The sequence below is a fragment of the Bartonella sp. OD88NMGDW genome (assembly GCF_042193775.1).
Taxonomy (GTDB): domain Bacteria; phylum Pseudomonadota; class Alphaproteobacteria; order Rhizobiales; family Rhizobiaceae; genus Bartonella; species Bartonella grahamii.
The window spans coordinates 57,672-288,357 of sequence record NZ_JBHIMA010000002.1 but is presented as its reverse complement, the minus strand read 5'-3'; the positions used below and the strand labels follow the sequence as shown (position 1 = coordinate 288,357).

Annotated in this window: 174 protein-coding genes and 2 tRNA genes (2 of these 176 only partly in view); 75 read left to right on the top strand and 101 right to left on the bottom strand. The window is 37.4% G+C overall.

Annotation, left to right across the window (positions count from 1 at the left end; translation table 11 throughout):
• Window positions 1-1,940: the 3' portion of an NAD-glutamate dehydrogenase gene (locus tag ACFIJR_RS02800; RefSeq protein ID WP_375653486.1), read on the top strand. It extends 2,770 nt beyond the left edge of the window; 1,940 of the gene's 4,710 nt are visible here — the last part of the coding sequence; the start codon falls outside the window, past its left edge; it ends in the stop codon at window positions 1,938-1,940.
• 1,039 nt (window positions 1,941-2,979) lie between these two features.
• On the opposite strand, the gene ACFIJR_RS02795 is transcribed toward ACFIJR_RS02800, so the two are convergent.
• The 4 genes from ACFIJR_RS02795 to ACFIJR_RS02780 all read right to left on the bottom strand — a co-directional run bounded on the left by ACFIJR_RS02795 (window position 2,980) and on the right by ACFIJR_RS02780 (window position 8,106).
• Window positions 2,980-4,035: a DUF2125 domain-containing protein gene (locus ACFIJR_RS02795; RefSeq protein ID WP_375626293.1), complete on the bottom strand. Its 1,056-nt coding sequence runs from the start codon at window positions 4,033-4,035 to the stop codon at window positions 2,980-2,982.
• Between the two features lie 422 nt (window positions 4,036-4,457).
• On the bottom strand, window positions 4,458-5,204 hold the full coding sequence (locus ACFIJR_RS02790; protein ID WP_375626031.1) for a glutamine amidotransferase: 747 nt from the start codon (window positions 5,202-5,204) through the stop codon (window positions 4,458-4,460).
• Between the two features lie 146 nt (window positions 5,205-5,350).
• The gene (locus ACFIJR_RS02785; RefSeq protein WP_375653484.1) at window positions 5,351-6,910 is read right to left on the bottom strand and encodes a heme biosynthesis protein HemY; all 1,560 of its coding nucleotides are present in this window, start codon (window positions 6,908-6,910) and stop codon (window positions 5,351-5,353) included.
• A gap of 11 nt (window positions 6,911-6,921) precedes the next feature.
• A complete protein-coding gene (locus ACFIJR_RS02780) occupies window positions 6,922-8,106 on the bottom strand; it encodes a COG4223 family protein (protein WP_375653482.1) in 1,185 nt (394 codons plus the stop codon).
• Between the two features lie 384 nt (window positions 8,107-8,490).
• On the opposite strand from ACFIJR_RS02780, the gene tsaD reads away from it, so the two are divergent.
• The 3 genes from tsaD to ACFIJR_RS02765 all read left to right on the top strand — a co-directional run bounded on the left by tsaD (window position 8,491) and on the right by ACFIJR_RS02765 (window position 11,759).
• Window positions 8,491-9,585, top strand: a complete 1,095-nt coding sequence (gene tsaD, locus ACFIJR_RS02775) for a tRNA (adenosine(37)-N6)-threonylcarbamoyltransferase complex transferase subunit TsaD (RefSeq protein WP_375653480.1) — start codon at window positions 8,491-8,493, stop codon at window positions 9,583-9,585.
• A 601-nt stretch (window positions 9,586-10,186) separates the two neighbouring features.
• On the top strand, window positions 10,187-10,621 hold the full coding sequence (locus ACFIJR_RS02770) for an EVE domain-containing protein (protein ID WP_375626040.1): 435 nt from the start codon (window positions 10,187-10,189) through the stop codon (window positions 10,619-10,621).
• Between the two features lie 457 nt (window positions 10,622-11,078).
• Complete coding sequence (locus tag ACFIJR_RS02765) at window positions 11,079-11,759, top strand: response regulator transcription factor (RefSeq protein WP_375626042.1); 681 nt, start codon at window positions 11,079-11,081, stop codon at window positions 11,757-11,759.
• 144 nt (window positions 11,760-11,903) lie between these two features.
• Here ACFIJR_RS02765 and ACFIJR_RS02760 read toward each other — a convergent pair whose 3' ends face one another.
• From ACFIJR_RS02760 to argH, 5 genes are all read right to left on the bottom strand, one after another.
• The gene (locus ACFIJR_RS02760; RefSeq protein ID WP_375626043.1) at window positions 11,904-12,674 is read right to left on the bottom strand and encodes a class I SAM-dependent methyltransferase; all 771 of its coding nucleotides are present in this window, start codon (window positions 12,672-12,674) and stop codon (window positions 11,904-11,906) included.
• 221 nt (window positions 12,675-12,895) lie between these two features.
• A complete protein-coding gene (locus tag ACFIJR_RS02755) occupies window positions 12,896-15,325 on the bottom strand; it encodes a TIGR02302 family protein (RefSeq protein WP_375626045.1) in 2,430 nt (809 codons plus the stop codon).
• A gap of 116 nt (window positions 15,326-15,441) precedes the next feature.
• Window positions 15,442-16,716: a diaminopimelate decarboxylase gene (gene lysA, locus ACFIJR_RS02750; protein ID WP_375626342.1), complete on the bottom strand. Its 1,275-nt coding sequence runs from the start codon at window positions 16,714-16,716 to the stop codon at window positions 15,442-15,444.
• A 9-nt stretch (window positions 16,717-16,725) separates the two neighbouring features.
• Entirely contained in the window at window positions 16,726-16,905 is a 180-nt protein-coding gene (locus ACFIJR_RS02745) for an LPS translocon maturation chaperone LptM (protein ID WP_375626049.1), read from the bottom strand.
• A 51-nt stretch (window positions 16,906-16,956) separates the two neighbouring features.
• Window positions 16,957-18,357 carry an argininosuccinate lyase gene (gene argH, locus ACFIJR_RS02740; protein ID WP_375626050.1) on the bottom strand — a complete coding sequence of 467 codons (1,401 nt, stop codon included), beginning with the start codon at window positions 18,355-18,357 and terminating at the stop codon, window positions 16,957-16,959.
• Window positions 18,358-18,389: 32 nt separating this feature from the next.
• Here argH and ACFIJR_RS02735 point away from each other — a divergent pair, with 32 nt between their 5' ends.
• Window positions 18,390-19,085, top strand: a complete 696-nt coding sequence (locus ACFIJR_RS02735; RefSeq protein WP_375626052.1) for a TlpA disulfide reductase family protein — start codon at window positions 18,390-18,392, stop codon at window positions 19,083-19,085.
• A 1-nt stretch (window position 19,086) separates the two neighbouring features.
• Here ACFIJR_RS02735 and ACFIJR_RS02730 read toward each other — a convergent pair whose 3' ends face one another.
• The 3 genes from ACFIJR_RS02730 to ACFIJR_RS02720 all read right to left on the bottom strand — a co-directional run bounded on the left by ACFIJR_RS02730 (window position 19,087) and on the right by ACFIJR_RS02720 (window position 21,788).
• A complete protein-coding gene (locus ACFIJR_RS02730) occupies window positions 19,087-19,563 on the bottom strand; it encodes a YaiI/YqxD family protein (protein WP_375649209.1) in 477 nt (158 codons plus the stop codon).
• A gap of 31 nt (window positions 19,564-19,594) precedes the next feature.
• Window positions 19,595-20,449 carry a YihY/virulence factor BrkB family protein gene (locus ACFIJR_RS02725; protein ID WP_375626054.1) on the bottom strand — a complete coding sequence of 285 codons (855 nt, stop codon included), beginning with the start codon at window positions 20,447-20,449 and terminating at the stop codon, window positions 19,595-19,597.
• Window positions 20,450-20,858: 409 nt separating this feature from the next.
• Window positions 20,859-21,788 (bottom strand): prephenate/arogenate dehydrogenase family protein, encoded by a 930-nt coding sequence (locus tag ACFIJR_RS02720; protein ID WP_375626056.1) that lies wholly within the window; start codon window positions 21,786-21,788, stop codon window positions 20,859-20,861.
• A 1,419-nt stretch (window positions 21,789-23,207) separates the two neighbouring features.
• On the opposite strand from ACFIJR_RS02720, the gene ACFIJR_RS02715 reads away from it, so the two are divergent.
• A complete protein-coding gene (locus ACFIJR_RS02715; protein ID WP_375653476.1) occupies window positions 23,208-23,396 on the top strand; it encodes a hypothetical protein in 189 nt (62 codons plus the stop codon).
• 343 nt (window positions 23,397-23,739) lie between these two features.
• On the opposite strand, the gene holA is transcribed toward ACFIJR_RS02715, so the two are convergent.
• The 4 genes from holA to ACFIJR_RS02695 form a co-directional block, all read right to left on the bottom strand.
• Entirely contained in the window at window positions 23,740-24,780 is a 1,041-nt protein-coding gene (gene holA, locus ACFIJR_RS02710; RefSeq protein ID WP_375653474.1) for a DNA polymerase III subunit delta, read from the bottom strand.
• Window positions 24,781-24,784: 4 nt separating this feature from the next.
• Window positions 24,785-25,579, bottom strand: coding sequence for an ABC transporter ATP-binding protein (locus ACFIJR_RS02705; protein WP_015857078.1), 795 nt, complete (start codon window positions 25,577-25,579; stop codon window positions 24,785-24,787).
• Window positions 25,572-26,468, bottom strand: a complete 897-nt coding sequence (locus ACFIJR_RS02700; RefSeq protein ID WP_375653472.1) for an ABC transporter permease — start codon at window positions 26,466-26,468, stop codon at window positions 25,572-25,574. The genes ACFIJR_RS02705 and ACFIJR_RS02700 overlap by 8 nt, the downstream gene beginning before the upstream one ends.
• A 62-nt stretch (window positions 26,469-26,530) precedes the next feature.
• The gene (locus ACFIJR_RS02695; RefSeq protein WP_375626061.1) at window positions 26,531-27,508 is read right to left on the bottom strand and encodes an ABC transporter substrate-binding protein; all 978 of its coding nucleotides are present in this window, start codon (window positions 27,506-27,508) and stop codon (window positions 26,531-26,533) included.
• Window positions 27,509-27,693: 185 nt separating this feature from the next.
• On the opposite strand from ACFIJR_RS02695, the gene ACFIJR_RS02690 reads away from it, so the two are divergent.
• Window positions 27,694-27,768, top strand: a tRNA-Gly gene (locus tag ACFIJR_RS02690).
• 373 nt (window positions 27,769-28,141) lie between these two features.
• Here ACFIJR_RS02690 and ACFIJR_RS02685 read toward each other — a convergent pair.
• Window positions 28,142-28,420 carry a hypothetical protein gene (locus tag ACFIJR_RS02685; protein WP_375648287.1) on the bottom strand — a complete coding sequence of 93 codons (279 nt, stop codon included), beginning with the start codon at window positions 28,418-28,420 and terminating at the stop codon, window positions 28,142-28,144.
• 125 nt (window positions 28,421-28,545) lie between these two features.
• On the opposite strand from ACFIJR_RS02685, the gene ACFIJR_RS02680 reads away from it, so the two are divergent.
• The gene (locus ACFIJR_RS02680; RefSeq protein ID WP_375653469.1) at window positions 28,546-29,028 is read left to right on the top strand and encodes a GNAT family N-acetyltransferase; all 483 of its coding nucleotides are present in this window, start codon (window positions 28,546-28,548) and stop codon (window positions 29,026-29,028) included.
• Window positions 29,029-30,994: 1,966 nt separating this feature from the next.
• Here ACFIJR_RS02680 and thiD read toward each other — a convergent pair.
• Window positions 30,995-31,849, bottom strand: a complete 855-nt coding sequence (gene thiD, locus ACFIJR_RS02675) for a bifunctional hydroxymethylpyrimidine kinase/phosphomethylpyrimidine kinase (RefSeq protein WP_375626066.1) — start codon at window positions 31,847-31,849, stop codon at window positions 30,995-30,997.
• A gap of 129 nt (window positions 31,850-31,978) precedes the next feature.
• On the opposite strand from thiD, the gene ACFIJR_RS02670 reads away from it, so the two are divergent.
• From ACFIJR_RS02670 to ACFIJR_RS02660, 3 genes are all read left to right on the top strand, one after another.
• Window positions 31,979-32,776, top strand: coding sequence for a lysophospholipid acyltransferase family protein (locus tag ACFIJR_RS02670; RefSeq protein ID WP_375626067.1), 798 nt, complete (start codon window positions 31,979-31,981; stop codon window positions 32,774-32,776).
• 719 nt (window positions 32,777-33,495) lie between these two features.
• On the top strand, window positions 33,496-34,587 hold the full coding sequence (locus ACFIJR_RS02665; protein WP_375653467.1) for a D-alanyl-D-alanine carboxypeptidase family protein: 1,092 nt from the start codon (window positions 33,496-33,498) through the stop codon (window positions 34,585-34,587).
• Window positions 34,588-34,998: 411 nt separating this feature from the next.
• Complete coding sequence (locus tag ACFIJR_RS02660) at window positions 34,999-36,060, top strand: CobW family GTP-binding protein (RefSeq protein WP_375653464.1); 1,062 nt, start codon at window positions 34,999-35,001, stop codon at window positions 36,058-36,060.
• A gap of 1,569 nt (window positions 36,061-37,629) precedes the next feature.
• Here ACFIJR_RS02660 and ACFIJR_RS02655 read toward each other — a convergent pair.
• The 4 genes from ACFIJR_RS02655 to ACFIJR_RS02640 form a co-directional block, all read right to left on the bottom strand.
• A complete protein-coding gene (locus ACFIJR_RS02655; protein WP_375653462.1) occupies window positions 37,630-38,379 on the bottom strand; it encodes a L,D-transpeptidase family protein in 750 nt (249 codons plus the stop codon).
• Window positions 38,380-38,417: 38 nt separating this feature from the next.
• Window positions 38,418-39,374, bottom strand: coding sequence for an acetyl-CoA carboxylase carboxyltransferase subunit alpha (locus ACFIJR_RS02650; protein ID WP_375653525.1), 957 nt, complete (start codon window positions 39,372-39,374; stop codon window positions 38,418-38,420).
• Between the two features lie 78 nt (window positions 39,375-39,452).
• Window positions 39,453-40,391 carry a site-specific tyrosine recombinase XerD gene (locus ACFIJR_RS02645; RefSeq protein WP_375653460.1) on the bottom strand — a complete coding sequence of 313 codons (939 nt, stop codon included), beginning with the start codon at window positions 40,389-40,391 and terminating at the stop codon, window positions 39,453-39,455.
• Between the two features lies 1 nt (window position 40,392).
• Window positions 40,393-40,530: a hypothetical protein gene (locus ACFIJR_RS02640; RefSeq protein ID WP_375653529.1), complete on the bottom strand. Its 138-nt coding sequence runs from the start codon at window positions 40,528-40,530 to the stop codon at window positions 40,393-40,395.
• Window positions 40,531-40,651: 121 nt separating this feature from the next.
• On the opposite strand from ACFIJR_RS02640, the gene ACFIJR_RS02635 reads away from it, so the two are divergent.
• Both ACFIJR_RS02635 and aroB read left to right on the top strand, forming a co-directional pair.
• Window positions 40,652-41,284: a shikimate kinase gene (locus ACFIJR_RS02635; protein ID WP_375626296.1), complete on the top strand. Its 633-nt coding sequence runs from the start codon at window positions 40,652-40,654 to the stop codon at window positions 41,282-41,284.
• Window positions 41,259-42,392: a 3-dehydroquinate synthase gene (gene aroB, locus ACFIJR_RS02630; protein WP_375653457.1), complete on the top strand. Its 1,134-nt coding sequence runs from the start codon at window positions 41,259-41,261 to the stop codon at window positions 42,390-42,392. Before ACFIJR_RS02635 ends, aroB begins: the two co-directional genes overlap by 26 nt.
• A gap of 239 nt (window positions 42,393-42,631) precedes the next feature.
• Here the strand turns inward: aroB and ACFIJR_RS02625 are convergent, their stop codons facing one another.
• Complete coding sequence (locus ACFIJR_RS02625; protein WP_273722333.1) at window positions 42,632-42,811, bottom strand: hypothetical protein; 180 nt, start codon at window positions 42,809-42,811, stop codon at window positions 42,632-42,634.
• Between ACFIJR_RS02625 and ACFIJR_RS02620 the strand changes: the two genes are divergently transcribed.
• Together ACFIJR_RS02620 and ACFIJR_RS02615 are read left to right on the top strand one after the other, a co-directional pair.
• Entirely contained in the window at window positions 42,810-43,205 is a 396-nt protein-coding gene (locus ACFIJR_RS02620) for an MliC family protein (protein WP_375626078.1), read from the top strand. The two genes, ACFIJR_RS02625 and ACFIJR_RS02620, sit on opposite strands and share 2 nt — an antisense overlap.
• 17 nt (window positions 43,206-43,222) lie before the next feature.
• Window positions 43,223-43,615, top strand: coding sequence for an MliC family protein (locus ACFIJR_RS02615; protein WP_375626080.1), 393 nt, complete (start codon window positions 43,223-43,225; stop codon window positions 43,613-43,615).
• Between the two features lie 16 nt (window positions 43,616-43,631).
• Here ACFIJR_RS02615 and mnhG read toward each other — a convergent pair whose 3' ends face one another.
• The 7 genes from mnhG to ACFIJR_RS02580 form a co-directional block, all read right to left on the bottom strand.
• Entirely contained in the window at window positions 43,632-44,042 is a 411-nt protein-coding gene (mnhG, locus tag ACFIJR_RS02610; RefSeq protein WP_375626082.1) for a monovalent cation/H(+) antiporter subunit G, read from the bottom strand.
• Entirely contained in the window at window positions 44,039-44,320 is a 282-nt protein-coding gene (locus ACFIJR_RS02605; protein WP_375625542.1) for a K+/H+ antiporter subunit F, read from the bottom strand. The genes mnhG and ACFIJR_RS02605 overlap by 4 nt, the downstream gene beginning before the upstream one ends.
• A complete protein-coding gene (locus ACFIJR_RS02600; protein ID WP_375626084.1) occupies window positions 44,317-44,802 on the bottom strand; it encodes a Na+/H+ antiporter subunit E in 486 nt (161 codons plus the stop codon). The genes ACFIJR_RS02605 and ACFIJR_RS02600 overlap by 4 nt, the downstream gene beginning before the upstream one ends.
• A complete protein-coding gene (locus ACFIJR_RS02595; RefSeq protein ID WP_375626086.1) occupies window positions 44,799-46,421 on the bottom strand; it encodes a monovalent cation/H+ antiporter subunit D in 1,623 nt (540 codons plus the stop codon). The genes ACFIJR_RS02600 and ACFIJR_RS02595 overlap by 4 nt, the downstream gene beginning before the upstream one ends.
• Entirely contained in the window at window positions 46,421-46,762 is a 342-nt protein-coding gene (locus tag ACFIJR_RS02590) for a Na+/H+ antiporter subunit C (RefSeq protein WP_375626088.1), read from the bottom strand. The genes ACFIJR_RS02595 and ACFIJR_RS02590 overlap by 1 nt, the downstream gene beginning before the upstream one ends.
• Window positions 46,762-49,683 (bottom strand): monovalent cation/H+ antiporter subunit A, encoded by a 2,922-nt coding sequence (locus ACFIJR_RS02585; protein ID WP_375626090.1) that lies wholly within the window; start codon window positions 49,681-49,683, stop codon window positions 46,762-46,764. Before ACFIJR_RS02585 ends, ACFIJR_RS02590 begins: the two co-directional genes overlap by 1 nt.
• Window positions 49,684-49,912: 229 nt before the next feature.
• Window positions 49,913-50,410 carry a BA14K family protein gene (locus ACFIJR_RS02580; protein ID WP_375653455.1) on the bottom strand — a complete coding sequence of 166 codons (498 nt, stop codon included), beginning with the start codon at window positions 50,408-50,410 and terminating at the stop codon, window positions 49,913-49,915.
• A gap of 167 nt (window positions 50,411-50,577) precedes the next feature.
• Here ACFIJR_RS02580 and ACFIJR_RS02575 point away from each other — a divergent pair, with 167 nt between their 5' ends.
• Window positions 50,578-51,675: a carboxynorspermidine decarboxylase gene (locus tag ACFIJR_RS02575; protein WP_375626298.1), complete on the top strand. Its 1,098-nt coding sequence runs from the start codon at window positions 50,578-50,580 to the stop codon at window positions 51,673-51,675.
• 53 nt (window positions 51,676-51,728) lie between these two features.
• Window positions 51,729-52,967: a saccharopine dehydrogenase NADP-binding domain-containing protein gene (locus ACFIJR_RS02570; protein ID WP_375653452.1), complete on the top strand. Its 1,239-nt coding sequence runs from the start codon at window positions 51,729-51,731 to the stop codon at window positions 52,965-52,967.
• A gap of 1,057 nt (window positions 52,968-54,024) precedes the next feature.
• Here ACFIJR_RS02570 and lpdA read toward each other — a convergent pair.
• The 8 genes from lpdA to ACFIJR_RS02530 all read right to left on the bottom strand — a co-directional run bounded on the left by lpdA (window position 54,025) and on the right by ACFIJR_RS02530 (window position 65,158).
• Complete coding sequence (lpdA, locus tag ACFIJR_RS02565; protein WP_375625538.1) at window positions 54,025-55,431, bottom strand: dihydrolipoyl dehydrogenase; 1,407 nt, start codon at window positions 55,429-55,431, stop codon at window positions 54,025-54,027.
• A gap of 31 nt (window positions 55,432-55,462) precedes the next feature.
• Entirely contained in the window at window positions 55,463-56,674 is a 1,212-nt protein-coding gene (odhB, locus tag ACFIJR_RS02560; RefSeq protein ID WP_375653450.1) for a 2-oxoglutarate dehydrogenase complex dihydrolipoyllysine-residue succinyltransferase, read from the bottom strand.
• A gap of 32 nt (window positions 56,675-56,706) precedes the next feature.
• Window positions 56,707-59,706 carry a 2-oxoglutarate dehydrogenase E1 component gene (locus ACFIJR_RS02555; RefSeq protein WP_375626095.1) on the bottom strand — a complete coding sequence of 1,000 codons (3,000 nt, stop codon included), beginning with the start codon at window positions 59,704-59,706 and terminating at the stop codon, window positions 56,707-56,709.
• 164 nt (window positions 59,707-59,870) lie between these two features.
• Window positions 59,871-60,773 carry a succinate--CoA ligase subunit alpha gene (sucD, locus tag ACFIJR_RS02550; protein ID WP_375625535.1) on the bottom strand — a complete coding sequence of 301 codons (903 nt, stop codon included), beginning with the start codon at window positions 60,771-60,773 and terminating at the stop codon, window positions 59,871-59,873.
• Window positions 60,774-60,776: 3 nt separating this feature from the next.
• Window positions 60,777-61,973 (bottom strand): ADP-forming succinate--CoA ligase subunit beta, encoded by a 1,197-nt coding sequence (sucC, locus tag ACFIJR_RS02545; protein WP_375626098.1) that lies wholly within the window; start codon window positions 61,971-61,973, stop codon window positions 60,777-60,779.
• A gap of 90 nt (window positions 61,974-62,063) precedes the next feature.
• Window positions 62,064-63,026, bottom strand: coding sequence for a malate dehydrogenase (gene mdh, locus ACFIJR_RS02540; RefSeq protein ID WP_375626099.1), 963 nt, complete (start codon window positions 63,024-63,026; stop codon window positions 62,064-62,066).
• A 288-nt stretch (window positions 63,027-63,314) separates the two neighbouring features.
• On the bottom strand, window positions 63,315-64,514 hold the full coding sequence (gene zapE / locus ACFIJR_RS02535; protein WP_375626300.1) for a cell division protein ZapE: 1,200 nt from the start codon (window positions 64,512-64,514) through the stop codon (window positions 63,315-63,317).
• 98 nt (window positions 64,515-64,612) lie between these two features.
• Window positions 64,613-65,158: an AprI/Inh family metalloprotease inhibitor gene (locus ACFIJR_RS02530; protein WP_015857108.1), complete on the bottom strand. Its 546-nt coding sequence runs from the start codon at window positions 65,156-65,158 to the stop codon at window positions 64,613-64,615.
• 224 nt (window positions 65,159-65,382) lie between these two features.
• Between ACFIJR_RS02530 and dapF the strand changes: the two genes are divergently transcribed.
• The 7 genes from dapF to ACFIJR_RS02495 all read left to right on the top strand — a co-directional run bounded on the left by dapF (window position 65,383) and on the right by ACFIJR_RS02495 (window position 71,343).
• Window positions 65,383-66,234 (top strand): diaminopimelate epimerase, encoded by an 852-nt coding sequence (gene dapF / locus ACFIJR_RS02525; protein ID WP_375625532.1) that lies wholly within the window; start codon window positions 65,383-65,385, stop codon window positions 66,232-66,234.
• Window positions 66,234-67,517: a tRNA (N(6)-L-threonylcarbamoyladenosine(37)-C(2))-methylthiotransferase MtaB gene (gene mtaB, locus ACFIJR_RS02520; protein WP_375626102.1), complete on the top strand. Its 1,284-nt coding sequence runs from the start codon at window positions 66,234-66,236 to the stop codon at window positions 67,515-67,517. Before dapF ends, mtaB begins: the two co-directional genes overlap by 1 nt.
• Window positions 67,518-67,531: 14 nt before the next feature.
• Window positions 67,532-68,785 carry a signal recognition particle-docking protein FtsY gene (ftsY, locus tag ACFIJR_RS02515; RefSeq protein WP_375626104.1) on the top strand — a complete coding sequence of 418 codons (1,254 nt, stop codon included), beginning with the start codon at window positions 67,532-67,534 and terminating at the stop codon, window positions 68,783-68,785.
• Complete coding sequence (locus tag ACFIJR_RS02510) at window positions 68,782-69,468, top strand: septation protein A (RefSeq protein ID WP_375626106.1); 687 nt, start codon at window positions 68,782-68,784, stop codon at window positions 69,466-69,468. Before ftsY ends, ACFIJR_RS02510 begins: the two co-directional genes overlap by 4 nt.
• Before the next feature lie 62 nt (window positions 69,469-69,530).
• Window positions 69,531-70,292 (top strand): hydroxyacylglutathione hydrolase, encoded by a 762-nt coding sequence (gene gloB, locus ACFIJR_RS02505; protein ID WP_375626108.1) that lies wholly within the window; start codon window positions 69,531-69,533, stop codon window positions 70,290-70,292.
• 65 nt (window positions 70,293-70,357) lie between these two features.
• A complete protein-coding gene (locus ACFIJR_RS02500; protein WP_375626110.1) occupies window positions 70,358-70,756 on the top strand; it encodes a hypothetical protein in 399 nt (132 codons plus the stop codon).
• 74 nt (window positions 70,757-70,830) lie between these two features.
• Window positions 70,831-71,343 carry a hypothetical protein gene (locus ACFIJR_RS02495; RefSeq protein ID WP_375626112.1) on the top strand — a complete coding sequence of 171 codons (513 nt, stop codon included), beginning with the start codon at window positions 70,831-70,833 and terminating at the stop codon, window positions 71,341-71,343.
• 409 nt (window positions 71,344-71,752) lie between these two features.
• Here the strand turns inward: ACFIJR_RS02495 and ACFIJR_RS02490 are convergent, their stop codons facing one another.
• From ACFIJR_RS02490 to rho, 6 genes are all read right to left on the bottom strand, one after another.
• Window positions 71,753-72,658 (bottom strand): ParB/RepB/Spo0J family partition protein, encoded by a 906-nt coding sequence (locus ACFIJR_RS02490; protein WP_026500155.1) that lies wholly within the window; start codon window positions 72,656-72,658, stop codon window positions 71,753-71,755.
• Between the two features lie 32 nt (window positions 72,659-72,690).
• A complete protein-coding gene (locus ACFIJR_RS02485; RefSeq protein WP_273787549.1) occupies window positions 72,691-73,488 on the bottom strand; it encodes a ParA family protein in 798 nt (265 codons plus the stop codon).
• 6 nt (window positions 73,489-73,494) lie between these two features.
• Window positions 73,495-74,142 carry a 16S rRNA (guanine(527)-N(7))-methyltransferase RsmG gene (gene rsmG, locus ACFIJR_RS02480; protein WP_375625523.1) on the bottom strand — a complete coding sequence of 216 codons (648 nt, stop codon included), beginning with the start codon at window positions 74,140-74,142 and terminating at the stop codon, window positions 73,495-73,497.
• Window positions 74,142-76,010, bottom strand: a complete 1,869-nt coding sequence (mnmG, locus tag ACFIJR_RS02475; protein ID WP_375626115.1) for a tRNA uridine-5-carboxymethylaminomethyl(34) synthesis enzyme MnmG — start codon at window positions 76,008-76,010, stop codon at window positions 74,142-74,144. The genes rsmG and mnmG overlap by 1 nt, the downstream gene beginning before the upstream one ends.
• A 106-nt stretch (window positions 76,011-76,116) precedes the next feature.
• Window positions 76,117-77,424: a tRNA uridine-5-carboxymethylaminomethyl(34) synthesis GTPase MnmE gene (gene mnmE, locus ACFIJR_RS02470; RefSeq protein WP_375626117.1), complete on the bottom strand. Its 1,308-nt coding sequence runs from the start codon at window positions 77,422-77,424 to the stop codon at window positions 76,117-76,119.
• A gap of 31 nt (window positions 77,425-77,455) precedes the next feature.
• Entirely contained in the window at window positions 77,456-78,721 is a 1,266-nt protein-coding gene (rho, locus tag ACFIJR_RS02465) for a transcription termination factor Rho (protein WP_375625520.1), read from the bottom strand.
• A 555-nt stretch (window positions 78,722-79,276) separates the two neighbouring features.
• Between rho and ACFIJR_RS02460 the strand changes: the two genes are divergently transcribed.
• The 6 genes from ACFIJR_RS02460 (at window position 79,277) to polA (ending at window position 86,096) form a co-directional block, all read left to right on the top strand.
• Entirely contained in the window at window positions 79,277-80,101 is an 825-nt protein-coding gene (locus ACFIJR_RS02460; protein ID WP_375626120.1) for a pyruvate, water dikinase regulatory protein, read from the top strand.
• Window positions 80,102-80,113: 12 nt separating this feature from the next.
• Window positions 80,114-80,710 (top strand): Maf family nucleotide pyrophosphatase, encoded by a 597-nt coding sequence (locus tag ACFIJR_RS02455; protein WP_375653447.1) that lies wholly within the window; start codon window positions 80,114-80,116, stop codon window positions 80,708-80,710.
• The gene (locus tag ACFIJR_RS02450; protein WP_375626122.1) at window positions 80,703-81,575 is read left to right on the top strand and encodes a shikimate dehydrogenase; all 873 of its coding nucleotides are present in this window, start codon (window positions 80,703-80,705) and stop codon (window positions 81,573-81,575) included. Before ACFIJR_RS02455 ends, ACFIJR_RS02450 begins: the two co-directional genes overlap by 8 nt.
• Window positions 81,572-82,156, top strand: coding sequence for a dephospho-CoA kinase (gene coaE / locus ACFIJR_RS02445; RefSeq protein ID WP_375653445.1), 585 nt, complete (start codon window positions 81,572-81,574; stop codon window positions 82,154-82,156). Before ACFIJR_RS02450 ends, coaE begins: the two co-directional genes overlap by 4 nt.
• 4 nt (window positions 82,157-82,160) lie before the next feature.
• A complete protein-coding gene (gene dnaQ, locus ACFIJR_RS02440) occupies window positions 82,161-82,865 on the top strand; it encodes a DNA polymerase III subunit epsilon (RefSeq protein WP_375625515.1) in 705 nt (234 codons plus the stop codon).
• 321 nt (window positions 82,866-83,186) lie between these two features.
• Window positions 83,187-86,096: a DNA polymerase I gene (gene polA / locus ACFIJR_RS02435; protein ID WP_375648192.1), complete on the top strand. Its 2,910-nt coding sequence runs from the start codon at window positions 83,187-83,189 to the stop codon at window positions 86,094-86,096.
• 5 nt (window positions 86,097-86,101) lie between these two features.
• Here polA and ACFIJR_RS02430 read toward each other — a convergent pair whose 3' ends face one another.
• The 7 genes from ACFIJR_RS02430 to ihfB all read right to left on the bottom strand — a co-directional run bounded on the left by ACFIJR_RS02430 (window position 86,102) and on the right by ihfB (window position 92,014).
• Window positions 86,102-86,965, bottom strand: coding sequence for an endonuclease/exonuclease/phosphatase family protein (locus ACFIJR_RS02430; protein WP_375653442.1), 864 nt, complete (start codon window positions 86,963-86,965; stop codon window positions 86,102-86,104).
• Between the two features lie 112 nt (window positions 86,966-87,077).
• Window positions 87,078-87,851, bottom strand: coding sequence for a Bax inhibitor-1/YccA family protein (locus ACFIJR_RS02425; RefSeq protein ID WP_375626129.1), 774 nt, complete (start codon window positions 87,849-87,851; stop codon window positions 87,078-87,080).
• Between the two features lie 1,119 nt (window positions 87,852-88,970).
• The gene (lspA, locus tag ACFIJR_RS02420) at window positions 88,971-89,474 is read right to left on the bottom strand and encodes a signal peptidase II (protein WP_375626131.1); all 504 of its coding nucleotides are present in this window, start codon (window positions 89,472-89,474) and stop codon (window positions 88,971-88,973) included.
• Window positions 89,464-90,318, bottom strand: coding sequence for a TrmH family RNA methyltransferase (locus tag ACFIJR_RS02415; RefSeq protein WP_375626133.1), 855 nt, complete (start codon window positions 90,316-90,318; stop codon window positions 89,464-89,466). The genes lspA and ACFIJR_RS02415 overlap by 11 nt, the downstream gene beginning before the upstream one ends.
• 2 nt (window positions 90,319-90,320) lie before the next feature.
• Window positions 90,321-91,256, bottom strand: coding sequence for a class I SAM-dependent methyltransferase (locus ACFIJR_RS02410; RefSeq protein ID WP_375625509.1), 936 nt, complete (start codon window positions 91,254-91,256; stop codon window positions 90,321-90,323).
• A 175-nt stretch (window positions 91,257-91,431) separates the two neighbouring features.
• A complete protein-coding gene (locus tag ACFIJR_RS02405; protein ID WP_375651664.1) occupies window positions 91,432-91,728 on the bottom strand; it encodes a LapA family protein in 297 nt (98 codons plus the stop codon).
• 7 nt (window positions 91,729-91,735) lie between these two features.
• On the bottom strand, window positions 91,736-92,014 hold the full coding sequence (gene ihfB / locus ACFIJR_RS02400; RefSeq protein WP_012754445.1) for an integration host factor subunit beta: 279 nt from the start codon (window positions 92,012-92,014) through the stop codon (window positions 91,736-91,738).
• A 184-nt stretch (window positions 92,015-92,198) separates the two neighbouring features.
• On the opposite strand from ihfB, the gene lptC reads away from it, so the two are divergent.
• The 6 genes from lptC to rlmN all read left to right on the top strand — a co-directional run bounded on the left by lptC (window position 92,199) and on the right by rlmN (window position 99,167).
• Complete coding sequence (gene lptC / locus ACFIJR_RS02395; protein WP_375653440.1) at window positions 92,199-92,843, top strand: LPS export ABC transporter periplasmic protein LptC; 645 nt, start codon at window positions 92,199-92,201, stop codon at window positions 92,841-92,843.
• A gap of 76 nt (window positions 92,844-92,919) precedes the next feature.
• On the top strand, window positions 92,920-93,519 hold the full coding sequence (locus ACFIJR_RS02390; protein WP_375626140.1) for an LptA/OstA family protein: 600 nt from the start codon (window positions 92,920-92,922) through the stop codon (window positions 93,517-93,519).
• A 6-nt stretch (window positions 93,520-93,525) separates the two neighbouring features.
• Window positions 93,526-94,320 (top strand): LPS export ABC transporter ATP-binding protein, encoded by a 795-nt coding sequence (gene lptB / locus ACFIJR_RS02385; RefSeq protein ID WP_375626142.1) that lies wholly within the window; start codon window positions 93,526-93,528, stop codon window positions 94,318-94,320.
• Between the two features lie 909 nt (window positions 94,321-95,229).
• Entirely contained in the window at window positions 95,230-95,694 is a 465-nt protein-coding gene (ptsN, locus tag ACFIJR_RS02380) for a PTS IIA-like nitrogen regulatory protein PtsN (protein WP_012754449.1), read from the top strand.
• Between the two features lie 1,700 nt (window positions 95,695-97,394).
• Window positions 97,395-97,898, top strand: a complete 504-nt coding sequence (locus tag ACFIJR_RS02375) for an invasion associated locus B family protein (protein ID WP_375625556.1) — start codon at window positions 97,395-97,397, stop codon at window positions 97,896-97,898.
• Window positions 97,899-97,940: 42 nt separating this feature from the next.
• Entirely contained in the window at window positions 97,941-99,167 is a 1,227-nt protein-coding gene (rlmN, locus tag ACFIJR_RS02370) for a 23S rRNA (adenine(2503)-C(2))-methyltransferase RlmN (RefSeq protein WP_375626145.1), read from the top strand.
• Window positions 99,168-99,670: 503 nt separating this feature from the next.
• Here the strand turns inward: rlmN and ACFIJR_RS02365 are convergent.
• A complete protein-coding gene (locus ACFIJR_RS02365; RefSeq protein WP_375626147.1) occupies window positions 99,671-100,312 on the bottom strand; it encodes a LysE family translocator in 642 nt (213 codons plus the stop codon).
• 170 nt (window positions 100,313-100,482) lie between these two features.
• Between ACFIJR_RS02365 and ACFIJR_RS02360 the strand changes: the two genes are divergently transcribed.
• From ACFIJR_RS02360 to trxA, 6 genes are all read left to right on the top strand, one after another.
• Complete coding sequence (locus ACFIJR_RS02360) at window positions 100,483-101,718, top strand: argininosuccinate synthase (protein WP_375625502.1); 1,236 nt, start codon at window positions 100,483-100,485, stop codon at window positions 101,716-101,718.
• A gap of 374 nt (window positions 101,719-102,092) precedes the next feature.
• Entirely contained in the window at window positions 102,093-103,754 is a 1,662-nt protein-coding gene (locus ACFIJR_RS02355) for a lysine--tRNA ligase (RefSeq protein WP_375625501.1), read from the top strand.
• Window positions 103,754-105,328: a peptide chain release factor 3 gene (locus ACFIJR_RS02350; RefSeq protein WP_375626150.1), complete on the top strand. Its 1,575-nt coding sequence runs from the start codon at window positions 103,754-103,756 to the stop codon at window positions 105,326-105,328. The genes ACFIJR_RS02355 and ACFIJR_RS02350 overlap by 1 nt, the downstream gene beginning before the upstream one ends.
• A 900-nt stretch (window positions 105,329-106,228) precedes the next feature.
• Entirely contained in the window at window positions 106,229-109,348 is a 3,120-nt protein-coding gene (addB, locus tag ACFIJR_RS02345) for a double-strand break repair protein AddB (protein WP_375653437.1), read from the top strand.
• A gap of 2 nt (window positions 109,349-109,350) precedes the next feature.
• Complete coding sequence (addA, locus tag ACFIJR_RS02340; protein ID WP_375653435.1) at window positions 109,351-112,827, top strand: double-strand break repair helicase AddA; 3,477 nt, start codon at window positions 109,351-109,353, stop codon at window positions 112,825-112,827.
• 175 nt (window positions 112,828-113,002) lie between these two features.
• Window positions 113,003-113,326: a thioredoxin gene (gene trxA / locus ACFIJR_RS02335; RefSeq protein ID WP_012754458.1), complete on the top strand. Its 324-nt coding sequence runs from the start codon at window positions 113,003-113,005 to the stop codon at window positions 113,324-113,326.
• Window positions 113,327-113,842: 516 nt separating this feature from the next.
• On the opposite strand, the gene tsaE is transcribed toward trxA, so the two are convergent.
• From tsaE to gyrB, 11 genes are all read right to left on the bottom strand, one after another.
• Complete coding sequence (gene tsaE / locus ACFIJR_RS02330; RefSeq protein ID WP_375626156.1) at window positions 113,843-114,313, bottom strand: tRNA (adenosine(37)-N6)-threonylcarbamoyltransferase complex ATPase subunit type 1 TsaE; 471 nt, start codon at window positions 114,311-114,313, stop codon at window positions 113,843-113,845.
• A gap of 51 nt (window positions 114,314-114,364) precedes the next feature.
• Entirely contained in the window at window positions 114,365-116,830 is a 2,466-nt protein-coding gene (locus tag ACFIJR_RS02325) for a PAS-domain containing protein (protein WP_375651658.1), read from the bottom strand.
• Between the two features lie 33 nt (window positions 116,831-116,863).
• The gene (gene ahcY, locus ACFIJR_RS02320; protein ID WP_375633659.1) at window positions 116,864-118,261 is read right to left on the bottom strand and encodes an adenosylhomocysteinase; all 1,398 of its coding nucleotides are present in this window, start codon (window positions 118,259-118,261) and stop codon (window positions 116,864-116,866) included.
• A 718-nt stretch (window positions 118,262-118,979) separates the two neighbouring features.
• Window positions 118,980-119,978: a complex I NDUFA9 subunit family protein gene (locus tag ACFIJR_RS02315; RefSeq protein WP_375653432.1), complete on the bottom strand. Its 999-nt coding sequence runs from the start codon at window positions 119,976-119,978 to the stop codon at window positions 118,980-118,982.
• A gap of 43 nt (window positions 119,979-120,021) precedes the next feature.
• On the bottom strand, window positions 120,022-121,341 hold the full coding sequence (locus ACFIJR_RS02310) for a bifunctional folylpolyglutamate synthase/dihydrofolate synthase (RefSeq protein ID WP_375653429.1): 1,320 nt from the start codon (window positions 121,339-121,341) through the stop codon (window positions 120,022-120,024).
• Window positions 121,342-121,345: 4 nt separating this feature from the next.
• Window positions 121,346-122,266 carry an acetyl-CoA carboxylase, carboxyltransferase subunit beta gene (accD, locus tag ACFIJR_RS02305; protein ID WP_375625491.1) on the bottom strand — a complete coding sequence of 307 codons (921 nt, stop codon included), beginning with the start codon at window positions 122,264-122,266 and terminating at the stop codon, window positions 121,346-121,348.
• A gap of 994 nt (window positions 122,267-123,260) precedes the next feature.
• Entirely contained in the window at window positions 123,261-123,980 is a 720-nt protein-coding gene (locus tag ACFIJR_RS02300; protein ID WP_375625490.1) for a sulfate transporter family protein, read from the bottom strand.
• 1,852 nt (window positions 123,981-125,832) lie between these two features.
• The gene (gene coaBC, locus ACFIJR_RS02295) at window positions 125,833-127,254 is read right to left on the bottom strand and encodes a bifunctional phosphopantothenoylcysteine decarboxylase/phosphopantothenate--cysteine ligase CoaBC (protein WP_375626168.1); all 1,422 of its coding nucleotides are present in this window, start codon (window positions 127,252-127,254) and stop codon (window positions 125,833-125,835) included.
• A gap of 68 nt (window positions 127,255-127,322) precedes the next feature.
• Complete coding sequence (ubiB, locus tag ACFIJR_RS02290) at window positions 127,323-128,909, bottom strand: 2-polyprenylphenol 6-hydroxylase (RefSeq protein ID WP_375625488.1); 1,587 nt, start codon at window positions 128,907-128,909, stop codon at window positions 127,323-127,325.
• 2 nt (window positions 128,910-128,911) lie between these two features.
• On the bottom strand, window positions 128,912-129,694 hold the full coding sequence (gene ubiE / locus ACFIJR_RS02285) for a bifunctional demethylmenaquinone methyltransferase/2-methoxy-6-polyprenyl-1,4-benzoquinol methylase UbiE (protein WP_375653427.1): 783 nt from the start codon (window positions 129,692-129,694) through the stop codon (window positions 128,912-128,914).
• Between the two features lie 118 nt (window positions 129,695-129,812).
• Complete coding sequence (gene gyrB, locus ACFIJR_RS02280) at window positions 129,813-132,245, bottom strand: DNA topoisomerase (ATP-hydrolyzing) subunit B (RefSeq protein WP_375653425.1); 2,433 nt, start codon at window positions 132,243-132,245, stop codon at window positions 129,813-129,815.
• Window positions 132,246-133,582: 1,337 nt separating this feature from the next.
• On the opposite strand from gyrB, the gene ACFIJR_RS02275 reads away from it, so the two are divergent.
• Window positions 133,583-134,488, top strand: coding sequence for a transporter substrate-binding domain-containing protein (locus ACFIJR_RS02275; protein ID WP_375653422.1), 906 nt, complete (start codon window positions 133,583-133,585; stop codon window positions 134,486-134,488).
• A gap of 11 nt (window positions 134,489-134,499) precedes the next feature.
• Here ACFIJR_RS02275 and ACFIJR_RS02270 read toward each other — a convergent pair whose 3' ends face one another.
• Window positions 134,500-136,032, bottom strand: a complete 1,533-nt coding sequence (locus ACFIJR_RS02270; protein WP_375653420.1) for a YifB family Mg chelatase-like AAA ATPase — start codon at window positions 136,030-136,032, stop codon at window positions 134,500-134,502.
• 406 nt (window positions 136,033-136,438) lie between these two features.
• On the opposite strand from ACFIJR_RS02270, the gene ACFIJR_RS02265 reads away from it, so the two are divergent.
• Both ACFIJR_RS02265 and ACFIJR_RS02260 read left to right on the top strand, forming a co-directional pair.
• Window positions 136,439-138,403 (top strand): autotransporter assembly complex family protein, encoded by a 1,965-nt coding sequence (locus tag ACFIJR_RS02265; protein ID WP_273722402.1) that lies wholly within the window; start codon window positions 136,439-136,441, stop codon window positions 138,401-138,403.
• Entirely contained in the window at window positions 138,403-143,061 is a 4,659-nt protein-coding gene (locus tag ACFIJR_RS02260; RefSeq protein WP_375653418.1) for a translocation/assembly module TamB domain-containing protein, read from the top strand. Before ACFIJR_RS02265 ends, ACFIJR_RS02260 begins: the two co-directional genes overlap by 1 nt.
• 1,563 nt (window positions 143,062-144,624) lie before the next feature.
• Here the strand turns inward: ACFIJR_RS02260 and ACFIJR_RS02255 are convergent.
• The 3 genes from ACFIJR_RS02255 to infC all read right to left on the bottom strand — a co-directional run bounded on the left by ACFIJR_RS02255 (window position 144,625) and on the right by infC (window position 147,525).
• Window positions 144,625-146,397, bottom strand: coding sequence for an ABC transporter ATP-binding protein (locus ACFIJR_RS02255; protein ID WP_375653415.1), 1,773 nt, complete (start codon window positions 146,395-146,397; stop codon window positions 144,625-144,627).
• Between the two features lie 64 nt (window positions 146,398-146,461).
• Entirely contained in the window at window positions 146,462-146,647 is a 186-nt protein-coding gene (locus tag ACFIJR_RS02250) for a hypothetical protein (RefSeq protein WP_375649439.1), read from the bottom strand.
• Between the two features lie 359 nt (window positions 146,648-147,006).
• Window positions 147,007-147,525 carry a translation initiation factor IF-3 gene (infC, locus tag ACFIJR_RS02245; RefSeq protein WP_026500140.1) on the bottom strand — a complete coding sequence of 173 codons (519 nt, stop codon included), beginning with the start codon at window positions 147,523-147,525 and terminating at the stop codon, window positions 147,007-147,009.
• 195 nt (window positions 147,526-147,720) lie between these two features.
• Between infC and ACFIJR_RS02240 the strand changes: the two genes are divergently transcribed.
• The 3 genes from ACFIJR_RS02240 (at window position 147,721) to dapE (ending at window position 150,676) form a co-directional block, all read left to right on the top strand.
• Window positions 147,721-148,530, top strand: coding sequence for an alpha/beta hydrolase (locus ACFIJR_RS02240; protein ID WP_375625481.1), 810 nt, complete (start codon window positions 147,721-147,723; stop codon window positions 148,528-148,530).
• Window positions 148,531-148,533: 3 nt separating this feature from the next.
• Entirely contained in the window at window positions 148,534-149,295 is a 762-nt protein-coding gene (locus tag ACFIJR_RS02235) for a M48 family metallopeptidase (RefSeq protein WP_375625480.1), read from the top strand.
• A gap of 208 nt (window positions 149,296-149,503) precedes the next feature.
• Window positions 149,504-150,676: a succinyl-diaminopimelate desuccinylase gene (gene dapE / locus ACFIJR_RS02230; protein WP_375651651.1), complete on the top strand. Its 1,173-nt coding sequence runs from the start codon at window positions 149,504-149,506 to the stop codon at window positions 150,674-150,676.
• Window positions 150,677-152,297: 1,621 nt separating this feature from the next.
• Here the strand turns inward: dapE and hemW are convergent.
• Entirely contained in the window at window positions 152,298-153,497 is a 1,200-nt protein-coding gene (hemW, locus tag ACFIJR_RS02225) for a radical SAM family heme chaperone HemW (protein WP_375651650.1), read from the bottom strand.
• Entirely contained in the window at window positions 153,494-154,141 is a 648-nt protein-coding gene (gene rdgB / locus ACFIJR_RS02220) for an RdgB/HAM1 family non-canonical purine NTP pyrophosphatase (protein WP_375626186.1), read from the bottom strand. Before rdgB ends, hemW begins: the two co-directional genes overlap by 4 nt.
• A gap of 530 nt (window positions 154,142-154,671) precedes the next feature.
• Here rdgB and hrcA point away from each other — a divergent pair.
• Together hrcA and grpE are read left to right on the top strand one after the other, a co-directional pair.
• Window positions 154,672-155,742: a heat-inducible transcriptional repressor HrcA gene (hrcA, locus tag ACFIJR_RS02215; protein WP_273787508.1), complete on the top strand. Its 1,071-nt coding sequence runs from the start codon at window positions 154,672-154,674 to the stop codon at window positions 155,740-155,742.
• A gap of 124 nt (window positions 155,743-155,866) precedes the next feature.
• Entirely contained in the window at window positions 155,867-156,529 is a 663-nt protein-coding gene (grpE, locus tag ACFIJR_RS02210) for a nucleotide exchange factor GrpE (protein WP_375625476.1), read from the top strand.
• Window positions 156,530-156,635: 106 nt separating this feature from the next.
• Here grpE and thpR read toward each other — a convergent pair whose 3' ends face one another.
• From thpR to ACFIJR_RS02180, 6 genes are all read right to left on the bottom strand, one after another.
• Window positions 156,636-157,175 carry an RNA 2',3'-cyclic phosphodiesterase gene (thpR, locus tag ACFIJR_RS02205; RefSeq protein ID WP_375653412.1) on the bottom strand — a complete coding sequence of 180 codons (540 nt, stop codon included), beginning with the start codon at window positions 157,173-157,175 and terminating at the stop codon, window positions 156,636-156,638.
• A gap of 627 nt (window positions 157,176-157,802) precedes the next feature.
• The gene (locus ACFIJR_RS02200) at window positions 157,803-158,096 is read right to left on the bottom strand and encodes an HPr family phosphocarrier protein (RefSeq protein ID WP_012754483.1); all 294 of its coding nucleotides are present in this window, start codon (window positions 158,094-158,096) and stop codon (window positions 157,803-157,805) included.
• Between the two features lie 17 nt (window positions 158,097-158,113).
• Window positions 158,114-158,512 (bottom strand): PTS sugar transporter subunit IIA, encoded by a 399-nt coding sequence (locus ACFIJR_RS02195; protein WP_375626191.1) that lies wholly within the window; start codon window positions 158,510-158,512, stop codon window positions 158,114-158,116.
• A gap of 135 nt (window positions 158,513-158,647) precedes the next feature.
• On the bottom strand, window positions 158,648-159,112 hold the full coding sequence (locus tag ACFIJR_RS02190; protein WP_375648607.1) for an HPr kinase/phosphatase C-terminal domain-containing protein: 465 nt from the start codon (window positions 159,110-159,112) through the stop codon (window positions 158,648-158,650).
• Between the two features lie 23 nt (window positions 159,113-159,135).
• Complete coding sequence (locus ACFIJR_RS02185) at window positions 159,136-160,920, bottom strand: stimulus-sensing domain-containing protein (protein ID WP_375627983.1); 1,785 nt, start codon at window positions 160,918-160,920, stop codon at window positions 159,136-159,138.
• Between the two features lie 39 nt (window positions 160,921-160,959).
• The gene (locus tag ACFIJR_RS02180; protein WP_005774392.1) at window positions 160,960-161,682 is read right to left on the bottom strand and encodes a response regulator transcription factor; all 723 of its coding nucleotides are present in this window, start codon (window positions 161,680-161,682) and stop codon (window positions 160,960-160,962) included.
• 386 nt (window positions 161,683-162,068) lie between these two features.
• Here ACFIJR_RS02180 and lysM point away from each other — a divergent pair, with 386 nt between their 5' ends.
• A complete protein-coding gene (gene lysM / locus ACFIJR_RS02175; protein WP_375625471.1) occupies window positions 162,069-162,524 on the top strand; it encodes a peptidoglycan-binding protein LysM in 456 nt (151 codons plus the stop codon).
• Window positions 162,525-162,632: 108 nt separating this feature from the next.
• On the opposite strand, the gene ACFIJR_RS02170 is transcribed toward lysM, so the two are convergent.
• Window positions 162,633-163,187, bottom strand: a complete 555-nt coding sequence (locus ACFIJR_RS02170) for a copper chaperone PCu(A)C (RefSeq protein ID WP_375625470.1) — start codon at window positions 163,185-163,187, stop codon at window positions 162,633-162,635.
• Between the two features lie 965 nt (window positions 163,188-164,152).
• Between ACFIJR_RS02170 and dnaK the strand changes: the two genes are divergently transcribed.
• From dnaK to lepA, 5 genes are all read left to right on the top strand, one after another.
• Window positions 164,153-166,045, top strand: a complete 1,893-nt coding sequence (gene dnaK / locus ACFIJR_RS02165; RefSeq protein WP_273722421.1) for a molecular chaperone DnaK — start codon at window positions 164,153-164,155, stop codon at window positions 166,043-166,045.
• A 157-nt stretch (window positions 166,046-166,202) separates the two neighbouring features.
• Window positions 166,203-167,345, top strand: a complete 1,143-nt coding sequence (dnaJ, locus tag ACFIJR_RS02160; RefSeq protein WP_375653523.1) for a molecular chaperone DnaJ — start codon at window positions 166,203-166,205, stop codon at window positions 167,343-167,345.
• A gap of 839 nt (window positions 167,346-168,184) precedes the next feature.
• Window positions 168,185-169,090, top strand: coding sequence for an acetylglutamate kinase (gene argB, locus ACFIJR_RS02155; protein ID WP_375653409.1), 906 nt, complete (start codon window positions 168,185-168,187; stop codon window positions 169,088-169,090).
• Between the two features lie 32 nt (window positions 169,091-169,122).
• The gene (locus ACFIJR_RS02150; RefSeq protein ID WP_375625468.1) at window positions 169,123-170,037 is read left to right on the top strand and encodes a DMT family transporter; all 915 of its coding nucleotides are present in this window, start codon (window positions 169,123-169,125) and stop codon (window positions 170,035-170,037) included.
• A 1,259-nt stretch (window positions 170,038-171,296) separates the two neighbouring features.
• Window positions 171,297-173,102 carry a translation elongation factor 4 gene (gene lepA / locus ACFIJR_RS02145; protein ID WP_375625555.1) on the top strand — a complete coding sequence of 602 codons (1,806 nt, stop codon included), beginning with the start codon at window positions 171,297-171,299 and terminating at the stop codon, window positions 173,100-173,102.
• Window positions 173,103-173,677: 575 nt separating this feature from the next.
• Here the strand turns inward: lepA and dapD are convergent.
• Entirely contained in the window at window positions 173,678-174,526 is an 849-nt protein-coding gene (gene dapD, locus ACFIJR_RS02140; protein WP_375653406.1) for a 2,3,4,5-tetrahydropyridine-2,6-dicarboxylate N-succinyltransferase, read from the bottom strand.
• A 106-nt stretch (window positions 174,527-174,632) separates the two neighbouring features.
• Here dapD and ACFIJR_RS02135 point away from each other — a divergent pair, with 106 nt between their 5' ends.
• Window positions 174,633-175,493, top strand: a complete 861-nt coding sequence (locus ACFIJR_RS02135) for an LOG family protein (RefSeq protein WP_375653403.1) — start codon at window positions 174,633-174,635, stop codon at window positions 175,491-175,493.
• Window positions 175,494-175,525: 32 nt separating this feature from the next.
• On the opposite strand, the gene truA is transcribed toward ACFIJR_RS02135, so the two are convergent.
• The 3 genes from truA to def are packed head-to-tail and all read right to left on the bottom strand — an operon-like array spanning window position 175,526 to window position 177,736.
• Entirely contained in the window at window positions 175,526-176,269 is a 744-nt protein-coding gene (truA, locus tag ACFIJR_RS02130) for a tRNA pseudouridine(38-40) synthase TruA (protein WP_375651645.1), read from the bottom strand.
• Window position 176,270: 1 nt separating this feature from the next.
• Window positions 176,271-177,200, bottom strand: coding sequence for a methionyl-tRNA formyltransferase (gene fmt, locus ACFIJR_RS02125; RefSeq protein WP_375653400.1), 930 nt, complete (start codon window positions 177,198-177,200; stop codon window positions 176,271-176,273).
• Window positions 177,200-177,736 (bottom strand): peptide deformylase, encoded by a 537-nt coding sequence (gene def, locus ACFIJR_RS02120; RefSeq protein ID WP_375653397.1) that lies wholly within the window; start codon window positions 177,734-177,736, stop codon window positions 177,200-177,202. The genes fmt and def overlap by 1 nt, the downstream gene beginning before the upstream one ends.
• Window positions 177,737-177,826: 90 nt before the next feature.
• Between def and ACFIJR_RS02115 the strand changes: the two genes are divergently transcribed.
• Together ACFIJR_RS02115 and ACFIJR_RS02110 are read left to right on the top strand one after the other, a co-directional pair.
• A complete protein-coding gene (locus ACFIJR_RS02115; protein WP_375653395.1) occupies window positions 177,827-179,008 on the top strand; it encodes a DNA recombination protein RmuC in 1,182 nt (393 codons plus the stop codon).
• A 110-nt stretch (window positions 179,009-179,118) separates the two neighbouring features.
• Window positions 179,119-179,703 (top strand): hypothetical protein, encoded by a 585-nt coding sequence (locus ACFIJR_RS02110; protein ID WP_375653393.1) that lies wholly within the window; start codon window positions 179,119-179,121, stop codon window positions 179,701-179,703.
• Between the two features lie 1,187 nt (window positions 179,704-180,890).
• Here ACFIJR_RS02110 and ACFIJR_RS02105 read toward each other — a convergent pair.
• Both ACFIJR_RS02105 and ACFIJR_RS02100 read right to left on the bottom strand, forming a co-directional pair.
• Window positions 180,891-180,966: transfer RNA gene (locus tag ACFIJR_RS02105), tRNA-Ala, on the bottom strand.
• A 117-nt stretch (window positions 180,967-181,083) separates the two neighbouring features.
• The gene (locus ACFIJR_RS02100; RefSeq protein ID WP_012754501.1) at window positions 181,084-181,464 is read right to left on the bottom strand and encodes a TIGR02300 family protein; all 381 of its coding nucleotides are present in this window, start codon (window positions 181,462-181,464) and stop codon (window positions 181,084-181,086) included.
• 187 nt (window positions 181,465-181,651) lie between these two features.
• Here ACFIJR_RS02100 and aroA point away from each other — a divergent pair, with 187 nt between their 5' ends.
• The 5 genes from aroA to pncB all read left to right on the top strand — a co-directional run bounded on the left by aroA (window position 181,652) and on the right by pncB (window position 195,687).
• Window positions 181,652-182,980 carry a 3-phosphoshikimate 1-carboxyvinyltransferase gene (gene aroA / locus ACFIJR_RS02095; protein ID WP_375653390.1) on the top strand — a complete coding sequence of 443 codons (1,329 nt, stop codon included), beginning with the start codon at window positions 181,652-181,654 and terminating at the stop codon, window positions 182,978-182,980.
• Complete coding sequence (cmk, locus tag ACFIJR_RS02090) at window positions 182,977-183,624, top strand: (d)CMP kinase (RefSeq protein ID WP_375651642.1); 648 nt, start codon at window positions 182,977-182,979, stop codon at window positions 183,622-183,624. The genes aroA and cmk overlap by 4 nt, the downstream gene beginning before the upstream one ends.
• A 132-nt stretch (window positions 183,625-183,756) precedes the next feature.
• Window positions 183,757-185,457, top strand: coding sequence for a 30S ribosomal protein S1 (rpsA, locus tag ACFIJR_RS02085; protein ID WP_026500132.1), 1,701 nt, complete (start codon window positions 183,757-183,759; stop codon window positions 185,455-185,457).
• 226 nt (window positions 185,458-185,683) lie between these two features.
• The gene (locus ACFIJR_RS02080) at window positions 185,684-194,251 is read left to right on the top strand and encodes a GH36-type glycosyl hydrolase domain-containing protein (protein ID WP_375653387.1); all 8,568 of its coding nucleotides are present in this window, start codon (window positions 185,684-185,686) and stop codon (window positions 194,249-194,251) included.
• Between the two features lie 131 nt (window positions 194,252-194,382).
• A complete protein-coding gene (pncB, locus tag ACFIJR_RS02075; RefSeq protein WP_375653384.1) occupies window positions 194,383-195,687 on the top strand; it encodes a nicotinate phosphoribosyltransferase in 1,305 nt (434 codons plus the stop codon).
• A 1,546-nt stretch (window positions 195,688-197,233) separates the two neighbouring features.
• Here pncB and ACFIJR_RS02070 read toward each other — a convergent pair.
• From ACFIJR_RS02070 to nth, 10 genes are all read right to left on the bottom strand, one after another.
• Entirely contained in the window at window positions 197,234-197,620 is a 387-nt protein-coding gene (locus ACFIJR_RS02070; protein ID WP_375626219.1) for a YbaN family protein, read from the bottom strand.
• Window positions 197,621-198,030: 410 nt separating this feature from the next.
• Window positions 198,031-198,936 carry a metal ABC transporter permease gene (locus ACFIJR_RS02065; protein WP_012754509.1) on the bottom strand — a complete coding sequence of 302 codons (906 nt, stop codon included), beginning with the start codon at window positions 198,934-198,936 and terminating at the stop codon, window positions 198,031-198,033.
• Window positions 198,933-199,799 (bottom strand): metal ABC transporter permease, encoded by an 867-nt coding sequence (locus tag ACFIJR_RS02060; protein WP_375625452.1) that lies wholly within the window; start codon window positions 199,797-199,799, stop codon window positions 198,933-198,935. The genes ACFIJR_RS02065 and ACFIJR_RS02060 overlap by 4 nt, the downstream gene beginning before the upstream one ends.
• Window positions 199,796-200,626, bottom strand: a complete 831-nt coding sequence (locus ACFIJR_RS02055) for a manganese/iron ABC transporter ATP-binding protein (protein WP_375653382.1) — start codon at window positions 200,624-200,626, stop codon at window positions 199,796-199,798. The genes ACFIJR_RS02060 and ACFIJR_RS02055 overlap by 4 nt, the downstream gene beginning before the upstream one ends.
• Window positions 200,623-201,531: a metal ABC transporter substrate-binding protein gene (locus ACFIJR_RS02050; RefSeq protein ID WP_375653379.1), complete on the bottom strand. Its 909-nt coding sequence runs from the start codon at window positions 201,529-201,531 to the stop codon at window positions 200,623-200,625. Before ACFIJR_RS02050 ends, ACFIJR_RS02055 begins: the two co-directional genes overlap by 4 nt.
• Window positions 201,532-201,823: 292 nt before the next feature.
• The gene (gene pheT / locus ACFIJR_RS02045) at window positions 201,824-204,238 is read right to left on the bottom strand and encodes a phenylalanine--tRNA ligase subunit beta (RefSeq protein WP_375653377.1); all 2,415 of its coding nucleotides are present in this window, start codon (window positions 204,236-204,238) and stop codon (window positions 201,824-201,826) included.
• Between the two features lie 32 nt (window positions 204,239-204,270).
• Window positions 204,271-205,353 (bottom strand): phenylalanine--tRNA ligase subunit alpha, encoded by a 1,083-nt coding sequence (gene pheS, locus ACFIJR_RS02040; protein WP_375653375.1) that lies wholly within the window; start codon window positions 205,351-205,353, stop codon window positions 204,271-204,273.
• A gap of 94 nt (window positions 205,354-205,447) precedes the next feature.
• Entirely contained in the window at window positions 205,448-205,849 is a 402-nt protein-coding gene (gene rplT / locus ACFIJR_RS02035) for a 50S ribosomal protein L20 (RefSeq protein WP_212111582.1), read from the bottom strand.
• Window positions 205,850-205,882: 33 nt separating this feature from the next.
• A complete protein-coding gene (gene rpmI / locus ACFIJR_RS02030; RefSeq protein ID WP_012754516.1) occupies window positions 205,883-206,086 on the bottom strand; it encodes a 50S ribosomal protein L35 in 204 nt (67 codons plus the stop codon).
• A gap of 154 nt (window positions 206,087-206,240) precedes the next feature.
• Window positions 206,241-206,981, bottom strand: coding sequence for an endonuclease III (gene nth, locus ACFIJR_RS02025; RefSeq protein WP_375625446.1), 741 nt, complete (start codon window positions 206,979-206,981; stop codon window positions 206,241-206,243).
• 120 nt (window positions 206,982-207,101) lie between these two features.
• Between nth and ACFIJR_RS02020 the strand changes: the two genes are divergently transcribed.
• The 4 genes from ACFIJR_RS02020 to ilvD all read left to right on the top strand — a co-directional run bounded on the left by ACFIJR_RS02020 (window position 207,102) and on the right by ilvD (window position 210,652).
• A complete protein-coding gene (locus ACFIJR_RS02020) occupies window positions 207,102-207,533 on the top strand; it encodes an Hsp20 family protein (protein ID WP_375625445.1) in 432 nt (143 codons plus the stop codon).
• 26 nt (window positions 207,534-207,559) lie between these two features.
• Window positions 207,560-207,811, top strand: coding sequence for a DUF1150 domain-containing protein (locus ACFIJR_RS02015; protein ID WP_012754519.1), 252 nt, complete (start codon window positions 207,560-207,562; stop codon window positions 207,809-207,811).
• 676 nt (window positions 207,812-208,487) lie between these two features.
• Window positions 208,488-208,640 (top strand): hypothetical protein, encoded by a 153-nt coding sequence (locus tag ACFIJR_RS02010; RefSeq protein WP_375625444.1) that lies wholly within the window; start codon window positions 208,488-208,490, stop codon window positions 208,638-208,640.
• A 173-nt stretch (window positions 208,641-208,813) separates the two neighbouring features.
• Window positions 208,814-210,652, top strand: coding sequence for a dihydroxy-acid dehydratase (gene ilvD, locus ACFIJR_RS02005; RefSeq protein WP_375653372.1), 1,839 nt, complete (start codon window positions 208,814-208,816; stop codon window positions 210,650-210,652).
• A 1,059-nt stretch (window positions 210,653-211,711) separates the two neighbouring features.
• On the opposite strand, the gene mutS is transcribed toward ilvD, so the two are convergent.
• The gene (gene mutS / locus ACFIJR_RS02000; RefSeq protein ID WP_375651637.1) at window positions 211,712-214,456 is read right to left on the bottom strand and encodes a DNA mismatch repair protein MutS; all 2,745 of its coding nucleotides are present in this window, start codon (window positions 214,454-214,456) and stop codon (window positions 211,712-211,714) included.
• Window positions 214,457-214,651: 195 nt separating this feature from the next.
• Between mutS and ACFIJR_RS01995 the strand changes: the two genes are divergently transcribed.
• The gene (locus ACFIJR_RS01995; RefSeq protein ID WP_375626236.1) at window positions 214,652-216,952 is read left to right on the top strand and encodes an NADP-dependent malic enzyme; all 2,301 of its coding nucleotides are present in this window, start codon (window positions 214,652-214,654) and stop codon (window positions 216,950-216,952) included.
• 67 nt (window positions 216,953-217,019) lie between these two features.
• Here the strand turns inward: ACFIJR_RS01995 and secB are convergent, their stop codons facing one another.
• Both secB and ACFIJR_RS01985 read right to left on the bottom strand, forming a co-directional pair.
• Window positions 217,020-217,496 carry a protein-export chaperone SecB gene (gene secB / locus ACFIJR_RS01990; protein ID WP_375653520.1) on the bottom strand — a complete coding sequence of 159 codons (477 nt, stop codon included), beginning with the start codon at window positions 217,494-217,496 and terminating at the stop codon, window positions 217,020-217,022.
• 142 nt (window positions 217,497-217,638) lie between these two features.
• Window positions 217,639-218,133 carry an FxsA family protein gene (locus ACFIJR_RS01985; RefSeq protein ID WP_375626238.1) on the bottom strand — a complete coding sequence of 165 codons (495 nt, stop codon included), beginning with the start codon at window positions 218,131-218,133 and terminating at the stop codon, window positions 217,639-217,641.
• A gap of 173 nt (window positions 218,134-218,306) precedes the next feature.
• On the opposite strand from ACFIJR_RS01985, the gene ACFIJR_RS01980 reads away from it, so the two are divergent.
• Window positions 218,307-218,999, top strand: coding sequence for a Tim44/TimA family putative adaptor protein (locus ACFIJR_RS01980; RefSeq protein WP_375625438.1), 693 nt, complete (start codon window positions 218,307-218,309; stop codon window positions 218,997-218,999).
• A gap of 52 nt (window positions 219,000-219,051) precedes the next feature.
• Window positions 219,052-219,642 (top strand): Smr/MutS family protein, encoded by a 591-nt coding sequence (locus tag ACFIJR_RS01975; RefSeq protein ID WP_375626241.1) that lies wholly within the window; start codon window positions 219,052-219,054, stop codon window positions 219,640-219,642.
• A gap of 902 nt (window positions 219,643-220,544) precedes the next feature.
• On the opposite strand, the gene ACFIJR_RS01970 is transcribed toward ACFIJR_RS01975, so the two are convergent.
• Window positions 220,545-221,078, bottom strand: a complete 534-nt coding sequence (locus ACFIJR_RS01970; protein ID WP_375626243.1) for a GcrA family cell cycle regulator — start codon at window positions 221,076-221,078, stop codon at window positions 220,545-220,547.
• A gap of 486 nt (window positions 221,079-221,564) precedes the next feature.
• Here ACFIJR_RS01970 and ACFIJR_RS01965 point away from each other — a divergent pair, with 486 nt between their 5' ends.
• The 3 genes from ACFIJR_RS01965 to ACFIJR_RS01955 are packed head-to-tail and all read left to right on the top strand — an operon-like array spanning window position 221,565 to window position 224,749.
• Complete coding sequence (locus tag ACFIJR_RS01965; RefSeq protein ID WP_375653518.1) at window positions 221,565-222,779, top strand: aspartate aminotransferase family protein; 1,215 nt, start codon at window positions 221,565-221,567, stop codon at window positions 222,777-222,779.
• On the top strand, window positions 222,776-223,711 hold the full coding sequence (gene argF, locus ACFIJR_RS01960) for an ornithine carbamoyltransferase (protein ID WP_375653369.1): 936 nt from the start codon (window positions 222,776-222,778) through the stop codon (window positions 223,709-223,711). The genes ACFIJR_RS01965 and argF overlap by 4 nt, the downstream gene beginning before the upstream one ends.
• Before the next feature lie 36 nt (window positions 223,712-223,747).
• Complete coding sequence (locus ACFIJR_RS01955) at window positions 223,748-224,749, top strand: Hsp33 family molecular chaperone (protein ID WP_375653367.1); 1,002 nt, start codon at window positions 223,748-223,750, stop codon at window positions 224,747-224,749.
• A gap of 1,098 nt (window positions 224,750-225,847) precedes the next feature.
• On the opposite strand, the gene ACFIJR_RS01950 is transcribed toward ACFIJR_RS01955, so the two are convergent.
• From ACFIJR_RS01950 to ccmA, 5 genes are read right to left on the bottom strand one after another with little or no spacing between them, the layout of a single operon-like run.
• A complete protein-coding gene (locus tag ACFIJR_RS01950; RefSeq protein ID WP_375653365.1) occupies window positions 225,848-226,441 on the bottom strand; it encodes a DsbE family thiol:disulfide interchange protein in 594 nt (197 codons plus the stop codon).
• Window positions 226,416-226,667: a hypothetical protein gene (locus ACFIJR_RS01945; RefSeq protein ID WP_375625432.1), complete on the bottom strand. Its 252-nt coding sequence runs from the start codon at window positions 226,665-226,667 to the stop codon at window positions 226,416-226,418. Before ACFIJR_RS01945 ends, ACFIJR_RS01950 begins: the two co-directional genes overlap by 26 nt.
• On the bottom strand, window positions 226,655-227,434 hold the full coding sequence (locus tag ACFIJR_RS01940; RefSeq protein ID WP_375626251.1) for a heme ABC transporter permease: 780 nt from the start codon (window positions 227,432-227,434) through the stop codon (window positions 226,655-226,657). The genes ACFIJR_RS01945 and ACFIJR_RS01940 overlap by 13 nt, the downstream gene beginning before the upstream one ends.
• Before the next feature lie 46 nt (window positions 227,435-227,480).
• Window positions 227,481-228,146, bottom strand: coding sequence for a heme exporter protein CcmB (gene ccmB / locus ACFIJR_RS01935; protein ID WP_375653363.1), 666 nt, complete (start codon window positions 228,144-228,146; stop codon window positions 227,481-227,483).
• Window positions 228,147-228,157: 11 nt separating this feature from the next.
• Window positions 228,158-228,769: a heme ABC exporter ATP-binding protein CcmA gene (gene ccmA, locus ACFIJR_RS01930; protein ID WP_375625429.1), complete on the bottom strand. Its 612-nt coding sequence runs from the start codon at window positions 228,767-228,769 to the stop codon at window positions 228,158-228,160.
• Window positions 228,770-229,065: 296 nt separating this feature from the next.
• Here ccmA and acnA point away from each other — a divergent pair, with 296 nt between their 5' ends.
• Window positions 229,066-230,686: the 5' portion of an aconitate hydratase AcnA gene (gene acnA, locus ACFIJR_RS01925; protein ID WP_375626254.1), read on the top strand. The gene runs 1,067 nt beyond the window's last position; only the first 1,621 of its 2,688 coding nucleotides appear in the window; it begins with the start codon at window positions 229,066-229,068; its stop codon lies beyond the right edge, outside the window.

The following is a 230,686-nucleotide window of genomic DNA, read 5'->3' as shown; positions in this document are numbered from 1 at the left end:
ATTTTAGAGAAACATTTGATCAGGATATTCAAACAACGCCCTTCACCTGTGTCGGTGTTGGAGACATGTCTGGCGATGTCTTTGGTAATGGGATGCTACTTTCCAAACAAACAAAATTGATTGCCGCTTTTGATCACCGCGATATCTTTATTGATCCAGATCCAAGCATAGACGAAAGCTATGCAGAGCGTATGCGCCTTTTTAAACTTCCTCGCTCCAGCTGGCAAGATTACGATCAAAGCAAATTATCAAAGGGCGGTGGTATCTTCTCACGAAAAGAAAAAACCATTACTCTCTCACCTGAAGCAGCACAAGCCATTGGTTTCGAAAAACAAACAGGAACACCCTTTGAAATTATATCTGCTCTTCTCAAAGCCCCTGTTGATCTTTTATGGTTCGGCGGCATTGGTACTTATATCCGCGCAGCAACAGAAAATGATGCCCAAGTAGGTGATCGTGCGAATGATGCGATACGCATTACCGGAGAGCAAGTGCGTGCAAAAATTATTGGCGAAGGGGCTAATCTTGGTGTTACACAACGCGGACGGATTGAATATGTCTTAAATGGTGGTCGATGCAATACGGATGCCATTGACAATTCTGCTGGTGTGAATTGTTCTGATATTGAGGTCAATCTCAAAATTGTTCTTGCATCAGCACTACGTGCCAAAACGTTAACCCGCGAAGATCGCAATAAGCTCTTGAAAAAAATGACACCTCAAGTCGAGCAACTCGTTTTGCGCAACAATTATCTACAACCCCTTGCTCTTTCTTTGGCGGAAAATCAAAGCACTACTGATTTGCCCTATCAAATACGCTTTATGCACGATTTGGAACAAAAAAAGCTTCTAGATCGTAGAGTTGAAATACTCCCTGATGAGCAAATTTTACGACAAAGAACAACCCAAGGCAAAGGTCTTCTCCGTCCAGAACTCGCTGTTATTTTTGCATATGCTAAATTAACCTTAAAAGAAGAAATTGCTAATAACCCCATTGTTGATGATCACTATTTCAATACAACCTTGCTGAACTATTTTCCAACACAAATTCAAGAAAATTTTAAGAAGGAAGTCATTAACCATCAATTGCGTCGTAATATTATAGCAACGCTGATTGCCAACGATATTGTAAATCGTGGAGGCCCCACTTTTGTTAATAGACTACACGATGCAACAGAACAAAAAGCTGAAAATATTATTCGCGTTTTCATTGCCATTCGCGATGGTTTTGAAATTCCTCAATTGTCTGAGCAAATTGATAAGCTTGATAATAAAATACCCGGTCTTGTCCAAAACAAATTCTACGCAGCAATGACCCCAATGCTCTTTGAAACAACCAGTTGGGGTTTACACAACATAGATCTCTCACGTCCATTAGAAGAAATCGTAAAAACAATAAAGCAAGCCCGTAGCATTATTGAAAAAGAGCTTATGCATTCTCACGACAACGATATTAAGCAAAAGATTGAGGAAAAAGCATTACACTACAGCGAAGAGGGAGCACCAAAAGCATTAGCGAAGCAATTAGCTCTCTTAGAAGCTGCTTCAACAATCTGTGATATTTCTTTAATTGCAAAAAAAAGCAACAGTGATCTTATTAAAACCGCAGAGATCTATTTTTCACTTGCACAAATCATTCGTATAAACCGCATTAACGAAGCAAGTCGTATAATTCCTGTAGTAGATTATTATGATAGTATGGCTTTAAGCCAAGCCAAAGAAAATGTTTCTGAAAGCTTACGGCAAATCGTTATGAAAATCCTCAAAAATTATGGAAAGAAAAAAGATCCTTTTGACACTTGGAAAAAAACAGAAGAAAATCATATTCACAACATTACAAACCGCATTAGTGCCCTTATTGAAAATGATCTCAATATTTCTCGTTTTACTTTTGCAGCAGGATTGATTTCTCAACTTCAAAATACTGGCTTTAAAACCTAAAGCAGATACAAAACAACCCATTCAATCTCCCGTTCTATCCATACATGACTAATTAGTAAGGGAAGAACGGAAGCGCTATCCCGCATTTTGAGACAAAGCGCTTAAAATAAAAAATAAATTCAAATTTTACTGTCAAATATCCTTCAACATAAAAATATAATATATTGATTTACAATCATAGTTTTATTATTTTTATGTTGAAGGAGAAGCTGATATTCTAAGTTTTTCTTATTTCAAGTCTGTTTATATTCAATCAATTAAACGCATTGCCCCTTGCATATTGCAAATGAGAAAAGCGTATAGATAAAAAACATTAAAGAAAGAACTAAATGCCCCCTTCTAGCTTCTTACTCCATAAACGAAAAGATGGTGGTGCTTAATGGCTTTATCATTATACCATTCATAGGCAACATCGTGAAATAGAAAGCACTGAGAAATATTTTTTTAACAAATGCGTAAATATGCAATACAAATATATTCTGTTTTACGTGGAAGACATATGGCTGCATTAAAAAACATCAGAAACAAAAGGATATGCTTAATCCATTATTTAAAAGATATGACTGTAACTGCTTTTGAAATACGTGAAATCGAATAAAAAACGACAGTAAAAACGGACGTCCATTCTCCTCTTTACAACTTCATATTCTCATCCAACTAAGCTGTTTTACCTATTTCAAAGGTCACTCTAAACAGACATCTGCAATATGCTCAAAATTCCATACATAAAGAAAAAAGGTTCCTAACACGGCACCACACTACCTGTATAAAAAGGCAATTCAGCATACTTTAAAATGCCACTTTTTCCACACAAACACTGTTGCTATATGTAGTTTGACATAAGATTTTGTACTAAGTGAAAAGAGGTGGGATTAGTTAGGAGTAAGTGGTAATTTTTTATTTTTACAGCTATTTTTTTACCATTAAATACGCATTTTGTTAAAATAGATTTTGACACTCTAAAATTGCAAAAAAAGTGTAAAAATCAGAAAAAATCGAAATTTGGTGGTAAAAATGAAAAAAGGCTTGGGTACAAAACCTAAAGTGGAGCGAGACGACCAAGTTTTAAAAAACCTAATTTTACCCACCCATTATTAATGAGCAAGGGGAGAACGGGAGCGCCATCGGCATTTTTAGGCAGTGCACCCAAAATAAAAAATAACGCTTGAAGATTATTGTCCTGCGCGGGAAATAAGCGCTGCAAAGTGTTAAGAAGCTTCATGGGCTGAATATGGACAAGTTCGAATTCTGCTGTCAAATATCCTTCTTCATCAAAAGAAAAAGGTCCACTAATACGTAACCCACCACCTGTATGAAAAGTCAATTCACCTTGCTTTAAAAGCCCACTTTTTCCATACAGTCGCTGTTGCCAATTTTTCCCTTCATCTTCAGACAAAAAAGAGATGTCATTTAAAATCACTTTCAAGTTACCATCAATTTTTGGGACATCAACAAAAGAAGATGTAAAAACTAGAGAAACATCAAAACCGTCAAAAGTTATATTTCCCAACAAATCATTCTTTTCATGTTTCAGATCAAAGCGCAAAAATTCTGCCGTTATTTTTTGAGGCATATCTTTTGTCTCTAACGGCTGAGTAATCATGTCATGCGTATTTTGCAAAGATGCTTGATCTTCTACATTTTCCTGTGTCGTTTTTTTATCTGTTGTTTGTTCTCCTAATGCTTCTTGAGGCTTTTGATCTTCAAGGGAAGAGGAAAGAGGTGAAATTTCAAGCCCTTCAGCTATAAACTTCAATGTTTTACCCGTTTTCCAATAAGGTTCTGTTTCAATAACCAAATTGCGCCAACGCGATACTATGGAAGTTTGTCCGGAAAAAACAATTGATGCAGGAGAATGAACATTAAACTCGACCAAATGAGGTGCATAAATTGGTGCACCAGCTGTCAAACGCCCCGTCGATACAGAAACCCCATGTAAAGGCCAAGAAAATTGAAAATTGTCGCAAACAACACCGATACGTAAAGGATAACCATCCTTGCGCACATTCTCACATACCGCCGCCATATTATAGGAAGACGCTTTTGCAAATATATCAGAAACTTGCTCTTCTATTTTACGTGAAAAAAAAACCAGAGTGCGCTATAAATAAATATCAGAGCAAGACAAAGGAGCCCACAAATTAAATAGCTCAAAGAAAATCTCTTTTGTGATGACGGTATTTGAAAGGATTTAGACAACATTAAAACTTTCTTTATCTCTTAACTTCCTCCCCACCCTAAAAAGGACAAAGATTCTTAACCACAGTCAGTTTATAAACAATCCAACTTCTTAATCGACCGGATTTTATCTACTGATCACTTCAAGGAGTTCCTATACATCGTTCTAAAGTACAGTATCTCATAAGTCCACCCACCAAGATCTTTTTAAGAAAATCCATTACACTTTCTAACAAAAAATACCTCATGTGTAAAGTTTTACATGAGTTTTCTATCTCTGCCTTAAACGATACTGTTTTACAGCACAACAAGAACGATAATAAATAGTGTTTCTAACACTCACACAAATGCGGTCGGTACACAAAAAATCTGGTGTAATGCACCTTCAAACCATTGACTTAAAGCTTGATCATAAATTAAACGACCTTTCAAATGTGCACAAGCAGGTTGAGCACCTTTTTCAGTCAATTTATGTGCCGAACGCACGACTAACCGTCGCATCATAGCACGTGTAAACTCAGCATGAAATTGCAAACCCCATGCATTGTTTCCATAACGAAAAGCTTGTGTAGGATATGTATGCCCTGTTGCCAAAAGCATTGCCTCTTTCGGTAAATCATAAATACCTTCATCATGAAAATGATAGACCATTTCTGGCCAATTCATCAATTCCTTCCCTTGAGGGGTTGCTTCTAGTGGATACCAGCCGACTTCAACAGTCCCATCACTTCTTGTACCAACGCGCCCCCCTAGATTTCGCGCTAACATTTGCGCTCCAAGACAAATACCCAAAAAAGGCTTATTTTCCTTCAGTGATAACGAAATCCAATCAATTTCCTCACCAATATAGGCTTCGCTGTCATTCACACTCATCGGCCCCCCTAAAATAACAACACCGGCATAATGCTCTAATGTATCAGGGAGTTTTTGTCCAAAAATAGGACGATAAATATCAAGAACAAAACCATTTTGTTGTAAAAATTTTCCTAAACGACCAGTATAGGTAGACCGCCGATGAATAACAACAGCAATCCTTGGTTTGTTATTTTTTTGTTTTTTATCAAGACATCTCTGATGTAAAAACATTTTTTAACCAATCACCTCTGCAACCAAGCAAAACTTCATTTTTAAAGCATAAGAGAATAATTTTATTGGACAAGACTAACGATATTTTTTCTTCTAGGTCAATTGTTTCTTCTGAGAAAACATTTGTATTATCACATTGGTGCAATTTAAAATAAACGAAATTTTTTCCTCGATAAAGATGTTTCTTCTTCTGTTTTCACCCCTGGATCATCAACATTTAAGTGAGTTTGACTGAACATTTTTACATCTTGTTCTTTTATATCTTGTTTCTCCACCTGCGCATTATGCAAAAGAGAATCGTCTATAGGTGTTAATTTTTTAAGCTTCTTATCTTCAACACCATCACTTTTCCCCATAACATACTCTTTCTCTTGCTTTTTCGGCACAATATTGTCCGCCTCTAATGTGAGAGAAGGCATACAGGGAGGCGCCTTCCATTCAAAACAGCCCAAACGTCCACTGATTGGAGAAACCGCTGACCAAGAAGAAAAAATGGACCCATCACACATCCATACTGGATCACGTTCAGCACGAAGTGCTAAAGAAAGCCATTGACGCACAGCACCTTGATTGTTTCCCTGTGCCTCTTCAATATCTGCCAACAATAAATAAACACTTTCCCGTGGATGATACTGTAATGCTTTTTTTGCCTGCTCTCTCGCTAATGCTGTTTCACCAGCATCTAAAGCTGCTTTAGCAATAAGGAAAGCCGATTCAAATGCATCTTTATTATAAGAAGCAAGTGTCTTAGCCCTTTTTAATCGCCCAATGGCTCCTTCTTCTCTTTCAAGATAAAGCGTCCCCAAATCAGGATGAGGATTCTTTTGCCAAGCCGCTATAATCATTTTATCCGCTTTACGCGTTTCATTTAACTTATAAAGAATATCAGCAGCAATAACTATTACTGGAACAAAATCAGGCGCCAATTTATGGGCTTTCAAAATGGCTTCACGTGCTTGTACAGGATGTGTATCAAACAAAGAAAGTGCCTGCCCACTTAATAGTAAAACCTGTATATGCTGCCGCTCTGGAGTCGCGCGAACAGAACGCGGGAGAGCTTTTTGCGTTCTCTCAAAAATAGTAAGTGCCTTATCCCATTTACCCTCAGTACTTAACCGATCAAGCACCGCCTGATGCGCCCATAAAAGTGCTGGCGATAAAGTCAGTGCCTCTTCGGCATATTGTTGCGCTGCCTCATAAGCTTTACTCTTCATCGCTTCACGAAACAAACCATAAAGTCCAACCAATTTTGTCGAATCTTCCTTTCTCATCTCCTCATAAAGACCGATGGCGCGAACAGAGTTATTTTGTAAAGACAAGGTTTGCGCTTGTAAGAATTTTACCAATGGCTCTTGTTTTCCTGCAAGATATTTAGCAACCCGTGCTTCCATTTTTTGCGCAACCATACTATCACCAGCAAAAGTTGCAAGAATCCCCTTTGAAAGAGCTTCATAACCACGCTTTTGATGGCGTTTATAAAAATAATTGGAAAGAGCACTCGGTATGGAAAAAAAGAAAGACAATAACCACCATAAAAGCACCAGCGTTACAAAAAACAAAATAAGCACACTTAACACTGTAAGAAATGAAGCAGAAAATCTGAAATGCAAAAATGTGAGAACAAAAATACCATTGTGATTAGCAACCCACGTGAAAGCTAAACCGAGGATACAAACAACACAAATATAAATAAAAACACGTATCATCTTGGGCCTATTTACATCTTTGTTGCTTTAAAAGATCCTTGTTGCACAGACAATAACAATTGCTGCAACAACTGTTGAATAGCAATATGTCTTTCAAGCTGCTTAACAAAATCCATTGAAACATCTTTTGCACTTTGAGGCAATGATTGCCATTCGCTCAAAGCCTTTTCGTAATCACCAGCTTGAATGGCAACTTCCATGCGTGCCGCAATAGCCCCAAGCGTCATCCCTTCAACATTTCCAATCGGTCGCGAAACAATGAGCCCTTTTATCCATGCTAAAATTCGGTCAAAAAAACCAGCATCTGACGCAACAAGATTTTGCGTACCAACAATTGCATCGGCAACATGAGCAAAATCAACTGAAAGTTGTGCTGAACTTGGAAGACCCACAGTAGCTGTCTTTTGCAACACATCAAGTCCATCAATCGAAGGCGATAATTGCTGTAACAGCTTTAATTCATTATTATAAGATCCACCACGCTCTACAGCATTTTTTAATGAACTAATTGCGGTAAAGAGCGCGGTATCTATTTCTTTTTTCTCACTATTTTTAACAGCAGTTTCTTCTTGGATAGCTTCTAACTTTTGTTTTAACGCAGCAAGATCATTTGCATTGCTCTGCCCAACAGACAAAGCCGTCTCTATTTCTTTCGACTCTCTAACAAAAGTTTGTACAGTTTCTTCAAGAGCTTTTACTTTTTCCTCTAAAATTGCAAAAGCTTTTTTGCTTTCTTCTTTCGATAGTTCATCATTTTTCGTTGTTTTAAACTGTTGTGCTGAGAAAGAAGAAAACTCTGTTTTTAACATATCGATTTCTTGAAGTACCCGCCTCAATTGTTCCTTTGTGTCTTCACCTTGACTTTTTGCGGCTTCAGCAATCTGCAAAGCTTTTCCCCCCCCAACAGAATTTGCCACAAAAGGAGAAGGAAAAAAACCAGCCCATTGAAGCCCCATAAAAATTCCCAAAGCAATGAATCCTCCCAAAATCCCAGAAAGGGACAAGAAAAGCCAAGTTGTACTAGAGGTACTTTTATCCTGACCTTGTATATTCTGTTTTTCTCGCGCATGAGATTCTACAGAATTGTGGATTTTTTCCTCTGAATCATGGAGAACAGCTTCATGTTCAATAACTGGTTTCTTACGGCGCGTACCAGCATAATGTGGTTTAACTTTTGGTTTTGAAGAATCGACCATCTCTGTCACTTTTTGTGCACACTTTTTTTAATGATAAAATAATAAAATGAAAAAAGTTTTAAAAATGAAGCTTTTCTCAAATATCTTCGTTTGCTTTACATTCTTTTTATAAAGAGTATAACTTTATAAAAATTTTCCAAATCTCATTTTTCTCAATAATATTTACAATTATAGACTTTAATAGACAAGTTTTTAAAAACACATTTGCATTTTGTACTCAAAAATACAGCTTTATTTTTTAATCAACAATATCATGAAATTCAAAGAAAATACCAAAACACATATTTTTCATAGAAAAATCAATTCTAAGAGAAATACTTTGCATCTTTTTCTGTTCATGATACGCACACAGGAAAGAAGCTTCAATATAAGGTTTTGTTTAAAATGCGTCTTCTAGGAATAGAAACAAGTTGTGATGAAACGGCAGCGGCTGTCATTGAATATAACAATGAATCAAACAGCCGAATTCTTTCCAATGTTGTTTGGAGCCAAATTGATCACCATGCACCTTACGGTGGTGTTGTTCCTGAAATTGCTGCTCGTGCCCATGTTGAAGTTCTTGATCATTTAATTCTGCAAGCACTAACAGAAGCAAACACAAAATTAAAAGATATTGATGGCATTGCAGCCACCAGTGGACCTGGTTTGATAGGAGGATTGTTGGTAGGCGTTATGAGCGCAAAAGCACTCTCTCTTGCCACTGGCAAACCATTTATTGCGGTAAATCACTTAGAGGGACATGCTTTAACAGCTGTCTTAACGCACAATGTCAGCTTTCCTTATTTATTACTTTTAGTTTCAGGGGGTCATACACAAACAATCATTGTTCATGGAGTAGGCAACTACCAACGTTTAGGAACCACCATTGATGATGCATTAGGAGAAGCCTTTGATAAAACTGCAAAACTTTTAGGTCTTCCTTATCCTGGTGGACCAGCACTTGAAAAAGCAGCTTTATTTGGTGATAAAAATCGCTTTCCCCTTCCACGACCTTTAAAAGGTGAAAAACGGTTAGATTTTTCTTTTTCCGGACTAAAAACTGCTGTTCGACAAGCCGCAACAGCCATAGCTCCTCTTACAGAAAATGATATTGCTGACATTGCCGCAAGTTTTCAAGCCGCCGTAACCGATACGATACATGATCGTATTCACCTAGCCCTACAACACTTTACCCACCAATATCCTCTCTCTCATAATCAAGGAAAGCGTTCTCCTGCTTTGGTTGTCGCGGGCGGTGTTGCCGCAAACCAAGCCATTCGTTCTACGTTGCAAGAACTTGCCCATCAACATGGTTTTGAATTTATAGCCCCTCCTCTTTCCTTGTGTACCGATAATGCTGCAATGATTGCTTTTGCCGGTGCACAAAAACTCGCACGAGGAGAAACAAGCTCTCTCGACATTGCACCCCGCTCACGCTGGCCATTAGATGAAAAAGCCACGCCCTTGATCGGAATGGGACGCCGTGGAACAAAAGCATAATAAAATTGACGTCCCCCCACACACACATCTTAAAAAACGAAGATTTCTACTCAATTCGGTCTATGGATAGTCCGAACTCTCTATCGAGCGGATTCCACCTGCTTCCCACTCACACAATTCACTTAACCCAAAGCTCGACACGCAAACCTAAATATTCACCACACATTCTAAAAAACTTTATGTTTCAAAAAACTGCCTTATATCATTACACTTCAAATGACGGTATTTTACAGCATTATAAGATCTACTCTCTCCCACAAAGTATAGATATGAATGCTATTCTTTGACCTCATCATCTTTGATCATCTATTCGTTTCATTGCCGTTGTGATCTTAAAACTTTTTAGAATCAATTTTCTTAATTTTCTCCAAAAAACTCTTATAGTGACCGCATTTCAAACCATAGCTGAAAAGATAAGCAAAGAGCAAAATACCCTTATACAACATGAAATATCAATGGATCGCGTTTCTCTGCTACACGTTATTTTGAAACAAGAAAAAACAGATTATGCCCGTTCTTTACCCCATTTTAAAAATCATCGTTGATGGTGTTACAAAGATGCTTATAAAAATGCATAACAGTCTATGAAAAAGGAGAACTCATGGCTTATTGGCTTTTTAAATCTGAACCCCACAAATGGTCATGGGAGATGCAAAAGAAAAAAGGAGTTAATGGCGAACAATGGGATGGTGTACGAAATTATCAAGCCCGTAATAATATGCGCGCCATGAAATATGGCGATAAAGGTTTTTTTTATCACTCAAATAAAGGTTTAGAAATTGTAGGTATTGTAGAAATATGTGCTGAAGCACACCCTGATTCTACAAGCTCTGATCCACGCTGGGAATGTGTGGATATCCGTGCACTTTGTGACATGCCAACATCTGTTTCATTAAAACAAATTAAAGCCAATCCCAAACTAGCAAATATGGTGCTGGTTAAAGCCAGCCGCTTATCAGTGCAACCCGTGACAGAAGATGAATGGAAAGAAGTCTGTTTGATGGGCAACCTTAAGAGGGAAATGCTTGTATCTTGAAACAATAATTTTTATTCATTAACTCATATAAAAAGATGCTTCATAGCATTGCACAAAAAACCTCTTTATGATGCATCTTTTCGGTATTGCTAAAGGCAAAGCTTACTCAACGATTATAATAAGCAACACCACGAACATCACACACAAAACCCCCTCGCACACAAATGCAACGAAAAAACAAAAATAACCGTGAAATTCTCCTAAACAGTGTATATGTGTTAAGTGTTGCACAGTTCTCTTCACGCTTAAAACACGCATCATATTGAGTGTTCATTGCTTTACATGTTGGATGAGACCCCTCATACCCCAGGATTATCTCATTCCCAACCTGTTTATATTGAATCAATCAAACGCTCTTTTTTTAATTTTCCTCTTTTAATTTTTCTTGCATGAAATCTCATTTTTCACGAAACTACTCTTTACCAATCAGTGCATCAACATGCCTATAAGGAAAAACATGAACCACTATACTCTTTTAATTGTTGAAGACGATGATCTACGCCCCGTTTTAGTAGAACAATTGCAAATGCATCAAGAGTTTGAAATTTTCCAAGCAAAAACAGCAGAAGAGGGAATGAAAATAATCCAAGAAGAAAATATTGATCTCGCTATTTTGGGACTTAAATTTCCTGATCTTGATGGTTTCAAAGCCGTGAAAAAATTACGCATCCAAGGATTTCGTGCCCCCATTATCATGATAACAAATCATGATACAGACAGCGATAATATTTTAGATCTTGAAACAGGCGCCAATGATTATGTGACAAAACCCTTTCGCTTTGCGGTGTTATTAGCGAGAATTCGAGCACAGTTGCGCCAATATGAACAAAATGAAGACACAACCTTTCATCTTGGCCCCTATACTTTTAAACTGAGACAAAAACTTCTTCTTGATCAATGCAACACTAAAATCTGTCTCACAGAAAAAGAAGCAGCAATTCTTAAGTGTCTCTATTATGCCAATGATAAAATTGTTAGCCGTGAAACATTGTTAGAACAAGTTTGGGGTTATAATGAAAATATTGTCACCCATACTTTAGAAACCCATATCTATCGTTTGCGACAAAAAATCGAAAAAGATCCCTCCAATGCACAAATTCTCATAACAGATCAAAATGGTTATCGTTTAAATCTTTAATTCGAGATTTACTGTTTCAAAAATAATTTTAATATCTTAAATGAAAACAAAAACGAGATGAAAAAAACCTTCACATATAATGTGCAAAAATTAAAATAAGAAAATCCTTCTATATTTGCGGTTCTTATGCCAATGGCAAAATGATTAATTATCTTTATAAATTAAAATATTTCTCACTTGTGGAGATAAAGCAGGAATAAAAACACGTCGCGATTGACGACGCTGTACCAGCAAACCCTGATAAACACGTTTTTGTGCCTGACACATTAAGAGTCCACCAAAATAAGGCAAAAGATAGCGTGCAAATGGCTCATAAAAAAATGAGAACAACCGCGAAACATAACCCGTAGAGGGCATATAATGTACAATTTCTTGTATTGGCCCAGAAACAAAATTTGTTTTTTCGAACAAACGAGTAATTTGTTGCCGACTATAAGGCTCGCCATAACCAAAGGGCGTAGTAATATTGCGCGCCCAAAAACCAGAGCGATTAGGTACAATAACGATCAAGTGGCCATTGGGTGCTAAAACACGCCATATTTCATTCAACGTTTCAAATGAATTTTCTGTATATTCTAATGCATGTACCAATAAAATACAATCAACTGACGCATCAGGAAGCGGCAAATCTTCTTCAAAAACAAGCGCTGTAGCAACTTGCTCAGCACAAGGCCAAGGGAAAGCACCCTGAGCAGATGGCATAAAAGCAAAACATTGTTGGGCACGTTCACGCAATGTAGAAAGATAAGGAAGTGCATAACCCAACCCCATAATCCGTTTATCCGTAAGATCAGGCCACCATAAATTCAATTGGTCACACAGCGTCTTTTGCACACGCAGCCCAAGTGCAGAAGCATAAAAATCTTTCAGCGCAACGATATCCAACTCAACATACCATGTAGAAACAAATTTCAAACATTACAGATTTTCATATACCAAACTTATATGGACTTCTGCTCTTTTTCCGCAATAGCGAACATTTCAATATTTCATATTTTAAACTTAAATGATCAAAAAATCAGTACAGCAGGATGATTTTGCGTTACAAGCGCTTTAATCATTTTCTTGGAGATGAACCCCATAGAGATTCTTCATACACTATTTCTGACATCAATTAAGAAAAAAGCCAACACTGGTTAATTAAAATGAAGCAATCTTTCAAGATAGTTTTTTTCTTCTTCTGGAATATGCTCTTTACCAAGACGTTTGCGAATTTCATCCAAAATCTGCCGCGTACGCATTTGATCACTTTTTTGTGGTAGTGCCTCACCTTCTTGTTCTTCATCTGTTTTTGAAGAAAGTGGACGTCCTAACGGATCTTTAGGACCAGAATCAGCATTTTGATCATTTCCCGTTTCTTTGAGTGTTTCGCGCATTTTTTTCAAAACATTTTGTGCACCTTGCCTCAAAGATTCCAAAGCATCAGACTGATTTTGTATAGATACCTGATGATTTCCATTATCAAGAGCATTCTCCGCAGAATTCATTTTTTCTTCTGCCCTTTTCAATGCGCCCCCTGTTTCAAATCCTTGTTCTGATAATTCTTTTTCTAATGTTGATAATTCAGACTGCAATTCAGCTTGACGTTTTTTTAAAGATTTTTTCTGTGTTTCCGGCACATTTTCTCCGCGTTTTTGTTCCATCTCTAACTGATGTGTTTCATTGAGAATTTCTTGCTGACGACGCATTAAATCTCCAAGCTGGTCCATCTTTTCTTTCATTTGTGCAGATTGGCTTTTTTCTCCCTCATTTTGATTGCCTTTTTGCACATGCAAATGATCAAGCGTCTGTTCAACTTCCGCTAAGAGTTGTTCAGCTGCTAAAGAAGAGCCCGTTTTAGCCATTTCCTCAATTAAATTTAGCTTTTCTTGTAATGTAGCTTCAGAAAGATTAGGACTTTTTGAGCTTTTAGAATTTTTAGAAACTTGACTATCTTGTGCTTTTTCAGCCAAAGCACGAATATACTCATCCATAGCTTGACGTAAATCTGCCATAAGCCGTTCAATTTCTGCCGCTGAAGCACCGTAACGCAATGCATCACGTAAAGCAGCTTGAGCTTGTTTTAAATTTTTTTGCACGGATTCAAGCTGATTATCTTCAATACCCAAAGCAATTTGCCATAAATAATCCACCACACCACGCAAATCATCTTCTGTTTGTGCTAAAGAAAGTCTTGTCCACGCACTTTGTAGAACAAGAAAATGCTTTACATTTTGCAAACCTTTTTCTGGACGCACAAGCAAAGCAGAAAGCATATCCAATACACGCTCTCTCGCAGAAGCATCAAGCGCTAATAAACGACGCAATTCACTCACCGCACGCGCGACAGGATTTGAAAAAACGTGTTGCGGTAATGTCATAACAAAAGTTTTGCTACGCCCTTTCTGCCCCGCACCATCTTCTGCCACCAAAGTAATTTTGACTTGCGAACCTGCCCATGGATGCGCTGATATATCTTGCACCATCCGCATTTTTCCCTTTCCACCACGCGGAAGAAGAAGCTCTATTTCCGGAGCATTATAAAGAGAGGAAGCACTTTTATTCTGAGAAAGAAAAGGCTCTATTTCAACAAAAGCCTTTGTCACACCATAATCATCATCCACCACATATCGTAACTCTAATGATCCCGTTAAAATCCTCCCTGGTTTTTCCAGCCAATGAATTGTCGGAAGCGTGTCCTTAATCATCTGCAAATGCCACTGCTGTTTTTTACGACGTGATGATACAAATAAATTCATTGAATGCTTTAAATGTGTTTCAAAATGAGCGATTGGATCATTCAAAGCTGTTTGTTCCGTTTTCTCTGAAAACGAAACTTCCCTCCCATCTTCTACAGACTTTGCTTTTACTGTAACGCCAGCCCCATTGACAACACGCACAACAACATTACTCCCTTCAGGGATTTCTAGTTGTGTTTTCTCATCTTTTGTCAAATAAATCGGTGCCACACCGGTATAAGCAGGTGGTGTTACCCAAGCATCAATCCGCATGAATTTTTCATCAACAACAGGACGAAAATCAAAGGCATCAGCCAAACGCCCCCCTTGTGAACCAAAAGAAAAACTAAAAGCGCACACAAAAAGAAGAACACACAAAGCCCTCAAAGCCAAAGGATCATAATCCGCACTATTAAGAGAGATAAATCCAGTTTTTAAATGGTATAATTGTTTTGCCATTCGGCGTTGATGTTCACGCCAAATAACAGCACTAAAATCTTCATCATTTTCAGAACATAAACGATCTGTCTGAATATTCAAAGGCTGATGTCTAAGATCATTGACGCGTTCAAGACGGCAATTCACTTCCCGTATTGTGGGAAACCGAAAACGAACAAGAAAAAATAAACTCGCCCCAGCACAAACAAGTATAACCCCAAGTAAGAGCAAATGTGACCAATAGCCCAAAATGCCAAAAAGTCCCAACCAGCTAAACGAACAAAAGAGACTAACAACGAGGAAAAATGGCAACAACCGTACCCACATCCGTTCAAATGAAAGGATTCCCCACATCAAAATGCGCACACACAAAAGCTTCATTGCAAAGCCTTTGATGTTTTTATTTTTCATAAACAAGCATTTATCCCCTTTTATCGTGGTGCATTAAGATCATAAACCCCATACAAGACAATTTCTAGAAAATAAATTGTTTCATCAAAGTTTAGTAAAAATAAGACCAAAAACACTTAAGAATTCTCAACCCAATCAGGAATATGATCACATCCCATCAATTGAGCATAATCAAGACGTGGACGAATAACCGCATAACACGTATCTTGAACAAGAACTTCTGGGATCAAAAGTCGGCTATTATAAGTACTCGCCATCACAGCACCATAAGCTCCAGCTTGCGTAATTGCTAAAAGATCACCGGGTGCCAAAATCGGCAAGTAACGATCTAGTGCTAAATAATCGCCAGTCTCACAAACAGAACCAACAATATCTGCACGAATAAGGGGAGCATCTTTTGCTGCTTGTTTCACAAGGACGACATTCTGCCAAGCATCATAAAGCGTTGGACGCATCAGATCATTCATCGCCGCATCTACAATAACAAAATTCCGCCCTTGTCCCCTTTTTAAATAGAGAACAGATGTCATCAGTACACCAGCTTGTCCCACAATGCTCCGCCCCGGCTCCACAACAATATTAATCCCTAAAGGAGCAATATATTTCTTTACCAGCGCAGCATAATCAAAAGGAGAAGGTACAGTATGTTGTTCACAACCATAGGCAATACCAAGCCCACCACCAATATCTATATGCGTTATTGCATAGCCATCGCTCCACAATTGACGCACACAATCTGCAATAAGAAGGAATGCTTCTTCAAATGGCTTTAAATCACAAATCTGACTGCCAATATGCATATCAATACCGCAAACCTGCAATCCAGGTAAAGAGTCCGCTTTTTTATAAGCCTCTCTTGCCAACAACAATGGAATACCAAATTTATTTTCAGATTTTCCTGTTGTAATTTTCTTATGGGTCTTTGCATCAACATCTGGATTAATGCGCAATGAAACACGTGCTATCTTTGAAAGCGCAACAGCACGTTGAGATAACTGTTCAAGTTCCGGCTCTGATTCAACGTTAAAACAATAAATATCCTGTGCAAGAGCAAAATCTATCTCTCTCATGGTTTTACCAACACCAGAATAAACAATACGATGTGCCGGAATACCAACAGCAAGGGCACGCCGTAATTCCCCTTCTGAGACCACATCAGCTCCCGCTCCATTGTTCGCTAAAAGCCGTAAAACTGCTTGATTAGAATTGGCTTTAACCGCATAAGCAAGCAGACTAGGCATCCCTTGAAAAGCCTTTTTATAGTCTTTAAAACGTGTAACCAATGCATTGGCGGAATAACAATAAAAAGGAGTCCCCACCTCCTGCGCAAGAACAGCAAGTGAACAACCCTCAGCATGAAGCATACCTTGATAGTAAGAGAAAAAATCCACACTTTCCTCCTACTTTATCAAACGATCAAGAATAAAAGGTTTATCATCTTCACTTTGAGCAACAGATGTTCCTTGCACAGACTTTTCCACACTTGTAAGAGGCATTTCCAATGACCCTTTACGCCCACACCCAGCAACACAAACGCCTCCTAAAAGGACAATCATCAACCCCTTTAATATAATTTTCATCTGTCCTCTTTCCTCATCTCGATCTCTTTTTTACCTTTAAAATACAATCACTCAAGCGTTCACAAGACACTTTTTCCAATACGCAATTTGCCGAAGAACCTCTGAAGGTGCTGTTCCCCCAAAGCTTTTGCGACTTTCAACAGATTTTTCAACGGTCAAAACATCAAAAAGTGTCGCATTGATATCAGGACAAATTGCTTGAAGTTCATCTAATGATAAATCCTGAAGGCGACACTGTTTTTTTTCTGCCAATGCCACAGCACACCCTGTGATATGATGTGCTTCGCGAAAAGGAATCCCTAAATTGCGTACAAGCCAATCAGCAAAATCTGTAGCTGTTGCATAGCCAGAATCAGCGGCTTGTTTCATAACTTCTTTATTAACTTTCAAATCAGCAATCATCCCTGTCATTGCTGCTAGTGATAATTCCAAACTCAAAGCCCCATCAAACACATATTCCTTATCTTCTTGCATATCCTTTGAATAAGCAAGGGGTAACCCTTTCATCACCGTTAACAACCCCATCAATGCGCCATTCAACCGTCCCACTTTAGCCCGCACAAGTTCGGCAGCATCAGGATTTCGCTTTTGCGGCATAATAGACGAACCCGTTGAAAAAGCATCTGATAAACGAATAAAATAAAACTGTTCACTTGACCAAAGAATTATTTCTTCTGCTAAACGTGAAAGATGCGTTGCACAAAGAGCGCCAGCGCTTAAAAATTCTAAGGCAAAATCACGATCCGAAACACTATCAATCGAATTGCGTGTAGGTTCTCGAAAGCCTAACGCTTTTGCTGTCATAAAACGGTCAATTGGAAAGCCTGTACCTGCTAAAGCAGCCGCCCCTAAAGGCGATTCATTCATGCGCTCAATCGCATCACGCATCCGCGATAAATCGCGACCAAACATTTCAACATAAGCCATCATATAATGGCCAAATGTTACCGGTTGTGCTGATTGTAAATGCGTAAAGCCTGGCATAAAGGTATCAACATGTTGTTCTGCTCGAATAAGCAATTGCTCTATCAATCCTTTTAAAGCTTGTGCTATCTTTTGCGTTGCTTCACGCACCCACAAGCGAAAATCAACAGCAACTTGATCATTGCGTGAGCGAGCCGTATGCAAACGCCCTGCTACAGGACCAATCAATTCGCTCAGCCGCGCTTCAATATTCATATGAATATCTTCAAGCTTTCGTGAAAAAACAAATTTACCGTCTTCAATTTCTTGGCGAATAAGTTTCAAACCATGAACAATTTTTTCATAATCTGATTGTGAAATGATTTTCGTTTGCGCTAACATAGCCGCATGAGAAAGGGAACCTTCAATATCTTGTCGATAAAGTTTTTGATCAAAATCAATAGAGGCATTAATTTCTTCCATAATTGCAGCAGGACCTGCCGCAAACCGACCACCCCACATTTGGTTCTTTAACTTCTCATCTGTCATATTCTGAAAACACCTATTTAAAGGACAAAATTATGATTTTTCAAATTTTCATCAGCGAAAAAAACAATAAAAAAAGGCAATTCTCCCTTGCTTTCTTTATCATTGCATTGAGTTTATACGCAACCATAAACTACGATACCAAAAGAGAGTCTTTTCTTTTCAATTTCATTTCAGCAGCACAAGCACAAAAAATAAACATTGATAAAGCACGAGCAGAAAAAATGATGGCGATCCGAAAAGCAGCAAAAGGCTTTTTTAGCCACATAAGATTTGCTGATACGCCCTCAGATATGAAGAAACTCTCTTTCAAGGACATTCGAGGAAAAGAGCGCACACTCAGCGAATTTACTGGAAAACCGATGCTGGTCAATCTATGGGCTATTTGGTGTGCACCTTGCCGCACAGAAATGCCAGAACTTGCGCAATTAAAACATGAATTAGGTGGAGAAAACTTTGATGTCATAGCTATTAATATCGATAAAACTGCTTCTCCTGAAAAAATTCAGCAATTTTTACAGAATATTCATGCGGATAATTTGCTTTACTATCGCGATGAAACAATGGATATTTTCAACAATGTTAGAAAACAGGGGCTTGCTTTAGGACTCCCCATTACATTTCTCATCGATAAAGAGGGATATCTCATTGCTTCCTTCAATGGTGCAGCTCCATGGGCCAATGACGATGCCAAAGCACTTATAAAAGCTGTTATAAAAGAAGCCCTATAACCTAATAACCGCTTCTTTTTAAACGTTGTATAACAAGATCCAGTGCTGACAAAAAGGCAGAACGGTCTTTACGAGAAAAAGGACGGGGACCACCTATTATACTGCCCTGTCCACGCAAATCTTCCATCAAATTGCGCATCGCCAAAGCCTGACCAATTGAATTTACATCAAAAATACGCCCCGTTGGCGAAAGACAAAAACCCCCAGCTTGCACAACCCGTGCTGCTAAAGGAATATCACTGGTAATAACGATACTTGCCTCATGCACATGTTCTACGATCCAATCATCAGCACAATTGAATTCACCAGCAACGACCACTCTTTCAATGAGTGCTTCATCTGGAAGGGAAAAAAAACGATTTGCCACAACAAATGTCTTAAGCTGATAACGATTCATCACACGATAAACTTCATCTTTTACAGGACAAGCATCCGCATCAATCAACAAAGTAATAGCAGGCTTTATTGGGATATTCATACCTTGGCTTTCACGCAATAGTTAAGTTCTTTCATCCATCTGAATGTTGCAAATGCTTGCGATAAAACATTATCGCCGCGTTTATTTCTCCTCCCAAAATAAAAATTGCACTCAAGATGTAAAGAAAAATAATAGCAACCATAATAGATGCTAACCCTGCATAGGTAGAAATATAATCAAACATTGTCAAATATTGTGCAAAAGCAATTGAAGCCATAAACCATACAAACATTGTCAGTACAATTCCTGGTAAAATATCTATAAACTTCCGCCGCTCTGCTGGTAGCCATTTATGCACAATCAAAAGACTTACAAAGAGAACAACCGCTGCGATTATGTAACGCCATAGACGAATGACACCGATATATTCTGTAATGAAAAAAGAATGATTTTGCATAATCTTGATAAGCAGAGGTGTTAAAATCAACAAAACGCTGATCACAATAAGACCAACAGCTCCAAGAATCACAAAAAACAAACTTTGAAAACGACAAAACAACAAGCTACGCCGATCAACAACACGATAAGCTCTATTTAAAGCTGTACGTAACGCCTCTACCCCATTAGAGGCAAAATAAGCCGCTCCAATGACAGAAACTGTCAACACTCCCCCCCGCTGTATGGTTAAAACATTGATAATTTCCTGAGATAAAGGCTCTGCAATGACATCTGGTAATAACTGCACCAAAGCTTTGATTTTTTGCGGTGTATATGTAAAAGCACCAAGAAAACTGGCAAGAGAAGTTCCAAAAATAAAAAAAGGAAAAAATGCTAAAAGCCCAGAGAGCGCGACATGGCTTGCAAAAGCACTCCCATTATCACGCCAATAATGGCTTACTGCGTCAACAAGGATACGATAGCTATACCTAAAGATATTTCTTAACAAATCTCTATACTTTCTGGTAAAACTCTTCCTCTGTCTATTTCAAGCTTTATAAAAATCATCAAAACTCTGCAAACAAACATCTTCCGATGTTGTAATATAAAGGGCAATAATCAACACGGTCAAGCCTGACTTTATACTAAAACAAAAACAACAACCCACTATATGAAATTCTACAACGACTTCATTTTTTTGTCTCTTCTATAGATCAGTAACCTCTTCTGTACATCATATGCCCTATAGAGAGTTAAGCACGATAATCTTGCACACATAAAACCTTTTGAAGTCATAGTTATCTGTATCGAAGCAATCGCCACTCTTTTTTATTGCCATCTATGACTGAATAAAGAAAAAACTTCTTATCGATTTCTAGAAAAAACCAATGAAATTCAACAAAAAACCTTGCTTTTATTCACCCTTTTTTAGAAACACTCTGACGTCCAAAATCAGGAGCATCAATTTCCTGTCCAGCATCAATAATATTGCGACGTACAGCACGCGTACGTGTAAAAAAGTTAAACAATGTCTCACCATCTCCTAAACGAATTGCCTGCTCTAAAAAAGCAAGCCCCTCACTAAAACGGCTCAACATTTCTAAAATAGCATCCTTATTATGCAAACAAATATCGCGCCACATAACGGGATCAGAAGATGCTAAACGTGTAAAATCACGAAAACCGGAAGCGGAATAAGCAATGACTTCTGAATTTGTTACTTTTTCTAAATCACTCGCTGTCCCAACAGTATTATAAGCAATCAAATGCGGCAAATGCGAAACAATAGCCAAAACAAGATCATGATGTTTAGGATCCATCTTTTCGACACGCGCACCACAAGCTTCCCAAAACGCTGTTAATTGTGCGACAGCAGCAGCATCACTCTCAGCAAAAGGCGTTAAAATACACCAACGATTCATAAATAAATCAGCAAAACCAGCATCTGGTCCTGAATATTCCGTTCCAGCAATTGGATGCCCTGGAATAAAATGAACTGTTTTTGGCAATAAAGGTGCCATTTCCGCAATAACCAACGCTTTCGTAGAACCAACATCACTCACAATCGCTCCAGGTTTTAAATGATCACGAATGTTTTTTGCTACTTCTGCACTAGCCCCAACAGGAACAGAAAGAATAACCAAATCTGCTCCTTCAACAGCTTTTGCATTATCTGTCGTATAAAAGTCCCCAAGCTCCAATTCGCGCGCTCTTTTCAAGGTTTCTGAACGACGTGTTGCAATAGAAATTTGAGCCGCAAGATTTTTCTTTTTAATAACTCTTGCTAAAGAAGATCCAATCAGACCGATTCCAATGAGTGCTATTTTTTCAAATTGAATATGGCGCATCTTTCACCTTCAAAGATTCTTTGCAAATGGCAATAAAAACAATTGTAAAATCATAATTTTCCTGTCTGTTTGTTCAAGAGTTATGCGTAAAACATTAAAAAACAACAACTAGGAAATAAAGAATAACGCAGTTTACCAATCATCACCTGCGCAAGCTGACAACAGATCATTTTACCTAGAAAATACATAAAAAATAAATGACGAGAAATCTAACATCACGCTCTAAAACTCCCACTTAATTACTGATCAAAGCGCATCACTGAAACAAAAATTAAATGCACTCTCAATTAAGATAACAACGACTCTACATAAAATCTCATCAATTTACTTTATCTTACTAAATCTTACTAATTTACTCACAAAAAACACATCAAAAGCGTAAGCAGACACCAACTCTTTCCAAATTATCCCAATACGTTCATTAATTTGTACATCAGACCTATATAAGAATGTATTACGCCTCCACCTACAACATCAACACAAGTTTTATGAATATTGAAAACACCGTAAAATAACGCATACAAAAAATACCATTAAAAACATTTTCCTCTCCCGATTCCTGATACCGTAAATCAAACAAATATGAGAAAAACACGCTCTCTCAATAAAGAAAAAGTTTGATAACAAAACACCGAATATCCCTTTAATGGAGCCATACCCCTCACGTAAAACAAAGCGCCCTAAACAGGATAGATTTGGATTGCAAATTCATGCGTTTGTTTTAAAAAGACATCTCTCTCCCCAGCCTATCTCACGACAGTGTTTGTAAATGTTATAACTATAAATCCATTAAGCACGACCCTCTTCACACTTAATAAAACACTATCATTATATTTGCCTACCTCCAATGTTGCAAAAACCCTTGGAATTTGAGAGCATTCATAAGAGGCATTTTTAGTGCTTTCTTGCACAGTTTTTATCCACACGCCCCCACTTATGACGTGCAAAAGACATCGTTTTGATTGACTCAATATGAAAAATGATGAGTTATAATAATAAACAATGGCTTGCTCTGTTTATGAGACACATTCATTGCTAAGATAATCATCTCTGTATCAAAAATAAAAATCTCCTCATAGGTACTGTCGTTTTCATCATAATCTATTTTGACTTTCTCCTCATCCCACGAAGATTCTTAGTTCATACCGATCTGCAAACAATTCATTTTCTTGTCTAAAAGATTCCACTAATTCACTATTTTAAGTGATTCAATTAATCTATAATATATTGATTTATAAATATAATAATTGTTTTTCAATTTGAATCATAACTTCAAATACGGTAAAATTCTTCCATCACAAATCCTCTTACCAATTAAAATCTCTTGTCTGCACGTCACAAGAAGACATGTGAGAAAAAAATGATGCAAAACGCTCTCTAATGCCAAAAACTGTAGCAAATTAGAGACTAGACAAATATATGATGATGCTCTGGCTTGCACTTTTATTAAGCGTAAAAATAGTGATGCTCTATGGATTTTATATTCTTCGAGGAGCACTTTACCATTATACCATTCATAAACACCGCCGCGAAATAGATATGCGCGCATTGAGAAATATTTCTAAGAAAGCGTATGAATCTACCATACAAGTGTCTTCTGTTGTTTGAGATGCTCTGTTTTGCATGAGGGATGTTACTCCATTAAGGCGCTATGAACTAGCCTAATATTCACCCCATACTCACACAAAAAACACCGAATACGTAAATTTTGCCTGAGCCCTATATCACGAACCAACAGTGTTTTACGACACAACAAGATAATAAAACCGTGTAAAAACTGCCTTTCAAAGATAAATAATTTTTCTGAAGAAAAGTTTCTATAAAAATTTCAAGCTCTTCAAATGCAACTTCAAAACTACAACTAACCTCTACTTGATAACACAACAGTTTTAATTGCTGAAAACACCTCTGTGGCGTACTAAAAATAAAAAATCATCATATTTCTAAACTGTTAAGCTGCCATCTGGCGTCGTGCAATAATTGTAAGCCCTAACAAAACTTGACGAATGATAGCTTCACCCAAAAGTGGATTTTTACGACTGTCTAAAACAGCACTCTGAATTTTTTCCATTGCATAAGAAATCTGTTCTAACTTCCAATATTTTAAAGCTTGTTCAACGATCTTTTTCCGTTGAAAAAAAATGGGAGGCCGTGCTTGAGAAACCACCGTAAAAGGCGATTTTCCTTCAACCTCTACTTGATAACGCAATAGCTGTAATTGCTGAAAATGCCTTTGTGCTGCACTCAAAATAAAAAAAAGCGCCCCATGCAATGCTGCATGTCGGTTAAAATGCACTTCAAAGCCTGATATATCGCCCAATAAAAGAGCATCAATGACTTCATCTTGAGAAAGAGCACTGACATCGCTTACAACAGCTTTGACATCTTCAAGAGTAATATGAACATTTGCAGCGTAAAGACAAAGCTTTTCTAATTCACCTCGTGATACAAGGCGATCCGCCCCTAAACTTTCATGTAACCATCTACGTGCATCCAAAGAAATAGTCTTCTTAAACTGCCCTAAAACCTCATCAATCAAACCGTCAAGAGAACGCATATCATCTGCAAAACAGGGCAAAGCCATTGCTTTTGATGCTGTTTCAACAGCATTGCGCAACCCTGTTCCTTTTTTTAAATCCCCTGCCTCAATGAGAATAAAACAGGCTTCTGGTGGATTCTCAATTAAACGTTTCAAGGCAGCAAGAAAACCCTTTTGGTTAGCAGCATTAGAGATCCATATCAAACGGTCTCCCCCAAAAAGCGATAACGTACGCGCTTCATTTTCCAAACGTGCAGGATCTTTATCAATTTCAGCAGCATCCAAACGAATTGTCGAAAATGGATCTTCTATTGCTACCTTTGTAAGTTTTGCAAAACATTGTGCACGCTCACAAATAAGACCACGATCTGGCCCATAAATGAGAACAATAGGAAAAGCACGTGAAAAACGCGTTAAAAACTGATCAACTTCATGTGCTTTTTTCTGAGCCACATTATTAATCCATTAACAGTTCATCATCATCAAGAACTTCCCCGCGAACTTTCTGAAACATGCCAATTAAATCATTGACATCCAAGCCCTTACGCTCTTCATGACAGACATCCAAAATCACTTTTCCACCATGCAACATCAAGGTGCGATCGCCATAATCAAGAGCCTGGCGCATAGAATGAGTCACCATGATAGTCGTTAATTTTTTCTCTTCAACAATTTTTTCAGTCAACCGCATCACAAAATCAGCCATTCCAGGATCAAGCGCTGAGGTATGTTCATCAAGCAATAAAACATCTGCATGAGCTAATGTTGCCATCACAAGGCAAACAGCTTGGCGTTGCCCACCTGATAAACTATCCATAGGATTATGAATATATGCTTCAAGACCAATGCCTAATTGAGCAATTTTCTCTCGAAAAAATTGCCGTTTCTCATGGTTTAAAGCCGACCGCAAACCACGACGACTTCCTCGAAGAGCAGCAAGAGCCAAATTTTCTTCAATTGTTAAAGAACCACAACTGCCTATTAAAGAATCTTGAAAAACACAAGCAACCTTTCCAGCGCGTTCACTGACTGACTGCCTAGAAACATTTTGCCCATTGATAACCACTTTCCCTGTTGAGGGAAGCGTTGCACCCGCTAAAACACTGAGCAAGGTTGATTTACCAGCGCCATTTGAACCAATAACCGTAACAAAACTACCCTGATCGATTTTAAGGTTAATATCAATCAAAGCCTGTTTTTCCAAAGGTGTTTGAGGTTTAAATGTAACCCCAACATGAGAAAACTCAATCACGTTTACGCCTCCTCCAATAGCGTGGCACAATAAGGGTTAAAATAACCAACAATGAAGTAATCAACTGAAGATCTGTCGACGTATCAATACCAATTCCATTTGCTTCAAATGCAAATTGTACCGCCACACGATAAAGCACAGATCCCACAATACAGCTGATTATAATCCAAAAAATATTACGCGTACGAAATAAAGTTTCACCGATAATCACAGCTGCCAACCCAAAAACAATTGTTCCAATTCCACCGGTAATATCCGTTGCAATCGCAGTTTGAATATAAAGAGAACCACCAAGTGCAACACAGGCATTTGAAAGCCCCATACCAAAATAAATTAACGCCGACGTATGGACCCCTTGAGCTGTAGCCATCCGTGGATTAGCTCCCATTGCACGCATAGCAAGACCTATTTCGCTTTCCAAAAAACGCCAAATCAAAAACGCTACAACCAGCAATACAGTCCCAATGAAAAGAGGACGCACAAAAATATCAGACAAACCAAACAGATTATAAAAGGGCGTTAACGCCGTATCAGCAAGCGCTAAATTAACATTAGATCCTCCCATAATTCCCATAATACGAAGATTAACCGTATAGAGTGCTGACATTGTTAAAATGGAAGCCAAAAGATTCAAAATACCAAAACGCAAATTCAACATAGCTGTTAATAAACCAGCTACCATGCCTGCACAAAAAGCACATGCCATAGCTGCCCATGCATTAAAACCTAAAAGAATCAAGACACCACAGACACAAGACCCAAGAAGAAATGAACCATCAACTGTTAAATCAGGAAAGTCCAAAACGCGAAAAGAGAGATAAACCCCTATAGCCACAAAAGCATAAATAAGACCTAATTCCACAGCGCCAGAAAACGCAAATATATTCATGTAAAGACAATCCCCATGAAAACTTAACGTATTTTATTGTATCAACATCCTATCAATGAAAGTCATTGAATCACTTTTGTCGCGCGATCAATAACTGCCTGCGGAATAACAATCCCCGCTTTTTTTGCTGCTTTCATATCAATTCGAATGTCATTATTAGCCGCCTGCACAACGTCAATATCACCAGGCTTTTCACCCTTTAGAATACGCACAACCAACTTCCCAGCATCACCCCCTACATCATAGAAATTCACACCTTGCGTCATAAAAGGACCGCGTCCAATAGAATTAGCATCAACAGTAAATATAGGAACATTTGCTTCCTGTGTGACCTTTACTGCACCCTCTAAAACAGAAAGAACAGTATTATCAGCAGGAATAAAAATGATATCTACCTTACCGATTAAAGCCCGTGTTGCTGCCTGAACATCTGAAGGTTTTGGTGCCGATGAAGGAACGATTTCAATTCCAACTTTTTTTGCCGCATCCTTTAACACCTTAAGTGTTGAAACAGAATTTGCTTCAGAAGCATTATAAAGATAACCAATTTTTTTCAAATCTGGTTTTACTTCTTGTAAAAGTTTAACACTTTCTGCAACATCTATACGATCAGAACTCCCCGTCACATTACCGCCAGGTTTGGTAAGCGAAGAAACGATTTTAGCTCCGATAGGATCAGAAATCGCCGCAAAGACGATAGGAATTGTTTTTGTTGCCGCAAGCATTGTTTGTGCTGAAGGCGTGGTAATCGCTACAATAACATCAGGTTTATCACCAACAAATTTACGTGCAATTTGCGTTGCTGTTGAAATATTGCCTTGCGCTGATAAAAAGGTGAGCTGAAAATTTTCACCTTGCTTATAACCATTTTCTGCAAGAACATCTTCCACACCTTTACGAACGGCATCCGCAGCAGGATGGACCATAATTTGTGTGAGTGCAACTTTAATGTGTTTAACTTGGTCATCCGCTTTTGCAACACTGTTCATCATAAAAACAGCTGCAATGATAATCCCCAATATATTTATTCTCTTCAACATTATATTCCACCCCTCTCTATGCAAAATTAAAAAAGGAATAATCTATTACTGAAGAATCTTATAAAATCAATCTTTATTTCATTTTATTAAAACATGGACAAAATAAATCAAACTAAAATGATATTTTTTTGTTGCAATTCGTAGAAGCCTACGCCATACAGGCAAGATATATATCGAATCGGTAAGCGGGTGTAGCTCAGGGGTAGAGCACAACCTTGCCAAGGTTGGGGTCGTGGGTTCGAATCCCATCGCCCGCTCCATTGAATTTTGTATTTATTCGTTCTTGCGTGGAGCTGTAGCTTGCCACTAGTTTTTTTTACAAATTTATTTTTTCAAAGTTTTTTTAAGATTCATAATTTCTTATGAAGCATCTATTGGTTTGGTGTCTTAGATTATCAGATAACAATTTTTAACTTAGACGGATTTTTTCTGGAAGGTTGCTGTTGTCTGTTAAGTCGTTAAAGCCGTGTAAAATAAGCTTGAAAAGCGAAATGAACAATTCCCATTGGTTCATGACGCTGCTTAGCAACAATAACTTTATTTCTTGCCATCCCGAGAATAATTTTTTCACTATTGGCAGCAGATCTTTTGCGGCTTTGCAGATTATAGAAGCTTATGTAAAAGAATTTGGGATTACTTTTGAGCTAACGGATTTTTTACAGCCCCAGTATTAAAAAATGATGAGCAATTACAAAGAGAGCAAATATTAAACAAATCAAAAATTGACTTATCGTTAGAGAATAACTTTTTTTCAAAGGTACGTTTTTTACCGAAATTATGCCCTAAAATGAAGGTTGTTGATTTTCCAAATGGAGTATCTTCTGTTAATTCAACATTTGCTTCAGACACATTCAATATTGTCTCTGCTAAAAGTTTACAAAAAACTATACCTACAAACCAAGCAAAATCCATAATCCATTCCTTTAATGCACAAAAACTACCTTTAGCTTGGTGGGTTGGACCTCATTCGTCTCATTATAAAGTTGATGAAGTTCTCTTAATCTATTGGTTTAGAGCTTGTTGAAACAGAGGTAGGAATGGCAGCTTTAGCACAAAATATAGACTCACATGTTACTTCTATGCCGGATAACTTCAAAATCAAGGAAGTTGAATCTCTTCAAGATTTTAGAGATTACAGAAATGTTATGGCATCAGTATTCGAGCCTTTTGATGAAGAAGCGGTTATATTTTATGAAACAATAGGCCGTTGTTATAAAAAAGACTCTGATGTAGAGATGTTTGTTGGTTATATAAATAACAATCCTGTAGCAATATGTTTTTGTATTAAAGCCGATGGAGTTGGTGGAGTGTATGATATTGTCACCAATCCAGATTTTCAGAAAAGAGGTGTTGGGACATTCATGACAAAAATTGCTATTAAGCATTTAAAAAGAAAGAAATGCCATGTTATTGGTATGCAAGCATTTCACGAGGGAATTGGCATTTATAAAAAATTGGGTTTTATAAACTTTAGTGAATTTAAAGTTTATTCCAATAAACACATGATCATTGAGCGATGAATTCTTTTCATCGATAAGCGAATTTATTAGATAAGCGAATTTATTATTTTCAGCAAAACTCAAATACAGAAAACCAATCTATACAACCAAGAAAGTTTAGCCAATCTCCTTTAATACTGATAATGAAAAGCTAAAAAAGTTATTACAGATATAATTGTTTCAAATGACTCACTCAATTTTTCTTACTTTTATGATTTTCAGGATCATTGTCTTAAAAAAGATATCTATAAAAGATCTAAGTTGAACAAGTGAAAATTTTATTTGATATGATTGATAATTTACTATCTGTTACTGATAATTATAAAAAACTCGAAAGCAAATATTTAAAACTACAGTTACATCATAGTTTGTTAGATGGTTAATCTGTTAGTCAATTAATAGAAAAAATCTTCGCTTTATACAATAACCAAAGGAGCTTCAAAACCCTTTTAAAGGTCCTTTATGTATATTGTTTCTTTTTTATATCACAGTTGATAATGAGAAATATCTCACGCTAATTGTATTATTTTTACACGAAATAAACTGTTTTCACCTACTATTTGAATAAATTAAGTTTTTGAGATTTCTGGCACATCATTTGAAATGACAAAAGAAATTTTCCCTTGTACTTGTGCAAACAGCGTAGACATCCTTCGATAACCCTCTTGCTTGAACAAATTCTTATCCAGAATAATCTTCAACACGAAAATAAATCAATAATTTGATTCATAAAGGTAATTTATTATTATTCATATTGAGCAATCATCTCAAATATCATAGGATTATCTCATTTCAAATCTCTATATATTAAATCACTCACAATCATCTGCTTACACATCACAAGCGGAATTGATGTATCAATGAAATTCACTTGAAGAAAGGAATAAAAGTTCTTCTTATAAACGCTCTAAAATACCAAAGCTTATCGCAACATTGGGAGCTAAAAATAGTATAGGGGGCCCCTTTCACCTTAAAAACATAAAAATGGGAAGCATAATAGCTTTATACACTTCATAGGAGCTTTAGAGCATTCACGGACGTTATTATAAATGATGGATGTGACACACCTTGAGAGAAATCTCTTTAAAATAAACATGTGAATTAACAATGTAAGTGCATTCTACTTGAAGCATACTATTTTACATGAGGAACATAACTTCAATCAACGTAAAATAAGGTGTTGAACAGTCATAGCGCACAATAAAATCAGATCGTTTTAAATACTTAATGATGAAATCCGTTAAATGACAGAATAAAAATTCAAGTTTGAAAAGATTAAACCACACGCTACAGATCTATTGAAACTCCGATTGAGCGATCAACTACTTTCTCGCTAAAACTTAATCACTATAAATATAAAAACCTTAAAACCCGCTCTAAATCCGTGAAAGTTTCTAGATCTTGCTGTATTAAATGTTGAAACTCCTCACAGCTGCTCATCTGAAATGTCAGCAATTTCATAAAGCAGTTCCATAAAAAGAGGATAATGACGTTGTAATATCCGAAAAAATTCACCACATCGCCTGAAAAATCATTGATAATTCCATCAGGACGTATCAATTACCATTTAGAAAACCCTACCCATGCCGACAAAAACTCTGTAAATGTTAGATATATTCAATAATTTTGATAACGATTTTGGCTCATCCTGTTTTGCAACCAATATAATAAACAGCAAATATAGTGGGATCAGCCAGTTTCAATATCGCCTTGTAAAAGGCCTTTCCCCCTACCCTTTTTTCTATCAAATCCTGATTTTACAATTCCTTGCTCTCTTTTTTATACTCAAAATTGCCTCTGAAACAGGATACATTAATCTTAAAAAATATATAAAAGAAACAAATTATAACATTTTTTTCTCATCCTTCTTAATACGAAATAACTGTTAAACTACAATGCACTAACACTTACCAGTCATAAATCCAAAACAGCATATAATGACGAAACAAATTCATAGAGTGAAGATTTTTCACAATCAATTGTTGTATTAATCTTTCCATAATGCATAAAAATGATGAAGCGGCCCTCGCCCTTTCCCTACTTTTAAAGCATTTGAGGCAGTTAAAGCGCCATGCAAATAATCTTTTGCTTGTTTAACAGCGCAATCCAAGGGTTGGGTAGGTAACAGAGCTGCAATAGCGGCAGAAATGGTACACCCTGTCCCATGATCATGAGTGGTTGAAAGACGAGAAGCTTCAAGCATAAAAAGGTTTTCACAATCACAATAAAGATCTGGACTAGAACAATCGTAATTTTCTGTACTATTTCTGCTAAGCGTATTCAAATGTCCCCCTTTTAACAAAACTGCATGACACCCTAGCGCCAAAAGTCGTGGAGCATATTGATACATAGTCTCTAAAGACCATTGCACTTCACCTCCCAATAACAGTGCAGCTTCAGGCAAATTTGGCGTGATCAAAGTTGACATCGGCACAAGAACGTCACGCATAATTTCAATTGCATCAGACTTTAAAAGAACATCACCACTTTTTGCAACCATAACCGGATCAAAAACAATGAAACGCGCTTTATGATAAGCAAGACGTTGTGCAATAACCTGTGCAATCTGAGCATTTGCAACCATACCAATTTTAACGGCATCAACATGGATATCCTCAAAAACAGAATCAATTTGATCTGCAACAAAAGAAGCATCTAATGCCTGAAAAGAACGCACACCTTGAGTATTTTGTGCAACAACAGCTGTAACCACACTCATACCATAAGTTTTCATAGCTGAAAAAACCTTCAAATCCGCCTGCATTCCAGCGCCACCAGAAGGATCTGTTCCCGCAATAGATAAAATCCGTGGAATAAAAAGTTTATCTTTTTGTAATTCCATCAACCTCTTTCCTTCTGTTTTTAAATATCGGAAAATAAGTTACCGAAAAAATAGATGTTTGAAAAAACATAAAGAAGATGTTTTCTCATGTGAGTTATATTATATATGAAGTCTTCTTATAGATATAAAATGGAAAATGTAGTGCTTATCCTTCGTTCTATTCTTTTTACGTTCGCTTTTTATACAACAACTCTCATACAAATGATTCTTTACGCTCCCGTTTATTTTTTAATGCCCCGCAAAAAGGCATGGATTGTCCCTAAAACATGGGCGCGCGTTACACTCTTTTTGCAAAAATACATCGCAGGCACAAGTTATGAGATTGAAGGATTAGAAAATCTTCCCAAAGGACCCTATATCATTGCTCCAAAGCATCAATCGGCTTGGGAAACTTTCAGTCTTGTTCCCTATTTTGATGACCCCACTCTCATTTTAAAACGTGAATTGATGTGGATTCCATTGTTTGGCTGGTATATGGCAAAAACACAAATTATCCCCATTAACCGCACAACGCCCATCAAAGCCTTAAAAATGGTTATACAAAAAGCAAAAGAGAAAGTAAAACAAGGGCGCCAAATCTTGATTTTTCCCGAAGGAACACGCCGACAACCCGGTCAAGAACCAGATTATAAGTCAGGAATTGTCGCGCTCTATAATGAATTAGGGCTTCAAGTTGTGCCTATTGCACACAATGCGGGTTTATATTGGCCACGCAATAATTTTCGCCGCTATCCCGGAACAATTCGTGTCCGTATTCTTCCCCCGATAGAAGCTGGTTTAAGCAAACGTGATTTTCTAGATCAACTTGTCCAAAAAACTGAAAAAGCATGTGATGAACTGCTTCTCTTAGCAGCTCAAGATCCTACCCCTCCTCCTATGCCACCATACGCTGTTCAGAAACTTCAAAAACTAAATCATTCATCATGAAACAATGTGCTGATTGATTAGAATAATGCATCACTTTGTATATTGGTATATTGAGCAGAGTATATGGAACAAAAATATAAGAAAGATACTTCAAACTTTCTAATTCAAAATTATAAAACACATGTACATTACAAGAAATGATTGATGTGTGAATTTTTTTGAGAAAGAATTCTTTCTCTCTTTAAAATCGTTTAAAAAACATACATCATATTGATTTATAAGGATATTTTATCTTTATTCAACTTGAATGAGAACCATGAATACCTTAATATTCTCTCATTTCAAATCTATTCCATTTTGAATTAATTAGAATCGTTTGCTTGCACATTACAAGCGAGGATATCTGTGTGAATAAAACGATACAAGAAAAGATTAAAATGCTTTTTACGAACCATCTTAATCTCAAGTGCCGAGGGCTATCCTACCAGGAGGACAAGAAAAATGTATGATTATGCCGATTCGTTCCTTCCTGAGAAACATCAATCCCCCAAGAACCTGAAATCTTGTGCAAGCTTCATTATTTAAAAAGTATTTCTTGAGATACTTAAGCCATCAAAACAAATTCAAGGGAAAAATAAAAATGAGTATTGGTTTTTATCTCCGAGACACAACGAATACAGCAATTAACCATCTTTCCTCCCTAACCTAGACTTAAAAGCTTTGTGTGCTACATTAAAACAATTCTAAATAACGAATAAGAAGGAACTAGATTTAAATTAATGCAACGTCTCTTCTATAATTTATTTTTTTCTGTGATTTTGAGTTTATCGAGCGCTGTTGCTCTAGCGCAGCCTTTTATTTCTGTTGATGTTACAACGGGGCATATCTTAAAACATAATCAAGCTTTTGAGCGTTGGTATCCTGCTTCCTTGACAAAATTAATGACCGCTTATGTTATTTTTCGTGCCATGAGCCGAGGAGAAATTTCACCAGACAAACATATCACCATCAGCGAATACGCCGTAAAAGCTCCTTCATATCGTTCAGGCTATAAAGCTGGTTCCGTACTCACACTTGATACAGCCTTAAGTATCACCATGGTTAAATCTGCCAATGATTTAGCCATTGCCATGAGTGAAGCTGTTGCAGGTTCACAGAAAAATTTTGTACGTAAAATGAATAGCGAAGCTAAACGTTTAGGCATGTTTGGAACGCATTTTGCGAACGCAAGTGGTTTACCAGACTCTCAAAACTACTCCACGGCACGCGATATTGCTCTTTTAGCCGTTCAGATACGTCGAGAATTTCCACAATATGCTCATTATTTTTCTATTCCAGCAATTGATTTTGGTAATAATCGAAAAATCCAGCATAACTCAAACAACCTCATTGGCCGTTTTTATGGAATAGACGGTATGAAAACAGGCTTTATTTGTGCCTCTGGTTTTAATCTTGTTGCCTCAGCCACCCGTAATAAACGTACAATTATTACTGTCATTCTAGGTGCTAACAACATAACTGAAAGAGAAGAAAAAGCTGCACAACTTCTTGAAACAGGATTTTTGCACCAAGGAAGCCCCCGATTAACACTAGCAACATTAAAACCTTATGGGAGAAATATAACACAAGCCAACAATATGAGACAACAAACATGCACACCGGAAGCCATAAAAATGCATACAAATTCATATGATGATCAAGGAAATATTATCCTCACCTCACCTTTTATCACTGCTCCACCTCCTTTTTCTCATCCTTTACCAGTACACCTCATTCGTACGCCACAAACACCTAAAATAACAGTAAAGCCACTAAGAAAGCCCCATAGTTCGTATAAAAGACGCGCAAACCATTCTATAAAAAAGCCATAAATCATAATCTACGATTAATTATAAATACTTTGATTTATAATGATAATTAATTATTTGTATCTTATGTCAGAACCACAAATGTTGTAAGATTCTCTCATTTCAAATCTGTATTTGTTGAATCAATAAAAAACCAGTTTCTTGCACGTCACGAGGTAGAGGAACATGTAGATAAAATAATTAAAACAAGGAATAAAAATTCCTCCTATAAGTTCTTTCAAGAACCAAGAATTATCATAACATTGACGCTAAAAAAGTGTATGATATACCCCGAATACACCTACCTTTATAAGTGTAAAGATAGTGATACAATGGATTTCATAGGGTATTAACCATTATATCGGACACCATTATAAATTGGTTAGACGTACTGAAATATGTTTTTTTAAAACAAAACCATGATTGATGATTAACATGAAAATAAAGCGCATCCCTCTCACGCTTATTACTGGTTTTTTAGGCTCTGGCAAAACAACTTTGCTCAACCGTATGTTACAAGACCCTCTTTTAACAGAATGCGCTATTATCATCAATGAATTCGGTGAAATCAGTATTGACCACCTTCTGGTTGAAAAAACGACAGAAGGAATTATTGAGCTTGCCAATGGTTGCTTATGCTGCAATTTACGCAGTGATCTCATCGATACATTAATTGATTTAATAAATCGCGTTCAGACAGGACAGATCAAACAACTCCATCATATTATCATTGAAACCACAGGGATGGCTGATCCCGCCCCTATTTTACAAATACTTTTAAGCCACCCGTTGTTTATTCAAACATTGTCTATAAATGCTGTTCTTGCAACATTCGATACATTAAGCACACTTTCCATATGTGAGCGCTATCCTGAAATATATAAACAATTAATATTTGCTGATAAAATTATTCTCACCAAAACAGACCTTATGGCTCAACAAACGCTTTCAGATACGCTCCTTAACACACTTAAAACGATTAATCCTACAGCACAAATCATTGACGCCCATTCTGAAGATTTCTGTTCAAAGCTATTAATAAATAACACATTATGGGATGAAAAAGTAGAAAATACAAAACTTAAACAAAATCTTACGAATACCCCACATGATCATACCCCCCATAAAACCATTCGTACCTTTTCACTCAACTGTGAGGGTCCTGTTGATTACGCCACAATTGAAGCTTTTTTAGATATCCTACAAGAGCGTTATGGTACAAAATTATTACGTATTAAAGCAATTATCGCATTGCGTGATGACCCTTATCGCCCACTTATATTACATGGCGTACAAACATTTTTTCATCCTCCCATAAGATTGCCAGAATGGCCAAAAGGAATAAAACAAACACGTTTTGTCATCATTGCCGATGGTGTTGAAAAAGAAGCAATACAAAAGCTCCTCAAAGCTTTCTTTAATAAACCAGCAATAGATACTGCAGACAAAACAGCTCTCTTAGAAAATCCTCTAGTCATTCCAGGAATAAAATTTTAATTTTTTCCCCCCTTCAATGATACACCATTAAATTCATTGGCACCACCATCTTTATGCTTTTAAAGGAGCAAACCGGCATCATCACACACTTTGCTAATCCCCAATGTTGAAACAAAAGCTCTTGGCACTTGAAACGGTTCGTAAAAAGCATTTTAGTCTTTTCTTACACAGCTTTACCCACACGGCTATCCCCGTTTGTAATGCGCAAGCAAATGGTTTTAATTGATTCAACATGGAGAAACTTTGAAACGGGAGAATCCTACGGTATCCAAGATTCTAATTCAAGTTGAATAACACTAAAGTATCCTTATAAATCAATATGTTATAAATTTATAAACACTCCTATTCAAGTTTATTCACATAATGGAATAAAAAATAAGAAAATACACATTTTTAACAATGCTTTCTACACAATAATGTCTCCTATAAAATTATCCGTACCTTTTCACTGGACGGCAAAATCACTATAGACTACCACAATTGAAATTTTTTAGCTCTCTTACAAAACCGCATGATGCAAAATGACCACGTATAAAAACACTCCAACGCTAACATATTACCCTTATCTGTAAAATAGTCACCCTCACACAAAATAGAACATCATTGTATCGCGAACTCACGCATTCGTTAAAAAAACCGTCTCTCAATACGCATCATCCCTATTTCAAAACGCTACCTACAAATAATATAATACAAAATTCTCCATAAAATGTATAAGCCCCATTCTCCATCTTTACTCCATAAATATGCAAGCTGGTAGCCTCATGCTCTTGCCAGTTGAAAATGCTTTGGAAAACCTTGGTACTTTAGAGTACTCATGAGAAATATCTGTACTCCTTTCTTTAAGAGTTTTATTCACATGCCAATTCAATTTTATGACGTGCAAAAAATGGTTTCGATTAATTCATCATAAACAGATTTTAAGATAAAAGAATCTGATGATATTGAGTCCCTCAACTCAAATTGCAAAATGATAAATTATTATAAATCAAATTGTTATGATGAAAAATTTAATATCCATCAATCTGTAATCAGATTGTTTTCTCTCTAAATGCGCTTCATCTGCAAACCACTTCATGTGATTCATTTCACAAACCGATTGGACAAATTCTTGGTTCTAAAATATTCTGCTCAACTCTATATTTACTCCAGCTAATTGAAATCAAAATCCCTGTTGAGGCAAAAAACAAAAATCAGACAGAGGCAATATCGGATTTTAAAATATGTGAATGTATCTTATATAACAGCATGATAAGACAATATTTTACAGCATGAAAGAATAAAACTCTTTGAAAGAAATAAAAAGAGAGGCGAATTTTATGTTAACTTACTCTTTATTAAAAACGACGATTAACACCACTACCGATGTGCAAACAATCCAACTTCTTTGAGAAAATTCCTCCTGGCTTTCCACTTCATCTAATTTACTTACGCAAAGCTCTATGAAAAAACTCTGCGCTTTAAAATATTAACTACTCACTTAGACACCTTATGCGTAAAGTTTTTGCATATCCTGTATCGCCATTTATAAGTGATCGTATTTACGGGTGCAGCAGGATACAATAATACTCACTGCATTAGAGAAACTGAAGTTTTATCAATATCGCGATTAAAAACGTAACGTTTTCCATAAACTTCAACAGTTGGAGGCTGACGATTTTTTTCAAAAAAATCATAACCTTTCTTAAGCATAACCCAGAATTGATAATGAGGATCATTGCTATGACGTAACATATTATCCTCGGTCATGCGGAAAGGAAAAGCCTGCAACTGAAACTCTCTTTGTCCTCCTTTAAAAGCATCCCGTGCAAACGCATAAATCTGAGCCATGTTCTTATCACTCATAGAATAACAACCTGCGGAAAAGCAAGAACCATGCACCATAAGATTGCTTCCTGTACGACCATTTTCCTGATCATAAAGGTTAGGAAATCCTATATTAAAAGAAAGATAATATTTTGAATAAGGATTCATTTGGTTTGCGCTAATAGTGTAAAACCCCTCTGGTGTCTGAAAATCTCCTTCTTTATATTTAGGTCCAAGCTTACCAGACCATTTGCAAATGCCATAGCGAGCAACCAAGATAAAAGGCCCTGAACGAGATTGCTTCCAAACTTCAGCAAGATTTTCTTCCTTGAAAAATCGCATTACAATTGGTGCATAAGGATCAATATCGTATAAAGCCATTCTGTTCTGGATTTCTTGTGGCAACGGCTGCTCAACTTTGGCACGAATAGAAGCTGGCAATCTTCCCCCACATGCCGTCAATATTCCCATTAAAAACAACACACACACAGCGAGGAATCTTCTAAATGTCATCGAATAAAACTCCAATCAATCCCCTCACAAAAAATAACCTATGTTAGAGATCGACCAATTTGAAGGTATTTTTCCCTTCGCTCTTGTTTAAGAGCTTCACCATCTTTTCCAGCCATAGCTTTTAACGCCTCTGAAATAACATCACCCGTTGCATCAATGACAATCTCTTTGCCACGATGCGCCCCCCCTAAAGGTTCCGAAATAATGCCATCAATAATCTTTAAGCGATACAAGTCTTGAGCGGTAATACGCATATTCATTGCAGCATCTTTTGCACGAGCTGGATCACGCCATAAGATAGAAGCTGCTCCTTCTGGTGAAATAACAGAGTAAATCGCGTGCTCCAACATATAAACTTTGTTGGCTGCAGCAATTGCTATCGCCCCTCCAGAACCGCCTTCTCCAATAACAACGGAAACCACAGGAACTTTCAAACGCAAAGTTGCAGCTGTTGATTGAGCAATTGCTTCCGCTTGCCCACGTTCTTCAGCGCTTACCCCAGGATAAGCACCTGCAGTATCAATAAAAGTGAGGAGTGGCAAACCAAAGCGGTCAGCCATTTCCATAATACGTACAGCTTTACGATATCCTTCTGGGCGTGCAGAACCAAAATTATAGCGCAAACGTGTTTGTGTATCGTGACCTTTCTCTTGACCGATATAAGCAACTGCTTCTCCCCTAAAACGTGCAAACCCAGCTTGAATAGCCTCATCTTCAGCAAACTTGCGATCTCCTGCCAAAGGCGTAACATCACTCAATAGGCGTTTAGAATAGTCCATAAAATGGGGACGATCAGGATGACGAGCCACTTGTGTTTTTTGCCATGGCGATAATTTTTTATAAATATCGCGCAATGCTGTTTGAGATCGCGCTTCAAGACGAGCAATCTCATCACTCATATCAAGACTGCCTTTTTCCTGAGAAATTTTTTTTAATTCAAGAATTTTCCCATCAAGATCAGCAACTGGTTTTTCAAAATCAAGATAATTATACATTTGTACCAACTCATTCAGTGTCACTTATACACTTATAATTTGCTTTATAAAGTCTTTTTCAAAAACATCACCTTTTCTTTAACGAGCCTTTTGCTCATCGGCAAGTGGATGATGCTCATTGACTAAACGATAAAGTCCATCTTCCAACACATGGGTATAAATCTGAGTAGTAGAAATATCAGAATGACCTAACAAATGTTGAACTGCACGCAAATCAGCACCATTTTGCAAAAGATGGCTAGCAAAAGCATGGCGCAACACATGGGGAGAAAAGTGTTTACTTTCTATTCCTGCTCTTCTAGCGAGATTTTTCAACTCCCGCGCAACAACTTGACGAGCAATATATCCTGTCTCGGAATTCGCAGGAAAAAGATAAGGACTTGCGACATCCTTTCCCTGATCACGTAAATTTAACCACTGCAAAAGAACTTGATATGCTTTTTTTGATAACAGCACCATTCGTTCTTTTTTGCCCTTACCACGAACCAAAATGCTGTATGCTTTCCCCCGAACAGCCTGCACAGGCAAACTCACCAATTCACTAATACGTAATCCTGTTGCATAAAGCATTTCACTCAATAGCTGAAGACGCAATGCACGCAGATAATCCTTAGACCCATAATCTGCTTGATTGACTTCTAACTGTGCTAAATCAAGCAATTTTATCACTGCATCTTCACTCATGATTTTGGGCAAAGGGCGCCCCTGACGAGGTGCATCAATATCATGAGAGGGATCATCTGCTCTCAACCCTTCAGCATAAAGGAATTGATAAAACTGACGCAAAGTCGATAAACGGCGTGCTTGTGACGATGCTGCAAAACCAAAAGTATGCATAAGCGACAAAAGGGCAATTAAATCTTCTTTTTGTGCTGAAAAAAGCGAAACAGAGTGTGAAGACAATTCGTCTTGTGCCCACTGCAAATCATGCTGATAAGCCGCAAGCGTATGAGGTGAAGCTCCTCTCTCCGCGCTCATCATCTCAAGAAAATGATCTATCACAGCACCACTTTTCATTTCATTGATTCGCTTCCGTAGAAAGATTCCATGAATCCAAGGGAACATCGATGTACATATCCACAGTTACTGGTTCAACCCAAACCACAAGAGCACCCATTATAATGAAAAGAACAGAAAGCAAAATGAAAAGAATCATCAAAAATCTGGTCAATGTTGGCATAAGATAATAACCTACCCAAAAATATTCTATCTCGTATTATGCCTCACAAAGATTAACAGGAATTGACTTTAAGATGGATAAATGCCGAAATAAAGTTATGAAAAGCAATCGACCAAAACGCGTCCCTATAACACAAATAAAGAATCAGCTCTTATCGTCCCTTGATAAAAAAGCACTTGTCCTTGTTGGTCTTATGGGAGCAGGCAAATCAGTGATCGGAAAACGCGTCGCCACCATGCTCCGTTTACCCTTTTATGATTCTGACCAAGAAATTGAAAAAGCTGCGCAAATGACAATCACTGAACTCTTTGAAATTTATGGTGAATCAGAATTTCGTGCTCTTGAACAGCGTGTTATTCTGAACCTAATGAAAAAAAGTCCCCTTGTTTTAGCAACAGGTGGTGGTGCCTACATAAACGAAAATATCCGAAAAACCATTCATCAAAATGGTATATCCATATGGCTAAAAGTCGATCTTGATATCCTCATGCAACGTGTCTCAAAGCACCCAACACGCCCCCTGCTTCAAACAGCCAATCCTAAAGAAACCATGCAAAAACTCATGGAACAGCGTTATCCTATCTATGCAAAGGCAAACTTAACAATTAACAGTCATAAAGAAAGCCGTCATACCGTAGCACAAAATGTTATACGATCTGTAGAGCACTACCTATACACAGAAATTAACAATAGGGAAAATCAGCATGCAAACAAAGACCGTCACTGTTAAACTGGACAAACACTGTTATGATATCATCATTGGTCCGAGTCTGATTGCCCAAGCTGCTTCACAGATTAAACATGCTCTTAACAAAAAAGATCCTCATCCAACGCGCTTGGCACTTGTTACAGATACAAATGTTGCTTCCCTTCATTTGGAGATATTACAAGCAGAGTTAACAAAAAATAAAATTCATACTGTCCCTATTATTGTAGAAGCAGGAGAACAATCAAAATCATTTTCAACCCTGCAAGTTGTCATCGATCAAATTCTTGCTGCGCGTTTAGAAAGAGGCGACTGTGTTATTGCTTTTGGCGGTGGTGTCATTGGCGATCTAGCAGGATTTGCGGCAAGTATAATCCGCCGTGGTATGAACTTCATTCAAATGCCCACAACGCTTCTTGCACAAATTGATTCCTCCGTTGGTGGAAAAACTGGAATCAATAGCCAATATGGTAAAAATCTTATTGGTACTTTTTATCAACCGCAATGCGTTATTGCTGACACATGTCTTCTTGATACCCTACCACCGCGCGAATTTCGTGCTGGTTACGCAGAAATGGTCAAATATGGACTCATTAACCAGCCTAATTTCTTTGAATGGCTTGAAAAAAATGGACAAGAAGTCTTTTCTAATGGCCCTATGCGAACAGAAGCCATTGTCCGCTCATGCCAATTTAAAGCTGCCATTGTAGCACGTGACGAACAAGAAACAGGAGAGCGCGCGCTCTTAAATCTCGGCCATACATTTGGACACATGCTTGAAACAGCAACGGCTTATGAATCAAAGCGTTTAATTCACGGTGAAGCTGTAGCAATTGGAATGATTCTAGCGCATCAATTTTCTGCTCAACTAAATTTGATAAACCCCACACTTACACAACGCATTGAAGCACACTTCAAATCTATAGGTTTGCCTACACAATTAAAGGATATCCCAGGGAAGTTACCAGATGCTGAAAGTTTAATAACTCTCATTGCTCAAGATAAAAAAGTTTCGCAAAACAATTTGACCTTCATCTTAACACGCGGACTTGGTCAATCATTTATTGCAAAAAATGTCTCTCCGGAAGCAGTTTTGACTTTTCTGGAACAAAAATTAGCAGAAATTCGTTAATTCATATTGAATATAATTGATTCGTTTTTATACTTCTATTAAAGGAATAAGTATGATGATGTCTGCGTAGCTCAGTAGGATAGAGCACAGGATTCCTAAAAAAATTGGGCATTTTGAGGAGAAATCCTCAAAGTGAATCTGCTCAAATTCGGGGAAAGCTTCATGGGAGACTATATGCCAATCCCGAGCCAAGTCTCTCTTCAAATGAGAGAAAGGTGTAGAGACTGAACGGGCAGCACCTAAAGAGCAAAAGCTTCAAGGTGAAGAGACAGTCCAGACCACAAACAGCCGTGAAAAGCTGGCGGTGAAAATCGAAGTGGTATGAATCCTGGGGTCGCAGGTTCGAATCCTGCCGTAGACACCATCGTATCAATCAAATTATTCTTTGTGCGCAATATAGGAATATAGGGAAGCATCATGAAAAAAACTTTACATATTTTAGGATTTTTCACCGCTTTAAGTTTATCAATCTTCAGCTCAAACAATAGCTTAGCTGGTTCTTTTATCATTGAGGTACCAGACAATCCAGAGCCAAAAACAGAGACCATTACCTACCAGTGTGATACTGGAACAGGTAAAGAGCGCGTTGAGGCAGTCTATCTTAATGCTGACAATATTTCGTTGGTTGATTTCAAATGGAACGGTGATCGTGTCATTGCTGCTAATGTCATCGCGGCGACAGGAGCAAAATTTGCAGGAGCTCAGTATATCTGGTGGGAGAAGAACAAAGAAGTCATGCTTTATGACCTTTCTCAGGATCCAGAAGAAAAAAAACCTATCCTCTGTAAAGATGAGTCAACATTATTATTTTAAATAACACGGGAAATATTATGAAAAAAATTTCTTTTACTAAACAATTTTTCATTACTTTAAGTGTGTTCCTCCTAGGTTCAATTAATGCATTAGCAAGTTCTTTAGTCATTGAAGTACCAGATGATCCAGAACCAACAACAGAGACCGTCTCCTATCAATGCGATATGGGAACAAGCAAAGAGCATGTTGAGGCAACTTATCATAATGCTGGCAATATTGCGCTTGTTGATTTAAAATGGAACGGTAAGCGCATCATTGGTTCTAATGTAATTGCCGCTTCTGGAGGAAAATATGTAGGTGGTCAATACATTTGGTGGATAACTAAAAATGAAGCCATATTTTACGATCTTATTGATGATCCAAAAGAAGAAAAGCCCATCCACTGTGTAGAAGAAAAAAGCATAGAATAAGGAAGGTTCTTACATTTCAAGAACCGCGCTGGCTCTCATCGCTTGATGTTCCTTCTGACGTGGGTAACTTTTCCTCCGTCTGGTTTAATAAAAGAGCCAGCGGTTTTTCTGACTGTTCTTCTGAATGATGTCGATAAGCTGCTGTATGTGAGAGCAACATAGAAGCTACCGGTGCTGTTAAAAACAAAAAAAACATCAGCAACACTTCATGAAAAACAAAATAATGGTCCACAAATATTGAATAAAGAAATGAAGAAATAAGAATGCTACCAACACCCCAACTCGTACATACTGAAAGCATATGCAAACGCTGATAAAAACTGGAAAAACGCACCAAACCTATCGTTGCGATCAGTGTCAATCCAGACCCTAATATTAAGAAAACCGTGATAGCAATAGCCACCACAAGCGATACGTCATCTTTCATTCAATAATCTCCCCCCGCATAAGAAACTTCGCTAAAGCGATGCTTGATACACACCCCAACAACCCAATAATGAGAGCAGCAACAAAATAAATGGTTGTTCCTGAACGGATATCGAATGTAAGAAACAAAAGAACAGTGGTTATATAAAGAGCATCCAAACCAACAATTCTATCCTGTGCCCGTGGACCACGAATCAACCGAAACAATGCGAAGATCACCGCCAAACTTAAAAAAAACTGTGAAAAGAAAAGCCCCCAATAAAGGATCACCATACTCATAAGAAAATCTCCAAAAGTAATTGCTCATACCGTTGTTTTATCAATCGTTGATAATTATATCCTTTTTTTAAATTTAAGACATGGAGCAAAAGCTCACCCTTTTTACTATTATAGGCAACCCAAGCCGTTCCAGGAGTTGCCGAAAGGATGCACGCTAAAATAGCCAAAGCAGTGCGATTATGAAGCAGAAGAGGCACTACAATAAAGCCAGATCGCTGTTTTCGAGACCTTTTTGTTAAAACAAACCAAGCGACCGAGATATTTGAGGATATAGAATCTATTAAGACTCGAAAAATAAGACGAAAAACCGCACTCCAACTTTTAATAGCAACCTTCTCCGGTTCAAGGAGCCGTATCATCCAACCACAAAACAAAGCGGTTATAATGGCTAAAAGCAATTGCCCTAAACTAAAACCATTTAAAATAAGCCACATAAGGACAATGACACCACTGAAAAAAGGAGAAGGACAAAAACGATTCATTTATTCATCTCCCTCTTTTCGAGAGAAAAATCCGTTAAAACGCTCCCAATATAATTCTGAGGTTCATACAAAGTCTTAGCAGTTTCAGACATATAATGACTAACAGGACCGGCTACAATTGTTATAAGAAAACACAAAGCAAGAAGAACAGCAATAGGTGCAAATTCTATCACCTGCACACGGGGAACGCGACCTTCAAGAGAAACCCAAAAAGTTCGAATCCCCGTTCGTGTCAGTGCAATCAAAGCTGCAAAACCAGAGAGGGTAACAAAAACCACAAAAAGCCAATCGTGATAAACCGGAAGAGAGGCAAAAAAATCCTCTCTACTATGGTTTAAAACTGCCATGAACATCATAAGTTTAGCAACAAAACCAGAAAAAGGTGGCAATCCAATAATCAAAATGGCACAAATACCAAAACAAGCCCCAAGAATTGCCAAGGTTACAGGGAAATATGTGCCAACTTCATCTTCTTCCTCCTCTTCATCATCACCATAAACCTCCATTGTGACAGCCAGAACATTAGCAGCCACATCTTGACAGCGTTCAACCAACTCTACCAAAAGAAAAAAAGCTCCCAGTGCTAAAGTTGAAGAAACAATATAAAAAAGAGCACCTGCTGTCAGTGCTGCATTGCCGATCCCTATTGCTGCCAACAATGTACCAGAAGAGACAAGAACACTATAAGCTACCAAACGCACTAAAACTTGACTCGCCAATACCCCAATAAAACCAAAAATCATAGTGGCCAACCCACCATAAAACAAAACGGTATGACCAAAATGGTTAAAATATTCACTTTCAGGACCAAACCACAGCAGCGTTAAACGTAAAATAATATAAATACCCACCTTGCTCAAAAGCGCAAAAGAAGCTCCAACAGGCGCTACTGCTGCACTATAAGTTGGCACCAACCAAAAATTAAGCGGCCACATACCAGCCTTAAGCAAAAAAGCAATACCTAGAAGTGCAACACCTATTTCGAACAAAACAATATCTGTAGAAGATATATATTTTATTTTAACAGCCAAATCGGCCATATTAAGAGTACCAGCGACTCCATAAATGAGTGCTGTACCAACTAAAAAAAGTAATGAAGCAACAAGATTAACCACGACATAATGCAACCCTGCGCGTACGCGTGCCTGACCAGAACCATGCAAAGCAAGCCCATAGGAAGCCGTTAACATAACTTCAAAAAATACAAATAAATTAAATAAATCACCGGTCAAAAAAGCGCCATTTATCCCCACCATAAAAAATTGCATCAGTGACTGAAAATGAGAACCCGCTTTGTACCAATAAGCCCGCGCAAAAACCAGTACGCTAGTCACCAACAAGCTTGAAAGTAAAAGCATCATGGCGCTTAAACGATCAAGGACCAAAACAATTCCGAAGGAAGAGGGCCAATTGCCAAGCCGATAAACATCACAAGCCGGCGCTATTTCAAGAGTACGTATAATTAATAAAACAGCAATAACGACCGACAATCCCGCCGAAAAAAGACTAATCAATGATTTAAATTTCGAACGCCGTTCATCATAGAAAAGTAGAGCAGCTCCAGTGATTAACGGCAAAAGAATAGGCAAAATAAGGAGATGATGCACCCCTACTTCCATCACTGCACCTCACGTCCATCAACGTGATCTGAACCCGTTAAACCGCGTGAAACCAAGAGAATAACTAAAAATAAAGCTGTCGTTGCAAAACCAATCACAATCGCAGTTAAAACTAAAGCTTGAGGGAGAGGATCGACATAATTAGCTGGATTAATAACAGCAGTAGGATCAACAATTGGCGCAGCATTACTACGCGGTCTACTCATTGAAAACATAAAAAGATTGACACCATAGGAAATCAAAGACAAACCAAGAATGACTTGAAAAGTGCGTGGACGTAAAATAAGCCAAATTCCTGATCCAACAAGAATACCAATACCTAAAGAAAGAACAATTTCCATTAATTTTCCTTCTCTTTCAAAACAGGTTTCTTCCCGATTCGGTAACTCCGAATTGACTGGTGTGCAAGTGCAATTAAAATGAGAACAGTTGCTCCTAACACAAGAGAAAGCACACCAAAATCAAACAAAAAAGCAGATGCCATGGGAACTTTTCCAATTAACGGAAAATGAATATATCGAAAAAAGGATGTTAAAAAAGGATATCCAAAAAACCAAGAGCCCATCCCCGTTACGACTGACAACAATAAGCCAAAGCCCATCCAACGCAAAGGTAAAACTCTCAAATGCGTTTCCACCCACCGAATATCGCGTGCAAGATATTGTAAAATAAATCCTATCGCCAAAGTAATACCACCAACAAATCCACCTCCTGGCAGATCATGCCCTCGCATGAATAAATAAACAGCAAAAGCGATAATAATCGGAAAGAGCCAACCCATAATAACAGCAGGAACAGCTAAATAATTCAAAACTGTATCTCCCACATTTCGATTAGGCTGTGCCATATCAAAGGCTTTTTGAACACGTTGTTGAAAAGGTGCATCAATACTTTCAGGGGCAGGACGAAACCGCCGTAAAAGGGCAAAAACAGTGAGAGAAACAACACCCAAAACGACAATTTCTCCCATAGTATCAAAACCACGGAAATCAACCAACAACACATTCACAACATTGCGACCACCAGCATCAGAGTAAGCCTTGGTGAGAAAAAAATCAGAAATCGTCGTACCTTGAGGACGTGTCATCACTGCAAAAGAGAGCCATGCTACACCAGCACCTCCCACAAGGGCTATGATGAAATCACGGATACGACGCAAGCGCACGAAAAAACGAACAGGCGTTGGTGTAGGATTATGCAAACGTTTAGGCAACCACCGTAAACCAAGCAATAATAAGACGACTGTAACAACCTCAACAACTAATTGTGTTATTGCTAAATCAGGAGCAGAAAGCCATAAAAAGGTTGCACAAGTCATCAAACCAGCTCCCCCCGACAACATGAGTGATGCAAGACGATGAAACTTTGCTTGCCAAGCAACTAAAAGCGCACATAATCCGCCGACTAACCAAAGAGCAAGAAAAGGAATATCAACTGGAAAAAGCGGTAACGCCCCCGCTGAAATGAAACCATCGCACCAAAGTAAAAGACCAACAAATGCAAAACACACCCAAAAAATCCAGTGCAACTGTATCTGCAAACGGCGTGTTGATAAAATAGATTCCACCGCACGTGCCCATTTCCAAGAAATAATCACGAGAATACGTTCAAAAATACGCGGTCCATTTAAGTGACGAAAAAAAGGTGCTCCATCATCACAGGATAAAAAATAACGGTGCCCGACAGCGTAGAGCAATCCGCCTCCTAATAACGCAACAAAACTCATCACTAATGGAGTATTCAACCCATGCCAAACGGCTAAACTATAAGGGATTGTCATTGATCCTAAAACAGACACGACCGCGTTATCTAAAATAGGTCCTATAGTTAAATTAGGAAAAATACCAACGGCTAAACAAATAAACACCAAAAGCTCCATTGGTAAACGCATGAAATGCGGTGGTTCATGGGGAGTTTTGGGTAAATTGACAGGTTTTGGACCCAAAAAAACGCCATGAATAAAGCGTATAGAATAGGTTACACTAAACAAACTAGCCAGCGTTGCTACATAAGGTGCAATCCAATCGAGCCATGATTCCATATGCGTTTCAACAGCTTCAGCAAAAAACATCTCTTTCGATAAAAAACCATTCAACAAGGGAACTCCAGCCATCGCTGCACTTGCAACTAAAGCGAGAGTTGCTGTAATAGGCATAGAGCGATAAAGCCCTGACAATTTACGCATATCACGTGTTCCCGTCTCGTGATCAATAATACCAGCAGCCATAAATAAAGAAGCTTTAAAAGTAGCATGATTGGCCATATGGAAGATCGCTGCAACACAAGCAAGTGGACTACCAAGGCTTAAAAGCGTGGTAATCAATCCAAGATGACTAATAGTCGAGTAAGCAAGCAGTCCTTTCAAGTCTTGCTGAAACATGGAAAAATAAGCACCAAGAAGCAATGTCGAGAGTCCTGAAAAGCCAACTAGCCAAAACCAAGATTCTGTCCCAGAAAGCACAGGCCATAAACGAACAAGTAAAAACAATCCCGCTTTTACCATGGTTGCTGAATGCAAATAAGCCGATACGGGGGTTGGAGCAGCCATCGCATTGGGCAGCCAAAAATGAAAGGGAAACTGCGCACTTTTTGTTAATCCCCCCAATAAAATACAAATAAGGACAGGACTATAAAGAGAACTTGACCGAATCATATCTCCAGACTGAAGCACCTTATCCAAATCAAAACTGCCAACAATATACCCAATCAATAAAACCCCAATAAAAAGAGCAAAACCGCCAAAACCTGTGATCGTTAGAGCCATACGCGCACCCTCACGCGCACTTGCATTATGGTACCAATAGCCGATCAACAAAAAAGAAAAAATGCTGGTGAGTTCCCAAAAAATAACCAAAAAGACGAGATTGCCTGATAAGACTATTCCCGTCATTGATCCCATAAAGGCCAAAAAAAAGGAAAAAAATCGCGGTACAGAATCTGCTGGATCCATGTAATAACGTGAATAAATGACAACAAGCAGCCCAATTCCTGTAATGAGCAAGCAAAAAAGCCACGACAAACCATCTATACGGAGAATCAAATCGCTCCCACATTCTGGAAGCCAAGAAATATCTAAACGCACTATGTGGTTTTCGCAAACTTCTGGATAAAGCATTATTGTAAAAATAAGACAGAAAAGTGCAACAATCCCAGCAAACCATGCTTCATTATTTTTTGCTGTCGAGCGAAAAAAGCCAATGACAGCACTTCCACCAAAGGGAAGCAAAACGAGCAATATCAACATTGCTTCCCGTGTTGTCATTCTTTCAACTCCATCCTGTCCTTAATATTTTGTCATCGACAAAACAAAAACTTATATCCTCCCCCCATTCCACACTTAATGATAATAAGATTTAATAAAACTTAAAAGTATTTAAATTTTTCAAAAAAAACGCTTGCATGAAAATGCTACGCACCACGCAAGTTCTCTCTTTATTGTAAGAACAATAACGCCCACGACAAGAAGCAATTAAAAATTTATTTAATAATTTCTATCCTTTTAAAAAGCGTGATAAACACTGTTTACGCCCCCCGTGAAAAGGCTGAAAACTATTATCATTTTTATTATAAGAGCGATAACGCGCACGGCAAGATTCAATATGTTGTTTAAGCATCCATGGCTCTTTTTTTTCTAATTTTTCCGAAGAAGACGTTAAAAACACTTTTTTAGCATCTGGTACAACTTTTAATGATGCGCCTTTTGTGCTTAAGTGCCGTGATGTAACAAATGCCACTTCAGGATACCACCAATTATCACTATATTTACGATAACCACGCCGATAATGACGATAACCTTTAAAACCATTAAGTTCTCTACGCCCCGTAAAAATCAAAGGCACCGAACTATCTTGGACAGAAGTCTGAGTAACCAGTTTGGCTTTAGCATAACTCCTATTTTTCCCCCAATTAACAAGAGTAGTTGTTATAATGAAAAAACTGCTAACCAATACAAAAGCTAAAGCATAATATAATTTTTTTTTCATACTCATAACGCAAAACTCAAAATAATAAACAACAGTAATTACAGAAAGCCTTTCTCTTGCTAGACAGAAACAGATTCTTTTCTTAAGACTCTTTTTTCTTGAGACATTCTGTTACTCTTTGTACTAAACGTTGATCTTGGTAATAAGATCCTTCAAAAAAGAATGAATAAATGATGATAAAAACCCCCTACTATCTTATAGACAAATCGAAACTCATCAAAAACATGCAAACAATTTCTCGTTTACGGGAAATGTCTGGAGCTAAAATTTTACTTGCTTTGAAATGTTTTGCCACATGGAGTGTTTTTGATTTAATGTCTGAGTTCATGGATGGAACCACATCATCATCCCTTTATGAGCTGCGTTTAGGAAGAGAAAAATTTGGCAAAGAAACACATGCTTATTCGGTTGCTTGGGCCGATCATGAAATTGATGAAGCCTGTGGCTATGCAGACAAAATTATCTTTAACTCAATCCAACAACTTCAACGTTTTTCTAAAGCTAGCAAAACCATCCAACGGGGTTTGAGGTTAAATCCAGGAATCAGCGCATCCAATTTTGATCTTGCCAATCCCTCCCGCCCTTTTAGCCGCTTAGGCGAAACCAATCAAAGCGCTATAAAAGAAGTTCTACCCCTCATCAATGGCCTAATGATCCACAACAATTGCGAAAATGCTGATTTTAATCTTTTTAATCAAATGCTGAATCACATGGAAGAAAAATTTGCAGAACTTTTTTCTGCTGTTGACTGGATAAGCCTTGGTGGCGGAATCCATTTTACCGCTGAAAATTATCCTTTAGAATCTTTCGCAAAACGTTTAAAACAATTTTCTAAAACCCATGGTGTTACTATTTTTCTAGAACCAGGAGAAGCTGCTATCACCAAAAGCACCACATTAGAAGTCAGTGTTCTTGACACATTGTATAATGAAAAGAATCTTGCCATCGTTGACAGCTCAATTGAAGCACATATGCTTGATCTTCTCATTTATCGTGAAAATGCCAAATTAGAACCCAATCAAGGTCCCCATGAAATCATGGTTTGTGGAAAATCTTGTCTTGCTGGTGATATTTTTGGAACATTTCAATTTCAACAACCTCTTAAAATAGGCGATCGGCTGTCTTTTCAGGATGCAGCAGGTTATACAATGGTCAAGAAAAACTGGTTTAATGGCGTTACAATGCCTGCTATTGTTCTCAAAGAATGCGATGGTACACTAACACTTCAACGCCAATTCAGCTATAACGACTATCAGAAAAGCCTTTCATAAAGATCAACCATAAAAACGTCATACAACAGTATTAAAAAGGAGATGAACCTACAATGAAAAAAAATGTTCTCATTATTGGTGCTGGAGGTGTTGCACAAGTTGTTGCACACAAATGTGCTCAAAACAACGATATTTTTGGTGAAATTCACATTGCTTCACGAACACTCAAAAAATGTGAAGCCATCATTGCTTCCATTAAAGAAAAAAACACAATGAAAGAACAGGGTGTTCTCAAAAGCCATTCGCTCAATGCCATGAATGTAGAAGAAACTATAAAGCTCATCCAAAAGACCAAATGCGAAATTGTCATTAATGTTGGTTCTGCCTTTCTTAATATGTCTGTTCTTTCAGCTTGTATTGAAACCAAATGCGCTTATATCGATACAGCGATTCATGAAGACCCGTTGAAAATCTGTGAAACACCTCCTTGGTATGGCAATTATGAATGGCCTCGGCGTCAAGAATGTGAAAAAGCTGGTATAACCGCTATTTTAGGAGCAGGTTTTGACCCAGGTGTAGTGAATGCTTACGCAGCATTAGCGCGTGATAATTATTTTGATAAAATCACAGATATTGATATTATTGATATTAATGCCGGAAATCATGGGCGTTGGTTTGCTACAAATTTTGATCCAGAAATTAACTTCCGTGAGTTTACAGGACAAGTATGGTCATGGCAAAATAAAAAATGGACTTCCAATAAAATGTTTGAAGTCAGCCATGAATGGGATCTTCCCGTTGTTGGAAAACAAAAAGCCTATATGACGGGACATGATGAAATTCATTCATTATCAAAAAATCTCGATGTGGAGAATGTCCGTTTCTGGATGGGATTTGGTGAACGTTATATCACTGTTTTTACGGTTCTAAAAAACCTCGGACTCTTATCCGAACAACCGATTAAAACGGCAGAAGGTCAAGAAGTCGTGCCCTTGAAAGTCGTGAAAGCCGTCTTACCCGACCCTTCCTCTCTCGCCCCAGACTACACAGGAAAAACCTGTATCGGAGATCTTATTAAAGGCGAAAAAGATGGGCACCTGCGAGAAATTTTTATCTATAATATAGCCGATCACAAACAAGCTTTTCATGAAACTGGAGCACAAGGCATTTCCTATACCGCTGGCGTACCAGCCGCTGCTACAGCCCTTCTCATTGCTACAGGCGAATGGGATGTTAAGACTATGGTCAATGTAGAGGAATTACCACCCCGCCCTTTCCTTAAATATCTTGATCGTATGGGGCTTCCCACTTTTATAAGAGAACAACAAGAGGATAAAAAATTAGAATTTTAAATTTATACCTATAGAAAGCATATGCTTGATTTTTTAAGTTATCAGAAAACTGCCCAATGAAAACAAACTTAATATTCTCATGTAATTATGGTTTTCAAAAAAATTTTAGCTATTCGTTATATTTTGGCAACATTACGATTTCTTAACAACCTTAAAGAAGAGACATATCATCTTTCTAAGACATAACAAGCAATGATCAAGAAAAACAGAGAAGCAAAAACTAATTTAATCACACTGTATAACTTGTCATTATCATCAAAAAGATAGTGTGATAAAGAAAAGATATAAAAATACCGCTCTTTTAAAAAAGAGTGGTATTTTGTAGAATATTCAATCCCTCCCCTCTTTATCTTAAATGACAAAGATCCTTAACCCACTCCAATCATTAAACAATTAAATTTCTTTGAGCGAATTCCTCTTGGCTTCCCTCTTCACATGATTCATTTTCATATATAAAACATTGATTTATAACAATAAATATCATTTTCAACTTGATTAATAACGCTGAAAACTGTAATATTCTCTTATAAAAACTCTCAAATAATAAAGAGCTTTAGCAATATTGAGAACTGAAAAAGTGCATTATAACGTCAGCGTATACGTTTACTAAACATAAAGATGATGATGCACAAATAGGTCTTATAACAATTTGAATGAATTTTATATATTTCAAGAGGAACTTTACAGCTATACCATTCACGAGCACCATCGTGAAGTAGGTTTGCGCATTTTGAGAGATGTGTTCTTAAAACAAAGCACGCAAATAGGCTCAGAACCCTATCCTAAATATTTTATAATAGTATAAAAAACCACCCCATATGTAAAACTTTACATAAACCAAACAAACACCACCGCTCTAAACGATAATGCACAACAGGATAATCAATAAAAACTACACAACTGAATTTTAAAACAGTAATTATCGAAAAGCATACAACAAACGGAATATTTCAATATAATTGGTTGTATTCCTTTTTAAAGTTTTAAAATGTTGTTGTATGCTTCACAAATATTTTCTGCCTCCTATGCCTTTTAAAATGTACTTTTTAAAAGCTTTTTAAATATGAAGTGGTTTAGCAAATGTTGCCAAAGCTGCCTCACGCACGGCTTCTGATAAAGTAGGATGTGCGTGGCAACAACGCCCCAGATCTTCTGATGAACCACCAAATTCCATTAAAACTGCAATTTCATGGATCATTTCACCAGCACCAAATCCAAGAATATGCCCCCCTAATACCCGATCTGTTTTTTTATCAGAAAGGATTTTAACGAACCCATCACTCTTTTGCATTGCACGTGCACGACCATTAGCCATAAAAGGAAATTTGCCAACATTATATTCAATACCAGCAGTTTTTAGCTCTTCTTCTGTCCTTCCTACACTCGCAATTTCCGGCTGCGTATAAACAACACTAGGAATGACATCAAAATTAACATGCCCTTTTTGACCTGCCAAAATTTCTGCCACAGCAACGCCTTCTTCCTCTGCTTTATGCGCTAACATTGGCCCTTTTACGACATCACCAATCGCATAAATTCCTGGAACATTCGTCTGCCAATGAGCATCAATTGCAATAAATCCGCGTTCATCTAACTGAACACCAGCCTCTTGTAAGCCAAGCCCCTCCGTATACGGAGAACGTCCAGTAGCAATAAGCACAACATCAGCCTCTAAAGTTTCAGCTGCGCCACCTTTGACGGCTTCAAAAGTCACCTGAGCAGTTGAGCCGGATTGTGTAACAGCTGTTACTTTTGTTCCCGTTTTATATTCTATCCCCTGTTTTTCCATTAATTTCTGAAATTGCCGTGAAACTTCACCATCCATTGAGCCCAAAATTTTATTAAGATACTCAATAATGGTAACTTTAGCACCTAAACGGCTCCAAACTGATCCAAGTTCTGAACCAATAACACCAGCACCCACTACAATCATATGCTCTGGTACTTTTTCAAGTGAAAGAGCTCCCGTAGAAGAAACAATAGTCTTTTCATCAATTTCAACATTCACCCCTGGAATGCCTGAACTCTCTGAACCGGTAGCAATAATAATATTTTTTGTTTCAATTGTTTGTTTATTACCATCTCTGGCAACAACCTCCACATGACCCGCACTCAAAATTTTGGCTGTCCCAAAAAAAGTATCAACTTTATTTTTTTTCATCAAAAAAGAAACACCACTTGTATTGGCTGTCACCACAGCTTTCTTATGAACCATCATTTGTTCAAGATTAAGCTTAGATTTACCAATAGAAATACCAAGCGTTTCAAAACCATGCTGGGTTTCAGAAAACACTTCTGAAGCATGCAACAATGCTTTAGAAGGAATACAACCAACATTGAGACATGTTCCTCCTAATGTTGTACGCTTTTCAATAATCGCTACTTTAAGCCCCAGTTGTGCAGCCTTTATTGCTGCTACATAACCTCCTGGACCTGCTCCGATCACAGCCACATCATAAGACATCCGTTTCTCCTTTCATCCTGAAAACTGTATTTTACAAATCAAGAACAAGGCGTTCCGGATCCTCTAAGCTTTCCTTAACACGTACAAGGAAAGTTACAGCTTCTTGCCCATCCACAATACGGTGATCGTAAGAAAGCGCTAAATACATCATGGGGCGGATCACAACTTGGCCCTCAACAACCATTGCTCGCTCTTTAATCGCATGCATTCCCAAAATACCAGATTGTGGTGCATTCAAAATCGGTGTTGACATCAACGATCCATACACACCACCATTGGTAATGGTAAAAGTTCCGCCCTGCATATCAGAAACGGCTAATTTTCCATCACGCGCAAGACGCCCCAAACGCCCAATCTCTTTTTCAATCTCTGCCAATGACATTTGATCTGCATCTCGCACCACTGGAACAACAAGCCCTTTATCCGTTCCAACAGCAATTCCGACATTGACATAGTTTTTGTAAACAATATCTGTCCCATCAATCTCGGCATTAACAGCGGGAAGTTCTTTTAATGCATGACAAACAGCCTTGGTAAAAAAACCCATAAAACCAAGTTTAACACCATGTTTCTTTTCAAAAAGATCCTTATAACGCTTGCGCAAATCCATCACCGCTGACATATCAACCTCATTAAATGTGGTTAACATTGCTGCTATATTTTGTGCATCTTTAAGACGGCGAGCAATTGTTTGACGCAATTTCGTCATACGAACCCGCTCTTCACGTGTTTCTTGAACAGGAGTTGCCGAAGAAATCGTCGCAGAAGAAGAGGGTGTAGGAGCATTTGTACTTTGTTTTAATCCACCAAGAACATCTTCTTTAAGAATTTGTCCACGTTTTCCAGAACCTGAAATATCGCTTTTTGCAACATTATTTTCAGCCATCAATTTTGCTGCTGAAGGAGAAGGAGGCATTGTACTGCTCGAAGCAGGCTTCTCCGATTCAGATGAAGCTGCTGGAACAAGTGTAGCAGAAGGTGAAGATGATTGGGAGACACCAGCTTCTCCAGCTTCCACCACTCCTAAAAGAGCATTTACTTCAACCGTATCGCCTTCTTTTGCAATGATTTCAGATAATTTTCCCGCAACAGGAGAAGGAACTTCAACGGTTACCTTATCAGTTTCTAATTCAACCAAAGGCTCATCCATAGCGACAGCTTCGCCAAGTTTTTTAAACCATTTGCCAATCGTTGCTTCGGTAACCGATTCGCCCAAAGTAGGAACACGAATTTCAGTAGTCATAATATTTTTCCATACATCAGAGTAGTAATAAATTAAGAACCTAACGCGTCTTTAAGAAACGCAGCCAGTTGTTCAAGGTGTTTCACCATTAACCCAGAGGCCGGTGACGCACTCGCAGGACGTCCTGCATAACGAGCACGTGAATATTGCGCATTAATATGCGTCAAAACCCATTCCAAATAAGGCTCAATAAATGACCAAGCCCCCATGTTTTTTGGTTCCTCTTGGCACCAAAAAACTTCCGCCTGCAAAAAGCGCGACAACACATTCACCAAAACTTTAGCAGGGAAAGGATAAAGTTGTTCAACACGAAGGAGGTAAACATCATCAATACCCTTTTTTTCACGTTCTTCATAAAGGTCGTAATAAACCTTACCAGTACAAAGAACGACACGGCGAATTTTATTATCTTTTTGCAACTTAATGACAGAATCTTTGAGACATTCTGCATCATCAAGCAAAACACGACAGAAACTTGTTTCTGGCCCCATTTCATTGAGAAGAGAAACAGCTCGCTTATGACGTAAAAGTGATTTCGGTGTCATCAAAATCAATGGCTTACGGAAATCACGCTTAATTTGTCGACGCAAAATATGAAAATAATTTGCAGGGGTTGTACAATTAGCAACCTGCATATTATCTTCCGCACAAAGTTGAAGAAACCGTTCTAAACGTGCAGAAGAATGCTCCGGCCCTTGCCCTTCAAAACCATGAGGCAATAAACACACAAGACCAGACATACGAAGCCACTTACGCTCCGCAGAAGAAATAAATTGGTCAAAAATGACCTGTGCACCATTGGAGAAATCACCAAATTGCGCTTCCCAAAGCGTTAAACCACGTGGTTCAGCAAGAGAATATCCATATTCAAAACCAAGAACAGCTTCTTCAGAAAGCATAGAATTAACAACTTCATAAAGCGCTTGCCCCTTTTGTAAATGATTCAAAGGAATATAACGCGCCTCATTTTCTTGGTCATAAAGAACTGAATGACGTTGCGAAAAAGTTCCCCGTTCAACATCCTCACCGGAAAGACGAACCGGTGCTCCTTCCAAACAAAGCGAACCAAAAGCTAGAGCTTCAGCGGTTGCCCAGTCAACACCCTCACCGGTTTCAAAAATTTTAGCACGATTATTTAAAAAACGTTGAATGGTTTTGTGAACGTGAAAATCTGCCGGAATTTCGACAATTTTTTGACCAATTTCCTTTAAAATTTTTAATTCAACACCGGTTGTTCTAGAATGTTGCTCATCAGAACTACTAAAAGCTTTGAGTCCCGTCCAGCTTCCATCAAGCCAATCAGCCTTATTAGGCTTATAAGAAGCACTTGCTTCAAATTCACCTTCAAGCTTATCGCGCCATAATTTTTTTTGTTGCTCAATCTCTTCTAGAGAAATCACCCCTTCTGCTACCAATTGGTCACTATAAAGTTGAAGTGTTGTTTTATGATTACGAATTGCCTTGTACATAAGTGGCTGCGTAAAGGAAGGCTCATCACCTTCATTATGCCCATAACGGCGATAACAAAACATATCAATAACCACTGGTTTATGGAAAATTTGGCGAAACTCTGTTGCTATTTTTGCAACAAAAACAACTGCCTCAGGATCATCACCATTCACATGGAAAATTGGTGCATCAATCATTTTTGCAACATCTGATGGATAAGGCGAAGAACGTGAAAAACGCGGAGATGTTGTAAAACCAATCTGATTATTGATAATCACATGAAGTGAGCCTGCAACACGATAACCTTTAAGACCTGAAAGACCAAAAGTTTCTTGGATAACGCCTTGTCCTGCAAAAGCAGCATCACCATGAATAAGCAGTGGCATCACTTTTGAACGCTCACTTAATGAGAGTAAATCAGTATGTGCAGGTCCCATAAGTTGATCTTGTTTAGCACGTGCTTTTCCTATAACAACCGGATCAACAATCTCAAGATGAGATGGATTGGCCAACAGCGATAAATGAACTTTTTTACCATCAAATTCAAGATCAGCTGAAGTTCCCAAATGATATTTGACATCACCGGATCCCTCCACATCATCAGGCTTATAAGATCCCCCTTTGAACTCATGAAAAATAGCCCTATGCGGCTTGGCAAGAACTTGTGAAAGAACATTTAAACGACCACGATGTGCCATTCCTAAAATAACTTCCTGCACCCCTAAAGCACTACCACATTTGATAATCTGTTCAAGAGCGGGAATCAGCGCTTCACCACCATCGAGTCCAAAACGCTTTGTACCTTTATATTTAGTGTCTAAAAACTGTTCGAAACCTTCCGCCTGAATAAGCTTATTAAGGATAGCTTTCTTGTCTTGTTGTGTGAAAGAAATTTTTTCATCTCGCCCTTCAATGCGTTCTTGAAGCCATGCTTTCTGAACCGGATCAGAAACATGCATATATTCCACACCGATTGTTGAACAATAAGTACGGTTGAGAATTTCAAGCATTTGTGGAATAGTTGCATATTCCAACCCTAAAACATTATCAATAAAAATGGGACGCTCATAATCAGCTGGAGTAAAACCATAAGCTTCTGGAGAAAGTTCCTTATAATCTTCTTGTTTTTCGGCCAATTGAAGAGGGTCAAGCTTTGCCCGAAGATGCCCCCGTGCTCGAAAAGCACGAATCATCATAATTGCATGAACGGAATCACGTGTTGCACGAATAACATCTTGCTCACTGGAAGTTTTTCCCTTTTGTGCAGCACCTGTTATTGCTTTTTCCTTTAATTTATCACCAAGATATTTTTCAAGAGAAGACCAATCACCATCAAGAGCAGAAACCAATTCTCCATTTGCCTTTACTGGCCAATGATCACTTTGCCATGTTGCCCCTTCAGCATTTCTGAGAACATCTTCTTTATTATCATGAAGTCCTTCAAAAAAAGCACGCCACTGCGAATCAACACTGGTAGGATCTTTTTCATATTGAGCATAAAGTTGATCTATATAATCCGCATTGCCACCATAAAGAAATGATGTCTGTGCAAAAAGGCTATTTATTTCGTCCTGCCTTGCCATATACCTCTCCGGAACATCTATTCCGTCTCCTTATATCTCTTTTCGACCTTTAAATGCTTACAAAACAAGCAATGATTCAAACATTCAAAAAAGTTTTACCTTTTTATACTCAAGTTTTTTCACCTGAATCTAAGAACTTTTTCTTATTCAGATGAAATTTTCTTTTAGCCCTTCAAAACTGACATCAAAGTCTTACCTATCTGTGATGGTGAAGGAGACACTCGAATCCCTGCTGATTCCATTGCCGCAATTTTATCTTCTGCTCCACCTTTACCACCAGAAATAACAGCACCAGCATGTCCCATTGTACGTCCTGGAGGAGCTGTACGGCCAGCAATAAAGCCAACAACTGGTTTTTTACGACCTTTTTTTGCTTCATCTTGCAGAAACTGTGCTGCTTCTTCTTCAGCAGAACCACCAATCTCCCCAATCATAACAATAGACTGAGTTTCATCATCCGCTAAAAACATTTCCAACACATCAATAAATTCAGTGCCCTTAACAGGGTCGCCACCAATCCCTATCGCAGTTGTTTGCCCGAGACCTTCCTGACTCGTTTGAAAAACGGCTTCATAAGTTAAAGTTCCCGACCTCGAAACAACCCCAACAGAACCTTTTCTAAAAATAGAACCAGGCATAATACCAATTTTACATTCATTTGGTGTAAGAATACCAGGACAATTAGGACCAATAAGACGAGACTTTGAGTTTTCTAACCGCGCCTTCACTTTAACCATATCCATAACGGGAATACCTTCCGTAATACAGATAATTAAACGAACTTCAGCTTCAATAGCCTCTATAATAGCTGCCGCAGCCCCTGCAGGCGGAACATAAATAACAGAAGCATCCGCGCCTGTTTTTTCCTTTGCTTCTGCAACATTAGCAAAGATAGGAAGAGTTTCGCCTTTTGAACCTTCCCATGTTTCTCCACCCTTTTTAGGATTAACACCCCCAACCATTTGCGTACCATGATAAGCAAGCGCCTGTTCTGTATGAAATGTTCCTGTTTTTCCTGTAAGCCCTTGAACTAGAACTTTTGTCTCTTTATTCACAAGAATCGACATAGCTTAAGCTCCCTTCACGGCTGCAACAATTTTTTGAGCAGCATCATCTAAATCATCAGCAGGAATAACATTCAAACCACTTTCATTGATAATTGCTTTACCCTGCTCAACATTAGTGCCTTCAAGACGAACAACTAAGGGAACCTTTAAACCAACCTCACGAACAGCAGCAACCACACCTTCAGCAATGACATCACAACGCATAATACCACCAAAAATGTTAACCAAAATGCCCTTAACATTTGGATCGGCCGTAATAATTTTAAAAGCAGCTGTCACCTTTTCTTTTGACGCTCCACCACCAACGTCAAGAAAATTTGCAGGCTCAGCTCCATAGAGTTTGATAATATCCATTGTTGCCATAGCAAGACCCGCACCATTAACCATGCAGCCAATTGTACCCTCAAGAGCAACATAAGCAAGATCATGCTTTGATGCTTCAATTTCTTTTGGATCCTCTTCTGAAAGATCGCGTAATTCTAAAATATCTGGATGACGAAATAGAGCATTATTATCAAAAGAAACTTTTGCATCAAGAACACGTAAACGACCATCTTTCATCACAATAAGCGGATTGATTTCTAAAAGGCTCATATCTTTTTCACAAAATGCCTTATAGAGAATCGGAAAAAGCTTTTCACCATCTTCTCGCGCACTACTTTGTAGTTTCAATGCATCACAAAGTCTTGCACAATCAACCGAAGTAACACCCTCTACAGCATCAATGGGAAGCGTGAATATTTTTTCTGGTGTCTCTTCAGCAACCGTTTCAATATCCATTCCACCTTCTGTTGAAACAACAAAAGCAATTCGACCAACGCCACGATCAACCAAAAGTGAAAGATAAAGCTCCCTTTCAATATCGGCACCATCCTCAATGTAAAGACGATTGACCTGCTTACCCTCTGGACCCGTTTGTTTGGTTACCAAAGTTTTACCAAGCATTTCTTGAACATTTGCAACAACTTCTTCAACAGATTTTGCAAGCCGAACACCACCCTTTGCATCAGGACCAAGTTCTTTAAACTTACCCTTACCACGACCACCAGCGTGTATCTGACTTTTAACCACATAGAGAGGTCCGGGCAATTTTTCCGCCCATTTTTCAGCTTGCTCTATAGAATAAACAGCGACACCATTTGCAATTGGTGCTCCATATTCATGAAGCAGACGTTTGGCCTGATACTCATGGATATTCATGCATTTGTCCTTTTCTTTTATGGATCATTATTAATCCTAAAGTTTTAATATTCTAAATACTTAGTTTTAATGAATTAAATCTTGTTCAATTTACTTGAGACTAGGCACAAGAGCAATACAAGCTTCACAAAGCTTTTTAACTGCATTTACTGAATGATCAAAAGCATCTCTTTCTTCTTTATCAAGATCAATTTCAATGACTCGCTCAACACCACCTGCACCAATTACAACAGGAACACCAACGTAGGTATCATTAACCCCATATTCTCCTGAAAGATAAGCTGCAACAGGCACAACACGCTTAGTGTCCTTTAAATAGGCCTCAGCCATAGAAACAGCAGAAGCTGCTGGTGCATAATAAGCAGAACCTGTTTTTAACAAACCAACAATTTCTGCACCACCATCACGGGTACGCTGGATAATTTGATCAATTCTTTCCTGTGTCGTCCAGCCCATCTTTACAAGATCAGGCAAAGAAATACCACCAACCGTTGAATAACGCACGAGAGGAACCATTGAATCACCGTGCCCTCCTAAAACAAACGCTGTCACATCTTTAACAGAGACCTTAAATTCCTCAGATAAGAAATGACGAAAACGTGCTGAATCAAGAACACCAGCCATACCAACCACTTTATGTGTAGGGAGACCTGAAAATTTCTGCAATGCCCACACCATCGCATCAAGGGGATTGGTAATACAAATAACAAATGCTGAAGACGCGTATTTTTTAATTCCAGCTCCAACTTGTTCCATCACCTTTAAATTAATGCCCAAAAGATCATCCCGGCTCATACCAGGTTTTCGCGCAACGCCTGCTGTTACAATAACAACATCAGATCCTTCAATTGCTTCATAAGCATTAGCACCTTTTAAACTGATATCAAAACCGTCGACGGGAGAAGATTCGGCGATATCTAGAGCCTTACCTTGTGGCACACCTTCCGCAATATCAAATAAAACAACATCACCAAGTTCTTTAAGCCCAATAATATGTGCTAAAGTACCACCAATCATACCTGAACCAATGAGAGCTATTTTTTTTCGTGCCATTTTATTTTTTCCTAACTTTTAGATAATTCAGCGCACACCCATCAGCGTCCCTATACTGAATATTTTTGACTTCAACCATATTCAAACAATATCATAAAAAGGAGTAAAGAAATGAAATTTACAAATTTTTCTCCTTACAGAAACAACAAACCTCCGCTGAAACAACTATTAGAAAATTATCACGATGTATCGATAAAGTGAATTTAAAAAAAATACAACAGAATTATTACGTTTCTTTAATTTCAAAGAGTTATTGTTTTTACAGTTTACGTAAAGGTAAAAGTATAATCAATGCTTCTTCTTCAAAAGAAAATGTTCTTCCCAAAGTTTTAAATAATCGTGGCTTTGCATTTCAAAAAGACGTGACTGTGTTCTTTGAAATTCAAATGTTTCCGTAATCTGTGCATTCCCTTTATACAAATCCCCCACCTCTGCCGCTGCCGACATAAATAACCGTATGTGGCGCTCATAAAGAATATCAATAAGCAAAATAAACCGTTTTGTTTCATTGCGACATGTATCATCCATGACCGGTACATTATCAATAAAAATCGTATGATAACGCTCCCCTAATACCAAATACTCAGCCGCTGCCAAAGGCTTTGCACATAAATCTCCATAATCAAAGCGTGCACATCCTGCACCAACGCGCGGAATAGGAATAAGGCGCCCTTTTATAGAAAGCTCATCAGATATCTCCTTATGTCCTTGCAATACAAGTGCCCATGCTTGATCCATGCATTCATCTGCTTTTTTTCCTAAAGGTGCTACATACACAGGCTGTAGATTTGATTTTTCAAGACGATAATCTGTTTTTGCATCAAGATTAACAACACGAACATATGCTTTCAAAACTTGAATAAAAGGCAAAAAGAGTTCACGATTTAAACCGTTACAATAAAGGTTATCCGGCGCCACATTTGAAGTCGCAATAAAGAAAATTCCTTTATCAAACAAAGCAGAAATAAGCCGCCCCAACACCATAGCATCAGCAATATCTGTTACACTAAACTCATCAAAACAAAGTACCTTTGCTTCTCGTGCAAGATCTTCAGCAACAGCTAAAATAGGATTATCTTGTTTAAATTTTTTACCCCCAGATGCTTGACGATAAAAATTAATACGCTCATGCACATCAGTCATAAAATCATTAAAATGAGCACGCTTTTTATGACCTTTAGGCAAACAAGAAAAGAACAAATCCATCAGCATAGTTTTGCCCCGTCCTACTTCACCAAAAACATATAATCCCTGAAAAGAACCCTTTTCATCCCCTTGTTTTACAACACAAGAAATATTTTGTTTTTTTCTTTTAAATATTCTATTAAAGAAAGAGCAAAATTTCCAAGTCCAAGGACGAGAGATGTTTTGTTCCGCAATTTTTTTTAATAAATGATCAAAATATTCTGTTATAGCTAATTGAGCGGGGTCAAAACAAACCTCTCCTTTAGAGACAAGCTCTTTATAACGTGTTGAAACGAGAATCATCCAAACAACCTTTTTCAAACCGTTCTCAATGAAAAATATAAATACTTTTCACGAATCTGTCCGTCTAGCTTAGTTTTTCATAAACGATCAAAAATGATTTAACGACTTAAAACAACGGGATGATCATCAAGTGTACGTCCCTCAAAACGATCAACATTTGAAGAGTAGAGAGCAAGGATAACACGTCCAGAGTTATTATAAAAATATAATCTTTTTCCTTTAACAGCCCACGATCTCACTTGAGAAGCAATTCCTGGACAGTGTAAAGGACCAGCACGGTACCCTTGTCCAAACTTTGTTTGCGGCGTTGCGATCCGGCAAACTTTACCCCCCATAGAAAGATTCCATACACCAGCAACACTTGCAGGAAATAAATCAGTAGCATTACTTGGCAATTCGAGACTAGCCATTCGTCCATCACTCTGAGAATCTCCCTTCTCATACATCGAAGCGTTTGCTGCCTCAGATATCGACGAAGAAGTAGATGACAGATCAGACACTTCCAATGTTGTCATTTGTTGAGATGGATAAAAAACTTCTAATGCGTTACTACCGTCATTACTGTCAAACCGTGTTGTTGAACATCCCCCTAAAAGCATTACAGTTGATAGTGCAACGAAAAACGAAATTTTTGAAAACGACATATCTGTACTCTCTCCCACGACAATAAATAAGTTCACAAAGAAATTAAGTGAATATTTGTTATAGTTACAAAGATAAATTAACAAATTAAAAAAATAGGTTAAAATCATTTATTTTAAACGAAATAATTTATGTACCCAATTTTATATTTATTAAACACTAGAAATTTATAAGATTTTCAGTCATATATCTCTTTATAAGTAATCATTAGAAATAGAGAAGTTTCATGAAAACGCCATTTAGCAAAATGGACGGTCTTGGAAATCAAATTATTGTTGTTGATATGCGTGAAAGCACTCATACTCTTACATCGCAAGCAATCCTCGCTTTGTCGGCAGATCCCGAAATGCATTTTGATCAAATCATGGCTATCCACACACCAACCCAGAAAAAAGCCGACTTCCGCATAGAAATATGGAATGCCGACGGATCAATGGCTAAAGCTTGTGGCAATGGTACCCGCTGTGTTGTTGCATGGCTTAAAAATCACAATTTTGGTGAAAAATTTCGTTTAGAAACTCCCGCTGGAATTATTGAAGGGAAATATCAAACCGATAATCTCATTTCTGTTGATATGGGATGCCCAAATTTCAATGCAAAAGAGATGCCTGTTTCACGTGAAATAGTTGATACCAATCACGTAGAAATTACGGCTGGTCCCCTAAAAGATGCTTGTCTCATATCCATTGGCAATCTCCATGCTATCTTTTTTGTTGAAAATGATATTCAACATATTCCATTAGAAAAATATGGGCCGAAACTTGAACATGATCCCCTATTTCCCGAACAGTGCAATATTTCCATTGCTTGCATAACGTCAAAGAAAAGTCTAAATTTACGGACATGGGAGCGAGGAGCAGGATTAACACAAGCATGTGGGAGTGCTGCCTGTGCAAGTGCAGTGGCTGCTTATCGTCGTGGTCTCACACAACGCCATATTGATGTAAACTTACCAAAGGGAACACTTAATATTTTTTACCGAGAAGACGATCACGTTATTATGATAGGACCAATAAAATATCAATTTAGTGGTTTTTTGAGCCCTCTAACAGGGTGCTACAAAAAGGATCACTCCTGATGGCAATAGAAATTGTAACTTTTGGTTGTCGACTTAATAGCTACGAATCGGAAATCATTCGCAAAGAAAGTACTTCTTCAGGGCTAGATCAGCTTAAAGATGGTGCTATTATCTTTAATACCTGTGCTGTCACTGCCGAAGCCGTACGACAAGCAAAACAAGCTATCCGCAAAGCACGACGTGAAAATCCTCATGCACGTATCATTGTAACAGGGTGTGCAGCCCAAACAGAAGGGCAAAATTTTGCCTCAATGACAGAAGTGGATCTCGTTTTAGGAAACGAAGATAAACTTCACGCCCATTCTTATCGTCAACTTCCTGATTTTGGTATTAACCATTCCGAAAAAGTGCGTATCAATGACATTATGGAAGTACAAAAAATTGCTCCACATATGGTCAGTGCAATGCAAGAGCGCACCCGCGCTTTTGTACAGGTACAAAATGGATGTGATCATCGCTGTACATTTTGCATTATTCCTTATGGACGAGGACCATCTCGCTCAGTTCCCATGGGTGCTGTCATAGAACAAATTAAAAAGCTGGTAGGTGAGGGTATCCAAGAAGTGGTCCTTACAGGTGTTGATCTTACAAGTTATGGTCACGATCTTCCTGGAAAAGCTACTCTAGGAAAATTAACTTCAGCAATTTTGCATCATGTCCCTGACTTAGCGCGATTACGCCTCTCATCTATTGACTCAATTGAAGCAGACGAAGAACTCATCAATCTTTTAGCTTATGAAACAAGGATCATGCCCCATTTGCATTTATCTTTGCAAGCAGGTGATAATATGATTTTAAAACGGATGAAACGGCGACACTTACGCGAACATGCTATTCAATTTTGCCAAGAATTGCGTGCCAAACGTCCTACAATGGTTTATGGTGCCGACTTAATTGCTGGTTTTCCTACAGAAACAGAAGAGATGTTTCAAAACAGTCTTATTTTAATCAAAGATTGTAATTTAACCCATCTCCATGTCTTCCCCTTTAGTCCAAGAGAAGGAACACCTGCCGCACGTATGCCACAAATCAACCGTAAAATAGTTAAGATGCGTGCTGAAAAATTACGTAAAGCAGGTGAGGAGGCTTACCAAAAGCATCTTGCTCATTTACAAAACAGTCTACAAACAATTCTCGTTGAAAAAGATGAAATCGGACGAACGGAAGATTATACTCTTGTACAAGTTAAAGGTGCAAAAGCAGGAACAATTGTTCAAGCCCTTATCGTTGATCATGATGGCGATAAATTGATTGCTATCCTTCCAAAATTAAACGCTGCTTGAGCAGGAAAATTCTTATGACGAAATCTTTTATAAAAAAAATATTCTCTTTTAACAAATCTCAAGAGCAGGAAATGGAACAACAGATTTCTATTCCTGATAAAAGCGATGTAATGGAAAAAAATAAAGACAAAAATGAAAGGACAAAAAATAACCAAATCTCTATAGACACAGAAAAAGAAGAACAAACAAAAAATCGAGAGTCAACACTTACAAAATATGATGAAAAATCTCCATTTCTAGAATCTCATTCTGATAAAATTCCTCTTTCTGGTAAAATTATTGTCACAGACAACGTCCGTGAAAAAAAGAATGAAGAAATTTTATCTGAACTTTCTGTTGAACAAAAAAGGATAGCGTGGTTTGAGCGCCTTAAAAAAAGTCTATCCCTTTCTTCACAACGCCTAAGCGGATCAATTGGCGACCTCTTTGTTAAAAGAAAACTTGATGAAGATACATTGCAAGAGCTCGAAGATATCCTTATCCAAGCTGATCTTGGAGTAGAAACGGCGACACGCATCACAAATACTTTAGCTTCCAGTCGTTACGGAAAAGATCTTTCCCCAGACGATATTCATACTATTGTAGCTGATGAGGTCAAAAAAGTTCTGGAACCTGTTGCAATTCCATTAGAGCTTGATCTCAGCTATAAACCTCATGTTATTTTGCTGGTAGGTGTAAATGGAACTGGAAAAACGACAACAATCGGAAAACTTGCAGCAAAATTAACAGCAGGGGGATTAAAAGTTATGCTTGCAGCTGGTGATACTTTCCGAGCCGCAGCTATTGAGCAATTGCATATTTGGGGTAAACGTACTGATTCTCCTGTTATTTCGACAAAATTGGGTGCAGATGCCGCCAGCTTAGCCTTTGATGCTTATGAAAAAGCAAAAAAAGCAAACAGTGATGTATTAATTATTGATACAGCAGGGCGTTTACAAAATAAATCTGAATTGATGGATGAGTTAGCAAAAATTATTCGTGTTTTAAAGAAACACACACCCCAAGCACCCCATACAATCCTTCAAACGCTTGATGCAACTACCGGACAAAATGCACTCAACCAAGTGGAAATTTTCCGTGAAATTGCTGGTGTTAATGGTTTAGTCATGACAAAGCTGGATGGGACCGCACGAGGAGGAATTCTTGTCGCTATAGCAGCAAAATATAAATTACCCGTTTATTTTATCGGTATAGGAGAAAATATTGAAGACCTTCAACCTTTTTCTGCTTCTGACTTTGCCGAAACTATCGCAGGAAAACATACATGAAACAGCCTTTATCTAACTCTAATTCACAGAATAATTCTGAAAAAAATATGAATAACAATAAGAAACCCCCTCTCTCACCAACCATAAAATTTTTCTTGGAAATGGGGCCGTTAGTCGCCTTTTTTCTGGCTAATTATAAGGGCGAATGGTTGATAAAAAACATTGGATTTTTTCAAAATTTTAGTAAACCTATTTTCCCTGCAACAGCTATTTTTATGATAGCTATTATTATTTCTCTAAGCTTATCATGGATCCTTGCACGACAAATTCCTATTATGCCCCTTATTTCAGGAATCTTTGTTCTATTCTTTGGATTTTTAACTCTTTGGCTTCATAATGATACTTTCATCAAAATGAAACCAACAATTATTAATAGCTTATTTGCGCTCATCCTCTTTAGTGGTATGTTTTTTAAAAAACCACTTTTACGTTATGCTCTTGATTCTACATTAAAACTTGATGATTTAGGCTGGCAAAAACTTACCTATCGTTGGGCATTCTTTTTCGTTTTTCTTGCCCTTTTGAATGAAATCATTTGGCGCAATTTTAGCGATAATTTTTGGACAAGTTTTAAAGTATTTGGCGTTATGCCCCTAACAATCCTCTTTATGCTTACCCAAATGCCTATCATTCTGAAACATTCAAAAGGACTTTTCACAGAAGAGGACAAATCTGATTCTTAAAAAAATCCACCACTATATATTATTTTATAGATTCATTACCAAACACTGTTCAGGAGAAAAACATGTTGATTGAACAGTTTATTTGTCGAAAAGATAACTTTGGTGTACTCATTCATGATGAAAAAAGTGGCTACACAGCTGCAATTGATGCACCTGAAAGTGAAGCTATTCATAACACCTTAAAACGCCGTAACTGGACACTTCAGACTATTTTTGTAACTCATCATCATCACGACCATGTAGAAGCATTGGAAGAATTAAAACAAGTATACAACGCTATGATTATCGGACCAGAAGCAGAAAAAGAAAAGATTCATCATCTTGATCAAACACTTCAACCTGATGAAAAACTTCTCTTTGGTTCTCACCCACTTTTAGCTCTTTCAACACCTGGTCACACTTTGGGCGCATTATCTTATTATTTTCCTGAAAAAGGTTTGCTCTTTGCTGGAGATACACTTTTCTCACTTGGTTGTGGACGCCTTTTCGAAGGAACACCTGCTCAAATGCTGAACTCTTTAAAAAAGCTTCGTCAACTTCCCGATAAGACACTTCTTTATTGTGGTCATGAATATACCAAAACCAATGCTCTTTTCGCATTAACACTTGATCCACATAATCAAAAACTTCGTCAAAGAGTGGAAGAAGTTTCTTTGCTACGTGCAAAAAACGCTATGACTTTACCAGTAACCTTAGGGCAAGAAAAAGCCACCAATCCCTTTCTCCGATGGGATGATAGTGTGTTGCGAAGAAACCTCGCAATGGAAGAAGAAACAGATGAAGAAGTCTTTGCTGAAATTCGAAGAAGAAAGGATAACTTTTAAACATGCTTAAGTTCGTATTACGTTTGTTCCTCCTTTTTCTTTTCGTGATACATACTCAACTAACAATGGCAGAGGAAAAGAAAACAGACTATCGATTTGAGTTCCCGTATATTATTGCAAATTATACCTTAACAGAAGATTTTCTCTTGAAAATGGAACAAATTGGAAAAGAATATGAAAATTTACTGCCAGAGTTAAAAGCATCTAATACCCCATGTAACAATACTATTAAAGAATTTACCACTTACATTTCTGATCAGCCAAAATTAATGAATATTTTAAAAAACAATAACATCACGCCTAGAGATTTTTTTCTTGGTTGCAATGCGCTTACGGGAACGTTATTGATACTTACCTCGGCTGAATTTGATGAAAAAAACACCGTATTTTTAAGCAATTTGGAATTTGGTAAAAAGCATATGTATAGAGTATATACTGTTGTAGAAAAAATTTGTGGCTGTTAACTTTAAAAATTAATTGACTTAACAAACGGAGAAGTCTTTGCTGAAATTCGAAGAAGAAAGGATAACTTTTAAACATGCTTAAGTTCGTATTACGTTTGTTCCTCCTTTTTCTTTTCGTGATACATACTCAACTAACAATGGCAGAGGAAAAGAAAACAGACTATCGATTTGAGTTCCCGTATATTATTGCAAATTATACCTTAACAGAAGATTTGCTTTTAAAAATGGAACAAATTAATAAAGAAGAGTGTGAAAGTTCACCATCAGAATCAAAAGTATCCGATACCGAAAAAGAACCTGATATTGAAATTGAACACGACAACAGTATTGAAGGATTCGTAGCTTCTATTTCTAATCAACCAAAATTAATGAATATTTTAAGAAAAAATAATATAACACCTAAAGATTTTGCTATAGGAACCATCGCCCTTCAAGCAACATTAACAATGCTTTTAGCTCCTCTTGAACTTCTTAAAAAAGAGGGGATTTCTTTTGATGAAAAAAATACTGTAGTTTCAAACAATTTAGAGTTTGGTAAAAAATATACGTATAGAATACTTGCTATTTTAAAAAGTCGTTGTAAATAGAATTCGTTCTATTTTGAACAGACTATCAATTCATTCTCTTCCTAGCAGCAATCCAAATATCATTGTAAATTATCCTTTAACAGAATATTTTCTCTCAAAAATAGAATAACTAAAACAAATAAATTGAGGATTTACCCCCAGAGCCAGAGGCATCCAATACCGGAAATGATAACAGCATTGAAGGGTTAATTGCTTCTATTTCTACTAGATCAAAACTAACAGATCTTTTAAGAAAATATAATCTCTCACCTAAAGATTATGTTATTGGTCTCATGGCCCTTCAAACAACTTTAGCTGCAATAATAGCCTTTGAAGATAAAAAATTCTCTTCAAAAATACTATACCTTCAGATAATTTTAATTTCAGTCAAAAATATGTAGATAGAATTCGTGCTATTTTAGATAATTAATTAGTTTTGCAAACGCCGGCAAATATCATCTAATTGTTCTAGTGAAGAGTAGCGTATTTTTAAATCACCACCTTTTTTGCCATGCCGAATAGTCACTTTCATTCCGATCACGTCTGCAAGTAATTTTTCTAAAGATTTTGTTTCTGTATCTTTCTCAACAGCAGTTCGTTTTTTGACTTTTGGATTTGCCTGTTCATACGCAAGTATTTCTGTTTGGCGCACAGAAAGCCCTTCGCGAATAATTTTTTCAGCTAAATCCTGTGGATTCTCAACAGTGATAAGACAGCGTGCATGACCAGCGGAGAGTTGCCCATCGGTTAAGAATTGTTGTACTTTTGGTGGAAGTTTTAACAAACGAAGCGTATTAGCAACATGACTGCGACTTTTTCCAATAACTTGCGCTAAATCTGCCTGCGTATATCCATGTTCATTCAGCAAAATTTCATATCCCATTGCTTCTTCGATAGGATTAAGATCAGCACGTTGAACATTTTCAATAATTGCCAATTCCAAAGCAGTTTTATCATCTACATCGCGAACAATAACCGGTAATTTATTTAAATTGGCTCGCTGTGCAGCACGCCAACGCCGTTCGCCAGCAATTAATTCAAAACGATGAGGATGATCACGTGATGGTCTTACAATAACAGGTTGAACAACACCGTGCTGGCGAATTGATTGTGCTAAATTATCAAGTTCTGAATCGGTAAAATGACGTCGCGGATTATGTGGATTGCACGAAATAGATTCAAGTGGAACAAATCGTTCAGAAACAGGAGAAGCTGTATTGGACTCTGTAAATTTGTCAGTATTTGATGAACGTGTAAGATCGCTGTTTAAACTGATATCCCCAATTAATGCCGCTAATCCACGACCCAGTCTTTTTTTTGATTGATCATCATTCATAATTTTGCTCTTTAAATTTTTAGTTTATTTTTTTAAGCAGCAGCACGTGCTTGTTTTTCACGTTGAATCATTTCTGATGCTAGACGCAAATAAGCTTGGCTCCCAGCACATTTGAGATCATAAAGCAATACAGGTTTTCCAAAAGAGGGCGCTTCTGATACTCTTACATTTCGTGGAATAACAGTACGATAAACCTTATCTCCCATAAAAGAACGTACATCTTCAACAACTTGATTTGAAAGATTATTACGTCCATCATACATTGTTAGAACGATACCTTGGATTTCTAAAGATGGATTAAGTACGGATCGCACTTGTTTTACTGTTTCAAGTAATTGACTTAAACCTTCAAGTGCTAAAAATTCACACTGCATAGGCACTAAAACAGAATCCGCAGCCCCCATAGCATTAAGTGTTAAAAGATTAAGGGAGGGGGGACAATCAATTAAAATATAATTGAATTTTTTTTCCATTTCCGGATCATCATAGAAAGCTTTACGTAAGCGTTGTATGCGATCTTGTGATGAAGAAATTTCCATTTCCACACCTAAAAGATCAAGTGTAGAGGGAACTATATAAAGATTGGGTACTGCTGTTTTTAAAGCCGCTTGTGTAATTGAAATTCCCGAAACTAAAACATCATAAGAAGATAAAGGACGGTTATTACGATCAATCCCTAAACCTGTACTAGCATTACCTTGTGGATCAACATCCATAATAAGGACATTTTCACCAATAGCCGCTAAAGCTGTTGCAAGATTAATTGCTGTGGTTGTTTTTCCGACTCCACCCTTTTGGTTTGCAATAGCGATAATTCGTGTTTCGCTCATTTTGCTCTACCCTCTATATGATCGAATATGAGAAATTTCCAAAATAACAGAATTTTCATCAACTTTACTTTTATGTTTTAACAGATCAAAGTGCCAATTGGCAGAGGCATTTTTTATTTCTGTAGCGTAATCCCGACCTTTTTGCAAAAGAGCGATTGTTTTTTCTGTTAATAAAGGAAAAATAAGTTGTAGAAGACTATTGAGCGGCGCTAATCCCCGTGCCGTTATAATATCAGATACGGGAATTTTTTGATATACATCTTCAATTCTAGCGTGATAAACCGTTGCTGGAAGATTAAGTTGAGAAATAACTGTTCGCAAAAAAGCAACTTTTTTCCCATTACTTTCAACAAGATTAATATGTCCTACTTTTTTTTCTTTCAAAAAGATAGCAATCACAATTGCAGGAAAACCTCCTCCTGATCCTAAATCACACCAATGTAAAGAATGAGCATACAAAGGAAAAATTTGTGCTGAATCTAGAATATGCCGTGTCCATAGATCTGGTATCGTTGTAGCAGATATCAAATTAATATGTGCATTCCATTGAAGTATTAAAGACTCAAACTGAATTAAATTTTCCATCGTTTCACGTGAAACAGAAGGAACAATATTTAATAATTGTTGATATTTTTTTTCTGTAGAAAAATCCATTAAGCTGTTTTAGCCTTTTCACGTCGTTGACGTTGAATATATGTAATAATAAGCGATAACGCGGCGGGTGTCATGCCATCAATTTTTTGTGCATCAGCAATTGAACGCGGTGACACTTCTTGAATTTTTGATTTAAGTTCATTTGAAAGACCTGAAATTGCCTGAATATCAAGAGAAGAAGGAATTTCTAAACGCTCATCTCTCTGAAGAGAAGCAATATCTTGTGCTTGTTTATCTAAATAAACCGCATATTGTGCCTCAATTTCTAAAGATTCTGCTGTTTTAGAATCAACCGTTTGTAATTGTGGCCAAAAATCTGAAAGACGCTCTAAAGTCATATGAGGATACGCAAGAAAATCATAAGCGGAACGCCGAATTCCATCATGATTAACGTGTAATCCATGAGCAGAAGCTTCATTGGGTGTTAAAAAAAGATTTTGACATATTGATCGTGCTTGATCAAGGCGTTCTTGTTTTTTCTGATAACATTCCCAACGTATTTCACTCACAATACCCCATTTTTGTGCCAAAGGTGTTAAACGCGTATCAGCATTATCAGATCGTAAAGATAAACGAAATTCAGCACGTGATGTAAACATCCTATAAGGTTCACAAACACCACGTGAAACCAAATCATCAACCATAACACCAATATAAGCGGTAGAACGACTTATAAGTATTTCATCTAATTTACCTACTTTACGTGCCGCATTTAACCCAGCTAAAAGTCCTTGTGCTGCTGCTTCCTCATATCCTGTTGTACCATTAATTTGGCCTGCTAAAAACAAACCCGGTAAAGAACGTAATTCTAAGCTTCTCGTTAATTGTTGTGGATTAACAAAATCATATTCAATAGCATAACCAGGTTGCAAAACTACAGCATTTTCCAACCCTTCAATGGTTTTCAATAGAGAAATTTGTACATCTTCAGGAAGAGAAGTAGAAAGACCATTTGGATAAACAGTATCATCATTTAATCCTTCTGGTTCTAGAAAGATCTGATGTCCATCACGTTCTCCAAATTTCACAATTTTATCTTCAACAGAAGGACAATAACGTGGTCCTAACCCTTCAATATTTCCAGAATATAAAGCAGAACGATAAATATTCTCGCGAATAATTTGATGTGTTTTCTCATTTGTACGTGTTATTGCACATTCAATTTGTGGTTGTTCAATTTTCTCTGTTAAAAGAGAAAAGGGAATGGGATTTTCATCTGCTTGTTGTTTTGGAAGATGATCCCAAGCAATTGTTTTTTTACTCAAACGAGCAGGAGTTCCTGTTTTTAATCGACCAAATTTTATATGATAATTTTTTAAACGTTTAGCAAGTTGCACACTTGACTGATCTCCCATACGTCCAGCAGCCCATGTTTTATCACCAATATGAATAAAGCCATTTAAAAATGTCCCTGTTGTTAAAACAACAGCACCAGATAAAATTGTTCCTTGTTTTTTTAAAATAACACCTGATACACAATTATCTTTAACGACCAGATCAATAACTTCATCCTCAATAAGAGTAAGATTTTCTTGTTCTTTTAATAATTTTTGAATTGCTTTTTTATAAAGTTGTCGATCCGCTTGCGTCCGTGGTCCTCTTACTGCCGGTCCTTTACGTCTATTAAGTAGTCTAAACTGAATTCCAGCAGCATCTGCTGCTCTTCCCATGAGACCATCTAATGCATCTATTTCACGAACTAGATGCCCTTTTCCAAGACCACCAATAGCAGGATTACACGACATTGTTCCCAGTGCTGATATTTTATGTGTAACAAGCGCTGTTTTGGCTCCTACACGCGCTGAAGCTGAAGCCGCTTCACAGCCAGCATGACCACCACCAACAATAACAACATCATATGATTGCATTTAATTCATTCCGTAGAAAATATTCTAAGGTTTCACGTGAAACAGTATATAAATTACATAATCTTTATAATCTGTCTATTAAATAATCAATGTTTCACGTGAATCATTATTTACCAACACAAAACTCTGAAAAAATAATATCAAGCAAATCTTCAACATCAATATCTCCTGTAATTTTTCCAATAAAATCACTTGCACAACGGAGATGTTCTGCACGTAAACTGAGATCAAGAGAATGATAATTAAGAGAATATTCAATCTCTTTAACAGCCTCCTTTAATAATTGAAGTTGTCTTTTACGCGCCGGAACAATATTTCCAATTTCAGAAGCACGATGATGACAAAATGATTCAAGTTCTTTGATAAAATAATCAAAATTTAAACCAGTTAATGCGGAAAATTGTATAGACCAATGCTGATCATTTTTTTCATAAAGATCAAGCTTATTGCCAACACACCATATTTCAGCCGATGTTTCTGGTAAATCAACTTGCTCAGGATTTCCTATATCATAAACCAAAATAACTAAATCAGCTTCCCTAACATGCTGTTTAGCAACTTCTATTCCCATTTGTTCTATTTTATTTTCTGTTTTTCTAAAACCAGCAGTATCCGTTAAAAAAATAGGTAAACCACCAAGAATAATTCTCATTTCTAAAGCATCACGGGTTGTTCCTGCTTCTTCCGTTACAATAGCAACAGATCTTCCTGAAAGACGATTCATAATGCTTGATTTTCCAGAATTTGGAGCACCAGCAATAACAATTTTTAATCCATCACGTAAAATACTCGCACGCTCTCCTTCAATAATATATTCACGAATAGAAGTACAAAGATCCTCAACATCTTTCCAAACTTTATCAGATATTGCGTTGGGAATATCTGCTTCATCAACAAAATCAAGTTCTGCCTCAATAAAAGCACGCGCCTTCATAAGCTTATGACGCCAATCACGATAAAGCGTCGTTAAATGTCCACTTGTACCCATAACAGCTAAACGCCGTTGGCTTTCCGTTTCTGCTTCTATTAAATCAGCAAGACCTTCTGCTTGAACAAGATCTAATTTTCCTTCCATAAAAGCACGACGTGAAAATTCACCTGCTTCTGCAATACGGCATCCAGAAAATGTCGACAATTCATCGAGAAAACGACTAACAACGGCTTTTCCTCCATGTAAATGGAATTCTGCACAATCTTCCCCCGTAAAACTATGAGGAGCAGGAAAAAAAACAGTTAAACCAGAATCTAAAAAGCTCCCATCACGAGCAGTAAGATTTCCATAATGCATAAAACGTGCTTTAGGTAAACGACCACAAAGCGTTTTAACTATATCCACAACATGAGGACCAGAAAGCCTAATGACTGCAACCCCTGAAGGTAACAATCCACTCGAAACAGCAAAGATTGTATCCACAGGTTTTATCCTAATAAAAACTTTAATGACTCTACGTATTCATTGAATCAAAAAATTCACTATTGTTTTTTGTTTGCTTTAATTTATCAATCAAAAATTCAATTGCATCTGTTACATTCATAGATGCTAAAATACGACGAAGAACAAAAATTTTGTGTAAATCTTGTCGTTCTACCAAAAGTTCTTCCTTACGCGTTCCTGACTTTAAAATATCCATAGCAGGGAAAATACGCTTATCAGCAACTTTTCTATCAAGAACAATTTCAGAATTACCTGTTCCTTTAAATTCTTCAAAAATAACCTCATCCATACGACTTCCTGTATCAATCAAAGCCGTTGCAATAATGGTTAAAGATCCACCTTCTTCAATATTACGTGCTGCACCAAAAAAACGTTTTGGACGCTGGAGAGCATTTGCATCCACACCACCTGTTAAAACTTTCCCCGAAGAAGGAACAACTGTATTATATGCACGTCCAAGACGTGTAATAGAATCAAGAAGAATAACAACATCGCGTCCATATTCAACGAGGCGTTTGGCTTTTTCAATGACCATTTCTGCTACTTGTACGTGACGTATTGCAGGTTCATCAAAAGTAGAAGAAACCACTTCTCCTTTTACTGAACGCTGCATATCTGTAACTTCTTCTGGTCGTTCATCAATTAAAAGAACAATGAGATAACATTCAGGATGATTAGTGGTAATAGAATGAGCAATATTTTGAAGTAAAACTGTTTTTCCTGTCCGAGGAGGAGCAACAATTAACCCTCTTTGTCCTTTTCCCAATGGAGATATCAAATCAATCACGCGTGATGACATATCTTTCTCTGTAGGATCTTGTATTTCCATTTGGAAACGCTCATTTGAATAAAGAGGAGTAAGATTATCAAAGTGAATTTTATAACGAATCTTTTCAGTTTTTTCAAAATTAATTGTATTAATTTTAAGGAGAGCAAAATAACGTTCTCCCTCTTTTGGACTACGTATAGGACCTTCAATGGTATCGCCTGTTTTTAAAGAAAATGACTGTATTTGTGCTGGTGAAAGATAAATATCATCGGGACCAGGAAGATAATTAGCGTCAGCAGATCTCAAAAAACCAAATCCGTCTTGTAAAACTTCAACAACACCCTCTCCTATAATTTCTACATCTTGTAGAGCAAGTTTTTTCAAGATAGCAAACATTAATTCTTGTTTGCGCATAAGAGAGGCATTCTCAACTTCTAATGTTTCAGCAAAAGAAACAAGTTCAACGGGATTTTTGCTTTTAAGTTCTTGTAGTTTCATTTTTTGCATGAAATATGCTCTTTGTAATTAAGGAGAAGATTATCTTAAATAATTTATGGAAATTTATGAACGAAATATTCTTAAGAAGAAAAATATTTTACACTCAATTTTTTTAATCTGCAAGTACCATTTATATGAAATTTATCCCTGTAATATTAAGTAATTGTATGAAAAAATTGAAAAAATATAAAAATACAAATAGTGTTTAATTTATTTTATAACAAAAATATGAGTTAGAGTTATAGCATTAATTAAATGCTATTCAAAAGTATTTTTTACAGAAATTTATATTAATAAATTTATATTAAAGAAGGGATTCTTCTTATTTATAACTGTGTTTAGTGTGAATTATTATTTATCCTCAATTTTATCCACAAAAGAGACTAAAAAAAAGAATAAAAATAACACTATCTTAAAGATATTATCCCCTCTTTTTTATAAGAGGTATAAAATTATCACAAGCATTTAATTTGTGTATAAAAACGAAGAATTTTTCCTAAATTTTAGTTTTATAAAAAACGGTAAGGATATATACACATATCTTAACAAGGAGTTAAAATTTCTGTGACAAAAGAAAAAAAAATCTTTCATTTACACATGCTTTCTGATGCAACGGGAGAAACGTTAATCTCTGTTGGGAGAGCTGTAGCATCGCAGTATACAATGAGTCAGGTAACAGAGCATATCTATCCTATGATTCGTAATGAAATACAGTTACAAAAAGCTCTTGATGAAATACAACAAGAGCCAGGTATTGTTCTCTACACAATGATTGATGAAGAATTTAAACTTCTCCTTCAAAAAAAGTGTAAAAAAATAAAAGTTCCCTGTATTGATATATTGCATCCTGTTTTAAATGCTTTTCAGTCTTACCTTGGAATGCCAACACATTTACGTGCGAGCGCACAACATGATCTTAATGCAGATTATTTTCGCCGTATTGAAGCACTGGATTTTACAATAGAGCATGATGATGGACAGTCTTCCAGTAGCTTATCCGAAGCAGATGTGATCCTTGTTGGAATTTCAAGAACCTCTAAAACGCCAACAAGTATCTATTTAGCAAATCGCGGAATAAAAACGGCTAATGTTCCTCTTATTCCTAATATTGATTTGCCAGAATCCCTTTTAGAGGCAAAAAATTCTTTAATTATTGGTTTAATTGCTTCAGCTGAAAGAATCTCACATATTCGTCAAAATCGAGATTTGGGAGAAGGTTTTGCTCTTGATAGTTATACAAATCGTATCAACATAGCTGAAGAATTAATCTATGCAAAACGCATTTGCGAACGTTTTGGTTGGCCTATTATTGATGTCACAAGACGCTCTATTGAAGAAACTGCTGCTGCAATATTTGAACTTTTATCACGATTTCGTGAAGGAAAATGAGAGAGAATTCTCATGAAAGCAGATACGTTAATATTAGCATCTCTTAGTTTTTATCGTGCAAAATTATTAAAAAAAGCAGGTTTAAATTTTTTCATTGAAGGAGCTTCTTTTGATGAAAGAGAAGTAGAAAAAAAAGCAAAAGAAAAAACATCTAAAGAACTCAGCTGTTTTCTTGCGAGTGCAAAAGCAAAAAATGTTTCAGATCGTTTTCCTGATGCTTTCGTTATTGGTTGTGATCAAGTGCTTGATTTGGAAGGTCAAGTTTTTCATAAAGCAACAAATATTAAGGAAGCACATCAACGTTTATGTGAGTTATCAGGAAAAACTCATTCTCTTCATAGTGCAGTAGCTTTATTTAAAAATGGTCAAAAAATTTGGGTTGAAGCTTTTAGTGCACATATGTCCGTCCGTTTGCTCTCGTCAGAATTTATTGAACGTTATTTAGCACGCGTAGGAAAAGATGTTCTAAACAGCGTGGGAGTATATCAAATTGAAGGGGAAGGGATTCATCTCTTTGAAAAAATTGAAGGAGATTTTTTTACCATTGTTGGTTTACCTTTGCTGCCTCTACTCATAAAACTGCGTCATTTAGGAATTATTGATGGTTGACTTAACAATAAAAAAAATAAATTATCCGCGTGCTTTTGTTGTTGGTTCTCCAATTCATCATTCAAAATCGCCTAAAATTCACAATTTTTGGCTTAAACAATATGGTTTACAAGGAGAATATCTTGCACAAGAAGTAACATCTGAAAAATTCAGTCATTTTATTGCATCTTTACAAAAAATAGGTTTTTGTGGAGGAAATGTTACTTTGCCTTATAAACAGGAAGCTTTTCGTTTAGCAGATTATAAAGATGAGAGAGCAACAATGATTGGTGCTGTTAATACACTTTGGTATGAAGGAGATAAGCTTTGTGCCACGAATAGCGATGCCTATGGTTTTAGCGCTAATCTTGATGATTTTGCATCTGATTGGGGAGGAGAAACAGCTCTTGTTTTTGGAGCAGGTGGTGCCGCACGCGCTATCATATATGCCTTAGAAAAACGCGGATTTGAACAGATTTATTTGATTAACCGTACAAAACAACGCGCTGATAATTTAGCTCAGCATTTTGGAAAATACATTAAAGTTTACGATTGGCATAAAATCCATGAAATACTTCATCAAGCTGATTTGATTGTTAATACAACCTCTATTGGCATAAAAAATCCAGAAGAAAAAAGTGATTCTTTTTTTTGCGATTTTCATAAAGCAAAAAAAACGGCGTTAGTAACAGATATTATTTATACACCATTAATAACTCCTTTTTTACAACAGGCAAAAGCTTGTGATCTCAAGACGGTTGATGGACTTGGGATGCTTCTACATCAGGCTGTTATAGGGTTTGAACAGTGGTTTGGAATAAGACCACAGGTAACAAAAACATTACGGACAGCTATTTTAGAGGATATGAGTGAAAAGAAAGAATGAAGATCATAGGATTAACGGGATCAATTGCTATGGGAAAATCAACAGTTGCTGATTTTTTCAAGCAAGCGGGTATATCTGTTTTTAGTGCTGATGAAGCAGTACAACAGCTTTATAAAAGTGAGCCAGTTTTGTCATTCATAGAGAGTATTTTTCCTGGTGTTGTTGAAAAAGGTGAAGTTAACCGTTTGAAACTTTCTGAAATTTTGATTGATGATAAGGAAAAATTACAAACATTAGAAAAAATAATTCATCCTTTGGTGCAAGAAAAAGAAAGGGAATTTATTGATATAGCGCGTAAACAAGGGAAAAAATTAGTTATTCTTGATATTCCACTTCTGTTTGAAAAAAATGGTGAAAGTCGTGTGGATAGCGTTATTGTTGTTTCTGCTCCACCAGAAATACAAAAAGAACGTGTAATGATTCGCCAAGGTATGAATGAGAAAAAATTTGCCTTTATCAATGCTCGACAAATGCCGGATGAAAAAAAACGAGAACGTGCTGATTTTATTATTTATACAGGGAAAGATTTAGAGAATACACGTCAACAGGTTTTTGATGTGATAAAAAAACTAAAGAATTGAAGTCATGCGGGAAATTATTTTTGATACAGAAACAACAGGTTTAGATAAAGAAAAAGATCGCATAATCGAAATTGGTTGTGTAGAAATGGTTGATCGTTATCTTACGGGGCGACAATTTCATGTTTATTTAAACCCTGAAGGCGTTATTATTCCTGATGAAGTTGTAGCAATTCACGGATTAACCAATGAACGCCTAAAAAACGAGAAAAGTTTTAGTGATATTGTTGATGAATTTCTGGAATTTATCAAAGGTGCGACAATGATTGCGCATAATGCGAGTTTTGATATTGGTTTTATTAACGCAGAATTAAAACGCGTCAACAAACCGCTTATCAGTGTTGATAATATTCTTGATACATTGGCTATGGCACGGCGTAAATTCCCTATGGGTCCTAATTCTCTTGATATTTTATGCAAACGTTTTGGAATTGATAACAGCCATCGTGTTCTTCATGGTGCTTTGCTTGATGCAGAGATTTTAGCCGATGTTTATATTGAACTGATCGGTGGAAAGCAAGGTGTATTGGGTTTTGATAACAGAAGGGGACTTGAACATATCCAGAATGATAAAGATACATCTTATGCAGTTAAAATTCGCCCACAGGCTTTACCTTCAAGATTGAGTCCGCAAGAAAAAAGGTTGCACGCTGATTTTATCAACAAGATAGGTGAAAAAGCTCTGTGGAATAACTTTAAAATTCATGAATAACATCATTTTTTCTCTAAAAAAATCACTATTTAAATTAAAGAATATGGATGTCAAAAAAATGGTCGTTGTGGGGAGGGGAACACCACAACGACCCTGTCGCTACATCGTACCTCAGCTATCATAGGAGGAGCAAAATGAAAGCTATTAATCCTGTAACAGCAAAGAAAAGCTCTAGGTACTTAATATAAAGTGCAACGACTTCATGTGTTATGAAAAGAAAAAATGGCTTTTTAGAGGCAAAATGAAAAAATAAAAATAAAAGTGAAAAAAAATATATACAGGTAATTTGTTTTTTAGCTGAAATGGAGAAATAGAATTGTCATGAAAGCAACAGATCATCTTTTTTTGGTTGACGGATCAGGCTATGTTTTTCGTGCTTATTATGCTTTGCCGCCTTTAAAACGTAAAAAGGATGGACTTCCTGTAGGAGCAGTAGCTGGTTTTTGCAATATGTTATGGAAATTACTTTGTGATGCTCGTAATACAGCTACTGGTATTGTTCCAACACATTTTGCTGTTATTTTTGATTATTCATCTGATACTTTTCGGAAACAAATTTATCCTGAATATAAAGCGAATCGCGCTGAACCTCCTGAAGATCTAATTCCTCAATTTGCGCTAATACGCCAAGCAACGAAGGCTTTTAATTTGCCTTGTATTGAAAAGGAAGGCTTTGAAGCGGATGATTTGATTGCTACCTATGCAAAATTGGCAACAAAGGTTGGGGCAAAAACAACCATTATTTCTTCTGATAAGGATCTTATGCAACTCGTAAATACGCATGTATCTTTGTATGATGGAATGAAAGACAAACATATAGGTATCTCAGAAGTTGTAGAAAAATGGGGTGTTGCGCCTGAAAAAATGATTGATTTACAAGCATTAATTGGAGATTCAACAGATAATGTACCAGGTATTCCAGGTATTGGTCCCAAAACTGCAGCTCAGTTGTTAGATCAGTTTGATTCTCTTGATCTTTTATTGCAAAACGTAACAGAAATTAAACAAACAAAACGACGCGAAAACATTCAAGCTTATAGAGAACAAGTTAAAATTTCTCGTGAACTTGTTAGGCTTAAAACAGATGTTCCTATAGATAATGATTTAGATGATTTTGTTTTGGAGCCACAAGATGGTCCACGTTTAATTGCTTTTTTGAAAGCGATGGAATTTTCAACATTAACGCGTCGCGTGGCAGAGGCAACGTCATGCGATGCAGCTGTTATTGATGCCCTTGATATAGATGTTGAATGGGAAAAACTGAGCCACAGGCATGATTCTGATATCAATAATACTGAGCGCGCATCTCTTCATAATTTTTCTGAAAATTCTCCACAAGTTTTTGCACAAAAACGTAAAGATCAAGCGCTGACTCAAAAAATTACAAGAGATGCTTATACAACAATTCTTGATGAGGAAATTTTAAAAGATTGGTTATCACAAACACAAGAGCAGGGTTTTTTCGCTTTTAATACTGAAACAACATCTCTTGATCCGATGCAAGCAAAGCTTGTTGGTTTTTCACTCGCATTACAGCCAGAAAAAGCAGCTTATATACCTCTTGAACATTTTGATGAAGGAGAAGAGGACCTTTTGAGGGGCGGGCGCATTGCCTCGCAGATTGAGACCCGAAAAGCTTTAGCACTTTTAAAACCGATATTAGAAGATTCATCGGTGTTAAAAATTGGCCAGAATATAAAATATGATTGGTTGGTGATGAAGCAATACGACATTATGATAAGCTCTTTTGATGATACCATGCTTTTATCATATGCTTTTGATGCTGGAACATTAACCCATAATATGGATGATTTATCTGAACGTTGGCTTGAGCATAAACCAATTTCCTATAAAGATTTAACGCATAACGGAAAAAAAATTACTTCTTTTGCACAAGTAGATTTAAAACAAGCAACCCTTTATGCCGCGGAACATGCTGATATAACGCTACGGCTTTGGCAAGTATTAAAACCGCAACTTGTTGCTCGTGGAATGACAAAAATTTATGAGCGTCTTGATCGACCCCTTGTAGAAGTTCTTGCAAAAATGGAAGAACGTGGGATTCTTATTGATCGGCAGATTTTATTGCGTCTTTCAGGAGAATTGGCACAAGCTGCTTTGATTTTAGAAGAGGAAATTTACAAACAAGCTGATGAAAAGTTTAATCTTTCTTCGCCAAAGCAATTAGGGGATATCCTTTTTGGCAAAATGGGATTACCTGGAGGCGCTAAAACTAAGGGTGGACAATGGTCAACTTCTGCACAGACCTTAGAAGAGTTGGCTGCTGAAGGTCATGTTTTGCCGCGTAAAATTATTGAGTGGCGTCAACTTGCAAAGCTAAAATCTACCTATACAGATGCCTTGCCTTCTTATATTTTTTCAAAAACAGGGCGAGTTCACACGAATTATTCTTTGGCAATAACATCAACAGGGCGGTTATCATCATCAGAGCCAAATTTGCAAAATATTCCAGTGCGGACTGCTGAAGGGCGTAAAATTCGAACAGCTTTTATTGCTCCCAAAGGACATGTGTTACTTTCTGCTGATTATAGTCAGATTGAATTGCGCATTCTTGCACATATTGCGGATATAAAAGCATTAAAAGAAGCTTTTGCTAAAGGGCATGATATTCACGCTATAACGGCATCACAAATGTTTGGCGTTGCGATAGAAGGAATGCATTCAGATATACGACGGCGTGCAAAAGCGATTAATTTTGGTATTATTTATGGTATTTCAGCTTTTGGATTAGCCAATCAATTGGGAATTTCACGCCAAGAAGCGGGTCGTTATATTCAACTGTATTTTGAAAGATTTCCAGGAATTAAAGATTATATGGAGAAGACCAAAATCTTTGCACGTGAAAATGGTTATGTAGAAACAATTTTTGGACGTCGTATCCATTATCCAGAAATAAAAGCAAAGAATGTAAAAATTCGTTCTCTTAATGAGCGAGCAGCTATCAATGCTCCAATTCAAGGTTCTGCAGCCGATATTATTCGCCGCGCTATGATACATATGGAAGATGCTTTAAAAGAAGAAAAACTATCAGCAAAAATGTTGCTGCAAGTGCATGATGAACTGATTTTTGAAGTAACAGAAGAAGAAAGTAAAAGAACCATGGCTGTTGTTAAAAATGTTATGGAAAATGCTACAATGCCGGTTTTATCTTTATCTGTACCGCTTGAAGTAAAAGTCATGACGGCTCAAAATTGGGATGAAGCACATTAATTTTTTTATTTATTTTTAAGAATGTTGATTGCGTTGGAAAGATTAAGATAGGCTTTGATAGGCAAATGATCTGAAGCAATGCGTGCAAGCGGTGAATGATGATTTTCAATACTTGTTATCAATTGGTGTGGAAAAGAAAAAACTCTATCAAGGGCTAAAAAAGGAAAGCGAGAGGGAAAACTTGGTACAACTTCAAAAGTGCTATCAAAATAGGGGAAAAAATGATTTAAAGATGAGCCTTTTCCCATCCGCCATTCATTAAAATCTCCTATGAGGAGTGTAGGCATAAGGGAGCGTTTTTGGAAAATTTCAAGGAGCATTTTTGTTTGTTGTTTACGAGAGTAACGTAATAAGCCAAAATGAGCCGCAATAATACGAATAGGGCCTGCTGCCATTTCCAACTCTACAATTACAGCCCCACGTGGTTCAATACCAGGAAGAGTGACTTGTAAAGTATCACGTACATATCCCTTTCGCAAAAAGAGAGCATTCCCATGCCAACCATGTCCATGAGGTGACATAGTATTAAGAGGTATAGGAATCAAACCGGTTTCAGCTTTTAATAGCTGAAGATTAATCAAACCGATGCGTTCTCCAAAACGTCTATCTGCTTCTTGAAGAGCAAGGATATCAACTTGTAATTCAGTAATAACACGGACAATTCTTGTAGGATTAAAAATTTTATCAACACCTACACATTTATGCACATTATAGGAAGCAACGGTCAGATCATAATTACTATTTTTATTGATGATGTTTGATTGATGATGAGAACGGCTGTGAATTGCATTTAAAAAGGAGCTATGGAGTTTTTGTTGGATAAAACCGGTAAACCAAGGAAATTTTTGCTTATAGGGTATTTTTGTCATTTTGCGAAAAGAATAGTCCCTAAGAAACAAAGGGTAAAGACTTACACTAAAAACAAAAGAACCTTGTCTCTTTTAGAAACAAGGTTCTTTAATTAAGTTATGATTTTTGCAATCAATCACGGTTTGAGCCAAGAAATTGTAGCAAGAAGACAAACATATTGATGAAATCAAGATAAAGATTCAACGCGCCCATAATAACTTTACGTCCTCTGGTGTCGCTTTCATCTCCTTCATAATACATCAACTTAATGCTTTGGGTATCGTAGGCTGTCAAACCAGCAAAGATAAAAACACCAATTACAGAGATAGCAAATTGCAAAGCGCTTGATCCAAGAAAAATGTTCACAATCATGGAAAGAAACAAGCCGATCAATCCGATGAATAGGAATGAACCGATTGCTGTGAGATCACGCTTTGTTGTGTATCCATAAAGTGAAAGAGCTCCAAAAGTTGCGGCGGAAATGACAAAGGTTTGCACAACACTTTCTGTCGTATAGCGCAAAACGATTGAAGACAGTGAAAGACCAACCAGAGCAGCATAACCAAAAAAGAGGCTACGAGCAGCGTTTGTACTCAATGTATTAATTTTAAAACTGAGGAATAAAACTGCTATGAGTGGTGCAAACATAACAATGTAAGAGAATGGCGATGTATAAAATGTTACTCCAAATGATGTTAGATAAACACTGCTATTGATCTGAGCTGCTGCTTGGCCCATATCCGTTGTCGTTGCTAATGATACAATTGCATAAGCGGCAGCAGCTGTAATAAGCAAACCAATGGCCATTGTATTGTAGACACCCAACATATAGTCGCGTAATCCCTGATCAATTGATGCATCGGCATGAGAAGCAGGTGCCGAACGTAAATCTTTAAAATTAGCCATAATATAAAATCCTTTAGCATATGTTCCGTCAGGTACAGGGCTTTAAAAGTATCTCTGTCATTATACAGATAAGCTTGGCATAAGCTTTAATTTGGCAAATACAAAAAACCCTTAAGAATCACTGACAGAATTCCAGTATACCTGCTCTTATTATGGCGATTTATTTAAAAATTACAAGAGATTTATATAAGCAAGGAACCTTACAAATTGGTAAGGAAATGGTTCATTTTAATAAAAAATGTTTCCATTTTTCGCCATATTTTTACAAGATAATAAAGACTACACTCAAAAATTTTTATTATTCACAGAAACTATGTAATACAATCCTTTATAAAATATCCACTATTTTTGCGTTTATGAGAAGAGCGGCAACTATCATAACGCTATTTTTCAATCTTCAATATTGCACCTGTTTTGCACGGTTAGAAGAGCTATTGAATTGGATTTATATAACATATTGAGATATAATGATAAACTGTCTTTTTGTATGCTAGATAATATTCCGAATATCGTAAGATTCTCTGGTTGCAAATCTGTTTATATTACATCAATCAAGATTATTGACTTGCTTGTGTCTTGCAAGAGACATGGTTTTAATAAATTCAGCATGAACAGATTTCAAATAAAAGAGATTTAGGCTATTAAGGGCTTTTATTCAATATGAAAAACGGTAATTTATATTTATAATCAATAGGTTGATTTAAGAAGACACCATTGAAGATAGTTGAAAAAATGTTTTTTATTAAACAATATATAAACCAAAAAAGGAGAGTTTTTTAACGAAGCGCTTAAGAAGGGCTCTGTAAAAAACAATACCTGTAAAAACTAAAAACATATGAAAAGCAAATGTTCTAAGCAAATAATAGAACTTTAAATGCTGTAAAATATTTTCTCTCTGAATTTGATAGAGGACATATGGATAAAAAATATTGATTTCTATTTGAGTTCATTTCTTTTGCATTGACCAAGTGTAGAAGTGTAAAGTTGAAAAATAAGATTTTATAATCTTATGAAAAGAAACACGAAAAACAATTAGCTGCAAGAATTATCCAAGAAAAATCAATTTATAATCAGGCTTATGATGGTCAATGATCTCTGTTTTCTAAGACAATGAGCATATCAATGAGAAGATGTATTGTTAGAATGATTTTTTGCTTTCATCCAAGCGCGCAATTCTTCAATAAGGATGGCAATAACACCGAGAGTGATAAAACTATCTGCAAGGTTGAAAATAGCAAAATAAAAAATATCATCAATATGAAAGAGTATATAATCAGTGACATGATGAAAGCGAATACGATCAATGAGATTGCCAATTGCTCCCCCAATAATAAGGATAAGGCCAAAGCGCATTAAAGACTTATTATATTCAGTATTTTTCCATAGCCATAGAAGGAAGATAATCACAATGATTGTGATGGCGATGATTACCCAGTGAGAAAAGGAAGAAAAAAACGAAAATGCAATGCCAGAATTACGCACATGATAAAGGGAAAGAAAAGGAATAAGCGAAATTTCTGTTCCTAAAGGCATATTGTGCATAACCCAGTATTTGACAGCTTGATCAAGTAGTACTGTAAAAGCCAAACCCAAGAGAAGAAAAGGGAGTGATTTAGGCGTCATATTTTTCCTCACATGGTTCCAGTATTAAATAGGGGCGACGGATTTCATAAAGCATAACAGCTGTTGCTACAGCTAGATTAAGCGAGTCTGCGCGTCCGCTTTGTGGAATACGCGCAAGTTTATCACACCGATTTGTAAGAAGATCTGATAATCCCTGTTTTTCATTCCCCATTAAAAGGATAATAGGGCCATTTTTGAAATCAAGTGTGCGATAATCCAGAGATCCTTTGAGATGTGTTCCAACGATCATACCTTTAAAGTGAGCAGACCAGTTTAAAAAGGCGCTTTCATCAAGACGATAAAGTGGCACAGAGAAAATAGATCCCATGGTTGCACGGACCGCTTCAGGCGAGAAAGGGTCTGTTGTTTCGCCAATTAAAATAACACCTTTAGCACCTACAGCATCAGCAGTTCGAATAATGGTACCAAGATTTCCAGGATCACGTACACGATCAAGCGCGATGTAAACATCTTTAATCTGTCCTTTTATCATTTCAAGAGAGTGCCATTTTTGCTTGAAAATACCAATAACTGTTTGTGGATTATCGCGTCGGGTAAGTGATTCCATAACCTTTTGTGAGGCTTTAATAACAAAACCACCGTTGGCTACAGCATGTGCGGCAGTATTTTCGATAGCAGCATTACCGATTTTACTTTTAGAAAAAATAAGCGTCTGTATTGTCCAGCCGAGATTGAGAGCATCAATGACCAATTTCAATCCTTCTGCCATGAAAAGACCTTCTCTATTACGGTTTTTCTTTTGGCTAAGTGCTTTAAGATCTTTTATGATGGGGTTGCTAAGAGAGGTAATTTCTTTCACTGTACCAGTTTTGGGTCTACACATATTCAAGCAATCCAACGGCTAAAAAGAGAAGTAGAAAGAGCACGTCCTGCAACTTCTTCACGCAAAATGAGTTCTCCTGATTCGACCGTACCACCAAGATTTACAAATGCATCACGCATTAAAGCATGAAGTGCAAAGAAGGAAGCACGAATAGAATAAGCTGTAAGGACAACAGAGAGCGGTTTATCAGAGAGAAGTTTACGACAATTTGTGATCATAGCGGGTAAATGATCAAACAGTTGCCAAATTTCACCATGGGGTCCACGCCCATAAGCAGGGGGATCAAGAAGAATCATATCATAGCTTTTCTTACGACGCAGTTCACGCTCGACAAATTTCATAGCATCATCGCAAATCCAGCGAATAGAATGATCTGGTAATCCTGCTTTTTCTTGATTAGCTTTTGCCCACGCAATGGCTTTTTTAGAAGCATCAACATGGGTAACATTCGCACCCGCTCGTGCCCCAATCAAAGAGGCAATACCTGTATAGCCAAAAAGATTCAACAATTTTATAGGACGTTCGGCTTTAACAATTTGTTTTTCCATAGAGCGCCAATGGGCATCTTGTTCAGGAAAAACCCCCACATGACGAAAGGAAGTAAAACGGCCTAGAAAAGGCAATCCATTCCAAGAAAGAGTCCATGTTTCATCAAGTGGCTTTTTAGGAAAATGCCAACGACCAACCCCTTCTTCATCACGGTTTCCTGTGAAAATAGCATCAACATCAGCCCATTGTTTTTGTGGTAAAGCGGGTTTCCATAGTGCTTGACCTTCTGGTCGAATAATGCGGTAAGCTCCATAACGTTCTAATTTTTGTCCATGACCAGAATCAATGAGAGCATAGTTTTCACTTACACCTGTTTCTAAAATAAGGGGCAACTTTTCCTGCGGATATCTATTGTTATGGGAGGAGGATTGAAAGCATTGTGCGGGCATGTTTTGTATCACGGTATATGAGGTATGAAGATATATTATAAAGCTCTTAAGTGTTTCGTAAAAGTGCAAAAAAGCTAAAGTCAATTAAAATATGTATAAAAAAGAAAAGAGCACCTTTAACTCTGTACTGAATATAAAATACAGAGAGAAGAGAAAAGATTTAATTAAAATACCATTACACCAGATTTGTGATAGACATTTTCAATTTCTCTATCTCGGCGTTACTTTTTTTGAGAGCTTTTTTGTATTTGTGATAGGAAAACCAACTGATCAGATTCCCTAATAAAATACCAAAACCAAAGAAAATAAAGAGCCATATAAAGAGGGGAGCATGATAAGTAAAACTTTCAGAATCTGCTCGAAAAGGATCAAGGGTTAACGGAACCATTTGACGATTAGCAACGATAAAAACAATCAAAAAAGCTGCAAGAATCACACCGATACTTGTTAGAAGAATACGTTTAATTATCATAAGTTTCTCACTGATTAAGACGGTCGCGTAAATCCTTGCCAGTTTTAAAAAAAGGAATCCACTTTTCTTCAACAGAAACAGCTTCACCTGTTCGTGGATTACGTCCATTACGGGCTGAACGGCTTTTTACAGAAAAAGCTCCAAATCCACGAAGTTCAACACGATTGCCATTTGCAAGTGCTGTTGAAATTTCCTCAAAAATAGCGTTTACAATATTCTCCACATCCCGTTGAAAAAGATGCGGGTTATGACGAGCGATAATTTGCACAAGCTCTGATTTTACCACAATAGCCTCACTTTCACACAAAAATTTTTTTGTAATTGTGCACTTCATACATATTACAATATATAAACGGATAAAAGCAAAATAAAACGAAGAAAAAACAAATTGCAAGAAACAAAATTTGAAAATACCTTCTATAAAGGTTATACAGATTAAAAATGCGGAGTATTTAAGAGATTAGGAGAGTATGTCCGTACACAATCATTATGAAGCCTTTTCGACGCAATCATCTTTCGGAGATGTTTTTAAAAAAGCATCCCGTCATTCGCGTCGCGTTAGCATATTAAAATTTTTTTTACCTTTCTTAGCGTTGATTTCAGCGCTGGTTTTTTGTTGGTTTACGTTTTTCTTGGTTCCCGTTACTTCTGATTCTATGCCTTTGAATAATGAAGAAAGTGGCGTGGTGAATTTGACGATGCTCAATCCAAAGTTAGAAGGGTATACGCGTGCTCATGAACCTTATTGGCTTAAAGCAGAAAAGGCATTTCAAGACCATACACACTCTGGAATGATTGGATTACAAAACATTACAGCTAAAGCATTTATGGGTCAACAAAGACAGGTTTTTCTTGCAGCACAAGGGGGGGTTTACGATAATATTAATGGTTTTTTACAGTTGGACAAGCCATTCACCATTACGACGAATGATGGGATGATGGCACAATTTATGTCAGCGAGTATTAATTTATCCGAGGGACAGTTAAAAACAGACCAACGTGTTAATATTCAGCAAGCCGGTTTGCATCTTGCCGCAAATGCATTACAAATTCGAGAAAAAGGAAAAAACATGTATTTCCATGGTGGTGTGCATTTAGTGCTTCAAAAGCAATGACGTAATATCAATTTGAATCTTCAAAGGATATTTATAAAGAGAAGTATGTGTATATACAAACAGAAGAATTGAAATAATGAAATCGTACAAAAGATGGATAGGTGTGACGTTAGCTTTTAGCATGGGAATGTTAGGAGGAGGAGCAATTTTAGGATATGCTGAAGTGGCTCATTTTGGAATAAGTTTATCAAGCGACAAAGAACCGGTAGAACTTCATGCAGATTCTTTGGAAATACGTGATAAAGAAGGGATAGCGCTTTTTAAAGGTGATGTTTCAGTGGTGCAAGGTGAACGTCTTTTAAGAACGGCAAAATTAGTTGTTTACTACGATAAAGCACATAAAGAAATTGATAAAAACAAGGAAGATACAAAGGCATCATCTGTTTCTTTATTTGGTTCGTCGAGTATACAAAAAATGGAAGCTTTAGGAAAAGTTTATATAAAAATTGCTACGCAAATTGCTACGGGTGATAAAGGCGTTTTTGATGGAAAGTCAAAAATAATGAGTTTGACAGGGAGTCATGTTGTGTTAACTGATGGTGACAATGTGGCCACGGGGTGCAAACTAACGGCAAATATGGAAAGCGGAAAGGCTTTTTTAGAAGGTTGTGAGACGCCTAAGAAAAAAGGTCGTGTTTCTATTATTTTAAAACAAAATCAAAAGAATGGCCATTAAGATTTCATGTTTGGAATCAAAAGAAAAAGACAGACCGATAGGTATAATCTTGAAAGTGAAGCTTCAAAAAATCCCTTAAAAGGGACCTTGATTGCCAGTAACTTGATTAAAATTTATCGAGGAAGACGAACTGTTAATGGTGTTTCTTTTGGCATTCGTACGGGAGAAGCCGTTGGCATTTTAGGTCCTAATGGGGCAGGTAAAACAACTTGTTTTTATATGGTTATGGGGCTCATAAAATCTGATGGAGGATCCATTAAAATTGATGGATTTGATATTACACATCTTCCGATGTATCGACGTGCACGTTTAGGTATTGGATATCTTCCACAGGAGGCTTCGATTTTTCGTGGTCTTTCAGTAGAAAATAACATTAAAGCTGTTTTAGAGGTCGTTGAAAAAGATCGCCTTAAACAACGTGAAGAATTAGATAGCCTTTTACATGAATTTAAAATTGATCATTTGCGTAAAATGTCTGCACTTTCGTTATCTGGAGGCGAACGTCGGCGACTTGAAATTGCGCGCGCTTTAGCTTCTCGTCCCCATTTTATGTTACTTGATGAACCATTTGCAGGAATTGATCCTATCGCTATTTTCGATATTCAACAACTTATTCGTCATTTAACTAGGCGTGGTATTGGTGTTTTAATAACGGATCATAATGTGCGTGAGACATTAGGGCTTGTCGATCGCGCTTATATTATTCATACAGGGCGGGTGTTAGTTCATGGTTGTCCTAATGATATTATCAACAACGTTGATGTACGCAGAATTTATTTGGGAAATCAATTTTCTCTTTGATTTTACAGCTTTCACGAGTTTCCATTTAAATTTAACCAAACATTATTACTGAAAATCTCCTTATTTATGCCAAAACTTCTTTTATGACTATAACCTTAATGTTGTTATTGAGCGGTGAAAAAGGCTTCATCATTAGAGGTTAATTTGTTGTTTTATAAGTTTAGCTTGCTCATGATTGTATTATAGAAAGATATCACTAGATTAACTTGATAATGAGTGATAAACGAAGCTCTTAATAAATGCGTGCATTATTGAAAGGTAAAAGATATTTATCATATTTTTTTCTGTCGAATCAAATAATATATCGATGATGCTGTTTTAGGTATTTTGATGGGAGCACCGGTTATATATTGCGGTTATTCAATAGGAGTTGTCGTATTTTATTGGTTTATATGGCCTATTTGAAAATAGGAGCTGGGCTACAGATATCAGGATAAATCTATAAATCTTTTAAACTAATCATTAAATCTCTAAAAACCTTTATATTCTTGTTATAAGGCGATGTTCAAGCTATACAATAATTTTCAAAGTAAAGGTCCATTTTGCTCAGTATGCTTTTCATCTTAATTTAAGGGCTCATTTTTAAAGAAAGAAAAACTCTGATGGCGAATTATACATCAACTCTTATGACAAGTTTAATAAATTTATGAATAATGACCTTTTCTAGAGTCGTAAGGAAATTAACTTTATGAACAACTTCATTTCTTTGGTTTCTCATGCCGTTAATGATGATCCGAATACTATTTATTGTTGTGATAGAAGTGATATGAGATGTATTGAGCCATCATCCATTATAAATTGAAAAGTAAAAACACATGCGATGTTGCGAAAAGTGAAAGAACATTAAGTATCTATACTGTTTATAGGTTTATTGATGAGCATTTTAGCGTGTAAGAGGAAAATTAAAGTATGAATTTGAGTGAGTTAATAGCACCGGAAGCGATCATTCCGGCTCTTAAGGCTAATTCGAAAAAACAGGTTCTGCAAATTTTAGCCGAAAAAGCTTCCAAGCTAACAGGTCTTAGTGAGCATGTGATTTTTGATGTTGTTTTACAGCGCGAGAAGCTTGGTTCAACGGGTTTGGGCGGAGGTATTGCAATTCCTCATGGAAAATTACCTGATATTAATCGGATCATTGGTATATTTGCACGTCTTGAAAGTCCTGTTGATTTTGAAGCTCTCGATGACGAACCTATAGATCTCGTTTTTCTCCTTTTAGCACCTGAAAATGCTGGTGCGGATCACTTAAAAGCTTTATCACAGATCGCACGTGTTTTGCGTCACACTGATGTTGTGCAAAAGTTGCGCAATACGCATAATGCTAATGCGCTTTATGCTTTACTGATTCAAACTTCAGAATCAAATGCAGCTTAGAAGATATTATGAGTGCATAAGTTGCAAGGTATACACCACGGAACGTAGAAAATAATATAATTTTTATCTTAAAAGACTGATAGCAAAAGGTTATGTCATGCAATTTATGAGAAATCGTTTCTAAGCGAACTTTCTTTTTAAAGAGCAAGTAACAAAACGAAGTACTTGTTTTTTCTTGTTCTTGTATATTAAAGCATCTAAACATTATGCTTCATGGATTCTTTTATCCTGTTATACTGTAAAAAGCCATCATTTGAGGTGTGGAGAGATAAGGCATGTAAGTCTTCTTAATATATTAAGTGCTTTTAGAATGTGTGGTAAATATTCTTTAGCAGGACTTGTCTGTAGAGCTTTTGGTTAAGTAAATCAAATAAGTAGGAAGACAAGAGTAGACTGCTCGACAAGAATCCAAACTTTTTCAGTCCAGATTGGATTAAGAATCTTCGTCCTTTGAAAGCGGGAAAGAAATCAACAGAAAAGTTTATTTATGCATCGAATTTTTCGTAAGTTGAGTTTGAGTGTTTAGGGATAATATTTTAATGCTCAAGAAAAAATAAGAGTGTATGCTCAGTATAGCAAGATATTGATTTATAAATATAATTAACTATTTTGCATGTTGGATGAGAGATGCGAATACTGTAAGATTCTCTCACTTCAAACCTGTTTATGTTGAATCAATCAAAACCATTTTCTTGCATGTTGTAAACGGAATTAGCGTGTGGATAAAAACTGTACAAGAAAGGGGTAAAAATGAAAGTTATAGCTTTAGGTTGGGTGAAACAGCTTTGTGCATGGGAAGATTTATTAAGATCCACTTTAATTGATTAAAATGTTGTTAAAAAATGATAAGGTTAGAATTGCTGTAGAAAAGGTTTTATATTTTTGTTGATAAATTACTTAGAAATAAGAGAAGGAAACTTTTCAAAAGAATTCTTAGGAAGTTTTTTATAACAGAAAGGAAAATGTCGTCTAACATATTAAAATAATATGATTAAGCTATTATAAGCTACTAAAATCATTTTAGAAATTAATAATTGGAGATAAAATATATAGGGAAATAAGATCAAAAGAAACAAAGTGGTATGTGATTATTGAGATAGAATCTGAATTCTTTATGTTTTATTATTAATATCTTGATAATATTTTATTATTTTTACAAGATATTTTGAAGATTGAGAAAAAGTGTTATCGGGACGATATTGAATACGAAGTATGAATGCACTATAATGGGTGAAAGATGGAGTATTTTGCGAACATAAATGTATTGAATGCATAAAGTCGAGGAGTGATATCCGTAAGGCGATTAAGCTTTTTTGCGGGGAGTACGGTGTGTATTTTCAAAATTTTGCATCAGATTGCTTGTGACATAAAGAGTATGGTTTATTTCTTAACAGAGTGATGGTATATTTTCATCTCGTTTTGAAGTTCTATAGCTTAAAGAAATCTTTTTTTATACAAAAACGAAATGAGTAGCGTAAAATGAAGATGTTATTTTTTAATGTGATTATTGAATAAGAAGTTTATGTTTTGGTAACGATTAAAAGGTCACAATGAAACGTAGAAATCTATTCTGGTTAGTGTGAAAATATTTCGCTTATTGAAGGAATTAAGACAATAACACATGAATATCGAGGAGTTTTTGTTGAATTTTTCCAATGAAGAGAATCTTGTTAGAGACTAAAGAAGTGAGCTAAATGAAGATGTTTGAAAAGACTGTTATTGCTGCATCTGTAATGGTTCTTGTTACAGCGGGCGTGGCATGTGCACAAACGCCAAGCCGTTTAAATCAATTTGAAGCGTGGGGAGCCTATTCTTATAAATCGCCCAAAAATACGATTTGCTATGTGTTATCGGTACCTTTGAAGGCTCTTCCAACGACAGTTAATCATGGTGATAATTTTTTCTTGGTTACCAAGCGTTCTCATTCACCTATTTCGTTTGAACCGCAGTTTATGGCTGGTTATACCCTTCAAGAAGGGTCGAGAGTGACAGTGACCATTGGAGGTAAGGACTTTGATTTTTTCACGAAAGATTCCTCAGCTTGGTTGGCTTCATCAGAGCTAGAAAAGCAGCTTGTTTCTGCTATGCGTGCAGGAAGCAATATGACAGTGAAAGCGATATCAAAACGAGGAACGCATACCACTTATACTTATTCCTTAAAAGGGATCACTGCTGCATTAAATGCAGCTCAAAAGTGCCATTAAGGTTTTGATAATTTCTAAAATAGTGATGTGAATTGGAAAGCAATGGCCATTTCCTATGACCTTAGACCAGTTGGTTCATGTTTTGCGCGAGAAACAGATAATGTGATCGTGAAGGAGAGTTCTAAGCTCTCTTTAATTGGTTTGTCGCAAAATGAGATGGTGCAGGCTTTAAAGACAGTTGGTGTACCAGAGCATCAAACGCGTATGCGTGTGCGTCAGCTTTGGCATTGGCTTTATGTGCGTGGCGTTTCAAATTTTGATGAGATGCTGAATATTTCTAAAGCAATGCAAGAAACACTTAAGTGTCATTTCTCCATTGCGCGCCCAGAAATTGTTGGAGAACAAATATCAAAAGATGGTACGCGTAAATGGCTCTTACGTTTTCCTGCACGTGGAGCTGGAAGGCCTGTTGAAATTGAAACGGTTTATATCCCTGAAGAAGGACGTGGTACTTTATGTCTTTCATCGCAAGTAGGGTGTACGTTAACTTGCTCTTTTTGCCATACGGGAACGCAGATGCTTGTTCGCAATCTGACTGCGGAAGAAATTTTGGCACAATTATTGGTTGCACGTGATTGTTTGGGTGATTTTCCTGATAAAAATAACCCTGATGGGGCAATAGTTCCCATTGAAGGTCGCAAAATTACCAATATTGTTATGATGGGGATGGGAGAACCTCTTTATAATTTTGAAGCTGTTAAAAAAGCTTTATTGATTGCTTCTGATGGTGACGGGCTTTCTTTATCAAAACGTCGGATTACGCTTTCAACCAGTGGGGTTGTTCCTGGAATTATCCGAACCGGAGAAGAAATTGGTGTTATGTTGGCGATTTCACTCCACGCAGTACACGATACATTAAGGGATATGCTTGTTCCCATTAATAAAAAATATCCGCTTGCTTTATTAATGGAGGCTTGCCGTAATTATCCTGGTCTTTCCAATGCAAAACGAATCACTTTTGAATATGTTATGCTGAAAGATATCAATGATAGTTTAGATGATGCTAAGGGATTGATTAAGTTATTGAAAGGGATTCCTGCTAAGATCAATTTAATCCCTTTTAATCCGTGGCCAGGAAGCAATTATCAGTGTTCTGATTGGGAGCAAATCGAGCGTTTTGCTGATGTTGTTAATCAAGCGGGCTATGCTTCTCCTATTCGGATACCGCGTGGACGCGATATTTTAGCGGCATGTGGACAACTTAAATCAGCTTCAGAGCGTTTACGGAAATCTGAACGTTTGCGACTTGAAAATGCCATTGGTCATTAGTTAATACAACTTTCTGCGATATTAAAGCCTATGCTTTTTTTCAGTAAATCAGCATATAATAGCATGTGTGAGACAGAGATTAAGATGGATAAGTGCTAGACGAACAGTTTCAGCTTTTATATGCTCAATGGGGGAAAATATTGTATATAGTAGTCTGTTTGCGTAATCTCTAAAATGAGGAGGAAACCTCATTTAGAGGCAATATGAAGTCTTAAGGGTCTTAACTAATTTCCATATTATTACCATACCTTTTAATTCTATTTTATGACTTTTAAAAGCATCTACGGTAATATCTTTTAAAAAGTGGAGATTGTATATTGCCTCACTCTTTTGTTTATTACGTTCTTTAAAAAGATTTCGCTTTACACACGAAAACTCCCGATTCGCTTATAACGTACAAGGGAAAGATATTGTTTGATTCAAAATAAACAGGTTTAAAATGAGAGAATCCTACAATATTTTTGTTCTCATTTAAATTAAAAACGATAAATTACATTTATAAATCAATGTTTTGTAACTATAAGGAGATGGAGGGCAAAGATAGTAAAAGTACCAGCAATAAGCCAGTCGAGAAAGCGAATATAAAGAGGATTTTTATTGAGAATTTTGGTAAATTTATGCGCTGTAAAAACGATAGAAATTGTAATGGGAAAAGAAATAGGAATATAAGAGAGTCCTAAAAAGAGTAGCTTTTGTGTTGCCATAGGATCATCCGCATTGATAAATTGTGGTAAAAATGTGGCGTTAAAGAGTATAACTTTAGGATTTAAAAGATTGATTCCAATACCAGCAAGATAGTTACGTTTAGCGCTTTGAGATTTAGAAGATGTCTGTTCAAAGGAAAATGTCGGATTTCTCCGTAACGCTTGAAAGGAAAACCATAAAAGGTAAAAGGCGCCAACAATTTTTAGAAGAATAAAAGTGTGTGGTGCAGCAAAAATAAGCGCTGATAAGCCAAGTGCTACAGCGGTAACTTGAATGGCAAACCCTGTTGCACTACCCAAGGCGCACATAATTCCAGCTTTTTTGCTTTGTGTAATGGTTCGTCCTACAGAAAGCATCATATCAGGTCCTGGAATAAGTGCTAAAATCAACGATGCTAAAGCAAATTGTACAACAATAGACCACTCCGGTAGAAATGACACGTAAATCTCCTTTTATTTTTAAGCAGTATTCATTATTTACACTCTAAAGCGTTTTTATTTACCTTTTTTGCGTCTTTTTAATGTTGCTTAAAGAGAATTTATTTTTATACTTGTTGCATTGTTTTGATTTCTAGGTAGAAATAAAAGAGCAGCTCATATAGAACTTTGAAATGAAGAAGTGGCAAAATATTAGAAAAGTTGTTTTGGCTTATTCGGGGGGATTGGATACGTCAATTATTCTCAAATGGTTGCAAAGTACGCTAGGCGTTGAAGTTGTAACTTTTACAGCGGATTTGGGGCAGGGGGAAGAGCTAGAATTTGCTCGTCGTAAAGCTGAAATGTTAGGTGTTAAAGAAATCTATATTGAAGATTTGCGTGAAGAATTTGTGCGTGATTTTGTTTTTCCGATGTTTCGAGCCAATACCGTTTATGAGGGGACTTACCTTTTAGGAACATCAATTGCACGCCCACTTATTTCAAAACGCCTTATTGAAATTGCTAAGGAAACGGGAGCAGATGCAATTGCTCATGGGGCAACGGGCAAAGGCAATGATCAGGTGCGCTTTGAGCTTTCCGCTTATGCTCTTAACCCTGATATAAAGATTATTGCTCCATGGCGTGATTGGGATTTTAAGAGTCGGACAGATCTGTTTGAATTTGCTCGTACACATCAAATTCCTGTAGAAAAGGATAAGCAAGGCGAAGCACCTTTTTCAGTGGATGCAAATTTATTGCATTCTTCATCAGAAGGAAAGATTTTAGAAGATCCAGCACTTCCTGCTCCTGAATATGTCCATATGCGTACTCTTTCGGTAGAAGATGCTCCAGATCAAGCAACAAGAATCACTCTTGGCTTTAAAAAAGGTGATGCTGTTTCAATCAATGGAAAAAATTTATCTCCTGCAACTTTACTTGCAGAATTAAATCATTATGGGCGCGATAATGGTATTGGTCGGTTAGATTTGGTGGAAAATCGCTTTGTGGGTATGAAGTCGCGGGGTATTTATGAAACCCCAGGGGGGACCATTCTTTTAACGGCTCACAGAGCTATAGAATCTTTAACGCTAGATCGTGGTGCAGCTCATTTGAAAGATGAATTGATGCCACGTTATGCAGAACTCATTTATTATGGATTTTGGTTTTCGCCGGAACGTAAGATGCTGCAGGCAGCTATTGATTTATCTCAAGAACATGTTGAAGGTGAAGTCACGTTAAAACTCTATAAAGGAAACGTGATTGTTGAAGGGCGCCAAAGTAAAAAATCACTTTATTCGAGTGAGTTGGTAACTTTCGAGGATGATCAAGGTACTTATGATCAAAGAGATGCAACTGGTTTTATTAAATTAAATGCTTTACGTTTGCGTACATTAGCAATGCGTCATCAAGGCGATAAAGAAAAGAAATAGAAAGTTACGGTGACAAGTGTAATGTGGATTAGTGCTTTTGTATGAAATGCCTAGTTGAAGCATTTTTTCTGTTGGTTTTTACCGTTCTTTCGTTCAATATTAGAAGCTTATCTTTTGCGCTAATAAATATAATAAGCAAAACCCATGATAATAATAGCAATGAAGGCTTCGATAATCAAAACAAGTCAATTTTGCTTTATAATATTGAATGTTTTTGATTTTTATCAGAACAAAATATGTTTATAGCGAGGGCGGTTTTTGTATTGTGACTTAAGAGTATAAAGAAATTTTCATCTTTTTGCTTGCTATTATTGACGAATAAATTCAAGAACCATACACCCTATTTTGAAAGAGTGTAATTTTTAGGACAAATAATGATGCGTGATCAGTGTGATACCCTTAACCTTACGCCTGAATTAAAAGATGCAGCTTCTCAATCGAGAACTTGGCCATTTGAAGAAGCACGTAAGATTATCAAACGGTATGAAAAGACGGGTTATCCAGACAGTGTGATATTTGAAACAGGTTATGGCCCTTCTGGTTTACCGCATATTGGAACTTTTGGGGAAGTTGCACGTACAACCATGGTGCGTCATGCATTTCATATTCTTACGGAGAATAAAGTAAAAACAAAATTGCTTTGTTTTTCTGATGATATGGATGGTTTGCGCAAGATTCCTGAGAATGTGCCTGATCGCGAAAGGATGGAACATTATCTTGGTCAACCGTTGAGCCGTGTACCGGACCCTTTTGGAGATGATTATCCTTCTTTTGGGGCAGCGAATAATGCCCGGTTACGGGCTTTCCTTGATCGTTTTGGTTTTGATTATGAATTTGCAAGTGCTACGGATTATTACAGTTCCAGTCGTTTTGATGAAACGCTTTTGAAAATTCTTGCCTGTTATGACAAGGTTATGGCAATTATTTTACCAACATTAGGTGAAGAGCGGCAAGCGACCTATTCACTCTTTCTACCGATTTCTCCCTTTTCTGGAAAAGTATTACAGGTACCGATGATTGCGCGTAATGTTGAAAAAGGTACAGTTACTTATATTGAGCCAGAAACAGGAGAAACCATAGAAACAGAGGTTACAGGGGGCAAGGTTAAGTGTCAGTGGAAGGTAGATTGGGCAATGCGTTGGACAGCGCTTGGCATTGATTATGAAATGGCAGGAAAAGACCTTATTGATTCCACAAATCTTTCTTCTAAAATTTGTAAAGTATTAGGTGGAAAGCCCCCAGAAGGATTCAACTATGAGCTCTTTTTAGATGAGAAAGGGCAGAAAATTTCCAAATCCAAGGGAAATGGCTTAACCATTGATGAATGGCTTACTTATGCTCCAACAGAGAGTTTAGGGCTTTATATGTTTTCAAAGCCTAAAACAGCAAAAAGGCTTTATTTTGATGTCATTCCTAAAGCGGTTGATGAATACTATGCGCATCTTTCAGCCTATGGTCGCCAAGAATGGAAAGAGCGTCTGAATAATCCTGTATGGCATATTCATAATGGTTGTCCACCGCAGGTTGATTTGCCTGTATCCTTTGCGATGCTCCTAAATTTGGTAAGTGCTTCAAATGCGGAGAATGCAGAAGTTCTTTGGGGTTTTATTTCTCGTTACGCTAAAGGAGCAAATGCACAAACTTATCCAGAACTTGATCAATTGGTGAAGTTTGCTATTAAATATTTTGATGTTTTTGTTAAACCAAACAAGAAATTTCGTATACCAGATGATAGCGAACGAGCAACATTAGCACAAATTGAGGAAAAATTAGCTAATTTACCTGAAACTATTGATGGCAACATGTTACAAAATATGCTTCTTGATGTTGCACGATTAACGGAACGTTATCAAGATCATAGCAAAAAAAGCCCTGAAGGTGGGCCTGGTGTTTCCAATGTTTTTTTTCAAATGTTGTATGAAGTCCTTCTTGGACAAGAGCGAGGTCCACGATGGGGATCATTTATAGCGCTTTATGGGATTAATGAAATGCGTGCACTGATTGCTGAAACACTTGCACGGCCGACGGAGGAATAATGGAACGAAGAGTGCAGGAAGTAAAGCGACGCCGTACATTTGCAATTATTGCTCACCCAGATGCGGGGAAAACAACATTAACAGAAAAGCTTTTATTGTTTGGTGGTGCTATTCAACTTGCAGGAGAAGTAAAAGCCAAAAAAGATCGTATTCAAACCCGTTCTGATTGGATGAATATTGAGCGTGATCGTGGTATTTCCGTTGTGACTTCGGTGATGACGTTTGAATATGAAAATCATATTTTTAATCTCCTAGATACTCCAGGACATGAGGACTTTGCGGACGATACCTATCGCACTCTCACAGCTGTTGATAGTGCTATCATGGTATTGGATGGGGCACGCGGAATTGAGCCAAGAACACTGAAATTGTTTGAAGTATGTCGGATGCGGGATATTCCTATTGTTACGTTTATCAATAAAATGGATCGTGAGGCACGTGATCCTATAGAGCTTTTAGATGAAATTGAAGAAAAGCTTGCTCTTGATACTGCGCCTATAACATGGCCAATTGGTACGGGTAAAGATTTTGTTGGTACCTATGACCTTCATCATAATCGTTTTCGTCAAAAAGATGATGAGATAACACAGCGGATAGTTTCAAATCCCAGAGAGGTTGTCCATTTACTCCCTGAATATCAACATTCAACTTTTATTGAAGGGGTAGAACTCGCTCAAAGTGTTTGCAAGAATTTTGATCTTCAAGCTTTCCGTGAAGGTCATATGACTCCGGTTTATTTTGGTTCAGCTTTGCGAAATTTTGGTGTTCGTGATTTGATCAATGCGCTTATTGATTTTGGTCAAAGTCCTCGTGATCAAAGTGCAGATCAGCGCAATGTCATAGCCATGGAACCTAAAATGACGGGATTTGTTTTTAAAATTCAAGCGAATATGGACCCTAATCATCGTGATCGTATTGCATTTTTTCGGGTATGTTCGGGAACACTTGAACGTGGTATGAAAACAAAGTTGGTTCGAACAGGAAAACCGATGACACTTTCGGCTCCACAATTTTTCTTTGCGCGTTCACGCCAAATTGCTGACCAAGCCTATGCCGGTGATATCGTAGGGATTCCTAATCATGGAACATTGCGTATTGGCGATACTTTGACTGAAGGAGAAGATATCCTCTTTAAGGGAGTACCAAATTTTGCACCAGAGATTTTGCGTCGTGTTTGTTTGGGCGATCCAATGAAAGCAAAAAAGCTCAAAGAAGCTTTGCAACAAATGGCTGAAGAAGGGGTTGTACAATTGTTTATTCCTGATGATGGGTCGCCTTCTCTCATTGGTGTTATTGGTGCCTTGCAAATTGATGTTTTAACGGAACGACTTAAGGTGGAATATTCTCTGCCGGTAAGTTTTGAATCAGCGCGCTTTAATTTATGCCGTTGGATTTCAGCGCAGAGCAAAGATGAGTTGCAAAAGTTTCTCAGCAATCACCGCTCTGCTATTGCGTATGATTTAGAAGGTGATCCAGTTTTTTTAGCAGAAAATCATTTTTCATTGAATTATGAAGCAGAGCGGGCACCGAAAATAAAATTTGCAGCTTTTAAGGATTATCAAGTACGCTCTTAAAATAAAGAAAAATATTTTCTACAATAATTTGATTTATAATGATAATTTATCGTTTTTCATATTGAAACAATCAAAATCATTTGTTTTCACGTCATAAGTAGGATTGGTGTGTGCGTAAAAACACTTGAAGCAAGAAATACAAAGCCTCTTATAAATTTTCTCTATAGCCAAGAGCTTTCAAAATATTGGGCGAGGGTAAAAAAGTGATTATGGTGGTTTGTAGCGTTATGATGTAACGATGGTGGTGTGTGATGTATCTTATCCCATTCACGGAAGTTTACATTATACTATTCATTTATATTATTATGGGACGACATTACGAGGTAAGCTCAAGTACAATGAAAGATGTCTATTTAAAAACAAACATATAAAATTGCAACATAATGATATTTTTGGGCATTCTATTTTGCATAAGGGATGTGATCCTAGCAAGATAGAGGCTTGCACGATAAACTTTTGCAAAACTCTCTCCATAAAAGTAATCTATTTTCGCTGTTAAAGGTAGACATATTATTTTTTTCTGAAAATGGTGGGGTATGTAAAGGATATTTTCAGATTGCACTGTATAAAGAATACGGTAAATTTATTATATTCAAAGAGCTGCAATGCATTGGTACCCCTAGCACCTTTTAAAACTTTAATATTTATTTTTATATTACCTATTTGAGTTAGAGAATAAACTGTAGCCAATTCTACGTTGAAAAATATCAGAAAAATTTTATATATTTTTTCGCGATGATTTAAGACATATAATTTACTTCAATATTTTTTTAAATTTAAACTAAAAAATCTGCTGTATAAATATAGCTTTTCAGTTTTTCCTTGTATAAATATTGTATACAGTCAAAATAATACAAATAATCAATAAGCTGAAATTTGTTATCCCAAATATGAGATCATATGACCTATAAACCGCGTGTCTTTTCTATTTCTCCGGGAACTGCTTTTTTGCCTCACTTTGTTGATGCACTACTTTCTGGTAGCCTTATTGATAATTTCGCTTCCAGTGGAGATATTCAAACTGCCCTTGCTGATAGCCTTATTTATGTTCCAACACGTCGTGCTGCTCGCGCTTTGCGTTTAGCTTTTGTTGAAAGAAGTGATACACAATCAACATTTTTGCCAACCATTCGTGCTCTAGGAGATGTAGATGAAGACAGTTTCCTTTTTGTTGAAAATCATACCAGCGCTCTCGATCCGCCTATTGGAGAAAGCGAACGTCTTTTACTTTTAGCGCGCCTTATCCGTCCATGGCGTGAAAATTTGCCTGCGCATCTGCGTGCCATGTTTGGTACAGAAGATGTGCTTATTCCGGCTCATAGTGCTGATGCTATTTGGCTCGCGCAAGATTTAGCACATTTGATGGACGAAATTGAAACAGAAGGAGCAGACTGGTCAAAACTTAAAAATATTGCATCTGATATGGTCGCTGAATGGTGGCAAATAACGCTCGATTTCTTGACTATTGTTACGCAAAATTGGCCAAAAATCTTGACAGAAAGACAACGAAGTAATCCCGCGGAATGGCGTAATCAAGCACTCACAATGCATGCAGAAACTTTACGACGTATGCCGCCTGATAAACCGGTCATTGCAGCTGGTGTATCAGGTTCTATGCCCGCAGTTTCTCATCTTTTAAAGGTTATCGCTTCTCTACCAAAGGGGGCTGTTGTTCTTCCTGGCCTTGATCTTCATATGGATGAAGAACAATGGAATGCACTAAGCACAAGCAATGAAGAAAAAACAGCTTGTGATTTTTTTGATCTTGCAGAAAATGTTTTTAGCCATCCTCAATATCATTTAAAAAAACTTCTAACTCTCATGGAGTGTCAACGTCATCATGTTTGCGAAATTGGCCAACAAAGTATAACAAAGAAAAAACGAATGGCTCTTTTATCAGAAGCACTCCGACCAGCTTCTACAACAGATAAATGGGTACAAATTGTCCGTAACGATTATGAAAATCTTTGTGCAGATTGGTCATTTATTGAAGCTATAAATGAACGTGAAGAAGCTCTCGCGATTGCTGTTACCTTACGCAAAGCTATTGAAGAACCTCAAAAAACTGCAGCCCTTATTACAAACGACCGTAATTTAGCACGCCGTGTTGTTGTGGAATTACAGCGATTTGGAATTGAAGCAAATGATTCAGGCGGAATACCACTTGCACAAACATTGCCTGTAACTCTCTTACGACTTATCTTAGAAAATGTGTTGCAACCCGATGATCCCATTGCTTTTCTTTCTCTTCTTAAACATCCACTGACAACACTCCAACAAAACCGTCATCGTTTACGGGAAATGGCAGAAAATTTTGAACTTTTTGTTCTTCGAGGGAATACAGGACGCATCAATCTTTGCGAATGTGATCAATTTCTTGAAAAATGGATTGAAACGCACTTTCATAATAGTTCTGAAATCAACGCTCTTGATCAGCAGAAATGTGAAGAAGCACGTTTCCTTTGTCATCTTTTGAGGAAAGCTGTTGAACCTTTAACATCTCTTATGAAAAAAGAGAAAGAATGTACCATCAACGAAGCTGCGATAGCAACTGTTGAGGTTTTTGAAAATTTTGGGCGCAATGAGAATAATTCTCTTGCACATCTTTATCAACACGAAGCAGGACAAACCCTATCAAAATTTTTACGTGAATTGGTCAGTGATCAATCCGGATTAACATTTCATCTTTGCGAATGGCCCGCTATGTTTTCTGCCATAATAGCAACCCGTTCTGTCACACCTTCGCCTGGAGGACATCCACGTTTATTCATCTGGGGTACGTTGGAATCACGTTTGCAAACAGTTGATACAGTGGTCATCGGCGGTCTTAATGAAGGGTCATGGCCGATATCAACCCGAAATGATGCTTTTTTATCGCGACCGATGAAAATGATGTTAACTCTGGAACCACCAGAGCAGCGTATTGGTCTTTCCGCGCATGATTTTCAATGGGCGATGGGAATGGATAAAGTGGTGATGAGTCGCGCATTGCGCGTTAATCATACGCCTTCCATTCCTTCACGCTGGCTACAACGCATGGAAACAGTTGTAGGAAAACAGGTTTGGGAACAAATCCGTGAACGAGGTGAAATACTACGCCATTGGGCAAAGATGCTTGATCATACAAGCATAACTTCTGAGGTGGAACGTCCTTGCCCTGCTCCGCCTCTTGATATACGCCCGCGTCATTTTTCAGTTACTGAAATAGAAACATTACGATATGATCCCTATGCTATTTATGCTAAAAAAATCTTACGGCTCAAACCACTTAAAGAACTTATTCATGATCCTAGCGCTTCAGAACGTGGAACACTTTATCACGCTATTCTTGCAGCCTTTTGCACACAAATAAAAAATCCAAATGATGCAAATGCACTCAATGTACTGCTTTCTATTGGACGTAAAGAGTTTGATAAATTCAATTTTCCACCCGATATTGAAGTAATTTGGTGGAATAGTTTTGAAAATCTTGCTCCACGCTTTATTCAATGGGAACAAAGTTTAGGACTGCGAGAGCGATATTCGGAAGTGGTATCACAAAAAATTCCTATAGGAACAACAGGAGTAACCCTTTCAGGACGTGCTGATCGTCTTGATGTTTTGCCAGATAAAACGGTTGAAATTCTAGATTTCAAAACCGGAACCCCTCCTTCATCAAAACAAGTTCGTGAATTATTATTTCCGCAATTGGCTTTAGAAACAGCTTTACTCATACAAGGGGGCTTCCCAGATTTTCAAGATTTTACCCCCTCAAATTTATTTTACATTTCTCTTAACAAAAAAGGTGAAATTAAATCCCAATCAATTCTTTTAAAGAAAAAAGACGGAAAAACTCATCTAAGTGCTGTTGATCTTGCTGACAATGCATGGGAAAATCTTATCGCACTCATAACTTATTATAAAAATCCACAACAAGGTTATCTTTCACATGCTGTCCCCATGTCAAAACGATATGAAGGTGACTACGACCATTTGGCTCGGTTGTGGGAATGGTCAAGTGGTTTTCATAAAGAAGAGTAATCATGACGTTTTTTTCTATTCCTGAAGCCGCTCTTGATGCACAAGCAACAGCAACACATCCCCAAAAAAACGTGTGGGTTTCTGCAAATGCTGGATCTGGAAAAACCCACGTTTTAAGTGAACGTGTTATCCGTTTGCTTTTAAACGGTACGCCTCCAGCACGTATTTTATGCCTTACTTATACAAGAGCTGCTGCTGCTGTTATGCAATCACGAATTTTTCGCACGCTTTCCAGTTGGAATGAACTCGATGATGCACAGCTGCAAGAAACCTTAACACGGTTTGAAAAAAAACCTGTTAATGCGCAAAAACTAACTTATGCACGACAACTCTTCGCGCGTGCTCTCGAAACGCCTGGTGGCTTAAAAATCCAAACGATTCATGCTTTTTGTGAATCTCTCTTGCATCAATTTATGTTAGAAGCCAATATTGCAGGGCATTTTGAACTTCCCGATGATATCAGTCGAAAAAAATTACGACAAGAATCTCGTCGTCAACTTTTAGCCCGTCGTGATGTACAACCTGCTTTGCAACAGTTACTTCAAGTTATTAGCGAACATACTTTTAACCAATTGCTTTATGAGGCAGTTGAAAAGCAACATAAATTGTCTGATTTTTTATCTTCTCTTTTATCTGAAAATGGAGAAGAAAAATTGCGCGCGCTTTTTAACTTAGCGCCCAATGAAACAAATCAATATCTGCTGGAACAAATTAAACAAACAGCGCGCCTTCCTCTTTATGCTCTTAAGCATTGTGAAATCAATGGTAGTCAAAGCTTTAAGGATATGGTGGAAAAACTTTCCCAATTAGAAAAGGTGCATGATGAGACAAATATTCTCAATATTATTTCTGATATTTATTTTACAATAAAAGGTGAGCCACGTAAGTTTTCACATTTATCTCGTAAAAAATCAGATGAAATTTGGCCTTTTATTCAACAAATGCTTGAAGATAAACAAAAAAAGCTTTCTCTTCTTTTAGAGAAATATCAATGCGCAAAAGTTGCTACTCTCAATATGGCTGCTTTTCAGTTATGTGCTGTTTATCTCAAAATCTATACGAATCTAAAAAAGGCCAATGGCTTCTTAGACTTTGACGACCTTATTGAGCGTACACTTCATTTGTTACAGCGTAAAGGTGCAAGCCAATGGGTTCATTATAAACTTGATCGTGGGCTTGATCACATTCTACTTGATGAAGCACAAGACACTAATCCTGAGCAATGGCAAATTATTCAACTGTTGGCACAAGAGTTTTTCTCAGGTTATAGCCAACGAACAAATATACGGACTCTTTTTGCTGTTGGAGATGAAAAGCAATCTATTTATTCTTTTCAAGGCGCAGCTCCAGAAAATTTTGCTGAAAATGGACGAATCATTCAAAAAAAAGTGCAGCAAACAAATCAACAATTTGAAAAAATACAACTGCATTACTCTTTTCGCTCTACAGCGGATGTTCTTAAAAGCGTTGATATTGTTTTTGAAACACCAGAAAACTATAAAGGACTTTCGGCAGAAAATACAAAAACGGTGCATGAAGCTATTCGTGTTAACAGTCCCGGTGAAGTTGTTATATGGGATGCTATTTCCCAAGAGACGAGTGAATTTCCTCATGATTGGCATTTAAGCGTTGATCATTTAGATACCCCTGAAGTTCGTTTAGCAGAAAAAATTGCTGAAACTATTGCCAACTGGTTACAAAAAGGTGAAATGCTTCCAGCAAAAGGACGCTTAATACGGGCAAGTGATATTATGATATTGGTTCGTAAACGTGATCAATTTGTCTCAGCTCTTACCCGTGCTTTTAAACACCGCAATATTCCCGTAGCAGGGGCTGATCGTTTACAGCTTACCAAACATATTAGTATCCGTGATTTAATGGCGCTTGCACGTTTTGTTTTGCAGCCACAAGATGATCTTTCTCTTGCTTGTGTTTTAAAAAGCCCCCTTTTTGCTCTTAGTGAAGAGGAACTCTATCAGCTTGCTGCACACCGCACCGGCTCTCTTTGGCAAAGCTTATGTACGCACGCATCATCGCAGATATCTTTTAAAGATGCTTTTGAAAAGCTAAACCATTATCGCGCTTTAGTGGATAAAATACCGGTTTTCGAGTTTTATAGCCATATTTTGAATAATGATAAGGGAAGACAAAAAATTCTGTCTCGTTTAGGATCTGAAGCAAATGATGTGCTCGATGCTTTTATGGATTATACGCTCACTATTCAAAAAACAGGATTACCAGGATTACAAGCTTTTTTAGAAACATTAAGTGCAAGTGAACCAGAAATTAAACGTGAATTTGAACAAAATAATGAAGAAATCCGCATTATGACTGTTCATGCTGCAAAAGGACTAGAGGCTGCTATTGTGTTTTTAGTCGATCCTGGTAGTGCGATTTGGCATCCTCAGCATGCGCCTCACTTGCTTAAAGTTCCTTTAAACAATGCAAAATGGAACGGAAAACAAACCTTTATTTGGCGTCCCAATGAAAAGTTTGATACAAAACTCTCTAAACAAGCAATTTCACACTTAAAAGAGCGTGCAGAAGAAGAATATAGGCGCCTTCTTTATGTAGGAATGACCCGCGCTGAGGATCGCTTGTTTATTTGTGGATATAAAGGACAGAAAACACCATCTCATACATGGTTACAACTGGTAAAAAAAGCCCTCGAACCGCATGCTCTTGCTATAAAAGATTCTGCGGAAGATATTGCAGCTTTGCGTTATTGTATTACACCTCCTTCTTCTGCTTCTATAAACCCAAAAGTCCCTTGCGCTGAATGCCAAACCTTACCACCTTTGCCTGCTTTTTTCTCCCATAAAGTACCAGAAGAGCCAGTGCTACCAAAACCGTTAAAACCCTCAGTCGCGAGCCTTGCCATTGAAGCTGATACAGAGCTGTCCTCAAGTCCAAAACAGCTTACCACCTCCCCTGTTTTAGGAGAAACAAACACTAACAGAGCTTTTTCCATTGAATATGGTAATATCGTTCACCGATTATTACAATATTTACCCGATTACCCCCCACAAAAACGTCGAGACTATGCTCGAAACTATCTCAATATCAAAGCCTCTCATTGGTATGAGAGCCAAAGAGAAGATGCTCTTCGCCATGTTTGGAAAATATTAGATCATGTTTACCTCAAGCCCCTTTTTTCTGAGCATTCACGTGCTGAGGTTTCCTTAATGGGTATTGTAAAAATTCGTGGAAAAGAACACGCAATTTCTGGTCAAATTGACCGTCTATACATCACGCAAAACAGCATCATCTTTGCCGATTTTAAAACAGGAACCCCGCCAGAAAATGAAGCTGCTATTGCTTCCCATCACTGGTTGCAAATGGCTCTTTACCGAAAATTATTACAAGCTATTCATCCTGATAAAGATATCCAAGCTCTGCTTATCTACAGTAAAGAAGCCAAAATTTTTAAGCTTTCTCCAGAAAAACTCGAGGCATTTCTTGGTGAAGTTGCCTTATAAGTTATTCCTTTCCTTCAAAGTATCCTTACGCTTTTTGACTTTCATAAAATCGCCCAAACAAACATAATGCACAATCTCTGGTGTAAAAAAGTCCTTTAATAATTTATCTTTGCAATAACTTGATATGAATTGTTATCATACCAATCTATAAAGAGTGAATATAAAGGATAAATCAATGACGTGTATAAAAGTTGATAAGGACAATTTCGAAAGTGAAGTTCTAACCTCTTCCACCCCTGTTGTGGTTGATTTTTGGGCAGAATGGTGTGGACCTTGCAAAATGATTGCTCCAATTTTGGATGAAATTTCAATGGAAATGCAAAATCAAGTTAAAATTGCTAAGGTAAATATTGATGAAAATCCGGAACTGGCTACCCAATACGGAGTACGTTCTATCCCTACATTATTAATGTTTAAAAATGGAAATATTTCATCGAATATGGTTGGTGCTACCTCTAAAGGACGTCTTTCTGAATGGATAAAAGATGGGCTTAGTTAATTCCACATATAATCACTATAAAGGAGAGAAGCTTTGTCTCTCCTTTTGATTTTTTTAACATTCTTTTTTGCATTATATTATAATAAAAAGATAATAAAATCAAAATGTTAAATGAATTTAAAAATTCGTACTTTTATGCGTGATTCAATTGACTATTTTTTATAAAAAATTGCCCTGTATGAAGAATATAGGCAATTCTTTCCTTATATGCGCGTCAAAAATATTGGGTGAATGATAATTTCATAAAGGTATTTTCTTCTTGAATAAGACTATAGAGATAGATAGTGCTTTCAACACATAAAAAGGCAATATCAATCTAGAAATAAGGAGATTTTTGTTTGGAGTCCTTTGCAATTTATGTCATTGTTATATAAAAGAGCCAGTATTTCATCTCATCTTCATAGTTGATACATCCATGAGGGACTTCTTTATGTTGTTCATCATCTCAAATTTCGGTACGTATTGAGGTATTATCAATTAAAAAATGATGATGTTCATGCTCATGTCGATGTTTTTTTAAAATGTACGAATTGCAAAAGACTGTTGCAAACGTTCAATGGAATGTTGTGCTGATCTGAGTGTTACATGACGCCCATGTTCTTTATAGTGTAAGGTGAGTGCAAAAGTGGCGAGTTCTAAAAGAGCTGTATTTCTTTCTGGCCATTCAACAAGTAAAATATTTTTCTCACGAGCTTCATGAAGCCCTAATTCATCAATTTCTTCTGCCATAGAAAGGCGGTAAAGATCAGCATGAATAATTTCAAACTGTGGAAGTTGATAGCTTTGCACAAGAGTAAAAGTAGGGCTTGGAACATCCATAGTATTATCGTTCGCAAGTGTTTGGATGATTGTACGTGCAATAGTTGATTTTCCAGTCCCAAGATCTCCTTGCAGCGTTACAAGATCCCCCGGCTTTAAAGAAAGGGTTAAATGTTGTGCAAAAAGCTTTGTTGCCTCTTCATTTTCAAGAAAAAAACTAAAGTTCATTAAGGGTTCCATGAAATGGATGAAAAATTTTTGTTATAATAAAGATTGAAATTAAAAAATCTTATCTCCTTTGGGAAGTGGGAAAAAACATTTAACTGTTGTTCCTTTTCCAGAACCGGTAAGAATCTCAACATGTCCACCGTGTAGTTCAACGAAACTCTTCACAAGGGAAAGGCCAAGACCCGCTCCTGCACGCCCGCCATGGTGTGAATGAGAAGAAAAACGTTTAAAAATACGATCAAGGACGTCTTTTGGAATATCAGAGCCTTCATTGTGAACGCTAAAGACAATATTATCATCTTGTTCATCAACGCAAAATTCAATAGTGCTCGCCTCCGTTGCAAAATTAATAGCATTACTCAGCACATTCACAAAAATTTGATGCAAGCGTTTTTCGTCAGCAGAAATGGAATTTAAGGAAGGAGAAATTTGTTGTAAAAGCGTAATATGGCGTCCATTAAGGCGATCTTCTATACGTGCTACTGCTTGTATCATAGCATCTGCAATATTAACCGATTTTATGTCCAACTCCATAATGCCTGCATCAAGGGTAGCAAGATCAAGAATATCGTTAACAATATTTAAAAGAGTTCCTGATTCTGAATGAATATGCCCAAGATATTCTTGTTGACGTTTATTGATAGAGCCGAAAATTTGATCACGTAAAATATCCGAAAATCCAATAATATTGGTGAGAGGTGTACGCAATTCATAGGAAACATGTTGGACAAATTCATTACGCAAACGATCAGCACTTTCTAATGCTTCATTTCTTTCTTGAAGAGCACGCGCAACATGGACAGTGTCTGTAACATTCACAAAAGTAAGCATTGTTTGTCCATCGGGAAGAGGAACCAGAGTATAGTCAATAATCATATCATTTTTAAGATCTATACGACCTGAATATGTTTCACGTTTTTCAGCAAAACCGGTAATGAATTTGGTAAATTGATCCCATTCTTGTCCTAAGGTTAAGGCTGAACAATGGCTTTGTAACTGTGTAATATGGGTCCCTTCTACCAGTAAATTATAAGGAAGCGACCACAATTTCGACAAGGCAGGATTCGATAAACGAAGGCGTCCATCAGTACCAAAAACAACCACGCCTTCGGAAAGTTTATCAAGTGTTTCACCTTGTATTTTAATAAGTGTATTATAACGGCGTTCAAGATCAATTTTTTCTGTAAGGTTTTCGTAAAGCCAAGTGACACCTCCTTGTGGATGAGGGTTCGAGATAACACGCACCGTACGCCCATCTGGAAGATTCCAAATTTGTTGGTTCGATTCTGTTTGTCGATAGGCTTTAAAAAGTTCTTCTTTCCATGCGCGCCAATCGGGGTGTTCAGCAATGAGCCCTTTTTCACGTAGACGTTCAAGAAATAATGTATGGCTTGGTTCACTTTCTAAAAAGGAAGTCTCCAACGGCCATAAAACTTTAAAAGCATGATTACAGAATTTTAATTTTTGGTTTGTATCAAAAATAGCTACAGCTGTTGAAATTTGGTCAAGTGTTTCACAATGGCTTTGAAGAACATAACGTAATTCATGAGCAAGATTTTCATATGCGCTGTCATCACGCGCAAAAGCTGCCATTCCTTCGGCTGTTGTAATACGTGTGAGATGAAAACGATGTCGTTCTCCATCAATAACTGTGTGAACATGTTCTTGAAAAATTGTTTCTGTTTCATCTGTTTTGCGTTGTGTATTCTCATTGAAAAGATCACCCACTTCATCACTGCCTTCACGAAAGTCTGTCATTTCTCTAAAGGCGCGATTGATAAAACAAACTTTTCCTTCACAATCTTTTATCCATACGGGCTCTTGAATAAGATCAAGAAGATTACGCTGCATTCTCAGTTCAGTAAGAAGGCGGGCGATATCTTTCTGTAAACGAGCATTTTCACTCTGTTGTTTTGAGATATCTTGAAAACGAGCAATAGCGACTGTTCCTGCGATGACGCCTGTAACTTGTAGCAGTACATTGTTTGTGGTGGTGATAGAAAGATCAAAAGGGTGACATTTACAACGTAGTTGAGTCAATGCATAATCAAGTTCTCGCAGAGAATTTTCTTCAACCCAGAGCTCAAAACGCTGAAAATCTTTCTGATCGATTCCTATTTTTTGCAATGCAGAAAGGGCACCAACGACACGGGGTAAGGTTGTTGGATTTTCCCAAATAAGAAGGAATTGCTCGGTTTCTTCCAGAAGCCATTCATAATATTTAAGTTTTTCAGAAAAATTTGCCTGAATTATCTTCAATGGCTTCTGTGCAGTTTTTTTTGCACACATAATAACAGCTAGACACGTGAGAAGTGAAGCACAAGAAATTCCTCCACACAGCGCTAAAAGCAGCCATGGACCATCTAGTAAAGTGAAGAAAAATGGTAAATAACCTTCCAATGACTGAGCAACAGCGCATGTTGGAGAAAAAAAGAAAAAAAGGCAAAATATATACGCATAGATTCGAATCATTTTTTGAGCTTTTTCTTTGGGGTTATAGTCACCAAAGCTGCGCACGACATCTTACCCTTTTTTAACCCAAGGAAATGTTTAATAACGGTAATGGTTTGGTTTATAAGGTCCTTGTGGTGTGACTCCAATATAAGCGGCTTGTTCTTCTGATAAAACACTTAATTTTATTCCTAACCGATCAAGATGTAGACGTGCAACTTTTTCATCAAGATGTTTAGGCAAAACAGTGACTTCATTTGTATAGTGTTCTGCACGGGTAAAAAGTTCAATTTGCGCTAAAACTTGATTAGTAAACGAGGCTGACATGACAAAAGAGGGATGCCCAGTCGCATTCCCGAGGTTTAACAAACGCCCTTCAGAGAGCAAAATGATGCGTTTTCCATCGGGAAAGGTGATCATATCAACTTGTGGTTTAATATTTGTCCATGGCAAATTTCTAAGGGCTGCGACTTGGATTTCGTTATCAAAATGACCAATATTGCCAAGAATACACATATCCTTTACTTGTCGCATATGGTCTAAACGAACAACATCTTTATTGCCTGTTGTCGTGATGATAATATCAGCACTGGAAGCAGCATCATCCAAATTAACAACTTCATAGCCATCCATAGCTGCTTGAAGAGCGCAAATAGGATCAATTTCTGTTACTTTAACACGAGCCCCAGCACCAGAAAGAGATGCTGCTGAACCTTTTCCCACATCACCATAGCCACAGACAATGGCAGTTTTACCAGCGATCATCACGTCTGTTCCACGTCGAATACCATCAACCAATGATTCTTTACATCCATATTTATTATCAAACTTTGATTTAGTGACACTATCATTGACATTAATAGCAGGAAAAGGCAAAAGCCCTTCTTTTTGTAACTGATAAAGACGGTTTACACCTGTTGTGGTTTCTTCGCTTACACCTTTAATTGCTGCGCGCTGTCGTGTAAAAAATCCTGGCGTTGCATCCATACGCTTTTGTATTTGTTTGAAAAAAATTTCTTCTTCTTCTGTTTTGGGATGCGATAGGATATCTTTATTTTGTTCTGCACGACTTCCCATTAAAATATAGTTTGTGGCATCAGCGCCATCATCTAAAATAAGATTGGAAGGATTACCATCTGGCCATTGGAAAATTGCATCTATATAAGTCCAATATTCTTCCAATGTTTCACCCTTAACGGCGAATACAGGAATACCAGTTGCGGCGATAGCTGCTGCTGCATGGTCTTGCGTAGAAAAAATATTGCTAGAGCTCCACCGTATATCGGCGCCAATTGCTTTTAATGTTTCAATTAAAACAGCTGTTTGAATTGTCATGTGCAATGAGCCAGAAATACGCGCTCCGCGCAAAGGTTGATTAGAGGAAAACTCCTTGCGACAAGCCATCAAACCAGGCATTTCAGTTTCAGCAATATCAAGTTCTTTACGACCATAAGCGGCAAGTGCAATATCTTTGACAACAAAATCTTGAGCTGCCATTCTTTATTCCTTTAAAATAAGTTTTTCCAAGACGGTAGGAGAAATTAAAAAAAAATGCAAGACAAGAAGAGGACTTCTTTATGTGAAAAAGCTTTTTTAAAATCTCCATAAATTTGTGCAACAAATATGCATTTATGAATCTGAGTAATGATGTTACTGAAAGAATAAGAGATCTTCATGATAAGTCTTATTATATAAACAAAACTCTATCCTTTTCACGTAACTTTAAAGCTTTTAAAAATCTCCAGAGAGAATACCTTTTAAATAATAAAAATTGTGCATTGCTTCACAGTTTTTATATCGATTTTTTATGGGATAATATCGAAAGTAGAATACTTATATTCTACGCGCTTATGCGGTTGTTGAAAAAGGAAGTATTACCTTACTTTAATCTCATTATTAAGCTTTCTACCAAAATAATATAATGCAAAGTCATAGGTTATCATATTTATGAATAGGCAATTCAGAATCGGTTCTTTAGGATTCCAATGTTGCATCTGCTCTTGGATAAAGACAGTTTATAAGAAGTGCTTTTCTCTTGTTTTCAACGATTTTTATCAAAATACTATAGGTATACGATTAAACATTTTTTGTGATACTGAATAGAGCATTTAAAACGCAAAAACATTACTCTATTGAGCATTCTGATTTCAGAATCGCTAACAACGAGCTATAAATTATAAATCAAATAATTAACTCAGTTTTGAAAAAATTTATTCTAGACGAATAAGTTTTGCGAAAATTGACCATGTGGACGAAATCGCCAAAGATAACTTGGCAAGAATGCAGCCATTGCTCTGGGAGTAATTCCCACACCTTCTAGAGTATATCCATTCTCTATAGCCTCTTTAGAAACAATGTTATCCATTTGCAAAAAACGTATCTGATTGGCTGTTACGAGTGTTGGTACAAAAGGCAATTTACCGATAGTTCCCAAAATTCCTCCAATCAATAGACTAGCAGAAAGGGGCATGGATAGGATTGTTTTTTTACGGTGAATAATTTTGAGTATATTTTCAAGAGTATTTTGAAAGGTGATAATCTGGGGACCACCAAGATCATAATTTTTTCCCCAAGCAACCTGTCCATCTAAAGTGCGCGCGATAAACTCAGCAACGTCACCAACATACACGGGTTGCAATTTGCTTTGCCCACCCCCAAAAAGAGGCATAATTGGTAAAAAACGTGACAAATCTGCTAAGGTGTTAAAGAAACAATCCTCTGGTCCAAAGATAACGGATGGACGGATAATAATTGCTTGAGGATGCTTGTTATGAACGATTTGTTCACCCATAAACTTAACACGTGCATAAAGACATGAAGCATTCTCGTTAGCCACAAGTGCTGACATATAGATGAGTGGAATAGCAGCTTGTGCTGTTAATTCAGCAACATTGTAAGCACCATCAATTTGTGTGTTTTTAAAATTCGATTGATTTGCTTGTTTTAAGCTACCAGGTAAAAACACTGCCGCATCAGCTCCAAGCAACGCGCGTGCAACAGAAGCACGATGCTTGATATCCGTTTTAAGCATTTGGGTTTGTCCTACTTCTCCTATTTGGAGCATGTAATAAGCTTTTTGTGGACAACGAACAGCGATACGAACGCGATATCCCCGCTTAGTCAAAGTTTCAACGACATGTCGTCCTACAAAACCAGATCCGCCAAAAACAGTAACAAGTTTAGGATGTTGATAAAGTGCACAATCAAGTTGCATGATTAAAAAGTCTATCTTTCAACGCTTTTAAAATAATCGATTTTTAGCACGGAGGTGTTTTATTGTCACGCAAAATATCGCCCGCAAGATAAAGGGAACCACTAATAAGGACAATTGCCTCTTTATATTCGGCTCTAATCTTATGCAAAGCATCTTGTAGATGCGCCTGTGGAGTAGCAAAGATTCCTGCTTTTTGCGCTGATTCAGCTAATTTTATTGGAGAGATACCGGCATTATTGTTAATCAGCGGTATCGTATATATTTTATCGACAAGGTTCGCTAAGGAACGAAAATAACCAACAGCATCTTTGGTATTGAGCATACCAGCAATCATAATAATGGGACGATCTGTTTTTTTTCTCCATTGTGTAAGTTCTGCCGCAATAACTTTTCCAGCAGCAGGATTGTGACCACCGTCTAACCATAAATCAATATTAGGAGACAGTTGATCAACCAAATGTCCTTGGATAAGATGTTGCATCCGTGCGGGCCAATAGATATTTTTCAAAGCGTCATTTATGGTTTGTTCTGAAAGTTGAAAACCCGCTTGACAAACTGCTTCAAGAGATGCGCCAGCATTGGCAACTTGGTGGTCTCCAATAAGGTTAGGAAGTGAAAGATCCATGAGACCTTGATTGTTTTGAAAAACCATACGTCCATGTTCTTTATAACTTTGATAATCTTGATCAAATAGAGAATAAGGTGCTCTATTTTTATCGGCAAGGGGTATTAAAGTAGCAAGAGTTTCTTCATAATTTTGCTTCCCGATGACTACTGGAACATTTGGTTTGATAATCCCTCCTTTTTGAAAAGCGATTTGAGCAATTGTATTTCCAAGAAAGGTTTCATGATCATAATCAATGGGCATAATAAGCGATACAGCTGGTTTGTTAATGACATTGGTAGCATCAAAACGTCCTCCCAAACCAACTTCTAAAATTACAACATCAGCTGGATGTATACTAAACAGCATAAAGGCAGCGGCTGTAAAAATTTCAAAAATAGTAATCGGCTCTTGACGATTTACTTTTATAATTTCACGGATTGTTTCAGCCAATTGGTTTTCTGTAACAAGTTGACCACCTCCTTTTTGACCTAACCGGCAGCGTTCATTCCAGTTGACGAGATGAGGTGAGCTATAGACATGAACGCAGTATCCTGCACTTTCTAAAAGAGCACGGCAAATTGCTGAGGCAGATCCTTTGCCATTTGTTCCAGCGATGTGAATAATAGGGGCAAGTTTTAAATGTGGATTACCAAGACGCTCTAAAAGGTGAATAATACGCTCTAAAGAAAGATCAAATTTTTTCGGATAATTTTTTAGTAAATCATCTACCACCCTTTGTATTTGGCTTTGTTGCATAAATTTAAGCTGCTTTTGTCCTAGAAAGCGATGTTTGAAAGTCTGTTGGGGATGGATCGGAAGGGTTAAAAACAGCAGGGCGTTTCATCATCAAACGTAAAAGACGCGCAATTGTTGTTTTCATTTCTAAACGTGATACAACCATATCAATCATACCATGTTCGAGCAGATATTCACTACTTTGAAAGCCTTCTGGTAGGGTTTCGCGTATAGTTTGTTGAATCACACGTGGACCAGCAAAACCAATCATAGCGCCAGGTTCGGCAATGTGAATATCACCGAGCATGGCGTAAGAAGCAGTAACACCACCGGTGGTTGGATTAGTCAGCACAACAATATAGGGAAGTTTTGCTTCTTTCAACATTTCAATCGCTACAGTTGTACGAGGCATTTGCATCAACGAGAGCGTTCCTTCTTGCATGCGTGCGCCACCAGAAGCAGAAAAAAGAACCAGCGGACGCCTTTCGGCAATGGCAGTGTCAAAAGCTTTGATAATAGCTTCTCCTGAAGCCATACCGAGTGATCCACCCATAAAGGCGAAATCTTGAACAGTTGCAATAATTGGTAAGCCTTCAATCGTACCACGTGCACTTAAAATATTATCATCAACACCAAGTTTAGAACGATAATCTTTTAACCGGTCAATATAGCGTTTTTCGTCACGAAATTTTAAGGGATCTGTTACAACCTTTGGATTTTCAAGAGCTGTATAAACACCATCATCAAAAAAATGCATGAGACGATTTTTAGCGCTGATACGCATATGATGGCCAGAATTGGGAGCGACAAATTGATTAGCTTCCAGATCTTTATGGAAGATCATTTCACCACTGGTAGGATCTTTAATCCATAGATTTTCTGGAATTTCACGGCGCCCCAATATAGAATTAATTTTAGGACGAACATAATTTGTAATCCAGTTCATCTTTATAACCTTCCTTTAAATATTACACATCTTTCGCATAATTTGAAAGAATATGAACCTAAGCAGTCACATTTGCTTTACCGGTGTAACAAAGAAGCCTATTTAATACTTTTATCAGTGTACGTATAGCTTGTTTTTTAATTTTTTAATTTTCCAATATCATAACAATCATATCTATGAAGAGTATTCCCTATAACAAATTTCCCATAAGTTTAAGAACTTACATGTTTTTATTTTTTTACTTTGGTATTAAAATTCACTCCTTGCGATGGTTAACAACCCCCTTATTTTTCAATAAAAATGAATATCCAATTAATCATTCGTATCAACAGTTTTGAAGAAAAGAAACCTTATAATATAAGGCGTTAACAAGGCTAAAATAATCCATTTAAGATAATGTATATGATAACACCATATTAGCGAAACGCTAACATCAGAGCAAGATTTTTTTCAAAAGGTTTTTTTAAAGCGCGCGCTTTTCACAATTAAAATAGAATACCCTCAAAAATGCTATTATATTACTCATTCATGTGCTTGTTTTACACAGACATTTTTCAATAATCCCCAAAACTCTCTTATGACGGTGCTCAGAAGAGTGTACACTCTCCATGAATGGTATAAAATACATTATGCTCTTCATTTTTACTGAAATAGAAGGTACAAATCGATACCATCATACTCTTTTCCAGTTTTTAATGTGACGAAAATGTTTGCATTGAGAGGATTCATAAAAGATATTTTACGCCTTTTTGAAAGTACTTTTATCCACACACCACCTTCGTTTATGACATATTAACAAACGATTTCAATTGATCCAATATGGATAGGATTAAAATGAGAAAGCCTCATGATATTTAGGTTTTTCACTCATGTTATGAAACGATAAATTATCTTTATAAATCAATATATTGCTTTAATAAAAGATAAAGCATAAGATTTTAATATTATGCTTTCTTTGGCTGGCAAGTTTTATTAGCCTTAAAGTCAAGTAACATTATTTTTGTGTAATGCGTGCCATGGTCTTTTGGGAAAGCATTTTGTGTAAATATGTCATAAAGGCGGCTGCAAAAAGCGGTGTTGATAAATTAAGAATTGGAATCGAAACAAAAAGCGCTATCAATAATCCTGCACCAAAAACCGTTGTATAATGAGTATGTAAAAAAGCACGTGCATCTTGCTCTGTTCGAAAACGATAAGCAGCAAACAAGAAATATTCATGACCAAGCAAATAACCATTAATAACATAAAAAGCGATTAAATTAATACCTGGTATGAAGAATAAAATAAAAGCAATTCCATTACCAAGAAGGCTTAAAATAACAAATTTAAAGGAAATGATAAGAGAACGCTGAAACGGCAAAGCTTGTCCAATAGGCTCGTTTGGGTAATCCTCTTTTTCAATGATTTCAGCAACAGAGTCAATGAAAAAACCACCAATCATAGCTGCGATTGGTGCAATCAAAAAAGCCAACAAAAGAGCCAAACCAAGATTAAAAATGATAAGCACGCTAAAACCAATCCATCCCGCCCAACTAGGGAGTCCAGGAAGAAACTGAGCAATCCAGGGCCAAAAGTAAGACACAAAAAGTTGGTGCACACATAACCATAAAATGGCGAGAATGAAAAAAGTAATCCCCAATGCTTTCAGTATCATAATACTATATTGCGAGGTCAGAAGACGTTGTAAAGCACGATAGGCAGCAGTAAAAATCATAGATTAATAAACTAAGGAAAGAAGCAAAAAAACAAGAAATATATTTAAAGAATGCACAGTGTAATTTTTTATTTTTTGAATTACAAGATTTCTTTTCAAGAACATTATAAAAAACGGCTAAGGCTTCTTTGTTTAAAATAAAATTTGAATAAATAGAAATTTTGATTTTTAAAAATCAAGAAGAATTTAAAAAGCAGCTGTTGTAGAAGAAATTTTTAATATTTTTCTACAGAGTGCAGGTTATTGCGTTTATATGATATATGTGAAAAATTAAGGAATAAGAACTATTTGGGAGGAAAGTTGTTGACTTCTATTTATTCAGTAGTGTTGTCTAACTTCGTTTATCTACGTGCTTAATTGTTTTGTACAATTCCTAATGCTCTGTACTTTTATACTATTTGGCGGCATGCTTTTGCCTCTCGCTTTTATTCAAAACATATTGAGTTCAATGGAATCGGAGTAACGTAGTAGCTTGTAGATATTCTGATTTGGGCAACAGAATGATTAATATGATAGAAGTGGAAAATAAGCTTAGGCGATTGATCGTCCATATCCCATGGAAGGGTAATTTCTTGAGAAGAAGCAAAGAGTGGGAGACACCACTGATGATTAAAAATGATGAGATTTTGAATTTTAAAAGCTATAAGTGCAATGAAGTAGAATTCATTGAAGCACTTTTCATACAAGTGGTACACTGTATCAAATAATTTTTAGATAATAACACCATTAATTTATGAAGAGAATTGATCATTTTCAACTTGAATAAGAATCCAAAATATAGAAATATTCTTTAATTTCAAAGCCTTTATTCAACATCAAAAAATTATTTACTTGCACATTATAGGCGAGACCAATGTATGGATACAAAGCTTTCGATAAAGGACTAAAAATGCTTCTCATGAAACATCACAATGTGAGGATATCATGGATCAAATTCTAGTCTTTGTGGTCTTGGTATGCTGGAGAGAGGACACACACATTTAATTTTAAAGACCGATCACTGAGGAAAATAATAAAGGCGTCAGTTTCATAAACTTATAGACAGTGGTGCAATGAATTTTATCTACACTCTTTATGAGCATCAGTGTAAGATATGCTTCAAATTGTATTGAGATGTTACAATACATTGATTTATTACATTATTTTTCATAGTGAATAAGAGCTTCAAATAAAGTTGTCATATTTTCTCATTAGCTGCTCTCATCATGAAATAATCAAAATCATTTACTTGCACATCATAAATAGGAGCAATATCGGGATAAAAACATTGAAGAAAGAAAATGCTTTTATAAATTTTATTCAGTGCAAGAGCTTTCTCAAAATTGATGATAGGCAAAGTGAATGATAGCTTGTTTTTTTATAAGCTGGGGAGACAGTGGTGCAATAGATCCTACTTTTGTATGAAGACTATGGCAATTTTTTAAAGAAACATTTCCCAACAGTGCCTGTGAATGGTATAAGGGTAAAGCTCTCGTGAATAATATAAAACTTATAGGGCACCACTATCTTTACACTTAATAAAAGAGTACGGCGGGCACCATCATTCTCTCAGTATTGCTCGACAGCTCTGTTCTTGAGACGGTCCATTATAAGCGTTTTTAGTTCTTTCTTAAACGTTTTGTATTCATACGGCTATCCTTCTTTGCAACGTGCAAGAAAATGGTTTTTATTGATTCAACATGAGAGAGATTTGAAATGAGAGAATCTTACGATATTCGGGATTCTAATTTAATATAAACAACGCTAGATTATCACTATAAATCAAAATATTGTATACTAATCGAGATAGATAGACACCTATTGTTAGTTCTATTTTATAAGGTGTTTTAATATGAATGCATTTGAAGGGTTATTATTTGAAATGGGGTATATTTTCCTCATGAGGAGTAGGTGTTTGGGGGGCAAAAAATGATACAATCATGTTTGCTAATTTTTGCGCTACGTGTTGTTTACTCATATGGGGCCATTGTTCAACTTTTTCCTTACTCACGAGATAAACTTGATTTGTATCAGCACCCATGACACTTGTGCCATCTAGTTGAAGAGAAATATCATTAGCAAGAATGAAATCAGCTCCTTTTTCAACACATTTTTTTTGCGCATTGGCAATGATATCACATGTTTCAGCAGCAAAACCAATGACCAGTGAGGGGCGGTTTGGAGCGTGTCCAATCGTTGCTAAAATGTCAGGATTTTCGACCATATGAAGGGATGGTGGTATTTTATGAGCATTCTTTTTAATTTTGTGTAAAGACTGCGTTTGACTGCGCCAATCACAAACAGCGGCAACGAAGATGGCACCATCAGCAGGCAATGCGGTTTGAACGGCTTGTAACATCTGTTGTGCTGTTTCAACATGAATGGTTTTTACTTCTTGTGGGTCTGCAAGATTAACAGGTCCACAAATAAGTGTTATTTTTGCACCCAAATGCGCAAGAGCGGTTGCGATGGCATGACCTTGTTTTCCTGAAGATCGATTAGCAAGATAACGCACCGGATCAATTGGTTCATGGGTAGGGCCAGAGGTAACGATGAAATGGCGGTCAGAGAGAGGTTTTTCATGCACATTCAAAAGAGCCTCTATGGTAGCGACAATCGTTAAAGGTTCACTCATGCGCCCATATCCTATCTCGTCACGTTCAGCCATATTTCCGATTTCTGGTCCAATGATATGAACGCCATCTGCGCGCAGTTGTGCAACATTGCGAATAGTGGCGGGATGCGCCCACATGGACGGATTCATAGCAGGTGCAATTAAGAGTGGACAGCGTGCCGCTAAAAGGATGCAATCAGCCAGATCATCTCCTATGCCATTGGCTATTTTTGCAATGCGATTGGCTGTAGCAGGGGCTAAAATAATAAGGTCAGCATTACGTGCTAATCGGATATGTCCAATATCGTGTTCTTCTTCGCGTGAAAATAAATCAGTATATACAGTACTACCGCTTAAAGCTTCAGCGGCTAAAGGCGTAATAAATTTTTGTGCTGCTTTTGTCATTACAACTTTTAAGTGTGCTCCACGTTCTTGTAAACGGCGCATCAAATCAAGTGCTTTATAGGATGCAATACTTCCTCCAATAATAAGAAGGAGAGATTTTGATTTCAATGATTGCACTTCAACAGCACTAGTATGAGAGAGTTGTGTGGTGTAAGGAGTGGGATTGCTTAAAAGGCGTCGGACTTCTTCTTCCATAGAAATACCATTTTTCGCGGCGCGTATGCGCAAAGCTTCTTTGGTTTCAGGAGACAGGTTACGAATAGTAATACTGGCCATAAAATACCTCCAAGAAATAAAATGATTGCAATGATTTCATTATTGATATTTTTAGCATATTAAGGAAATTAGAAAAGATGAAAAAAGTAAAAAGTGAGACAAACGCAACAAAGCGCAATGATGAAAAGGCTATAACGACCATAACGGTTTCTGCGACTTTGTTCGACAGCAAGTTGTTTGAGGGTGGCAGGAGAAAGATTAAAACCTGTTTTTCTCATTTGATCTAAATCTTCTTCTATCCGTTGGAAATTTTGAACCAATTGTGGTGTTTTGCGTGCCAGCGAAAGGAGAGCTTGCGCTCCTTCACTAAAGTCTTTTGCAACGCCTACGGGCCCTAAATTTTTACTAATCCATTCTTTGACAACAGGTTCAGAAGCTTTCCACATATTAAAAGTGGGGTCTAATGTGCGGGCAACACCTTCCACGACAACCATCGTTTTTTGCAGCAATAAAAGTTCAGGTCGCGTTTGCATGTCAAATAATTCAGTGACTTCAAACAATAAAGTGAGCAATTTAGCCATGGAAATGCTTTGTGCTGATTGTCCGTGTATTGGTTCGCCAATAGCGCGGTTGGCTTGCGCAAAGCTTTCAATATTATGGTATGAAGGAACATAACCTGCTTCAAAATGGGCGCGTGCAACCCGATGGTAATCGCGGGTAATAAAGCCGTAAAGAATTTCAGCAAGGAAATGCTTTTCTTTTTTGCCAAGTCTTCCTGTAATGCCTAGATCAACAGCAACAATACATCCTTTTGCATCTACAAATAAATTACCAGGATGCATATCGGCGTGAAAAAAACCATCACGCAATGTATGACGAAGAAAAGATTGAATAAGCGTAATGGCAAGCGCCTGCAAATCAAATCCTGCTTCTTTGAGTTTGGAAATTTCGGATATTCTGATACCATCAATCCATTCCATTGTGAGAACATTACGTCCTGTCCGTTCCCAGTCAATACGCGGAACCCGAAAGCCTGTATCATGTTGAATATTTTCAGCCATTTCAGATATAGCTGCTGCTTCTAACCGTAAATCCATTTCAAGGCGTGTTGTTTGTGCTAAAGTATCCACCACACGAACAGGACGAAGCCTTCGAGAGGCAGGGATATAGCGCTCTTGTAAGTGAGCAATGAGATAGAATCCTCTAAGATCTTTAGAAAAACGCGCTCTGATATTAGGACGAATAACTTTTACAGCACATTTTTTCTTATGACCAGTTTCATCACTGTATTCAGCTGGGTGAACTTGAGCAATAGAAGCGGCAGCAATGGGGGGATAAAAATTTATGAATAAATCATCGATAGAGCGACCAAGAGAACTTTCAATTTGAGCGACAGCGGCAGTGCAAGAAAATGTTTGGACACGATCTTGTAGTTGTGACAAATCTTCCGCAATATCACGCCCAACAATATCAGGTCTTGTGGCAAGAAATTGACCAAGTTTTATGTAAGAGGGTCCAAGCTTATTAATGGCATACGAAATATTTTCAGAACGCTGTTTTTTTTTTGTTTTGCGTCGTGCTAATGCACTCGCTATACGATGACATAGCGCTGGAAATCCTTGAAGGTCATCATGAGGAAGAGCACTTAAAACACCTTCACGTGTTAAAACCCATCCTGCACGCATCAATTGAAAGTAAGGGGAAATTTGCACCATTTTTAAATTTTCCAACCTGAATGCAGTGCTGCAATCGCACCGGTGAGATTACGGTACGATACCCGCGAAAATCCCGCATGCTTGATCATATGGGCAAAATCATCTTGCTTAGGAAATTTGCGGATAGATTCAACCAAATAACGATAAGCATCACCATCATTTGCAATAAATTGACCAAGCTTAGGGATAGCATGGAAAGACCAAAGATCATAAATTTTATCGAGCCAAGGCATATCGACATTTGAAAATTCTAAACATAAAAAACGTCCACCGGGCTTTAAAACACGAAAAGCTTCTCTAAGAGCTTGATCAATATGAGGAACATTGCGAATTCCAAAAGCAATAGTGTAAGCGTCAAAGCTTTGATCTTCAAAAGGTAGATTTTCTGCATTGGCTTCAACAAAATCAATCAGAGGGGCAAGACCATTTTTTTGTGCGCGTTTTTTGCCAACGCTGAGCATTGAGCCATTAATATCAAGCACTGTAGCATGGGCTTTTTGGCGTGAAGCATTAAGAATACGAAAAGCAATATCACCTGTACCGCCAGCGACATCAAGAACTTTCCAATGAGAAAGTGCTGGTGGGGAAAGCCAAGAAATCATGGAATTTTTCCACACACGGTGTAGCCCTAAGGATAAGATATCATTCATCTTGTCATAATTTTCAGCAACAGAATGAAACACACCATCCACCATGGATTGTTTTTGTGTTTCATCTACTCTTGTAAAACCAAAAGAGTGCTCCATGCCACCCTTGGCTCCTACACGTTCTGTTTCAACTGCCATGTGTATGACCTTCCTTATTTTTCTTTTATCGTAAATGAAATAAAGAGGGAATGTTCAAATACGAAAAAACAACGTATAAAACTGCGACATTTACACAGCTAAAAACAGAAGAGTACCTTTAGATATCAAGATTGGCAACGCTTAAGGCATTGTCTTGAATAAAAATACGTCTAGGTTCAACTTCATCACCCATGAGACGAGAAAAGAGTGAATCTGCATCGGTTGCATCATTAATTTTTACTTGCAAAAGAGAACGTGCATTAGGATCAAGCGTTGTTTCCCAAAGCTGTTCAGCATTCATTTCCCCAAGACCTTTATAACGTTGAAGAGTAATACCTTTTTTACCATTTGTAAAAATGCTCTCTAAGAGGCTCATGGGACCAAAAATATGCTCTGTTTTATCTTTGCGACGTAAAAGAACAGGAAGATGATATATGTCGATAAAATTTTGGGAAATGCGATCAATTTGGCGTGCGTCAGTTGAATTTATAAGTCCCACATCAAGCGTAACAACATCTTTAACACCACGCAAAATACGCTCAAAACATAAGTTTCCATCTGCTGTATATTGTCCACTCCAACCTTGTTCCATATCATCAGCAATCAGATTAAGGCGGTGTGCTATAGTATCTGCTATTTTTTGCGCTTTTTCTTGTGTTGCAAAGACTTCAAGATTAAAAGCGCCAACAATTGCTGCTTGTTCAACAATATTACGATCATAACGGGTATGAAGACCATTTAAAAGTTGACGTAATATACGAGCATCTTTAGCGAGTTGATACAAATCAGCCCCTGCACGAACTTCTCCCGTTGAAAGCTCAAGCGTTGTTTCTTCTAATCCAGTATCGATCAAGAATTCTTCAAACGCTGCTTCATTTTTAATATATTGGGAAGATTTTCCACGCGATACTTTATAAAGAGGAGGCTGAGCAATATAAAGATGTCCACGTTCAATCAACTCGGGCATCTGTCTAAAAAAGAAAGTAAGCAGCAAAGTTCGAATATGGGCTCCATCAACGTCCGCATCTGTCATGATAATAATCTTATGATAACGTAACTTATCCGGTGAAAATTCATCTTTACCGATAGACGTTCCAAGAGCTGTAATAAGTGTTCCAATCATATCAGATGAGAGCATGCGGTCGAAACGTGCTCGTTCAACATTGAGGATTTTACCACGAAGGGGTAAAATTGCTTGATTTTGACGTGAGCGCCCACTTTTTGCTGAACCGCCAGCCGAATCCCCCTCGACAATAAAGATTTCTGATTTTGCAGGATCACGTTCTTGGCAATCGGCAAGCTTTCCTGGCAGAGAAGTGATATCAAGCGCCCCTTTTCGTCTTGTGAGCTCACGTGCTTTACGTGCTGCTTCACGTGCTGTTGCAGCTTCTACCACTTTACTAATAAGAAGTTTTGCTTCATGAGGATGTTCTTCCAGCCACACTGAAAGACCTTCATTGACCAAACTTTCAACAATAGGGCGCACTTCAGAAGAGACTAACTTATCCTTTGTTTGTGAAGAAAATTTTGGATCAGGAACTTTGACAGAAAGAATAGCTGTTAATCCTTCACGGCAGTCATCACCGGTTAAGTTCACTTTTTCTTTTTTAGCAATACCTGAAGATTCAGCATAGCCATTAATTTGACGCGTAAGGGCACTTCTAAAACCTATCAAATGAGTTCCACCGTCACGCTGAGGAATATTATTGGTAAAACACAAGACTTTCTCATGATAAGAATCATTCCACCATAGGGCAACATCAACGCTCATACCATCCTTTTCACTTGCAATGTAAATAGGATTATCAAGCAGGGCTTTTTTTGATTGATCAATATATTTGACAAACTCCGTTAATCCACCTTCATAATGTAATTCAACTGATTTAGTATCAGCATGACGCTCGTCAACAAGGAGAATATAAACCCCAGAATTTAGAAAGGCTAATTCCCGTAAACGGCGCTCCAAAGTTTCAAAATCAAACTCAACCATAGTAAAAGTTTCAGAACTTGGTAAAAATCTGATTTCTGTTCCACTTTCTTTATCGCAATCGCCAATAATTTTTAATGGAGCATCAGCCACTCCGTGGGTAAATGATATTTCATGAATTTTACCATTCCGTCTGATTTGCAATTTAAGCCAAACGGATAATGCATTCACAACTGAGACGCCAACACCGTGTAATCCACCTGAAACTTTATAAGAATTTTGATCAAACTTTCCGCCGGCATGAAGCTGTGTCATAATAACTTCAGCTGCAGAAACACCCTCTGTTGGGTGGATATCTGTTGGAATCCCACGTCCATTATCACGAACAGAACAAGAACCATCAGCATGGAGTGTGACGTTTACAAGAGTAGCATGACCAGCTAAAGCTTCATCGATAGCATTGTCTACAACTTCATAGACCATATGGTGTAAACCTGATCCATCATCAGTATCACCAATATACATACCAGGACGTTTGCGTACAGCATCAAGACCTTTGAGGACTTTGATAGAAGAAGCGCCATAATCATCACTTTGTGCCGCTGAGGTTATTTCATCACTCATAAGTTAGTCCATTCCTGTGTTCAATTTACAATATTCTATCTGCTTTTTTAAAGCTTAATGTTCTGATCAGTTATTTATGGAATAACCACATTAAACATTTACCGTATATCAGAACTAGATTCAATATCTGTCGATATATAATGAAGAGAATGATGAAATGAGATTGTACTGTTATGTCGTAAAACTCCGTCATTTAGGGCGGTGATATAAGGAAAGTAAGCACTACCTTGATACATTAAGTATTTTTAAAGTGCGTGGTGAATATTCGGAGCAGGGTTTATTTGTATAATCTTTAGTTAAATGAAGCGCATGAGTGGATAGCCCCGAGGAATTAGTCGAGAGAAGCAGGATTGTCTAGACGTCAACGCTAATAGGAATCCTTTTCCTTTGAGAGTGGGGATGAGGTCAATTAAGCTTTACAATAATGATGCTATTTATTTTGTTTATTTTTGCATATGCGTGATGTTTCAAAATTAGTTATACATTTTTGTGTTAAACTAACAAAGGTCTTACTTGTTTTATCCATAAATCAATTTTCAATTCTAATGCTGCCGTATATTTAAAACAAAGGTTACGAGCTCTCTAAGCAGCTCAAATTTTTGTATATTAGATTGAGGCGAAAATATTGGGTATATTAGTTTGTGTTATCTTTAAAATGTGGAAAATATAAAGGCGTAAATGTAAAAGCACGTTTCCACTATCGTTCTTTTATTCAGTTTTACAACTTTTAAAAACGTTTACGGCGATGTTTTTAAAGAATGGGGGTGATGACGCATTGTCTTACGCTTTTGTTTTTCTCATTTCTGTAATGGAGGTTACGTCCCTTATTTAAAACAAAGCCCCATTGCACTGTTATTCACGCGCTTTTTTAAGAAACATCTCTCAATGTTCCTAAACTCATTTTACAACGATGTTTGAATAGTATAACGCAAAATACCCTGTGAATACTACAAGATTCATGTCCCTCATTTTGCCCATATTGACAATAAGGCACAAACCAGCATCATCATTTTATTTTCCGGTTCTTAAATGTTGATGCAACCTTAATGTTGAGAAAACCCTCGGCATTTGAAGGGTATTTTTACTCTTTTCTTTAATAGTGTCTATATACTCCCTCTGGTTGTGATACGCAAGAAAATGGTTTTGATAAAATGGAGTGTGCCACTAAAGTATGTACAGCTTATTTCTTATATTTAAAAAATCAAATCGCCTTTCTCTCAAATTACTTTTTATAAATAGCAAGAATTTTATTTATTAAACGCCAGATATTTTGGTGAAGTGCGTTAGATAATAATTGAGAAGGGTTGCATCTTAGCTTTAAAAATGGGGGAGAGATTTTGAAAATAAAAAAATCTATATATATAAAACATCTTCAATTGCGTTTATGGTACTTTTTATTCAATAATCCATACAATGTTTTTATTCGTATTTTATTTGTAGCAGGGGGGGTTCTATTTTCCTCTTACGGAGAAGCTGAAAGGTTGCCTTCTTTTTTTGATTCGCATGAACATTTGGTACAACCTGATACGACGGATATTCTTCGTTTGCGTTTTGTAACAACTTTTGATTTTCCTCCTTTTAATTTCCTTGATCAAACGGGGCATCTTGCAGGTTATAATATCGATTTATTGCGCGCTATTTGCTCAAAATTAAAATTAGAGAAGCTTTGTGAAGTAGAAGTAATTCCTTGGAAAGAGCTTGTAGAATATGTTAAAAATGGTGGTGCAGAAGTCATTATTGCGGGTTTAAAAGAAACAAGTAAAACCCAGCAAGATCTTGTTTTTACAAAGTCATATTTGCGCTTTCCAGCGCGATTTGTTGCTTCTCGACTTTTAGATCTCGATGAGCCAATAAGCGATCAATTGGTGCATTTAACCAGTGGTGTTTTGTCTAAAAGTATTCACGAAAAGCTCTTTCATCATTATTTTCCTAAAGCAAAATGGCAAGAATTTAAAAAGAGAGAAGAGCTCTATAAAGCATTACAGGAGCGTAAAATTGACCTTATTTTTGATGATGGATTTGCTTTATCGTTATGGTTCAAAAAACAAAAATCTGTTGATTGCTGTCATTTTGTTGGGGGGGCATATATGGCGCCACAGTTATTGGGACAAGGAATGCAGCTTGCTGTTGGAAAAAAGAATGAAAAATTGGTTGATATACTCAATTATGCGCTGAAATCTCTAGAAGAGGATGGTAAACTTACAGAACTTTATTTGCGGTATTTTCCAATAAGTTTTTATTGATGAATAGTTTTTTAATTAAGAGCTGTTAATCTTTCTGTGCCTAGTCGATAGGAAATAGCTTCTGCGAGATGATAGCGTGAAAGATTATCTGATTCGTCAAGATCAGCAATTGTGCGTGCAACTTTGAGAATGCGATGATAAGCGCGTGCAGAGAGGTGCATTTTTTCACTCACATCTCGTAAGAGTGTGGTCGCACTTTTATCAGGAATGGCAATCTGTTCTATAATTTTGGCAGGGCAATCGCCATTGGTGCGAATATGATCAAACCCCATTGTTGCAAAACGTTTAGCTTGAATGGTACGGCATCGTGCGACGCGTTTGGCAACATCGCAGCTTTTTTCTGATTGTTCTGGTTGCATAAGGTCCATAGCTGTCAAAGCAGGGACATCAATCCGTAAATCAATTCGGTCAAGCAGAGGACCAGAAATACGGGACTGATAATCGATTTGGCAGCGTATTCCTTTAGCGCAAACATGGTCTTTTTCGCCTGCCATACCACAACGGCAAGGATTCATTGCGGCAATGAGTTGGAAGCGAGCAGGATAGCTAATATGGTGATTAGCGCGGGCGATAACCGATTCCCCACTTTCTAAGGGTTGACGAAGAGAATCAAGAACCTGCGGAGAAAATTCAGGCAATTCATCAAGAAATAACACACCATTATGGGCAAGGGAGACCTCTCCCGGTCGTCCTTTAAGTCCTCCACCAATCATTGCGGCCATGGAAGCAGAATGATGTGGGGAACGAAAGGGGCAATGAAGTGAAATGGTATTATGAACCGCTTCTCCTGTAATAGAAGCAATCAGAGAGACATCTAAAAGCTCACGGCTATCAAGAGGTGGCAAAATGGAAGGTAAGCGTTGCGCTAACATAGATTTCCCAGCACCAGGAGGTCCTACAAACAAGAGGTTATGGCGTCCAGCAGCACAAACTTCTAAGGCACGTTTGGCTGTTTTCTGTCCTTTGATTTCGCAAAGATCTGGAAGTTCAGTTTCGATAGTATATTGGCGCGGTTGTGGACGTTTTTGAATTTGGGTTCCTTTGAAATGGTTGACTATAGTGAGCAGAGTCTCTGGGGCAAGAATATTTATTTCTGCATTTGCCCAAGCAGCTTCAGGTCCACATTGGAAAGGACAAATCAGTCCTTTATCGAGTGATAAAGCTGTCATGGCAGCTGGTAAAACACCATTAACAGCGGTAAGTGAACCATCCAGTGATAATTCTCCTAAAATGATATAGTCTTGTGCTGCTTCGGGAGGGAGGATTCCCATAGCAAGCATTAAGCCTACGGCGATTGGCAAATCATAATGCGAGCCCTCTTTAGGCAAATCAGCTGGTGCAAGATTAATCGTAATCCGTTTAGTAGGCATAGAAAGTCCACAAGCGTGGAGGGCTGCTTGTACACGTTCACGGCTTTCTGCAACTGCTTTATCAGCTAATCCAACAATAGCCATTCCTATTTTACCAGATGAAATCATAACCTGTACATCCACAGGGACTGCTTCTAGACCGCGAAAAGCAACAGTTGTAACACGTGCGATCATTTGTTTATTTCCCCCTTTAGACTTTGTAGAGACAATCATATCTATGCATAAAAATCAAGAAGCATCTCTATGGTTTTTTTTATAGAGAGATCTATATACGTAGGCAGTTTTTTAGCGTTCTCATGGAAAGTCATTTGTACAAATTTAACCATGATAGTATGGAACGCAATAAAACGTTTATAATAAGCTAAATAAATATGTTAAGGAAAAAGAATGAGGCTGTTCGTGTTATGCAACAGTGCAGAATTTTATGAAAATATAAGGGGAGGGTGACGTTATGTATCGCAGAATGTTATTTGATGTGATAAAACGTGTAAAATGTGCAAAGTAATTATATTTACCTTTCCCATTTTTATATTATTTAAAGTGTAGTAGATGCAAAGTGTATTATAAGGTATCTGATTTTATGGTATACCAGGCAAGAATTTTGTTAAAATCAGGGACTGTGCGCTGTGTATTTATAGGCTTGTGTTTCGCTTTTGCTTTTCCACAGCCACTTGCTGCATTTGATTTTTTCGGCATACCTTTTTTTGGTCAAAAGAAAACAAATTCTCCTTCAAATTATGCCAAAAGTACAGAGAGATTTTATAAAGTTGATGTTGTTGCTCCGCCAGGCGCGCCATTAGAAGGTATAAAAATAGTTAAATCTGTTTCTTCTCTTGTTGCTGATAAAGAGAAAGCGTCCGCCAGTTCTTCTGGTTTGCTAGCCAAGGCGCGTTCAGATTATCGAGCAATTCTTTCTGCTCTTTATGCTGATGGACGCTACGGTGGTGTTATTAGTATTAAAATTAATGGCTTAGAAGTCGCTGATTTAAGTCCGGTAACTCAACTTCCAGCACAATCCAATATTGTTATTACAATTAATGCCGGTCCACAATATGTTTTTAGTATTGCAGATATTGATAAAGTAGCTCCGTTTGAAAAACGTAAAGCGCATAAAATGCCCACAATTGAAGAATTGGGCTATAAAGTTGGGGCTATTGCTAAATCTGAAACCATTTTGAAAGCAGAAAAATGGGCGATAGAAGGATGGCGTCAACAAGGTTATGCCAAAGCTAAAATTATGAAAAGTGAGGTCGTGGCTGATCATGCTGCGTTGCGTGTTGAAGGACGGATTGTTGTTGATCTTGGACAAAAGGCTCATTATGGTCCTTTAAGTGTGCGTAATATAAGTAATAAACCACGTGTAGATTCAGCTTATATCGCATGGATGACCGGATTGAAGCAAGGTCAGAAATACGATTCCGATGCGTTAGCGAAGGCAAATGAACGTCTTGCGCGCCTTGGTGTTTTTCGTGCTATCAATATACGTGAGGCTGATACCATTAATCTAGATGGCAGTTTACCGCTTTCACTTGTTGTACAAGAACGTAAACCGCGTCGTTTTGGTGTAGGCGGTAGCTATTCAACATTAGATGGTGCTGGTTTTGAAGCTTATTGGATGCATAACAATCTTTTTGGTCATGCAGAGGTTCTTAAAATTGAAACAAAAATAAGTGGTGTTGGTAGCAATAAAAAGCAATCGTATAATTTTAAAAATTTTGATTATCTTTTCGGTGGTACGTTTATAAAGCCTGGTGTACTCACGCCAGATACAGATCTCAGATCAGAATTAAAAATACAACAAGATGTTCTAGAAAATTATACGACAAAGGCCATCAAAGGAAGATTAGGAATTACACATATTTTCAATGGTAATCTATCGGGACAGGCTGCTGTAGAAGTTTCAAATGGTTATTCACGTGATATTTATTTTGGGAGCCGTAATTTTACAACAATAGGTTTCCCTAGCGGTTTGATTTACGATAGTCGTAATAATAAGCTTAATGCAACAAAAGGTTTATATGGTGAAGTTTTCATTGAGCCTTTTTATGAGATGCGTTTTAGCAACTTTGTTGCAAAAGTAACAGCAGAAGGTCGTTCTTATTGGGCGTTGGATGAAGGGAATCGTTTTGTTTTTGCTACGCGGGCAAAGCTTGGTACAATTCTTGGGAATGATACAGCACAAATCCCCGCGAATACGCTTTTTTTTGCTGGTGGTGGGGGCTCTGTTCGTGGTTATGCTTACCGTAATATTGGTATCAAAACAGAAAATGATGCGGTTGTTGGTGGACGGGCAGTTGTTGAGGGATCGGCAGAATTGCGTGTTTCTTTAAATGATAAAATAGGGTTTGTCGGTTTTCTTGATGGAGGTGCCGTAGGGGAAAAGGCGAATTTTGATTTTTCTCAAAAAATTAAATGGGGAGCCGGTATAGGAGGTCGTTATATGACGGGTCTTGGTCCTTTACGCGTTGATTTAGCCTTTCCTTTAAAGAGAGAGAAGGGTGATCCTCGCATTGGTTTTTATGTGGGTATAGGGCAAGCATTTTAATGAAAAAAGGTGTACATTTATCAGCTTTCTTCTTTGTATTTTTGTTTTTTGGGGTGGGTGGTTTTGTTTTTGCGCAAAGAGGAGATACTCTTCCCTCTAGCGAAATGAAAACAGATGATCGCTCATGGTTTGTTTCTTTAATTGAACGAAAGCTTTCAACGCCCAATCGTCAAGTTCGTTTACATAATATACAAGGGACACTGTCTTCTCAAACATCAATTGATGCTATTACTGTCAGTGATAAAAAAGGGGTTTGGCTTAAAATTACCAATGCTAAAATGGATTGGAATCGTCTAGCGTTGCTGAGAGGGCGGATGGACATTAACCAGCTTTCGGCAGAACAGGTTACATTTTTACGCAAACCGCAAGGCAATTCTTCTTTTGTTTCTTCCCTTGGGACGGGCAAGTTCTCTTTACCAAAATTGCCGCTTGCTCTTTCTATCAATACGCTTATAGCTCAACATGTGACATTTGAACAGAATCTTTTTGGTTTTTCTGCTGATATGTCATTAAAAGGTAATCTCACTTTGGCTAGTGGTAATTTTGATTTCGATATAGCGGCGCATCGTTTAGATGCACCAGGTTCTTTTTCTGTTGTCACCAAGATATCTGATAGTAATCGTACAGCTCAAATTGATATTTCTGCTAACGAACCACAAAATGGTATTTTGGCGAATATTTTTAACATTGAACAACGTCCAGCATTAAATCTCGTCGTGAAAGGTGATGGTACTTTTGATGATTTGGTTATCAAACTTTCTTTAGAGTCCGATCATCATTCTATTTTAGATGGTAATGTTATTCTTGCAAGTGTTCCAGAAGGACACAGTTTTTCTACGAAACTAGAGGGAACACTGAGCCCTTTAATACCTTCTCAATATCGTAGTCTCTTCGAATCTGATATAACATTAAAAGCAAAGACAAGAAGAACAAAAGAAGGTGTGACACACCTTGATCAGATGGTTATTCAGAGCAAAGCAATGAATGTTATAGCCAATGCTGAAATAACCGCTGATGGATTTTTGCGGCGGCTTTTTGTTGATGGTAAAATGGCTCTTGATAACGAACAGGAGTCTATTCATTTACCTGTATCGGAAGTATCAAAACCTGCGAATACTCTTGCTTTGAACATTGACTATGGTCGCGAAGGGCAACAATCTTGGAATGGGCGGTTGGTTGTAGGTCATTTAAGCAATAAAAATATTTATATTCGCGATGCAATTTTTGATATGGGAGGAGTAAGCGAAAATCTTGATAATGCAGCTTCTCGTCATGTTGGTGTTCAGGTTAAAGGAACGCTTCAAGGGGTTAAAAAAATTAAGGGAGCGTTAGTAGAAAATTTAAGCCAAGCGGTTCATGTGCATTTAGATACGGATATTGTTTCGAATAAACCAATTTTGATTCATGATCTGAGTGTTACGGCTCAGGGTTTTTCTTCTTGGTTAAAAGGGACAATGGAGGGTTTTGTTTTTAAAGGCGATCTCGGTTTAAAAGCTCAAACATTAACTCCTTTGGAAGTGTTCAGTAAACAATCACTTTCTGGTAGTGCAGATATTAAAGCCAAAGGAACGATCAATTTATTGAGTGGCATTTTTGATCTCCAATTATCAGGAATGGCTGACGATATGAAAATAGGCGTGCAGTCTTTTGATCGTTTATTCAAAGGAAATATCACTCTTTCAGGTGGTGCTACTCGAAATACGAAGGGTTTCATTTTTCGTCATTTTAATTTGAAAAATCAATATACAAACATAAAGGCTAATGGTTATTTTTCAGATGAAAGCGCTAAAATGGATCTATCTGCTGAAATATCTGATTTGTCCAAATTAGATCCAAAGATAAGCGGTGCGCTTACGATTGAAAGTACGGCGAGAGGGCGCAATAGCCATATAAAACTAAATACACGTGCTCATATTGCTGAAGCATTAATCGTAGGGAAGAAACTTCAAAACACAACATTTAACATAGATGCACTTATAGATAATACAGCACCAGTTACTGCTTTAACGGGGGTGGTAAAAGGTGAAGGGATTTTTGCTAAGAAACCTTTGCATTTATCGGCCTCTTTTAAAGATTCTCATAAAATTCGAAAACTTGAAAATATCGATATTAGAGGGGGAAGTGCAAAAATAACGGGTGCTCTTTCTCAACAACTTGGGGGGGTTTTGAAAGGAGCGTTGCATATTGATGCCGATGATATTTCCGTACTTTCAGCGTTATTTTTGCAGGATGGTAGTGGAAAAGTAAAAGGAGATTTTATTTTTGATGAACAAAATGGCAGACAAAAAACCAATGTGAAGGCGCATGTTAGCCATTTGAATTTTTCCAAGAATAAAATAAAAAAATTGGCAATAGATGCTGACATATTCGATCCTTTTGGCATGACACAGTTTGAAGGAGTTATCAATGCAGAACATATTCAAACACCTTTGATAATGGTCAATCGTTTAAATGCTCACGCCGATAGAAATAATGGACAAACGGTTTTTACTGTCCAAGCGATGTTGCATGATACTCTCAATGCACAGCTTTCTGGTCGTTTAATGGTTGAGGAACTTCCAGACAGTATAAAACGAGAAGTGCAAATTGAAACTGTGGATCTAAAACAACACATTTTTCATGCAACATTGCTGAAACCATCCATAATTGCTTTTGATAAAGATGGAATGACAATCAATGAATTAGGAATTGCAATAAATGGAGGCAACATCATCTTAGCAGGGAATATTCAAGATACCCTGAATTTGCAACTTACAATGAATGCGCTTCCTGCTACTTTAGTCAATCTGTGGAAAGCCGATCTTGGAGCAGCAGGGAGTGTAACAGGGCATGTTATGATTCGTGGTCATTTAAAAAAACCTGATATAACGTACGATATAAAAGGTGAGGGACTGACAACCGTTGCTTTTCAAGATAAAAAAATTATGCCTTTTTCTCTTTCTGCTACGGGAAACACTGTAGATCAAAATCTTACTTTAAATGCAAATTTAACAGGAGAAGGAGTACAAGCAGAAGCTCAGGGGCATGTATCTCTAGAGAAAAATACGCTTGATCTTCATATTAATTTGCAAAATTTATCTGCACGTTTGGCGAATGGTTTTATTGCAGGACAAGCGCTTGATGGGACACTGATAGGCAAAATTGATATTGGTGGAATAATGAAGGATCCATCTGCTCATTTTGAGCTTTCTAGTCAAAATTTAACCGCTATGACGCATAAAGGACCAATGTCAATCAATATAAATGCTCGTGGTTCTTATAAAAAATCGACATTTCATATTGAAAATATGATAGCTACTGGAGATAAAGGATTAGATCTTTCCGTCCATGGGCCTGTATCTCTTAATGGTTCAGAGGCAAAATTAAACGTTAAAGGGATAATGCCTCTTGATTTTGTTAATCTCTTATTAGCTAAGCGTGGTGCACATATAACGGGTACAGCAAGAATTGATACAGTTCTTAATGGAACGTTATCAAAGCCACAATTGATAGGAAATATTTCTATAGGCGACGGTAGCTTTTTTGATTCACAAACAAATGTAGGATTGAATAATATAACGCTTGAAGGCAAATTGAATGGTGATCATATCCTTATAGAGAAAGCTTCAGCTTCTTCGTTTGAGGGGGGGAGAATTTCTGCTTCAGGTCGTATCTCTAATGGTCTAGAGACAGATTTGATATTTCATCTTGATAATGCCAATTATAATGATGGTTCTATGATTCTGGCAACATTGTCAGGTGAGATGACAATGAAAGGTCATTTTTTAAATGATCTTGTTGTTGGTGGTGATATCATCGTTGAAAAAGCTGAAGTTTTTGTTCCTGATCATTTTAAAAGTGCTAAGTTTCTTGATATTAGAAATAAGAATTTAACTAAATCGATTCAAACAACACTTGAACGTGCTGATGTTAAGAAAACGAACAAAAGCAAAAGCCGTATAGTTACACAAGAATCTTCATCTGTCGTGTTATCAAATATGAGTATTACAGCACGCAATCAATTTTTTGTACGCGGAAAAGGCTTAGATGCTGAACTTGGAGGACGCATTAATCTAGCAGGCCCATTGAATGATGTGCATCCAGTTGGTGAATTTAGAATGATTCGTGGACGTTTTGATATTCTTTCGCAACGTCTTAATTTTGATCAAGGGCAAGCGAGTTTTAGCGGTAATCTTAATCCTACGGTTTATTTTGTAACCAACAATAACAGTGGTGATATTCGCGTCACTGTAACGGTAAGTGGGACGATTGATAATCTTGATATTAATTTTTCTTCACAACCGAATTTGCCTCAGGATGAGATTTTGGCGCGTTTGATTTTTAATCGCTCTCTTAATGAATTATCACCATTTCAGATTGCTCAACTTGCAGCAGCAGCGGCTGATCTTGCAGGTGCTTCTAATACATCTTTGTTGAATACTTTACGAACTAAAATTGGGCTTGATGATCTTGATGTTATCGTTAATGAGAAGGGTAATACAGGCTTACGTATTGGACGCTACATACACAATAATATTTATTTGGGCTTTGAAGCAGGGTCCGATGGAACGACGAAAGGAACAATTAATTTAGATATTTCGCGTCATCTCAAAGCTAAAGGTGCCATAGGAAATGAACAAAATTCTAGCATTGGTCTCTTTTATGAAAGAGATTATTAAAGATTGAATTTAAAAAATAAATTCTTTGTCTTTTGTCTCTCATTTCTAAATCTGAGGAAGGATACATAGACTAGAAATCCTATAAAAGAAGAAGATTTTTTGAGGCGTGAAGAAATATATCTGAAATATTCGATTTTTGTTTATTGTGTTTTTGAATGAGATCACTTTTCTTATAATGAATAGCCCCCCAAACAGAACACTCCAAAATATAACACTATTGTGTTGCAAATTCATGTGCTTGTTTTAAAGAAACATTTCTCAATGTGGCTTGAGCCTATTTCATAAGATTGCTTGTGAAATGATATAAAGTACCTCTTATGAATGGTATAAAATCCATACTACCATTGTTAATAAAGGTATAAGTATTTATTAAAGATATAAGCCGGCATTATCATTCTATTTTCCAGCTTCTCATGTTGCCGACAATCTTTTCACTTGAAAATGTAGAGGTATTTTTATTGCTTATCTTAAGAGTTTTTATGCATACACCAATATCTCTTATGACGTACAACAAGTGCTTTTGATTAATTCATCATAAATATAGAGAAAATTTACAATAAGCAAATTACATCTTATCTTTTATTTAAGATGTAAAGTAATAAATTATGATTATAAATCAAAGTATTAAAATGCAGGTCAAAAGATATTTTTTGTAAAAATGTTTATCAGAGTTATATGCCGTATTTTTCTATTTAGGCGGTTAAAAGAAAGAGGAATGTCATTTTACTTTTCATCTGTTTTTTTTCATATTGAAATCATAGCCTTATATAAGCACTAACGTTGTGCATTTATAAACTCTTCAAGAAGTTAAGGTATTGGAGGAATATCACTTTAGTTTCGGATGTAGAAAAAACAGCAAAGCTTGCTTTAAAGCAATCTACAACAGTAAAAAAGTTTTATAATAAATCTTCTCTTATTTTTTAATGTTTTTCTTTTACGCTGAGTGTATCTATAATTTGCAGCACAATTTATAATTGTGAGCCTATCCTGCTGTACCATAAAAGACTGACATTTGAGGTTTGGTGATATAAGGCATGTAAGTCTTTTTGACAAAGTATTTTGAAAGCACAGGGTGAATATTTAGGGTAAGTCTTGTATAAGTGAATCACATGATTTGTTATCAAGTGGAACGAACTCAATAAAAATCTGGATTGTTTACAGATCAGATTGGGTAGAATCTTTGTCCTTTAAGGTGTGTGGAGAAAAAATTGTTAGTGCAGGGATAAACACGGATAAAGGTAGTATTAATCCAGATTCATCATCATAATCCGCGGCAATTTTTTCAGACCTTGATGCTCTCTCTTTTAGGATTCAAAACATTTATGAATGTTTCAACACTTATTTAAGGAAGGAAAGGGGTTTTTGAAGTTTCACTGTTAAAGTCAATTGCATTCAACAAAATAGCGAGTAAAGTTTTCATCTAAATCCAAGAAGTTTATTTTCAATAAACCATAAATTCTTTGCCAATTCTTGATTGAAGTAATACTTTTTTTGGTAACAAGCCTTTTTTATAAATGGAGCATTACCTTCTATCCATTTTTATTTCAAATCTTATTTAAGGATCTAGAAATTAGGAGGTATGTCTTTGAACTGGATATTATGAATTTTTTTATAAAACCCATGTTCTTTTGCTAGCAATTCTTTCTGAGTACCTTGTTCAATTAGTTGTCCATTTTGTATGACCACAATTTTATGAGCACGAGCAATCGTTGAAAGGCGATGAGCAATAATGATCGTTGTGCGTCCTTTGGTAAGGTGGTGAATGGCTTCATTAATTTGTGCTTCGGTGTGTGAATCAAGCGCACTCGTTGCTTCATCAAGAATCAGAATTTCGCTATCGTGAATCATTGCTCTAGCGATAGCGAGCCGTTGTTTTTGCCCCCCTGAAAGGTTACAGCCATTATCACCTATCTGTGTATCATAACCATTTGGCAAATTCATAATAAAGTCATGAGCATTTGCTGCTTTTGCTGCTTCGATAATTTCGTCATCACTAGCCCCTTCTTTTCCAAGTCCGATATTATATTTAACAGTTCCTTGAAAGAGAAAAGTATCCTGTCCTACATAGGCCATCAGGTTTCTCAGAGAGCGAAATGTTGTGTAGCGAATATCTTGATCATTAATCAATATGCGTCCTTTTGTGGGGTCATAGAGGCGCATAATAAGGTTGATAAGGGTTGACTTTCCCGAACCGGATGGTCCCACCAATGCTGTCATTTTTCCGGCTTCTATTTCTAGGTTGATATCTTTCAATATCATTTTGTTATTAGTGTATGCAAAAGAAACATGTTCGAAACGAATAGTTCCCTGCTTTTTACTCAGATCTTTAGCTTCTTTATGTTCTATAACTGTAAGGGGACAATCGAGTATTTCAAACATTGTACGGATATTGACCAAGCCAGATTCAATTTTGACACGTACATTTGCTAGTCTTTTTGCGGGTTCATAAGTTAAAAGTAAAGCAACAATAAAGGACATAAATTCACCTTGAACACCTGCGCGTTGGGTTGCAAGATAACCGGAAAAACAAATAATACCTGCAATGGCAACACCCGTGAGTGTTTCCATAATCGGATTGGTAATAGCTTCGAGTGTGGCAATATTGTTTGTTTGTTTTTCAACATCACAAATGGCTTTGTCCATCCGTTTTTTCATGACCTCTTCTAGTGAAAAGGCCTTGATGATTCGAATACCAACAGCCGTTTCCTGTACGATTTTAATAATTTCACCAAGTGAAAGGAGCTCTTTTTCCATCAGGCGGCGAACGCGTTTTAAAGCCATTCGAACGCCTAAAAAAGCTAGTGGTCCTACGATTAAAGTAATGGAGATTAACACAAAGTTTTGAATGAACATGACAAGCAACAGACCACTAACGGAAAGCAAATCACGTACAAAAGTTGTGATAATAGTATCAATTATATTACGTACAGCTGTCGCATTATGAGTTACACGAACAAGAAGATCAGATGAAGTGTTATTATGATAAAAAGAGACTCCTTGTTCCATAAGTCGTGCAAAAATTTTACGCTGTTGTTCCGCAATGATACTATTGCCTGCTTTGTTTAGAAAGTAAGTTTGGGAAAAAGTTGCGACTCCTTTGAGAATAAAGATAAAAGCAATGAAGCTAGAAATCAAAACAATCATAGGAAAATTTTGTGCATCAATAATCTGATTAACAACATCACGCATAATCCATGCACTGGTTGCTGTGGTACAAGAAATGATGATCATTGAGAAAATCGCAGCACTGTACCAACGCATATGTTTACGAAAATTTTCTCGCAAAAGGCGGATAATAAGATGTTTATCAAAAGAGGAAATTTGTTTTTTAGCCATGAAATGCTTCTATATTCTCTCATTATTTTATGCAAGATTGAAACATTCTTAATTAAAAAGCCCCTTAATCTTTTTTACAAAAATAGCCTTTTCTTTCAAGGTTCATCATATCAATTTCACGACGGTGAGAGTGAAAAATGTAGTGCAAAGTTTCTGTGAAAGGTATAACGAAAATTTGTTGTTCATCATTATTTTTAATTTTCAATAAAAGGTAACGGCGAGTTTCACCATTGTATTTACCAATTTCCATATTGTGATAGCCTTTGGCACTTGAAATAGCTCACAAAAAATATTTCGCTTTTTAATAATTTTTATGTATCATTTCCGTTTGTGATGTGTAAGCAAAAATTTTTGCCGCATTACATGATAAGAGAGCTTGAAATAAGAACACCTTACGATGTTTGAGCTTTTTCATTTAATATGCAAAATAACGAATTCTTCTTATAAATCGATAAAGCATTATTAAACTCTTAAAAGGATTTATACACATTTATAAAACCTTAGAAGCACCACAAAAACTCTATGTGGTGCTTCTAAATAATACCATACGCATCATTTTGATGAGTTGCACGCTGATGAGTTGCATGCAAATATTATTCCAATGCAAAACTATTTAGGTGCTATCACCATCATCATTTGCCGGCCTTCAAGCTTTGGCTCCAATTCAATTTTGGCAATTTCACTTGTATCTTCTTTCACACGCTGAAGAAGCTTTAATCCAAGATCTTGGTGAGCCATCTCACGACCACGAAAACGCAAAGTAATCTTTACTTTATCACCATGATCAATAAAGCGATGAACAGCCTTGAGTTTGACTCCATAATCATGGACATCAACATTTGGGCGCATCTTAATCTCTTTGATTTCGATGACTTTTTGCTTCTTACGTGTTTCAGCAGCTTTTTTTTGGGTTTGATATTTTAATTTGCCCAAATCGATGATTTTACATACGGGTGGCTCCGCATTTGGTACAATTTCAACCAAATCAAGCCCCGCATCTGCAGCCATAGCAAGAGCTTCTTGTATCGCAACAACTCCCTGATGTTGCCCCTCATCATTGATAAGCTGAACATGAGGTACTCGGATATCCTGATTTGAACGTGGTCCGTCTTTTTGGGTAGGTGTCATTTTAAACGGTTTACGAATGGTTTATGCTCCTTAATTTTGATTCAACTACAGTTAATTTAATATACAATTATGCGCCTAAAAACAACTATAATTCGCGCCTTTTTCATTATTTGATTTATTACTTTTTGAAATGATTTAGATTATAAAAGTTTTTCTTTTAATTTAAAGAAATCGTTTTATGGAGGATAAAGAATTATGGATCAAAATATTCCTTGTCAGTTTTTTTCGTTTGAGAACACCGCACTTGCAGTACGCTATCGCAAGGGGCGCCAATCTCCAGGTTTGGTTTGGCTTCATGGCTATCTATCCGATATGTCAGGGGATAAGGCGATGTTGGTTGATAGTTTTGCTCAGAAGAATGATTTGTCTTGTTTACGTTTTGATTACTCTGGACATGGAGAATCAGGTGGTGATTTTTTTCAAGGAACGATTTCACGCTGGGTTAAAGAAAGTTTAGCGGTTTTTGAAACTTATTGTGAGGGTCCACAAATTTTGATTGGCACCTCTATGGGCGGGTGGATTGCACTCAAGCTTGCTATGATGTTAGCACAGAAAAATAAGAAGCTTGCTGGCATGATCTTGATTGCGCCAGCTCCTGATTTTACACAAACATTGATAGAATCAGGGTTGGGTCGAAAGGGGTGGAAAATTTTAGAAGAAACAGAGCATATTGAACGATCTGCGATTAGTTATACGGAGCCGGTTCCCTTTACAAAAGTATTTATTGAAGATGGCAGAGACAACTGCGTCATGAAGGGATGTATAGATGTTGGATGTCCAATCCATATTCTACAAGGGATGGAAGATGTGGAGATACCCTATCAGCATACTATGACTTTACTTGATCATTTGCCTCTCCATGATGTAACATTGACACTCGTTCGTGATGCTGATCATCGCTTTTCTCGTCCGCAAGATTTGGATTGCCTCGAAACGGTATTGAGGTCATTGATTGACCGGATTAATGCGGGAGAAGGGGCAAATTCATTGATGATGAAGATATAATGTATGAGCATTTCTAAACAGCATTTTATTTTTTCTGATCGCTCTGTACCTGTACAGGTGCGGGAAAATAAGTGCGCGCGCCGTCTTACCTTACGTATTGATGCGAGCGGACAGAGGATTTGTGTAACAACACCACCAGCGATAAGTCTCTGTACGATTCAAAGTTTTATTGAAAAGCATCGGTCTTGGATTGAGGCGCGTCTTGCTCGTGTACAAATCTCTCATGAAAATGCTTATCTCAAAGAGGGGGCAACGATTCCTTTGTTGGGTGTTTGCCATTCCATAAAGCATAGAGAAGGACGTGGGGTAACGGAAATTATTGCAGGAGATGCAGAACAAGAACCTCAAATTATCGTTTATGGTCAATTAGAATACCTTCCAAGACGCATTGCTGACGTTTTGAAAAAACAAGCAGCACGTATTATAACACCTTTGGTGGCACATTATGCCCATAAAGTAGAGCGTAAAGTCAAATCAATTTGTTATAAAGATACGAGAAGTCGTTGGGGGTCTTGTTCAATAGATAAGCGTCTTTCTTTTTCTTGGCGCCTTGTTATGGCACCAAAAGAAGTTGTGGAATATGTTGTTGCTCATGAGGTTGCTCATCTTGTTGAAATGAATCACGGTCCAAGATTTTGGGCTCTTTGTGAAGAACTATGTCCTGATAGTAAAACGTATCGTGCTTGGTTGAAGGAAAATGCTCATAGATTGCAAGCAATTAATTTTGATTCATATAATTTAGAGGCGTCAAAAACTTTCAAATGAAGGCAATATTTAACGGAACTTTTTGTTGAGTGTTTTGTTGTGTGTGTACTTGCTCATGCATAATGAGGAAGCCATTGAAGCTCTCAGCACGATTGTTTTCCCCTGCTTGGTTTGCTGAGTGTCTTCAATGTTTTTGCTTTATCTTTTTTGTAATTCAGCGTAATAACCTTAAGTTGCTATGACTTATAAAAAAATGGGAAGGGACCTTATGCCTGTTCTTACAGATCCGCTTCAGCTATTACAGAGACTTATCCGTTGTCCTTCTGTTACACCTCATGAAGCAGGGGCTTTATCAACTTTGGAACAATTTTTGAAAAAAATGGGATTTCATGTCGAGCGCCCTATTTTTACGGATAAAAATACAGATAATGTTGAAAATCTTTATGCCAAAATGGGAAATGAAGGACCCCATCTTATGTTTGCGGGTCATACAGATGTTGTACCACCAGGTGCATTGGATGAATGGACCTATTCACCTTTTGAAGCTGTCATAGATCAGGGAAAATTATATGGGCGGGGTGCTGTTGATATGAAGGGCGGAATCGCTTGTTTTATTGCGGCGCTAGCGCGAGTTCTTGAGAAACGTACCATTAAAGGAATGGTAAGTTTTTTGATTACCGGTGATGAAGAGGGACCTGCTGTTAATGGTACTATAAAACTTCTCAAATGGGCGGAAAAAAAGGGCGAAAAATGGACTGCGGCTCTTGTGGGAGAACCAACAAGTGTAAAGACTGTTGGGGATGTCATCAAAATTGGTCGCCGCGGATCGATTTCTGGTATCATTACCGTGAAAGGTCGCCAAGGTCATGTTGCTTTTCCAGAGCGGGCTGCTAATCCCTTGCCTTTGGCAAATAAGCTTATTCAGGCATTGACACAAACTGCTTTAGATAAAGGGACAGAGAATTTTCAACCCAGTAATTTGGAGCTAACAAGCATCGATACCGGTAATTCAACAGTCAATATTATCCCAGCGCAGACAACAGTTCGTTTTAATATACGCTACAATGATCTTTGGACAAAAGAAACACTGGTGGAAGAAATTGAAAAGCGTCTTGCTTTGGTGCAATCAAAAAACAATAGTGATCAATATCCCTCTTATCAGCTTGAATGGATTCCAAGTTTAGGGGATGTTTTTTTGACCAAAAATGATAAACTCATTCAAACTTTATCCAATGCTATTAAAAGTGTAACAGGGAATATACCAGAATGCTCCACTTCAGGTGGGAGTTCGGATGCGCGATTTATTAAGGATTATTGCCCAGTGGTTGAATTTGGCTTACCAGGGCAAACGATGCATATGGTAGATGAGTGTGTAGCCCTTGATGCGGTGGAAGCTCTTACTACTATTTATGAGCGTTTTATTGTTGATTTTTTTGCATGAAGAAATGATTGCTGGTTCAAAAATACCTTTGTCTTGTTGTTCCATAAGATATTACCATTTAAGGTGTGGTGATATGAGACTCGTAAGACTTAATATATTAAGTGGTTTTAGAGTAAGTGGTGAATCTTCTTAAATTGGGCTTCTTGCCTGTAGCGTCTTTAGTTAAGTGAATTACATAATTTGAAAGCCAAGAGGGAGCTGCTTTAAGAAGCAGAACTGTTTACAGACTATATTGGATTAAAAATATTTGTTTTTTAAAGTTTGGAAAGGAAGTTAATACGCAATCATAATGGAAAACAATGAATATTATATCATAATTGTGTGATGACCGGTTGAAGCCATAAAGACACACAAAAACATGCTGCTATTGTAAAAAATTCATACAACATAAATGCGCTCATTCATAGCTCGTGTCTTAATATGGTTTCTGCACTCTCATAAAAGGTACCTCTTATTTCAATTAGCCTCTCTTAGAGTAAAGTCCATAGGAAACGCGTTTTAAGTTTGTTTGACTTCATATATTTTGCCCTGCCTTTTTGTTCCCAAGAACTTCTGTTGCAAAATCATTACGAGATAGAAGGTGAGCTCATTTAATCAGCTTTAATATTGGTTATGATAAAGATACACAGAAATTCTTTTGTAGCATCACGTTGACTTCTTTAGCCTAGTATTTTTCTCAATTTTTTAATAAAATAACCTTAAAGGACGCGTACAGACACTCATAAGCATGTATGCATACAAATAAAATCATATGGGATTAATGTCGTTTCGCTCGCTAACAAAATAATCTCGATTCATATCTGATATATTTGCCATTTGAGTGCATTATTTGTTTTAATAAAACTCATGATTTTGCTGTGACTTATAGATCAATACCAATCATACAGCCGCGTATCTCAAATAAATATTGGTTCAGTATTTTTTTGCGACAACAGCTTTTATATACCAGAATAGGATAAAAGTATTGTGTATATCTATTTTTTTGTAATCTCTGAAACAGACATACAACCACAACCTGATTGAGGGAAAATATAAAGGTATAAAGGTGAAAATCAGTGTGCTTTTTTACTCTCCTTTTTTATTCGGTTTTACGGTTTTCAAAATTATCTAGAGTAATACCTTTTTAAATAATTAGAGATTGATACATGGTTTCATGCTCATTTCTCTGGTTCTTTAAATGGTGCCACGATTTCATAAAAAACAATACATTATCGTATTATGCATTCACATACTTGTTTTAAAGAAATTTTCTCAATATTTGTCACATTCGTGCCATTACGGTGTTTGTGAATAGTGTAATATAAAATTTTCCGTGAAGTGTATAAAGTCTACAGTGCCCACCATCTTTACGTTTATGAAAAAAAAGTTAGACCACCACACACTTTCTAGCTCAAAATATTGCGATAGCTTTTAGCACTTAAGGGTGTTCATAAGAGTTATTTTTACTTCTTTTTATAGCTTTTTTATCCATACGTTTCTCTACTTTTAAGGTGTAAGCAAATGGTGGTAACTAATTTACTGTAAATAGTTTTGAAATGAGAGTATCTCACGATACTCTAATCTCGCCTTTTCTGTGAAAAATGATGATTATGATTAAAATAAGTATGTTGTTATAAAAACTTTAGTTTGCGAGTTGGCTGATGATGTGATCAAGAACAATACGTCCTTTGGTTGTCGCTTTTAAGCGTTGGTTATCCACCATTTCTATCAATTCTTGGTGTTGTAAATCGATCAGTTTTTCCATTGGGATGCGTTTAGGGCTTAAGGTTTCATAGCGTATAAGTTCTAAGCCTTCGCTAAGGCGTAATCCCATAAGGAGCATTTCATTTGCCTGTTGTTCAGTGGTTAAATGTTCCGTTTCAATACAGCCATGTCCTGTTGTTTCTACCAAATTAAGCCATTGTTCAGGATGCTTTTCATTTATTGTGACATAACGTTCGCGGTTTTCAAGGTGTGATGACAATGTTTTTGAACAGGCAGAGGAATGATTCGGTGCGTGCTCAATGAAACGTCCATGTGCTCCTGGACCAAAGCCTGCATATTGGTGATAACGCCAGTAAAGAAGATTGTGTGCTGATTCAGCACCGGGTATTGCGTGGTTTGAGATTTCATAGGCAGGAAGACCATGCAATGCTGTTATTTCTTGGGTAAGATTATACAGATCTGCTGCTAGCTCTGATGGGGGAAGGATAAGTCTTCCTGCATCATGAAGCCGTTTAAAGGCAGTTCCTTCTTCGATTGTCAATTGATAAAGAGAAAGATGGTCCGCTGCCAAATCAATTGCTTGTACAAGTTCAGATTTCCATTGTTCAAGGGTTTGTTCGGGGCGGGCATAAATGAGATCAAAGGATAAACGTGGAAAAATTTGCCGTGCTAAATCAATGGCACAAAGAGCTTGTTCCACATTATGGAGTCGACCAAGTTTGCGCAATGCTTTATCATTGAGCGCTTGTATCCCTAGAGATAAGCGGTTAACACCTGCTGCACGGTATCCACGAAAGCGCTCTGCCTCCACACTGGATGGATTAGCTTCTAATGTAATTTCAACTTTATCATCAACTACCCATTTTTTTGCAAGTGCTTGCAATAGGGCATCGACAGTTTGCGGCTCCATAAGAGAAGGGGTTCCTCCACCAATAAAAATACTTGTAATATGGCGTGGGCCTATTTTGTGATATTGCGTTTCTATTTCGCGCTTAAAGGCGGTGACAAAACGTGGTTGATCAACACCATGGATGCGAACATGCGAATTAAAGTCACAATAAGGACATTTAGCTGCACAAAAGGGCCAATGAATGTAAATGCCAAAAGGTTCATTCATGAGAATGCTAAAAGGTTTTCTGCCAAAAGTTTGAAAGCACGTGCGCGATGTGAAAGAGGCGGAATATCATTACGTTTCCAGTTGTGTTTTTGCTCTGTTGACATTTCTCCAAAGGTATTTTCATATCCATCTGGTAAAAAAATAGGATCAAAACCAAAGCCTTTGTCTCCCAGTGGAGGCCAAATGAACGTTCCTTCAACGCATCCGCGGAAGTAATCTGCATGAGCATCAGGCCATGCAATGCAAATGACGGATATAAAACGGCATTTTCGTTGGCTTTTTTCTCGCGCTCCAACTTTTTGGAGTTCATTTTCTATTTTTTCCATAGCTTTGGGAAAATTACGTGTACCATCAGCTTGAATTGCCCAATCAGCGGTATAAACGCCTGGTGCACCCTCTAATGCATCTACCTCTAAGCCTGAATCATCAGAGAGGGCAGGAAGTCCTGTCTTTTTTGCTGCTGAAAAAGCTTTAATATAAGCGTTTTCTTCAAATGTTTTTCCCGTTTCTTTTGGTTCTGGCAAGCCCAGTTCTTTTGCCGATTGTATTATTAAACCGAAAGGCTTAGTTAAAGTAGTGATTTCATGCAATTTGCCGGTGTTATGTGTAGCAATGACAAGTTTTTTATCTGCTATGCTTCTCATATAGATTTCTCCAAAAATGAAAGGGGAATTGTTTTTGTGCTAAAAACCGGCTTAAATGCTCATACACACACATTCTGCTTGATTTTACATAATATGATTATTTTACACGTTTTATGATATTTTATTCCAATAAAATTTTTTATCTTGTATGAAGATAACCTTGCAAAGATATGAAAGACATGTCTTTTTCTTATGATAGCATTTTTATGGTAAATTTCCAATTTCTTGTTTGCTCTAAAGGGTGAAATTTTCTATTTACAGCGGTTTTTGAACAATCCAGATTCTCTTGGTCAAATTATCTTGGCAAGTTCCTACAGCAGACCACTTTACAGATCAACTCTTAATCTTAAATATTTCTCACACACTCTAACAAAAAATACCTCCTGCGTAATTTATCAATCATCACTCTGAAGCTAGCATTTTACGGGTCAATAGGATAATATGTTTTTATACTACTTTAGACTATTTGACCAAACCTTGGCAAAACTTATATAAGAGATGAGGATTTTAAAAGTAGTGAAACAATTGTGATGAAGCACAAAACTATTGATAATGAACTAAAATATCTTGATGAACGTTCACGTGATATTTTTCGCCATATTGTTGAAGCTTATCTTAATGATGGTGAACCTGTAGGGTCACGCAATCTTTCGCGGCTTTTACGACAGACATTATCGCCTGCGACGATTCGCAATGTGATGAGTGATCTTGAACATCTCGGTTTGATTTATGCACCACATGTTTCTGCGGGTCGAATGCCGACACAATCAGGTTTACGCTTTTTTGTAGATGCATTTATGGAAGCGGGTGATTTGCCAAACGAAGAGCGAGAAAATATTGAAATGCAAGTCAAAGAGGCTGGTCATGCACAATCGGTTGAACATTTTCTTGTTCAAGCAAGCCGAGTTCTTTCAGATCTTTCACGTGGGGCAGGGCTTGTTTTAGCAACAAAACAAGAAGGAACATTGAAACATATTGAATTTGTGCGTCTTGATAGGGAGCACGCTCTTGCCGTTTTGGTGACTCAACAAGGTGAAGTTGAAAATCGTATTGTTCATTTGCCAGAAGGGGTTACCCATGCACAATTGACGGAAGCAACGAATTTTCTCAATGCCCATATCCAAGGACGTACATTGAGTGAAGCTAAAGGGGAAATTGCTCGCTTATGCGCAGAAACACGGGCTGCGCTTGATGATTTATCGCATCATCTTGTTGAAACGGGATTAGCTCTTTGGGGAGGAGAAGGTGCTGATCATAAAATACACCTCATTGTTCGCGGGCGTAGCAATTTACTTGAAGATGTGAAAGCAGAAGAAGATTTAGAACGGTTACGCCATTTGTTTGATGATCTTGAAACGCGTGAGAGTATGGCACAGCTTCTCGATTTAACGGATGAAGGTTCTGGGGTTCGAATTTTTATTGGTTCAGAAAATAAGTTATTTTCACTTTCTGGTTCTTCTTTAGTTGTAGCACCTTATCGTGATTCACAACAAAGAGTCATTGGTGCTTTGGGCGTTATTGGTCCTACAAGGCTTAATTATGCAAGGATTGTGCCCATGGTTGATTATACAGCTCAACTTGTGTCACAGTTATTGCGTTAAAACGATGCAGGTAAGTATTTGTACTATAGAAGCTCATTGTATTATATACATCGATACCCCTTGATTTTTGTCTGTAGAATTTCGATATCGAGAATAACGAATCTTATGAAGGAATAAAATTTTTATGTCTGATGAAAAAAACAAATTTACTGACGCTTCATTTGAAAATTGTGATTTAAAAAATCCAGCTGATCGTAATACACTTAAACAGGCAGCCGATGAATTTTTAAAAACACATAAAACAGAGGAACACGAAAACGTTGAAAAAGAAAGCAATGAGGTTAGTGATCTTTTAGCGTCTTTGCAGGATGAAAATAAAGAACTGAAAGATCAGCTTTTACGTCTTGTTGCAGATATGGAAAATCTTCGACGCCGTACTATGCGAGATGTGGCGGATGCAAAGGCTTATTCCATTGCTAATTTTGCACGGGATATGTTATCGGTTTCTGACAATCTCAATCGTGCTTTGGAAGCCATTCCAGAAGGGGCGCGGGAAAGTGATGCTGGTTTGAAATCATTGGCAGAAGGCGTTGAAATGACTGAACGTGCCATGATGGCAGCATTAGAACGTCATGGGGTGCAAAAAATTCATCCAGAGGGACAAAAATTTGATCCTCATTTTCATCAAGCGATGTTTGAAATTCCTAATGCCGATGTTCCAGATAACACTGTTCAACAAGTTGTTCAGGCAGGTTATATTATCGGGGAAAGGGTGTTACGTCCAGCTATAGTGGGTGTAGCTAAAGGAGGAGCAAAAGAAGCTTCTGGTGAAGCTGATTCTGCTTAAAACACATCAATAATAAATCTCCAACATAAAATGCAGTATTCCCTGCAATTACACATATATGAGGTCTTTTCTCAAAGAGTTTTTAAAGGGTGTTATAAACACCCTTTTATCTTTGAAGCGCCCAACTTCCTTTTACAAGATACACGGACTCGCTTGAGGGAGATAACGATGAAAATAAAACAAAATGATCAACCTCAAAAGGAGGGACAAAAAAATTATCTTGAGAAGATAGATAAGAAGAAAGATCTTCAAGATTAATATCAAATATTCGTGCAAGAGTAATATGCGGAATAAATTGTCTTTCATCAGGTTTTAACTCTAATTTATTCCGGATATATTTCATCTTTTCATGTAAAAGATTAATTTTTTCACAAGGTTCAATGCGAACCACAAGAGAATGAGGAGTATTTTCTGAACCAAAAACTTCAAAACCATCTATTTGTAGCATAACAGGAGAGAGCTTTATTGTATCAAAGGCCTGCATAAGTGCATCTGCTGTAGCACTTTCAACTTCACCGAAAAAAGATAAGGTGACGTGAAAATTTTGCGGGTTGATCCATTGCGCTTTTGGTAAGCCATTTTGCAATGATACGAGAGCTTTTGTTGTTTGTTGAGGAATCTGAAGGGCACTAAATAGACGACCCATAATATTATCTCCTTATAATGAAAGATGCTATTCCAAGCGCAATATAGATAATAAGGGCGAGGCATGTACCACAGAAAACAAGGCAATAGTATAGAAAAAGAATGTCTAAAAAATGCTTACTATAATTATGAGCGTACAAAGCTTATTCGTTTTAAGAAAATGGTTATGATATCGATAAGAATTGTGTTTTCATGAGCTGTATCACAATGATTTACAATGGAAGATTACTTGTGTATTATAAAGACTATAAAGTTAGCAGAAAATAAGAAAAGTTGATAGATTTTTGATGTGCTAAATTATTTTGACATTTATCTTTAGCTTAAAATAAAGCATATTCTAATACAAGGTGAGGAGTTCTCTTTTTCTGTAAAGATTTAATTATACGATTCAGTCGGGTAATAGCCGTAATACGCAAAACTATTCAAATTGATCAAATAATGTTAGGAAAGGAAGGAAAAACTCCAGTATAATAAAATTACTATAAACTTTTACATTTATGATAATTATGCCAATCTATAATGGATATGAATATTGGTATAAAAGCGGGAAGAGAAATTAAAATTCAAAATAATGATGGAAAGTTCCTATTTTCTAAGAATCATCATCCTTATTTATGGTGAGAAAGCGCTAGTTTTCCTCTCCAAAGTTGTTATTGATAAGCTTTTCAAGAGCATTAAGAGCATCTGTTGCTTCTGGTCCTGAAACACGAATGGTGAGGTTGCAACCGGATGAAGCCGCTAGCATCATAAGTCCCATAATTGATGATCCGCCAACGATTTTTCCATCCTTTTCAACTTCAACAGTAACATTAAAATTGTCAACAGTTTGTACAAATTTTGCAGAAGCACGTGCATGCAAGCCACGTTTATTACAAATATTGAAATGACGACTTATACATGGGAGGGTATCTTTGGAAAACATTGGTATTTTATTATCCACTATAAAATCATACTTGGTACATTAATATATTTACGCCCTGCTTCTTGTGCTATTCTTAACGCGTCTGATAATGAAATATCAGGACATTTGCGAATAGAAATCAGTTTAATAAGCATGGGCAAATTAACACCCGCAATCATTTCAACGCGTCCTTTTTCAATAGCAGGAATAGCTATATTCGATGGTGTTCCACCGAACACATCTGTTAATATGATTACGCCATGATCCGTATCTGTATCGGTTACTGCGGCTATAACATCACCTCGGCGCTGATCTATATCGTCATCGGGATAAACGCATATTGTTGCGAACTTTTCTTGTACTCCAACAACATGTTCCACGGCATGTAAAAATTCGACAGCCAGCTCACCGTGCGTTACAAGCACGAGTCCAATCATTTACGCAAACTCCTGTTAACTAATAAGATCCGACCATATTGGTGGGAAACACATTTTACAAGGCTTTGTTTTGCTGCCAAGAAAAATTTGCAAAAAAAAGGCAAAAATTGTGATTTTTTTATCTTTAGAAAAAAATTAGACAGATTTTTGCCATATTTTTCTAAACAAAAATGCTTCAATAGCTTGACAAATGGCTGTACAATCGGCTTCACGAAGAGAGGGAAGTTTTAAAAGAGGAATGTGCAAATCTTCAAACTGAAAAGTTTTATTTGTGGAAAAACGTTCATATTTCGGACCGAGAAAAATAACACAATCGATAGTTGTATGCTTTTCAAATTCTATCATATAAAGACCAACGCCACGAATCTCGATACCGCCCTCTAAATTATCAGGAGTGTATCCGTGAAGCTTTCCATTTTCCGCACGCAACATTGTATAATCATCACTAATAAGCTTCGCTTCACGTTTTGACCACTCAGCACGGTCGAGCAAAGAAAGGGTAAGGGTTGATTTTCCTGATCCCGATGGACCTATAATTAACAGCCCCTTGCCGCCTAATTGAAGGCAATTTGCGTGGAGTATTTCACATTTTGTTTTCATGTCTTTTACTTTGGATAAAAGATTTATTTAGCGAGGGGAAGCATAATAATAAAACGTGCACCAGTTTTACACTTCCCAAGTGTAGGATCAATAATATTTTCGGCTGTAATTGTCCCATTATGAGCCTCGATAATTTGCCGACTAATAGAAAGGCCAAGACCAGAGTTTTGTCCAAAAGCATCTTCGTTTGGTCGATCTGTATAAAAACGCTCAAAAATGCGTTCAATATTTTCTGAACGAATACCTGGGCCATTATCTTCAATGGTTAAAATAAGGGTTGAAGCATGACTTTTCATAGTAATGCAAATTTTGCCACGATTCCGAGGAATAAAAGAACGTGCATTTTCAAGAAGGTTTGAAATCACTTGCCCTAAACGGAGTTCATGTCCCAATACAAGATAGGCTTTTCCATGAGGACGCGGGACAATATTAAGGCTTATATCAATGGTTTGCGTATTACGATACACTTCCTGAACAGCATGAACAAGACTTTCCAAAAGCGGTGTCATATCAACAATCTCTGCGGTTTCTCGTGCAAGCTCTGCATCGAGCCGCGATGCATCAGAAATATCTGTAATCAACCGATCAAGACGGCGCACATCATGTTGAATAATTTCAAGCAATTTCTCTTGTGCTTCTTCATTTTTAGCCAGAGGGAGCGTTTCAACAGCACTGCGTAGGGAGGTGAGAGGATTTTTTAATTCGTGGCTTACATCAGCAGCAAAGCGTTCAATGGCTTCAATGCGCATATAAAGGGCATTAGTCATATCACGAATAGAGGTTGAAAGGTGACCAATTTCATCTTCACGCATTGAAAAATCAGGAATTTCTACACGCTGATTATTGCCATTACGCACTCGATTAGCCGAGGCAGATAATTTACTTAATGGATGGGCAATCGTATGGGCCAAAAAGAGAGAAAGGACCAAAAGTACGCTGCCTACAACGGCAAAAACTTTAAAGATAACCAGCCTTTCACCTTTTACAATGTTATCAATATCAGAACCAGTGGTTGAAAGAAGAAGAGCTCCAACCACTGCGCGATAGCGTTGAACAGGAACGGCAACAGAAACAATTAATTGACCTTGTCTGTTGCGTCTTTTAGCCGTAGCAAGAGATCCGTTTAATGCGCGGTACACTTCTGGATAAGCAATACCACTGGTTTTTGTTTGTTCTCTGTCAAGAGCAATACCTTTGCCATAAAATGTGCTTGAATACCATGAAGTAAGGCGATCCCACATGCTTTGTTCTGTTTTGAGTGGGGGTAAATCATAACTGAAAACTTCTCCACTAGAATAAAGAACGCGCGAATCAAGAAGGAGAGTAGCATCACGATCATAGATACGTGCTCTTGTCGTTTTAGGTGTGATGAGACGTCGTAAAAGAGGGGCAACTTGCTCAGGGTTAATAGGGAAATCCCAAGAATCGGTTGATTGAGGGGCGGGTGTAACGCTTTCACCAGTTTGTAACTCTAAGAGTTTTTGGGGATCAATGAGGATAGAATTTGTATCTACTGTTGCAGAAGCAGCAATAGCCCCAGCAATAATTTTTCCTTGGGTACATAAACTTTTAATTTTTGCTTCAATTAAACCATCGCGAAATTGGTTAAGGTATAAAATGCCTGTAACTAAAATGGCAAGGGCAGCAATGTTTAATATAACAATGCGACGTGTGAGGCTGGAAAAAAGCAATTGTCTAAAGAGACGTTGTGTACGAAGATGCAAACGGGCAAACATAAGAAATGGCGTTGAGGATGTACCATTAACGGTTGTTTTTTGTAAAGTTTCCAGTTGAGAATTGTCTGTCATCGATTTGATTGCCGTTCAAATTTTTGCGACAAAGTAGTTTTATACCTCGTGGAAACGATAACCTACACCATAAAGTGTTTCAATCATTGCAAAATCATCATCCACTTGTTTAAACTTTTTACGCAGACGTTTAATGTGACTATCAATGGTGCGATCATCTACGTAGACTTGATCACTATAGGCAGCATCCATTAAAGCATCACGACTTTTTACAACTCCTGGTCTTTGTGCTAAGGTTTGCAGAATCAAAAACTCCGTAACGGTTAAAATAACAGGTTTATCTTTCCATGTACAGGTATGGCGTTCTTGATCCATCACAAGATCTCCACGTTTGAGAGAAGAGGTGGAAGAAGTTCCTGTAGAAAGTGGTTGGTTACGTGCATTAGAACGGCGCAAAATAGCTTTCACGCGTTCAATGAGAAGACGTTGGGAGAAAGGTTTAGTAATAAAATCATCAGCTCCCATTTTGAGACCAAATAATTCATCAATTTCATCATCTTTAGAGGTAAGAAAAATAACTGGAAGATCAGATTTTTGACGTAAACGACGCAAGAGTTCCATCCCATCCATTCGGGGCATTTTAATATCAAAAATAGCTAAGTGTGGAGGGTGAAGTGTGAGACCCTTGAGTGCAGATGCTCCATCTGTATAGCTTTCAACCCGATATCCTTCTGTCTCAAGCGCAAAAGATAAAGATGTCAAAATATTGCGATCATCATCAACAAGTACAATCGTTTGTGTGATTGTTGGTGTATCTTTCATGGTTTCTTAGACCTTTCTATTGCTGTGGTAGCAAATTACCCACACTTATTTATATGGGAGTTCATATTTTTTTTGCAAAACAAATATGATACAAATTGTAGCAAAGTAAAAAACCTTTTGTCATTACTGTAAAATCTTGTTTTGCTTTCATAATTCATAATGTTTCTACGTCTATTAAGATCCCTTCGTTTGAGAGAAAATTTTCATAAAGGCTTTTTTTATCAAGGTTTATTACAAAGTTTATTATTGTATTTGTCTCATAATTGAACAGGTATAGTTTTGATTGTTGAAGTTTAGAAAATCTGCCTATGTGTTTTAAGAGCAAAGAAAAGAATGTGGCAATATATGCACAAAAATTTGTTTCTGCTACACGGAAGGAGGTTGTAATGGGATTTTTTAATTTTATTAAAACTGTAGGGGAAAAGTTAGGTATTGGGGACCATGAACCAAAAGAAAAAGATTTTAAGACGGCATTTGATCATTTTCAACTCGGTACAGAAAAAGTAAATATTCAAGTTGAAGACGGTAAAGCTATTTTAAGCGGTGAAGTTCCAGACAGGGAAACACTTGAAAAAGCACTGCTAGTTGTTGGCAATTCACAAGGTATCTCTTCTGTAGATGTTGATCAATTAAAGGTTATAGATACAACGCCTAGAAAACCTTCTCGCTTTTATGAGGTTAAATCTGGTGATAATCTTTGGAAAATTGCTGAAGAGGTTTATGGAAAAGGGCAAGGTAATAAAAACACTTTTATTTTTGAAGCCAATAAGCCAATGCTAAAATCTCCCGATAAAATTTATCCTGGACAAGTTTTACGTATTCCTGAAATTGACTATAGTTAATTCATCAAAGGGGATAATTTTTTACTGATGGCATTAAACAAAAAATAAAGAAGCGTGCAAAAGTTTCACGCTTCTTTATTTTAAAAGTGTGTATTATAAAAAAGGAATTTAGTGACCAGGAGAGGATTTAGAAGGTGATGGTGTTTTCATAGCGTTTACAGAGAAATCAACATCAATCGTTCCTGCTTTCTCAAATGTCAATTTTGCGCTAATTTTATCACCTAACTTGAATGGTTGTGAAAGCCCCATAAACATAATATGATCGCCGCCAGGCTTAAGCGTAATTTCGCCATTTCCCGGAATTTCAATGCCATTGTGCATTTTTTCCATTTTCATAATATCATTAACGACAGCCATAGAGTGTATCTCTGTTTTTTTTACTCCGTTTGTGGAAATAGAAACCAAACGGTCTGGGGTATTACTGTGATTAATAATGTAGAGATAACCGCTACCAACTCTTATACCTCTAGGTGTTTCGCGTGTCCAAGGATTGAGAATTTCTATGTCGCCAAGTTGATATTGCTGAGCACCTGCAGGCAGGGTTATACCAGCAAAGAGAAGAGCACACACGATATTTATGATAACCTTTTTGTATGGATATTGTGTATTTATTATATTCTTAAAGATAAGATTTGTTATTTTCTTAATAATAGATGTCATCATTGATTTACCCTCCTTCATAAGGTTCACACTTTGAATAACTTTTTATTTTAGCAGAGCTTTTATTTAAAATAAAAGAAAGAAATGCTAAAATGAAATTGATTTGAATATGAGAATAAAAATCATAGAATTCTTTGATTTTAAAGGAAGATAATAAGGTTTACAATGACAACACACCTCTTAACGCTTCCGTGTTCATCTCATAATAGTGTTTGTAAATGGTATAAAATCTATGATGCACTACTATTTTACTTAATAAAGATATAACACAGAACAATCATCAACCACTTTACCAATTTTTAATATTACGACAGCTCTTGGTATCTTAAAGCGTTTATACAGAGACATTTTTATATATTTTCAAAATTCAAAATTATACAGTTAAGAAAAAACGCTTTAGGTGGGTTTAAAGCACATCTTTCAAATAGCAGTAAACAATGAGACCGTTAAAAGGAGAATTTTTGAAAGGAGATCGATAAATAATATCTCTACTGATATGAGCATTAGATATGATGACTATTTTAGTCCAAGGAAAATTTATAATATTCGTGATATAAATTATTCGCCTTTTAAAAAGCTTTTACGTGAGTATCTTTTGTTAATGATGAGAAAATTAAGAGCGAGAGTGTAATCATTCTTTTGTTTTTTAATTTTTATAGAAAGATATATTTATTGAAAATTGCAAGAAAAATATATTATGATCTCAAGTCTCTCATAAATATGGTATTTATGGGTCATTAGAGCGCCTATTTTAAAATAAATTTTTTATTTTGGAGATGTTTCTCTCATTATTCTCTTGTAGCAATAAAAGCCTGTTCTTATATACGAGGCAGCAAGGCTTATTGCGACTTGCAATTTAATTATTTTATGTTGCTTAAAGCAATATATGGGCTTTGAGTGTTATGAGGAGCTGTCTTAAAAAGATGCTTTATGAAGGTTGAGGTAGCTTGCTGAATGGAGATTATAATATGGCAAAAGTAATTGGTATTGATTTGGGGACAACGAACTCTTGTGTGGCTGTTATGGATGGCAAAAACGCAAAGGTTATCGAGAACTCAGAAGGAGCACGAACAACACCTTCCGTTGTTGCCTTTACTGATGGGGGAGAGCGGCTTGTTGGACAGCCTGCTAAACGGCAGGCGGTAACAAATCCTGAAGGGACAGTTTTTGCAGTTAAACGTTTGATAGGGCGTCGTTTTGATGATCCTATGGTTGAAAAAGATAAAGCACTTGTGCCTTATAAAATTGTTAAAGGTGACAATGGTGATGCATGGGTTGAAGAAGCGGGTAAGAAATATTCTCCATCGCAAATTTCAGCTATGATTTTGCAAAAGATGAAGGAAACAGCTGAATCTTATCTGGGTGAAAAAGTTGAACAAGCGGTTATTACTGTTCCTGCTTATTTTAATGATGCGCAACGTCAAGCGACTAAAGATGCGGGTAAAATTGCTGGACTTGAAGTTTTACGGATTATTAATGAGCCAACTGCTGCTGCTTTAGCTTACGGTTTGGATAAAAAAGACGGAAAAACAATTGCTGTTTACGACCTTGGTGGTGGTACATTTGATATTTCAGTACTTGAAATTGGAGATGGCGTTTTTGAAGTTAAATCAACCAATGGAGATACGTTTTTAGGGGGTGAAGACTTTGACATGCGTTTGGTTGGTTATTTTGCAGATGAATTCAAAAAAGAGCAAGGAATTGATCTGAAAAATGATAAGCTCGCTTTACAGCGCTTAAAAGAAGCGGCAGAAAAAGCAAAAATTGAGCTTTCTTCGTCACAGCAAACAGAAATCAATTTACCATTTATCACGGCAGATCAATCAGGTCCCAAGCACTTAACAATGAAATTGACTCGGGCAAAATTTGAATCTCTGGTTGACGATTTAGTGCAGCGCACCATCGAGCCTTGTAAAGCTGCGTTAAAAGATGCTGGATTAAAGGCCGGTGAGATTGACGAAGTTGTTTTAGTGGGTGGTATGACACGTATGCCCAAGATTCAGCAAGTCGTGCAAAGCTTCTTTGGTAAGGATCCACACAAAGGCGTTAATCCTGATGAAGTTGTTGCAATGGGTGCTGCCATTCAAGGGGGTGTATTGCAAGGCGATGTCAAAGACGTGTTGCTTCTAGATGTAACACCTTTATCCTTGGGGATCGAAACCTTGGGTGGTGTTTTTACACGTCTCATTGAGCGCAATACCACTATCCCAACGAAAAAATCGCAAGTTTTTTCAACAGCTGATGATAACCAGAGTGCTGTGACTATTCGTGTTTTCCAAGGTGAACGGGAAATGGCGAGCGATAATAAGTTATTGGCTCAATTTGATCTTGTTGGGATTCCTCCAGCACCACGCGGTATACCTCAAATTGAAGTTACTTTTGATATTGATGCGAATGGTATTGTTAATGTTTCGGCCAAAGATAAGGGAACTGGTAAAGAGCATCAAATTCGTATTCAGGCATCAGGTGGTTTAAGTGATGCTGATATTGAAAAAATGGTACAGGATGCGGAAGAGCATGCAGCTGAGGATAAAAAGCGCCGTGAAGGTGTTGAAGCTAGAAATCAAGCCGAAGCTCTTATTCATTCAACTGAAAAGTCACTCAATGAATATGGCGATAAAGTATCAGCTGAAGAAAAAGGACAGATTGAAACAGCAATATCTGATTTGAAATCTGCGCTTGAAGGCAGTGATACTGAAGAAGTAACAACAAAGATGCAAAAATTAGCTGAAGTCAGTATGAAGCTTGGACAGGCTATGTATGAAGCTTCACAAGCAGCGAGCGCTGACACTGAAACAGAAGCAAAGAATGACGATGTTGTTGATGCTGATTTTGAAGAAGTTAATGATAAGAAGAAATAGTGTCAGCATATGTGTTGATTAATTTATAAACCCGGCCTTTGAAATATAAGGCTGGGCTTTATTATTTGAGTGAGTTGCAACTTTGTTGCTAAAAATATAAATTAAAAGCAATCTTATCCATAAAGATGGATGACAGAGAAATTATCAGGAATACATGATGAAGGTTGACTATTATGAAATTCTTGGCGTGACTCGTGAATGTGATGATAAAAAGTTGAAATCTGCTTTTCGTAAGTTGGCAATGCAATATCATCCTGATCGCAACGCCGGGGATAAAGAGGCAGAGCGAAAATTCAAAGAAATTGGCGAAGCCTATGAAGTCCTTAAAGATCCCCAAAAGCGTGCTGCTTATGATCGATTTGGTCATGCGGCTTTTCAAAATAGCGGTAGTCAAGGAGGAGCAAATCCCTTTGGAGGTTTTGCTGCTGGTGGTGGCTTTGCTGATATTTTTGAAGATTTTTTTGGCGAAATTATGGGAGGTGCGCACCGTAAGCGTGGTGATGGTCGCGAACGTGGTGCAGATCTGAGTTATAATATGGAAATAACCTTAGAAGAGGTATTTTCAGGAAAAACTGCAGAAATTACTATTCCCAGTTCCGTTACGTGCGATGTTTGTGAAGGATCAGGAGCGAGAAAGGGCTCTAAGCCGCAAGTTTGTGGAACATGTCATGGATCTGGTCGTGTGCGTGCTGCACAAGGTTTCTTTTCTATTGAGCGAACATGTCCTTCATGTCATGGACGTGGTGAAACTATTACAGATCCATGCCCAAAATGTCAGGGGACACGACGCATAGAGAAAAAACGTTCATTGAGCGTGAATGTTCCCGCTGGTATTGAAGATGGAACGCGTATTCGCCTTTCTGGTGAGGGTGATGCTGGTATTCGTGGTGGCCCCAATGGTGATCTTTATATTTTTCTTTCCGTTAAACCGCATGAATTTTTTCAGCGAGAAGGAGCAGATCTTCACTGTCGCGTTCCCATTTCAATGGTAACAGCTGCTTTAGGAGGAGAGTTTGAAGTTTCCGATCTTGATGGTGTTAAAGCGCGTGTTAAAATCCCAGAAGGGACACAAAATGGACGTCAATTCCGCCTTAAGGGTAAGGGTATGCCCATGTTGCGTCGGCAGCAAGCAAGGGGTGACCTTTACATCCATATCACGATTGAGACACCACAAAAATTAACGCAAGAACAACGTGAACTATTGCAAAAATTTGAAAAACTTTCAAATCATGAGAATTCACCGCAATCACATGGCTTTTTTTCACGTATGAAAGAATTTTTTGAAAATATTTCTGGTTAAATATGTGAATGTTCTCAGAATAGATTAGAAAAAACTTTTGGAAGGTTATTTTAATTAAGCTTTCTATAGTCTTATCATCTGTGAAAAGCATTTTTTTCTTGAAAAGAAAAGAGAGAAACGATTAATTTAGGGTAAGTGCCTGCCGCTGATAGTTTTTTACATTTCACGAGTTTTATGGATAAGTCTTATTTTTGAGTATCTATGATATTTTAAAAAGGACTTATCCATACAAGAAGAACGCAATTGAGTGACTAATTTCCAGTGTCATGATAACTGCCTTTATGCATTCGGCATTTTTTGTATTTATTGTTTTACTCAAAATGCCTTTTTAAAAGCCCTATGCTAAAACTGTCAAATAGGTAGTAGCCTACCAAAAAGTAGCTAAATAAGCTGTTAGACAATCCATTTTTTTCAAATAAAATATCAACTCCTCATAACCAATTTTATTTTTGGCATTTTTGATAGTCTTAAAAATTGCTTGGATAAGGTTACAGTGCTAAGTCAACCTATTTCTTATCTTGGTGATCTGTTAATTTTATTATTATAAGAAAATTTTGTTTTTATCTTACAAAATCAATGGTTGTATATATTCTTATTCATTGTTAAGTATCCATAAGCGTAAACTAACGAGTCGAATGTACGGCATAGCTTAAAATTTTTTCAGAACTTTGCTTTTCAATTTTATACATAAAATCATAAAATAATGACGTTTTGTACGCCTGTTTTGTTTAATTTTTCGCTGTCAATTTTTTGAGGAAGTTGTTTTCTTGTTTCATTTCGTTATTACTTTTCCTAAATTCCACTAAGAGATGGTAAAAAGTGATGAGGAGGCTCTATTAATGGATGATGCTAAAAACGGTGCTGTAGATGTTTTAGAAAAACAAGCAGCATTTCTATCGTCTGCTTTACCATATATGCAAAAATACGAAAATGAAACGGTTGTGATAAAATATGGCGGTCATGCTATGGGTGATCCTGCCTTGGGGCGAGCATTTGCGCGTGATATTGCTCTATTAAAGCAATCGGGGATTAACCCTGTTGTTGTTCATGGTGGAGGACCTCAAATTGCTGAAATTTTGATGAAAATGGGGATTGAATCACGATTTGAAAACGGTTTACGGGTAACCGACGAGCGGATCGTTGAAGTCGTTGAAATGGTTTTGGCCGGTTCCATAAACAAAGAAATTGTCGCTCTCATCAATGCAGAGGGTGAATGGGCAATAGGATTATGTGGCAAGGACGGCAATATGGTTTTTGCCGAAAAGGCTTATAAAACTGTCATTGATCCTGATTCGAATATTGAACGTGTTTTAGATTTGGGATTTGTTGGTGAGCCTATTGAAGTTGATCGCACATTGCTGGATCTTTTAGCATGTTCTGAAATGATACCAGTTCTTGCTCCTGTGGCTCCAGGACGCGATGGAAAAACCTATAATATTAATGCTGATATTTTTGCTGGAGCTATTGCTGGTGCATTAGAAGCTAAACGCCTTTTATTTCTCACTGATGTTCCTGGTGTTTTGGATAAACAGGGCCAACTTTTAAAAGAATTGACAGTTTCTGAAGCAGAGAAACTTATCAAAAATGGGACAATTTCAGGAGGCATGATTCCAAAAGTAGAGACTTGTATAAAAGCCCTTCAAAATGGTGTGGAAGGTGTTGTCATTTTAAATGGTAAAACTCCTCATTCTGTTTTACTAGAACTGTTTACCGAACAGGGAGTTGGAACGCTTATTGTTTCATAAATTGTGCGGAAAATTGGAGGAGAAAGCCTTTCATGACAAATATAAAACAGCTTAAATATCCTTTATTAAGTAAGCCAGAATTAGCAATATTTGTTGCAACAATATTGTGGGGTATTACATTTTTAGTCATTCATATCGCGGTACGCTATAGTGGTCCCCTGTTTTTTGTTGGATTTCGTTTTATTGTTGCATCTCTTATATGTGGAGCAATTTTTTGGCGCTCTATAAAAGGTATAACGGTTTATGAAGTTTTCGCTGGGATGGCGATTGGTTTAGCCATGTTTTTAGGTTATGCTTTTCAAGCAGCTGGACTTCAAACGATTATTAGTAGTCAGTCGGCTTTTATTACAGCGCTTTATGTACCTATGGTTCCAATCTTGCAATGGATTGTTTTTAAAAAACCTCCCCGTTTTGCTTGTTGGGTTGGTATTGTTTTCGCTTTTATCGGGCTTGTACTTATTTCAGGACAAAAGCCGGGAAATTTTGATTTTTCAAAAGGCGAAATTTTGACTTTGTTAGGTGCTTTAGCGATTGCTGGAGAAGTCATACTCATCGGAATTTTTGCCAATAAGGTTGATAGTCGGCGTGTGACCATTATTCAGTTATTTTTTAGTGGTTTTTTTTCATTTGCTTGTATGCCTTTGATGGGTGAAAGCATCCCTGAATTTTCGTGGGTATGGTTTAATATTGGTATAGGATTGGCATTAATGAGTGCCATCATTCAATTAGCTATGAATTGGGCACAAAAGTCCATTTCCCCTACACGTGCGACACTCATTTACGCAGGTGAACCGGTATGGGCTGGTATTGTTGGGCGTTTGGCTGGAGAACATTTATCTCCCTTAGCTTTATTGGGCGGTTTGCTTATTCTGATTGGGATCATTGTGGCTGAATTACAACCTTCACAATGGCGTAAAAAAAATAAAGCAATTGAAAAAAATGATTAGCTATGCACCTTTTCTATTATGATTTTATTACATGAGATTTTTGCTTGCAAAGTTTTCATTTTTGAGGCTTTTTTTAATATGAAGATAAAGGAGGCTTTATAAGCTATTCCAGCTTTTGTATAGAAAATTGGAGCAATAATATTTATCTGTTTGCTTAACCTCTGAAACGGGAAGTCAACGTTCATTGAGTCAAAGCATGAAGTGGTAAAGACAAAAAACAGCTTTCATCTTTACGATCATGTTTAAATTTAGCTTTACAATTTTCAAAAACATCCATGGTAATGTTTTTGAATAATGAAAATTACGCACTGTCGCACTTTATTTCTTTTGTCCTTTAATCGAGTTATGCTTCTCACGTAAAATAGAACGCCTAAAGCAGCCTCCCATAATGTTGTATATTAACGCGTTTTTTAAAAAGACAATTTTCTTAATATACATCATATTCATTGACGGTCCGCGTGAAGTATAGAAAAACTACAGAGCATCATCGTTTTACTTAAATAAAAGGCACTAGCATTTTCTTTGTCAGTTCTCAATATTATGACAGCCTTTGGCATTTGAAAGAGAGAGAGGCATGTTTACTCATTTCTTAAACGTTTTTATCCATATACTAGCCCTGTTTTATAATGGGGAAGCACAAAATTTGATTGATTCACTATGAAAAGATTTAAAATGAGAAAGGCTCGCGATATTCATGTTATTTTATATAAGATTGCTAAAAAAAGCAGGTTATTGCGTATAAATAAAAAAGCATTTCTTGCGAATTTTATTGCAAGCTTAAGTGATATACACGCCCATCATATAAATATTATAACACATTGATTTATAATTATAATATAGAATTATTCACATTGAATTAGAACCCTGAATACCGTAAAATTTTCTCACTTCAAATCGTTTTCATATTAAATCAATCCAAATCTACTTGCTGACACGTTACAAGCAGGTAGTCCATGTGGGTAAAAACTGTACAAGAAAGGCATATCTCTTATAAACTTTTTCAAGTGTAAAGGATTGTTGCAACATTGGAGGCTGGCAAAATGTGTGATGGTATCGGTTTATCCAGCATATGAGTCATAAAATAAGATGTGAAAATATCATTTTAGCACCGTTGGATTTAATTTAGCAAATAAAAGCCTTATTTTTTAGGTTATGAAAAGTTGTGTTTTGAGAAGCTTTTTAGGTTTATATTCTTTTGATAGAAGCCGGAGCATAATTGGTCTTTGCGTTTTGTATTATTCTTTGCTAAATCGCCTTATATGACAATAGATCGTAATTATATTCGTAATTTTTCCATCGTGGCGCATATTGATCACGGCAAATCCACTTTAGCTGATCGTTTGATCCAAATAACAGGTGGACTTGATACACGTGAGATGAAAGAACAAGTACTCGATTCCATGGATATTGAGCGTGAACGTGGAATTACTATTAAAGCACAAACGGTACGTTTACACTATAAGGCAAAGAATGGTGAAACCTATATTTTAAATCTTATGGATACACCTGGTCATGTGGATTTTGCTTATGAGGTTTCGCGTTCATTGGCAGCTTGTGAAGGTTCTCTGTTGGTGGTAGATGCAAGCCAAGGTGTAGAGGCACAGACGTTAGCAAATGTTTATCAAGCGATTGATAATTCGCATGAATTGGTTGTTGTACTCAATAAAGTTGATCTTCCAGCAGCAGAACCTGAGCGTGTTAAAGAACAAATTGAAGATGTGATAGGCATTGATACATCTCAAGCAGTAGAAATATCAGCAAAAACAGGTTTGGGTGTTCCTGATGTTTTGGAGGCAATTGTTGCACAATTACCACCTCCCCATACAGGCGATGTTGCAAATCCCTTGAAAGCAATGTTGGTTGATAGCTGGTATGATGCATATCTTGGTGTCATTGTTTTGGTACGGGTGATAGATGGTATTTTAAAAAAAGGCCAAACCATTCGTATGATGGGTACAGGAGCAAAATATCCAGTTGAGCGCGTTGGGGTGTTTACACCTAAAATGGTACAGGTTGATGAGTTAGGACCAGGCGAGATTGGTTTTATCACTGCCTCTATCAAAGAGGTAGCAGATACACGGGTTGGGGATACGATTACTGAAGAGCGCCGTCCTTGTGAAAATGCTTTACCTGGTTTTAAGCCTGCGCAACCAGTTGTATTTTGTGGTCTTTTTCCAATAGATGCTGCCGATTTTGATGATTTGCGTGCAGCCATGGGCAAATTACGCTTAAATGATGCGAGTTTTTCTTTTGAAATGGAAACATCTGCGGCTTTGGGATTTGGTTTTCGCTGTGGCTTTTTGGGACTTCTTCATCTTGAAATTATTCAAGAGCGATTAGAGCGTGAGTTTAATTTGGATTTAATCGCGACAGCACCTTCGGTTGTTTATCGCATGAATATGAATGATGGTTCTGTTAAAGAGTTGCACAATCCAGCGGATATGCCTGATGTGGTTAAAATTTCTTCCATTGAAGAACCATGGATTCGGGCGACAATCATGACTCCTGATAATTATCTTGGGTCAATTTTAGAACTATGCCAAGAGCGGCGGGGGGTACAGGTTGGTTTGTCCTATGTTGGAACCCGTGCTATGATAACGTATGATTTACCACTGAATGAAGTTGTTTTTGATTTTTATGATCGGCTAAAGTCGATCTCAAAGGGTTATGCTTCTTTTGATTATCAGATGACCGATTATGCGGAGGGGGATTTAGTTAAAATGTCTATTTTGGTAAATGGAGAGTCTATAGATGCATTGTCTATGCTTGTGCACCGCACGATTGCAGAAAAGCGCGGGCGTTCCATGTGTGAAAAACTGAAAGATCTTATTCCCCAGCATATGTTTCAGATTCCAGTTCAAGCGGCTATTGGTGGTAAAGTTATAGCGCGTGAAACAATTCGTGCTTTGCGTAAAGATGTAACAGCGAAATGTTACGGGGGTGATGTCACGCGTAAGCGCAAACTTTTGGAAAAGCAAAAAGAAGGCAAAAAGCGGATGCGCCAATTTGGAAAAGTAGAAATTCCACAATCGGCATTTATTCAAGCGCTCAAAATGAACAAATAATGAAAAAAGGAGTATTGTCTCTCATTGATTGTGCTTTTGCTTTTGTCGATTGGTTCAGATGCTTAAAGAACACTTTTAAATAAAATTGCGCTGTGCTTCATATTTTTGTGTATTGCGTAATGGTGTCATGCTTCTCACGTAAAAAAGAATACTTTAAACGAAATACATTTATGTTGCATATTGGCGCGCTTGTTTTAGTGAATCATCACTCAATGTATCAACTTCATTTCGCAATGGGGGCTGTGAAAAATATAAAGTAAAATACACAGTGAATAATATAAAATCCCTTTGGCATCAGCGTCTTTACGCGTCATAAAGGTGCAAAGCGCACCTATAATACTCTTTTTCAGCTCAAAATATTATGGCAATCCTTATCACTTAAGAGAATTCATTAAAGATATTTTTACTCTTTACTTAAAGTGTTTCTTACCCACACACTAACTGCGTTTGTAACGTGCAAGGAAATGATAGTGATTGATTCACTATGAAAGGATTTGAAATGAGAGAATCCTTGTATTCGAGGTTATTATTCAAGTTAAAAAACGATGAAATATTATTATGAATTAATCTTGTGTCTAAGAACGTAAAAGATCATTAATGGATGTTTTTTCTCGTGTTTTTTGATCAACGCGTTTTACAATAACAGCACAATAAAGGTTTGGTCCTGCTTCACCATTTGGTAAAGGTTTTCCAGGGAAAGAACCTGGCACGACCACTGAATAGGCTGGTACTTCACCGATAAAAATTTCACCTGTTGTACGATCAATAATCTTTGTAGATTTTCCAATAAAGACTCCCATTCCCAAAACAGCACCTTCACGGATAATACAGCCTTCAACAATTTCAGAGCGAGCACCGATAAAGCAATGATCTTCAATGATTGTTGGGTTTGCTTGCAGTGGTTCCAAAACACCTCCAATACCAACACCGCCAGAAAGATGGACATGTTTACCAATTTGTGCACAAGAACCAACGGTGGTCCATGTATCAACCATTGTGCCCTCATCTACAAAAGCACCAAGATTAACAAAGGATGGCATCAATATAACGTTGGGTGCAATGTAAGCAGAATAGCGTACAATGGCTCCAGGAACGGAACGGAAATCAGCACTTTTAAAATCTGCTTCTTGCCAACCAGAGAATTTTGAAGGAACTTTATCCCACCAATGTGTTCCATTGATTCCACCAGTAATAAGTTGCATAGGATTAAGCCGAAAAGAGAGCAAAACCGCTTTTTTCAACCATTGATGAACATGCCATTGTCCATTTTTTTGTCGTTCTGCAACACGGATTTCACCTTTATCAAGAAGGTTCAATGCATGTTCGACACTCTCACGGATTTCGCCTTTTGTGGTAGTATTGACAGAATCGCGATCGTCAAAAGCTTGTTCGATAATCATTTCAAGTTGTGTGAGATGGGTCATGACGAGAGTTCCGTTAAACAAGTTGAAAGCTTCAAGGTTTATTCTCTATGAACTACGCGAAGAAATGTGTTCAGTCAATAAAACGATGAGGAAGTAGGACAGGTGCATGAAAAAAAGCTGTAAAGAAAAAAGAAAAGAGGAGCAAGAAAATTGGACACCACTTCTCCATACGAAGGATGCTCTACAAATACATAAAATCTCTAATTCAGCACAAATGCGTTCGTCTACTTATCGTTTAGCCTATATCGATCAAGATTTTATAATGCGTCCAGAGTTGCGCTCACAACGTATTGGTCTTGAATTTTTAAAGCCGGAAATAACCCTTAAAGAATATGACATTCAATCAACAGTTGTTTTTTTTGGTGGTTCGCGTATTCCTGAACCTGGGCAAGCAGCGTGGGCTGCAAAAAATGAAATACAAAAGAAAAATTTGCATGCTATGTCACATTATTACGATGAAGCAAGAGAGTTTGCGCGTTTGTGCTCACTTTATTCCGCTACGACAGAATATCGTGAATTTGTGGTTGTTACGGGGGGCGGACCAGGAATCATGGAGGCGGGAAATCGTGGTGCTTGTGATGTTGGTGCCCCAACGATTGGCTTGAATATTATTTTACCACATGAGCAAGAGCCTAATTCGTATGTGTCGCCGCATTTGTGTTTCAATTTTCATTATTTTGGGATGCGCAAAATGCATTTTTTATTACGAGCGAAAGCATTAGCTATTTTCCCTGGAGGATTTGGGACTCTGGATGAACTGTTTGAGACGTTAACTTTAGTACAGACGGGGCGTATGAAACAGGTACCAATTTTATTGTTTGGCAAAGAGTTCTGGAGCAATGCTATCAATTTTGAGTATCTGTCTGAACAAGGTACAATTTCTCCTACTGATGTTAATTATATGAAATTTGTCAATACAGCAGCAGAAGCTTTTGAAGAAATTCGTTCTTTTTATAAACTGCCTTGACGACTTTTAAGATGTCCACTCTTGAAGGATAATTAATACTCTACTTTGGTTAAATAAAGTCCTGAAGGAGGAGCAACAACACCACAACGTTTACGATCTTTAGCATGAAGAGCTGCTTCGAGATCTTGAGCTGTCCAACGTCCAATACCCACTTCCATGAGGCTTCCTGCGAATGAACGGATTTGATGATGAAGAAAAGAACGGGCTTGCGCATAAAGGAAAATTTCATCTCCTTCTCTTTGAATATCGAGGCGTTCAAGGGTGCGAATAGGGCTTTTGGCTTGGCAATGTGCTGAACGGAAAGTGGTAAAATCATGTTTTCCTACAAGCTTTTGAGCAGCTTCATGCATGGCTTCAGCATTAAGAGGCTTTGGCAACCACCACACGCGTTTGGCATTTAAGGCTGGTGGAGAGCGACGATTAAGTATTTTAAAAAGATAATGGCGTTTGGTTGCGGAAAATCGTGCATCAAAGTCATCAGGAACATTTTGTACGTTTAAGATTGAAATCGCTTCTCCCTGTTTACGTAAAAGAGCATTGAGCGCATCACGTACAGTATGGGGATGCCAGTTTTTTATGAAATCAACATGCGCAACTTGTCCCGTAGCGTGTACGCCCGCATCGGTTCTTCCTGCTGTTGTTATGGTCAATTGTTGTCCACTAAAGGAAAAGAGCGCCTGTTCAAGAGCTCCTTGTATAGTGAGAAGTTTTGCTTGACGCTGCCAACCAGCATAATTTGAGCCATCATATTCAAGAGTGAGTTTAAAACGTGGCATCTTAAAAAACAGCAGAAATATGAGCGCCTCGCAAAAAGGTTGCGCTATCAAGGACTTTACCACCCGATCTTTGGAGAGAGGTTATTTCTATCCGCCCTTGTCCACAATGGACAATCAAAGAATCTGGTTCTATTCGTCCAATTTCAAGAGAAGGACCTGTTGTTAAGCGACTATCAAGAATTTTTACACGTTCTTCTCGTCCCCCAATATTCATATTGCACCAGCAGCCAGGAGAAGAAGAGAGCGCACGGATATGCCTATGAATAAACTCTGCAGGTTTTGTCCAATTAATGCGGGTCTCTTCCTTTTTGATTTTGGCAGCATAGGTGATGCCTTCCTCTGATTGTGGGGTCAGTTTAAGTTGTCCTTTTTCAAGAGTTGATAGGGTTTCTACCATAAGTTCTGCGCCAATATGTGAAAGTTTGTTTAAAAGCTCAGCAGTGGTGGTGTTATCAGTAATGGGGATGGAGCGAGAAAGAGCGATAGGTCCCGTATCAAGTCCTTCATCCATTTTCATGATCATAATACCTGTTTCTTTATCACCAGCCATAATTGCTCGTTGAATAGGCGCAGCACCACGCCAACGTGGTAAGAGTGAAGCGTGGGCATTAAAACAACCAAAACGCAGCGTTTCGAGAATAGCTTTGGGTAAAAGGAGTCCATAAGCCACCACAATAGCAGCATCAACAGAAAGTGCTGCAAATTGCTCCTGTTGTTCGATTGTTTTGAGTGTTTGTGGCGTAAAGATGGGAATAGATTTTTCTTGCGCTGCACTTTGAACAGCTGAGGGGATTAATTTAAGTCCTCGACGTCCTGCTGGGCGAGGGGGTTGACTATAAACAGCAACAACATCATGACCTGCATCCAATAAAGCATGTAAAATAGGAACAGAAAAATCTGGAGTCCCCATAAAAGCTAATCGTAAAGCCATTACAAAACTGCTTCCTGCATGTTTTTTTCTTTTGCGCGTTTTTTAAATTTTCGTATCACCATATCGCGTTTGATCTTTGAAATGTAATCAATAAAAAGGCGCCCATCTAAATGATCAATTTCATGCTGCAAGCAAGTTGCTAAGAGATCGTCTGCTTCAATTTCTGTTTGTTTTCCTTCACGGTTCTGATAGCGAACACGAAGGCGTTTAGGACGTTCAACCTCTGCAAAATAGTCAGGAATAGAAAGACAACCTTCTTTGTAAATATTACGTTCATCTGAAAGCCATAAAATTTCAGGGTTGATAATAACAAATGGTTTTTTCTGCTCATCTTCAGAATTTCCAGAGACATCTATAACCAACATACGTAGCGGTATACCAATTTGAATAGCAGCAAGACCAACGCCTTTAGCATTATACATGGTTTCCAACATATCATCCGCAAGTTTTTGGAGAGCTGAATCGACCTGCTCAACAGGTCTGGACACTTCCCGTAAAATCGGATCAGGTAAAGTAACTAAAGATCTCATTGGCATAAGTAGAGATTAATCAATGGTTTGTTATTGGTCAATATTGAATAACGGATTCTTGCGTTTTTTTACAACAAGAGCGTTATATTACAATTTATGTTTGATTCGTTTTTTTCCATACTCGTTGGTGAGTTTTTTTCTAAACTAATGCTTTTGCTTTTATTTATATTTGTCTGTTTGGCATTTTTTATGTTGATACATTCTCATCGAAAAAAAGCATTTTTGGAAAATGAAATTGCTGAACGCGCACGTGAGGCACAAATGCAGATGGCTACCTTGCTGAAAACACAAGCTGAAATGCAAGGGCGAATGCAAACGATGGCGGAAATTTTTGGTCAACGGCAGGCTGAATTGAATAAATCACTCAGTGAGCAACTCAATGGGATGACAACAAGCTTAGGCCAAACACTTCAGGTACAGACCAAATCCACTTATGAAAATTTGAATCGTTTGCAAGAGCGTTTAGCAGTGATTGATGCGGCACAAAATAATATTCAATCTCTTACGGGACAAGTTGTTCAGTTGCAGTCCATTTTAAGCAATAAGCAGACACGTGGTACTTTTGGTCAGGGGCGGATGGAAGCAATTATTGCCGATGCCTTACCAACAAATGCTTATGCTTTTCAGGCTGTTCTTTCCAATGGAAAGCGCCCAGATTGTCTCATTCATATGCCCAATAAAGCCCCTTCTCTTGTTGTTGATGCTAAATTCCCTCTGGAGGCTTGGAATGCTATGCGTAAGGCAGAATCAGCGCAAGAGCGTCAAGAGGCAGAACGCCAATTTCGTACCGATATGGAAGTTCATATTCGTGATATTGCACAAAAATATTTGATTCCGGGAGAAACCCATGACACTGCTTTCCTTTTTGTGCCATCTGAATCGATTTTTGCAACAATTTATGAGGACTTTGAGGCATTGGTACAAAAATCCAATAGAGCCCATGTGATTATTGTTTCACCATCTTTGTTGATGCTTTCTGTCCAAGTGGTACAAACCATTATGAAAGATGCACGGATGCGTGAACAAGCACATTTAATTCAATCAGAAGTAGCAAAATTGATGGAAGATTTTGGACGAATGGATATACGTGTTCGTGCGTTACAGAAGCACTTTCACAAAGCAGGTGAAGATATAGAGGGAATTTTGATATCATCCTCCAAAATTATGAAACGGGCAAATCGCATTGAAACTGTCGAATTAAAAGAGAATCACTCTGAACAAACAAAAATAACAACATTGGCTCAGTCGCAAACATTGCGTTTTGCTGACGAGGAATAAAGCAAAGAAAGCTTTTTAAAATCACAAGTCAGATCATGTTCTTTATTGATTGGTAATACTTTTTTAGTATCTCTATCTTGTTTTATTTCTTAAACGAGAGGAATAGGAATATGCGACACCTTTTGTTTTTAGGGGCACTGGTGTTTCTGCTAGATGGGTGTGCAACGACCACTCCCACCCACACAAACAATGCTTGTGCTATTTTGGCACAAAAAAATGGTTTTTTTGACAATTGGGGTAAGGTGTCTCAAAGAGCGGAAATGCGCTATGGGATTCCTATGCCGATTATTCTTGCAACTATTAAGATGGAATCGAGCTTTCGTCACAATGCACGTCCTCCACGCAAGAAACTACTTGGTTTTATTCCATGGAAGCGTCGGTCGACAGCTTATGGTTATTCTCAAGCGCTTGACAGTACATGGGCAATGTATCTTCGCTCTACGGGCAGATCTTTTGCATGGCGTACGAATTTTGCAGATTCTGCTGATTTTGTTGCTTGGTACCATCGCCAAAGTGTTCAACGCAATGGGGTGAGATTTGATGATGCATATAGCCTTTATTTAAATTATCATATGGGACATGGTGCTTATGCGCGTGGCGGGCGTGTCACTGCTGCACTTTCACAGGCAGCACAGCGCATGGCAAGGATATCAAGGCTCTATGAACAGCAATTAAAGAGATGTGGATGGCATTAGGGAAGATTTTTGAAAATCTCAATTAGGGAATTGTTGCGGTAAAATTATTTGAGAGCCAAATTTCTTATGGCGTAATAAGGTTGTATCGTTTTTCTGATTGTTAAATGAAATAAATTGTTATTTTTTAGAATAAACCCAAGAGACAGAAAGCTTTTGCAATGCTCAATATATTTGACTGTACTCTCGATATTTTTACCTTCTTTGTTTAAAAAATTTACAATGGAAACTATATCCTATTTGGCTCAGGCATTTCGCACAGGTCTAAATATCAGAGATTATTAAAGAAAAATTTTAAAGTTTAATATCATTTTTTATTTTCATTATGCGTATTACTGGCTGATTATTACATGAATATTTTCTTTGTTAAGCGTATAAAATAGCAATCAAAAAAATGCAATTCGAGCATCATATTCAAAGTAAGAATCTCGAATGGCGTAGGGTTTTATCATTTCAGATCTCTTGAGATTAAATCAATAAAAACTATTGGCTTGCACATAACAAGCGTAATTGGCATGTGGATAAAAACTGTGAAAGAAAAGACTAAAAATGTTTTTTATGAACATTCTCAAATGTAAGAATTATCGGCAACATAGGGAATTAGCACATATAATGATGGCGCCACTTTGCTTTCACAACTCAACCTTGCTTGTGACGGGCAAGGAAACAAAATTAATTGATTCAATATGTTATTTAAGCGTGAATATACCTTAGTATTGAGCAGGTAGATGCTACTCAAGGTGGGCAATTTTTTAATTTGCAGGACATCTGACTAGGGTAAAAATACTCAAAAAAAGTTCTCATTCGCAATAACTGAGAAGTATATTTTAATATTTTATTCTCTCATCTCTGTTTAGGTACTTCGTACCTTTTAAAAAGATATAGATAACCAACATATTATGATTTTGTGGAAATATTGTGATAAAGGGAATTCAAAATTTGTCCTTTAAAACAAAGCGTAAGTTAAACAGCTCATCGTCTATTTCTATGCAAAGCATAAAAATTATCTACTTTTACAGTTACGACAGTAAAATTTTATAATCCAACAAATGATTAAAAATGTGTTATAATATCATAAAAATGCAAGGAACAGGCGCTATTGGAATGATGATTAAATAGCACATAGACCTTTTAAATTGATGCACACATTCTCTATTATAATTAACCCTTGATAGGATAGCTGGTCCTTTTGGTGGAGCTAAGCGGGATCGAACCGCTGACCTCTTGCATGCCATGCAAGCGCTCTCCCAGCTGAGCTATAGCCCCTACAAAAACAATCTTTCCCAAAAGGGAAGTATACAATTTCAGCTTTTCTAGAACGATCAAAATTGAAGATCAAGAAGAATTTACATTCAATGGAAAAGATATCCTCTTTTACTTCTCTTAAGCATCGTCATCATTAGAAACACCGCCTCCGAGAATATCAGTAACGTCATCATCTTCATCGTCATCATCATGAGATAAAAATGTATCATCGTCATCACCGAGATCTACATCACTATCTTCTAAATCAGGAAGATCGTCATCTTTAGAATCCTCATCATCCTCTTCAAGAAGCATAAAAGCAGATTTTTCAAGTGCTGTATCAAGCTCTTCAGCATCAACGTCTTCCTCATTGTTTGCTTCAGCTGCTGCAACTTCAAAGTAAGAACGCGGATAAGAAATTCCTGTATAGGGCGACACAATAGGATCGCGATTTAGATCGTAAAATTTTTTTCCCGTTTCTGGATCAACACGTTTAGTTCCAAGTTCTTGTTTTGCCATAAACCGTGCCTCTTTGATTAACTATTATTCCATTAAAAGATAAATTGTATGGTGCTTAATCGAAAAATAATGCCTTTGTCAAAGATAAATACACTGTTCCACAGTGATTTTTTCATGACGTCTTTTAAAGCATGTGCTAAAGGATGCACAATTTCATAAAAGTTAGATAGAATTAAATAGAATTTCCATGCAAAAAGCAATCCCTATAACCACCTATAAATCGAGTAGTCTCTCTGGAAAAATTAAAATACCAGGAGATAAATCAATCTCTCATCGCTCTCTTATATTGGGAGGATTAGCAAGTGGTGAGACACATATTCATGGATTACTTGAAAGCGCTGATGTACTCAATACAGCTGCTGCTATGCAAGCTATGGGTGCCTGTATTATTAAAAAAGATGGCTTCTGGACCATACGAGGAACAGGGAATGGTTGCCTTTTAGCTGCACAAAAACCTTTAGACTTTGGAAACGCTGGAACGGGTGCTCGTTTGGTTATGGGAATGGTTGGTCCATATCATATGAAAACAACCTTTATTGGTGATGCTTCTCTCTCTAAACGTCCAATGGGACGTATCCTTGATCCACTGCGTCTCATGGGGGTTGAAATTGAAGCAACGCACGACGATCACCTTCCTTTAACGCTTTATGGCCCGAAAATGGCTAATCCGATTCGTTACCGTGTTCCAATAGCTTCCTCTCAAATTAAATCAGCAGTCTTGCTTGCTGGACTCAATACCGCCGGCATTACAACTGTTATTGAACCAGTTCTGACACGAGATCATACGGAAAAAATGTTAAAAGCATTCGGTGCACAACTTGAAATAGAAAAAGATAATGAAGGTGCGCGTTTGATTCATCTTAACGGTCAACCCCATCTTATTGGGCAAACAATTCATATTCCGGGTGATCCTTCTTCTGCTGCTTTTCTAATTATCGCAGCCCTTCTTGTAGAAGACTCTGATATCACCATTGAAAATGTTTTGATAAATAACTCTCGAATGGGACTTATCGAAACATTGTGGGAAATGGGTGCTCAAATTGAATTTTTGAACCGACGTCAAACAGGTGGAGAGGATGTTGCTGATCTACGGATAAAATCATCGGTTCTTAGAGGCGTTACGGTGCCCAAAGAACGTGCTCCATCGATGATTGATGAATATCCTGCTTTGGCAGTAGCAGCAGCCTTTGCAGAAGGCAAAACAGTGATGTTAGGAATTGAAGAATTGCGTGTAAAGGAATCAGATCGACTGTCTGCTGTTGCTCAAGGATTAAAAATTAATTGCGTAGACTGTGAAGAAGGTCAAGATTTTCTTATTGTTTATGGGAAAGGTTCTGCCAAAGGTTTGGGTGGTGGACATGTCTCCACACATCTTGATCATCGAATTGCTATGTGTTTTCTCATTTTTGGGCTTGTATCAGAAAAACCTGTTACCATTGATGATAAACGAATGATCGCTACGAGCTTTCCAGAATTTATTCCTTTTATAAAACAACTTGGGGGGGAAATCGCTTGAAGCCTTTTGTTATTGCCATTGATGGACCTGCAGCCTCAGGCAAAGGAACCTTAGCACGCAAAATTGCTGTACATTATCGTCTTCGCTATCTCGATACTGGTCTTACTTATCGTAGTGTTGCTCATACGCTTTTACAACAAAATTTAGCTCTTAATGATGAAAAAAATGCTATTATTTATGCTAAAGAACTCGATTTTAACACCTTAAATCCTTCTCTTCTTTCTTCTCATGAACTTGGTGAAGCGGCTTCAAAAATAGCGATTAACCCTGCTGTACGCAAAATTCTTGTCGAAAAACAACGCAACTTTTCTAAAGTTTTACCCGGCTGTGTGCTTGATGGGCGTGATATCGGAACTATTGTTTGTCCTGATGCCGATATCAAGTTTTATGTTCTAGCCAATGTTCAAACACGCGCCAAACGTCGCTATCAGGAGATTTTAAAAAAAGGTGTTCAGGCAAATTATCATGAAATCCTAGCTCAACTTGAACAGCGCGACAGTCGCGATATAACGCGCAAACAAAGTCCACTAAAACCAGCAAAAAACGCCCACTTGCTTGATACGTCAGAATTGAGTATAGAAGCAACATTTGAAATTGCATGCAGTTTTATTGATCCAATCATAAAAATGCATATAATTGGATAAATTCGTTAAGGTAACTTCCAGCCTAGCGCTAACTTTTCTTCCTTTATTCAAGGAAAAAGGCTAGGAGTTGCTTATGTTAACACTAACCTAGCGCTCATACCTTATAATACAAGGTATATATTAGGAGTTCTTATGTCACAGTACAATCCCACAACAGCGGATTTTGAAGCCCTTTTAACAGAATCTTTTCAAACTAATGATCTTAATGAAGGATCTGTTGTTAAAGGTCGTGTTATTGCAATCGAAAAAGACATGGCCATTATTGATGCTGGTCTTAAAGTCGAAGGACGTATTCCTCTCAAAGAATTTGGAGCTAAAGCAAAAGACGGTTCTTTGCAAGTTGGCGATGAAGTTGAGGTTTACATTGAACGCATTGAAAATGCGATGGGTGAAGCTGTTTTATCGCGTGAAAAAGCACGGCGCGAAGAAAGTTGGGTCCGTTTAGAGGAAAAATTCAATGCTGGTGCGCGCGTTGATGGAGTGATCTTTAGCCAAGTAAAAGGTGGTTTTACAGTCGATCTTGATGGTGCCGTTGCTTTCTTGCCGCGCAGCCAAGTTGATATTCGTCCCATTCGCGATGTTTCACCTCTCATGCATAATTCACAGTCCTTTGAAATTTTGAAGATGGATCGTCGTCGTGGCAATATTGTGGTCTCACGTCGCACTGTTTTAGAAGAAAGTCGCGCTGAGCAACGTTCAGAAATTGTACAAAATCTTGAAGAAAACCAAATCGTTGAAGGTGTGGTGAAAAATATCACAGATTATGGTGCCTTTGTTGATCTTGGTGGGATTGATGGTCTCTTGCACGTTACAGATATGGCATGGCGGCGTGTTAATCACCCATCTGAAGTGCTCACAATTGGCCAAACGATTAAAGTGCAGATTATTCGCATTAATCAAGATACGCACCGTATTTCTCTTGGAATGAAACAGCTTGAAAGTGATCCTTGGGAAAGCATCAGTGTTCGGTATCCGATTGGTAAAAAAATTACGGGTGCTGTTACCAACATTACTGATTACGGTGGTTTTGTTGAAATTGAACCAGGAATTGAAGGGCTGATCCATGTTTCTGAAATGAGCTGGACGAAGAAAAATGTTCATCCTGGAAAAATTCTGTCTACATCACAAGAAGTAGAAGTGGTTGTTCTTGAGATTGATCCTTCTAAACGGCGTATTTCTCTTGGCTTAAAGCAAACATTTGAAAATCCATGGGAAGCTTTTGCCAATAAATTTCCTGTCAATTCGCAAATTGAAGGAGAGGTTAAAAATAAAACAGAATTTGGTCTGTTTATTGGGCTTGAAGGCGATGTTGACGGTATGGTTCATTTGTCTGATCTTGATTGGAACCGTCCTGGTGAACAAGTTATTGATACTTACAATAAAGGCGATATCGTTAAAGCTGTGGTCCTTGATGTTGACATTGAAAAAGAGCGCATTTCCCTTGGAATTAAGCAGCTTTCCAGTGATAAAGTTGGAGAAGCAGCTGCTTCTGGCGAATTGCGAAAAGGTGCTGTTGTAACATGCGAAGTGATTGCTGTTAACGACAATGACATTGGTGTGAAATTGATTGACCACAACCTTGAGACAACCATTCGACGCGCTGATCTCGCGCGTGATCGTGATGAGCAACGTCCTGAGCGTTTTGCAATTGGGCAAAAGGTTGATGCTCGCATTACAGCATTTGATAAAAAAACACGTAAAATTTCAGTATCGATTAAAGCTTTAGAAATTGCAGAGGAAAAAGAAGCTGTTGCACAATATGGTTCTACAGACTCAGGTGCTTCTCTTGGTGATATTCTTGGTGCAGCTTTGAAAAAACAAGAACAAGATTAATCATCAATCACTAAAGTTGACGGTGTTATTAAGGTCACTCATTTTAGGGTGACCTTTTTATTTTCTAAAAAATTGTCTGCTTATTTTCTAATTATTGGCGTCAAAAATTATAAATGCTTGCAAATAAAAACAAAAAGTTTGTTTTTTGTCTATCAACGGTTCACTATTCAGATAAAATGCTTACAATTTAAATAAAAACGATGTAATTGGATAACAATGGGACATTATGACGTGCATAATACCTTTCATAAAGTGCTTTTTTTCTCAAAAAGAGAAAAAAGGCTATTTTATTAATACGGATTTTCCTCTTCGTGCAATTTATAAGGTACAGGAAGATCTTTATAACTTAGGGCATGCTATAGCTTCTGGTAAAGAAATTTTACTCCCTGAATATGACGGAGTAGAAGATTTTCGCAAGAGATTGAATGAAAATGCTAAACTTATTCTTCATGCCTTTCATACCAGTGATTTTGCTGCCCGAAATGATGAGACCATCGCACCGTCTGCTCAATGGCTCATTGATAATCATTACACCATTGATAAAACCATACAAAAGCTACGTCGTAATCTGCCCAAGTCTTTCATAAAGCAACTTCCTCTTTCTACACACAAAGCGGGAATACCACGAATTTTTGCTTTAACTTGGCTTTATATTGCGCATACCGATAGCAGCTTTTCACAAGAAACACTCACTGCTATAACCAACGGATTTCAAGAAGTTTGTGCGCTCACAATTGGTGAATTGTGGGCTCTTCCTTCTGTTATGCAAATGCTGCTCATTGAAAATGTCCGTCGTCTTTCAGTCCGTATCGAAAAAGCGCGACATATGCGCCATCTTGCTAATCAAGTAGCTAATAAAATTTCTTTTGTAGAAAATAAAACAAATCTACACTCTCTCTTTACGCAGTATAAACCGTTTACTGTTGATCCAACGTTTTCAGCACATTTATTCTATCGCCTACGCAGTGCATCTGTCGATTCAACCGTAGCATTAACTTGGCTTGAAAAGCAATTGAAAAGCCAAGGCAGTAGCTTAGAAATTGCAACAGCTGATGAACATACCCGACAAGCAGCAGATGGTGTGACCATGGGAAATATTATCCGTGCTCTTAAAGCTATAGATGATGTTGATTGGACAGCATGGTTTGAAACAGTGAGTTGTGTCGATTCTATTTTGCGTAAAAATAGTGATTTTTCTGAAATTGATTCTCACTCACGCAATATTTATCGACAAGTCATTGAAAAAGTTGCACGCTTTTCGCCTCTTAGTGAGCTGGAAATTGCACATAAAGTTGTAGAAATGGCAAATTCCACTTCTAAAGATATGCCTCATCATTCTTGTGTGGGGTGGTACCTTGTTGATGATGGTCGTGGCATATTTGAAAAGGCTTGTGGATATATCCCGCCCTTTCTCATAAAATGGACACGAGCTTCTTGCTCAAAATTGAGAGTCATCGCCATTCCTGTCTCTTTTCTGACGCTCGCTCTTTTGCTTGTAATTTACGCCCTTTTACAAATATCTGGCATGACATCATGGATGTCTTTTTGCTTTACTGTATTAGCGCTTTTTCCTGCTATCGATGCTGCTTTTGCTTTATTTAACACTGTTGTTTCATGGTTTGTCCCATCAAGACAACTCATTGGCTATGAATATAAAGAAGGTATTCCAAAACATGCACGGACAATGGTTGTTGTACCTACTTTGATGACATCACGCGATGATATTGATGAACAAGTACGCAGTCTTGAAGTGCACTATCTTTCCAATCCTAAAGGTGCCATTCATTTTGCACTCATTACAGATTGGGTGGATGCTCCATTGAGAGAAACGCAAGATGATCTTGATTTATTGCACTATGCGCAAAAGAGTATTGATAAACTCAATAGTCGTTATCATCGTGATGAACTTCCTCTTTTTTTCCTTTTACATCGCCGACGCCTTTATAATACAAGCGAAAAATGTTGGATGGGTTGGGAACGAAAGCGAGGAAAACTTCATGAACTCAATCGGCTCTTAAGAGGCGATGAAAACACAAGCTTTTATCCTCCCAATCCACATCTTCCTATGGATTGCCGTTTTGTTATGACGTTGGATTGTGATACACGTCTTACTCCAGAGAGCGTCGCAAAACTTGTTGGAAAGCTTAACCATCCACTCAATCATCCCATTTTTGATCCGCAAAGTGGAAAGGTTGTAAAGGGCTATAGCATTTTACAACCACGCATTATTCCTTCGCTTACAACAGGAAAAAAAACATCAATTCTCCAACGGGTTTTTTCTATCAACCGTGGCATTGATCCTTATGTTTTTGCCGTTTCTGATACTTATCAAGATCTTTTAGGAGAAGGTACCTTTATCGGTAAAGGTCTTTATAATATTGATGCATTCGAACAAGCGCTTGATGGCAAAATTAAAGAAAATACTATCCTTAGTCATGATCTCTTAGAAGGAGGTTATGCTCGTACTGCTCTGGTGAGTAGCATAGAAGTCATTGAAGATTATCCAACCGCTTATAATATTGATGTTATGCGTTATCATCGCTGGATTCGCGGTGATTGGCAGCTTTTGCCTTATCTTTTTTTCCACCGTCAAATAAGTTTCGTGACGCGTTGGAAAATGCAGGATAATTTACGTCGTTCTCTTACTCCACTTATGTGGTTAATCGCAGCATTTGCAGGATGGGCTTTTTTGTCTTTCAAGAGTGCAATTGTCTGGCAAATATTCTTGTTGTTTAGCTCCTTCATTTCTCCCATTCTATGTGTATTAAAAACGCTAGTCTCGTCCAATATAGATCATTCTTTGCGTGGACATTTTCAATTAATTTGGAACAAAACTGCTCTTACAAGCGCTGATATATTTCTTAAAACGACGTTTCTTGCTCATTCGGCGTATTTTATGACCGATGCGATTATTCGTACACTCTATCGTATGACGATTTCAAAACAGCATCTTCTTGAATGGAAAACTTCTGCCGCAACAAAATCAATGCCCAATAGTTTGCGTTTCTATGTTTTTACAATGGCACCAGCATCGCTTATTGGTATCCTTACTATAGCACTCCCTCTTTTTTCTGATAGTTTTGCAAGCTTGATTGCTTTGCCTTTTGGGATAGCATGGTTTTTTTCACCCTTCATTGCTTGGATTGTGAGTCAACCTTCAACCTTTCAAGATAGCCTTGATCTTTCTTCAAAAGATGAAAAAAAACTTCGCTCTATTGCACGGCGTACATGGCTTTATTATACAACCTTTGTCAATGCACAAAACAACTATTTGCCTCCCGATAATTTTCAAGAAGATCCTGAACCTCTTGTTGCTCAACGTACATCTCCTACGAATATTGGCGTTTATCTCCTTTCTATTATTGCGGCACGTGATTTTGGCTGGATTGGTTTTGAAGAGACCATTACCCGTATTGAGTGTACATTACGCTCTCTTACAAAAATGGAAAAGTTCCGTGGTCATCTCTATAATTGGTATGAAACGGATACACTCAGGCCTCTTTTACCTACTTATGTATCAACCGTTGATTCAGGAAATCTTGCCGGTCATTTGATAACACTCTCTTCTGCCTTAAGTGAATGGGCTGAAAAACCGCATCTTTTTTTTCAAAGTGATCGAGAAGGCTTATCGGATGTTCTTGCTATTCTTGAAGAAACTGTCAGAGAAATTCCAGATCATCAACCCAATTTACGCTCTTTACGTCAAAAAATTGAAGAAAACATCACTCGTTTTCATGACTCTGTCCTCACTTTTGTAGAACAAGAAAATACGATTCCTTCTCACATCACAGACCTTTCACATGCAGCCCACGATATTGTGCACTTAGTCAGTGAACTTGACCACAAAATTCAAACGATAGAATCTGCTCATGCGCTTTCTTGGGCTAAATGCGTTATCGATACCTGTAACGCTTATCATTATGATGCGACTGCTCATTGTGATACTGACAAATTACGTAAAAAATTAAACAGACTGGCTATAGTGGCACGGCAAGTAGCCTTTGATATGAAATTTGACTTTTTAGAACAGCCTAAACGGCATCTCTTATCTATTGGATATCGTGTTCAAGAAAACAAACTCGATGACAATTGTTATGATCTACTTGCTTCAGAAGCACGTCTTGCAAGTTTTTTTGCTATCGCAAAAGGAGACATAAAACTTAAACATTGGTTTCGTCTTGGCCGACTCCTCGTACCCATAGGTTGGAAAGGTGCGCTCCTATCATGGTCTGGATCGATGTTCGAATATCTTATGCCATCTCTCATAATGCATGAACCTTTAGGATCTCTCCTAGATCAAACAAATCGATTGATTATTCGTTGTCAAATACAATATGCCCATAAACGGGAATTGCCATGGGGTATTTCAGAGGCCGCATTTAACGCTCGCGATCATTTAATGAATTACCAATACGCTCATTTTGGTGTTCCAAACCTCGGACTCCAACGTGGTCTTTCACGCAATGCTGTCATAGCTCCCTATGCCAGCCTTCTAGCGGCACAATATGCTCCTGCTTGTGCTGTTGCTAATTTAAAACGACTCCGTGATCTTGGAGCTTTAGGAACATATGGTTATTATGACTCTGTCGATTTTACCCCTTCACGCGTGAAAACAGGGGAAAAATACGCTGTTGTACGCAATTATTATGCGCACCATCATGGCATGTCTATCCTTGCTCTTAACAATGTTATTTTTCAAGGGCGAATGCGTGATCGTTTTCACCGTGATCCCGTTGTTGAAGCAACGCAACTGCTGTTACAGGAAAGAGCGCCTCATCTTATTCCTATTATTCATACCAAAGCTGTTAATCGTATGCGCAACAAGTCTCAAGCATTTGACGCCGCCCCTTTGCGCATTATTACAAACCCGTTGTTCAAACCACGAGCAACTTTACTTTTGTCTAATGGCTTTTATTTTACTATGTTAACAGCGAATGGTTCTGGTTACAGCCGTTGGCGCGATTATGCGATTACGCGTTTTATTCCCGATGCAACAGAAGATCAACAAGGTACTTTATTCTTCTTACGGGATACGCATAGTGGACGGTGGTGGTCTGTTACTGGTGAACCAACACGTGTTATTGAAGAAGAAGCTGTCAGCATTTTTACAGATGAAAAGGCTGAATATACAAAAATGGTTGATGGTATAAAATCAACACTTGAATGTCTTATTACATCTGAAGGATGTGGCGAAGGTAGACGTATTCAACTGATGAATACGACAAATAAAGAGCGCCTCATTGAAGTGACTTCTTATGGTGAATTAGCGCTTGCCACAATGGGCACAGACCAAGCTCATCCTGTTTTTTCCCGCATGTTTATAGAGACAGAAATTGCTGAGGAAGGTAAAACAATTTTTGCCAAAAGGCGCAAACGCTCACCTAGCGATCCTGAAATCTATGTTGCTCATTTTGTCTCCAGTACAACAGATACTCTCCGAGAGACAGAAGCTGAAACGGATCGCTCTCTTTTTATTGGGCGGGGCCGATCCATTCATCGGCCCGCTGCATTTGATCAAAATGCTCGTTTCAGTAACAGTCAAGGTTGCGTTCTTGATCCTGTTATGTCATTGCGATGCCGTATAAAAATTCCAGCCCATGAAAAAGCAGAACTTATTTTTTGGACTTTTGCTGCTCATACAAAAGAAGCACTAAATAATCATATTAAACATTATCGACAACCTGATATGTTTCAAAAAGAACTTTCAATGGCATGGACGCGCTCACAAGTTGCACTGTATCAGAGCGGAACCCAGCTTAAAGAAGCTATTGTCTATCAAAAATATGCAACACCGCTTATTTATCCAGAAAGAACGTGGCGTCTTCCTTCTGAAATATTAGCAAAAACGCTAGGAAAACAGTCTGATCTTTGGCCCATGTCTATCTCAGGAGACAATCCACTCTGTCTTCTTAGATTAAATAACGAGGGAAATATAACCGTACTGCGCGAGCTCCTTAAAGCACATGAATATTGGCGTATGCGCGGACTCATTGTGGATTTGGTCATTCTTAATGAACAAACATTTTCCTATATACAAAATACACAACGCGCTCTTGAGTGGGTCTGTGAATCTTATTATCACCACATGCAAAAAGCAGATGAACGCCAACATATTTTCATGCTTCGGCGCGATCAAATGAGTGAACAAAGCTTTAAAACGCTTCTTGCATCAGCGCGCATCGTTCTTGATGCCCAAAATGGCTCTTTATCTGAACAGCTTAAACGATTTGATGAGAGTGATTTTGATCTTACAATTCGTAAAAATTATCAAGAATCTTATGATCAATTAGATTACCAAAAATATAACGAAGGAAGGCAAGTTACAACACAAACTGAACAAAATTTTTTTGCTTCCATTGGTCTTATTAGCCAACGAAAACCATCTTCTTTTCCCATAAATGGAGAAGATCTAAAATATTGGAATGGTTACGGTGGTTTTAACCAGTATAACCATTATGTAATACGTCTTCATGGACGTACAACTACACCGCACCCGTGGATTAACGTCATCGCTAATCACAAATTTGGTTTTCATGTCTCTGCTGAAGGTGCAATTTTTACTTGGGTTAACAATAGCCGCGATTATAAATTAACTCCTTGGGCAAATGATCCAACATCTAACCGGCCAGGAGAAGCACTTTATCTGGTTGATCGCCAGTCTTTAAAACGTTTTTCACCCGTTTCTACTGTTGAATGTGATGAAAATATTGTCTATGAGGCTTGTCATGGGTTTGGATTCTCAACTTTTAAATCAACACATTCAGAAATCGCATTAGAACTGACTCATACACTTGATCCCGAAAAACCTATTCGCTTTTCACGTCTTATCCTTACGAATGAAGGGAAAGAACCACGCAGTTTACGCCTTTATAATTATGTTGAATGGGTTTTGGGAAATACCCGTACAAAATATGCCCCCTTCATTATTTCCTCTTATGAGGACAAAAGGGGTGTACATTTTATTCAAAATCCTTATCACATTGAAAAATCTCAACAAGTCACATTCTTATCGGCATCTGAAATGCCAACCAGCACCACAACCAATCGTGCTGAATTTATTGGTGCAACGGGAACCGTAACGCATCCAACTGCGATCCGTAAAGCTGGTGCTCTTTCGAATACCATTGAAGCAGGATGTGATCCTTGTTCAGCATTTTCCTATGATATTGATCTTCAAGCAGGGCAAACAAAAGAAATCATCTTTTATCTTGGTAGTGCTGAAAATAGACAAGAAGCTGAAAAATTACTCAATCAAGTACGTGCAAGTGATTTTGAAATTCTGCTCACAAAACAAAAACAGCAATGGAGCGATTTTGTTTCTCCTTTTCAAGTTAAAACACCGGATCCCTCTTTTGATATTATGGTCAATCATTGGCTCCCTTATCAGACCTATGCATGCCGCATCATGGCACGCGCAGGATTTTACCAAGCTAGTGGTGCATTTGGCTTCCGTGACCAATTGCAAGATAGCTTGTCTTTACTCCTCCTTGAACCACAACTGGCACGTGAACAATTGTTAAACGCTGCAGCCCATCAATTTCCCGAAGGTGATGTACAGCATTGGTGGTTGCCTGACACCAACGCAGGCGTTCGCACACGCATTTCTGATGACATTGTTTGGCTAGCCTATGGTAGCGCCCTTTATGTTAACACCACTGGTGAGTACGACTTTCTTGATATTCCCATTGCGTTCATTGAAGGCCCTCCTCTAGAGATAGAACAACAAGATGCTTATTTTCAACCCACGCAATCTCAAAAAACAGCAACACTTTATGAACATTGTTCTTTAGCTTTAGATCTTGCCATCAAACGTTGTGGTCAACATGGTCTTCCTCTCATCTTAGGCGGAGATTGGAATGATGGCATGAATTTAGTGGGCATTGGAGAAAAAGGGGAAAGTACTTGGTTGGGTTGGTTTCTTGGCACTACACTACAAGCATTTATTCCTCTTGCCAAAAAACGTGGCGACCATAACCATGCTAACACATGGAGTGCATACCTTAAACATTTGACTACAGCTTTAGAAAAAAATGGTTGGGATGGCGCTTGGTATCGACGTGGTTATTTTGATGATGGAACACCCCTTGGTTCTAAAATAAATGATGAATGCCAAATTGATACCATTGCGCAATCTTGGGCTGTCATTTCTCAAATGGCATCACTTAAGCGCCAAAAACAAGCAATGGCTTCTATGCTTGAACATCTATGGGACAAAAAAGCCGGCATTATACGTCTTTTTTGGCCTCCTTTTGATAAAAGTACTCTCGAACCTGGTTATATAAAAGGTTATCCTCCAGGCATTCGAGAAAATGGTGGTCAATATACGCATGGTGCTATTTGGAGCATTCTAGCGCTTGCTGAGATGGGTGAAGCAGACAAAGCTTATTCTCTATTTTCTATGATCAATCCAATCACCCATGGTAAAAATCCTGAAGTTTATCGTGTTGAACCCTATGTTATGGCTGCAGACATCTACGCCATTGAACCACGTCGTGGACAAGGCGGTTGGACATGGTATACAGGTTCAGCAGGATGGTTCTACCATACCGCGATACAAGCCATTCTTGGGATTCAACGTCAAGGCAATCTGTTGTTTTTAAAACCACATTTACCCTCCTCTTGGCCTAAATATGAAACAAAAATAAAATTTTATGATGCCATCTATACTATCAAAGTAAAATGGGGATCTGAAAATATGCTTAGTGTTGACGGTAAGAAATATGCCAAACTTAACGCAGGAATAAAGTTAAAAAAAATAGGTCAACATGAAATCATACGTATTCTTAAATCTTAAAAACAGAAAAAATAACAGGCTTTTTTATTCTTGCTCAAAGCCACAGAATTGTTATATTTTCTGCACTCCCTATATTGACCATATTGGTGCACAATAATTTTAGATTCTATGAGACTGAAAGAAAAAGGGTTATGAATCATCCGGATATTGCTAGACGTGTTTACAATCATACTTGGAAACTTGATCCCATTATTCGTTCACTTCTCGATACGGATTTTTATAAGCTTCTTATGGTACAGATGATTTGGGGGTTGTATCCTGATGTTAATGTTACTTTTTCCCTCATAAATCGCTCTAAAACAATACGTCTTGCCGATGATATTGATGAGAGTGAATTACGTGCTCAACTTGATCATGCTCTTAGTTTGCGCTTTACAAAAAAAGAAATGATCTGGCTTGCTGGTAATACATTTTATGGACGCAAACAAATTTTTGAACCGGATTTTCTTCAGTTGCTTGAGAATTTTCAACTCCCAGAATATGAACTAACCCGCAAAGATGGCCAATATATGCTTCATTTTTATGGTTCGTGGGCTCATAGCTCTATGTGGGAAATTCCAGCCCTTGCTATTATCAGTGAATTACGTTCACGTGCAGCTCTCAAAAAACTAGATCGTTTTGCTCTTGATGTACTTTATGCGCGTGCTAAAGCAAAAATGTGGAGTAAAGTTGAACGTCTCAAAAAATTGCCTGATATTAAAATATCTGACTTTGGGACAAGGCGTCGCCATTCTTTTTTATGGCAGCGCTGGTGTGTGGAAGCATTAAAAGAAGGCATTGGTAATTCTTTTACTGGAACTTCTAATGTTCTTCTTGCCATGGATACGGATTTAGAAGCTCTTGGAACCAATGCACACGAATTGCCCATGGTTATTGCGGCTCTCAGCAACAACGATGATGAATTACGCAGAGCTCCATATCAAGTCTTGCAAGATTGGAACCGTTATTATGGTGGAAATCTTCTCATTGTTTTACCTGATACCTTTGGTACAGAAGCATTTTTACGCAATGCACCAGATTGGGTCGCTGATTGGACAGGTTTCAGACCCGATAGTGCGCCCCCTATTGAAGGTGGCGAACGTATTATTCAATGGTGGAAAGAAAAAGGAAAAGATCCACGCGAAAAACTTTTAATTTTTTCTGATGCTCTTGATGTCAATACAATTGAAAAAACCTATCATCATTTCCATGGTAGAGTGCGCATGAGTTTTGGATGGGGCACGGATCTTACCAATGACTTTACAGGCTGTGCACCTCAGGAAATCGAAACTCTTGATGCTCTTTCCCTTGTTTGTAAGGTGACCTATGCTAATGGTCGACCAGCCGTAAAACTTTCAGATAATCCTGAAAAAACGATCGGTAATTCAAAAGAAGTACAACGTTATCTCAATTTTTTTAGTAATAAAAAGCGAATTGCTAGATCTATAAAGACGTAGTTTCCGGTTCTTTAAAACGAGTATATTGACTCACCATATTGTTTATAAGATTGATTTTTGTCCTGCCCTAAAGATGGGGTTCTTAACCTTTGCTGGTCTGTAAATAGTTCGGCTGTTTTTTGAGCAGATTCTACTTGGGCTACCACGCATACGCTTCACTTACATAAGGATCGACAGATCAGATTTAAAAAAATACTTAACGTGCTAGGGAAGTTTAGCCAAGGGGGCTTCCTTATATCATTTTCATAAATAACGGTGTTATACGGCATAACAAGATACTATCATTTTGCATGTTGAATGAGCGCGAATATCATAAATTTTTCTCATTTCAACCCTGTTAAATCAAGCACACTAATCTCCTTGCGTGTATGAAGATTTTCAATTTTTAAGGGTTGTTGTTGTAGCTCGACAGTAGGTTTTGTACTAAGTGGGAAGAGATAGGATTAAGTAGGAATACGTGGTAATTTGTTGTTTTTATGTACAATTTTGACCATTAAATGCGCATTTTGTCAAAATAAATTTTGACGCCTAAAATTGCAAAAATTACCGAAAATCAGAAAAAATGCGTTTCCATAGTAAAAATGAAAAAAGGCTTTGAAATCCCTTTGAGAACACCTTTAAAATTCTTTGAAAAAAAATAAATTGGTAAAAAAACTAGTGTCAAAATATACAAAACCAAATGATAAGCTACAATTGTAACATTAGGAATTGCTAAGGCAACATTGGAGGATGACAAATAGCATGGTGACTATCAGTGTGCATTTTGCAAGGCAAGGATGATAGTGCCCAAATAGATTTTATAAACTTTACAGGAGATTTTACTTTATCCAATGTATGGTCTGCTATCATGAAATGCGTAAAGCGTTGAGAAATGTTTCATAAAAATAAATGTGTAAATAACATGATTTGGGAGACCTTTTGTTTTACATGGGGGGCATGACTTCATTAACAAACAGAGAATGCAATAATATTTTTATTTCGAATAAACTTATACAAAGATAGAGAATTTATTTATTCGCATATTATAATAAGAATGCGTGTATGCATAAAACCATCTGAAAAATTCTGTTGTTTTTTAAGAATTATCCTTAAGCTAAGAACAGATGTAACATTAAAGATTGATATAATAGACCGGTTTCTTAACTGTATAAGTATAAAATGATGATGTTTAGTAAGCTTTGTATTATATCCTCATTAAGAGATATGAAAACAAACGAAACGTCTTTTTAGAAAGAAAAGGCTATCATATCAATGACTTTTCAATGACGTATATATAGAGATTCATACAAACATGTCTTATAAAAATAATGACTCTCTTTCATGAATGTGGTTTATCCAAGTGAGAACATTTTGAGTGTGCGTAAACAGTCTTCTTTGTTCATAAAAATCATTTCACAAACATATTATTAATTAATTGCTTTCAAAAAGCTTACTACTTCATATGCATTTTGGATATGGAGAGCTTATATTCAAAACTTAAAAGTCCTCATAGTTTTTACAAATAAGTCGAAGCTAAAAAGAATATCTCATAAAGCCTTTTCTATCCTTATGAAGATGGACGTGTTACAATATAAATGCCAATTAGCAATAATATAACCGCAACAAGTAAGGAAATCCATAAAGGAGGGTGTACCATTACGAAAAAGGATAAAAATCCTCCTGTCATACTCATCATTGCAAAAACTTTAACGAATGGAGAGATTGCTTTTTTTTCTTCCCATCGCTTAAGAGGGGGACCAAAAATACGATGATTATTCAACCATTGATGAAAACGTGGAGAAGAACGCGTAAAACACCATGAGGCAACCAATAAAAAAGGCACAGTTGGCATAATAGGTAATACTACACCGATAATACCTAATATAACCATTATCCAACCTGCTATATAATAGCAGATACGCAAAAGATGCGATATCTTCAAATCGTTTTTCATTTTCTCGTACTATTTTCCTCTACGCAAAACCTTCTACAAAAACATTGTATCTGTTTTTTTCTGTTTACATGTCCGAGTGCACAATTACGTTCTACCCTTTTATGCGTAAGCGTCTTTGCTGTTATAAGTTCCTTGAAAATACCGAATAGCTTACGCAATATGATAATCATTTTAAATGATTTCAAGAAAAGAGAAGAGATTTTAGAAAATCAAAAAAATAAAAAGGCTGCAGAATAAATCAATGCAGCCTCTTAATTAAGAATGCAGCGTTGGGGGGGGGAGAAAATGCACTGCATTCACCTGCTAGACATTAGGAGGAAAAATAACCTAGCACCCCGAACTCTAATTAAAATAAAAATGAGAAACAATATATAAAAATGCATGGCTGATATGCATGAAATTTAACACTTTCAAGTTTCTTGAACTGTGTTTTGACGAAAGAAAATCATCATGAAAATAGCCATAAAAATCAACGTCAAGATCAACACAATTGTGGAAGCAGAATCAGAGCCGATAAATAAGCTGAGATAAATCCCTAAAAAACCAGAAAAAGCTGCAACAAGTATCGCGATCATTAACATAAAAGAAAACCGCTTTGTAACAAGATAAGCAATTGCTCCTGGTGCTATCAGTAAAGAAATAACGAGCACGATACCTACAGCTTTCAGAGCCGCAACAATTGTAAGAGAAATCATCGTTAGAAGGGTATAGTGGAGTAGAGATATTGGTAACCCCATTGCATGTCCTTGAACTGTATCAAAAATATACAGCATAAAGTCGCGCCATTTTGCTGCTAAAATGAAAGTGACAACAGCAGAAATAATCGCCGTTTGTGTTATATCAAGCCAGTTAACACCCAAAAGATTACCAAATAGAATATGATTCAAATCTAAGCTACTATAAATAGACGTGGCTAAAACAAGCCCCAAACCAAACATCGAAGAAAATACCACACCCATTACCGTGTCCTGTTTGATACGGCTATTGCTCCCTAAAAAACCCGTTAATAGTGCACACACCATTCCTGCAACAAAAGCACCGCAAGTAATCAGAGTCATTGTAATGTTCTCTGGACGCATATGCTGAAACCAAGCAAATGGCAAAGAAGTTAAAAATGCGATTACCCATGGTGTTGTCATATAGCCAACAACAACACCTGGAAAAACTGCATGAGAAATGGCATCGCCTAACAGCGCCCATCCTTTCAAAATAAGAAAACAGGAAAGCATCGCCATGGGAATAGAAAGAATCATGACAATAAGCATACCCTTAAGCATAAAAGAAAACTGAAACGGAAGCAGTAATTGATCAATCATGATAATATTACACCCTTTTTTGCCGCATTTATGCGTAAGCGCGCAGCAATATACCCATGTTTAGGAGCAAAAATAAAAGCCAAAACAAATAAAGATGCTTGAAAAAGCACAACAACCCCCCCCGTTTGTGCATTTAAAAAATAACTCACATAAACACCCAAAACACTCGTAAATGTTCCAATTATAACTGCAATAACCAAGATATTCACGAAACGATCACTTAAAAGATAGGCTGTTGCCCCAGGTGTCACAACAAGACAAATAACCAAGAACGCTCCAACGGTTTGCATAGCAGCAACAGTACAAGCAGCAAGTAATGTGAAAAAGAGAATCTTTAAAAACTTTACATTTAATCCAATGGCATGCGCATGCGTTTCATCAAATAACGAAACAAGAAGATCTTTCCATTTCAAAAGCAATATAAGCAACGAAAAAAAGCCGATAAAAGCCAATTGTAGAATATCTGATGAACTGACGGCTAAAATATTTCCCAAAACAATCGTATCAATATTAACAGCCATTGGTTTTAATGATTTGAGAAACAACCCAAAGGCAAAAAAGGAAGAAAAAATGAGTCCAATAATGGTATCTTCTTTCAGCTTTGTCCGGTGGTTAAAAAAGAGCATTGCTGCTGCTGCAAGACCACCAGAAAAAAAAGCACCGAGTGAAAAAGGTAACCCTAAAAGGTAAGCTCCTGCTACACCAGGAACAATCGAATGGGAAAGAGCATCACCAATTAATGACCAACCTTTTAACATCAAAAAAGCTGAAAGAAAGGCACAAACACACCCAACTAATCCAGAAACCCACATTGCATTCACCATATATTGATAGCTCAGTGGCTCAAGCAACCAAGAAATCATGCAACGTTCTCCACTCTTTCAATATCTTCACAAACTGCAGCCTGCTTTCTTCCCATGAAAACATCATTTTTTTTTGTGCTTTGAAGATCAAAAATATGGTGGTGCAAAGACCCTCCAAAAGTTTTCTCCAGATTTTCCTTTGTAAAGATTTTTTCTGTTAACCCAGAAGCTAAAACGGTTCCTTTTATTAAAACTGTATGATCACAAAATTCGCGAACAGAACCCAAATTGTGAGTTGAAACCAAGATCACTGCTCCTTCTTTACGAAGATCTTGTAACAAAGCAATGATTTTATCTTCTGTTGTAACGTCAACCCCTGTAAATGGCTCATCTAATAAAATAGCTTTTGCTTTCTGTGCAAGAGCGCGTGCTAGGAAAACACGCTTTTTCTGTCCACCAGAAAGTTCTCCAATTTGGCGCTTGGCAAAAGCCAACATATCAACACGTTCTAAGGCAATACGAACGGCTTCATAATCTTGTGTACGGGCATAGCGAAAGAAATTCATATGACCGTACCGCCCCATCAATACAACATCTTCAACCAAGACAGGAAAATTCCAATCAACATCTTCACTTTGAGGAACATAAGCAATGAGGTTTTTTTTCAAAGCTATATCAACGGGCAAATCAAACATGCGAATTTTTCCCTTTGAGGGGCGTACAAACCCCATAATTGCTTTAAATAACGTTGACTTACCGGATCCATTAACACCAACCAATGCCGTAATAGAACCCTTTGGACTTTCAAAATTCACTTCACGTAAAGCTGTATGTCCATTACGATACGTTACCGTTACTCCTTGGGCAAATATTCCACATTCCGTCATTGGCTTTTTACTCCCTCTACTAAAGCATTGCTAATACGCCCACTCGTGACACGTAATAAATCAATATAAGTGGGTACCTCACCATTTTTCTCACTTAAAGAATCAACATAAAGAACACCACCGTATTTAGCTCCTGTTTCTCTGGCAACCTGCTTAGCAGGTGCAGGGGAAATAGTGCTTTCAGAAAAAACTGCATGAATATTGTATTTGCGAACCATATCAATAACATGCTTGACTTGCTGTGGTGTTCCTTGCTGGTCAGCATTGATGGGCCATAAATAAAGTTCTTTTAGATTAAAATCACGCGCCAAATAGCTAAATGCTCCCTCACTGGTCACAAGCCAACGTTTATCTTGTGGTACGGCTTCTAATTCAGCCCTAATTGGATCAATTGTTGCACGAATTTTCTGTTTATAAATTTCAGCATTTTCTTTATAAATAGCAGCATGTTCAGGATCATATTTCACAAAAGCATCGCGAATATTATCAACGTAAATCAAAGCAGAGGTTGGTGACATCCAAGCATGAGGATTGGGTTTGCCGCTAAAGGGGCCATCACCAATTTTAATGGGTACAATACCTTTTGAAACAACAACACTTGGAACATCCTTGATGTTTTGAAAAAACTTTTCAAACCAAAGCTCTAACTCTAATCCATTCCACAATACAAGGTTAGCTCCCTGAGCACGCATAAGATCGCGTGGGGTGGGTTGATATTCATGAATTTCCGCACCTGGTTTTGTAATGGATTCAACCTCAGCGGCATCACCTGCTACATTGCGTGCCATATCAGCAATGATAGTGAATGTCGTAACAGCTTTAAATTTACCAGCACACAAAGCAAAATTGGGTGTAAAAAAAATAACACTTCCAAAAACTATGCTGAAAAACGTTTTTACGTTCATTGATTCTCTCTTTCCTCTATATGCTTTCTTTTTTATTGCAAATAATTTGCATTATCATTTAGCAATAGCAGTTATCTTTTACATTTGCAATGAAGGATTAAGAGAAAAAATAACTTTTCAAGATGTTTAGAAATAGTTTTTTTCATATTGAAAAAATTGATGATTTAAGCAGCTTGTTTTGGTAAGGAGCACCGCTTTCAAGAAGCTCTATCGCTCTTGAATGCCAAATAAAAAGGGAGCACTCAAAAATGCTCCCACTTCATGTAAAATATCTCATAAAAAATGAAAATACTCAGTAGCGCAAATATGCACCTGTCATTTTGGTAACATTATCCACGATCTTTAAGGCAAGCTTTTCTAAATCTTCATCTGTTAGAGTCCGTTCTATGGGCTGAATAGTTACTTCAATCGCAACAGATTTTTTATCTTCGCCAAAGCTTAAATCTTCAAAAATATCAAAAATCTGCACTGAATGAATAAGTTTTTTATCGGCTCCACTTGCCGCACGAATAATAAGAGAAGAGGCAACAGTTTTATCCGCTATAAAGGCAAAATCACGCCGCACCATTTGAAAAGGTGAGAGTTTCAAAGGAGGACGGCTTTTGGTCGTTTTTTTCTTTGATTCTGGAATTCTGTCTAGAAAAATTTCAAAGCCGCATAAAGGGCCACTGACATCTAACTTTTCTAATGTAGCAGGATGAAAAACACCAAAAAAACCAAGAATAATCTTTGATCCAAGTTTTATGACACCTGAACGACCAGGATGATACCAATCGGGCGCTCCAACTTCAATCTGCACTTTTCCAACATCCATATCGCATGCCTCTAAAATAGCTAAAGCATCTGCTTTGGCATCAAAAACATCAACGACGGTTGCATTTCCATTCCAAAAACGACCAGCCCCTTTAAATTGCTCTGTTCCACGACGAATCCCACTAACAACACGGTGTTGTTTATCAGGGGTATCGCCTTCATAAATATTGGAAACTTCAAACAAAGCAAGATCGGAAAAACCACGATCAGCATTTCTCTGTGCCGCCATAATCAAACCAGGTAAAAGGGAAGGACGCATCATTGACATATCAGCAGCAATAGGATTAACCAATTTAAGCTCTTCTTGACCTCCTCCAAAAGCAAGAGCTTGATTTTCAGAAATAAAAGACCATGTTACCGCTTCTTTCATACCACGTTGCACTAAAGCCAAACGTGTAGCACGTGAACGAATTTGTGCGCATGTTAAAATTTGATCTTTTCCTTCTGCGAAGTTTTCCAAAGGAATAGGTTTAATTTTATCTAGCCCATAAATCCTCATGACTTCTTCCACCAAATCGGCTTTCCCCATAATATCAGGGCGCCATGATGGTACTTTTACTGTAACGACATCTCCTTTTCCTTCAACGAAAAATCCAAGTTTTGTTAAAATAGAGATGACTTTTTCAGGCTCTATTTCCAAATTGGTTAAACGTTTAATTTCAGAAAAAGGAAAAACGATCTGTTTGATTTCTTGTTGCTGATAGCCAGCGATCCTCTTCTTAGATACTTCACCACCACAAAGACGTAAGACCAATTCTGTTGCAATCTCAAGCCCTGTTTCCATAAAAGCCGGATCAACACCTCGTTCAAATCGATAACGCGCATCACTGATAAGACCTAATGCTCTTCCTGTTTGTGCAATGTTTTTCGCATCCCAAAGCGCCGATTCAATAATAACACGATGTGTTGTTTCATCACAACTCGTTCTTTCACCGCCCATGATACCGGCAATCGAAACAATCCCATCGTCATCTGCAATGACACAATTCTTAGCGCCCAAATGATAGATTTTTCCGTTCAGTGCTTGAAGCTGTTCTCCCTGACGAGCACAACGTACACACAAATTACCTTTAATTTTATCTGCATCAAAAACATGGAGTGGACGACCAAGGTCAAAACTGATGTAATTGGTCATATCAACAAGCGCATTAATCGGTCTCAAACCAATTGCATTCAAACGCTGTTGCATCCACTGTGGCGATGCTCCATTTTGAACATTGCGAACTTCACGCCAAGCAAAACCTAAACATAATGATGAATCTTGTGAAAAATCTAATGAAATATCGAGAGGTGTTTCAAAGGAAGGTTCAAATTTTGACAAGGATAATTCTTTTAATTTTCCCATTCCGGTGGCAGCAAGATCACGGGCAATACCACGAACACCTGTACAATCAGAGCGATTGGGGGTCAAACCAATATCAATAATCGGATCATCTAAACCAGCATAAGCTGCAAATGAATCTCCAATAGGTGCATCTTCTGGAAGTTCGATAATCCCGTCATGTTCATTTGATAATTCAAGCTCCGCTTGCGAACACATCATCCCAAAACTTTCAACACCGCGGATTTTTCCTACAGATAATGTCACATCGAGTCCTGAAATATAAGTGCCTGGTAGTGCCAGAACACCAACAAGACCTGCACGCGCATTTGGTGCTCCACAGACAACTTGAACAGGTGTAGAAATCCCTGTATCGACGGACAGAATCTGGAGTTTATCTGCATCAGGATGTTTTATTGCAGTTAAAACTTTTGCAATCACAAAACCTTTTAAAGAAGACCGATCATCAACGTAATCAACCTCAAGACCTATAGCTGTTAGTTTCTCACAAATTTCATCCAAAGATGCATTTGTCTCTAAGTGATCTTTTAACCACGACAATGTAAATTTCATTTTAAAACCTCACATGAAAGCGATGACTAAGATCACATATTTCTATTAGGAAAAAAAGCAGGCATATCAAAGCAACGAAAGCCATAATGGTCTAACCAACGCAGATCGGCATCAAAAAAAGCCCGTAAATCAGGCATACCGTATTTCAACATGGCAATACGATCAATGCCCATTCCCCAAGCAAAGCCTTGATATTCATCGGGATCTAAACCAACATTTTTCAACACATGAGGATGCACCATTCCGCATCCTAAAATTTCCAACCAATCCTGTCCTTCTCCGAATTTTACTTCTGAACCAGAACGATCACATTGAATATCCACTTCCATAGATGGTTCGGTAAAAGGGAAAAAAGAGGGACGAAAACGCATTTTTACAGAGGGAACTTCAAAAAATTCTTTACAAAAGGTTTCATGTAACCACATCATATGGGCAATGGTGGAGGTTTTATCAATGACAAGACCTTCTACCTGATGGAACATGGGAGAATGTGTTGCATCCGAATCCATGCGGTAAGTTTTTCCAGGAATAATGATCCGTATCGGTGCTTTTTGTTTTTCTAGTGTGCGAATTTGTACGGGTGATGTATGGGTCCGCAATAATTTTCGTTCTCCCATTTTATCGACATCAAAAAAGAAGGTATCATGCATTTCGCGTGCTGGATGCCCTTCAGGAAAATTCAATGCCGTAAAATTATAATAATCTGTTTCAATATCAGGTCCCTCTGCAAGAGAAAAACCCAACTTCGTATAAATGACAATAATTTCCTCAATCACCTGTGAAATAGGATGAATGCGTCCCCGTTCTATAGGTGAAGAGCGAACAGGCAAGGTAACATCAACCGTTTCACGAGAAAGACGGGCATCCATTGCCTGTCTTTTCAGAAGATCACGCTTTTGCGCCCATAATTCTAAAATACGATTTTTTAATCCATTAAGAACTGGTCCAACTTTATGGCGCTCGCTAGCATCCATTTTTCCTAATGCTTTTAATTTTTCAGAGATGCTACCTTTTTTACCCAATGCTGCAATACGCACTTCCTCAAGTGCTTGTTCATCACCTGCTGCCTCTAAGGCTAAACAAATTTCTTGTTCCAGACGCTCAATATCATTCATATTTTTGCCTATTTTTTAATAAAGAAAAACCCGCACTCGCAATAGCCAGCACGGGACCTCGAATAAATGAATGCTTTAAGAGAACACGACTGGCTTATTTGACAGCGCCTTCGAAAGCATTAGGTGTCGTATCTTTTAAATATTCCAAAGCCTTTTTTGCCGAAGCTACTAAAGCAGAAAATGCTTCTGTCTCATAGATCGCTATATCTGAAAGAACCTTACGATCAACCTCAATACCGGCTTTTGATAAACCATCAATAAAACGTCCATAAGTTAAACCTTCTGCGCGAACAGCCGCATTAATTCTCTGAATCCACAAAGCACGGAAAGTACGTTTCCTATTTTTGCGATCACGATAAGCGTATTGCTTTGAACGATCAACTGCTGCTTTAGCTGCACGAATGGTATTTTTACGACGACCGTAAAAACCTTCAGCCTGTTTAAGAACTTTTTTGTGCTTAGCGTGTGCTGTCACACCTCTTTTCACACGTGCCATATTATAATCTCCTCAAAATCAAAAGCGTAAGGTTTAAACACCATTCGGCAAATAATGCTGAACGACTTTTTTAGCATCTTGTTCACACAAAACCATTGTTCCACGTGCATCGCGAATAAATTTATTCGAACGCTTAATCATGCCGTGGCGCTTACCGGCAGCTGCTACTTTAATTTTGCCTGACGCAGTGATTTTAAACCGCTTTTTAGCGGATGATTTGGTCTTCATCTTGGGCATTTTGCTACTCCATACATTAATTTATTCAATCAAACATCTTATTCACTCAAGCGGACCAACGCTTGAACAAGCATTTAAACAGCCACGGCATGCCCTGCCGGGCGGTTCTAATAGTGTTTCCATAAGCTAGTATACACAAAATAGCAAGACCGTATTACAAAAAAATCGGAGCTCCATTGCCTTGAAGCTCAACTAAAGGTGCCGGAATAGCATTTGTTTTGATAGCTGCTTTACATAGATCAGCAATAATGCATTGCCTACATTGTGCTTTACGTGCTTGGCAAACATAGCGTCCATGTAAAATCAGCCAATGATGTGCATGACGAAGATAATGGATTGGTATAATCTTTAATAATTTTTTCTCAACAATCTCTGGTGTTTTGCCAGGCGCTAAACCAAGACGATTGCTTAAGCGAAAAATATGTGTATCCACTGCCAATGTAGGCTGACCAAAAGCAACATTCAAAACAACATTAGCTGTTTTGCGCCCCACTCCAGGAAGGGACATAAGTGCTTCACGCGTATCAGGTACTTGACCGCCATAACAATCAATTAAACAGTTGCAAAGTGCATAAACATTGCGTGCTTTTGCTCGCCAAAGACCAATTGAACGGATATGATGTGCTATTTCTTCTTCTCCTAATGCAACCATTTTTTCCGGTTGATCAGCAAGGCGAAATAATTCTTTTGTCGCTTTATTAACGCTTACATCTGTCGCTTGAGCCGAAAGCACAACGGCAACCAAAAGCGTAAAAATATTTGTATAGATAAGATCACTCTTAGGCGCTGGGCGTTGCACAGAAAAACGGCGAAATATTTCTGCAATTTCATTTTCATTATATAATATACCAGATAAATTTCGCACTTTTGACAATTTTATGGTACTTTGAGGCATTGAACTCTCTTAAATCTTCTCTCTTGAAGTTATCATTTACGCTCGCCATATGAGAGGAATGCAGCGAACACTTTTATAGAGTTTGGTCAAGTAAAGCCGTTTTAAAGAGGATACTCATGAATGACACATGTGACACCTTTCTCCAATCCCTTTCTTTTAGGGTTTGAAACCGTAGAAAAAATATTGCAACGTATCGGTAAAGCTGATGAGGCTTACCCAGCCTATAATATTGAACGTTTACATAAAAATGATGATGCAAATCATATCCGGATAACTTTGGCTGTTGCTGGATTTAAGGTTAACCATCTTAATATTTTGCTCGATGATAATCAATTGGTTATTCATGGTAAACAAACAGACAACCAAAATCATCAATATTTATATCGCGGTATAGCTGCGCGACAATTTCAGCGAACCTTTGTTCTCGCGGAAGGGATGCATGTTACAAATGCAGAGTTGAAAAATGGTCTTTTATCAATTAATCTGTATCAACCAAAGTTAAAAAAAGAAATAAAACAGATTCCAATTAAAGTCAGTAGTGGTGAGTCATAAAAGTTAAGGCGTAAAGGAACAGTGAAATGGGAGAACATAAACAGAACTTGTCGTTTCAGAACACATCCTACTCTGATGCGGGACAGATTGCCTATTTAAAAAAAGTTTGTACAGATGATTTGGCTAAAAATTTTCCAGATCTTCCACCAATGACCCCAGGAATTACGATATGGGCTCTCTTTGGTGAAACAGGTTATCCTATCATTTTATCCGATGAGCGTTCTATCGCTCTTGCTGGAGCCAATGAGCATGAACTACAAATTGTAACTCTGCACTAGATTATCTTACGAGAAAAAGCTGTACTCTTTATAAATTCTATCTGTTTTTTCGTAAAGGGTGTAATGTGAGTTATAATGAGATAAGTATTGGTTTATATTCATAATTAATTTTTTACAACTGGAATGAGAGTCCCGAATATCATAAGGTTCTCTCATTTTAGATCCTCTTGTATTAAAACAATTAAAGTCACTTGCTTGTATGTCACACGCAGGGAAAGCCATTTAGATAAAAACGCTTGAAGGAAGGAATAAAAATATCTCTTGTTAATTGTCTTAATTACCAAGGATGTTCGCAATATTGGGGATGAAAAAATGTATGATGGTGTCAGTTTGCTTCTTCATAAATGTGAAGATGTCCCTTATAGATTTATATTATTCACGGGGGCTGTTATACCATTCATGGGCGCTATCGTGAAATGGGCTCGAGCGCATTGAAAGATGTTTCTTTAAAATGAGTACATGAAGGCTATAAAAGTGTATTTTGTTTGGGGTGTTCTGTTCTTCCTAAGGGGAGTAACTCCATTGAAGAGTGTAAAAACAAAAGCATGAGATAATGCGTCATCATTATTAAAAAGATATTGCTATGAATGCTTTTGAAAAGTGTAAAGCTGAATTGTAAGGAGATGATAGATTTTTACATGATGCTTTTATATTCTTTCCAAATTAGGCTGTCTTCTTGTTCCAGAAATTACGCAAACAGATAGATGCAATATACTTACCAAATCTGGCCAAATCTGGCATACAAAAATCTGGAACAGTTCGTGCCACACTGAAGCGTTTTGATATTTGTCTCAAACGTGGAATTGCACAGGGATTAGATGTTGATTAACAGGTAATAAGAAAAACAAAGGCTTTATGAAAAAGTTTATGCAGAGCTTTTAATTTTGTGCTTCAAATGCCTCAGTACAAGGTATTTTTCTCTTTTGAATATTAAAGCTCTTGTTTTTATAATGAAGTTACAGCACAACAAGCAAAATGGAATTATTTGAGGGGAAAAAAATAATGCCTTCTTACCGTTCAAGAATATCGACCCACGGGCGTAATATGGCAGGAGCCCGCGGACTTTGGCGTGCAACAGGGATGAAAGATACTGATTTTGGTAAACCCATTATTGCGATTGCGAATTCTTTTACACAATTTGTACCAGGGCATGTCCATTTAAAAGATCTTGGGCAATTAGTCGCACAACAGATAGCAGTTGCCGGTGGTGTTGCGAAAGAATTTAATACCATTGCTGTAGATGATGGAATTGCGATGGGGCACGATGGAATGCTCTATTCTTTGCCCTCACGTGAAATCATTGCTGATTCTGTAGAGTATATGGTTAATGCACATTGTGCGGATGCACTTGTCTGTATTTCTAATTGTGACAAAATTACGCCTGGTATGTTAATGGCTGCTTTACGGTTGAATATTCCGACAATCTTTGTTTCTGGCGGTCCTATGGAAGCAGGTAAGATTAAATGGAAGGATCAAGATCTAAGGGTTGATTTGGTCGATGCCATGGTCGCAGCAGCTTCAGAACAGAATTCAGAAGAAGAAGTTGCTGAAATGGAGCGTGCTGCTTGTCCTACATGTGGTTCTTGTTCAGGAATGTTTACAGCCAACTCCATGAATTGCTTAACGGAAGCATTGGGGCTTTCGCTTCCCGGAAATGGATCAATGTTAGCAACACATGCAGATCGACGGATGCTTTTTGAAGAAGCTGGAAAACAGATTGTTGCATTGGTTAAACGTTATTATGAAAAAGATGATGAAACAGTCTTGCCGCGCTCTATTGCTTCACGCAAGGCTTTTGAAAATGCAATGACCGTTGATATTGCTATGGGGGGATCAACCAATACAGTACTGCATCTTTTAGCCGCGGCGCAAGAAGGTGAAGTGGATTTTACCATGACGGATATTGATCATCTTTCACGTCGTGTTCCTATTTTATGTAAGGTTGCTCCTGCTGTCGCGAATGTACATATGGAAGATGTTCATCGCGCTGGTGGTATTATGGGGCTTTTAGGTGAACTGGATGCGGCAGGACTCATTGATACGTCAACTTATACGGTTCACGCAAAAACAATGAAAGAAGCTCTTTACCGTTGGGATGTGAAACAAACTAATGAACCAACAGTTCGTACATTTTATCGTGCTGCTCCTGGTGGTATTCCAACACAGACAGCTTTTAGCCAATCTTGTCGCTATGAGACCCTTGATCTTGATCGTGAAAAAGGTGTGATTCGCGATAGGGAACATGCATATTCACAAGATGGAGGATTGGCAGTTCTTTATGGAAATCTTGCAAAAGATGGCTGCATTGTAAAAACAGCAGGCGTTGATCAATCAATCTTAACTTTTAAAGGTCCGGCAAGAATTTTTGAAAGCCAAGATTCAGCTGTTTCAGCTATATTAACTGATAAGATTAAAACAGGTGAAATTGTTTTAATCCGTTATGAAGGTCCACGTGGTGGACCTGGAATGCAAGAAATGCTTTATCCAACAAGTTATCTCAAATCTAAAGGATTGGGCAAGGTTTGTGCACTTGTTACAGATGGGCGTTTTTCAGGGGGAAGTTCAGGGCTTTCGATAGGACATATTTCACCAGAAGCTGCTGAAGGAGGAGAAATTGCGTTGGTAGAGGAGGGGGATATCATAGAAATTGATATTCCAAATCGTAGAATTCATATGTTGGTGGATGATATTGAGATGAAGCAGCGCCGTGCTAAGATGGAAGCAAAAGGAAAAGGTGCTTGGCAACCGATTGAGAAGCGTCAGCGTAAAGTTTCAAAGGCTCTCAAAGCCTATGCAGCGATGACCACATCTGCTGCAAAGGGTGCAGTACGTAATATTTGATGAGATGAATGACGCGTCTTATAAAAGAGAGATAGTATTCTGATTTTTTGCATCTTTTGCACGATATTCTAAGCTAATTATTTTATGAGTTTATGAACTTAACAGAATATTTCGAGTCATGATGAGTATGATTAAAAAGCTATCAATACAACTAAAAGCTGCTGAGGATTGCTTATTTTAGCAGCTAGGTAAGACAGATAAAGATAGATATGGTATGATTACTTTTCATATCATATTCCAATTTTATACGAAATTACGATTTCTTGTTACTCATATTTATGAAAGATATTTATTGTAGTGGTGGCATTATCTTGCAATACCGTAAAACACTGTCATTTAGAGCTGTGATATATGGTATTCTTCTTAATATATTTAAGTATTTTTTTAGTGTGTGGTGAATATTCTTAGATTTGTTTATCAGGCTTTGAGTTTAGGTGAATCACATGACTAGGAAGTCAAGGTAAATCTCTTAGAATCTGGACTGTTTGCAGACTTGATTCGAATGAAAATCCTTATCCTTTGAGATGCGGGAAGGAGTTCAAGGATGTTTAGGAAAATAAAATACTGCTGTGATATATTTGATTATATGGTTCATATGAAAACAGTAAAAGAGCTCTTTATAACTTAAAATGTGAAGAAAATGCGAGACCCATTATCTGTGAAGTTATTATGCAAAATGGAGTGGCATCCCAACACCGACAGCTTTAAACTAAAACTGTTGCTATGATAACAATAATATTGATTATGAAAAAGCATAATTCATTAAATATTGCGTATTTGCAAGGTGGAGGAGATTTCATGACAATCTTTGCAAAAAACGACTATCTTGTAAAAATATTCGACATTGACCAATTTTTTGTATACGGGCCAATATTGATCTAAGGAAATATGAAATATAATACATAGGATTTTGCCTCTATATGCATTACACTTATCAAAATATATTGTGTAGAAAAGCGATGGGAATACGGTAAACAACAGTTTATGCTGTGGCATATCAAAAAGGGATACTTTATCTCCTATTAAGAAAGCTTTTTAATAAAAAATAACATCCGTTTTCTATAAAGGGTTGCTCTTTTCAAGCTGTTTGAGGTGGTAAATTGCTTCTAAAGCTTGTTTAGGAGAGAGTTCATCGGGATGGATATTTTTTAAAGCTTCGTGAAGTACACAATGTTTGTTTCTTGCTTCATTGACGGGAGATGTTGCTTTAAGAGAAAAGAGTGGTAAATCATCAATGAGTTTATGTCCTTTTCCAGCCATTTCACCTTGTTCTAATTGATGGAGTACATCTGTTGCTCGTGTAATAACGGCTGGGGGAAGTCCAGCAAGCTTTGCGACTTGTACACCATAGGAACGGTCAGCAGCTCCTGGTGTGACCTCATGAAGAAAAACTACATCACCATCCCAATTTTTGACTTTCATGGTTACATTATGCAGTCTGTCAAGTTTTTCGGTAAGTGCGGTCATTTCATGAAAATGGGTAGCGAGAATAGCACGACAATGGTTAACTTCATGGAGATATTCAACGGCAGCCCAAGCAATAGAAAGTCCATCAAAGGTTGATGTCCCACGCCCTATTTCATCAAGAATAACAAGGGAATGGTGGCTAGCATGATTGAGAATCGTTGCTGTTTCAACCATTTCCATCATAAAGGTTGAGCGTCCCCGTGCAAGGTCATCGGAAGCCCCGACACGACTAAACAGGCGATCAACGACACCAATATGTGCTGAACTTGCTGGAACGAAGGACCCCATTTGCGCCATAATAGCAATAAGAGCATTTTGCCGCAAAAAAGTTGATTTTCCTCCCATATTAGGCCCTGTCAACAGCCATATTGCTGCATATTGCTGATTTTCTTGTACAGAGAGATCACAATCATTGGCAATAAAAGGTTCTGCTGCTTGTTTGCGAAGTGCTTGCTCGACGACAGGATGGCGTCCTGCTGTGATACGAAAGGTAAGTGAAAGATCAATTTTAGGGCGGCAATATCCTTGTTCTTCAGCAAGATATGCTAAAGCGACAGAGACATCTAAAATAGCAAGTGCTTCAGAGGCTTTACGAATAAAATCAACTTGTTCGGTAATTTCATGAACGAGAATATCAAAAATCTCTAGTTCAAGTGTTAATGCGTGATTGGCGGCATGGGCAATACGGCTTTCAAGGTCAGCAAGCTCTGTTGTCGTAAAACGCATAGCATTTGCCATTGTTTGCCGATGAATAAAACGTGCTTTAGCTTGTGGATTATTTGTAAGAGCAGATGCTTGTGTACTGGTTACTTCAATGAAATAACCTAGAATATTATTATGCTTTATTTTAAGCGTCTTAATATCTGTTTCTTGAGCATATTGCGCTTGAAGTTCAGCAATAACACGGCGCGATTCATCACGTAAAGCACGCATTTCATCGAGCTCTTTATGATAATTTGAACGAATAAAACCACCATCACGTTTAAGGAGCGGGAGATCATCAGCTAATGCTTGTTCTAAATGAAAATATAACGCTGTGGGTAAGTTTGAGAACATCTGTTGTACATCACTTATTTCTTGAGGCAGAAGCTCATTATCAAGAAGTTGATGCAATTCACGAATGATTTCAAAGCCGCGCTGGATTGTCGCCATATCACGGGGACCTCCTCGTCCAAGAGCCAAACGTGAAACGGCGCGGGGCATATCTGGTCCCCCTTTTAAAATAAGCTTTATCGCTTCTGCAAGAGAAGGATTACGTAGAAAAAAATCGATAGAATCCAAACGCGTATCAATAGCTGAAGGAGTGGTGAGGGGAGCAATAAGGCGGTCAATAAGAAGGCGTGATCCTCCTCCTGTTACAGTGCGATCAATAGCTTTTAATAAACTTCCATCCCGTTGACCTGATGTCGTACGAATAAGTTCAAGGCTTAATCTGGTTGCGGCATCAATAAAAAGAGTTGCACTTTCATTTTGGCGCTCAGGCTGCATGAGGGGAGGACGATGCGTTATTTGTGTTTTTTCGATATAACGAATAGCAGCTACAATTGCAGAGAGTTCGGAACGTGAATAATCAGCAACACCTTCAAGAGTTGAGAGTTTAAAATAATTGCAAATATCGCGTTCAGCGGTTAGTGCATCAAAGAGACAAGCAGGTTGAGGTGAAATGATACGGTCAAGAACATTAAAAAGTGATTTGTGAGATTTATCATGAAAGAATGAATCAGCAACAATGATTTCTTGTGGATCCACACGCATAATATCTGCTAAAAGTTTTTCTTGGCGGCTTTCTGTTACACGAAATATGCCTGTTGAGATATCAATCCAAGAAAGAGCAAATTCCTCTCCATCGCTAGTTTTTATACGGGAAAGTGTCATCAAATAATTTGCGCGTGTTGGATCAAGGAGTTTTTCTTCTGTTATAGTTCCAGGTGTTACAAGGCGAACAACATCACGCCGAACAACAGATTTTGAGCCACGTTTTTTTGCTTCAGCAGGATCTTCTATTTGCTCACAAACAGCAACTCGGTAACCACAAGCAATCAGTTTTTGTAAATAATCATCAGCAGCATGAACGGGAACACCGCACATAGGAATATCTTGTCCTAAATGTTTTCCGCGTGCTGTGAGTGTGATTCCTAAAGCCTGAGCAGCTTCAATCGCATCATTAAAAAATAATTCATAAAAATCCCCCATTCGGTAAAAGAGAAGAGAATCATGATGTACGGCTTTGATTTCTATGTACTGCTCCATCATAGGTGTCAGACGTTCTTGAGAGGAAGCAGATGAGGAGGCAGGCTGTGGAATTAAATTATTTTTATGGTTGTCTTTTTTATCCATTTGTATGAGGCCTGTTTCCTTTAAGTGAAGTTTTTACTCTTTTTTGTTTACTTCAATATCTATTTATCTCTAAATTGCAACGCATCATCAGATTTGCTAAGGCAAGAATAGCGATTTCTAATATATGAATCAAATTTAATGACTATACGCATTATCAAGCAAAATTTACACTGTTTTTGGAGAAAATAAAGTGAGATGAAAGAGAGCGAGCAGGATCAGAAAATGTCTCAAACTGTTTACAGTGCGAGCGAACGAGAAGCTCTAGATTTTCATAGTCGTGGTCGACCAGGAAAGCTTGAGATTGTTGCAACAAAGTCTATGGCAACACAGCATGATTTAGCACTTGCTTATTCACCAGGTGTTGCAGTTCCAGTTAAGGCAATTGCTCAAAATCCAGCGTTAGCTTATGATTATACAGCAAAAGGCAATCTTGTTGCTGTTATTTCAAATGGAACCGCTATTTTAGGGTTAGGTAACTTAGGAGCCCTTGCCTCTAAGCCGGTCATGGAAGGCAAAGCAGTGCTGTTTAAGCGTTTTGCGGATATTGATTCCATTGATTTAGAAATTGATATAAACGATACAGAAAGTTTTATCAATTTGGTGCGTCATTTAGAACCTTCTTTTGGTGGAATTAATCTTGAAGATATTAAGGCGCCAGAGTGCTTTATGATTGAAAGCCGCCTACGCGAGGTGATGAATATACCTGTTTTTCACGACGACCAACATGGTACAGCAATTATTGTTGCTGCTGGTGTTCTCAATGCTTTGACTTTAACAGGGCGCGATATGCAAAATACGCGGTTAGTCTGTAATGGTGCTGGTTCTGCAGGGATTGCTTGTATTGAACTGATTAAAGCGATGGGCTTTCGTTCCGAAAATATCATATTATGTGATACAAAGGGTGTGGTCTATGAAGGCCGCAAAGAGGGAATGAATCAATGGAAATCTGCGCATGCTATTCAAACAGATAAACGTACGCTTATGGAAGCAATGGAAGGAGCAGATATATTTTTTGGGGTTTCTGCTAAAGGCGCTCTTACTCCTGAAATGGTAAGATCCATGGCACCACAGCCGATCATTTTTGCTATGGCTAATCCTGATCCAGAAATTACGCCGGAAGAGGTTATGCAAGTGCGTCATGATGCCATTGTCGCAACAGGGCGTTCCGATTATCCAAATCAGATTAATAATGTTCTCTGCTTTCCTTATATATTTCGTGGTGCACTTGATGTGCGTGCAAGAGTTATTAATGAAGACATGAAGATTGCTGCGGCAAAGGCTCTTGCTAATTTAGCGCACGAAGAAGTGCCTGACAGCGTTGCAGAAGCTTATCGTGGAAAGCGATTAAAATTTGGTCCTAATTATATCATCCCTGTTCCTTTTGATCCGCGTTTATTAACGGTTGTTTCAATAGCGGTAGCAAAAGCAGCAATGGAAAGTGGTGTTGCGCAAAAGAACATAGATGATTTAGAGGCCTATGAGCGCGATTTGAATGCGAGACGTGATCCTACTTCCTCGATGATGCGTGGGATTTATAATCATGTTCGTCAAGCGCCAAAACAAATTGTCTTTGCAGAAGGTGAAGAAGAGCAAGTTATGCGGGCGGCCGTTTCCTATGTTCATCAAAAATTAGGACAAGCGATTTTGGTTGGTCGTGAAGAGCAAGTAAGAGAAGCGGCTGTTATCGCTGGAATTGATCTGGAGCGTGAAGGTATTTCTATTATGAATGCTAAGCTTTCTTGCCGTACAGATGCTTATGCGAATTATCTTTATAAAAAGATGCAGCGTCAAGGCTGGCTGTTGCGTGATTGTCATCGTCGTATCAATAATGATCGCAATTATTTTGCTGCGTGTATGGTGGCACTAGGAGATGCTGATGCAATGGTTACAGGGGTGACACGCAATTATGAAACAGCGCTGATCGATATACGTCGTGCGATTGATGAAAAACCAAAAGAACGATTGATTGGTATTTCAATGGCTATTTGCCGTGGACGAACTGTGTTTATTGCGGATACAGCCGTTTATGAAAATCCTAATGCTGAAGAACTTGCGGATATAGCGGAACAAACCGCTTCGTTTGTACGTGGATTTGGATATCAACCACGGGTAGCATTTCTAGCATTTTCTACGTTTGGTTATATGAAAGGGCAGATCATACAGCAAATTCAGGATGCGATTAATATTTTGCATGAACGCAAGGTTGATTTTGAGTTTGATGGAGAAATGAGCGCTGATGTGGCACTCAATTCCAAATTGATGCAGCAATATCCATTTATGGGATTAACAGAGCCCGCTAATATTTTGGTTATGCCTGGATATCACGCGTCTTCCATTGCAAGCAAAATGTTACAAGAACTTGGTGGAGCAACCATCATTGGTCCTATTTTAATTGGATTGGAAAAATCTGTCCAAATTGTACCGTTTAGTGGAAGCGATACAGATGTTGTCAATATCGCAATGCTTGCGGCTTATCATGCCGCAAAAGTCGTCTAAAGAAAAAAAGCCCCTAATATACCAATAATATATTAAGGGGCTTTATGATAGCAAAAGAATAAATTTTTTAAGAGGGTTGTATTTGATTGTCGTTTTGTTCTTCAGCGAGACGCTTTTGGAAGAGGGCTGCAAAATCAATAGGATCAATCCATAAAGGTGGAAAACCACCATTTTGAGTAGCATTAGATATAATTTGGCGAGCAAATGGGAATAAAAGACGGGGACATTCAATAAAGACCAATGGCATAACATGTTCTTGTGGAATGTTTTTAAGGTGGAAAACACCACCGTAAATCAGTTCTACATGAAATAAGGTTTCAGTTTCATCATTGGCTTTGACGGAGAGAGACAAAACGACATCATAATTGTCATCACCAATTGGGTTAGCATTGACGTTAATATTGATATCAATTTGTGGTGATTTTTCACGTGTACGCAATGAACGAGGAGCACCTGGGTTTTCGAATGATAAATCTTTTAAATATTGAGTTAATACAGCAAAAACCGGCTCTCCACCAATGTTATTCATTTCATCTTCGGCCATACGACGAACCTCTCTCATTATAATATGTATATTTATTTTAGATCTAAAGACCAAACTGGTTATCACGCCTTGCAAAAGGTTGCAAGAAATGCGCTCTTTATCTTGAATATTTTTTTAGTTTGTTACAGGTTTTTTAGGCATTTCAATGGTTATCATCATTTTTGCGCCATGGAGATTCTGTCGTATCATAAATTGTGTAATCTTCTGCGTTAAGATCAATTACTTTTTCAGCGTCATTTTTTCTTTTAGTATTGAGATTCATTTTGTTTTGTAATGATGTAAAAAAATGCCAAACAACAGAGCGAATTGGTTTAATAAGAAGTAATATTCCCAAGAGATCACTTACAAAGCCAGGAAGAATAAGTAAAATTGCACTAAACATGATGAAAACATCATTAATAATATTATTCTCTAATGTGCGTCCTTGGATAAGTTCAGTTTGTATGTTTTTTAAAAGGCTAAACCCTTGAACTCGCAATAAAACAACCCCAACTATGGCTGTGAGAATAACCAAACTCAAAGTTGCTAAAATACCAATTTCTTGACCAACAAAGATAAAACCAGCGATCTCGATTAAAAGACTGCAAAGAAAGATAACAACAAAAAAACGAGGATTTATAGAATAAAATTTTATCACATGCAAATTTCCTTCTGGATGAGTAAGGGGAGAAATTCTTAAGAGCACTCCATTTAATATAAAATCTATAAAAATATTTGAATGGTAGGATTCCTTATTTTACATATTTATTGATAAATGGTATTGACTGCAATGTTTATTAGAGATTTAAGCTTTGGAGATTGACAGCGCCCATGGAATTTGACGTTATACTTGTCATAGCTCTTGTTGTTATGGTTGTTATTTTTGTGCAGCTCCGTAATGTATTAGGGAAACGAATTGGGTTTGAAAAGCCCCCCTTTGATCCTTATTCACGTCGTTCTAAAAAACAGGTTGAAGCAGAAACGACTGATAATATTGTTTCGTTCCCTCATCAGAAAAATTCACAAAAAGACGACTTTAGTGAAATTGATAAAATTGCACCGGAGGGGAGTATTTTGAATAAAAATTTGCGGGAATTGCATAAAATTGATCCTCAATTTTCTCCTCAATTTTTTATAAAAGGTGCACAAATTGCTTATGAAATGATTGTAACAGCTTTTGCCAAAGGTGATCGCAATCAACTTAGAAGCTTGCTTTGTCAGGATGTTTTTGAGAGCTTTTGTACGGCTATTGAGCAACGAGAAAAAAATAAAGAGAGAATAGAGTTCACTTTTGTTGGAATTAATAAGATCGAATTTGTTGCGGCGGCAATACAAGAAAAGGATGAACTTCTAACGATACGTATTGTCAGTGAGATGATTTCTGTTACTTATAATGAACAGGGCGAGCGTATAGACGGTGATCCTGATGCTATTGTAGAAATCAGAGATATTTGGACTTTTGTTCGCAATAGTTTATCATCAGATCCAAACTGGAAGCTTTTTGCTACAGAAAATGAAAATTAAAATACTTTTTGTTTTTCTTCCATAAGCATTCAATGATTTATGAGAAATTAAAATGTCCTCAAGTAAATGGAGACAAAAAAGAGATTTATTGGCTTCACAAGATCGCCTTTTATGGGAGATGGTTTGTCGTACGATAACACCGCTTCACGGTAAGATGCTCTCTTCTACTTCAGAAACGATTGCAAATATTAATGATAAAAAACAGCTTGTAACTCAAATCTCCTCATTGTCTCAGGAAAATCAACAACCCTCGACAATTATTAAAAGCGAAAAGAGGGCAGTTACACAAGCACAAAAGATTCATTTCTTTGATCATGTTGCACATCGTAAAATTTCCCAAGGTCGTTATCCTCTTGAGGCGCGCCTTGATCTCCACGGTTATATGCAGGAAGAAGCTTATTTTTTCTTAAAAAAATTTCTACAATCCTCTCAGCAGAGAGGATTACGTTATGTCCTTGTGATTACAGGAAAAGGACGATCCGTTGGGAGCGATGGAACTTTGTATAGATTTGTTCCGTATTGGTTATCAACACCAGCTTTTCGATATTATGTCCACGCGTTTGAGCAAGCAGGGCGTCAACATGGCGGAGAAGGTGCACTTTATGTTTGGTTGCGCCGTTTTGTGTCGGGAAAAGGAAAGTGATGTTATTGTGGTCGTTCTAGGTTTAATATTTATTTATACGTAATAATTTATTGTTTTCGTATATTTCGTAAGAGTCTTGAATACAATATCCCCTTATTTATAATTTTTTATAAATAATTATAAATATATCATTTTACATTCTACGTATTGCTTCACGCTTTTGTTTATCGCGTTCTTTAATGGAGCACATCCCTCACGCAAAACAGAATGACATTGGATTGCATATATTCACAGGCTTGTTTTAAAGAAACATTTCTCAACGCTCCCAAGCCTATTTTGCGACAGCATCCGTGAAGGGTATAACGATAAATCCATTAAGCACTCCTATCTTTATACTTAATAAAAGAGCAAGATGGCATCATCACACACTTTGCTAGCTTCCAATGTTGCGACACCCCTTGAAGCCCTTGTTCCTTGAAAGCATTTATAAAAGGCATGCTTTTCTTTAAGTGTTTTTATTCTTCGCAGCTCTCATCTTGCTCGTGACGCTTAAACGAAAGATTTTGATTGATTCAATATAAGAGGCTTAAAATGAAAGAGATATTGATGGGTCTCATTTAGGTTGCAACGCGATAAATTATTTTTATAAACCACAGCATTACTCTATTAAATACACGAAGAATAAAAACATGAGAAATTATCTTATTCAAAAGATATTGCTATGGATAGTGTTAAAAGTAGTGCAACTAAATTAAAGAGAATCTTGAAAATAAACAGGAATATAACTTTACAATACATAATTGTGCAATAGCACCAAAAGATACAATTTCGTTGAATAGTTTCATGAAGAAATTTTTTCACTCATTAAAAGCTTTATTAAATTTCTTTCTCATAATAATTCGATAATTAAAATTTAATAACGAAGCGCAGAAGGCTTAGAATATGAGATTCAATCGAGGATATTACACTCTTATCCGACGTCTTTCAGATATTGGTTGAAATGCTAGCTTAGCATGAAAGGCACAATAGGGGCTATTTTCATCAGAATCTGCACCACAAAAATGAAAATCTGCTGATAATGGATCGCCAACCGGCCATCTACATGTATTTTCACTCAATTGTAAAAGATTAAGTTGACGTGATATAGGCACAACTACATTGGATTTTGTGGACATATCAACTTCTTTTACATCTTCTGCTACAAATTCTGTCTTTAAAACTGGTTCTTCAATACCTACAGATGATGTGTTTATTGGCGATACCGTGGATGTGTTGCGACGCACACGTGGAGATGATGGGCTGCTTCCCACGGGGGTTTTTTGCGTACGCGCACTTCCTTGTGGTGTTTTACCGCGTCCTGGCAACTTTAATCGGTGTACTTTGCCGATGACTGCGTTTCTGCTGACCCCACCTAATTGAGCAGCAATTTGACTTGCACTTAACCCTTCACTCCAAAGCTTTTTAAGAAGCTCAACGCGTTCACATGTCCAACCCATACCAGCACTCCATTCCGATTACGTCACTAAGATGCTCTCCCCCTTTGCATCTTCAAATGTTTTAATAATGTTTTCACTACGCTGAATGAAAGAATTTTACACTCTAAGCGAGCATAAGAAAATCATCCAACCTTTGGACTTACAAACCAAAACACATCATCTTGCTTATTATATAATAAATTACAATATGCACTCACTCTATGACAAGAGTCTTTACCTCTTGAAGAGTTTATTTAGAATGTTTTCCCCAACTTGCAAATCAATCATAGGTTAAACTTTTACTTTTGTTTAAGGATTTTTCCAAAAATGCTTATTTGTAGAACCTTCATTGACTTTTTTTCAATTGGTGTAATGATCTATTCCATAGGTGTAATCATTAATCGTAATGAAATGTTGAAAGCACCGTAACGAAATGTACCATGTTATTTTATTTGTAGTGTTGCTTTGTATATATATTGAAAAGGTTAAAATATAAAGGAAATTATGATGGATGCCGTCTCTATACAACCACTTTATGAATGCTTCGCACGACGAGATTTGCATTTTGAACAGGGGCATGGTGTATGGCTTATTTCCGATAAGGGAGAACATTATCTTGATTTCACATCTGGCATTGCTGTTAATGCATTAGGGTATTCACATCCAAAATTAGTTGATGCGCTCAAAATGCAAGCTGAAAAACTTTGGCATGTTTCTAATATTTTTCAATCCCCTGAACAATCAGCTCTTGCTACGCGGCTTTGTGCAAATAGTTTTGCGGATAAGGTTTTTTTCTGCAATTCAGGCACTGAAGCATTGGAGTGCGCATTCAAAACGGCACGTCATTATTACTATGCTGCGGGTCATTCAGAACGCATTGAAATAATTACTTTTGAAGGGGCATTTCATGGACGTACACTTGCAGCACTTGCTGCGACTGGGCATGAAAAATATCTTGAAGGCTTTGGACCTAAAGCTGGTGGATTTATTCAAGTACCTTTTTGTGATGAAATCGCTTTGCGTAACGCTATTAATAAAAATACCGCCGCTATTCTTATTGAACCTATTCAAGGAGAAGGAGGAATACGAACGGTCCCTCATGAATATTTAAGATTTTTGCGCAAAATATGCGATGATAATGGTCTGTTATTGATTTTGGATGAAGTCCAAACGGGTATAGGACGAACAGGAAAGCTTTTTGCTTATGAATGGAGTGATGTCTTTCCTGATATACTTACCCTCGCAAAAGGATTAGGAGGAGGATTTCCATTAGGTGCTTGCCTTGCAACTGATAAAGTTGCAAAAAGCATGACACTTGGGACCCATGGTTCAACCTTTGGAGGAAATCTTCTTGGAATGGCTGTAGGAAATAGTGTTCTTGATATTTTGTTAGAGCCAAATTTTCTCAACCATGTTCAGCGCATGGGGGATAAACTAAAAAGTGGACTTTTGCACATTCTCAATATCTATCCTGATATTATCTGCGCAGTTCAGGGGATGGGCCTAATGGTAGGTATTCAGTGTGTTGTGTCTTCTAATCTTGTCGTTAATGCTTTAGAAAATGAATATCTCTTAAGTGTTGCTGCCAACAACAATGTTGTGCGCTTATTGCCTCCTCTTATCATTAGGGAAGAAGAAATAGATGAAAGTTTGCATCGTATTGAAAAAGCAATAGCGTATCTTTCGCAAGTAAACAAAGAAAGACAAATATTACACACATGACAAATGCTCTTCGTCATTTCACGGACTTATCCATTTTAACGCCATCAATAGCACGCGCACTGATCGATTATGCAAAAATCCTTAAAGCATCTTTTAAAGCAGGGAAAGGTTCAAAACCTTTTATAGGTAAAACACTTGCGATGATTTTTGAAAAACCATCCACACGAACCCGTATTTCATTTGATATCAGTATGCGCCAGCTTGGGGGAGATACAATCATGCTCACGGGGTCAGAGATGCAGCTTGGTCATAGTGAAACTATAGCTGACACGGCTCGTGTTTTATCCCGTTTTGTGGATATCGTGATATTACGAACAACAAAACATCAACGTATGCTCGAATTGGCACAATATGCACAAATTCCTGTCATTAATGCCCTTACAGATGATACACATCCTTGCCAAATTTTAGCAGATATATTAACCTATGAAGAGCATCGGGGGCCAATTGCTGGCAAAATATTCGCGTGGATGGGGGATGGTAGTAATGTGCTCCATTCCTTAATTGAGGCCGCAGCTCTTTTTGATTTTCATTTGCGTATTGCTACTCCAAAGGGCAGTGAACCACAAGAAAAATTTATACATTGGGCACGTGAACGAGGAGCGCACCTTACACTAACCCATAGTCCCCAAAAAGCAGCTCAAGATGCTGATTGTATTATGACCGATACATGGGTCTCCATGGGACAAGAATTTCGTGCTCGCAGTCATTCTATTTTTCAGCCTTATCAAGTCAATGAAGCTCTCATGAAATTAGCAAAATCTGATGCTCTTTTTATGCATTGTCTTCCTGCTCATCGTGGTGAAGAAGTGGTTGATTCTGTTATTGATGGACCGCACTCCGTTGTTTTCGATGAGGCTGAAAATCGTCTTCATGCTCAAAAAGCAATTCTTTCTTGGTGTTTACAAGATGCGTTTTTCTCTCCACAATAGCCCCTCTACAACAAATTATATAAAAAAGGCAAAGCTATGAGTAAACAAGCTAAAGATGAAGCCTCTCTCAACAACAACTTCTTGCATGAAGATGATACTGTTATTCCCTTTCAAGTCGAAGAACTTGATATCCGTGGACGTGCCGTACAACTTGGGGAATCTTTAAATTCTATTCTTAACAGACATCAATACCCTGAACCGGTTTCTTATCTTCTAGCAGAAGCTTTACTTTTAACTGTTCTGCTTGGAACTTCTCTAAAGCTTACAGGAAAATTTATTTTACAAACTCATTCCGATGGACCGGTTAATATGTTGGTATGCGATTTTTCGCCTCCTTCCAGTTTACGTGGATACGCTCGTTTTGATAAAGAACAGCTTAAACAAGCCATAGACAATAATCAAATCTCTTCAGAAACACTTTTAGGAAAAGGCACTTTAGCCTTCACAATTGATCAAGGTCCCCATATGCAACCCTATCAAGGGATAGTTGCATTAGATGGATCAAATTTACAAGAAACTTCTCGTATTTATTTTGATCAATCAGAACAAATTCCTACCGATATCCGTTTGGCTGTTGCTATATTAATTAATCGTGACCAACAAGGAAAAACGCAGAAAAGCTGGCGAGCTGGAGGTATTTTGATTCAACTTTTACCCCAAGAATCGTCTCATCATAAAATAGATACCTCTCATCAAAAGCGAGAAAAAACGAAAACCCATAGCCAATTGGATAACCAATGGCAGGAAGCTAAAATACTCATGGCAACGATTGAAAGTTCAGAATTAACAGATCCCCAAGTTGGTAGTAAACAGCTCTTGTTCCGTCTTTTTCATGAACAAGGTGTTAGAGTTTTTAATCCTTTTTCTCTTATCGATCAATGTTCTTGTTCACACGAAAAAATTAAAGGAATCCTAGAAGGATTTTCGATTGATGAACGCAATAAAATGGTTAAAAATAAATATATTTCAGTCACATGTGAATTTTGCTCAAAAACGTATTGTTTTACACCGCAAGAATTTTTAGAAGAAAAAACATAATCAAATATTTTTCATAAAAAAATGATGATTGCAACAAAAGCCTATTTTATTTGCGTCATAAAAGTTTACCTATAAGCTCATATGAAGTTCTAGAATATTTCTTGTCTTAGAGTTTTTTAATGTATACGAGTGATCTTTCTGTTGAAATCAGTAATCACGTCACAGAGTGCTTAAAAAAGAGTTCTCTGTAAAATATATTTTCTCCTCTCGAAAAAGCTTCTTGTTTATTTTTTTCATCTCAAAAGCTTATTTCTTACAATGAATTCTTTTATAATATTCATTGATAGATTGATCATGTACTCATAACTTATCTTCTCTGTTAAATGTTTTTTTGATTGTAGTCATATTTTCTTACTCGAATTTATCTTATTAAGAGTCAAAAAAGCTTATTAGTTATAATCATAAGATAAATTATCGAAAGAATAAGAATGTATAGACTCAATATGGACTTTATGGAGTCTATTACGAACAGATAGTATAATGGGAATAAATATACCAATAACGCTGCGAAGGAATGGATTTGTTATTTTATAAAGATGAAAATAGTGGTGAAGTCCCCTCATAACAATGTGCATTTCAGATAAAAAAGCGGAGACAGAACACTATATGATTTTGAAAATAATAGTTGGTTTCTTTCACTAATCTAACGATGTTTCTATAACAATATTGTTTTGTCCAAATAATCAAAATAAAGCTCCCAAACAGATATTTAATCGCTAAAAAAATGAAAACTACTTAAATTTTTGTCATACTTGGGAGGTTTGCTCTACAGATATTTCTTTGCACATGTTTTTGAATCAACAATGGTAATGCTCTTGTCAAATTTTCCTAAGAAGAATGAGGATCCGTATAAATAAAATAGCATACATAGCATGATAAAACGTTATGTTTTTACAAACCTGCATTATTATATTTTTCAACTTAAAATATTTCCAATTATTTTCACGTTTAGACAATTCATAAAAGGTATTTTTAGTCTTTATCTTAAATGTTTTTTTGATTCAACATATAGAAATTTTAAAAATCTCATAGTATAGGGCATTTTCATTTAATAGATAAAATGGTAAATTATTATTTATAAATCAATATGTTAATATTTTATTTTTCTTCTGTCATGAGCGCTTGTTCAATTTTTGGTAGAATTTTTTTTTGATAAATTTGCCATGTTAAGGGACCAACATATTTAGCAATAATTGTGCTCTCTTTATTCAAGAGAAAGGTTTCTGGGGGGCCATATATTCCCCAATCAATGGCTGTATATCCTGAAACATCAAAGCCAATAAATTTAAAAGGATTACCAAAACTGTTTAAAAAGCGCAGGGCGTTTGTTTTGTTATCTTTATAATTAATACCAATCAGATCAAAACGTTTATCTTGTGCAATTTTCATAAGAATAGGATGCTCTTCGCGACAGGGCAAACACCAAGAGCCCCAAAAATTGACCAATGTGACACGTCCTTTAAACTGTTTTGAATTGAGATAACTTTCTTTATCAAGAAGAGGAAGATGAATATTAGGAGCAGATTTTTCAGCTAATGCGTTTGGGAGAAGGGAAGAATCTTGAAGGTATTTTTTATCCATAAAGTTGAAAAAAAACACCATGAGAAGAAGAAAAAGCACAAATGGTCCAAAAAAAACAAGCAGAACAGGCAAAGATATATTTTTTTTAAGTTTTGGAGGGATGTTTTTCATTATACTTTTCTTTTTGTGGCAGCTCTTTTTTGTTTAGCTGTTGGAGAATTTTTTTTTGGTATAGGGCTTTACAAAGAATATATCCAATAAGACATAAGAGGGATATTGCAGAAAGCACATAGCTTAAAACAACAATTTGCTCGTGTTTAAGGGTGCTAAGGAAAAAATCAATTTTCTGAGATAGATTTCCTAAAAGTCCGCCCTGGATGCCATTTAGGTCGAGCATGATGAAGAGTCCTGTTGTTGTGCACGGCGGGATTTTTTAATCTGAAGTATTCGGATATAATGACTATTGATTTCATTTCGCATAGCCATCAAATAGAGCGCAATAAACATAAAGATGAAACAAAATAGCATTGTTATAAGAGGCCATAACATAGCATTGTCGATTGTTGATCCTCCAGCACGTAACAATGATGCTGGCTGATGCAATGTATTCCACCAATTAACGGAAAATTTAATAACAGGGATATTAACAAATCCAACAAGTGTAAGAATTGCAGTAGCGCGAGCACCTTTTACTTGGTTTTCAAAAGCACGTCCGAGCAGGATAATGGAAAGATAGATAAAAAGCAGAATTAAAACTGATGTTAAACGTGCATCCCAGACCCACCATGTTCCCCATGTAGGTCGCCCCCAAAGTGCTCCTGTCATGAGAGCCAAGGCGGTAAAAATTGCCCCAATAGGCGCCCCACATTTAAGGGCCACATCAGCAAGATGATATTTCCAAATCAGATTTCCTAATGCTGCTGCACTCATCGTTACATAACAGAATGTAGACAACCACGCAAAGGGTACATGAAGGTACATAATCTTAACAGTAATGCCTTGTTGATAGTCATCAGGGGAATGCATCACCAGAATAAGCCCTAAAATAAGGAAACACAATGTTATACCGGCCAACCAAGGTAAGACGACACTGCTTATTTTCATAAAAAGGATAAAACTTTCAGGGAGTGACCTGATTTTATATGGACGAGATAGTTCATTCATGAAATTCATAATAGGCAGAGTTTTTCAATGCGGCAATCATCTTTTATTATTCTGATAAAAGTTTAAGCGTTATCGCAGCAACAAAAGAGCCAAAGAGACTCAAAAGAAGTGAAAAAGCGCTGAGAAGAGCCAAGGACGTGAGAAAAGAAATATTTGGATTTATTGGGGCTGTAGCAGTCGAAACACCAAAAATCATAATTGGAATGATCCACGGCAAGATAATGATAAAAATAAGCAGAGTACTGTGCAACAATGAGGTTGCGAGTGCAGCACCTATGGCGCCAATAAAAATAATGGCTGGTGTTCCGCATAAAAGGGTAAGTATTGTTGTAAAAGTTATTGCTACATCTAAATGGAGCATGAGGGCTAAAATAGGTGTAGCAAAAATAAGAGGAAGCATTGTTCCTACCCAATGGGCAAGACATTTGGTAAAGACAATTAGTGTAAAACTTTGTCTTTTTCCTGAAAGGATAAATTGGTCGAGATTACCATCATCGCGATCGATTTGGAAAAGTTTGTTCAGATTGAGGAGTCCTGCAAGAAGGGCTCCAAACCACAATATACCAGGCCCTATTTGTGCAAGAATTTTGGGATCTGGTCCAATGGCAAAGGGGGTTATGACAACAAAAGCGATAAAAAACAATAGTCCTGTTAGTGAAGAGGCTTGTGGCGTTAATAATAGTTTAAGGTCACGCCAGAACAGTGCTTTCATTTTATTTTCTCCTAGAGAGGTAAAAATTTTTCCAGAGCGATTTTATGGTTTTCTGGAATACCTAGGGAATTATGAGTTGCAGCGATAATCATACCACCTTGATTGAGATGACGCTGGAAAATACGAGCAAGGAGTTTTTGAGCATGGTTATCAAGCCCAGATATTGGTTCATCTAAAATCCAAAGAGGACGATAGGAGAGCAAAAGGCGAGCAATAGCTACGCGTCTTTGTTGTCCAGTTGATAGAGCTTTAAAGGGTAAATGTTCAAGGTTAGAAAGACCAATATCGGCAAGAACCTCATGCACAAAGCGTAAATGTTGACCGTAAAAATCTGCCCAAAATTGCAAATTGTCAATGACAGATAAGAGAGGTTTCATAGCATTTTGAGGACCAAGATAATGACACGCAGTTGCAACAGGGTATATTTGATCATGGTCTTTAAGTATTATATGACCTTCAGCAGCTTCAAGAAGACCGACAATGATTCGGAGTAATGTAGACTTTCCGATACCATTAGGACCGGTGATTGTCATCAGTTGCTGTGAAAATAAACAAAAAGAAAGACCTTTAAACAGAATTTCCTCGTTTCTGTAAGCGGCTAAATCTTTACCTGATAACACCATGTGATTACCTATTTTGTTTTTATTTTCATATTCTTTATTGCATTATAGAATAAAAAACACATTTTTTGTGCAATTGTACCTAGAATAGTTCTAGAAATAGTTCTATAAGGGATACCTTACATCAATATCTGGTGTAAAATGGTTTCTGGCGCTGATTTCCGCATTTGCCTATGAGAGGTGGAGGGGGAAATGGATAGCGGAGGTGATAGCGTCTGCGCTCAAGCTGCGACCTTGAATCGTAGTTTGTGTTGTTCATTCCTGGAAATTGGGTGGTTATAGTATGAGGGTGGACAGTCATGACTCAAATTGATAGCTTTAATTGTCGCAGAGTATTAAATGTTGGTGGCAAAGAATATACTTATTATAGCTTGATCGAAGCGGAGAAGAATGGGCTTGAAGGTGTTTCTCGTTTACCGTTTTCGATGAAAGTTATTCTCGAAAATTTATTGCGATTTGAAGATGGTCGCACAGTTAAAAAAGAGGATGTCCTCAATGTTGCTAAGTGGTTAAACGACAAAGGGAGCGCTGGGGCAGAAATTGCTTACCGTCCTGCACGTGTTCTTATGCAGGATTTTACAGGTGTTCCAGCAGTTGTTGATCTTTCTGCAATGCGTGATGCTATGGTTAAACTTGGCGGTAACGCTGAAAAAATCAATCCTCTCATTCCCGTTGATCTCATCATTGATCACTCAGTTATTGTTGATGCTTTTGGCAATTCCATGGCTTTTAAGGAAAACGTTGAGCATGAATATGAACGCAATGGTGAACGCTATCGTTTCCTTAAATGGGGGCAGCAAGCCTTTCAAAATTTTCGCGTTGTTCCTCCAGGAACAGGGATTTGTCATCAGGTTAACCTAGAATATTTAGCACAATGTGTATGGATGAAGAATGAAGAGGGTTGTGAGACGATTTATCCTGACACCTGTGTGGGAACTGATTCGCATACGACTATGGTGAATGGTTTAGGGGTTTTAGGTTGGGGTGTTGGTGGTATTGAAGCAGAAGCAGCAATGTTAGGTCAACCTGTTTCTATGTTGTTACCTGAAGTGATTGGTTTTCGTCTAACAGGTAAACTTAAAGAAGGTGTAACAGCCACCGATCTCGTATTGACGGTGACTCAAATGCTACGCCGGAAGGGTGTTGTCGGTAAATTTGTTGAGTTTTTTGGTCCTGGTTTGGAGCAGATGACGCTTGCTGATCGGGCAACGATTGGAAATATGGCACCTGAATATGGAGCGACGTGTGGTTTTTTCCCAATTGATAAGGAGACAGTGCGTTATCTCAATATGACAGGACGTGATGAAAATCGGATTGCCTTAGTAGAAGCTTACACCAAAGCACAAGGGATGTGGCATGACGAAATGGTGGCTCATCCCATTTTTAGTGATACAATTGAATTGGATATGGGAACTGTTGTTCCTTCTATGGCTGGTCCTAAACGTCCTGAAGGACGTATTGCATTGGAAAACGTTGGGCAGGGTTTTGAGAAGGCATTGGTCGAAGACTATAAGAAGACTTCTGAACAAGATAAGCGTTATCAGGTCGAGGGTGAAGAATATACGCTTGGTCACGGTGATGTGGTGATCGCTGCGATTACGTCGTGTACGAATACATCGAATCCAAGTGTTCTTATTGCAGCGGGTCTTTTGGCACGAAATGCTGTGGCAAAAGGTCTCAAGAGCAAGCCATGGGTAAAAACTTCTCTTGCACCTGGTTCACAAGTCGTTGAAGCTTACCTTCAAAATTCGGGTCTGCAAAAAGATTTAGATGCATTAGGATTTAACTTAGTAGGATTTGGGTGCACAACATGTATTGGGAATTCTGGTCCTTTGCATCCAGCTATTTCCAAAACGATTAATGACAATGGTATAGTTGCATCTGCAGTTCTTTCAGGAAATCGTAATTTTGAAGGGCGTG

Coding starts and splice junctions, on each gene's coding strand:
- ACFIJR_RS02790 (WP_375626031.1), bottom strand. CDS start 5,204: ATGTTTTTACATCAGAGATGTCTTGATAAAAAACAAAAAAATAACAAA.
- ACFIJR_RS02785 (WP_375653484.1), bottom strand. CDS start 6,910: ATGATACGTGTTTTTATTTATATTTGTGTTGTTTGTATCCTCGGTTTA.
- ACFIJR_RS02780 (WP_375653482.1), bottom strand. CDS start 8,106: ATGGTCGATTCTTCAAAACCAAAAGTTAAACCACATTATGCTGGTACG.
- tsaD (WP_375653480.1), top strand. CDS start 8,491: ATGCGTCTTCTAGGAATAGAAACAAGTTGTGATGAAACGGCAGCGGCT.
- ACFIJR_RS02770 (WP_375626040.1), top strand. CDS start 10,187: ATGGCTTATTGGCTTTTTAAATCTGAACCCCACAAATGGTCATGGGAG.
- ACFIJR_RS02765 (WP_375626042.1), top strand. CDS start 11,079: ATGAACCACTATACTCTTTTAATTGTTGAAGACGATGATCTACGCCCC.
- ACFIJR_RS02755 (WP_375626045.1), bottom strand. CDS start 15,325: ATGAAAAATAAAAACATCAAAGGCTTTGCAATGAAGCTTTTGTGTGTG.
- ACFIJR_RS02745 (WP_375626049.1), bottom strand. CDS start 16,905: ATGAAAATTATATTAAAGGGGTTGATGATTGTCCTTTTAGGAGGCGTT.
- argH (WP_375626050.1), bottom strand. CDS start 18,357: ATGACAGATGAGAAGTTAAAGAACCAAATGTGGGGTGGTCGGTTTGCG.
- ACFIJR_RS02735 (WP_375626052.1), top strand. CDS start 18,390: ATGATTTTTCAAATTTTCATCAGCGAAAAAAACAATAAAAAAAGGCAA.
- ACFIJR_RS02730 (WP_375649209.1), bottom strand. CDS start 19,563: ATGAATATCCCAATAAAGCCTGCTATTACTTTGTTGATTGATGCGGAT.
- ACFIJR_RS02720 (WP_375626056.1), bottom strand. CDS start 21,788: ATGCGCCATATTCAATTTGAAAAAATAGCACTCATTGGAATCGGTCTG.
- ACFIJR_RS02715 (WP_375653476.1), top strand. CDS start 23,208: ATGATGATGCTCTGGCTTGCACTTTTATTAAGCGTAAAAATAGTGATG.
- ACFIJR_RS02700 (WP_375653472.1), bottom strand. CDS start 26,468: ATGAATATATTTGCGTTTTCTGGCGCTGTGGAATTAGGTCTTATTTAT.
- ACFIJR_RS02695 (WP_375626061.1), bottom strand. CDS start 27,508: ATGTTGAAGAGAATAAATATATTGGGGATTATCATTGCAGCTGTTTTT.
- ACFIJR_RS02685 (WP_375648287.1), bottom strand. CDS start 28,420: ATGGATTTTGCTTGGTTTGTAGGTATAGTTTTTTGTAAACTTTTAGCA.
- ACFIJR_RS02680 (WP_375653469.1), top strand. CDS start 28,546: ATGGCAGCTTTAGCACAAAATATAGACTCACATGTTACTTCTATGCCG.
- thiD (WP_375626066.1), bottom strand. CDS start 31,849: ATGGAATTACAAAAAGATAAACTTTTTATTCCACGGATTTTATCTATT.
- ACFIJR_RS02670 (WP_375626067.1), top strand. CDS start 31,979: ATGGAAAATGTAGTGCTTATCCTTCGTTCTATTCTTTTTACGTTCGCT.
- ACFIJR_RS02665 (WP_375653467.1), top strand. CDS start 33,496: ATGCAACGTCTCTTCTATAATTTATTTTTTTCTGTGATTTTGAGTTTA.
- ACFIJR_RS02660 (WP_375653464.1), top strand. CDS start 34,999: ATGAAAATAAAGCGCATCCCTCTCACGCTTATTACTGGTTTTTTAGGC.
- ACFIJR_RS02655 (WP_375653462.1), bottom strand. CDS start 38,379: ATGACATTTAGAAGATTCCTCGCTGTGTGTGTGTTGTTTTTAATGGGA.
- ACFIJR_RS02650 (WP_375653525.1), bottom strand. CDS start 39,374: ATGTATAATTATCTTGATTTTGAAAAACCAGTTGCTGATCTTGATGGG.
- ACFIJR_RS02645 (WP_375653460.1), bottom strand. CDS start 40,391: ATGAAAAGTGGTGCTGTGATAGATCATTTTCTTGAGATGATGAGCGCG.
- ACFIJR_RS02640 (WP_375653529.1), bottom strand. CDS start 40,530: ATGATTCTTTTCATTTTGCTTTCTGTTCTTTTCATTATAATGGGTGCT.
- ACFIJR_RS02635 (WP_375626296.1), top strand. CDS start 40,652: ATGAAAAGCAATCGACCAAAACGCGTCCCTATAACACAAATAAAGAAT.
- aroB (WP_375653457.1), top strand. CDS start 41,259: ATGCAAACAAAGACCGTCACTGTTAAACTGGACAAACACTGTTATGAT.
- ACFIJR_RS02620 (WP_375626078.1), top strand. CDS start 42,810: ATGAAAAAAACTTTACATATTTTAGGATTTTTCACCGCTTTAAGTTTA.
- ACFIJR_RS02625 (WP_273722333.1), bottom strand. CDS start 42,811: ATGATGCTTCCCTATATTCCTATATTGCGCACAAAGAATAATTTGATT.
- ACFIJR_RS02615 (WP_375626080.1), top strand. CDS start 43,223: ATGAAAAAAATTTCTTTTACTAAACAATTTTTCATTACTTTAAGTGTG.
- mnhG (WP_375626082.1), bottom strand. CDS start 44,042: ATGAAAGATGACGTATCGCTTGTGGTGGCTATTGCTATCACGGTTTTC.
- ACFIJR_RS02605 (WP_375625542.1), bottom strand. CDS start 44,320: ATGAGTATGGTGATCCTTTATTGGGGGCTTTTCTTTTCACAGTTTTTT.
- ACFIJR_RS02600 (WP_375626084.1), bottom strand. CDS start 44,802: ATGAATCGTTTTTGTCCTTCTCCTTTTTTCAGTGGTGTCATTGTCCTT.
- ACFIJR_RS02595 (WP_375626086.1), bottom strand. CDS start 46,421: ATGGAAGTAGGGGTGCATCATCTCCTTATTTTGCCTATTCTTTTGCCG.
- ACFIJR_RS02590 (WP_375626088.1), bottom strand. CDS start 46,762: ATGGAAATTGTTCTTTCTTTAGGTATTGGTATTCTTGTTGGATCAGGA.
- ACFIJR_RS02585 (WP_375626090.1), bottom strand. CDS start 49,683: ATGACAACACGGGAAGCAATGTTGATATTGCTCGTTTTGCTTCCCTTT.
- ACFIJR_RS02580 (WP_375653455.1), bottom strand. CDS start 50,410: ATGAGTATGAAAAAAAAATTATATTATGCTTTAGCTTTTGTATTGGTT.
- ACFIJR_RS02575 (WP_375626298.1), top strand. CDS start 50,578: ATGATAAAAACCCCCTACTATCTTATAGACAAATCGAAACTCATCAAA.
- ACFIJR_RS02570 (WP_375653452.1), top strand. CDS start 51,729: ATGAAAAAAAATGTTCTCATTATTGGTGCTGGAGGTGTTGCACAAGTT.
- lpdA (WP_375625538.1), bottom strand. CDS start 55,431: ATGTCTTATGATGTGGCTGTGATCGGAGCAGGTCCAGGAGGTTATGTA.
- odhB (WP_375653450.1), bottom strand. CDS start 56,674: ATGACTACTGAAATTCGTGTTCCTACTTTGGGCGAATCGGTTACCGAA.
- ACFIJR_RS02555 (WP_375626095.1), bottom strand. CDS start 59,706: ATGGCAAGGCAGGACGAAATAAATAGCCTTTTTGCACAGACATCATTT.
- sucD (WP_375625535.1), bottom strand. CDS start 60,773: ATGTCGATTCTTGTGAATAAAGAGACAAAAGTTCTAGTTCAAGGGCTT.
- sucC (WP_375626098.1), bottom strand. CDS start 61,973: ATGAATATCCATGAGTATCAGGCCAAACGTCTGCTTCATGAATATGGA.
- mdh (WP_375626099.1), bottom strand. CDS start 63,026: ATGGCACGAAAAAAAATAGCTCTCATTGGTTCAGGTATGATTGGTGGT.
- zapE (WP_375626300.1), bottom strand. CDS start 64,514: ATGATTCTCGTTTCAACACGTTATAAAGAGCTTGTCTCTAAAGGAGAG.
- ACFIJR_RS02530 (WP_015857108.1), bottom strand. CDS start 65,158: ATGTCGTTTTCAAAAATTTCGTTTTTCGTTGCACTATCAACTGTAATG.
- dapF (WP_375625532.1), top strand. CDS start 65,383: ATGAAAACGCCATTTAGCAAAATGGACGGTCTTGGAAATCAAATTATT.
- mtaB (WP_375626102.1), top strand. CDS start 66,234: ATGGCAATAGAAATTGTAACTTTTGGTTGTCGACTTAATAGCTACGAA.
- ftsY (WP_375626104.1), top strand. CDS start 67,532: ATGACGAAATCTTTTATAAAAAAAATATTCTCTTTTAACAAATCTCAA.
- ACFIJR_RS02510 (WP_375626106.1), top strand. CDS start 68,782: ATGAAACAGCCTTTATCTAACTCTAATTCACAGAATAATTCTGAAAAA.
- gloB (WP_375626108.1), top strand. CDS start 69,531: ATGTTGATTGAACAGTTTATTTGTCGAAAAGATAACTTTGGTGTACTC.
- ACFIJR_RS02500 (WP_375626110.1), top strand. CDS start 70,358: ATGGCAGAGGAAAAGAAAACAGACTATCGATTTGAGTTCCCGTATATT.
- ACFIJR_RS02495 (WP_375626112.1), top strand. CDS start 70,831: ATGCTTAAGTTCGTATTACGTTTGTTCCTCCTTTTTCTTTTCGTGATA.
- ACFIJR_RS02490 (WP_026500155.1), bottom strand. CDS start 72,658: ATGAATGATGATCAATCAAAAAAAAGACTGGGTCGTGGATTAGCGGCA.
- ACFIJR_RS02485 (WP_273787549.1), bottom strand. CDS start 73,488: ATGAGCGAAACACGAATTATCGCTATTGCAAACCAAAAGGGTGGAGTC.
- rsmG (WP_375625523.1), bottom strand. CDS start 74,142: ATGGATTTTTCTACAGAAAAAAAATATCAACAATTATTAAATATTGTT.
- mnmG (WP_375626115.1), bottom strand. CDS start 76,010: ATGCAATCATATGATGTTGTTATTGTTGGTGGTGGTCATGCTGGCTGT.
- rho (WP_375625520.1), bottom strand. CDS start 78,721: ATGCAAAAAATGAAACTACAAGAACTTAAAAGCAAAAATCCCGTTGAA.
- ACFIJR_RS02455 (WP_375653447.1), top strand. CDS start 80,114: ATGAAAGCAGATACGTTAATATTAGCATCTCTTAGTTTTTATCGTGCA.
- ACFIJR_RS02450 (WP_375626122.1), top strand. CDS start 80,703: ATGGTTGACTTAACAATAAAAAAAATAAATTATCCGCGTGCTTTTGTT.
- coaE (WP_375653445.1), top strand. CDS start 81,572: ATGAAGATCATAGGATTAACGGGATCAATTGCTATGGGAAAATCAACA.
- dnaQ (WP_375625515.1), top strand. CDS start 82,161: ATGCGGGAAATTATTTTTGATACAGAAACAACAGGTTTAGATAAAGAA.
- polA (WP_375648192.1), top strand. CDS start 83,187: ATGAAAGCAACAGATCATCTTTTTTTGGTTGACGGATCAGGCTATGTT.
- ACFIJR_RS02430 (WP_375653442.1), bottom strand. CDS start 86,965: ATGACAAAAATACCCTATAAGCAAAAATTTCCTTGGTTTACCGGTTTT.
- ACFIJR_RS02425 (WP_375626129.1), bottom strand. CDS start 87,851: ATGGCTAATTTTAAAGATTTACGTTCGGCACCTGCTTCTCATGCCGAT.
- lspA (WP_375626131.1), bottom strand. CDS start 89,474: ATGACGCCTAAATCACTCCCTTTTCTTCTCTTGGGTTTGGCTTTTACA.
- ACFIJR_RS02415 (WP_375626133.1), bottom strand. CDS start 90,318: ATGTGTAGACCCAAAACTGGTACAGTGAAAGAAATTACCTCTCTTAGC.
- ACFIJR_RS02410 (WP_375625509.1), bottom strand. CDS start 91,256: ATGCCCGCACAATGCTTTCAATCCTCCTCCCATAACAATAGATATCCG.
- ACFIJR_RS02405 (WP_375651664.1), bottom strand. CDS start 91,728: ATGATAATTAAACGTATTCTTCTAACAAGTATCGGTGTGATTCTTGCA.
- lptC (WP_375653440.1), top strand. CDS start 92,199: ATGTCCGTACACAATCATTATGAAGCCTTTTCGACGCAATCATCTTTC.
- ACFIJR_RS02390 (WP_375626140.1), top strand. CDS start 92,920: ATGAAATCGTACAAAAGATGGATAGGTGTGACGTTAGCTTTTAGCATG.
- lptB (WP_375626142.1), top strand. CDS start 93,526: ATGTTTGGAATCAAAAGAAAAAGACAGACCGATAGGTATAATCTTGAA.
- ptsN (WP_012754449.1), top strand. CDS start 95,230: ATGAATTTGAGTGAGTTAATAGCACCGGAAGCGATCATTCCGGCTCTT.
- ACFIJR_RS02375 (WP_375625556.1), top strand. CDS start 97,395: ATGTTTGAAAAGACTGTTATTGCTGCATCTGTAATGGTTCTTGTTACA.
- rlmN (WP_375626145.1), top strand. CDS start 97,941: ATGGCCATTTCCTATGACCTTAGACCAGTTGGTTCATGTTTTGCGCGA.
- ACFIJR_RS02360 (WP_375625502.1), top strand. CDS start 100,483: ATGAAGAAGTGGCAAAATATTAGAAAAGTTGTTTTGGCTTATTCGGGG.
- ACFIJR_RS02355 (WP_375625501.1), top strand. CDS start 102,093: ATGATGCGTGATCAGTGTGATACCCTTAACCTTACGCCTGAATTAAAA.
- ACFIJR_RS02350 (WP_375626150.1), top strand. CDS start 103,754: ATGGAACGAAGAGTGCAGGAAGTAAAGCGACGCCGTACATTTGCAATT.
- addB (WP_375653437.1), top strand. CDS start 106,229: ATGACCTATAAACCGCGTGTCTTTTCTATTTCTCCGGGAACTGCTTTT.
- addA (WP_375653435.1), top strand. CDS start 109,351: ATGACGTTTTTTTCTATTCCTGAAGCCGCTCTTGATGCACAAGCAACA.
- trxA (WP_012754458.1), top strand. CDS start 113,003: ATGACGTGTATAAAAGTTGATAAGGACAATTTCGAAAGTGAAGTTCTA.
- tsaE (WP_375626156.1), bottom strand. CDS start 114,313: ATGAACTTTAGTTTTTTTCTTGAAAATGAAGAGGCAACAAAGCTTTTT.
- ahcY (WP_375633659.1), bottom strand. CDS start 118,261: ATGGCAGCTCAAGATTTTGTTGTCAAAGATATTGCACTTGCCGCTTAT.
- ACFIJR_RS02315 (WP_375653432.1), bottom strand. CDS start 119,978: ATGCAACTTGATTGTGCACTTTATCAACATCCTAAACTTGTTACTGTT.
- ACFIJR_RS02310 (WP_375653429.1), bottom strand. CDS start 121,341: ATGCAACAAAGCCAAATACAAAGGGTGGTAGATGATTTACTAAAAAAT.
- accD (WP_375625491.1), bottom strand. CDS start 122,266: ATGAACTGGATTACAAATTATGTTCGTCCTAAAATTAATTCTATATTG.
- ACFIJR_RS02300 (WP_375625490.1), bottom strand. CDS start 123,980: ATGATTTTTACTGCTGCCTATCGTGCTTTACAACGTCTTCTGACCTCG.
- coaBC (WP_375626168.1), bottom strand. CDS start 127,254: ATGGCCAGTATTACTATTCGTAACCTGTCTCCTGAAACCAAAGAAGCT.
- ubiB (WP_375625488.1), bottom strand. CDS start 128,909: ATGGTGCAAATTTCCCCTTACTTTCAATTGATGCGTGCAGGATGGGTT.
- ubiE (WP_375653427.1), bottom strand. CDS start 129,694: ATGGCAGTTGAAACAGAACGTGTAGGAGCCAAGGGTGGCATGGAGCAC.
- gyrB (WP_375653425.1), bottom strand. CDS start 132,245: ATGAGTGATGAAATAACCTCAGCGGCACAAAGTGATGATTATGGCGCT.
- ACFIJR_RS02270 (WP_375653420.1), bottom strand. CDS start 136,032: ATGATCGCACGTGTTACAACTGTTGCTTTTCGCGGTCTAGAAGCAGTC.
- ACFIJR_RS02265 (WP_273722402.1), top strand. CDS start 136,439: ATGGTATACCAGGCAAGAATTTTGTTAAAATCAGGGACTGTGCGCTGT.
- ACFIJR_RS02260 (WP_375653418.1), top strand. CDS start 138,403: ATGAAAAAAGGTGTACATTTATCAGCTTTCTTCTTTGTATTTTTGTTT.
- ACFIJR_RS02255 (WP_375653415.1), bottom strand. CDS start 146,397: ATGGCTAAAAAACAAATTTCCTCTTTTGATAAACATCTTATTATCCGC.
- ACFIJR_RS02250 (WP_375649439.1), bottom strand. CDS start 146,647: ATGGAAATTGGTAAATACAATGGTGAAACTCGCCGTTACCTTTTATTG.
- infC (WP_026500140.1), bottom strand. CDS start 147,525: ATGACACCTACCCAAAAAGACGGACCACGTTCAAATCAGGATATCCGA.
- ACFIJR_RS02240 (WP_375625481.1), top strand. CDS start 147,721: ATGGATCAAAATATTCCTTGTCAGTTTTTTTCGTTTGAGAACACCGCA.
- ACFIJR_RS02235 (WP_375625480.1), top strand. CDS start 148,534: ATGAGCATTTCTAAACAGCATTTTATTTTTTCTGATCGCTCTGTACCT.
- dapE (WP_375651651.1), top strand. CDS start 149,504: ATGCCTGTTCTTACAGATCCGCTTCAGCTATTACAGAGACTTATCCGT.
- hemW (WP_375651650.1), bottom strand. CDS start 153,497: ATGAATGAACCTTTTGGCATTTACATTCATTGGCCCTTTTGTGCAGCT.
- rdgB (WP_375626186.1), bottom strand. CDS start 154,141: ATGAGAAGCATAGCAGATAAAAAACTTGTCATTGCTACACATAACACC.
- hrcA (WP_273787508.1), top strand. CDS start 154,672: ATGAAGCACAAAACTATTGATAATGAACTAAAATATCTTGATGAACGT.
- grpE (WP_375625476.1), top strand. CDS start 155,867: ATGTCTGATGAAAAAAACAAATTTACTGACGCTTCATTTGAAAATTGT.
- thpR (WP_375653412.1), bottom strand. CDS start 157,175: ATGGGTCGTCTATTTAGTGCCCTTCAGATTCCTCAACAAACAACAAAA.
- ACFIJR_RS02200 (WP_012754483.1), bottom strand. CDS start 158,096: ATGTTTTCCAAAGATACCCTCCCATGTATAAGTCGTCATTTCAATATT.
- ACFIJR_RS02195 (WP_375626191.1), bottom strand. CDS start 158,512: ATGATTGGACTCGTGCTTGTAACGCACGGTGAGCTGGCTGTCGAATTT.
- ACFIJR_RS02190 (WP_375648607.1), bottom strand. CDS start 159,112: ATGAAAACAAAATGTGAAATACTCCACGCAAATTGCCTTCAATTAGGC.
- ACFIJR_RS02185 (WP_375627983.1), bottom strand. CDS start 160,920: ATGACAGACAATTCTCAACTGGAAACTTTACAAAAAACAACCGTTAAT.
- ACFIJR_RS02180 (WP_005774392.1), bottom strand. CDS start 161,682: ATGAAAGATACACCAACAATCACACAAACGATTGTACTTGTTGATGAT.
- lysM (WP_375625471.1), top strand. CDS start 162,069: ATGGGATTTTTTAATTTTATTAAAACTGTAGGGGAAAAGTTAGGTATT.
- ACFIJR_RS02170 (WP_375625470.1), bottom strand. CDS start 163,187: ATGATGACATCTATTATTAAGAAAATAACAAATCTTATCTTTAAGAAT.
- dnaK (WP_273722421.1), top strand. CDS start 164,153: ATGGCAAAAGTAATTGGTATTGATTTGGGGACAACGAACTCTTGTGTG.
- dnaJ (WP_375653523.1), top strand. CDS start 166,203: ATGAAGGTTGACTATTATGAAATTCTTGGCGTGACTCGTGAATGTGAT.
- argB (WP_375653409.1), top strand. CDS start 168,185: ATGGATGATGCTAAAAACGGTGCTGTAGATGTTTTAGAAAAACAAGCA.
- ACFIJR_RS02150 (WP_375625468.1), top strand. CDS start 169,123: ATGACAAATATAAAACAGCTTAAATATCCTTTATTAAGTAAGCCAGAA.
- lepA (WP_375625555.1), top strand. CDS start 171,297: ATGACAATAGATCGTAATTATATTCGTAATTTTTCCATCGTGGCGCAT.
- dapD (WP_375653406.1), bottom strand. CDS start 174,526: ATGACCCATCTCACACAACTTGAAATGATTATCGAACAAGCTTTTGAC.
- ACFIJR_RS02135 (WP_375653403.1), top strand. CDS start 174,633: ATGAAAAAAAGCTGTAAAGAAAAAAGAAAAGAGGAGCAAGAAAATTGG.
- truA (WP_375651645.1), bottom strand. CDS start 176,269: ATGCCACGTTTTAAACTCACTCTTGAATATGATGGCTCAAATTATGCT.
- fmt (WP_375653400.1), bottom strand. CDS start 177,200: ATGGCTTTACGATTAGCTTTTATGGGGACTCCAGATTTTTCTGTTCCT.
- def (WP_375653397.1), bottom strand. CDS start 177,736: ATGCCAATGAGATCTTTAGTTACTTTACCTGATCCGATTTTACGGGAA.
- ACFIJR_RS02115 (WP_375653395.1), top strand. CDS start 177,827: ATGTTTGATTCGTTTTTTTCCATACTCGTTGGTGAGTTTTTTTCTAAA.
- ACFIJR_RS02110 (WP_375653393.1), top strand. CDS start 179,119: ATGCGACACCTTTTGTTTTTAGGGGCACTGGTGTTTCTGCTAGATGGG.
- ACFIJR_RS02100 (WP_012754501.1), bottom strand. CDS start 181,464: ATGGCAAAACAAGAACTTGGAACTAAACGTGTTGATCCAGAAACGGGA.
- aroA (WP_375653390.1), top strand. CDS start 181,652: ATGCAAAAAGCAATCCCTATAACCACCTATAAATCGAGTAGTCTCTCT.
- rpsA (WP_026500132.1), top strand. CDS start 183,757: ATGTCACAGTACAATCCCACAACAGCGGATTTTGAAGCCCTTTTAACA.
- ACFIJR_RS02080 (WP_375653387.1), top strand. CDS start 185,684: ATGACGTGCATAATACCTTTCATAAAGTGCTTTTTTTCTCAAAAAGAG.
- pncB (WP_375653384.1), top strand. CDS start 194,383: ATGAATCATCCGGATATTGCTAGACGTGTTTACAATCATACTTGGAAA.
- ACFIJR_RS02070 (WP_375626219.1), bottom strand. CDS start 197,620: ATGAAAAACGATTTGAAGATATCGCATCTTTTGCGTATCTGCTATTAT.
- ACFIJR_RS02065 (WP_012754509.1), bottom strand. CDS start 198,936: ATGATTGATCAATTACTGCTTCCGTTTCAGTTTTCTTTTATGCTTAAG.
- ACFIJR_RS02060 (WP_375625452.1), bottom strand. CDS start 199,799: ATGATTTCTTGGTTGCTTGAGCCACTGAGCTATCAATATATGGTGAAT.
- ACFIJR_RS02055 (WP_375653382.1), bottom strand. CDS start 200,626: ATGACGGAATGTGGAATATTTGCCCAAGGAGTAACGGTAACGTATCGT.
- ACFIJR_RS02050 (WP_375653379.1), bottom strand. CDS start 201,531: ATGAACGTAAAAACGTTTTTCAGCATAGTTTTTGGAAGTGTTATTTTT.
- pheT (WP_375653377.1), bottom strand. CDS start 204,238: ATGAAATTTACATTGTCGTGGTTAAAAGATCACTTAGAGACAAATGCA.
- pheS (WP_375653375.1), bottom strand. CDS start 205,353: ATGAATGATATTGAGCGTCTGGAACAAGAAATTTGTTTAGCCTTAGAG.
- rplT (WP_212111582.1), bottom strand. CDS start 205,849: ATGGCACGTGTGAAAAGAGGTGTGACAGCACACGCTAAGCACAAAAAA.
- rpmI (WP_012754516.1), bottom strand. CDS start 206,086: ATGCCCAAGATGAAGACCAAATCATCCGCTAAAAAGCGGTTTAAAATC.
- nth (WP_375625446.1), bottom strand. CDS start 206,981: ATGCCTCAAAGTACCATAAAATTGTCAAAAGTGCGAAATTTATCTGGT.
- ACFIJR_RS02020 (WP_375625445.1), top strand. CDS start 207,102: ATGACACATGTGACACCTTTCTCCAATCCCTTTCTTTTAGGGTTTGAA.
- ACFIJR_RS02015 (WP_012754519.1), top strand. CDS start 207,560: ATGGGAGAACATAAACAGAACTTGTCGTTTCAGAACACATCCTACTCT.
- ilvD (WP_375653372.1), top strand. CDS start 208,814: ATGCCTTCTTACCGTTCAAGAATATCGACCCACGGGCGTAATATGGCA.
- mutS (WP_375651637.1), bottom strand. CDS start 214,456: ATGGATAAAAAAGACAACCATAAAAATAATTTAATTCCACAGCCTGCC.
- ACFIJR_RS01995 (WP_375626236.1), top strand. CDS start 214,652: ATGAAAGAGAGCGAGCAGGATCAGAAAATGTCTCAAACTGTTTACAGT.
- secB (WP_375653520.1), bottom strand. CDS start 217,496: ATGGCCGAAGATGAAATGAATAACATTGGTGGAGAGCCGGTTTTTGCT.
- ACFIJR_RS01980 (WP_375625438.1), top strand. CDS start 218,307: ATGGAATTTGACGTTATACTTGTCATAGCTCTTGTTGTTATGGTTGTT.
- ACFIJR_RS01975 (WP_375626241.1), top strand. CDS start 219,052: ATGTCCTCAAGTAAATGGAGACAAAAAAGAGATTTATTGGCTTCACAA.
- ACFIJR_RS01970 (WP_375626243.1), bottom strand. CDS start 221,078: ATGGGTTGGACATGTGAACGCGTTGAGCTTCTTAAAAAGCTTTGGAGT.
- ACFIJR_RS01965 (WP_375653518.1), top strand. CDS start 221,565: ATGGATGCCGTCTCTATACAACCACTTTATGAATGCTTCGCACGACGA.
- argF (WP_375653369.1), top strand. CDS start 222,776: ATGACAAATGCTCTTCGTCATTTCACGGACTTATCCATTTTAACGCCA.
- ACFIJR_RS01955 (WP_375653367.1), top strand. CDS start 223,748: ATGAGTAAACAAGCTAAAGATGAAGCCTCTCTCAACAACAACTTCTTG.
- ACFIJR_RS01950 (WP_375653365.1), bottom strand. CDS start 226,441: ATGAAAAACATCCCTCCAAAACTTAAAAAAAATATATCTTTGCCTGTT.
- ACFIJR_RS01945 (WP_375625432.1), bottom strand. CDS start 226,667: ATGCTCGACCTAAATGGCATCCAGGGCGGACTTTTAGGAAATCTATCT.
- ACFIJR_RS01940 (WP_375626251.1), bottom strand. CDS start 227,434: ATGAATGAACTATCTCGTCCATATAAAATCAGGTCACTCCCTGAAAGT.
- ccmB (WP_375653363.1), bottom strand. CDS start 228,146: ATGAAAGCACTGTTCTGGCGTGACCTTAAACTATTATTAACGCCACAA.
- ccmA (WP_375625429.1), bottom strand. CDS start 228,769: ATGGTGTTATCAGGTAAAGATTTAGCCGCTTACAGAAACGAGGAAATT.